The 188,181-nt window shown below is 48.6% G+C and carries 167 protein-coding genes and 1 pseudogene (1 of these 168 only partly in view); 92 read left to right on the forward strand and 76 right to left on the reverse strand.

Annotated elements, in window-relative coordinates; genetic code table 11:
- Positions 1–29 precede the first annotated feature (29 nt).
- A complete protein-coding gene (locus COW20_15350; GenBank protein PIW46295.1) occupies positions 30–707 on the forward strand; it encodes a hypothetical protein in 678 nt (225 codons plus the stop codon).
- Here the strand turns inward: COW20_15350 and COW20_15355 are convergent.
- Genes COW20_15355 through COW20_15375 form a run of 5 tightly spaced genes read right to left on the reverse strand, consistent with a single transcriptional unit; the run spans position 704 to position 4,235 of the window.
- Positions 704–1,783, reverse strand: coding sequence for a hypothetical protein (locus COW20_15355; GenBank protein PIW46296.1), 1,080 nt, complete (start codon positions 1,781–1,783; stop codon positions 704–706). The two genes, COW20_15350 and COW20_15355, sit on opposite strands and share 4 nt — an antisense overlap.
- Positions 1,758–2,798: a hypothetical protein gene (locus COW20_15360; GenBank protein PIW46297.1), complete on the reverse strand. Its 1,041-nt coding sequence runs from the start codon at positions 2,796–2,798 to the stop codon at positions 1,758–1,760. Before COW20_15360 ends, COW20_15355 begins: the two co-directional genes overlap by 26 nt.
- Positions 2,782–3,156, reverse strand: coding sequence for a hypothetical protein (locus COW20_15365; GenBank protein PIW46298.1), 375 nt, complete (start codon positions 3,154–3,156; stop codon positions 2,782–2,784). The genes COW20_15360 and COW20_15365 overlap by 17 nt, the downstream gene beginning before the upstream one ends.
- A gap of 16 nt (positions 3,157–3,172) precedes the next feature.
- Positions 3,173–3,922 carry a 3-oxoacyl-ACP reductase gene (locus COW20_15370; protein PIW46299.1) on the reverse strand — a complete coding sequence of 250 codons (750 nt, stop codon included), beginning with the start codon at positions 3,920–3,922 and terminating at the stop codon, positions 3,173–3,175.
- Between the two features lies 1 nt (position 3,923).
- Positions 3,924–4,235 (reverse strand): hypothetical protein, encoded by a 312-nt coding sequence (locus COW20_15375; protein ID PIW46300.1) that lies wholly within the window; start codon positions 4,233–4,235, stop codon positions 3,924–3,926.
- A 168-nt stretch (positions 4,236–4,403) separates the two neighbouring features.
- Here COW20_15375 and COW20_15380 point away from each other — a divergent pair, with 168 nt between their 5' ends.
- Entirely contained in the window at positions 4,404–5,336 is a 933-nt protein-coding gene (locus COW20_15380) for a hypothetical protein (GenBank protein ID PIW46301.1), read from the forward strand.
- A gap of 313 nt (positions 5,337–5,649) precedes the next feature.
- Here COW20_15380 and COW20_15385 read toward each other — a convergent pair whose 3' ends face one another.
- Entirely contained in the window at positions 5,650–5,952 is a 303-nt protein-coding gene (locus COW20_15385) for a hypothetical protein (GenBank protein PIW46302.1), read from the reverse strand.
- A 309-nt stretch (positions 5,953–6,261) separates the two neighbouring features.
- Here COW20_15385 and COW20_15390 point away from each other — a divergent pair, with 309 nt between their 5' ends.
- From COW20_15390 to COW20_15410, 5 genes are all read left to right on the forward strand, one after another.
- Positions 6,262–7,059, forward strand: coding sequence for a hypothetical protein (locus COW20_15390; protein PIW46303.1), 798 nt, complete (start codon positions 6,262–6,264; stop codon positions 7,057–7,059).
- Positions 7,052–7,609, forward strand: coding sequence for a hypothetical protein (locus tag COW20_15395; GenBank protein ID PIW46304.1), 558 nt, complete (start codon positions 7,052–7,054; stop codon positions 7,607–7,609). Before COW20_15390 ends, COW20_15395 begins: the two co-directional genes overlap by 8 nt.
- 12 nt (positions 7,610–7,621) lie before the next feature.
- Positions 7,622–8,257 (forward strand): hypothetical protein, encoded by a 636-nt coding sequence (locus tag COW20_15400; protein PIW46305.1) that lies wholly within the window; start codon positions 7,622–7,624, stop codon positions 8,255–8,257.
- Between the two features lie 984 nt (positions 8,258–9,241).
- A complete protein-coding gene (locus COW20_15405; GenBank protein PIW46306.1) occupies positions 9,242–9,910 on the forward strand; it encodes a hypothetical protein in 669 nt (222 codons plus the stop codon).
- A gap of 49 nt (positions 9,911–9,959) precedes the next feature.
- Positions 9,960–10,310: a hypothetical protein gene (locus COW20_15410; GenBank protein PIW46307.1), complete on the forward strand. Its 351-nt coding sequence runs from the start codon at positions 9,960–9,962 to the stop codon at positions 10,308–10,310.
- 85 nt (positions 10,311–10,395) lie between these two features.
- On the opposite strand, the gene COW20_15415 is transcribed toward COW20_15410, so the two are convergent.
- From COW20_15415 to COW20_15425, 3 genes are read right to left on the reverse strand one after another with little or no spacing between them, the layout of a single operon-like run.
- Positions 10,396–11,016, reverse strand: a complete 621-nt coding sequence (locus COW20_15415) for a hypothetical protein (GenBank protein ID PIW46308.1) — start codon at positions 11,014–11,016, stop codon at positions 10,396–10,398.
- Entirely contained in the window at positions 11,010–16,163 is a 5,154-nt protein-coding gene (locus COW20_15420; GenBank protein PIW46309.1) for a hypothetical protein, read from the reverse strand. Before COW20_15420 ends, COW20_15415 begins: the two co-directional genes overlap by 7 nt.
- A gap of 32 nt (positions 16,164–16,195) precedes the next feature.
- A complete protein-coding gene (locus COW20_15425; GenBank protein ID PIW46310.1) occupies positions 16,196–16,417 on the reverse strand; it encodes a hypothetical protein in 222 nt (73 codons plus the stop codon).
- Here COW20_15425 and COW20_15430 point away from each other — a divergent pair.
- The 8 genes from COW20_15430 (at position 16,407) to COW20_15465 (ending at position 22,953) form a co-directional block, all read left to right on the forward strand.
- A complete protein-coding gene (locus COW20_15430) occupies positions 16,407–17,114 on the forward strand; it encodes a hypothetical protein (GenBank protein PIW46311.1) in 708 nt (235 codons plus the stop codon). The two genes, COW20_15425 and COW20_15430, sit on opposite strands and share 11 nt — an antisense overlap.
- 3 nt (positions 17,115–17,117) lie before the next feature.
- A complete protein-coding gene (locus COW20_15435; protein ID PIW46312.1) occupies positions 17,118–18,086 on the forward strand; it encodes a hypothetical protein in 969 nt (322 codons plus the stop codon).
- 87 nt (positions 18,087–18,173) lie between these two features.
- Positions 18,174–18,599: a flagellar basal body rod protein FlgB gene (gene flgB / locus COW20_15440; protein ID PIW46313.1), complete on the forward strand. Its 426-nt coding sequence runs from the start codon at positions 18,174–18,176 to the stop codon at positions 18,597–18,599.
- Positions 18,600–18,602: 3 nt separating this feature from the next.
- Positions 18,603–19,067 (forward strand): flagellar basal body rod protein FlgC, encoded by a 465-nt coding sequence (gene flgC, locus COW20_15445; protein ID PIW46314.1) that lies wholly within the window; start codon positions 18,603–18,605, stop codon positions 19,065–19,067.
- Complete coding sequence (locus COW20_15450; GenBank protein PIW46315.1) at positions 19,067–19,360, forward strand: flagellar hook-basal body complex protein FliE; 294 nt, start codon at positions 19,067–19,069, stop codon at positions 19,358–19,360. Before flgC ends, COW20_15450 begins: the two co-directional genes overlap by 1 nt.
- A 143-nt stretch (positions 19,361–19,503) precedes the next feature.
- On the forward strand, positions 19,504–21,150 hold the full coding sequence (gene fliF / locus COW20_15455) for a flagellar M-ring protein FliF (protein ID PIW46316.1): 1,647 nt from the start codon (positions 19,504–19,506) through the stop codon (positions 21,148–21,150).
- Positions 21,151–21,161: 11 nt separating this feature from the next.
- The gene (locus COW20_15460; GenBank protein PIW46317.1) at positions 21,162–22,211 is read left to right on the forward strand and encodes a flagellar motor switch protein FliG; all 1,050 of its coding nucleotides are present in this window, start codon (positions 21,162–21,164) and stop codon (positions 22,209–22,211) included.
- Positions 22,201–22,953, forward strand: a complete 753-nt coding sequence (locus tag COW20_15465) for a hypothetical protein (protein PIW46318.1) — start codon at positions 22,201–22,203, stop codon at positions 22,951–22,953. The genes COW20_15460 and COW20_15465 overlap by 11 nt, the downstream gene beginning before the upstream one ends.
- Here the strand turns inward: COW20_15465 and COW20_15470 are convergent.
- The 4 genes from COW20_15470 to COW20_15485 all read right to left on the reverse strand — a co-directional run bounded on the left by COW20_15470 (position 22,950) and on the right by COW20_15485 (position 26,487).
- A complete protein-coding gene (locus COW20_15470) occupies positions 22,950–23,567 on the reverse strand; it encodes a hypothetical protein (GenBank protein PIW46319.1) in 618 nt (205 codons plus the stop codon). The genes COW20_15465 and COW20_15470 overlap by 4 nt on opposite strands.
- Positions 23,568–23,673: 106 nt before the next feature.
- A complete protein-coding gene (locus COW20_15475) occupies positions 23,674–24,810 on the reverse strand; it encodes a transcriptional regulator (GenBank protein PIW46320.1) in 1,137 nt (378 codons plus the stop codon).
- Positions 24,807–25,472 (reverse strand): N-acetyltransferase, encoded by a 666-nt coding sequence (locus COW20_15480; GenBank protein ID PIW46321.1) that lies wholly within the window; start codon positions 25,470–25,472, stop codon positions 24,807–24,809. Before COW20_15480 ends, COW20_15475 begins: the two co-directional genes overlap by 4 nt.
- Position 25,473: 1 nt before the next feature.
- Positions 25,474–26,487: an oxidoreductase gene (locus COW20_15485; GenBank protein ID PIW46322.1), complete on the reverse strand. Its 1,014-nt coding sequence runs from the start codon at positions 26,485–26,487 to the stop codon at positions 25,474–25,476.
- Positions 26,488–26,549: 62 nt separating this feature from the next.
- Between COW20_15485 and COW20_15490 the strand changes: the two genes are divergently transcribed.
- The 7 genes from COW20_15490 (at position 26,550) to COW20_15520 (ending at position 32,862) form a co-directional block, all read left to right on the forward strand.
- Positions 26,550–27,158: a hypothetical protein gene (locus COW20_15490; protein ID PIW46323.1), complete on the forward strand. Its 609-nt coding sequence runs from the start codon at positions 26,550–26,552 to the stop codon at positions 27,156–27,158.
- Between the two features lie 101 nt (positions 27,159–27,259).
- Positions 27,260–27,886 carry a hypothetical protein gene (locus COW20_15495; GenBank protein PIW46324.1) on the forward strand — a complete coding sequence of 209 codons (627 nt, stop codon included), beginning with the start codon at positions 27,260–27,262 and terminating at the stop codon, positions 27,884–27,886.
- Positions 27,876–28,271 carry a transcriptional regulator gene (locus COW20_15500; GenBank protein PIW46325.1) on the forward strand — a complete coding sequence of 132 codons (396 nt, stop codon included), beginning with the start codon at positions 27,876–27,878 and terminating at the stop codon, positions 28,269–28,271. The genes COW20_15495 and COW20_15500 overlap by 11 nt, the downstream gene beginning before the upstream one ends.
- 20 nt (positions 28,272–28,291) lie before the next feature.
- Positions 28,292–29,035 carry a di-trans,poly-cis-decaprenylcistransferase gene (uppS, locus tag COW20_15505; protein PIW46600.1) on the forward strand — a complete coding sequence of 248 codons (744 nt, stop codon included), beginning with the start codon at positions 28,292–28,294 and terminating at the stop codon, positions 29,033–29,035.
- A gap of 142 nt (positions 29,036–29,177) precedes the next feature.
- Positions 29,178–30,611: a B12-binding domain-containing radical SAM protein gene (locus COW20_15510; GenBank protein PIW46326.1), complete on the forward strand. Its 1,434-nt coding sequence runs from the start codon at positions 29,178–29,180 to the stop codon at positions 30,609–30,611.
- 8 nt (positions 30,612–30,619) lie between these two features.
- Positions 30,620–31,462 (forward strand): 6-O-methylguanine DNA methyltransferase, encoded by an 843-nt coding sequence (locus tag COW20_15515; GenBank protein ID PIW46327.1) that lies wholly within the window; start codon positions 30,620–30,622, stop codon positions 31,460–31,462.
- Positions 31,463–31,470: 8 nt separating this feature from the next.
- Positions 31,471–32,862, forward strand: coding sequence for a glycoside hydrolase family 1 protein (locus COW20_15520; GenBank protein ID PIW46328.1), 1,392 nt, complete (start codon positions 31,471–31,473; stop codon positions 32,860–32,862).
- Positions 32,863–32,866: 4 nt separating this feature from the next.
- Here the strand turns inward: COW20_15520 and COW20_15525 are convergent, their stop codons facing one another.
- Positions 32,867–33,787: a hypothetical protein gene (locus COW20_15525; protein ID PIW46329.1), complete on the reverse strand. Its 921-nt coding sequence runs from the start codon at positions 33,785–33,787 to the stop codon at positions 32,867–32,869.
- A 56-nt stretch (positions 33,788–33,843) separates the two neighbouring features.
- Here COW20_15525 and COW20_15530 point away from each other — a divergent pair, with 56 nt between their 5' ends.
- The gene (locus COW20_15530) at positions 33,844–34,392 is read left to right on the forward strand and encodes a hypothetical protein (GenBank protein PIW46330.1); all 549 of its coding nucleotides are present in this window, start codon (positions 33,844–33,846) and stop codon (positions 34,390–34,392) included.
- A 128-nt stretch (positions 34,393–34,520) separates the two neighbouring features.
- Here the strand turns inward: COW20_15530 and trxA are convergent, their stop codons facing one another.
- The 4 genes from trxA to COW20_15550 all read right to left on the reverse strand — a co-directional run bounded on the left by trxA (position 34,521) and on the right by COW20_15550 (position 39,343).
- Positions 34,521–34,844 carry a thioredoxin gene (gene trxA, locus COW20_15535; protein PIW46331.1) on the reverse strand — a complete coding sequence of 108 codons (324 nt, stop codon included), beginning with the start codon at positions 34,842–34,844 and terminating at the stop codon, positions 34,521–34,523.
- A gap of 155 nt (positions 34,845–34,999) precedes the next feature.
- Positions 35,000–36,427, reverse strand: coding sequence for a ribosome biogenesis GTPase Der (locus COW20_15540; protein PIW46332.1), 1,428 nt, complete (start codon positions 36,425–36,427; stop codon positions 35,000–35,002).
- A complete protein-coding gene (locus tag COW20_15545) occupies positions 36,415–37,725 on the reverse strand; it encodes a thymidine phosphorylase (GenBank protein PIW46333.1) in 1,311 nt (436 codons plus the stop codon). Before COW20_15545 ends, COW20_15540 begins: the two co-directional genes overlap by 13 nt.
- Before the next feature lie 58 nt (positions 37,726–37,783).
- The gene (locus COW20_15550) at positions 37,784–39,343 is read right to left on the reverse strand and encodes a hypothetical protein (GenBank protein PIW46334.1); all 1,560 of its coding nucleotides are present in this window, start codon (positions 39,341–39,343) and stop codon (positions 37,784–37,786) included.
- Between the two features lie 281 nt (positions 39,344–39,624).
- Here COW20_15550 and COW20_15555 point away from each other — a divergent pair, with 281 nt between their 5' ends.
- The 9 genes from COW20_15555 to COW20_15595 all read left to right on the forward strand — a co-directional run bounded on the left by COW20_15555 (position 39,625) and on the right by COW20_15595 (position 49,616).
- Positions 39,625–41,631, forward strand: a complete 2,007-nt coding sequence (locus COW20_15555) for a potassium transporter KefB (GenBank protein ID PIW46335.1) — start codon at positions 39,625–39,627, stop codon at positions 41,629–41,631.
- Between the two features lie 291 nt (positions 41,632–41,922).
- Positions 41,923–42,135 (forward strand): Flp family type IVb pilin, encoded by a 213-nt coding sequence (locus COW20_15560; protein ID PIW46336.1) that lies wholly within the window; start codon positions 41,923–41,925, stop codon positions 42,133–42,135.
- A 96-nt stretch (positions 42,136–42,231) separates the two neighbouring features.
- The gene (locus tag COW20_15565; protein ID PIW46337.1) at positions 42,232–42,762 is read left to right on the forward strand and encodes a prepilin peptidase; all 531 of its coding nucleotides are present in this window, start codon (positions 42,232–42,234) and stop codon (positions 42,760–42,762) included.
- Positions 42,741–43,673, forward strand: coding sequence for a hypothetical protein (locus COW20_15570; GenBank protein ID PIW46338.1), 933 nt, complete (start codon positions 42,741–42,743; stop codon positions 43,671–43,673). Before COW20_15565 ends, COW20_15570 begins: the two co-directional genes overlap by 22 nt.
- Complete coding sequence (locus COW20_15575; protein ID PIW46339.1) at positions 43,670–44,569, forward strand: hypothetical protein; 900 nt, start codon at positions 43,670–43,672, stop codon at positions 44,567–44,569. Before COW20_15570 ends, COW20_15575 begins: the two co-directional genes overlap by 4 nt.
- Complete coding sequence (locus COW20_15580; protein PIW46340.1) at positions 44,569–45,288, forward strand: hypothetical protein; 720 nt, start codon at positions 44,569–44,571, stop codon at positions 45,286–45,288. The genes COW20_15575 and COW20_15580 overlap by 1 nt, the downstream gene beginning before the upstream one ends.
- A gap of 74 nt (positions 45,289–45,362) precedes the next feature.
- Positions 45,363–45,989, forward strand: a complete 627-nt coding sequence (locus tag COW20_15585; GenBank protein ID PIW46341.1) for a hypothetical protein — start codon at positions 45,363–45,365, stop codon at positions 45,987–45,989.
- A 10-nt stretch (positions 45,990–45,999) separates the two neighbouring features.
- Positions 46,000–47,154, forward strand: coding sequence for a hypothetical protein (locus COW20_15590; protein ID PIW46342.1), 1,155 nt, complete (start codon positions 46,000–46,002; stop codon positions 47,152–47,154).
- Positions 47,151–49,616, forward strand: coding sequence for a hypothetical protein (locus tag COW20_15595; GenBank protein PIW46343.1), 2,466 nt, complete (start codon positions 47,151–47,153; stop codon positions 49,614–49,616). Before COW20_15590 ends, COW20_15595 begins: the two co-directional genes overlap by 4 nt.
- On the opposite strand, the gene COW20_15600 is transcribed toward COW20_15595, so the two are convergent.
- Positions 49,578–51,515, reverse strand: coding sequence for a hypothetical protein (locus tag COW20_15600; GenBank protein ID PIW46344.1), 1,938 nt, complete (start codon positions 51,513–51,515; stop codon positions 49,578–49,580). The genes COW20_15595 and COW20_15600 overlap by 39 nt on opposite strands.
- A 120-nt stretch (positions 51,516–51,635) precedes the next feature.
- On the opposite strand from COW20_15600, the gene COW20_15605 reads away from it, so the two are divergent.
- The 6 genes from COW20_15605 to COW20_15630 all read left to right on the forward strand — a co-directional run bounded on the left by COW20_15605 (position 51,636) and on the right by COW20_15630 (position 56,843).
- Entirely contained in the window at positions 51,636–52,247 is a 612-nt protein-coding gene (locus tag COW20_15605; GenBank protein ID PIW46345.1) for a hypothetical protein, read from the forward strand.
- 3 nt (positions 52,248–52,250) lie between these two features.
- Positions 52,251–53,147, forward strand: a complete 897-nt coding sequence (locus COW20_15610; protein PIW46346.1) for a phosphatidylserine decarboxylase — start codon at positions 52,251–52,253, stop codon at positions 53,145–53,147.
- Between the two features lie 3 nt (positions 53,148–53,150).
- Entirely contained in the window at positions 53,151–54,245 is a 1,095-nt protein-coding gene (locus COW20_15615; protein PIW46347.1) for a hypothetical protein, read from the forward strand.
- A gap of 153 nt (positions 54,246–54,398) precedes the next feature.
- Positions 54,399–54,989 (forward strand): hypothetical protein, encoded by a 591-nt coding sequence (locus tag COW20_15620; protein ID PIW46348.1) that lies wholly within the window; start codon positions 54,399–54,401, stop codon positions 54,987–54,989.
- 103 nt (positions 54,990–55,092) lie between these two features.
- Positions 55,093–56,028 carry a protein translocase subunit SecF gene (gene secF / locus COW20_15625; GenBank protein ID PIW46349.1) on the forward strand — a complete coding sequence of 312 codons (936 nt, stop codon included), beginning with the start codon at positions 55,093–55,095 and terminating at the stop codon, positions 56,026–56,028.
- A 161-nt stretch (positions 56,029–56,189) separates the two neighbouring features.
- Positions 56,190–56,843 (forward strand): NADP oxidoreductase, encoded by a 654-nt coding sequence (locus COW20_15630; GenBank protein PIW46350.1) that lies wholly within the window; start codon positions 56,190–56,192, stop codon positions 56,841–56,843.
- A gap of 33 nt (positions 56,844–56,876) precedes the next feature.
- On the opposite strand, the gene COW20_15635 is transcribed toward COW20_15630, so the two are convergent.
- Genes COW20_15635 through COW20_15650 form a run of 4 tightly spaced genes read right to left on the reverse strand, consistent with a single transcriptional unit; the run spans position 56,877 to position 63,834 of the window.
- The gene (locus COW20_15635) at positions 56,877–59,057 is read right to left on the reverse strand and encodes a hypothetical protein (GenBank protein PIW46351.1); all 2,181 of its coding nucleotides are present in this window, start codon (positions 59,055–59,057) and stop codon (positions 56,877–56,879) included.
- Positions 59,044–61,191, reverse strand: coding sequence for a hypothetical protein (locus tag COW20_15640; protein PIW46352.1), 2,148 nt, complete (start codon positions 61,189–61,191; stop codon positions 59,044–59,046). Before COW20_15640 ends, COW20_15635 begins: the two co-directional genes overlap by 14 nt.
- Before the next feature lies 1 nt (position 61,192).
- Positions 61,193–63,139, reverse strand: a complete 1,947-nt coding sequence (locus COW20_15645; GenBank protein PIW46353.1) for a hypothetical protein — start codon at positions 63,137–63,139, stop codon at positions 61,193–61,195.
- Positions 63,136–63,834, reverse strand: a complete 699-nt coding sequence (locus tag COW20_15650) for a glutathione S-transferase (protein ID PIW46354.1) — start codon at positions 63,832–63,834, stop codon at positions 63,136–63,138. Before COW20_15650 ends, COW20_15645 begins: the two co-directional genes overlap by 4 nt.
- 35 nt (positions 63,835–63,869) lie before the next feature.
- On the opposite strand from COW20_15650, the gene COW20_15655 reads away from it, so the two are divergent.
- From COW20_15655 to COW20_15680, 6 genes are all read left to right on the forward strand, one after another.
- Positions 63,870–65,063 (forward strand): acetyl-CoA C-acyltransferase, encoded by a 1,194-nt coding sequence (locus COW20_15655; GenBank protein ID PIW46355.1) that lies wholly within the window; start codon positions 63,870–63,872, stop codon positions 65,061–65,063.
- 8 nt (positions 65,064–65,071) lie between these two features.
- Entirely contained in the window at positions 65,072–65,419 is a 348-nt protein-coding gene (locus COW20_15660) for a hypothetical protein (protein ID PIW46356.1), read from the forward strand.
- Between the two features lie 161 nt (positions 65,420–65,580).
- Entirely contained in the window at positions 65,581–66,429 is an 849-nt protein-coding gene (locus tag COW20_15665) for a hypothetical protein (protein PIW46357.1), read from the forward strand.
- Positions 66,422–67,354, forward strand: coding sequence for a hypothetical protein (locus COW20_15670; GenBank protein PIW46358.1), 933 nt, complete (start codon positions 66,422–66,424; stop codon positions 67,352–67,354). The genes COW20_15665 and COW20_15670 overlap by 8 nt, the downstream gene beginning before the upstream one ends.
- A complete protein-coding gene (locus COW20_15675; GenBank protein PIW46359.1) occupies positions 67,351–67,752 on the forward strand; it encodes a hypothetical protein in 402 nt (133 codons plus the stop codon). Before COW20_15670 ends, COW20_15675 begins: the two co-directional genes overlap by 4 nt.
- Entirely contained in the window at positions 67,719–68,330 is a 612-nt protein-coding gene (locus COW20_15680; protein PIW46360.1) for a hypothetical protein, read from the forward strand. Before COW20_15675 ends, COW20_15680 begins: the two co-directional genes overlap by 34 nt.
- A 56-nt stretch (positions 68,331–68,386) precedes the next feature.
- Here the strand turns inward: COW20_15680 and COW20_15685 are convergent, their stop codons facing one another.
- Together COW20_15685 and COW20_15690 are read right to left on the reverse strand one after the other, a co-directional pair.
- Positions 68,387–71,257: an FAD-binding oxidoreductase gene (locus tag COW20_15685; GenBank protein PIW46361.1), complete on the reverse strand. Its 2,871-nt coding sequence runs from the start codon at positions 71,255–71,257 to the stop codon at positions 68,387–68,389.
- Positions 71,254–72,039: a hypothetical protein gene (locus COW20_15690; GenBank protein ID PIW46362.1), complete on the reverse strand. Its 786-nt coding sequence runs from the start codon at positions 72,037–72,039 to the stop codon at positions 71,254–71,256. Before COW20_15690 ends, COW20_15685 begins: the two co-directional genes overlap by 4 nt.
- On the opposite strand from COW20_15690, the gene COW20_15695 reads away from it, so the two are divergent.
- Both COW20_15695 and COW20_15700 read left to right on the forward strand, forming a co-directional pair.
- Positions 72,031–72,807: a hypothetical protein gene (locus COW20_15695; GenBank protein PIW46363.1), complete on the forward strand. Its 777-nt coding sequence runs from the start codon at positions 72,031–72,033 to the stop codon at positions 72,805–72,807. The genes COW20_15690 and COW20_15695 overlap by 9 nt on opposite strands.
- A complete protein-coding gene (locus COW20_15700; protein PIW46364.1) occupies positions 72,807–73,316 on the forward strand; it encodes a hypothetical protein in 510 nt (169 codons plus the stop codon). Before COW20_15695 ends, COW20_15700 begins: the two co-directional genes overlap by 1 nt.
- Here the strand turns inward: COW20_15700 and COW20_15705 are convergent.
- Both COW20_15705 and COW20_15710 read right to left on the reverse strand, forming a co-directional pair.
- Entirely contained in the window at positions 73,313–74,992 is a 1,680-nt protein-coding gene (locus COW20_15705) for a hypothetical protein (GenBank protein ID PIW46365.1), read from the reverse strand. The two genes, COW20_15700 and COW20_15705, sit on opposite strands and share 4 nt — an antisense overlap.
- A complete protein-coding gene (locus tag COW20_15710; GenBank protein PIW46366.1) occupies positions 74,980–75,777 on the reverse strand; it encodes a multidrug ABC transporter ATP-binding protein in 798 nt (265 codons plus the stop codon). The genes COW20_15705 and COW20_15710 overlap by 13 nt, the downstream gene beginning before the upstream one ends.
- 172 nt (positions 75,778–75,949) lie before the next feature.
- On the opposite strand from COW20_15710, the gene COW20_15715 reads away from it, so the two are divergent.
- The 5 genes from COW20_15715 to COW20_15735 all read left to right on the forward strand — a co-directional run bounded on the left by COW20_15715 (position 75,950) and on the right by COW20_15735 (position 91,081).
- On the forward strand, positions 75,950–77,107 hold the full coding sequence (locus tag COW20_15715; GenBank protein PIW46367.1) for a hypothetical protein: 1,158 nt from the start codon (positions 75,950–75,952) through the stop codon (positions 77,105–77,107).
- Entirely contained in the window at positions 77,092–78,228 is a 1,137-nt protein-coding gene (dprA, locus tag COW20_15720; GenBank protein PIW46368.1) for a DNA-protecting protein DprA, read from the forward strand. The genes COW20_15715 and dprA overlap by 16 nt, the downstream gene beginning before the upstream one ends.
- Positions 78,229–78,251: 23 nt before the next feature.
- The gene (gene topA / locus COW20_15725) at positions 78,252–80,846 is read left to right on the forward strand and encodes a type I DNA topoisomerase (protein ID PIW46369.1); all 2,595 of its coding nucleotides are present in this window, start codon (positions 78,252–78,254) and stop codon (positions 80,844–80,846) included.
- 543 nt (positions 80,847–81,389) lie between these two features.
- Complete coding sequence (locus tag COW20_15730; protein ID PIW46370.1) at positions 81,390–88,838, forward strand: hypothetical protein; 7,449 nt, start codon at positions 81,390–81,392, stop codon at positions 88,836–88,838.
- Between the two features lie 101 nt (positions 88,839–88,939).
- On the forward strand, positions 88,940–91,081 hold the full coding sequence (locus COW20_15735; GenBank protein PIW46371.1) for a hypothetical protein: 2,142 nt from the start codon (positions 88,940–88,942) through the stop codon (positions 91,079–91,081).
- Positions 91,082–91,137: 56 nt separating this feature from the next.
- On the opposite strand, the gene COW20_15740 is transcribed toward COW20_15735, so the two are convergent.
- Complete coding sequence (locus tag COW20_15740) at positions 91,138–92,124, reverse strand: hypothetical protein (GenBank protein ID PIW46372.1); 987 nt, start codon at positions 92,122–92,124, stop codon at positions 91,138–91,140.
- Between the two features lie 66 nt (positions 92,125–92,190).
- A complete protein-coding gene (locus tag COW20_15745; protein PIW46373.1) occupies positions 92,191–92,934 on the reverse strand; it encodes a hypothetical protein in 744 nt (247 codons plus the stop codon).
- Positions 92,935–93,153: 219 nt separating this feature from the next.
- Here COW20_15745 and COW20_15750 point away from each other — a divergent pair, with 219 nt between their 5' ends.
- Positions 93,154–94,512 (forward strand): phosphodiesterase, encoded by a 1,359-nt coding sequence (locus COW20_15750; GenBank protein ID PIW46374.1) that lies wholly within the window; start codon positions 93,154–93,156, stop codon positions 94,510–94,512.
- On the forward strand, positions 94,509–96,065 hold the full coding sequence (locus tag COW20_15755) for a hypothetical protein (protein PIW46375.1): 1,557 nt from the start codon (positions 94,509–94,511) through the stop codon (positions 96,063–96,065). The genes COW20_15750 and COW20_15755 overlap by 4 nt, the downstream gene beginning before the upstream one ends.
- On the opposite strand, the gene COW20_15760 is transcribed toward COW20_15755, so the two are convergent.
- Both COW20_15760 and COW20_15765 read right to left on the reverse strand, forming a co-directional pair.
- Positions 96,062–97,075 carry a cytochrome C oxidase Cbb3 gene (locus COW20_15760; GenBank protein ID PIW46376.1) on the reverse strand — a complete coding sequence of 338 codons (1,014 nt, stop codon included), beginning with the start codon at positions 97,073–97,075 and terminating at the stop codon, positions 96,062–96,064. The two genes, COW20_15755 and COW20_15760, sit on opposite strands and share 4 nt — an antisense overlap.
- 3 nt (positions 97,076–97,078) lie before the next feature.
- Positions 97,079–97,774, reverse strand: a complete 696-nt coding sequence (locus COW20_15765) for a hypothetical protein (GenBank protein PIW46377.1) — start codon at positions 97,772–97,774, stop codon at positions 97,079–97,081.
- Between the two features lie 200 nt (positions 97,775–97,974).
- On the opposite strand from COW20_15765, the gene COW20_15770 reads away from it, so the two are divergent.
- The 3 genes from COW20_15770 to COW20_15780 all read left to right on the forward strand — a co-directional run bounded on the left by COW20_15770 (position 97,975) and on the right by COW20_15780 (position 102,426).
- Entirely contained in the window at positions 97,975–99,378 is a 1,404-nt protein-coding gene (locus COW20_15770) for a hypothetical protein (protein PIW46378.1), read from the forward strand.
- 161 nt (positions 99,379–99,539) lie between these two features.
- On the forward strand, positions 99,540–101,486 hold the full coding sequence (locus tag COW20_15775; GenBank protein PIW46379.1) for a hypothetical protein: 1,947 nt from the start codon (positions 99,540–99,542) through the stop codon (positions 101,484–101,486).
- A 130-nt stretch (positions 101,487–101,616) separates the two neighbouring features.
- Complete coding sequence (locus COW20_15780) at positions 101,617–102,426, forward strand: hypothetical protein (GenBank protein PIW46380.1); 810 nt, start codon at positions 101,617–101,619, stop codon at positions 102,424–102,426.
- A gap of 65 nt (positions 102,427–102,491) precedes the next feature.
- Here COW20_15780 and COW20_15785 read toward each other — a convergent pair whose 3' ends face one another.
- From COW20_15785 to COW20_15805, 5 genes are all read right to left on the reverse strand, one after another.
- Positions 102,492–103,004, reverse strand: coding sequence for a hypothetical protein (locus tag COW20_15785; protein PIW46381.1), 513 nt, complete (start codon positions 103,002–103,004; stop codon positions 102,492–102,494).
- A 20-nt stretch (positions 103,005–103,024) separates the two neighbouring features.
- The gene (locus COW20_15790) at positions 103,025–103,750 is read right to left on the reverse strand and encodes a DNA-binding response regulator (GenBank protein PIW46382.1); all 726 of its coding nucleotides are present in this window, start codon (positions 103,748–103,750) and stop codon (positions 103,025–103,027) included.
- 106 nt (positions 103,751–103,856) lie between these two features.
- The gene (locus COW20_15795) at positions 103,857–105,227 is read right to left on the reverse strand and encodes a hypothetical protein (GenBank protein PIW46383.1); all 1,371 of its coding nucleotides are present in this window, start codon (positions 105,225–105,227) and stop codon (positions 103,857–103,859) included.
- A gap of 161 nt (positions 105,228–105,388) precedes the next feature.
- Positions 105,389–106,192, reverse strand: a complete 804-nt coding sequence (locus tag COW20_15800) for a hypothetical protein (protein PIW46384.1) — start codon at positions 106,190–106,192, stop codon at positions 105,389–105,391.
- 60 nt (positions 106,193–106,252) lie between these two features.
- On the reverse strand, positions 106,253–106,720 hold the full coding sequence (locus tag COW20_15805) for a YbhB/YbcL family Raf kinase inhibitor-like protein (GenBank protein PIW46385.1): 468 nt from the start codon (positions 106,718–106,720) through the stop codon (positions 106,253–106,255).
- Positions 106,721–106,890: 170 nt separating this feature from the next.
- Between COW20_15805 and COW20_15810 the strand changes: the two genes are divergently transcribed.
- The 3 genes from COW20_15810 to COW20_15820 all read left to right on the forward strand — a co-directional run bounded on the left by COW20_15810 (position 106,891) and on the right by COW20_15820 (position 109,694).
- Positions 106,891–107,148, forward strand: coding sequence for a hypothetical protein (locus COW20_15810; GenBank protein ID PIW46386.1), 258 nt, complete (start codon positions 106,891–106,893; stop codon positions 107,146–107,148).
- 103 nt (positions 107,149–107,251) lie between these two features.
- Positions 107,252–109,297 carry a hypothetical protein gene (locus COW20_15815; GenBank protein PIW46387.1) on the forward strand — a complete coding sequence of 682 codons (2,046 nt, stop codon included), beginning with the start codon at positions 107,252–107,254 and terminating at the stop codon, positions 109,295–109,297.
- 13 nt (positions 109,298–109,310) lie between these two features.
- Positions 109,311–109,694 (forward strand): DUF2237 domain-containing protein, encoded by a 384-nt coding sequence (locus tag COW20_15820; GenBank protein ID PIW46388.1) that lies wholly within the window; start codon positions 109,311–109,313, stop codon positions 109,692–109,694.
- Positions 109,695–109,701: 7 nt separating this feature from the next.
- Here the strand turns inward: COW20_15820 and COW20_15825 are convergent, their stop codons facing one another.
- From COW20_15825 to COW20_15850, 6 genes are all read right to left on the reverse strand, one after another.
- Complete coding sequence (locus COW20_15825; GenBank protein PIW46389.1) at positions 109,702–110,349, reverse strand: hypothetical protein; 648 nt, start codon at positions 110,347–110,349, stop codon at positions 109,702–109,704.
- A gap of 94 nt (positions 110,350–110,443) precedes the next feature.
- Entirely contained in the window at positions 110,444–112,198 is a 1,755-nt protein-coding gene (locus COW20_15830; GenBank protein ID PIW46390.1) for a 2-succinyl-5-enolpyruvyl-6-hydroxy-3-cyclohexene-1-carboxylic-acid synthase, read from the reverse strand.
- 10 nt (positions 112,199–112,208) lie between these two features.
- On the reverse strand, positions 112,209–113,336 hold the full coding sequence (locus COW20_15835) for a hypothetical protein (GenBank protein ID PIW46391.1): 1,128 nt from the start codon (positions 113,334–113,336) through the stop codon (positions 112,209–112,211).
- Between the two features lie 68 nt (positions 113,337–113,404).
- Entirely contained in the window at positions 113,405–114,295 is an 891-nt protein-coding gene (locus tag COW20_15840) for a hypothetical protein (protein ID PIW46392.1), read from the reverse strand.
- 99 nt (positions 114,296–114,394) lie between these two features.
- On the reverse strand, positions 114,395–115,177 hold the full coding sequence (locus COW20_15845; protein ID PIW46393.1) for a hypothetical protein: 783 nt from the start codon (positions 115,175–115,177) through the stop codon (positions 114,395–114,397).
- Positions 115,174–116,313 carry a hypothetical protein gene (locus COW20_15850; GenBank protein ID PIW46394.1) on the reverse strand — a complete coding sequence of 380 codons (1,140 nt, stop codon included), beginning with the start codon at positions 116,311–116,313 and terminating at the stop codon, positions 115,174–115,176. The genes COW20_15845 and COW20_15850 overlap by 4 nt, the downstream gene beginning before the upstream one ends.
- 357 nt (positions 116,314–116,670) lie before the next feature.
- On the opposite strand from COW20_15850, the gene COW20_15855 reads away from it, so the two are divergent.
- From COW20_15855 to COW20_15895, 9 genes are all read left to right on the forward strand, one after another.
- On the forward strand, positions 116,671–117,822 hold the full coding sequence (locus tag COW20_15855) for a hypothetical protein (protein ID PIW46395.1): 1,152 nt from the start codon (positions 116,671–116,673) through the stop codon (positions 117,820–117,822).
- A gap of 131 nt (positions 117,823–117,953) precedes the next feature.
- Positions 117,954–118,934 carry a hypothetical protein gene (locus COW20_15860; GenBank protein ID PIW46396.1) on the forward strand — a complete coding sequence of 327 codons (981 nt, stop codon included), beginning with the start codon at positions 117,954–117,956 and terminating at the stop codon, positions 118,932–118,934.
- A gap of 207 nt (positions 118,935–119,141) precedes the next feature.
- Positions 119,142–120,419 carry a hypothetical protein gene (locus COW20_15865; protein PIW46397.1) on the forward strand — a complete coding sequence of 426 codons (1,278 nt, stop codon included), beginning with the start codon at positions 119,142–119,144 and terminating at the stop codon, positions 120,417–120,419.
- Positions 120,419–120,898, forward strand: coding sequence for a hypothetical protein (locus COW20_15870; GenBank protein PIW46398.1), 480 nt, complete (start codon positions 120,419–120,421; stop codon positions 120,896–120,898). The genes COW20_15865 and COW20_15870 overlap by 1 nt, the downstream gene beginning before the upstream one ends.
- Positions 120,882–121,748 carry a hypothetical protein gene (locus tag COW20_15875; protein ID PIW46399.1) on the forward strand — a complete coding sequence of 289 codons (867 nt, stop codon included), beginning with the start codon at positions 120,882–120,884 and terminating at the stop codon, positions 121,746–121,748. The genes COW20_15870 and COW20_15875 overlap by 17 nt, the downstream gene beginning before the upstream one ends.
- A complete protein-coding gene (locus COW20_15880; GenBank protein PIW46400.1) occupies positions 121,748–124,693 on the forward strand; it encodes a hypothetical protein in 2,946 nt (981 codons plus the stop codon). The genes COW20_15875 and COW20_15880 overlap by 1 nt, the downstream gene beginning before the upstream one ends.
- Positions 124,694–124,769: 76 nt before the next feature.
- On the forward strand, positions 124,770–125,816 hold the full coding sequence (locus COW20_15885; GenBank protein ID PIW46401.1) for a hypothetical protein: 1,047 nt from the start codon (positions 124,770–124,772) through the stop codon (positions 125,814–125,816).
- A complete protein-coding gene (locus COW20_15890) occupies positions 125,813–127,441 on the forward strand; it encodes a hypothetical protein (GenBank protein PIW46402.1) in 1,629 nt (542 codons plus the stop codon). The genes COW20_15885 and COW20_15890 overlap by 4 nt, the downstream gene beginning before the upstream one ends.
- Positions 127,442–127,518: 77 nt before the next feature.
- Positions 127,519–128,568, forward strand: a complete 1,050-nt coding sequence (locus tag COW20_15895; GenBank protein PIW46403.1) for a hypothetical protein — start codon at positions 127,519–127,521, stop codon at positions 128,566–128,568.
- A 39-nt stretch (positions 128,569–128,607) separates the two neighbouring features.
- Here the strand turns inward: COW20_15895 and COW20_15900 are convergent, their stop codons facing one another.
- Entirely contained in the window at positions 128,608–129,417 is an 810-nt protein-coding gene (locus COW20_15900; protein ID PIW46404.1) for a class I SAM-dependent methyltransferase, read from the reverse strand.
- A gap of 1 nt (position 129,418) precedes the next feature.
- Entirely contained in the window at positions 129,419–130,369 is a 951-nt protein-coding gene (locus COW20_15905) for a hypothetical protein (protein PIW46405.1), read from the reverse strand.
- Positions 130,370–130,501: 132 nt separating this feature from the next.
- On the opposite strand from COW20_15905, the gene COW20_15910 reads away from it, so the two are divergent.
- A complete protein-coding gene (locus COW20_15910) occupies positions 130,502–131,122 on the forward strand; it encodes a hypothetical protein (protein ID PIW46406.1) in 621 nt (206 codons plus the stop codon).
- Positions 131,123–131,674: an N-acetyltransferase gene (locus tag COW20_15915; protein PIW46407.1), complete on the forward strand. Its 552-nt coding sequence runs from the start codon at positions 131,123–131,125 to the stop codon at positions 131,672–131,674.
- A gap of 2 nt (positions 131,675–131,676) precedes the next feature.
- On the opposite strand, the gene COW20_15920 is transcribed toward COW20_15915, so the two are convergent.
- A complete protein-coding gene (locus tag COW20_15920; protein PIW46408.1) occupies positions 131,677–132,624 on the reverse strand; it encodes a hypothetical protein in 948 nt (315 codons plus the stop codon).
- Positions 132,625–132,880: 256 nt separating this feature from the next.
- Between COW20_15920 and pruA the strand changes: the two genes are divergently transcribed.
- A complete protein-coding gene (pruA, locus tag COW20_15925) occupies positions 132,881–134,440 on the forward strand; it encodes an L-glutamate gamma-semialdehyde dehydrogenase (protein ID PIW46409.1) in 1,560 nt (519 codons plus the stop codon).
- A 7-nt stretch (positions 134,441–134,447) separates the two neighbouring features.
- Positions 134,448–136,541, forward strand: coding sequence for a hypothetical protein (locus tag COW20_15930; protein PIW46410.1), 2,094 nt, complete (start codon positions 134,448–134,450; stop codon positions 136,539–136,541).
- Positions 136,542–136,562: 21 nt separating this feature from the next.
- On the opposite strand, the gene COW20_15935 is transcribed toward COW20_15930, so the two are convergent.
- The 8 genes from COW20_15935 to COW20_15970 all read right to left on the reverse strand — a co-directional run bounded on the left by COW20_15935 (position 136,563) and on the right by COW20_15970 (position 140,937).
- Positions 136,563–137,078 carry a hypothetical protein gene (locus COW20_15935; protein ID PIW46411.1) on the reverse strand — a complete coding sequence of 172 codons (516 nt, stop codon included), beginning with the start codon at positions 137,076–137,078 and terminating at the stop codon, positions 136,563–136,565.
- Positions 137,075–137,587 carry a hypothetical protein gene (locus COW20_15940; GenBank protein PIW46412.1) on the reverse strand — a complete coding sequence of 171 codons (513 nt, stop codon included), beginning with the start codon at positions 137,585–137,587 and terminating at the stop codon, positions 137,075–137,077. The genes COW20_15935 and COW20_15940 overlap by 4 nt, the downstream gene beginning before the upstream one ends.
- A 1-nt stretch (position 137,588) precedes the next feature.
- Positions 137,589–137,888: a hypothetical protein gene (locus tag COW20_15945; GenBank protein ID PIW46413.1), complete on the reverse strand. Its 300-nt coding sequence runs from the start codon at positions 137,886–137,888 to the stop codon at positions 137,589–137,591.
- Between the two features lie 126 nt (positions 137,889–138,014).
- Positions 138,015–138,917 carry a hypothetical protein gene (locus COW20_15950; protein ID PIW46414.1) on the reverse strand — a complete coding sequence of 301 codons (903 nt, stop codon included), beginning with the start codon at positions 138,915–138,917 and terminating at the stop codon, positions 138,015–138,017.
- 96 nt (positions 138,918–139,013) lie between these two features.
- The gene (locus tag COW20_15955) at positions 139,014–139,535 is read right to left on the reverse strand and encodes a hypothetical protein (protein ID PIW46415.1); all 522 of its coding nucleotides are present in this window, start codon (positions 139,533–139,535) and stop codon (positions 139,014–139,016) included.
- On the reverse strand, positions 139,532–140,056 hold the full coding sequence (locus COW20_15960; protein ID PIW46416.1) for a hypothetical protein: 525 nt from the start codon (positions 140,054–140,056) through the stop codon (positions 139,532–139,534). Before COW20_15960 ends, COW20_15955 begins: the two co-directional genes overlap by 4 nt.
- A 6-nt stretch (positions 140,057–140,062) precedes the next feature.
- A complete protein-coding gene (locus COW20_15965; GenBank protein ID PIW46417.1) occupies positions 140,063–140,497 on the reverse strand; it encodes a hypothetical protein in 435 nt (144 codons plus the stop codon).
- A 38-nt stretch (positions 140,498–140,535) separates the two neighbouring features.
- On the reverse strand, positions 140,536–140,937 hold the full coding sequence (locus COW20_15970) for a hypothetical protein (protein ID PIW46418.1): 402 nt from the start codon (positions 140,935–140,937) through the stop codon (positions 140,536–140,538).
- Positions 140,938–141,140: 203 nt separating this feature from the next.
- On the opposite strand from COW20_15970, the gene COW20_15975 reads away from it, so the two are divergent.
- Both COW20_15975 and COW20_15980 read left to right on the forward strand, forming a co-directional pair.
- On the forward strand, positions 141,141–142,652 hold the full coding sequence (locus COW20_15975) for a hypothetical protein (protein ID PIW46419.1): 1,512 nt from the start codon (positions 141,141–141,143) through the stop codon (positions 142,650–142,652).
- A gap of 121 nt (positions 142,653–142,773) precedes the next feature.
- Entirely contained in the window at positions 142,774–144,246 is a 1,473-nt protein-coding gene (locus tag COW20_15980) for a hypothetical protein (GenBank protein ID PIW46420.1), read from the forward strand.
- A 23-nt stretch (positions 144,247–144,269) separates the two neighbouring features.
- Here the strand turns inward: COW20_15980 and COW20_15985 are convergent, their stop codons facing one another.
- Both COW20_15985 and COW20_15990 read right to left on the reverse strand, forming a co-directional pair.
- Positions 144,270–145,184 carry a hypothetical protein gene (locus COW20_15985; protein PIW46421.1) on the reverse strand — a complete coding sequence of 305 codons (915 nt, stop codon included), beginning with the start codon at positions 145,182–145,184 and terminating at the stop codon, positions 144,270–144,272.
- Positions 145,185–145,249: 65 nt separating this feature from the next.
- Positions 145,250–145,960 carry a hemolysin D gene (locus tag COW20_15990; protein ID PIW46422.1) on the reverse strand — a complete coding sequence of 237 codons (711 nt, stop codon included), beginning with the start codon at positions 145,958–145,960 and terminating at the stop codon, positions 145,250–145,252.
- 256 nt (positions 145,961–146,216) lie between these two features.
- On the opposite strand from COW20_15990, the gene COW20_15995 reads away from it, so the two are divergent.
- The 8 genes from COW20_15995 to COW20_16030 all read left to right on the forward strand — a co-directional run bounded on the left by COW20_15995 (position 146,217) and on the right by COW20_16030 (position 152,430).
- The gene (locus COW20_15995; GenBank protein ID PIW46423.1) at positions 146,217–146,657 is read left to right on the forward strand and encodes a hypothetical protein; all 441 of its coding nucleotides are present in this window, start codon (positions 146,217–146,219) and stop codon (positions 146,655–146,657) included.
- A gap of 14 nt (positions 146,658–146,671) precedes the next feature.
- A complete protein-coding gene (locus COW20_16000) occupies positions 146,672–147,028 on the forward strand; it encodes a gas vesicle protein (protein PIW46424.1) in 357 nt (118 codons plus the stop codon).
- The gene (locus tag COW20_16005; protein PIW46425.1) at positions 147,028–147,426 is read left to right on the forward strand and encodes a hypothetical protein; all 399 of its coding nucleotides are present in this window, start codon (positions 147,028–147,030) and stop codon (positions 147,424–147,426) included. The genes COW20_16000 and COW20_16005 overlap by 1 nt, the downstream gene beginning before the upstream one ends.
- Positions 147,427–147,430: 4 nt before the next feature.
- The gene (locus tag COW20_16010) at positions 147,431–148,606 is read left to right on the forward strand and encodes a hypothetical protein (protein ID PIW46426.1); all 1,176 of its coding nucleotides are present in this window, start codon (positions 147,431–147,433) and stop codon (positions 148,604–148,606) included.
- Between the two features lie 121 nt (positions 148,607–148,727).
- The gene (locus tag COW20_16015; protein PIW46427.1) at positions 148,728–149,942 is read left to right on the forward strand and encodes a hypothetical protein; all 1,215 of its coding nucleotides are present in this window, start codon (positions 148,728–148,730) and stop codon (positions 149,940–149,942) included.
- A 5-nt stretch (positions 149,943–149,947) separates the two neighbouring features.
- Positions 149,948–151,033 carry a hypothetical protein gene (locus tag COW20_16020; GenBank protein PIW46428.1) on the forward strand — a complete coding sequence of 362 codons (1,086 nt, stop codon included), beginning with the start codon at positions 149,948–149,950 and terminating at the stop codon, positions 151,031–151,033.
- On the forward strand, positions 151,026–151,379 hold the full coding sequence (locus COW20_16025; protein PIW46429.1) for a hypothetical protein: 354 nt from the start codon (positions 151,026–151,028) through the stop codon (positions 151,377–151,379). The genes COW20_16020 and COW20_16025 overlap by 8 nt, the downstream gene beginning before the upstream one ends.
- Complete coding sequence (locus tag COW20_16030) at positions 151,348–152,430, forward strand: hypothetical protein (GenBank protein ID PIW46430.1); 1,083 nt, start codon at positions 151,348–151,350, stop codon at positions 152,428–152,430. Before COW20_16025 ends, COW20_16030 begins: the two co-directional genes overlap by 32 nt.
- On the opposite strand, the gene COW20_16035 is transcribed toward COW20_16030, so the two are convergent.
- From COW20_16035 to COW20_16085, 11 genes are all read right to left on the reverse strand, one after another.
- A complete protein-coding gene (locus tag COW20_16035; GenBank protein PIW46431.1) occupies positions 152,376–153,542 on the reverse strand; it encodes an RNA methyltransferase in 1,167 nt (388 codons plus the stop codon). The genes COW20_16030 and COW20_16035 overlap by 55 nt on opposite strands.
- Complete coding sequence (locus tag COW20_16040) at positions 153,542–154,528, reverse strand: hypothetical protein (GenBank protein PIW46432.1); 987 nt, start codon at positions 154,526–154,528, stop codon at positions 153,542–153,544. Before COW20_16040 ends, COW20_16035 begins: the two co-directional genes overlap by 1 nt.
- Before the next feature lie 94 nt (positions 154,529–154,622).
- Entirely contained in the window at positions 154,623–156,422 is a 1,800-nt protein-coding gene (locus COW20_16045) for a hypothetical protein (protein PIW46433.1), read from the reverse strand.
- Entirely contained in the window at positions 156,398–157,423 is a 1,026-nt protein-coding gene (locus tag COW20_16050) for a 2-oxoacid:ferredoxin oxidoreductase subunit beta (GenBank protein ID PIW46434.1), read from the reverse strand. Before COW20_16050 ends, COW20_16045 begins: the two co-directional genes overlap by 25 nt.
- Entirely contained in the window at positions 157,423–159,267 is a 1,845-nt protein-coding gene (locus COW20_16055; protein PIW46601.1) for a 2-oxoglutarate ferredoxin oxidoreductase subunit alpha, read from the reverse strand. The genes COW20_16050 and COW20_16055 overlap by 1 nt, the downstream gene beginning before the upstream one ends.
- Before the next feature lie 134 nt (positions 159,268–159,401).
- Entirely contained in the window at positions 159,402–160,169 is a 768-nt protein-coding gene (locus COW20_16060; protein PIW46435.1) for an alpha/beta hydrolase, read from the reverse strand.
- Positions 160,166–161,320, reverse strand: coding sequence for a hypothetical protein (locus tag COW20_16065; GenBank protein PIW46436.1), 1,155 nt, complete (start codon positions 161,318–161,320; stop codon positions 160,166–160,168). The genes COW20_16060 and COW20_16065 overlap by 4 nt, the downstream gene beginning before the upstream one ends.
- A 117-nt stretch (positions 161,321–161,437) precedes the next feature.
- A complete protein-coding gene (locus tag COW20_16070) occupies positions 161,438–162,658 on the reverse strand; it encodes a hypothetical protein (protein ID PIW46437.1) in 1,221 nt (406 codons plus the stop codon).
- 41 nt (positions 162,659–162,699) lie between these two features.
- Entirely contained in the window at positions 162,700–163,506 is an 807-nt protein-coding gene (locus COW20_16075; protein ID PIW46438.1) for a hypothetical protein, read from the reverse strand.
- A complete protein-coding gene (gene mce / locus COW20_16080) occupies positions 163,503–163,922 on the reverse strand; it encodes a methylmalonyl-CoA epimerase (protein ID PIW46602.1) in 420 nt (139 codons plus the stop codon). Before mce ends, COW20_16075 begins: the two co-directional genes overlap by 4 nt.
- Before the next feature lie 35 nt (positions 163,923–163,957).
- Complete coding sequence (locus COW20_16085; protein ID PIW46439.1) at positions 163,958–164,785, reverse strand: SDR family oxidoreductase; 828 nt, start codon at positions 164,783–164,785, stop codon at positions 163,958–163,960.
- A gap of 210 nt (positions 164,786–164,995) precedes the next feature.
- Here COW20_16085 and COW20_16090 point away from each other — a divergent pair, with 210 nt between their 5' ends.
- Positions 164,996–165,661, forward strand: a complete 666-nt coding sequence (locus COW20_16090) for a hypothetical protein (protein ID PIW46440.1) — start codon at positions 164,996–164,998, stop codon at positions 165,659–165,661.
- Between the two features lie 138 nt (positions 165,662–165,799).
- Here the strand turns inward: COW20_16090 and COW20_16095 are convergent, their stop codons facing one another.
- Together COW20_16095 and COW20_16100 are read right to left on the reverse strand one after the other, a co-directional pair.
- Positions 165,800–166,645 (reverse strand): hypothetical protein, encoded by an 846-nt coding sequence (locus tag COW20_16095; GenBank protein PIW46441.1) that lies wholly within the window; start codon positions 166,643–166,645, stop codon positions 165,800–165,802.
- Complete coding sequence (locus tag COW20_16100) at positions 166,645–167,334, reverse strand: hypothetical protein (protein PIW46442.1); 690 nt, start codon at positions 167,332–167,334, stop codon at positions 166,645–166,647. The genes COW20_16095 and COW20_16100 overlap by 1 nt, the downstream gene beginning before the upstream one ends.
- 122 nt (positions 167,335–167,456) lie before the next feature.
- On the opposite strand from COW20_16100, the gene fabD reads away from it, so the two are divergent.
- The 5 genes from fabD (at position 167,457) to COW20_16125 (ending at position 174,879) form a co-directional block, all read left to right on the forward strand.
- A complete protein-coding gene (fabD, locus tag COW20_16105; GenBank protein ID PIW46443.1) occupies positions 167,457–168,404 on the forward strand; it encodes a [acyl-carrier-protein] S-malonyltransferase in 948 nt (315 codons plus the stop codon).
- Positions 168,397–169,788, forward strand: coding sequence for an aldehyde dehydrogenase family protein (locus tag COW20_16110; protein ID PIW46444.1), 1,392 nt, complete (start codon positions 168,397–168,399; stop codon positions 169,786–169,788). Before fabD ends, COW20_16110 begins: the two co-directional genes overlap by 8 nt.
- A 31-nt stretch (positions 169,789–169,819) precedes the next feature.
- Entirely contained in the window at positions 169,820–170,764 is a 945-nt protein-coding gene (locus tag COW20_16115; GenBank protein PIW46445.1) for a hypothetical protein, read from the forward strand.
- Positions 170,765–170,795: 31 nt separating this feature from the next.
- Positions 170,796–174,182 (forward strand): hypothetical protein, encoded by a 3,387-nt coding sequence (locus COW20_16120; protein PIW46446.1) that lies wholly within the window; start codon positions 170,796–170,798, stop codon positions 174,180–174,182.
- A gap of 100 nt (positions 174,183–174,282) precedes the next feature.
- Positions 174,283–174,879 (forward strand): hypothetical protein, encoded by a 597-nt coding sequence (locus COW20_16125; GenBank protein ID PIW46447.1) that lies wholly within the window; start codon positions 174,283–174,285, stop codon positions 174,877–174,879.
- Here COW20_16125 and COW20_16130 read toward each other — a convergent pair.
- The gene (locus tag COW20_16130; protein ID PIW46603.1) at positions 174,871–175,074 is read right to left on the reverse strand and encodes a (2Fe-2S)-binding protein; all 204 of its coding nucleotides are present in this window, start codon (positions 175,072–175,074) and stop codon (positions 174,871–174,873) included. The two genes, COW20_16125 and COW20_16130, sit on opposite strands and share 9 nt — an antisense overlap.
- A gap of 108 nt (positions 175,075–175,182) precedes the next feature.
- Here COW20_16130 and COW20_16135 point away from each other — a divergent pair, with 108 nt between their 5' ends.
- On the forward strand, positions 175,183–177,030 hold the full coding sequence (locus COW20_16135) for a hypothetical protein (GenBank protein PIW46448.1): 1,848 nt from the start codon (positions 175,183–175,185) through the stop codon (positions 177,028–177,030).
- Positions 177,031–177,076: 46 nt separating this feature from the next.
- Here COW20_16135 and COW20_16140 read toward each other — a convergent pair whose 3' ends face one another.
- The 3 genes from COW20_16140 to COW20_16150 all read right to left on the reverse strand — a co-directional run bounded on the left by COW20_16140 (position 177,077) and on the right by COW20_16150 (position 180,102).
- The gene (locus COW20_16140; GenBank protein ID PIW46449.1) at positions 177,077–178,072 is read right to left on the reverse strand and encodes an aldo/keto reductase; all 996 of its coding nucleotides are present in this window, start codon (positions 178,070–178,072) and stop codon (positions 177,077–177,079) included.
- 141 nt (positions 178,073–178,213) lie between these two features.
- Positions 178,214–178,471, reverse strand: coding sequence for a hypothetical protein (locus tag COW20_16145; GenBank protein ID PIW46450.1), 258 nt, complete (start codon positions 178,469–178,471; stop codon positions 178,214–178,216).
- A 608-nt stretch (positions 178,472–179,079) separates the two neighbouring features.
- A complete protein-coding gene (locus COW20_16150; protein PIW46451.1) occupies positions 179,080–180,102 on the reverse strand; it encodes a hypothetical protein in 1,023 nt (340 codons plus the stop codon).
- A gap of 98 nt (positions 180,103–180,200) precedes the next feature.
- On the opposite strand from COW20_16150, the gene COW20_16155 reads away from it, so the two are divergent.
- From COW20_16155 to COW20_16165, 3 genes are read left to right on the forward strand one after another with little or no spacing between them, the layout of a single operon-like run.
- Positions 180,201–181,982 carry a DUF885 domain-containing protein gene (locus tag COW20_16155; protein ID PIW46452.1) on the forward strand — a complete coding sequence of 594 codons (1,782 nt, stop codon included), beginning with the start codon at positions 180,201–180,203 and terminating at the stop codon, positions 181,980–181,982.
- A 2-nt stretch (positions 181,983–181,984) separates the two neighbouring features.
- The gene (locus COW20_16160) at positions 181,985–182,854 is read left to right on the forward strand and encodes a hypothetical protein (GenBank protein ID PIW46453.1); all 870 of its coding nucleotides are present in this window, start codon (positions 181,985–181,987) and stop codon (positions 182,852–182,854) included.
- Positions 182,851–183,312: a dUTP diphosphatase gene (locus COW20_16165; protein ID PIW46454.1), complete on the forward strand. Its 462-nt coding sequence runs from the start codon at positions 182,851–182,853 to the stop codon at positions 183,310–183,312. The genes COW20_16160 and COW20_16165 overlap by 4 nt, the downstream gene beginning before the upstream one ends.
- Here the strand turns inward: COW20_16165 and COW20_16170 are convergent.
- The 4 genes and pseudogenes from COW20_16170 to kynU form a co-directional block, all read right to left on the reverse strand.
- Entirely contained in the window at positions 183,309–184,079 is a 771-nt protein-coding gene (locus COW20_16170) for a methyltransferase type 11 (protein ID PIW46455.1), read from the reverse strand. The genes COW20_16165 and COW20_16170 overlap by 4 nt on opposite strands.
- Positions 184,066–186,327 (reverse strand): hypothetical protein, encoded by a 2,262-nt coding sequence (locus COW20_16175; GenBank protein ID PIW46456.1) that lies wholly within the window; start codon positions 186,325–186,327, stop codon positions 184,066–184,068. The genes COW20_16170 and COW20_16175 overlap by 14 nt, the downstream gene beginning before the upstream one ends.
- Entirely contained in the window at positions 186,317–187,702 is a 1,386-nt protein-coding gene (locus tag COW20_16180) for a kynurenine 3-monooxygenase (GenBank protein PIW46457.1), read from the reverse strand. The genes COW20_16175 and COW20_16180 overlap by 11 nt, the downstream gene beginning before the upstream one ends.
- A 3-nt stretch (positions 187,703–187,705) precedes the next feature.
- A pseudogene (gene kynU / locus COW20_16185) lies at positions 187,706–188,181 on the reverse strand (kynureninase) (it continues 713 nt past the right edge of the window).

Here is a 188,181-nt window from a genome sequence, read left to right on the forward strand (position 1 = left end):
TCATCTGATCTGAGACTGTCCCAGATTAGCTGCAAAACTGTCCCAGATTAGCTGCGCGTTTACACTCTCAGCAATGGGATAAAGCGGTCTTGCAAAGAGTGAAACCTTCTCGTATTCTGATTGTCGATGATACCCCTTCAAACCGGGATGTCTTGGTGGATTTCTTTAAACAGCTTCAATTTGAAACGATTGAGGCGCAAAATGGTGAAGAAGCCCTTGAGTATTGCCAGAATCATCAGCCTGATTTGATTCTTTTGGATATTTGTATGCCAGGGATGACTGGGTATGATGTGATGCAGGCATTAAAGCAATTGAATTTACAGATTCCGATTATTGCAGTAACCGCTTCGGCCTTTGAAGTAGAACAGGATAAAATTCGCGAAGCCGGGGCCGTGGAGTGCATTATTAAACCCTTTGATATGGATGAACTGCTGGAAGTGGTTTTTCGATATCTTGGGCAGGAACCGGTCTCTCAGCCGCAGAAAATGCACCCGGAACCGATTCCTCACAGTCTCCTGCCTGCTTTTCAAGAAACAATTCAGAGCCCATTGAAAGAAAAAATTCAAGAGGCGATTTTTTTAGGCGATGGCGAACGTGTAAAAACGCTCTTATTGCAATTAGAGCCTACAGAACACAGTATGTATCTGTTTGAACTGGCGGATCAATACCAATACGAGATCTTGCTTGCGCTTCTCGATGAAATCTAGGTTTGCGGCCCTTGTACTTTTTCACCGCTTAAAAAGGCATTGAGATCTTTCCAGAGCACGCTGGAGGCCTTGCCGACGACCAGGCCAATATGGCCTCCGTTTAAGAGGTAGGGTGTATAGTCTGAATGGGGCAGAACCTCTCCACAGGTTTTGAGTGAACTGACGGGAATAATCCAATCGTGTTTGGCGACAACCGCCAAGACTGGGCAGGTGATTTTGTGACAGTCCAGTTCAAAATTATCCAAATTCAATGGGCCTTTGCGCAGGGCATCTTCTTTGATGCACAAATGAATCAATTCCTGAAAAGCTTTGCCGGGCAAATCTGGGGTATCATTAGACCATTTTTCAACGGGTAAAAAATGCTCCATAAAGGTTTCTTTATCATAGTTCTGCCAGAAATCCCGTTCTTTTTTAAGCACCTGAACAGGGCGGATCGAATTAAAAAAGAGTTTGAGCTGGCGCCCGGATATGAGTTGCCCTTCCATTAGACTGGGCGAAAGCGACTGGTGTGAGACAATATTCTGGAGCGTTCCGCCTTCATCATTGCCCAAGATCGGGGTGAGCAGAATCAGGCGTTCTACTTTCTCGGGTTCCAAGGCGGCATAGAGCGTGGCAAAGGTCGCGCCCATGCAATAGCCCAAAATCGGAATTTTTTTGACTTGATGGCGGCGTAAAATACGGCGCACACTGCGTTTGAGTGTGCCAGCAACCAGATCTCCGAGACTGGCCATGCCCAGATCCGGGGTGGGATCCCCCCAATCCAGCAGATAGACATCATAGCCTTGGGCGCAGAGATATTCAATCAGACTGCGGCCTGGACGCAGGTCGAAGATATAGGGCCGGTTGATCAGAGAATAAACCAAGAGAATGGGTTGCTTTGTTTCACCTTGGCCAGGGTAACAGAAAAGCCGGTGGGGCCCTTCCTCATAGACACAGGTCCGAGGCGTGAGCCCCACCTCAATCTGTTCAAGATCCCCAATAAACTCAGGGCCATACTGCAGACGAATCCGGAGTTGTTCCGAAAGCGTCTGCAGCAGCAGAGATGGATTTTTAAATGAGAGAGGCTGCGCGTCCATCCAACCACTCTACCACCAAATTTACCAGTTTGCCAAAGAGCTTACTGCTGGCAATAATCCCAACGTGTCCACCGGGCATATGCGCGGCAGTTACGTCCTGGCTGCCGACCTTTTCATTCAAGGCCAGACAGGCTTCAGGGGGGGCGATATGATCGCTGTCTGCGACAATATTCAGCACCGGGCAGGTGATATTTTTCAGCAGGGCATGGTGCTGGCCAATCCACAGTTCGTCCTTGTAGAGACGGTTTTCCTGATACAGCCAGTGAATGTATTCCTGCCAGGTACCACCGGGGAAGGGGATATTGTCATTGACCCAGTTTTCCAGCGTGAAAAAGGAGTCGAGCATTTCAACATCGTCCTGTTTGGCCCAAACGGATTGCCATTTGCGCACAGATTGAGCCGGGCGAAGGGACATGAAACCATTCTGAACCAGATCAGGCGGCACATTGCCAATCGCGTCCACCAGTTGATAAGGGTTCAGATAATCTGGACGGGTCCAGAGGCCCATGATGCCAGCATGCGAAAAATCGACAGGGGCTGTCATGGCAATCAAGCCTGCCACGTCTTCAGGAAAGATACTGCTGTAAATATTGGTGATGATACCCCCCAGGCAATAACCAAAGAGAACCGGTTTTTTGCCTGCCTCACGGGTGACTTTGCGCACAATTCGGCGCATGGGGCCCGTAAAGATTTCAGAAAAAGTCATCCAACGATCTTCTTCTTCAGGGGTTCCCCAATCCACCAGATACACTTCATAACCTGCTTCGCTCAGTGATTTAAACAGGCTGTGCTTTTCGCTCAGGTCGAGAATATAATGGCGGTTGATCAGCGCAGGTACCAGCAGCAAAGGCACCTTATTGGATTTTTCTGGGCTATTGGCTTTCCAGACCGTCAGCTTGTTTTCCTGGTAAACAGGGTGCATGGGGGTCACGGGTTTGCGATCATAGCTCAGGGCCTTCCGAATCAAAGGAGGAAGCGTTTGCAGACGGGGGTCTGATTCACTCAGCTTGGGCATTTCCAGACTTGTGCGCACGTTTGGGTTCCTCCTTACGTTGGGTTGTACTTTGTGTTGTTTTCAATTCAGCCAGTTCTTTTTCCATGGCATCGAGACGATCATTGAGCTCATCGCGCTCAAAACGCCACTCACTCAAGAGCGTGTTGATCTGGTGCAAGGTGCGTTGTTGCATCTGTTGGTTGGGCAACTGCCAGAAGGAGAGCAAAGTCTCCATCTGTTTGTTCCATTGTTGGCGCATGGCCAGATTGTTACGCATGAGCTGACCCATTCCATTGAGATAGAAGGGGTTGCTCCAGAGCTGATCAAAATAGGTGCCAATCAGCTTGTCTACATAATTTTCCCGTGTTTCTTTTTTCATGCTCTTTTTCCTTTCGTTAGAAGCCGGCGGTCAGGCCGCCATCTACATAGAGAACCTGTCCGGTAATATAACTGGCCTCTTCACTTGCCAGAAAAGCGTAGGCTTTGGCAATTTCTTCGGGGCGGGCGAAACGCCGCAGCGGGATTTGAGCGGTCAGTTTCTGTTGAATTTCTTCGGGAATGGTGGTCACCATTTCTGTGGCTGTAAATCCAGGCGCTACTGCATTCACGCGAATGCCATAGCGGGCAAACTCTAAAGCCCAGGTTTTGGTAAGTCCGATCAGACCACTTTTACTGGCGGCATAATTGGCTTGACCCACATTGCCCAAGGCGCTGACTGAAGAGGCGCTCAGAATTACACCCGACTGTTGTTCTTTCATAAACGGAAATACAGCTTGGGTACAAATCATGGGGCCTTTGAGATTGACGGAAATTACCTGATCCCAGGCTTCTTCGCTCATCTTGGCGGTCAGAGAGTCGCGGGTAATGCCTGCATTGTTGACCAAGACATCCACCCGTCCCCAGATTTCATGCATCGATTTTACGGCTTGTGCGACATCTTCCCGGTGGGTAATATCTAAAACCCGAGGAATGGCCACTTCTCCCTGCTGATTGAGTTCAGCAGCCAAGGCTTCAAGGGCAGCCTGATCGCGATCGACCAGAAAAACCCGTGCGCCTTCGTTGACAAACAGACGTGCGCAGGTCGCGCCGATTCCCCGGGCGGCCCCGGTCAGAAAGATGGTCTTTTGACTGAGACGATTGTTCATATTAGTTTTTTGCAACCGCCATCATGCGATCAAACATTTCATAGCTGTTTTCGAGAACCTGCATTTGAGTTTCCCAAATTTTGTTTTCACCAGGCAGCATGGCTCCCCAGACTTTGCCCATATCATGGATATACTGACGTTGAATGCGCTCCATGCTCTGGAAGTATTCCATCGAAGCTTCCTGCATCTGTTTGCCAGACTTCATCATGATATCACTGATTTGATTGGGCACTTCGAACATTTTTTGCAGCATTTCTTCACCTTGCTTCACAGCGGTGTTGACGGTTTCGTTAGCGGTTTGTTTCTTTTCCATTTGAGGATTCCTTTCGTTTGGGAACTTTTGTTCCGTTTGTTGAGTTTAGATTAACAGTCTGAACTTACACTGAACTTACAGGGCAGTTACAGTTTTCAGTATTTTCAATAAATTGTGAGATATTTTTGAATCGGGGCTTGAAAGGTGTGTTTTCGCAAGGGAGGTGTTATGCTGAGTTTTAAAATCTCAGCCCGCTCAAATCGAAAGGATTTCTCCCGCATGAAAGCAATTCAAGTTTCTCTACTGCTTCTGGTTTTAACCGCTTGCCAGGCTCCGAAAACCAATCAACCGAATCCTTCAAGTCCTGGCTCGGCCAGCCCTTTGCCTTTGATTACGCCGACCAGTTCTCCAGCACCCGTGGGCAGCTTTTTAAGTGCCAGCCTGGATGGCAGCCAGGAGTCCCCTGAAGTGATCACGGCAGGGGTGGGGTTTGTAAGTGCCAGTTTAAATGCTGAAAAAACTGAATTGTCGATCAAAGGGGTGGTGAGTGGTCTGAGTGGTGCGCTTACAAAAGCTGAGCTGGGGCAAGGGGCACCCGGCAAAGAAGGAACCGTTCTGAAGTCTTTAAGCATTGATAAAAATAAGATCAGCCTGATCTGGAAACGTGATGATACAGAACAGCCCCTGAGCTCTGAAAAGGTCGATGCGCTTTTAAAAGGTGAGTTTTATCTGAACTTACAAACAGAGAAACAGACCAAGGGCGAAATCAGAGGGCAATTGCAAGTCACGGCTGAGCAGGTGATTCCTTTTGTCTTAGAAGGAGCCCAGGAGGTTCCTTCTGTGGAGTCGGGGGCTCATGGCGTGGCTTGGGTGCGCGTCAGTGAAGATCAGAGCCGTCTGGCACTTCAAGGCCATTTTGTGAATTTAAGTGGCCCAGCAACGGCTGCGCATATTCACTTTGGCATCAAAGGCACCAATGGCGAAGCGCTGAAAGCTGTGAAGATTACTGGCAACCAACTCAGCCTGAGCTGGTCGCGTACCGATACCGAGCAACCCTTTACGGCGGCCCGCTTACAGGACCTTCAACAGGGGAATTACTATCTCAATCTGCATACCCATGCCTACCCTGCAGGGGAGCTTCGGGGTCAAATCAGTCAATAATAACCTTAATTTAAGTAGAGCTTAATTTTATTAAGGCAAGCTTGGGGAGGAAATAGGGGATAATCATTGTGTAAGAGAGTAGCGGACCCCACCACCTACCCACCTTGAACAAGTTTGAATTTATTTCTCTACTCTCTACGCTTTAACCGGGCTTTGACCCGGTTTTTTTGTGTCTGCGCTCCGACACTGAAGAAAATGTCAAACTTTTTCTTCAGTGTCGGAGCGGTGGGGTCTATTACAATTAAAGGCGATCTCTGCTGATATGGTCAAGGCATGGGAGAATCAAGGCCAGCACAGACCATTCACGCGCCACCTATAAACTTCGGGCCCAGCTCTTCGTTGCTGTTCTGAATTGTCTGGCCCACCCCCCCCCAACACCATCGAAAGCTGGTACAGAGAGCACCAGGAGGCAAAGCCTGGGCGCGTTCTTTTGGTGGTTGCCTCCCGCAGGCTTCTGCGCATGATCTGGGGCTGTGCCTGGGCTGATTTTTGCCACCATCGCAGTCTTCGCTTTGCGTAATTGGGCCAAGTGCCAGTTACTCTCTTTTGAGGCGTGAAAGACCCTCGATTCGCCGGGGGTGTTTTTTCGTGAATGCAGGAGTACAATGGATCGCATGAATAATATTCTGAACCTTTCTCTTTTCCTTCCCGAACCCAAAATAAAGCCTCTCAGCTAGGCTGAAGAAGCTGAGCATGGCGCAAAGATAAAGCAAGAACTGGCACCGCTGTGCAAAAATATTTCCCAAGCTTTTCCTGATTGGTTGATGGATGGCGATGCTTCAGAGGTTGCCGTATTTCTGAAGCGGGAACTGGCTGGGCTTGAGCGAAGAGACTCCGCGGTGGCTGGTGAGGAATCAGACGTGGAGCTAGTATAGGTTTTTTTTAATTTACGCTATATTTAATTAATTAACTTGTGTACAATAAAATGCATAATATAAAGCAGACAGAGATGAAAGAAAAGTCTTTTGCAAACGAAAAAGCATATAACAAGTCACCTCTCGTTGAGGTTGCTTGTCAGTTTTTGTTTGGTAAAAATATCAATATTTTACCTTTTGAACAATTGTCAAAACTTAGAAATGCGTTTGAATCAGATTTCCCTATCCTAGATGAAAATCTGATAGCAGAGATTAAGCCAATTCCTTCAGAATACGACTTTCAAGAATCTAGAAGAGTACGTAGAGTATTTAGGAATTATGCAAATGAAGACAAAACTAGATTAGTACAATTTGGTGATTTGCTATTTAGCATAAATTTTTTAAAACATTATTCAAGCTGGGCTGATTTTAAACCAACAGTTTTGGACAGTTTTAAAAAATACTGGTCTATATTGCCTGATGCAACAGTTACCGGATTTAAATTGATCTACATAAATCATTTTAATCTTCCTGAAAGTACCCTTAATCTAGCTGATTATTTTATGCTTTACCCTTTTGCTCCGCCAGAAATTGAAACTATTGGAAAGTTCTCAATGAATATTTCCGTTCCATGTGGCGGCGATGATAAGTTGCTTATAGAAATGGAAGATATTTCCGATAAAAACCCACTTATTAGTGTTGAGCTTAGTTATATAAAAGCATTTTCAAACGAAAGAATGCGTGATGATTTGAGTTTTGAAGAGCTAATTGATTCCTTAGATAGAGCTCATGCTGTTATTGGCAGTACATTTGAACAGATTATTACCAATAAAACACGTGTATTATTAGGGGTGCAGACTGATGAGTAATACAGCATTTAGTCAAGATATTAAAAGTTTAGAAAAAAATAAATATTCGGCTAGAAATGATGAGTATGTTATTTATTCGTCAACCAATGGACAGACTCCTAATTTTACGAATTTAACATTTACAAGTAATGGTGTGATAAAGAAAGAAACTGAAAAACCACTACAGTTTAAACAGACTTATCATAATAAAGTAAAAGATAATAGTAAATATGTAGAATTAAGAAAAAAAATATTGTCCTTTAGAAGGATGAAGCCGGACGATGTGTTTGATGAGCCACCTGATCAAAGCGCATGCGATATAGCAAGTCAGGCACTTGATTACATGCATGATAATAATATCTATCCAAACTTACTGTCAGCGTCACAAGATGGTGGAGTAATGTTTGAATTTTATGTTAACGATAATTACATTCTTATAGAAATACATAATTCTGGTGAAATTATCTATTTCTCAAGAGATGAATTAAGAAATGTAAAAGTTTATGAGTGTAAGATTACAAAGCTTTTGAACTTAATTCAAACTCATCTTACTCCGATATTTAACAGATAACATAATTGTTTTATGCATAAAGAAGAAATAATCCCTGCATTGGCAATTAAAGAAGGTATTCCTGGTTTTTTTCAGGAAATAATGCAAGATGACCAGCTACTAATACCGTCTTATTTACATACAAATGGCTCCGCAGTAGATAGTGATTTTAAACCTTCTGAAGAAATATATAGAAGGTTTTCTTTTGATGAATATGAGGTCGCAAAAGATATTGTAACTGCCAATGTTTTTTCATTAAGAGCAGATTCTTATAACCGCGAAAAATATTCAATTCAACCAGAAGATGTATTGCTTGACGTTAGTAATTTTTCTAAAAGTTTATTAGATTATGGGATTTTAAAACTGGACGTAAGCCAGCTTCAAAGTTTACGGAATGAAGAATTTAATCTTAATGAACTAATTGGTGAAGATAGAAAGATTAAGATAGACGTTGAAATACGTCATAAACCGCATCCTTTTATGTATTCTCATTCTGAAATGATATTCAACTTAGATGATGTTGAAATAGGTGGTAAAAAAAAATTTAAGCCAGCTTTACTAAAAACAGCTTACAAGGGGTATCTCCAAGAATTGGCTAAGATACTAAAAAAACCGGGTCAAGTTTCAGATATGTCATATTTATTGGAATACACGGATAAAACTCGATAATTCACCGCGATAATTCACCGCGATCACTTCCGCTTCTCCCTGTTTCCATCAAAAAAAAAAATTTAGTAGACCTTGCATTTAAATTTCGCCATGTTTTAATTGGATCAGATAGTAATCTTGATAGATAGGAAAGACAAACAATGGCTGAAATTACAAATGCATTTATTAATGGTAAGAATGAAGTTGAGACCGACATTGAGCAGGGGTAAGAGAAAAAATGTTGGAATAAAAATAAAAAGTGCCGATTCATGCAGCTTTCAAAAAACAGTTTTTTAAGCATAAGCTGAACATACATGAGAATACAAAATTAAGGTCGAGGTTAAGAAAAACAACTCAACTCCTCTCAAATCACCAGTTCATAACCATTTTAATCTTAATTATGACCTTAACCAAAAATGGGGTGCTCAATGTCGGTTGAGAAATATTTGAATAATCATTTTGAAAACCCATTCTATGACTCTGCTATCCCTGTAGAGATTTCACATGCCTCAACTAGGTTTGAATTATTTGGTAAACATGCTATGTGCCCAATTTGTACAAGCATGATCAAAGAACAGGTTGATGCTGAGCCAACTGGACGAGGAACCCCAAAGAATGAGGATAATGTCGTTTATGTTATAAACGAATTGAGCGTAAAAGTAACAACAAGAATAAGCTCTGACACAATTTCTCATTTCTTTTCTCAGATATAATTATGTGTTTTTTAAAGCCGCTGCTTACCCCCTGGCCATTTCAGGAACGGGGCTGATGGGTGGAGTAGGTTCATGATGCCCCCAGCAGTAGTTAAATATAAAACAGAGGCATTTGCTCGCCAGACTTCACCAGGCCCTGTTCCCAGTTGATTTCCAGTTCATTTATTAAACTTGGGGTTGCAACGAATGGGGCGCCGTAGTTCCCGGCTGCTCCTCTTTTGGGGTGTGATTGATTATCAATCAGTGATAAGTTAATATTGGTGATACAAAACTGAATGGAAGGGGATCAAGTATGGATAGACGATACCGACCTATTTATTCTCTTCCAGAAGTAGCCTCATATCTGCACATTCAGCCAGCCACCTTACGCTCTTGGGTCTTGGGAAGGCATTATGTAACCAGAAACGGAGAAAAGCGATTTTCTGAGCCTTTGATTACTATTGCTGACCCAGAACATATCAGGTTGTCTTTTATCAATATGATTGAGGCTCATGTGCTTTCTGCGATCAGGAAAACCCATCAAATACCAATGCACAATATACGACCGGCGATTGATCATTTGGCTAAAAAATATGGCGTTGAACACCCTTTAGCAGAATACAATTTGCTGACAGATGGGTTGGATCTTTTTATTGAAGAATTCAATCAATTGGTTAATCTCACCAATAGAGGACAGCTGACTCTAAAGACGTTTCTCGAAAGTTATCTGAAGAGAATCGAGCGAGACAGTACTGGTTTGCCTGCTAGATTTTATCCTGCTCCTACAATTATGGACAGCAAAGACAGTAAAATTTTTGTGGTTGATTTCAATGTCTCGTTTGGCAGAATGACCATAAATGGTACAGGTATACCTGTTGAGTCTGTTCTCGATCGCTATGATGCGGGGGAAGATTTAAAGTCGTTGGCTGACGATTTTAATATTGACGTAAACAAGCTTGAAGCCGTTATTAGTGCAGCCTGATTATACGTTTTTCATTGACCGATCACTTGGCAGAAAGCACTTAGCTCAAATGCTTTCAGAAGAGTCTGAAAAATATGAACTCCACGACGATCACTTTAGCCAGGATACTCCAGATGTAGACTGGCTTAAAGAAGTCGGCAAAAGAGGCTGGGTTGTTTTCACAAAAGATAAACGTATCAGGCACCATCAAGATGAACTTAATGCTCTTTTACAAGCCAACAATGCTGTCTTTGTTTTTACTGGAAGCAAAGTTACTGGGCCCGAAATTGCTGAAGCATATAGAATCGCTCTGCCTCAGATAAAGAAAATTTTGGATAAAACACAACAGCGAAAATTTATTGCAAAGGTTACAAAATCAGGGTCTGTCAGCGTATATAAGCCAAAAAATGAAGTCCATTGACTCTATTCCCCACGCCAATGCTCAATGCCAGGTTCTAGCATTTTGACTCTATGGTAAGGGTGAAGATTCAAAAGCCTGTCTCTTTTTAATAGGCAACGCTCAACAACACGCCCCCCAGCAAAATCTGATCGCCTTCCTGAAGTGGGGTGGCCCTGTTGATTTTTTCATCATTGACATAGGTGCCACTGGGACTTTCAGCATCTTCAACCGTCCAAACCCCCTCTATACACTGAAAATAGGCCTGCCGTCGTCCCAACTGGGGTGATGGAAACGAGAGATCACAGTCTGGCCCTCTCCCGACCAAGACACGTTGACCCGTGGGAATAGACAGCACCGTTTCGCCTGCTTTGTCTTTGAGACGCAGTTGGGGGGATTCAGAAACAAGGAGGGGGGCAGGGCCTTTTCCCAAACGCGTCTGGACTTGTGCCAGCGCGCGAAACATCAGCGGAGCAGAACAGGTTTCGCTCTCATCCAGAAGCTTGATGCGTAACTGGTCTGCGATAAATTCAAAGGCCAGTTCATCCAGAATATAATCCTGGTGCTGGTGCAGGTGTTGAAGCAGAGTCAACAGAGAGTTTTCATCTAAAAGATGGTAATGAACCCCTCGCATTACCAGTTCCCAGGCATAGCCTAAAGCTGAAAATTCTGTGCGCAGGGAATCCATGATTGCTTCCAAATTCATTGTTGTATCCATGGGGGTTACCATTTATCCTCCGGTAAACTTGGCCATTCCTTGTAGTTGCGGGGAGCATGGCTCGAAATTTCATACGAGCCGTCTGTTTTTTGTTTGAACCAGCCCTGAATCCGCAACTCACTGCCATTGGGCAAGGTTACAGAAGCTTCAAAGAAACCATCTGCTGGCGTGCCATCTTTGCGAGTTTTGGTACCAAAGGGTTCCAGCTTTGTATCGGCCTCTCCCGCCAGGGCTTTTTTGAAAGCAGTTTCAGCCAGGACATCGATTTCACTGGGTTTCAGTGTGGATGGATAAACGGTTTTTGAGACCTCGCCTGAAACGGGTTGTTTGGTTTTGGGATCCAGTCCGGTACGTTTAACGGTAACCCGGCGGGCGCCAGTCAAAGGATCTTCTTTGACTGCAGAAATGGTAAAGCCATCTTTGTCTGCTCTGGCTTTGATTCCTTGCCAGGAATGAATTCCAGAACCATCCCATTTGCCTTGATAGGGGGAACTCGGGTCGGTCTCAGTGCCGCCCTCATGCACATGTTGCTGGGTATCTGCGCTTGTGGCTGAAGGTGCTTCTACTAATGGAGCCGGTGGCGGAGTCAGTGGTTCGGGAACAGGCAGGGTTTTCGCCAGTTCAGGACGATCGAAATCGAGTTCAACCGTGGGTTTACTCAGTCCTTCAGCGCTGATGGGTGGGCCTTCGGCTCCTCCTCTGAGGGCATTGCCGTAAGCATGGGCCACCTCGTCAGTCAGCTCAATAAAGCCATCGCGCAGCAATTTGTCGGCGATCATCTGACCTTCGGGCGTACTGCGGAGAATACTGCCCGGTTCGCCCACTTGATTGGGGCCCATATGCTCGCCATTAAAAAACTGACGGAAGGTGGTATCCACCAGATAGGTTTTGCCATCGGGCATGTCAACGGTTAAAAAGGCATGGCGGAAAGAGTCTTTTCCAAAGGCATTTGCAGCCTGATGGGGGTGGATTTTGTCTTTGGGAATGCCCATTTCTTCCAAACGGAAAGCTGTGGCTGCCTGGCCAAAACCACAGGCCCCCTGTTTGCCATCGGGGCTGTTAACCTGCTCGGCAGGTTTATTGGGGTTGGATTTTAAGAGGGCTTCGTGAGCTGCCAGCGCCGTATCTTGTAAAAGAACTTGGGCATCGGCAGCGGAGAGTTTTTCTCCGGGCTTTAACTCTGAAAGACGCAGACGGGCGGCTCTCAGTTTTTCGGCCGGAATCGGGCTCAGATCGGGATCCGGCCCCACCGGACGATCGGCGGTGGAGGTGCCCGTTGGAATTTCGGCCTGGGACAGCTCTTTCAGAGGAGGGCTGGGTGCGTGATGCTCTGCGGGAGCTACTTTCGCGGCTGCGGGCGGCTCCTGAACAGGAACCGCCAACTCTTGTGGCGGTACTTCTTGTACTGGGGGGGCGGTTTCTTGTACGGGCAAGTCTTGAGTTGGAACAGAGGCCGGGGGCTCGGCAAATTTGCCCAATTGTCCTTCCAAGATTTCGATCTGTTTCAGCCCCTGGGTTTTGATCTCCAGCAATTCAGGGGGTGCATCGGCTCCAATTGAATTGTAGAATTCCTTGGCAAGGGTGATGCCTTCGCGCAGACTCTGCTTGGAGGCCATTTGCACCTCTGGCAAGGTCGCCGTGTCCATGGCCTTGCTGGTTTCGGTCAAGCGTTTTTGTAAGAGGGCATGGGTTTCCTGCATTTCTGACTGTTTATAAGGCATGCCCGGAGCCCGCCGACTCAGGGCCAAGGCTCCGGCCACCACCAGGGGAGTGGCCGTAAACAGCACGATCTGGGCGATTGCCGTTTGTTTCTGAGTCGAACTCAGTTTGTTATTGCTGGCAATCTCTGCGATTTGGTATCCGGCCATGGGCAGACCTGCGCCCAGGCCCGTGGCCAGACTGAATTTGGTAAAGCCTTTGGATTCAGCCAGCGGTGCCAATTTGCTCATATATGCCAGCAGAGAAGATTCGGCCTTGAGCGCCATGGCGGCTTTGCCCATTGAGCCCACGCCGCCGGCAGCACTCAAAATGCCCATGCCCACATCAAAAGCTGCCATGCCGGTGTCCTTGTTCCAGCCCAGATTGTCGTTGGCATAGAGATCGGCCATTTTGCTGGCGCCCTTGACCACGAAATAGGTAGACGTTACCGCCACGGCTGCTGAAGCGGTGAAGCAGGCTACCGCTGCGGCTTTTGAGACGGTTGGTTCGGGAATCAGCAAGAGTGCAACCCCAGCCACGAAGCCCACTCCGGCCATGATTCCGTCTGTGGTTGAGGTGTCTTCTGGGGGTTGAATTTCAGTTTTGTGAACTCCCTGGTTGTCTTTGTACTGCAGGGTGGCATCGGCCAGACGGGTGGTTTTTGCCATTTTCGCCAGCGCAGCTTCTGGTGAGGCGTCTTTGCCTGTCACTTCGTAAAAATTTTTGTCCAGAGGATTGAGCGCCATATAGCCATCGCGGGTTTTGTAGACATAGGCATTGAAGCTCAGCATTGCACCCGTACCCTTCATGACCATCACCATCGGCACCGTTTGAACCGGTTGACCAAATTTTTGGGTGGTGGCAGTAATTTTTTCCTTGAATTCCTGCATGTCCGGACGTTCCAGGGAACGCTCGAAATCTTTGGCCAAGGCGGCATTTTGTTCGGGTTCGTCTAAGAGGCGTCGACCGTATTGCTGCTGGGTGTCTTCTACCCAGTGGGTCATATCTTCCAGGCTCGCTTTGACCTGATCGGAGTCACCTCCTGCCTGCATCAGGGCTTCCATCAGGGTTCCTTGGGCTGCCAGCCAGCCGTCCACCAGGCGGTGTTCGACTGCATCCAGTTTGCGCAGTTGTTGTTCCAACGACTTGACTTTTAGTTCTTGCTCATGGGCTGTTTGAGAATCTGTGGCTGCTCCCTGGGCCCCTTTGGCCTGGGTCAATTGTTGTTCTAAATCGGCTCGAAAGCTGCCCACTTCCCGGTGGAAGGTGCGCATTTCTTGGGCCACGGTATCGGCCAATTCAGGATGTTTTTTGAAGAGCTTTTGCAGATCTTCGCGCACATTGGCCACGCTGTTGTCTTGGGCATGAGCGGCCATAAAGGCTTGGGGATCGCGCAGATATTCCTGGGTGGCAGGTTCAAGTTCTGAGCCATACTTGAGCAGCGCCTGGTTTATCCTTCCTTTGATCTCTTCAATTCCCCCAGCGGCCAGTTCCTTGGCTTTGAGATCCAGGTCCTCGAATTTGATATCGTTGCCCAGGCCCGTTAACGCACCCTGCAAGGCTGTTTTGGCTTTTTCCAACGAGGCTGTACGCTCTTTGATCGCTGTTACCTCTTGCTCAATGCCCGCCACGGCCTGGCGCAAGGCTGCATTGTTCTGGTCGACTGCATCGGTTTGAGCTTTCAGATGTTGGGCATAACCCCCGGATTTGACAAGGGAGACATAGCGATCAGAGGTGTCCAAGAACTGAACGGCTGAGGCCTTGTATTTTTCTGCTTCAGCCAGAGCCGTTCCCCCCTGGGCTTTTAGCTCCTCATATTTCTGTAGGTGTTCTTCTCCTTTTTTACGCAGGGCCTCGGCCTTGGCCAGGGTCGATTTGGCGACACTCAAGCCACATTGATTCATCTCAGAATCGTTGAGCAAGAGTTCCTGAATTTCAGGGGGAACCTGATCCCAGGTCTGAGCACCCGAGCTGACTTGGGCCCCCAGAACGGCCACAGAACCAGAGTAGAGATTTTGTTGGGCCCTTACCAATTCTTTGGCTGAATCTTCAACCTTGCCACGGGCTTCTGTCAATTTTTGCTCTGAAGCCACAATGGCTGTGCGTCCTTGCTGAGAATACCATTTGGCACGTGCCAGCGAGGCCACAGATTCTTGAAATTTATCTGAGGTGCCTTTGGTCAAGGCCATGTGGGCATCCACAAAGGCCTGCTCTGAGGAAAAACCTCCCTGAGCCAGTTTTTGATCCAGAGCCCCAAATTCCTGATTTAAATGCATCAGCATTTTGAGATCGCTGGCATAGGTCTGAATGGCACCGCTCACGTCTTTTGAGAACCCTGTACGCTGCCCCGATTCAAGCTGTTGCACGCGTTTATAGACTTGCAGGTAAAAAGAGTTCAATTTGCCTACGGCGTCGGGATGCTGATGTTGCTCTGGAAAAGACAGAGCGATGGCGGTATAGTCTTGTAGCACCTGATCCATGCGCTGATAATTTTGGGCCCCAATTTCTTCTGGCAAACAGGAGGCAAGAATTCGGCGGGCATCAGCCACTTTTTCGATGACGCTGCTGGATTGTTCGTATTTATTGCTGAGTTGGGTGGCATCTGATTTTTTGATCTCGGCATGAACCTCAAGCAAAGCTTGGGTCAAATGTTTCAGCTTTTCCAGTTTCTTTAATTCAGCTTGATTGACGGGCGTGGCTGCCTTGACCTGGGTTATCTGGGCATCAAGGGCAGACATTTGCGTTTGCAACTGGCCCTCGGTCTGCACAAAATATTGGTCGGCGTGAAAGACAAAGCGATTGTAGTCTTTGCCAGACATGGAATGGGCAAGATCCAGGGTCTGCTCCGACTTTGCCGCCGTTTTCAGGCGCGTGAGTTCGTCCATATTGACCTGGAACTGTATCGGGTTATGTTCCAAATAGCTTTGAACCTTGGCAATGGCCTCATCAACCTGACCTTTGCCCTGAGCGGCTTGAATCAGGCTGGCTTTGAGTTCTGGCAAGGCAGACTTTTGCTTGTCAGGAGGCATTTGCGCCAAAAGGTCTAAAAAAGTGGAGAATTTTTTGAGATCTTCAGGGGTTAAATTGCCATCTCCGACAGTGCTTAACACAGCTTTCAGCTCTGCATTAAACGCCGTGTCGTTTGTTTTAAAGTGTTGGGTGATGAGCCCTTGAAGGGTTCCTCTGGCCTCTGTACTGAGTTTTTCACGGGCCTGACCAAAATAGAGGGTGGTTGGGGAAAACCCGGCACTTTCCTGCCCATGGATTGAAACTTTAAAGGGATCTCCCGTCAATTCCTGAAGCAGGTCGGCCTCCGCCTCATCGATTTGTCCATCTTTTTCAATCGCTGTTTTTAAGGTCTGAGCTTCTTTTGCGTCGATGCCATCGGTGGTTTTTATTTGTCTTAAAGCCTGGAAAACATCCTGGTTGAGCCCATTTACACTGCGGTCAATTCCTGTCATGACCCAATAACCTTTCTCTCAATTGCAATTTTCTAGCTTGATGCTTTGGCTATATACCCAGTTTCAAATTTTGCAAAACACTGTTTTGAATTTTTCCCGAAGCAGATCTTGTGATGGGCTGAAGCGGGATATTGTTCAAGCCTTTTTCTGAAACACCGATGTTTCAGCTTGTCTTCTGGTAAAGATTTCTCTTTGGGGGCTATAATGGGGTCATCTGGTTGAAAAAAGACAAGGAGACAGGCCCTGAAACGCAATTTTATTTCTCCGATCCTGGGACTTGTTTTAGGGGCTTTGGTTTTATTGCCGCCTTTTAATCCTGTGCAGGCGCAAACTAATTTGGGGCAGGACTATCTCTGTCAATGGAACGCCGATCTTCATTTTTTTCAGTATTACCACTGGCGTTGGTCTGAATTGCCGCTGAAGGTTTATATTCCAGCTTTGCCGAGTAAATTGAAGCCGAAAAACAAAGAAAATTACCCGGCCCTCGTCAAACAGGCCTTTTTGAATTGGAGTGCGCAATTTCCAGCATTGAAGTTTGAATGGGTCAATCAGGCGCAAAAAGCACAGATTCTGGTGCAATGGCAGGAAAAATATCCAGAAAGTGAAACAGCCTGGGGCAAGGCGGCTTTGCCTCAACCCTTTCTTGCGAAACAATCTCAGCCCCGAATTCAACATCAGTCCACGCTTCAACTGGCGATTAAAGCTTCAGAACGCTCGGTCATGAATCCCGCTTCGGTTTATTTTACCCAAGAAGAGATCTTGGCTGTGAGCACGCATGCGATTGGACATGCTTTGGGCTTGATGCACAGTGGCAATCCTGATGACCTGATGTATCATGCCTTTTATGCCCGTTTTGATGGCAGTTGGAAAATCTCTCCCGCTGATCTTGCCTCCCTTGAACGTTTGTTCAATCTGCCCGAAGACTTAGAAATTTCACCTTGTAATGGATAACCCATGGAAAAAATGCGTCTGCAAAAATTTTTAGCCCAGGCGGGAGCCGGATCCCGCCGCAGTTCTGAGCAATTGATTCTGTCTGGAAGAGTCAAAGTCAACGGTTCTGTTTGTGATGTTTTGGGCACTTCAGTGACCCCCGGACAGGATCGCGTGCAATTGGATGGCCGTGAAGTGCTTTTGCCTGAGCAGAAATTCTATTATATGCTCAATAAACCTGAAGGCTATATGGTCAGCCGCTCTGACCCCCATCAGCCCCAGACGATTTATACCCTTCTGCCGCCGGAATTTGAAATTTTGCACCCAGTGGGCAGGCTCGACCAGAACAGTTGTGGTTTGCTTTTGCTCACCAATGATGGAGATCTGACAGATAAGCTTCTGCACCCACGCTTTAAAATGGAAAAAGTCTACCGTGTTCAGGTCAAAGGGCGAGTGACTGAACTGACCTTAAAATATTTGAGCGAGGGTGTGGAATTATCCGATGGCAAAACGCTGCCTGCCCGTGTGGTGCGGTTGCGTCAGCGCTCGGATCACCCCTGGTTGGAATTTACCCTCAAAGAGGGTCGCAATCGCCAGATTCGTCGCATGTGCAGAGCGGTGGGGCTGGACGTGATTTATCTTGAGCGGGTGGCTTTTGGGCCTTTGCATTTAAGCAAAATGCCTGTAGGGGCCTGGCGTGAACTCACTGAGGAAGAAATTCGCAGTTTATTAAAAAAGACAGAGAAAATCTCGCTCAAGCCCACGGTGGGGTCAGAATCCCCTGCTCGGGTTCGTGAAAATCTTGCTCCCCGTCATCCAGAGGTGCGGATTAAAACCCCCAAGCCCCCCCCTGCGGGCAAACCGGGTGCTTTGCCCAAAGAACCGCCAACTTCCCGCCGGACGGGTTTTTCAAAGCCCTCGTCTTTTTCTCCACGTCATTCGGGCACGGGGCGGGGAAGCCACTCCACGCGTAAACCTGGCCCGCGCAGGTAGTATCTCGCATGCCCTTTTGCTATACTCAGGAAAGAAGATTTAAGTTCTGTTTTCTTTTTGCCGATACCCATCTGTGGAGTACACACGATGTTTAACCAGATTCACCAAGTTTCAGATATTCTGCACCAGGCCCTGAACGGTCTGACCGTTCGTCAGCGCGTGATTTCGAATAATCTTGCCAATGCCGATACCCCTGGTTTTAAAGCTTCTGAAGTCGCTTTTGAATCTCAATTGCAGCGTAAGATCAACGACCTTCAACCCACGGCAAGTGGGGGTTCTCTGGAAGGGCATTTGACCCATGAAAAACATTTGCCCCTGGAAGGGCTTCCTGCCGACCCCCCCCTGGCTGTTTTTCAGCCCCAGACGAGTATGCGCAATGACCGCAACAGCGTGGATTTGGAGCTTGAAATGACCCGCATGGCCCAGGCTTCGATCAGTTATTCGGCGGTTTCGCAAATGCTTTCAGGTCGTTTTTCGGGTTTGAAATACGTGATTCAAGAGGGAGGAAAATAATCCATGAGTTTTCAGAATGATTTGAGGATCAGTGCCTCTGCCCTTTCTGCTCAGCGTTTGCGCATGAACGCGATCTCCAATAATTTAGCCAATGCCAATACCACCCGTACGGCAGAAGGGGGCCCCTACCAGCGTCAGCAGGTGGTTTTTCGCCCTATTTTTGAGCAGAATTTTGCTGCCCATTTGCGCTTAAAAAACAGTCATGGTGAGCATTTAACCCCTCAATTCAGTCAGGGAGAAGGCGTGAAAGCCGTGGCGATTACCCAGGATACCCGTGAGGGCAAAATGGTCTATGAACCCGATCATCCCGATGCCAATGCCCAAGGCTATGTTGAATACCCCAATATTAATGTGGTGGCAGAAATGACCGATATGATTTCTGCTTCCCGTGCCTATGAGGCCAATATTACGGCGACGCAAACGATCAAAAACATGGCCATGAAGGCCCTTGAGATAGGACGGGCCTGATGGAACTTTCTGGTATCAACCCACTTGAAAATCTTTCTGCTGAACTTCCTCAAAGCAGTGCCCCCAAACCCAAGAGTGATTTTGCGGCAGTCTTTAATCAATCGATTGAAGACTTAAATGCCGTTCAGCATCAATCCAAGGAACTTTCCAACCGCTTTGCTGCGGGAGAAAATGTTGAACTTCACGACGTGATGGTCGCCTCTCAAGAAGCAGATATTGCGATGCGTTTGGCCGTTACCATGCGCAACCAGGTGCTTGAAGCCTACCGTGAAATCATCCGCATGCCTGTTTAAAATTAATAATTGTAAAAAACCTGTTATAAATGCATCCATTTGCCAAGCTGTGACTTCTGCGGCTATGCTAGATTGGGCTAGTATTTTGTTATAATGGCTTCGACTCCCCTTTTGCATTGTGAAGCAGGTCTATAAAAAGTTCTATGGCAGCCAGTTATCTTCAGCGACTCCGGGATGATACTTCAAAATTTCTCGGAAACCTTTCTCAAACCCAGAAAATTGGCTTGGGTGCGCTTTCGCTTGTCTCCATTGCTGCGCTGATTGCCTTGTTGATTTGGGCTCAGCAGCCGCAATGGGCGACTCTGTATGCCGAATTGGGCAGCAAAGATGCGGCTTTGATGGTCGAGTATCTCAAAGAAAAACAAATCCTTTACCAATTGCGCAGCCAACCCCAGGGAACTCAGATTCTTGTGCCGCAGCAAAAGGTGCATGATCTGCGTCTTGAAATGGCGGCTCAGGATTTGCCCAAAGAAGGGGGCGTGGTGGGCTTTGAACTCTTTGACAAAGACACCATGGGCATTACCAATAACCTTTTTGATCTCAATTACCAGCGAGCCTTGGCGGGGGAATTGGCCCGCACCATTATGCAGATGGATGCCGTTGAAAGGGCACGGGTGCATCTGGCGATTCCCAAAAAACAATTGTTTACCCAACTTGAAGAGCCTGCTACTGCCTCTGTGACCCTGCGTTTAAAATCGGGTGTGACCTTGAGTACTGAACAGGTCAAGGGAATCAGCAAACTGGTGGCCAACTCCGTACCCGGTTTGCAGCAAAAGCATGTTTCTGTCACCGATACAGAGGGCAATTTGCTCTATGACAGTGAAATGAACGAAGGCGAAAACGGGCAGGAATCAACCCGTGTCAATGGTCAACGCTTGGAGTACCAGCGTACACTTGAAAAACGGATCCGCCAGGATGTTGAAAAGATTCTGGTGCAAGTGGTAGGGCAAGGCAATGTCACGGTTCAGGCCAAGGCAGAACTTGATTTCGACAAAGAAGAAACGGTTAGCAAAGAATATACCCCGACCACGGGCACGAAACCCAATGTGGTACCCGCTGTGCGCAGTGAAAAAGAGAGCACCGAAAATGGTCAGGGTTCTCAAACCTCACCGGGCGGCGTTCCGGGGGTTACCAGCAATATTCCCACTTATCAGGAAGTGAATGGGGGCAGCGACAACTCCTTTAATCGCAAAGAGGTGGTTCGCAATTACGAGGTTCCAGAAGTACAGACCAAACGGATTAAATCGCCCGGTCAAATTCGCCGTTTGACTTTGTCGGTGGCGATCAACAGTCTCTCACCGGCTCTAAATTCCGGTGTCTCTAACTTACGCCCTGATGATCCGATACTTAAAAACTTAAGAGAACTGGCTGTGGGGGCTGCGGGTCTCGATTCCACCCGTGGTGACACGATTGCGATTCATGCCTTGCCTTTTGATGATACGAGTGTCCGCAATGAACAGGAAGCCATGGAGCAAGCTTCGAATCGTGATTTCTGGCGAAACCTGCTGACAACGGGGGCTGTCTCACTGGGTGTATTGGCGCTTTTGTTTGTGATTTACCTCGCCTTTGGACGGCGGCGGGTGCCGACCGAGGGCGAGCTGGTATCAGAAGATTCTCTGTTGGTGCAGCAGAATGAAGGGTTTGCTTTGGATGATTTACCTGAATTACCGGGTCTGTCTGAGGCGGCGGCGCGTAGAACCCGTGCTTTGCGTGGGCTGACGCAAATGGCGCAGGAAGATCCCGCGCGAATGGCCCGTCTCTTGCGGCTCTGGATGACAGAAAACAATTAAGGAAAAGCCGAATGTCTACCTATCGGGAATTGTTAGAGTCTGCTGGAAACAGTGATCCTTCATTGATGGGACGTAAGAAAGTCGCATTGATTCTGATTGCCTTGGGTCCAGAGCTTTCTTCGATGATTCTGCGGCATTTTGATGAAACTGAAGTGGAAGACCTGGCCATGGAGATTTCGACCATGCGTCAAACCGAGCACGAGGTGGTCAACCGTGTGCTTGAAGAGTTTTATGAATTGGCGCGCTCCAGTGAAATGATGGCCATTGGGGGACAAGATTACGCCGAAACGCTCTTGCGAAATGCCTTTGGCGATGCGCGAGCCAATCGGGTTTTGGGTAAAATAGATGTGCTTCAGGAAAAAGACAGTTTGCCCTTTGAGACTTTCCGCAAAGCAGATCCGGCTCAGGTGGCTCATTTAATTCAAAATGAGCATCCCCAGACGATTTCGTTGATTCTGGCTTACCTTAAGCCTGAGCAGGCTGCTGTGGTACTTTCGAATTTAAGTGATGATCTTCAAATTGAAGTCTCGACCCGGATGGCGACCATGGAAAGAGCTGGACTTGAGGTTGTCAAAGATATTGAAGCGATTTTACAGTCTAAATTTTCATCGGTTCTCAAGCATGACAGAGGCACACATGTGGGCGGGGTGAAGAGTCTTGCCGAAGTGCTGAACCGTGTCGATCGCAGTACCGAGCGCAATATCATTGAAAATCTTGAACGCTTTGATCCTGAATTGGCTGAATCTGTAAAAAAACTGATGTTTGTTTTCGATGACTTGATCATTCTCGATGACCGTGGCATTCAGCGTCTTTTGCGTGAATTAGACAGCAAAGATTTGGCTTTGGCGCTGAAAGGTGCCAATGAGGATGTGCAGAGTAAGATTTTCCGCAATATGTCAGAACGTGCTTCCACCATGCTTCAGGATGATATGGAATCGATGGGCCCCGTGCGTTTGAAAGATGTTGAAGAAACCCAGCAAAAAATTGTGAATATTATCCGCAGACTGGAAGAGGCAGGTGAAATTGTCATCAGTCACGGTGGAGAAGATATTGTCATCTGATTCTTTTTTTCATCCGCGGATTCTGAAAAATGTTCAACTGGAGTCCGAACGCTGTATCGTTCCTTCCAGTGAGAATTCAGAGACTTTAATTGCCAATGCGGGTATGGCGGCAGCGCTGAAAGCAGAAGCAATTCTGAAACAGGCAAACGCCCAAGCTGAAAAAACACTTGAAGAAGCCCGCCAGGAAGCCGCCGCGCTTCTTCAACAAGCCCGTCAGGATGCCTCTGCACTTTTGCAGGAAGCAGATACCAAACTACGCCATATCGAAGCCCAAGCCTATCAAGAAGGCCTGGCGCGAGGTGAGGAAACAGGTCAGGCCAAGCTTTTAGAGGCTTTACAAGCCTTTCAATCTGTTCTATTGGCCGCGCAGAATGAGCGCCAACGCTTGTTATTGGGAACTGAGGCTGAAACCGTGCATCTGATTCTGGATATTGTTCGTAAAATTCTTAAAATTGAGCCCATTATTAATGAGCAGGTGATTGTCAGGGTCGTACGTGCAGCCCTGCAAAGACTGGGACAATCGGTCAATACGCATATCCACGTCAATCCTGCAGACTTAGAACTGCTGCATTTCAGTCTTTCACAACTTCAGGATTTGGCCTTGGAAATTGTTTTAGAACCCGATGAAAAAATCGCCCCCGGTGGCTGCCTGATTCGCAGCAAGGCGGGGACGATTGACGCCACCATCGACAGCCAGTTGGAAACGGTGGTGCGTTCCTTTTTGGCTGTTGCTGAAGGCTAAGGCAAGGGCGAGAAGGTGTTGAGGAAATCCATTCCTTTTTTCAGGACTGATTTTTCGGGCGCAGCCTGAACAGGCGTTGTCAATTCAGACAGACCGGAATGCACTTCACGTTGACGATAGGATGCAATGGCGCCTGCGGCGATCAGACCGACCCCAACGGCTGCAGCGATACCCACTGCTTTGGGAGAGGCGGCCAAAGAGCCATTTCCAACAAAGGGAATGCTATTGGCGAGATTGTTTAAAACACGGGGAATTTGGCTGAGAACAGCACCGCCCACGATCACGCCACCTGTAATGCTGACTGGATTGCTGAATGCGAAATCGCTGACTTTGCTTTTTTCATCATCGACATTTTCCAATCTTAACTCGGCTTCGAGCGTTTTACCCTGAATTTCAGCTTGAATTTTAGGCAAAGTACCAGGACGGCTTTTATTGATGCCACTTAAATCCAAACCATCGCCTTCAAGTACGTAGTTTTTTCCATTGGCAGAAAAATAGACTTGATCAAGACCGTCCTTCTGGCCTTTTTTTTGAGCTTCGGCTAAAGAAACGCCTTCTTTTAATTGTGAAAGATTCCCCCAGGTTTGGACGCCATTGATGCTGATGCCGCTCATGTTGATTCTCCTCTTGACTACGCTTGGTTGATAACTATTTATCAGCGAAAGGCAAGAAAATATTCTTATCTTTAAACTAAATATGCTTTAAAGATAAGTTTACTTCCTAGCGGGCTGTCCAGCAAAGCAGTGCTTCTGCCACGTATTCCTGCTCTTCTAAACGCAATTCAGGAAAAATCGGCAGGGCCAGTGTGGTCTGGGCAGCCCATTCTGAGTTGGGCAAATCCCCTGCTTGATAGCCCAAGCTTTTAAAACAGGCTTGCAAATGCAAGGGCACGGGATAGTAAATGGCAGTTCCAATTTGGCGTGAACTCAGATACTTTTGTAGGCTTTCGCGATCTTCTGGCGTTTTGACCCGAATCACGTATTGATTATAAACATGCTTATAATCAGTAGAGAGGGGGGCTGGCAGGTGAATCTGTTCTGCCACACCGCTTTCGTTCAAGAGACGCGTATAATGCTCTGCCTTTTCCTGTCGATGGTGAGCATAGCTCTCACAATGGGGCAATTTGACATTCAGAAGGGCAGCCTGCAAGGCATCTAAACGGAAATTTCCGCCTACGAAATGATGGTAGTATTTGGGCTTCGAACCATGGACTCTTAAAATTCGGGCTCTTTCAGCCAGTTCATCCGATTGGGTCGTGAGCAGGCCCCCATCCCCAAAGCCCCCCAGATTTTTTGAAGGGAAAAATGAAAAACAGCCAAAGTCTCCAACGCTGCCCGCAGGCTGATTTTTCCAGGCCGCACCAATCGCTTGAGCCGCATCTTCGATCAAGGCGATACCCCGGCTGTCGCAGAGTTTTCGCAGCGGTTCAAGTGCTACGGTCTGGCCAAAGAGATGAACGGGGATCACGGCTTTGGTCTGGGGCGTGATCTGGGCTTCGATCTGTTCTAAATCAATATTGTAAGCGGTGAGATCGCAATCGATAAAAACAGGACGGGCCCCCAGCCGCCAGATGGCACCCGCGGTGGCAAAGAAGGTATAACTTGGGCAAATCACCTCATCGCCAGGCCCAATCTCCAAAGCCATCAAGGCTAAAATCAGGGCGTCCGAGCCTGAGGAGACGCCAATGGCGTGTTTGACCCCCAGATAGTCTGCACAGGCACTCTCAAACTGACTGACCTCGGGCCCTAAAATATAACCATTGGCGTGAAGCACCCGTAAAAAGGCGGCTTGAAGTTCTGTTTCCAGAGCCTGGTGCGTTCTTGATAAATCGAGCAGAGGAACCGATGTAATACTCATGCTTTATCCTTGTTTTTAAAATAATCGTAGGAGAATTGTCCTTTTGTCAGGTTTTCAGGCAAAGGCTCTGCTTCATCCAGATCCAGACAACGCATGTGTCCGGGGCTGATTTCCTGGTAGCGAAAACCGCTCTCAGGGCAGACACGAATCCCTTCTGGATTGGCCTCAGGCAAACGCTGACCATGACGACTCATCCAACCCACTTGCTTGGCGGGAACCCCCAGCATCAAGGCGTAATCCGGCACATTTTCGGTGACGACTGCGCCTGCGCCCACAAAGGCATAACATCCAATTTCAATGCCACAGACCAAAGTCGCATTGGCGCCGATACTGCACCCCCTGCGTAAACGCGTGGTTTCATAGAGGGTCTGGCGGTTGACTTGTGAGCGGGGATTGCTCACATTGGTCAAGACACAGGAGGGCCCTAAAAAAACATCCTCTTCGATCACGGTGCCTGTATAAACCGAGACATTGTTTTGAATCTTGACCCGATTGCCAATTTCTACACCTGAGGCGATAAATACATTTTGGCCCAGATTACAATTTCTTCCCAATTTTGCGTCTTTTGAAATATGGCAAAAATGCCAGATTTTGGTGCCTGCGCCAATTTCGCAGGGCTGATCAATATAGCTGGATTCATGGGCGAAATACTCAGGTTTCATTTTATCCTTCCATGGGCAAGAGAATCGTTTGCCCGTGTGTAATCAACGAGCGTTGGGCCGCTTGTAAAACTTTGAGTACCCTGAGCCCACTGTGGGCATCTGTCAGCGGGGGCTGGCGATCTACAAGGGCCTGAAGAAAGGCCAGACATTCCAGCCGCAGGGGTTCATCGTCTGAATATTCGATCGCTTTGCCTTCGCCTTTGATTGGAACCGGTCCTTCTTCTTTTAGATCTACACGCTGGTCATACAGTATCAGGGATTTATTCACATCATCAAATACTGCCATGCGTTGAGAACCTACGACCACAAGTTTTTGCTCCTTAAAGGGATTGAGCCAGGAAATAAAAATATGCGCCGAAAGACCATTGTCAAAAGCCATTTGTGTGACGGTGATATCGGCAATATTGCTTTGGATATAACTTCCTCCCGTGGCAATGATCTGAAAAGGAAGCTCTCCCACCAACCTCAAAATGACAGCAATATCATGCGGAGCAAAGGACCAGAGAATATTTTCTTCTCTGCGCACCTTTCCCAAATTAAGCCGGTTGGAGTAAATATATTGAATTTTTCCCAATTGACCTTCTGCAATCAGGGCTCTTAATTTCAATATGGCAGGATGGTATTCGAGAATATGCCCGACCATTAGAATTTTATTCTGATTTTCTGCCAGTTTAGAAACTTTGAAAGCATCTTCATAGCGTAGAGCCAGGGGCTTTTCGCAGAAAACATCTTTGCCAGCGCTTAAGGCCTGCTCAATCAGTTGGGCGTGGGTGACGGCTGGAGTTGCTATCACCACCCCAGCAATCTCTGGATCTGAAAAGACAGTCTCTGGGTGCTCATAGATGGGGACTTCAGGCGCAAGGTTTGCTGCTGTGGCCATACCCGTTTCAGTCGGGTCAACAACAGCCCCCAGGGCACCGAGTTGGTAAAAATTTCGAACCAGGTTCTTGCCCCAATAGCCACAGCCCAGAACAGCAATTTTTGGGTTTTTCAAACTTTGTTTCTCACGATCCAGTTTTTAGGTATGATAGCTATTTTCCCTGAGGGACAAAAGTATAAACCTTGTATAATAGATCCATGTTAAACCCAATGCCCAACTCCCCGATACAAACATTACAATGGATGGTCGAACAGCGCCTGCTGCTGTTTATGCCTGATTTTCTTGCTTTGGAAGACCGTCAGCTATTTTTAGCTGAAGCCCGTAATTCGCCTGTGCTTCCTGCCCCTGTTGATGAATATGCCCAGACCCAGGAGCGTCCTGTTCAGCGTCAAACACAATTGCTGGAGATCTCTGCGTCGCTTGAGCAGGAGAGCAAGCAAAGATTTGCCCAAGTCGCGCCCTTTGTCAATCAACATTTCGGTTTGGAACTGCAGCGTCAGGAGCGTCCTCAATTTTTGCGCTATGCTGTTGGAGATTTTTTCAAACCCCATACCGACAGCTATGATCATCCCATTTATCGTGAGCGCCGCATCAGTTTTATTCTCTGCTTGAATGATCATGCCGATTATCAGGGCGGGCGACTTGCTTTCTTTCTGCGTCATCCCAGCCAACCTGAACGATTTCTGGGGGTGCCGGTTCCCCCCGCTGCCGGTTTGCTGATCGCTTTTCGCTCTGATTTGCTGCACGAAGTGAGCCCCGTAACGGCTGGAGAACGTTTGACGGTTGTTACCTGGCTGGCTGAATAGCTCTTTTTTTAATTGTAATCTTGGCCACAGATCCTTAAAAAAATCCACTTTATACTTTAAAGTACTTGATGAAAATATTAATATAGGTTTTAATCAAGAGTATGAGTTCCTCTTCTCTGCCTGAACACACTACCTCGGCCTATTCAGAAGAACCAATTCTTCTGCAGGATCGCGCCATGGAGAATCTGCGCTTTATTCGCGCCACCATGGAGCGGGCGACCAGCTATACCATGGTTTCGGGAACAGGTCAGATTTTAGTGGGCTTAACGGCGCTGGTGGCCGCTTGGGCTGCAGCTGCGCAAGCCAGTGTTGAAACCTGGATTTTTGTCTGGTTGGCAGAAGCGGTTGTTTCGCTGGTGATTTCAAGCTTTATGATGATGAAAAAAGCGAAATCGGCAAAATTACCGCTTTTGACTGAAACCGGAAGAAAATTTCTCTTGAGTTTCACTCCTCCCATGATGGCGGGCGCGATGTTGACGGCTGTTTTGTATCAGCACCAGCTCATGCCTTTGATTCCGGGGATCTGGCTTTTGCTGTATGGCACAGGCGTAATTGCCAGTGGCACCTATTCTGCCCGGATTGTACCCGTGATGGGATTTTGTTTTATGTTACTCGGCGTTTTGGCGATGACAGGCCCCCAAGTTTGGGGGAATGCGCTGATGGCAGCTGGTTTTGGCGGCTTGCATATTGCCTTTGGCGTTTTGATTGCACGAAAGTATGGGGGTTAGTCCCGTGTTGAATAAAAAAAAGAAAGCAGAACGGCAAATTTATACTTTGCCTGAAGCTCAAAAAGGACCCAATCGCGCACTAGAATTGGATCGTCTGATTCATGAACGCATTCGCTTGGGAATTGTGAGTGCTTTGGCTGTGAATGAATCACTGGGTTTCAATGAACTCAAACTGATTCTTGAAACCAGCGATGGCAATTTGAGTGTGCATGCCCGGAAATTGGAAGAAGCGGGTTATCTTACCTGCGAGAAATTTTTTGAGGGCCGCATGCCCAAAACAGAATACCGCTTGACTGAAACAGGCCGCAAAGCCTTGGAACGTTATTTGAACCATATGGAGGCCCTGATTCAGACCATGCGCAATCAGGGTGAAACTGAGGAGTAATTTTTTTGGGGATGAACTTTATGCAGCAAAGCTCTTTTAATTCTTTTTCACCACTGCATGCGGCGATCATTTTGGATGGCAATGGACGTTGGGCCCAAAACAAAGGCTGGCCCCGTGTAGCCGGTCACCAGTCTGGGGCCAAAACTGTACGCACGATTGTGGAAGCGGCTCCTGATGCAGGAATTGGCACGCTGACACTCTATGCTTTTTCTTCAGATAATTGGCGCAGACCCGGATATGAGGTCAAAGCCCTGATGAAACTTTTTTCTGAATATTTAAAAACCGAGACTCCCCGTTGTTTGGCCAATGATGTCAGACTCTCGATTATCGGGCGTCGGGATCGCTTCTCAGATGGCTTGCGGGCCGCAATTGTCCGTGCTGAACAGGCGACTTTGGCAGGAAAAAAACTTCATCTGCGGGTCGCCTTGGACTATTCCGCCCGCGATATGATTCTTGAGGCTGCCCGTCAATTGCATGCTTTTGATGGGGATTTTGACCGAGAAACCTTTTCGCGCTTGGTCACACAAAGTGATCCGGTAGGTGAACGCATTCCCGATGTGGATATTTTGATCCGCACGGGTGGCGAACAACGTCTCAGCGATTTTTTGCTCTGGGAATGTGCCTATGCAGAGTTTTTCTTTGTCGAGAAAATGTGGCCTGATTTTTCACCCGCTGATTTGCAGCAGGTGGTCGGCGAGTTTTGCAGTCGGGATCGCCGCTTTGGGGGCTTGAATCAACTCAGTCAACAGGTGGTGGCTGGCTAGTCGTTCGCCTCGGTTTTTTCATTAAAACAATATTCAATCTGCGCCAGGTGCTTTTCTTACGCTTAGCCGATTGGTTTCGCGAGTAGGTACAGGCGGCTCAGTTCAGGGGGTTCAATTAAATCTCAATTAGGAAGGACCCTCTATGCGCGTCAAAATGATTCTGCCCGCCTTAACAGAGGCCAAAAGTCCCTATTGGCGGCCGATCAAATACTCGCTTTTTCCCCCCTTGGGGCTGGCGACGCTGGCCGGTTATCTTGACCCCGATGACCCAGTGGTTTTGCAGGATGAGCATGTTGAAACACTGGATTTAGAGGATGCTCCCGATCTCGTTTTGATTCAGGTCTATATCACCAACGCTTTTCGGGCCTATGCCTTGGCTGATTATTACCGTTCACGGGGAGCCCATGTTGCTTTGGGCGGTTTGCATGTCACTTCTTTGCCCGAAGAAGCAGCAGTCCATGCCGATACTTTGTTTTTGGGGCCGGCTGAAGAGGCTTTTCCCCGCTTTCTTGCAGATTTTCGCAGGGGCCAGACTGAAAAAGTGTATGTTTCCCGTTCCCGCAGCCTGGTGGATTTGCCTTTGCTTCGTCGGGATTTGATTCGCCGTTCCCGCTACTTTGTTCCCAATTCTCTGGTGGTGACACGGGGCTGCCCTCATCGCTGTGATTTTTGTTATAAAGAAGCCTTCTTTGAGGGCGGGCGCTCGTTTTACACCCAGCCTGTGGAGCAGGCCTTAACAGAGATCGAACGCTTACCTGGCAAACACCTCTATTTTCTCGATGACCATCTTTTGGGAAACCGCCGCTTCGCACGCGAGCTTTTTGCCGGTTTAAAGGGCATGAAGCGTGTTTTTCAGGGGGCAGCAACGGTTGATTCAATTTTGCGGGATGATCTGATTGAGCGGGCCGCTGAGGCGGGCTTGCGCAGCCTTTTCGTGGGCTTTGAAACCCTCTCTGAAGACAATCTGCGCAGCAGTTCCAAGTTTCAGAACCTGGGGCAGGATTATGCCCGTGCGATTCAACGCCTTCACGATTTGGGGATTATGATCAACGGCAGTTTTGTCTTTGGCTTGGATCACGACGGCCCGGATGTCTTTCAACGCACGGTGGATTGGGGCATTCGCATGGGGCTGACCACAGCCACCTACCATATTTTAACGCCCTATCCTGGCACCTCACTTTTTCAGCGTTTGGAAGCAGAAGGTCGGATTTTGCATCGGGATTGGCCACGTTACGATACCCGTCAGGTGGTGTATCAGACCCAGGGCCTGAGTGCTGAGGCACTTCAACAAGGTTATGATTGGGCATACCGCGAATTTTATGCTTGGTCCAGGATTTGGCAATCCGCAGCCCAGCATTCAGACTTCAAGCACCGCTTGAAGCATTTGGCCTATACCTCAGGCTGGAAAAAATTTGAACCCGTTTGGAATTTTCTGATCAAGCATGAACTATTGGGACATACCCGCAGTTGGTTGGAGACGGTTTTGGCAGAGGTTAAACCCACCTTTTCAGGTTCGCAAGAATCGGGTGGAAGCACTGGGCCTGTTCAGCGTATAAATGAAGTTACCCGATTCTAAAGGAGCCGATGATGTTGACACTTGCCCCCGAACATTACCCCCTGCTTGAAAAATCTGTGGCCTGGCTGCAGGATCATTACCATGAACAGCCTGAACTGGCTGAAATTGCTGAGGCTGCAGGTTTCAGCCCAATGCACTTTCAACGGATTTTTAAAGCAGGTGTAGGGGTCAGTCCCAAACGCTTTCTGCAGGCTACCACCTTGAAACACGCCCGAAAATTATTGAAGGAAAACAGTGTTTTAGATACCAGTCTGGCCTTGGGGCTTTCCAGCCCCGGACGTTTACATGACCTCTGCGTTGAAGGTGAAGCGGTTGCGCCGGGAGAAATGCGTTCACGCGGTAAAGGGCTCGAAATTTTCTGGGGAGTGCATTCCACACCCTTTGGGCCGGCTTTGTTTGCTCTTTCACAAAGAGGCCTGTGTGAACTGGATTTTCTGCCCGATCAGCGTTGCCCGGAGCTGACACCTGAAGAGGCCTTGCGGCAGAAATGGCCAGGGGCGCGTCTGATTGAAAGCCCTGAACGCACTGCTTTTTTGCCTGAGCAGATTTTTTCTACCCGACCGGGCCCGCTTACGCTTTATTTGCAAGGCACAAACTTTCAGCTTCAGGTTTGGCAAGCGCTTTTGCGTATTCCCGAAGGACAGATGACCACCTATGGGGCGATTGCCCGCTGGCTGGGCAAAGAGCAAGCTTCGCGTGCGGTCGGCAGTGCGGTGGGGCAAAACCCCCTCAGTTACTTGATTCCCTGCCACAGGGTTCTGCGGGGAGATGGGGGCATTGGCGGCTATGCGGGAGGCTTAACACGCAAGCGTATCCTCTTGGCCAGTGAAACCTGTGCCTGTTTGGATTAAATTCTTAGATTGGTCTGTTTGAAAAGCTGGGGTACAATAAGCCTATCTCGGCAGGAGCAGGATCTGTGAATTATTTCAAAATTCTTTTTTATAGTGTATGGCTGGCAGGCAGTGTGGCTTTTTTTCTGCCTGCCCAAGCTGAAACCTTTCTCAAATTTCCTGAAGGATTTCTTTGGGGCACCGCCACAGCGGCTTATCAGGTTGAAGGTGGGATTGAAAATGATTGGAGCGCAGCCGGTCTTGATGCTGGCAAAGCGGCTGAACACTATGAACACTACGAAGAAGATTTTGATGATCTTGAGCAAATGGGAACCCAGATTTACCGCTTGTCTTTGGAATGGGCCCGTCTCGAACCTGAGCCTGGAAAATACGATTTAAAAGCGCTGACCCATTACCGTGAAATGCTTCAGTCGCTGAACCGGCGGGGCATTCAGCCGATGGTTACCGTCTTTCACTTTACGCTGCCGCCTTGGTTTGTCGCCAAAGGTGGCTGGACAAAGGAAGAAAATATCGCAGATTTTGTGCGTTTTACGCATTGGATCAGTGCCGAATTGAAAGATGAAGTCAATTGGTGGTTTACCCTCAATGAGCCTTTGGTGTATGCCTTTAAAGGCTACGATGCGGGTCAATGGCCCCCTTTTGTTAAGAATCGCAATCTGGCCCTGCGCGTGATCAAACATTTGATTCTGGCCCATGGCCAGGCGTATCGGGCGATCCATGCCGAAGACCCGATTGCCTGGGTTTCTTTTGCCAAGAATATTTCCCTGTTGGAGCCGAATTGGCCAGCCAACCCTTTGGACCAAGCCATGACGGGTTTTCAAAGTTATTTATTTAATGAAACTTTTTGGGAGGCGATTTCCAAAGGGGAATTGAGTTTTAGCGTGCCGGGCATTGAGCCGATTGTGATTCCCCCCAATGCGGATTTAAAGGGCAGCTTGGATTTTATTGCCTTTAACTACTATACCCGTTATCTGATTGCCGCCGATGGCAGTCAGAAAACACGTCAAGGCGTGCCTGTGACAGAATTGAACTGGGAAATTTATCCCGAAGGCATGCTCAAGGTGCTGCGCATGGCCAATCAGCATGCTCAAAAAATGAAGATTCCGATTTTTATCAGTGAAAATGGTTTGGCAGATGGTGATGACAGCCAGCGGCCTGCCTATTTAGTGCGCCATATGGCCCAGATATGGCAAGGGATTCAGGAAGGAATTCCAGTGCGAGGCTATCTGCACTGGACCCTCATGGACAATTACGAATGGGCTGATGGCTATGCTGCCAAATTTGGTCTGATGGATATTGAACGCAATTGGCGGCCTTCGGCCTGGCTTTTTCAGGATATGATCCAGCAAAATGGGTTTCCCGCGCAATGGCTTGAGAAGTACAAGTTGCCTGAACGTTGAGTTATCAATATTTATATTTGTAAGAGAGGCCAATCGCTTCTTGCTGAGCGTATGCCGGGAATTGTCCCAGCACGAGCGGGTCGTTTGCCTGAGGTGGGTTTTGCAATTGGTACCAATTGATCAAAATGGTGGCTAATCCAATGCTGATATTGGCCAAGGATAGACGCGTTTTTAATGAACTATAGCCTTGATTGTCACCAAAATTCAGCAGGCCCCAACCCACTGTTGCTCCACCGATTACCATTCCACTGATTTTTATGCCACTGTAAAGATCAGGCTCCTGAATCGGGAGAGAGGATGTTAATAGCCACGTAACACTCAAAGCATCGAGCCCCAATGAGGGAATTACGATATTGAGATCTGGAGGGCTCTCTGGCAAGGGGGTGGATGGATAGCTCGGTTGAATCATCGCCAATTCTTCCAGACTGAAGCCAGAGTTCTTAACCCAGGTGCTTAGAGCGGGCAGTTTCATATCCTTCAGATAGGCATTATGATAATGAAGATCGAGGATTTGAGCCAACTTTCTTCCTGCTGTCTTTTCAATCAAATAACCTACGGCACAAATATTACCCTCTCTATCGATAAAAACAGGGCGTGATTGATTCTGATATTCGTAATTTCGTGGAAATTTCTGGGCTAAGCGATAGGTTTTGAGATGATCTAATAGCGTTTCTCGTTGTAGACGTAAGTGGGGAGAAATGTGTGTGTTGGGTACTTTTCTCAACCGCTCTTCGACATAGGCCAAATGTGTTTGAATGCGCAGATTTGTATTCGTCTTTAGGGTGGGCAATTGCCCATAGCGCTCAAGAAAACTGATATCACCAATGATCTTATTGATCGTATAGCTTTGATCTGGAGCTGGTTTTGCTCCGATCAAAAAGAGGGCTATCGTGAAAATACTTATACAGCGATAAATGTACGACATGTTATATTTATATAGCATTTTTAGCTTGAGTTCAAAATTTTTTGATTGGAAAATCTATGTGGAAGATTTGTAAGCTTGTATTTTGCTTATGGTTCTTTTTTTATGAGTTAACACTTCCTGTTTCAGCGTTTGAAACACTTTCACCTCAAAACCAAGGCTTGCATGTGCAGATATTGAAGCTTGAGTGGGGACCCTCTGAAGTAAACGTGATTCCCCCTTCAGATTTGATTTTTCCATCAATGGGGTTGTTTCTAGGCGGATGGAGTCTAGGAGCTCTCACCTATCTGATTTATCGTTATCTTTTTGATAACTCCGAAATTTCTCTGATTAGTTCCTCAAGTGATTTTCTTGCGATGAGCCTATCCGTTTTGGCTAACAGTTTTTTTATTTGGTGGGTAGGCAATTGGGGGTGGGAAAATTCAGGGTTTGAAGGAGACTTTGGCGTGACACTGGCGGGGGTACTTTTAGGACAGAGCCTTTACATTGTTCAACCAGAATTGGATAAACTGGATCAAAATTTTGTATTCATAAACTATCTCAACTGGAGTTTTTCCAGCTTGGGGGGAGTCAGTGCCTATAATGCTTCATTACATGCCAAAAATTAGAATATTACAGGAGAGAACTGAGGATCCCCGAAGGGGGGCTATGGTGCGAATTTCACTTTCTGAAGCTTTTTCAAGATCGAGGGTTGCCAACAATAGATGATCAGGGCCAACACACTCTTTTTCTGAACTCAAAGCCGTTCCAGGCGCAGATCGATTTGGTGCTGGAGTTGTTCGTAGGGCATGGCACCTTTGAGATCCATGATTGGTTTGCCTTTCCAGAATAACATCAGGGTGGGAATGCTCTGAATGCCATAAAAATTGGCTGCAGCAGGGTTTTGATCGACATTGATCTTGATGATTTTAAGTTTGCCCTCGTATTGTTTTGCCACCTGTTTGAGCACAGGGTTCATCATTTTACAGGGGCCACACCATTCCGCCCAGAAATCGACCAGGATGGGCACGGGAGATTCACTGATCAGGCTTTCGAAACTGGGTTTGGTTTGCGCGGACATGCTTTAATCCTCTTCTTTTTCAGACTTCTAAATATACTATACGGGGTATATGTTGTTTGAGTCAAGTCGGTTTTTAAAATGGCTTTTTTCAAGTTCATAAAAAACAGAGCGCCCCAATTGGGGCGCTCTGAGAGAAACAGTTTTGTGGATTTTGACTAATCCTGAGCTTCGTCTCCGCCACGCGCTTCCAGTTTTTGGCCGTAGGGCCGGGCTGCAGGTTTGCTTTTGCGCTGTTGGCCCCGTTCTTTACGTTTGGTGTCTTCACGCATCATAAAGCGGATTGGCGTTCCTACAAAGCCAAAGCTTTCGCGCATTTTGCGCTCAACGTGACGCAGATACGGTGCTTCGACGATATCGGGATGGTTGCTGAAGAGCACGAAAGTGGGGGGGCTGACGCTGACCTGGGTGCCGTAGCTGATTTTGGCCCGGCGGTTTTTACGGGCTGGAGGCGGGGTCATGGAAACAATTTCATTCAATACTTCATTGAAGAGGCCTGTGGTAATTCTGCGTTGGTTTTCTTCACTGGCGGCTTTGGCCACATCCAGCAGGTTAAACAGACGTTTTTTCGTGACCGTTGAGGTAAAAACCACGGGGGCGTATTCGAGAAAATAGAGCTTTTCCCGCAGGGAATCGGCATGTTCAGGCATGCTGCGGTGGTCTTTATCGGGGATCAGATCCCATTTATTGACCACAATCACACAGGCTTTGCCCAATTCCTGGGCCATGCCTGCAATGCGCTGATCCTGTTCTGAAACGGGTTCTGAGGCATCAACGACCAGAACGACCACGTCGGCACGGTGAATGGCTTTGATCGCACGTACCACTGAGAAACGCTCCACGCCATAACGGACCTTGGCTTTTTTACGAATCCCGGCGGTATCAATCAACACGTATTTTTCGCCTTCGCGCTTGAGAACGGTATCGATTGCGTCGCGCGTGGTGCCTGGTATATTGCTGACCGTCATACGTTTTTCACCCAAGAGGGTATTGACGATCGATGACTTGCCGACGTTGGGGCGACCCACAATCGCCAGTTTTAAACCCTCTTCTTCGTCGGCATCAAAGACCTGTTCGATTTCGAGTTTTTCGACAATATCATCAAGTAGATCGCCGATCCGGTTGCTGTGAATGGCTGAAATGGCGTGAGGGTCACCCAGGCCCAATTCATAAAACTCGGCGGCAGGGGCACTGTTGTGCATATCATCGAGCTTATTGACGGCCAGAATGACCTCTTTGCGGCGTTGACGCAATTCATCGGCAATCACCCGGTCCAAGGGGTGCAGGCCGGTTTGCCCGTCAACTACAAAGACAATCACCTGGGCTTCATCTACGGCCAACCAGGCCTGTTGTTGCACGGATTCATGCATATCATCGCTGTCTTCAAACAGCAAACCCCCGGTATCAATCACGATAAAGGGGTGATTGGTCCATTCACAACTCAAATAGAGCCGATCCCGGGTGACTCCCGGCATATCATCGACAATGGCCATGCGCTGGCCGACAAAACGGTTGGCAAGGGTGGATTTGCCTACATTGGGGCGGCCGACTATTGCGACCAGTTGCCCTTTATTTACTGCGCCCATATGATTTCTCCAATCAGCGGCGCGGCTGGGGGGGCCTCATCCGCAATATGATAAGCCCGGCTCAGGGCCGCCCGGGCTTCTGTTTCTGTTTCGGGTGAGTTGATATGCAGGGTGGCGAGCGTGTCTCCGGCCTGAACCTGATCTCCCCGTTTTTTCTGAAGGGTGATGCCCACACCCAAATCCAGAATATCGTCTTTGGTATCGCGTCCGCCGCCCAGGGCTTTGAGTGCGTTGCCAATTTCACGGGCGTAAACATCGTGAATATAGCCAGATTTTTCAGCCTTAAAGGGCAAAACGGTCTGGGCTTGGGGCATAAGCGAAAAATCTTCGCAAACATTGGCATTGCCACCTTGGGCATGGATCAGTTCACGGAATTTAACCAGGGCCTTGCCACTGACGATCTGGTGTTGGAGCAAGGCTTTGCCCTCTTCCAGCGTTTTGACCCGTTCGGCATTGACCAATTGCATGGCTCCCAGTGTGAGAACCACTTCTCTTAAATCTTCAGGGCCTTGGCCCTTGAGGGTTTCAATCGACTCTTCGACTTCCAGGGTGTGGCCTATGGCCTTGCCCAGGGGTTGCTCCATATCACTGAGCATGACCGAAACTGAGCGCTTGAGGTTTTTGCCTACTTTGACCAGCATTTCGGCAAGCTCTTTGGCAGAGGCATAGTCGGGCATGAAAGCACCTGAGCCATATTTGACATCGAGCACGATTACATCGGCTCCGGCTGCGATTTTTTTCGACAAAACCGAGGCCACAATCAAAGGGATACTGTCGACAGTGGCGGTTACATCACGCAGGGCGTAGAGGCTTTTGTCGGCAGGGGCCAGATTTTGGGTCTGGCCGACCACGGCTACGCCGACCCTGTCGATTTGATCGAGAAACTGAACGGTGCTCAGACTGGTCTGAAAGCCGGGTATGGCTTCGAGTTTGTCGATGGTGCCGCCCGTATGTCCCAGACCTCTTCCTGAAAGTTTGGCAACAACCAAACCGGTACTGGCGACCAAGGGGGCCAGCACCAGGGTTACTTTATCACCCACGCCACCTGTGCTGTGCTTGTCTACTTTAATTCCGGCAATCGCGCTGAGGTCGAGCAATTCGCCCGAATGCGCCATGGCATCGGTCAGATGCGTGGTTTCTTCTTCTGTCATGCCTTTAAAATACACGGCCATCAGCCAGGCACTGAGCTGATAATCCGGTACCGAACCTTCGCTGATCCCTTTGACCAGGAGGTCGATTTCTTGACGACTTAGGGTGCCGCCATCCCGTTTTTTACGAATAATTTCTACTGTGTTCATAAAACGGCATTTTAGCACCCTCTGAGCCGCATTGACAGTGGAATCCGGCCTGATGTGCTTAGATTTGCGTATATTTCTCCACGATTTTCAGCAAGAGGGCATTCAGTTTTTCGACCGTATAGGCCCCTGTCGTGGGTGCCAAATGCCCTTGCAGATTGCCAATACCGCTCTCTGAAGTTAGAAAGAGATATTCACCGTTGCTGAGCAGGGCGAGCATGCGCATCAGAAACTCGGTTTCTTCGTCGGCACCGCTGCCTGCAATCGGAATGATCCGGATGCCTTTTTTGATGGCGATGCTGAGCAGCTTGTGCAGGTGCTTGAGATTGGCTGTGCTGCGGTGAGGTGGGGCATCGAGTACGAGAAAGAGCAGACGGGCCCGCGCTTTTTCACTCCAGGCATGTTGCTCAATTGCGTTTTCAAGCGCCTGGTTGAAGGCTTCTGCTTTGTCGCCTCCCCCTGCGGCCTGCTGCAGACTGAGTTGGTGGCTGACCGTGGCGATATCGCTGCTGAAGGGAAAGGAACGCACAAGATATTCATTGTTAAAATCGCGGTAGAAATTGGCGCTGACTCTCAGTTGAAGATCGGTATTGCGTTTTTGCACCAAATGAAGCAGATCCTGAAACTCATCTTTGAGGTATTCCAATTCATCGCGCATCGAATCGGTGGTATCGACCATGAACATTAGATCGAGGTTTTGGGAAATGCTTTCTGCGTATCTGAGGCTTTCAGTTCGAGAGGTGCTATCTGCCACATTTATGTTTTCTGGCGTCTTTAGCAACACTATTTTTTCCTTGTTGCCCCAAGAACTAAATTGATTGCTTAAGGCTTTACGTTCATCTAAACCTGTGGGATAGTCACTTCTTCTCACAGGAAACCAGAGATCAAACTCAATGTTTTTTTCGAGGGGATCATGAATTGATTGAATGCTTCGACCAGGAATTTCAATCTGAAACATATTTTCAGGCGTGTCGTTCAGGGGATTGGAGGGGCGTTGTTCTGAATGGGTAAAGAGTGAGATTTTTCCCTGCTGATCAGTTCTTCCTTCAGCCAAAATTTCACCTTTGAGGTTTCTGAGCCGGACTGCCTGATCCATGATGGGAAAGCGTCCAAAACCGCTAAAATTTTCTTCGATTTTTATATTCACTCTTTGCAAGGGATAGAGCCCCCAATAGGGCATCATGCGTTTCCAGTCTGTAGTGTTCATCAAATGGAGCCAGAAGTCCCAGTTCTCTAAGTCATTCCAGGCACCCGCCGTGAGTCGGCTACCTTTTAGTGGCTCTTCGGCAGATAAATATTGAGGTGTGGGGGTGGAGATAATCTGTGGCTGCGGGCTGGGTTCTGTCCACGGCGAAGGGGAGGCTGATACTGGGCTGAGGGGCTCGGGAACCGCTGTGGGTTCTGCACTGGGAGGGCTTGTGGGCGCTGCTGTGGCTTGGGCTTTGTTGAAATCACTCTCGCTGCTATTGAAGAGGGCGATTGTTTCGCTGGAGGGGGTGATTTCTCCTGGCGTGTTGAGAGGCGTGCAGGCACAGAGAATGAGCAGGCCGACTGCCAGGTTCAGTTTTTGTTTCAGGGGGGTCTTCATGGTCTGCCTCCAGCTATTTTCTGGATTGAGCATAGCATTATTTTATGTTTTTGTAAATTTATTTTTTACATTTTAATTTGTGTTATTGGTTGTGCAGGTAGGAAAAGGAATAAGACGTGTCTTCATGCGTCTTTTTTTGCGTATATTTCTCCACGATTTTCAGCAAGAGGGCATTCAGTTTTTCGACACGATATTCTCCTGTGGTGGCTTCCACAGGCTTTTGAAAACTGTGTGTTTGCTAAAATAAATTTATAGTTAAGTAAAAAAAGATTTTATCCACACTTTTATGCTGCTGAGGGGCTGGTATTCACTCTTTGGAAATTGAATTTTTAAAAGAACTGATTGTTATTCTCGGGCTTTCTACTGGGGTGGTTTTGTTTTGTCAAAAACTTAAGATGCCCTCGATCATGGGGTTTTTAATTACGGGTGTATTGGCGGGTCCCCATGGCCTGGGTTTGGTCTATTCTCTGCATGAAGTCGAGATGATTGCAGAAATTGGAATTATTTTTTTGCTGTTTACCATCGGGATAGAATTTTCGTTTGAACATCTCTTGCAAATGAAACGTACTGTTTTGCAGGGGGGTTTTTTGCAGGTGGCGCTTACCATTTTTACCGTGGCGTGCGCCTTTGGTCTCTTGGGGCAAAACCTGAATGTGGGAATTTTTGCTGGGTTTCTTTTGGCGTTGAGCAGTACAGCGATTGTTTTGAAATTGATGCAAAGTCGGCTTGAAATGGACAGCCCCCATGGAAAAATTGTTTTGGGGGTCTTGATTTTTCAAGATTTGGTGATTGTTCCGATGATGTTATTAACACCGATCTTGGCTGGTAAAGCTGAAAATCCTGGGTTGAGTTTGCTGCTTTTGGGGCTGAAATCGTTGGCTGTCGGGTTGGGCGTTTGGGTTGTCAGCAAATGGCTGATGCCCCGCTTGTTGTTTCAAATTGTCAAAAGTCGCAACAGTGAGTTATTTCTGCTGAGTATGATTTCAATTTGTATGGTGATTGCATTTTTGACTTCCAGTTTGGGTTTGTCTCTTTCTTTGGGGGCTTTCTTGGCAGGTTTGATTATCTCTGAATCTGAATACAGTCACCAGGCCATGAGCAATATATTGCCTTTTCGTGATATCTTTATCAGCTTTTTCTTTGTTTCTATTGGCATGTTATTGGATTTGTCATTTTTTATCACGCATCTGGGGCAGATCCTGGTCTGGGTTGTGGCGGTCTTGCTGCTTAAAATTCTAACGGGATTGATTGCCTCGGCCTCATTGGGGTATCCTTTGCGCACCAATTTACTGAGTGCCCTGGCTCTTTGTCAGGTGGGTGAATTTTCCTTTGTGCTTTCAAAAAGTGGGGTTGAATTTGGACTGCTGTCTGAGCAAAATTACCAATTATTTCTGGCGGTCTCTATTTGTACCATGGCAGTCACCCCGTCTTTGATTGCCCTGGGCCCCAAAACGTCTGAAATGGTGACCCGCTTGCCGATTCCAAGGCGCTTTACAGGGCACTTAACCCTTCCAGATCAACTCGAATCCCATTCTGATTCTGAAACATTGCATAATCATCTTGTGATTATTGGGTATGGTATCAACGGTCAAAACCTTGCACGGGCAGCCAAAGCCGGTGGCATTCCCTATGCAATTTTAGAAACCAATGCGCTGACTGTACAAACCTTTAAAGCACAGGGTGAGCCCATTCATTATGGGGATGCCTCTCAAGCTCTGATTCTTGAGCAGGTGAAATTAACGCAGGCCCGTGTGGCTGTGATCGCCATTTCAGATCCTGATGCCACCCGTCGCATTATTGCTGCTATTCGTGCAATGAATGACCGCCTGTATCTCATTGTGCGTACCCGTTTTGTATCTGAAATAGCTGAACTGCTCAAATTGGGGGCTGACCGGGTAATCCCTGAAGAGTTTGAGACTTCTGTCGAAATTTTTAGCTTGGTTTTGCGAAAGTATTTTGTTCCTGAAGAAGAAATACTTAATTTTGTCGAAGAAGTCAGAGCCGATGGCTATGGCATGTTGCGTGGGCTGCAACGCGATAAACTTTCAATCCAAGAATTGCAGGAAGAAATTGAAATCTTTTCGCGCCGTTTGGCAGAGGGCTCAGTCTTGGTGGGACAATCTTTGCTTGAGAGTAATTTGCGCCAAAGATATGGGATTACCGTTTTGGCCATTCGCCGAGAGTCGCAATTGATCAGTCAATTGGATATCCATTCTCGTTTTCGTGCCGGGGATGTTTTGGTGATGATGGGGCATGCCCAACTGTTCAGTGATACGGCTGAATTGTTTAAAGACCTTTCTGAGAATTCTCAAGCGCTTTAGTTTTTGTGCTGATGAGGTGTGGGAAGTTTTATCGCTTATTCAACATGAGGCCTTGGTTTTTCTTTCTGCAGCAGAGCCCCTGCGTTTGTTCTTGATGCGGTTTTTTAGGGCTGAAACGTTCTCTCAGACAGTCGTTTCTTGCTTGAAATTTAGGTGACTCTGTTCCTTGAGTGTTAATTTGCCAGGATTTAAATACATGTTAACCTCAATTTAAGTTTAGGTACGTCAGATCCTTTTTTCAGACGTCTATAAACTAATCAAGAAAGTTGTTAAAGGTAGGGAGTTTCAATCATGATGAATAAAGTAATCGCTCTGTTAAAAGAAGAAGAAGGCCAAAGCATGGTCGAATACGGCATTATCCTCGCATTGATCGCTGTAGTCGCCATCGGAACCGTTCAAGCCATCGGCCAAAAGCTGCACAGCGGCGACGGCACCGGTGCATTCGACAAAGTCAACGCTGAACTCGGACGTGTTTCCGGTGGTTCCAGCGGCGGCACCAACTAAATCTTCTCTGCTCTTTTTCTTCAGTTACAGCCCGGCACCCCTGCCGGGCTGCTGCTTTTTGGAGAGCCTGTTACAATAAAGTCAGGAAAAAAAAAGATGCTGCAAAATATCCCCCCCACCTATTATGGCGTGATTCTGGTTGGTCTGATCGCGACCGTGACAGACTTCTGGAAACGTAAAATTTATAACTGGCTGACACTGCCGGCTATTCTGGCGGGCTTGGCTTTGAATCTGTGGCTGACAGGTCTGCCGGGTTTGGGCAATAGCTTTCTCGGGCTTTTATTGGGCGGCGGGGTCTTTTTGATTCTGGGACTGATGGGCATGATGGCGGGCGGGGATATCAAACTGGCGGCTGCAATTGGCGCTCTCATTGGCTGGAAACTGACGATCTCTTCCCTCTACTATGCCGCGATTCTGGGCGGAATTTTTGCCATTCTTTGGTCAGCTGCCCATGGAACACTCTGGGCCACCCTGAAACGGGTCGGGCGGGCTTTGTATGCCGCTGCGGCTCCTGGCATGAAACCCGAAGTGGAGCTGGCGCAAAGTGAAACCCGCCCCATGCCCTATGGGGTGGCCATCTCTTGGGGGGCCATCACTGCCCTGTTTTGGCTGCCCCCGGTCTTTTAAACATGCAAAAACAACGCAAACATGAACGTGGGCAAGCAATGGTTGAGTTTGCAATTGTGCTGCCCATTCTGATTGTCATGACCTTGGGGGGCATTTACCTGACCCTTTCCTATATGCAAAAGCTGCGCATGAATGGGCTGGCCTTTATGTCGGCACGGGTGGCAGTGGTGCGTGCCGATGGCTTTGATGCCTCGGGCTTTGTCAAAGAGCAGTACAAACGTGCGAGCCAACAGAATTGGGTCGACAAGTTGCGTGAAACACCCAGTATTCCCCAAGCGAAAACGGCACAGGTAACCCTGGTAAAACCTGCTGAACGCTTGGATATTTTGGCCAATGCTCTGGATATTTTGGCTGGAGGAGGAAGTTCTGACCCGGCTGAATTGACTGCACGGGCGACTCAGCCACGCGAGTATTGGACCTATGGTACTGAAGCGCGGCCCCGTACGCGTACCATTGTCGATTACCGCTATGGCAGCGTGGGCAATTTGCCCTGGCTGGATTTGCTGGATGTGATTCCCAAGGCGATTTTTGATACGACCCAGATGGCCGATACCCCTCCAGGGGGGAGTGGCAATGATGAATTGCTGGGCTTAACGCCCCCCAATCAAAACCTGCTTCAGTTCTATGCCGATCGGGGCTGGAGCAAGTCAGATTATCTTGCCAACAGTGAAAAAGAAAATGGGCAGTTTAACCGCATGCGCCTGATCGGTGAGAATTTTAAGGCAATCCAGAATGGAGCCAGTTTGGTGGGCTATTTGGCTGAGTTCTCGGGTTTTGGCGCAGCTCTCAAAGCTGTTTTGGGCGAGGTCACTGAAACCATGAGCGTTACGGTTGAAACCACCATGAGCAAAGTTTCTGATACCCTTGACAAACAGACCCGTGCCAGCGTAAAAGATGGAATTCTGCCGTGAAGCAGCGTTTGCCTCTGCGCTCACAAAAAGGACAGGCCATTCCCTATGTGGCTTTCTTGATCTTGATTTTAAGCGCGGCCGCCTTGCTGATCTTTGATATCGGGCGCATGATCAATGCCCGGATTCAGGCTCAGAATGCCGCAGATGCGGCTGCTTTGGCGGCTGTTTCGGTCAAAGTTTCAAAACACCATGTGGATACCCTTTTACGCGCAGCCATGTCACAGGAAGCCATGATTGCTCAAGCCGAGGTCAGGGCTGCGCAGGCAGTGGCTTTGCGGGCTTTTCTCAAGGGCAGTTCGGTGGTGGTGCCTGTCGATCCGGTGAATCCGCCACCGAATAATCCTTTGCAAGGTGCGTTTAAGGATTTGGGCGATCGTTACCGGGCGCATACCAATTTGGCCTATAAACACGCTGTCAAACTGCATCGCGAACGTTTGGGGCTGCAAGCCTGGTACCAATGGCTGGATCAAAACGCGGCGACAGCTGTGCTCGAGGCTGCCCGCACAGCCTATGCTGCCAATCTGCAGGGCTATGACAATCTCAGTGATCAGGCCCTGCGGGATAATCTGGAGCAGGAACTGAATGCGCTTGAAGATTTGCCAGAAAACCGTTCTTTGCCTGCCATTGATGGTTTTATTTACAGTGAAGATGCGGCCAGTCGCAATGGCACCTTTGGCAAAACTTTTCTAGAACTCACCACCCGTACCGTCTCAAGCCAGGCAGGAACTGCACTATTAAACTATTTGAAACAGTATGAACTGCGCTCTTCGGCTGCTGCACAACTGATGCGGCAATCAGGCAATACGCCTTTAAGCCCGATTTCGTTTCTGGCGATGAACTGGTATTCTCCCCGATTGATGGCGATTGAAGACAATCCGCGGGAAGTGGGGCACTGATGAAACGTTCTCAAGTTGGACAGGCCTTGGTTGAATTGGCGATTGTTTTTCCGCTTTTGCTGGTTTTGCTTTTGGCAGTGGGTTATTTTGGACATGCGGTGGGTTCTCAGCAGAATCTCAATATGGCAGCCCGCTCAGCAGCGCGACAAATGGCCATGGACAGTACCGCCACTGCGACGCGCAGAACCTTGGGGAATTACAGCCCCGATGCAGAAATCTTTTTAAATCTGGCAAGTGCCAACCTCAGAGATCAGATTCGGGCCAATCAGTTGCTGGTGCGCCCTCAGACCTGGCTGAACCATGATTATAACGATTTGTTTTCACTGCAAGGGCGTTTTGAACGTCTCAACGAACACCGTTTTGTGTATAAGCTGCAGGCCACGGTTGATGCGACAGGGCCAGATTACAATACGCCCACTCCCAAGGACCGAAATGACAAGGTTCCGGCCAATCTGCAAAGTTTGGAAATGGGGCTGGGGGCGCTTTATTATGGCGGAACCCTGCAATACCGTTTGGATGAACTGAACCCGATTGCCCGTTTGATTTTTCAACTGGATTCGGATCCCACGATTCGGGTGGGGGCGACGGCGCTGATGCCCGCAGAACTTCCCTTGAGGGGCAGTGGTTATGGCTTGCTTGAACTCAATCCCTGGATTGGTCAATTGGTCGGCGAAGATGTCGCCAGTAGCAGTGATTATCCTGATTTAATTGTGCCTTAAGCAGTTTTATTTTTACAGGCAATAACCCCACAAAGACCCCGCCAAACCCAGCTGGCCTATGCTAAGATACCCAAATGATTTGGCTCGACTGGCTTATTCTGGCAATCCTTGCCTATAATTTAATCGGTGGCCTGATGAACGGCCTTTTGCGTTCCCTGGTCAATCTTGCGGCGTTATTGGGGGCTTATCTCTTAACCCCTTTTCTCAAGCCCCTCATGATTGTCATGATTGGGAATATCTTTGGTTTGGAAGAAATGCTGGCCGTCCCCTTGGGGGTGGGTTTTACCTGGACGGTGATCTATTTGGCGATCAGTTTAACCGGTGCATTTATTGGGCGCATGATTTCAAAAACACCCTTAAAACTTGTCGATCGCGTGGGGGGAGCCGCTTTCGGCCTCTTGATTTCTTCGATTCTGATTCTTTTGCCCCTGGCAGCGGTTCAGTCGATCCCTCTCTTGCGTGAAATGAAGCCTGTGCAGGAAACCCTCGCGAAATCGCTGTGCATGCCCCTGCTCAACCCCTTGGTGAAAACGGTTCAAATCTCAGTGGGCCCGATGGTCGTCAATTATTGGCTGGCCAAAGAAAAAAAACAATCCCCTCCGGCTCAAAAGCCCGTTCAAAAGCCTGGGCAAGTCAAGGGCAAAGCACCTGTATCGCCAGCGGCGAAAGCTCCTTCCCCATCCACCCGAACGGGTCATTGAGTTTTTTTTGATGAAAAAGCGTTTGCTCTATACCGCTTTTGACGTGGTACCGGCCCCCAAAGGCGCCAGCGTGAGAATTCAGAAAATGTTGGAAGCCTTGGGGCAGGAGTTTGACGTTTTGGCTTTGGTTTTAGGCGAACCGGGTATGCCAGACGAAGAAAGCTGGGGAACGGTTAGGGTGCGCCGCCTGATTGCACCTGAGAGTCATTTTCTTGAAAAAACCGTTCAGTTCGCGGAATGGGTTTTGCAGACGGCTTTGGAATGGCAGCCTGAATGGATTCAGTTTCGTTCTTTGTGGGATGGCTTTGTGCTCTCAGAATTTCGTCGCCAAAACCCCGTCAAGTGGCAATTGATCTATGAAGTTCACGGTTTGCCTGAAATTGAGTTGGAGCATCATTTCCCTGAATTGCCCGAGAGCCTGGGCTTTAAAATTCAAGCGCAGCAACAGCAAGTGCTTGAATCTGCAGATTGGTTTATCTGCCCCAGTCAGGTGCATCGCAAATGGCTTTTGTCCAAAGGAATCTGCTATCAAAAAATGGGAGTAATTGGCAATGGGGCTGATCCTGAGCTTTTCCTTCCGCATTGGCAGGAATGGCCTGAAGTGCCCTATCTGATTTATTTGGGTACATTGGCCCCCTGGCAGGGTTTAGAAGAATTATTAGCAGCGCTTCAAAAAGTCAAGCCCCCATTTCGTCTGCGTTTGGTGGGCAAGGGCAACCCACGTTGGCAGCAGAATCTTTTGGCAAGGGTTTATCAACTGGGCTTGACCCATGCCGTGGAATTATTAGACCCTTTAGCGCATGCTTATATGCCAGCCCTTTTAGAAAGTGCCCAAATTGCGCTGGCGCCCCTGATTGAAACAGAACGCAATTGCGTACAGGGTTGTAATCCGATTAAAATTTATGAGTATATGGCGGCGGGTAAAGCAATCATTGCTCCTGATTTACCTGCTGTTCAGGAAATACTTGAGCACCAGAAGACCGCCTGGCTTTATCCCGCCGGAGATCAAGCCGCCTTGACCGCGGCGATCGAAACCCTTTTGAAGGATCCTCTGCTCAGTCGGCGATTGGGCCAGGCCGCGCGGGATGACGTGGTAAAATCTTTCAATTGGGCGCAACGTCAAAATCAACTTCTCTCCTATTTCAGAAAGGTCATTTCTGTATGAGCGCAGCACCGAAAATACTTTTTGTGGACGACGATCTGGATTTCGCCCGATTGATTCAATTTGGATTAAAACGGGCAGGCTATGATGTTTCACATGTACCCTCGGGGCAAGCAGCCTTGAAATTTCTGAATTACACGAAAAGTCTGCCCGATGTTATTTTGCTCGATATTGACCTGAAGGATATGACAGGCTATGAGGTATGCGAAGATATTCAAACCAACCAGAAATGGTCTTTGATACCTGTTTTGTTTTTATCGGGAAAACAAAGCACTGACAGTCGTCTGAAAGCTTTTCAGGCCGGTGCGGTGGGGTATATGAGCAAGCCCGTGCAACAGGAAGAGTTGGAAGCACAGATCCGCAAGGCGCTTGAAGTGAGGGAACAATGGACAGAGAGTTTTGTGCCTGAGGAGCCCGAGCCTGAGGAGCCCGAGCCTGAGGTTTCTACAGAAACACTTGAAAGCTTGCCAGTTGCTTCGGAGTCAAAAGGCTTTCAAATGCAGAGCCCTTCTTCTGGATCCCCTGTGAACTCAGTTCCTGTAGAGCAAATTTCCGCTGGAAATATGCCTGGCCTGGTGCCTGTGGGATCACCGATGGGCTACCATGAAACCCATCTGGCAAATAGGCTCAAAGAGGAAAAATCCTCCCCGGCTGATTTTAATGGCTTTGTACAGCATCTCTGTGATCGTTTGGAGCAGCCCTTTGATCATTCTTTAACCCCCGACTCGCTTTATTTGAAAGGCATGCAGAAAGGGTTCAGTGATACGGACCTTGCGCAGATTATTGCCAGCTATACGGGGTTGGGGTATTTGCCTGAAATTCACCCGGAGCAGTTAAAATTGGGGGTTTTGCCCCTGCCCTTCTGCCGCCGTTACCATTTGGTACCTTTTCAAACTGAGCAGAATCAACTTGCGTTTTTAATGCCACATCCCTTTGAAATTGAAGTTTCTGATGCCTTGCGTCGTTTTCGCAATGCGCCCAAGTTTATTTCTTCTCCGCGGATCTTAACTCAGCTTTTAGAAGGCGATTTGAAAAAGGCGCAAAAAAAAGGCGAAATGCAACAACCCCCCGTTGAGATGAGTGAATTGATGCAGGAGGTGAAAAGCCGTTACAACAAACAGCAGGGCTCTCCCTTGGATGTGGAGGATGATACCGATGAAATCTACCTGCCCAATGTTGAAAACGATGCTCCCTTGGTGCGTTTGGTCAATCGTTTGATTGCCGAAGCCTACGAAGCACGGGCTTCAGATATTCATATTGAGGCCTGGGAAGATTGTGTGATGGTGCGCTACCGCGTGGATGGTGAACTCAGGGATGTGCACCGGCTGAAGCCAGCGTCTTTGATTATGCCCATGTCTGCCCGTATCAAGGTTATGTCAGGTTTGAACCTTGCCGAGCGGCGTTTGCCCCAGGATGGCAGGATCGTGTTCAAAGAATATATGCGGCAGGGCCCTGATTTTGATTTGCGTGTCGCTGTTGCACCCATGAATTTTGGCGAGAAAATCGTCATGCGTATTATTGATAAACATAAAACCACTTTGCCCTTGGATTCCTTGGGCTTTTCACAGCGCAACCTCGATCTCTACCGTACCCTGATCAAAAGTCCCTATGGCATGATTTTGCATGTGGGGCCCACGGGTTCGGGTAAATCGATGACACTTTATTCTGCCCTGAACGAAATCAATAAACCCGAAATTAATATTCAAACGGCGGAAGATCCAATTGAATATACCCTGCCGCGCATCAACCAATTGCAGGTGCATTCAGAGATTGGTCTGACTTTTGCACGGGCCCTGCGTTCCTATTTGCGGCAGGACCCCGATGTGATTTTGATCGGGGAAATTCGCGACCAGGAAACGGCGCATATTGCGATTGAGGCGGCTTTAACAGGGCATTTGCTCTTGTCTACTTTGCATACCAATGATGCAGCCTCGACCCTTACCCGTTTTATTGAGATGGGGGTTGAACCCTTTATGATCAGCTCATCGATTTTGATGATCTGTGCCCAACGTTTGGTGCGTACCCTGTGCATGACCTGTCGGGAGCCTTACAAAGCGTCTGCTTTGGAGCTTAAACAACTGGGACTGCCCGCCGATGCCCATCAAATTCTGCATCGGCCAGGTGGCTGTGAACAATGTCAGGGACGGGGCTATCGGGGCCGGACTGGCATTCATGAACTTTTGATTCCAACCGATTCGATTCGTACAGCCCTCAATACCCCCGGCATGAATGCCGATGATTTGAAGAAATTGGGCGTTGAGCAGGGCATGACCACCCTCTATTGGGATGCCATGGAAAAAGTTATGCAGGGCAAAACCACCCTTGAAGAAGCCTTGTCAAAGGTTCGCCCCGATGAGTTTGACAGTCGACCCCAATGGTGGTTGGAGCCTCAGCCCGAAACCCCGGTGACCGTTCAAAATGCTAAGTTATTTGCTGGTGCAGAGGGTGTAAATTTGTTTGATTGAACGTGCACTCTTGCTGTCACTGTCGTGAATGAGGCTGACGCGGCGCACTTCTTCCAGACTGGTCAGCCCTGCAGAGGCTTTAAAGACCCCATCTTCAATCATGGAGATCATGTTTGAATCACGCCGCGCCATTTCCCGAATAGAGGTTGAGGATTTTTTTTGCAGAACGGCATTGTGAATTTCGTCGGTGATTTCAAGCAGTTCGTGAATGGCAGTCTGACCCGTGTATCCCTGGTTCTGACAGTCTTTACAGCCTTTTGCCGTATAAAATTGGTAAGCCCCTCGATCACCTGCCATGACTTTCATGCCTGTAAGTTCCGCTTCACTGGGTGAATAGGGCACTTTACATTTTTCACAGAGACGACGCAAAAGCCGCTGTGAAATTAAAAGAATCGGCACAGGGGAATGCAATAAAGCCTCACAGCCAGAATTGACCAAAGCATAGATCAGCGCGGTTGTGTCGGCAGCATGGTGAGAGGTAATGACTTTTTTGCCCATTAAAGCGGCACGATTCAGCGAGTCTGCTGATTGAGGGCTTGGAATATCGTCCACCATCAGCACATCGGAGTCATATTCAGCCATGGCTTCTACCAATGCTTCATGGGCTTCAGGATCATCGCCTTTATAGTGATGCTGAATGACGCCCGGCATGGTGTAATGTACATGATTTTCAAGCGAAAGCACCGAACGGTGGAGTTGATTCAGGGTAAGTAAACAGGCATACATCAGGGTGGATTTTCCTGAGCGAATCGGACTTGAGGTAATGATCATTCCCCCTGAACGCTCAAGATAACTGTTGATTTTACTCAAATTAACAGGGGAAAAACCGAGATTGTCGAAAATCAGCATGCGTGAGGGAGCATAGAGAATATGTACGACTAAATTTTCACCCCACAGCCCCTGAAAAAAGGAGATCGAAAGATCGACCTTGCGATTGGCGACATGGGTGGTAATCGTTTCCTGCCAATACTTCCCGCCTTTTAAACGGAAAGCAGTCTTGAGCATTTCAATCAGCGCGGGGCCAACCCGGACGGGCAGATCGGTTTTGTGAACCATGACGCCGTCTTTGCGCAAGCGAACGCGCACATAATTTTCCTGACACTCAACATGCAGAGCAGAGGCGCCTTCTTCAACGGCACTGCGAACCAGAAAACGGGCCATAGAAGAGACTTCTTCTTTGGTTTTATCCTGTTCTGTTTCTTTGAGCATCAGATCTTGATCCAGGCTGACTTCTTCGGGCCCTTTGCGGCGGGGGCCAAAAAATTCTGCGATGGTTGAAAGAATTTCGCTGGGGGTGGCAATCGCCGGAATGATTTTGCATTTAAACCGATCCACCAATTGCTGCATCAGATTGGAATTGAGTGGATCTGACATAATCACGGTCATTTGGTTGCCACTGCGATCGACAGGAATAAACTCATTGAAACGCAAGGTTTCCTCATCAATGCCTTCGAGCAAGCGTTGATCCATCAATTCAAGCGAAGGAATCATGCGCGGGATATCCAATTGAATGCTGAGTGCATTGGTAAGTTGAGATTCAGAAATAAAGCCCGATTGAACCAAAAGAGCGCCAAAGCGTTTGGAGGAAGCTTTTTGCATTTCAAGGATTTTTTGGACTTGGGTCTGAGTGATGAGCCCCATATTGACCAAAAGCTCACCAATTTGAATATGTTTTTGGTATTTGCTTAAAAAACGCTGTAACTCTTGCTTGCTGATTAATTTTAAATCAACGCAGACACGACCCAAGGGCAGATATTCGTCAGATTGTTTTTGAATGGCCAGGGCCTTGTGCAGGCCATCCATGGTCAAGAGGCCTTCGCGAACCATTAGGTCACCGAGTTTGAGGGCTGTTGTGGCTGCACTTTTGGAGGCTTGAGGGGAAGAATGTGCGGTACTCATGGGGGTCTCCTGACTCGCTCTGAAATCTTACGATCATTATACTCTGAGTCAGCCGCTTGGCCGCCATGATCTGTGTCAACTCAATTGCAGAAGCCCCTGATCTCAAGTACACTGAGGGCCATGTTGGGTTATCTAAATTTACCAAATCTGATCACGGCACTGGGTGTGCTCTTGGCTTTGAATGGCTGTTTTGCAGCCTGGAAAGGCTTGTTTCCCGCTGCCATGATTTGCCTAATGCTGGCAGGGCTTTGCGATCTTTTTGATGGTCTGGTGGCCCGTAAAATGGAGCTGAGCCCAGAAGAACAGGCCTATGGCGCACAAATTGATTCTCTGGCAGATGTTTGCTTGTTTGGCATGGCCCCCGTTTTAATGCTTTTGCCCTTGGGTTCTTCCTGGCTGGAGTGGATCGTCTATGGATTTTATCTTTTGGCAGTGCTCAACCGCTTGGCCTGGTTTAATCTGAAGGGGCTGGCGGGAGAGGGTGAAATTCAATATTATACGGGTTTGCCCGTCACCTATATGGCCCTGATTTTGCCCTTGGGAATGATTGTTTATTTCCTCTTGCCAGAAATGCTGCGCATGATCTGGAATCTCTTGCTTTTCGGGGGCACAGGCAGTCTGTTCATCAGCAAATTGCAGATTCCCAAGCCCCGCGGCAAGGCCTATGCCTTTTTTCCTGCTTTGGCAGGGGTGATGATTGTGCTTTGGAGCTGGCACCCCTGGATGCCCTGATACATGGCAAACCGAGCAGAGATTCCGCTTTATAACCGTCAGACACAGACGCTGGAGTTTGAACAGGTTTTTGAGCGGGGATTTATGGATTTCGCCTATGGCCACCCCTTGGGAAGACTCTTTGAATCAGCACTTTTCAGTCGCAAATGGTTTTCCAAGCTCTATGGCCATTTGAAAGAACAGCCAGGGAGCCAGGCCCAGATCCAAACGTTTATTCAGAGGTATGGCCTGGATATTTCTGAGCTTGAAAAACCGCCCGAAGCCTATGCCGATTATCAGGCTTTTTTTACCCGTCAGCTCAAGCCAGGTGCCCGCCCCATCGATCCAGTGCCAGAACACCTGGTTTCGCCTGCCGATGCCCGTGTTTTGATGCTTCCCCTGGAAGAAGGTGTGGTCGTTCCCGTGAAAGGGAAACGCTTTGCCCTGCGGGACCTCTTGCAAAATGGCTCCCTGGCGCAAACTTATGCCAAGGGCCTCTGTCTGATTTACCGATTGGCCCCTGTGGACTATCACCATTACTGCTATATTGACCGTGGCTGGCACCGGGCGCATCAGCGCATTGCCGGGGCGCTTCACTCCGTCAGTCCACTGGCGCAAGCCTGTCGGACGGTTTTTCCTGAAAATGAACGCCAATGGACGCTGCTGCATACCGAACAGTTTGGGCCGGTGCTGCAAATCGAAGTGGGAGCGCTTGTCGTGGGCCGAATTCAGCAATTGCAAAGCCAAGGAGGGAAATTTGAACGCGGTCAGGAAAAGGGCTGGTTTGCTCTGGGGGGCTCAACCATCATTCAGCTCTTTCTGCCTGGCAAAGTGGCCATAGATCCGGATATTTGTTATTATTCCGCCCAAGCGATAGAAACCCGTGTACACCAGGGCAGCAAAGTTGGAAAGAAGAACTGAACCATGCAAATCGTTCCACTGGATTTGAATGACCCCCGTATGGAGGCATTTTTTGAGCTGCCCTGGCAGATTTATCCTGAGAAACATGCCTGGATTCCCCCCTCACGGGAACAGGTACGTGCTGAATTGAGTACTGAAAATCTCTTTTTCCGCCATGGTCAGGCCCAAGCGTTTCTGGCGCTTGATGGCGAGCGTGTGGTGGGAAGAATTCTGGCTTCGCTGGATCACCAATTAAAAGACAAACGGGTCGGTCATTTTGGCTATTTTGAAGCCTATAATCGTCCCGATGTGGCCCAGGCCCTGCTCAATGCAGCAATGGACTGGGTTTCTGTTCAGGGGGGGAAAGATACGCTGCATGGACCTGTGGATTTGCATATTTTTAACCGCTATCGGGTGCAGACCGCGGGCTTTGAAACTTCGCCGTTTTTAGGCGAGCCCCGCTCACCTGAATATTATCCGGCTTTGCTTGAAAGTGCCGGTTTGATGCCTGTGGCCCGTTGGAACAGTTGGGATATTGGGGAGATGCAATTAAGGGGCATGTACCAGTATTTGCAGGGCCAGATTGAAAAAATACGGGCTCAGCGACCTGCCTCTTACCGGCTTCAGACTTTCCGGCCGGATGCCCTGGAAGAGGAATTGCGTTTGTCTCATCAGATTGCGATGGAAGTTTTTTCTGAAAATTATGGCTATACCGTACTTGATTTTGAAGAGTTTCAGCAGGCTTTTTCAGGTATTGCGGGCTTGATGCAGATTCATCCCGATCTGTTTGGCCTTTTTTATCATGAACAGGATGTGATTGGCTTGGGTTATGCCTATCTTGATTATGCTGCTTATTTTCAAGCGCTGAAGGGCGCCCCTGTGAATCCGCTTGAAATGCTGGAGCAACAACCAGAGCGTTTGGTTCTGCATACCTTTGGCATTCAGCCAACACACCGCCACTCTGAATTGGCCTACGATATGTTTTATTATGGTTTGAAACATGGGTTTGCCCGAGGTGTAAAATCGGGTATTGGAGCTTTGGCCAAAGAGGGGCGTACCATTTACGATCAGTTTGGGCCGCCTACGCGCAGTTATGCCGTTTATGCCCGCCAGGTCTGAACGCTCAAGTCTGGTCTGATAAATTGAGGCGCTCAAGATTTCAGCTTCAGCATAATGAAGGCCGCTTCGAGAGTTTGCTAAGGCTTGAATTTGAGTATCCCCTGCTATAATGGGAGAAACTCAGTTCTTTCAGGAGCTACTCAGAAACCTAAGATGGATGCCTTAAAACTAGCCCAGCTGAATGAGCGCCGCGCAGATCAAGAAGAACAGATGTTGGAACTGGTCAGCCAGATCCTTGATGAGTTAGAATTGCGTCTGATTGACTTCAGCGAACAGGCAGCTGAAAAAATTTTTAAAGCCTATCCAGATATTTCCGGGCAGTTTGATCGTCACCGGGTGAAACAGTTTAAACGTGAAATGCAGGAAACCTCACGGGATGCAATCGGGCGTTTGATTGGTTTTTTGGCCGATGAAGATCTGTGGTTGAAAGAAACCCCCAGCCGCAGACCCAAAGAAAGCCTGCGCCAGAACCTCAAAGTTTGGGAGGCGATTCAAAGTTTTCCCAGAGCCATGATTCCCATTTTGAAGCGTTATGGTTATCCCGCGCGTTCCAGTGTTTTGGAGTTTCCTTACCGCGAATTAGAATTGAAAGAAGTGGATCAATTGCCCAAACCCGAGGCGCTCAAATTGCTGACGCTGAAGTATTGGATTGCTTTGGGCAAATTTCAACAGACCGTGATGGACAGTCAACGCCTGCAACAGACGGTTGCGCATCAAAGCCTTGAAGAAATTTGGCAGGATTAAGCCCGCTTTAGCATTCTTTTAAGAATCATCAAGCTTCACCTCTGCCCCGCAGAAAAAAGTGCTATAATGCCCCCTTGTAATCGAATAAAGGAGACTGCCTCCCTTGGCTGGAATACCTACATCAACCAATTTTCAAGTCATATCCAAACGCAAACTCTGGTACCTGATTGCGCTTGGCTATATTATTCCCTGTCTGATACTTATTTTTATGGGCGGCATTAAACTCGGGATTGATTTTACCGGGGGGTCTATGTTTGAATTGGCCTTTGCCAAGGCTCCCAAGATCAGCGAGTTACGCAAAGAGCTTCAGACCATCAACAAAGAAACCTTCAGTGATGCCCAGCTCAGTGAAATGAAAGACAGTGCAGGAAAAACCATCACTTCGATTCGTTCGAAGCCGATCGACAACAAAGAACAGGTCAAGATTTTTAACGACCTCAAAAGTAAATTCGGTGAATTTGAACAGATCCGTGTTGAAGTCGTGGGCCCGACCATTGGGGGAGAATTAAAGTCCAAAGCTGTTTGGGCCACCCTGATCGTGATGGGCATGATCGTGCTCTATCTGACCTTTCGCTTCAGTTTTGACTATGCCATGTGTGCGATTTTCTGCCTGTGTCATGACGTGACAACGGTTTTAGGGATCTTTGCTGCCATGGGCATGTTTATGGGGGTTGAAATTGACAGCTTGTTTGTCACCGCAATTCTCACGGTTGCAGGCTTTTCAGTGCACGATACGATTGTTACCTTTGACCGTATCCGCGAAAATGCAGGCGATATGGGGCGGGGCAAAACCTTTGCGCAGGTGGCCAATGAGTCGATCAATCAAACGATTGCGCGCAGTATGAATACCTCTTTGACCACCATGTTTCCGCTGTTTTGCCTTACCTTTTTCGGTGGGGCGACGATTAAGTATTTCTCCTTGGCCATGTTGCTGGGCATTATCTTTGGAACCTATTCCAGTATTTTTATTGCCAGTCCGCTCTTGGTCAGTTGGCGTGAAATTGCAAATCCGACCCATCATCGCAAGGCCACAGCTTAAACGGTCTTTTTAAAGCTTTCAAAGAGCAGCCCGAAAAAGGGTTGCTCTTTTTTTTATCTCAAAGCATTTTTTGAGCGCTTGGTAGATGAGACAAAGCGTGTTTAAATTGAATTTGAAAAAGCGATGGTTTGGCAGAATAAAATAAAAAAGTGAGATAAAGTATGAAAATTGCGGTTTTGGGAACGGGTATGGTCGGACAGGCGATTGCGACCCGTTTGCTTGATTTGGGCCATGAGGTCAAAATGGGAAGTCGCACAGACAATCATCCCAAGGCAACTGAATGGGTTGCAAAATTTCCTCAAAATGCATCGCAGGGCACCTTTGCCGATGCTGCCCGTTTTGCAGAAATCCTGTTTAATTGCACCTCAGGCGGGGCCTCGTTGATTGCGCTTGAGGCCGCTGGCGAAGAGAATATGCAAGGCAAAATTTTAATTGATTTGGCAAATCCTTTGGATTTTTCTCAGGGCATGCCCCCCCAATTATCAGTTTGCAATACAGATTCACTGGGAGAACAGATCCAAAGGGCTTTTCCCCAGACTTTGGTGGTCAAGACACTCAATACCATGAACTGCAATATCATGGTCAATCCAGGCCTGGTAGGGGAGGGGGAGCACCATGTTTTCCTCAGTGGAAATGATCCTGAAGCCAAGCAAAAGGTCAGAGAACTTTTGCTTTCCTTTGGCTGGAAAGATGCTTTTATTCTCGATTTGGGAGATATCACGACGGCTCGCGGAACTGAAGCCTGGCTGCCGCTGTGGTTGCGTATTTGGGGGGCTACTGGCAGCGGGCAATTTAATCTGCGCTTGGTCAAATAGAACGAAGTGCTGGAATTTCTGACCCGCTTGCGCTCAGGAGCGGTGCCAGGGATTCCACCAGTTCCAGCGTCCCAAAAGCAGCATAAAACTGGGGACCAGGAAGAGTCTGAGCAGGGTGGCATCCAGAATCAGGGCGGCAGAAATACCGATTGAAAGTTCCTGAACCAAGGGGGAAGCCGAAAATACGCCCGGTAAAAAGACCCCCAAGAGAATAATCGCCGCCCCAGTAATCACTGCGCCTGAACGCGCTAACCCTTCAATCACAGCCTCTTTGACGTCCCCATGGTTGTGATAGCCTTCTGAAATACGGCTCAGAATCAGCACCTCATAATCCATGCTCAAACCAAAGGTAATGCAGAAAAGAATAATCGGCACCAGGGCTGTAACGGCCCCCGGTTGCGGGGTATGCAGCCAGGTTTTAAACCAACCGTATTGAAATACCCCCACCAAGAGGCCAAAGGCCCCCAGGATGGGCATAAAATTCATCAGTCCCGCTTTCAGGGGCAGAATGGGGGTTTTCATATAAATACCCAGAATCAGTAAAATGCCCAGCACTACCAGAGCCGTCATTCCGGGTGCGTAACGGTAAAGCTCGTGGGTAAAATCGCGGGCCCGATCGACAATGCCGCCGACTTGAACTTTGAGACCCTTGCTTTTTTTTGCCTCCAGGCGAATCCCATCAATAATGGTGTAAATGGTTTGAATATCCAGATTTTTATCGGGATAGACCTGCAAAATGGTGCGGTTGCGTGTTTTGTTTAAGAGTCTGAAGACCGGATGATCGGCTGGCACCATGCCCAAATTGCTGAGCGTGTCCAGAGATCTGAAAAAAGAGAGGTATTGTTCGGGTTGAAAATCGGGGTTCCAGCGGGTAATGCCAGTAACCGAATCAACATGGGGCAGGGCTTCAATCGCCTGAATCAGGGGTTCGGATTGCTTTAAAAAAGCTTCATCCAGGATCGATTGACCTTCCGGAGCAGAAAGCACCACATCGATGGGCAAAAGTTCTCCTCCCCAGCCATCTTTTTTCAGGGTTTCATAGCCTTGTACCGATTCACTGCGGTTCGGAACCACTGCCTGGAGGGGCTCCCAGAGCTTGAGATTCAGGGCCGGCAGGGCCAAGGCTCCCATTGCCAGCAAAGAGAGCAGAAAATAACGTACGGGATATTCCACCACATGGGCAGAAAAACGTCGCCAATAGGGATAACTGTCGATTCGTCCGACGGCACGGGAAAGAAAGCGGGGAAATTCAAGCACTGGGCGGGCTGTGAGCAATAAAACAGGAAGAAAAATCAGAGCATTCAACAGCGAGAGAGAAACGACAAGGGTCAGGCCCTGAACCACCATCCGGCTGGCTGAAACCTCGGGAATCAGCAATACGGCGATACTGGCAATCATAATCAAGGCTGAAAAAAGAATCGTTTCACCGGAATGACGCAGGGTTTGATTCAAAGCTTCCTGATCGGTTTTTCCCTGGCGGGTTTCTTCACGAAAACGGCTGACCATAAACAGAGAATAATCAATCGCCAATGCCAACCCGACCATGCTGTTCATGACAAATGAAACCGGGGTCAGTTGCAATCCCATCAGCAGGGTCAACGCGTTGAGCAGTATCAGGGTTGAGGCTCCCATCAAGATCGGCAAAAGAGCGGCAAAGAGTCCGCCAAAATTCAGCACCAGAATAATAAACGCCAGTACCAGGGCGATTTTTTCATTTTGTGACGATTCCTCATAGACCGCATTGTTCATATCAAAAACAAAGCCCACATGTCCTGTTAGCCAGGCGCGTGTTTTGTTTTGTTTTTCCCATTGGCGCAGCCAGGTGCGCATGGGGGGAGTTGCCTGTTGGGCCTGAACCAGATTCAGTTTGGGATCATACTGTAGAAAAAAAAGGCTTTGCTGGTGGGGGCGGTGCCCAGGAATTTCAAACAGGCGGCCAATTTCTTTGGGAAAGGCTTTTTTCATGGCTTCAGCCAATCCAGGGGCAGGGCCTTCGACGACAATGCCAGCAGAGAGATCGGGATTGAATTGAAAGTCCTTTTCCAGAATTTGGGTCACTTGCCAGGCTTCTGTGCCTGTAGCTCCTGAAATTGGGGATTGCACCATGGGATGCCCTTGTTTGAAGAGGTAAACCAGGCTGGCTGCAATCAAGAGCAGCCAGAGACTGAGCAGGAGAACTTTTCGCTTTAAGAGAAATTGACTAAGTGCTTGCATGGCGAGCCTCCTGAAAAGAATGCCAGAGCTGTGTTGCTTGAGGCGCAAGGCCCTTTAAAACTTGGTTTTCGGGAACAAAGAAGAAGGGTTTCACCGTTTGGATTTGTGTGGAATCAGGATGCAAAGTCAGTTCAACGCTCCAGAGTGCGCCTTGCTGGTAAGCTGCGCCCGGAAGGTTCGAGCTGAGATTCCCACAACTGTATAGACAAATACTGTTCTGGTGCTTTTCAAAAGGTTGAACCAAATGGCTGTGGTGGCCCCAAAGAAGATCTACACCGGCCTCTGCGAGCAGATGAAAACAGGCCTGTTGGGTTTGGCTGGGAAAAATTTCGGCTTCATAGCCCCAATGCCAGGAAAGAATCAGCAGATCGACTTCAGCCTTCAGTTCACGAATTTTCTCCAGCCAGGTGGCCTGGCGCTTTTTATCCTGCAAAAACTTGTCTGGGCTGAGCAAGATCAGATGGGGGTCGCGCTTGAGCAGAAAGTTCATACCAAAACTGAAAGCAAGAAAGCCCAGTGTGAAATTTTTAAGTTTGACCTTCTGAAAACGGGAATCGATCGGGGTCAGGCCAGGCCATTGCCTTAAAGTATCTGCGCTGAGATTGAAACCTGAAACGCCCTGGTCGAGGGCATGGTTATTGACGAGATTGATGATCTGAAAAAGCGGTTTTTGAGAATGATACAAAAGTTTTTCCAATTGTTGAGGGGTAAAGGCATGCAGATGTTGATCGCCGATTTGATCCGCCAGCACACCTTCTAAATTGAGACAGGCCAGATCATGAGCGGCTATTTCCTGTATCAGCTCTGAAGACCAAGCTTGTGGCAAATCCCGGTGAGGGCAAAGATCTCCTGCAAAAAGCAGCTTGAGGGAATGGACTTCGCTCTCAGAGGCTTGTGATTCAAGCTTTAAATCCGTTAAGGAAATGGCATCTGAAGCGGGGCTGAAAAGGGGATCTTTCTGTTTGCGAAAAACATTGACCACAGTCAGCGGGCCAATCCAAGGAAAAACAGCTTCAGCACGGGTTCTCTGTGGGCTGAGGCCCAGCGCCCGCAGGGCGGGTAAAAGCAAAAGCAAGAGAATGCCCCAAACGCCCGCCAGACCAAAACTTGCAAGGCCCGCGCCAATGATCATAGCAGGATCACTGAGACAGCTAAACAGGGCGAACTCCCTTGCTGTGGCTGCTTTGAGGCCAAAATTGAGGGTGCCAATATAGACCAGGCCGGAATGAAAAAGGGCAAGTACAAAGATAAAACCGATTTGGTGGGTCACCAGAAAGGCGAGTAAAAGGGCTGCGATCAGAAGGGGCAAATAGACCTCAAGGTGTTTTTTGGGGAAAACCCTTAATCCCCGTTCGGTGAGAATTTGCCCCATCACAAAGAGTACAGAAAAGGCCAGCATGACTTTGGCAATCGAGAAACCGGGCAGAAACTTGTTTAAATAGCCTGCGGTAAAGGCAATCAGATAGCCATAGAGCCCCTTGGCCAGAAACAGAGTCGAGAATTTTTCGAACCAGTCATTTTCACGCAGGAGTTTTTTCAGGGAAAGATCCCGATCGGGCAGCGGCGGATGGGGCGTAGGCAGCAGGAGCAAGAGAATGGGAATCAAAATAAACAGCAGTCCACTGAAATTTAGGGCACGGGTATAGGGCATGAGCAACTGAAGACCTGAAACCATGACAGGGCCTAAAACATAGCCCAAGGCAAAGACTGAATTAAACAGCGCAACGCGCTTGCCGACATTCTCAAAGGCATTCAGAGTGACCAGATAATTAAACAAAGGGGGAGTTGCCAAGCCCCCCATCAGGCCTTCCAGCAGGCGACCAGAGATAAAACCAGGGGTATTGTTGCAGAGCGCCATAAAAATAAGTGAGAGCCCGAAACCCATTTCATAGAGCGGATAATTCCAGCGTTTGGCATTTAAGCGTTCAAAGAGATAAATCGACAATTGGCCCAGCAAAAGCCCTAAAAAATAGAGCGAAAAAGCCCAGGGTGCCTGGGGGCCCAGGGCCTGGTTCAGAATCGGGACGAAGCCACTGGCAAAAGCGCCGTGCAAAAATGCCAAAAAAAGCAGAATCAGAGCGATGAACAGATGCATGCGCTGACTTTTTTCAGACTGGCTCTGGGGATTTTTCACCTCAGTGTTCGCCTGACGGATCGAGCAGCGGATTCGGTAAGCGGCTGGTACAGAGTGCAAAGACCTCTTCAGAACTGCGACTGGTTTGGCGATCACTCTCTTTTAAAGGGCTAACGCGTAAGACTTCGCTCAGGTTGGTAATGCCCTGGGTGGCTTTATAAAACCCGTCTTCGGCAAAAGAAACCAGTTGTTGATCTTTGCGGGCAAGGTGTCGGATCGCAGACAGGGTTTGACCAGAGATCAGGGCATCGCGGATCGGATCACTCATCACCAGAATTTCATGCAGGGCAGTACGTCCCTGGTAGCCTTGAAAGAGACATTCATTGCAGCCCATCGGGGTATAAAAACTATAGAGGTGGGGGTCTACAGATTCTAAAGGAAAGCGGGAAAGTTCTGCTGCTGAAGGCTCATGAACCACTTTGCAGGCATCACACAGGCGTCTGACCAATCGCTGGGCAATTACACAGGAAACCGTTGAGGCCAATTCAAAGGGGGCCATGCCGAGGTGCATGAGATGAAAGAGTGCGCTGGCCAGATCGCGGGTATGCAAGGATGTAAGCACTTTATAGCCCATGACCGCCGCTCTGACCAGCGCTTGGGCTGTGGCGGTGTCGGGAATATCCTGAACCATGACGATATCCGGGTCTTGTTCTACGAGTGAATCGATCAAATAGGCAGGGCTTTGCTGGCCACTTAATTCAGTCTGAACCACGCCGGGCAAGGGGTAGACGATCGGTTTCTCAAGTGAAACCAAGGCTTTGTCCAGATCGTTGAGATAATTCATGGCGGCGTAGAGCGTGGTCGATTTTCCCGAGCGCGTGGGGCCTGTGACCACGACGATTCCACCTGAAAGGTCCAACATGCGTTGCGTGGTTTTGAGATTGACTGGCGAAAAACCAATCCGCTCAAGATTCAACAGGGTGCTGTGTTTTTCCAGTAAGGAGATCACGATTTTTTCACCCCATTGCCCTGGAAAAGTGGCAATCCTTAAATCCATTTCTTTGCCGCGAATTTCTGCCTGGAGATGGTTACTCTGGGGATTTAAGCTCTCCTCGGGCTTGAGCTTTGCCAGTTTTTTAAAGTGTTGAATTAAGGCGGGGGTTACATGGGCGGGTAAATCGGTCTTGTGATGCATCAGGCCATCAATTCGGAAACGAATGCGCAAATAACGTTGCTGCGGTTCGATATGAATATCTGAAGCCCGGTCGTGGACGGCACTTGAAATAATAAAATTGACAGCCGTGGCTGTGGGGTCTGTGCTCTCACTGGATTCTTCCAATTGAAAGGGATTGCTTTCCTTTTCAATCACGAAATCTTTTTCTTTGTGAAGTTCTTTGAACAGGCTTTTGAGGCTTTCACGCAATTCTGAAGCAGGTGCGATTGCAGGTAAAATCTGGCATTGAAAACGACTTCCCAGGCTTTCCAATAAGTCTTGGTTGAGGGGGTCTGCCATCACAACTGTCAGTTGGTTTTCATGGCGGTGCATGGGCAAATAGAGCTGGTTGAGGAGCTCTTCGGGATCCAAGCCTTGAAGCAGGCGGGGATTGATCAGCTCCAGCGAGGGCAACATGCGGGGAATATCCAATTGCAGACTGAGTGCGTCGGTTAATTGGGATTCATTGATGATCTGATGCTCTATCAAAAGAGAGCCCAAACGTTTATGCTCTATTTTTTGCAGTTGAAGCAGGTGTTCCAATTCGGCCTGGGTAATCAGACCTAAGTTTTGCAAAAGCTCACCCAGATACATGCGCTTATGGTATTTGCGCAAAAGGGATTGAAGCTCACGGGCTGAGATCAATCCCTTTTCAACACAAATCCGCCCCAAGGGAAGGTAGGTTTCCTGTTCGGCCTGAAACTTGAGAATTTTCTCCATTTGAGCAGGCTGAAGAAAACCTTCCTTGACCAGAAGATCCCCAATGCGCAGATTGGGTTGAGTGTGCTCACTCACTTTGCTTTCTTCCAGCTTTCTCGGGCTTCCATGCGTTCGATCCAAGCTGCTACTGCCGGAAAGGCTGAAATATCAAGTCCCAGTTGTTGACGGGGAACCAGGGTAGAGGCCAAGGCGAAATCTGCAACAGAAATACGCCCGAGAAGAAACTCACGACCTGTTAATCCTTGGTTTAAGACCTGGGTCAGACGTAAAAAGTCTTGGGTGAGAGAGGCCACAAGAACCGCATCAGGCTCTTTGCCCGCCATGGGTTTAAACATTTTTTCGACCGCCAGATTGATAATCGGCGTATAATAGTGGCCACTTTGCCAGAAAAGCCATTGATCCAGGCGTGCCAAAGGGCGTGCGTCTTCTGGCAAAAGTCCCGCCTCAGGTTTGAGCCGGGCCAGGTATTTGATAATTGCATTGGATTCCCAGAGCACGAACTCCCCGTCTTCAAGTACAGGGACTTTGCCATTGGGGTTCTTCGCCAGGTATTCAGGGGTTTGCCCCCCTCCTTGCATAATATCGACGGGAATTGTTTCAAAGGGCAGTTCCAATTCATGCAAAACAGCACGTACTTTAAAGGCGTTGGGGGAGAGATTCAAATCATAAAGTTTAAGCATGGCAGTAAGCCTCCTGAGGGGATACCTCATTTTACCCCAGACCTGATGATCTCTGAAGCCCTGACGGCCTTGACTCAAAATCGAGTACACTAATCACAAGAGATTTATTGAATTGAGGTAACTCCATGAGTAAAGAAGTGGTGATTGTCAAAGCCAAACGCAGTCCGTTTGGTAAATTTGGAGGTTCTTTGGCCTCTTTCAGTGCTGTCGAACTCGGCGGCCATGTCATCAAGTCGATATTAAACGAAACCCCTGAAATTACTTCAGAGAATTTAGAACAGGTGATTATGGGGATTGTCGTGAATGCTGGCGTGGGTCAGATTCCTTCCCGCCAAGCAGCTGCCAAGGCGGGTTTGGGAGTACAGGTAAAATCCCTGACCATTAATAAAGTTTGTGCTTCAGGCATGAAGGCTGTGGGCTTGGCGGCTCAATCCATTCGCGCCGGGGATGGCGATATTTTTATTGCCGGTGGCATGGAAAGTATGAGCAATACGCCTTATCTCATGCCCAAAGCCCGTTGGGGAGCCCGCATGGGAGATGCTCAACTGGTAGATGCCATGATTCACGACGGTCTGTGGTGCGCTTTTCATGATGTGCATATGGGCATTCATGGCTCTGCGGTAGCGGCTGAATATAAGGTTTCACGCGAGGCTCAGGATGAATGGGCACTTCGCAGCCATGAGCGGGCCCACAAAGCAACCGAGTCTGGCCGCTTGGCCCAAGAAATTGCCCCGCTTGTGATTCCTCAGAAAAAAGGCGATCCCCTGACCGTGGCTCTGGATGAATCCATTCGCCCGGATACGACGCTTGAAAAATTGGCAAAACTCAAACCCGTATTTGATGCCAGTGGCACCGTGACAGCAGGAAATGCGCCTGGGATCAACGATGGTGCAGCTGCTTTGCTGGTGATGTCACGGGAGAAGGCCGATGCCTTGGGGCTGAAACCGCTGGCCCGGATTGTCGCCTATGGCGAAGTGGCCGAAGACTATCCTTACCTGGCAACAGCCCCCGCCCATGCCATTCAGGTTGCTTTGAAAAAAGCTGATTTGACCCTGGCTCAGTTGGATCGGATTGAAATCAACGAAGCCTTCGCTTCGGTAGCTTTGATCAGCTCACAGATCCTGGGCGCCGATGCTGAAAAAGTCAATGTCCATGGCGGTGCGATTGCGATGGGGCATCCGATCGGAGCCAGTGGTGCCCGTTTGATTGGCACCTTGGTCTATGAGTTGATGAGCCAGGGGCTGAAATATGGCGCGGCAGCTATTTGCAGTGGCTCTGCCCAAGGGGATGCCATTATTATCGAAAATCTCTGTCTCTAGCGCAAAGCATGCCGTCGGCAGATCCTGAATCCAGCTCTCTTTCCCTGAACGTAATTGTTCTGGCTCCCGAATGGGAGAAGGTTTTAGGATCTGCTTTGCAGCCAACGCCTTTGGGTATGGAACTTCAGCTCAATGCCGCTTTGCATCAGCAATTGAATATCGCTTTAGAGCGTGCGCTGGATTATTGTTGGCAAGAAGGCTTTTACCGCACAGCCCTCTTGGTCGACCCCAGAATCAGGCGGCATTTACACCGCCTGATTGAAAAAAAATTTCCACGTTTGCCCGTGATCTCTTATCTTGAGGTGGCACCCGGTTATCAGCTGAATATTTTACAGACGCTAAATCTCGAAGTTTAATCTCATTTTGCGCTTGATCTCAACGTGTAATCTGATTCGTATGAGCGCTTTCCTTTTTTCTGGCCGGGCCGGAAGAGGGCTAACTTGTTCTGGATCAAGGCAGATTTATGTTTGCGGGTTATACTGAACATAGAAAAGAAATGCAATAAGGGAGTCTGCCCATGAATGCTCAAGCCCGTCCCTGGTATCAACTTAATCTTTCCCCCGATAAACTCACCAATGCCCGTTTAGAATTACATTGGGCCTCTCAGATTGTTGCGGCAGTGGGGGCCACTTATCTCCCCTTTCATCCTGATATGTCCCATACGGGCTTGGGGATTGATCCGCAAGGGCATATTTTAGGGCAGGAAGTGAAACCCAGCAAAACTTTTCGCTTGGCATTGGATATCCGCAATTTGAAATTGGAATTGCAGGGGCATGGCTTAAAGGGTTTTGAAACGGTAAATAGCTTTAATCTTGCCAATCATAAATTAGACGCTGGTTTTGATTGGGTGGATCAGGCCCTGCAGGATTATGTTGGCAGTAGCTTGAGCAGAAAAGTGATGCGCAAAGCAGAAATGCCCTGGCAATTGCCTGCTCATCCCTTGGGGGGCGGGGCGATTTTTGCGGCTCCCAATCCCAGTTTTGAAGAGTTATACCATTGGTTTGCCAATGCCGAAGGTATTTTGCAGGAAATATTCAGTTTGCACCCCATGAATGCCACCCGTCTCACACTTTGGCCCAAACATTTTGATATGTTTTTCAGTTTTATTCGCCCTGTCTATTCGGTTGCGATTGGTTTTTCTGCAGGCGATGCGGTGATGAAAGAACCTTATTTTTATATCAAGCCTTCTCCTTTGCTGCCAGAGCCTCTGCCTACTCTGACCTATGGCGAATGGAAAAAAGGCAATTGGAATGGCGCAGTTCTGACTGCCGGCGAAATTCTTGCTGCTGGCAATGGCCAAGCGCAACGTGATTTGACCTGGAAGTTTCTCTATTCAACGCTGGGTGTTTTGAACTGGCTTGTCTAAGCTCAAGCCTTTCTCGCTACTTTCCTTCAGCCGTCAGGATTTGGCTCGTTTTTGCCTGCAGATAGAGTCTGAGGGTCTGTTTGAAATAGACAGTGGAAAGCCGGGCCCTGTGGTGGGTATTCTGGCGCATACCCATGGCAATGAACCCGTTGGCTTGGCTGCGATTATGGGGCTGCTGGCTGAAAATGCCCTGGCTGATCGCCTAAAAGTGGGAAAAGTGTTATTGATTGTCAATAATCTAGAAGCCGCTCGCCGTTTTTATCGCGAAGCAGAAGGGCAAACCACAACCGCTGCCTGGCGATTTGTCGACCAGGATATGAATCGGGTGCCAGAGGTTCTGGCTGGGGAAAGCTATGAGCTTCAACGGTTGCGCCAGGTTTTGCCTTATTATCAAAGCTTGACCCATGTGCTGGATCTTCACAGCACCAGTGCCCCATCTGAACCCATGCTGATTCAGAGCGAAAACGCTCCCGATTTAAGTTTTCCAGGAGTATCTATCCAACTTCAAGGCATCATAGCCTGTTTGCGTGGGAAACCTTTAATTTCACTTTGCAAACAGGCTGCTGGCTATGTGGTGGAATGCGGCTCCCATGAAAACCCAGAAAGTTGGCGATTGGCGCAAGCGGTAAGCTGGCATTTCCTTGCAGAATTGGGACTTTTGGATGGCCCTGTTGTTCTATCCGAACAGGATTTAGAGACCTATGAGATTTATCAGGCAGTGGTTTTTCCCAATGCATCCTACCAGCTCACGAAAATACTCGAAAGTTACGAATTTTTGCCGCAAGGCATGGTTTTGGCCCGTGGAGAGGGCGAACCTCTTGTGATTAAGCAGGACAGCTATGCGATCATGCCCTCACCGCGTTTACGGCCTGTGCATTCCGGCAGTGAGTTTTTGTTTCTAGCCACTCGGAAAGAGCGTCTATGAAAACCCTGCGTGTGAGTTGTGCCGTATTGCGGGCCTCAGGTAAAATCTTGGCAGCACAACGTTCTGCGCAGATGTCGCATGCCGGTCAGTGGGAGTTTCCGGGGGGTAAAATTGAAGCCGGTGAAAGCCCTGAAGCTGCCCTGATACGTGAAATTCGCGAGGAATTGGGGATAGAAATTGAGATTGAATCTGCTTTGCCTGTGGTTGAGCATATGTATCCCGAACGGCAGGTTCAACTTTTTCCCTTTGTCAGCCGTCTTCTTTCAGGCCGACTTCAACCCCATGAACACAGTGAACTGCGTTGGTGCCAACCTGATGAGTTAAAATCTTTGGATTGGCTGGAAGCGGATATTCCTGTTGTGGAATGGGTTTTGAAATCTCTGTCTCAGGGGGAATAAAGATGCAAATTGAACGGGTTTTAGCGGAGCTTGAAAAAGCCTGGAAAGAGGTTTTGCCTGACCTGGCTACGGGTTTATTGCTCGGTTTATCGGAAACGGAGTTTGAGGCCCTGCGCCCAGAATTGCCTGTGAATTTTCCAGAAATGCTCAAAACCCTGTATCTTTGGCACAATGGTCAAAATCCTGAACAGATCAGCTTTTTATATCACCATTTTTACAGTTTGGAAGAAGCCTTGTTTGAATACCAACAAAACAGGCAGGTTTCTGAACAGATCAAACAGACCGCAGGTATTGATACCTGGCCTGAAAACTATTGGCCGATTTGGGGGTTTGAAGGGGAGTATTTTTTGATCGATCTGGATTCAGGGCAGATCTATTTCTTCTTTGTACAAGACAGCCCACGGCTTTGGTATGACAATTTAGGGCAGATGATAACCTGTTTGACTCAGGCGGTTCAAAATGACATTTTCAGGCAGAATGCTCAGTCTGAATTAGAAACCGATCAACTGGCCTGGGAAAAATTGCGTTTGGCCTTGGTCTGTTCAGAAGCTGATTCTGGCCCGCTATACGCTGATTAAATCTGTTTCAGAATTTACTGTTCAATCCAGGACACAATTGAACCCGAGATTGAAGATTATGGCTGGGGATTGAGCGCTTCTGCCAAAACTTCAGCCAGATGCTTTGGAGAACGCTCGCTGAGACCTGCAATTTGCTGCCAGCAGGAGGTGCCACTGATGACGATTTCGGACGTTTCGGGTAAATTTCTTAAGGCCGGTAAAAGCCGTTCTTCTGCAATTTGACAGGAAAGCTCATAGTTTTCTTTTTCATAGCCAAAGGTACCCGCCATGCCACAGCAACCCGTGTTGAGCAAATCAACCTGAATACCAGGAATCAGGTTGAGGGCTTGTATCGAGGTCTCTGCACCCACCAGTGCTTTTTGATGGCAGTGCTCATGATAGGCCAAAGAGCGGCTCTGTGCTTGAAAAGGCAAGACTTTGCGCTCCGAACATACCTGAAGTAACCATTCCTGCAGGCTAAAGCTTTGTTGGGCCAAAACTTTGGCTTCAGGCCAAAGATCAGGGTATTCATCGCGAAAACTCAAGATACAGCTGGGTTCACAGCCAATCAAGGGGATTCCCGCCTCCATCATCACACGGTGGAAATCTAAAAATCTGCGGGCCTGGGCCTTGGCTTGATCGAGCAAGCCCAAGGAAAGAGAGGGCCTGCCGCAGCAGACGGGCGCAGGAATACTAATTTGATATCCCAGCGCTTCGATCACCGAAGCTGCTGCCAGCCCTACGTGGGGGTGGTAATAATTGGTGAAACAATCTGCAAACAAGGCCACCAGCCCATGGGTGTCTGTTTGCTTGTTTCTTTTGGGCTGCCATTGTGTGTGAAGTGGCTGGGCCGAAAAAATCGGAAATGTGCGGCGGGAATCTAGACCTAAGCTTTTTTCAAGCAGATTTTTGACAGTTGGGGATTTGAATAGATAATTTGAAAGCGGTGCGCTGGCTGAACCCAGGCGATTGAGCCAATCGAGGCGACTGAGCAGGCGACTGCGCCAGGGAACGCCCTTTGCTTTTTGCCAATGATCTAAAAACTCCAGTTTAAGTTTGGCCATATCCACTTTTGAGGGGCATTCTGCCTTGCAGGCTTTACAACCCAGGCAGAGCGCAAAGGTCTTTCTGAGTTCTGCCCGATCTTCCTGACTTAGCTGGGGGTTGAGCATGAGCAAGCGCAGCGCATTGGCACGGGCACGTGTGCTGTCTCGTTCATCCCGTGTCACCATATAGGGGGGGCACATGGTTCCCGTACTGACTTTTCGGCAGCCGCCGCAGCCATTGCAGAGCTCAATTTGGGCACGAAAGCTTTCCTGCTGGGAAAAACGCTGCACGGTTTGCCAGGGGGTGGGGGTGTAGTTTGCGCCGTAACGCAGATTCTGATCCATCGGCGGGGCGTTTACAATTTTTCCTGGGTTGAGTAAGTTTTGGGGGTCCCATGTGGCTTTTAAAGACTTGAAAAGTGAATAGACCGTGCTGCCAAAGAGTTTTTGATTGAATTCACTACGCGCCAGGCCATCTCCGTGCTCTCCACTCATGGCTCCGCCATAGTGCATGACCAGATCGAGAATCTGCTCCGAGAGTGAGCGCATTTTGGCGACATCTTCTCCTGATTGCAAATTCAGCAAGGGACGGATATGAATGCAGCCGACGCTGGCATGGGCATAGTAGGCGGCTTCTGTTTGATGGGCTTTGACAATCTTGTCGAATTCACGGATAAAGGCTTGGAGCCGCTCGGGGGCGACGGCTGTATCCTCGATAAAGGTCACGGGTTTGCGTTTGCCCGGCATGCTCAAGAGCAGTGGTAAACCTGCCTTGCGAATGGCCCAGACATCGGCCTGAACACGTGGGTCACAAAAACGGCTGATTTCGATGCCTTTGATTTCACTGCGCGCCTGACGTTCTCCGCGCTCCAAAAGTGCAAGCAGCTCACGTTCTGAACCGGCTTGGTATTCTACCAATAGAATCACTTCTGCAGGATATTCCATAAAACTGAGTTTTTGGGCGAAGGCTGGGTTTTCGCGGGTCAGGCGCAGCAACAATTCATCCAAGACCTCACTGGCACAGGGCTGGGTGGTGAGCAGGGCATGGCTGCTTTCAAGGGCCTGGTCAAGGCTCTTGCAATAGAGAACCAAGAGACCCCGATAGGCCGGTTTGGGGCTGATTTTGAGTTTTGCGCTGCGCACCAGGGCCAGGGTGCCCTCTGAACCTGTGACCAGATCTGCCAGATTCCAATCTTGATCTGGATTCAGAAAGGCATCGAGATTATAACCGCTGACTCTGCGCATGATTTTGGGGAAACGCGCTTCAATTTCTGTCTGCTGGGTTGCAAGGCTGTGGCTCAGGTTTTGCCAGATTTGGGCTTCAAGCGATTTCCCCTGCATTTTTTGCCTGCGCATTTCCGGGGAAGTCGGGCAAAATGTAGTTTCAGTTCCGTCTGCCAAGGCCACTTCCAGCTCCAAGACATGATCCAGGGTTTTGCCATAGACAATCGAGCGGGCGCCACTTGAATTATTGCCAATCATGCCGCCCAGGGTGGCCCGGTTACTGGGGGCGACATCGGGGCCGAACCAATATCCATGGGGGGCCAGGGCTGCGTTGAGATGATCGAGCACGACCCCAGGTTCTACCTTCACCCAGGCTTCTTCGGTATTGATCTCAATAATTTTCTGAAAATTTTTGCCCAAATCGAGCTGAAGGCCATGCCCAATCGCCTGTCCTCCCAGGCTGGTGCCCCCACCACGGGCGGTGAGGGGAATTTGGTTCTGCTGCATAAAAGTCAGGGTGGCGAGTACATCCTCCCAAACAGCAGGTATAATCACGGCTTCGGGCATGAGTTGGTAAATCGAAGCATCGCTGCTGTAATTCCAACGTGAGATCTGGTCTGTGCGAACTTCTCCCTGAATCTGTTTTTGTAAATCGAAAAAGGGCAGTTCAGTGCTCATAAAATGCGGGGGGCCAGGGTTTTGATTTCGCGATCGAGTTCCTTGTAATCGGGAATATACTGATACACCAATTCCCAAAAGCGGGCACCATGATTTTTATGGGGTATATGTGCGAGTTCATGTACCAGAATGCTGTCGATGCAACGTGGCGGCAGTTGAATGGCCCGGTAATTCAAATTGATTTCATTGCGAGCAGTGCAACTTCCCCAGCGGCGTTTGTGCCTTTTCAAATAGACCTGGCGGGGATAAAGTCGCATCGTTTCAGACCAGTATTCCAGGCGGGGAATCATCCAATTCAAGGCTTCCCGACGCAGAAAGTTTTGAATGGCCTCTTCGCGAATACTGAGGTGTTCCTGACAGCGAGGCGGCAGTTGCAGAACCAATTCCTGTTCTTCCTGCCAAACTCTGATCAAAGGTTGAAAATTATCCTGTTCGAGCTTCAGCTGCAGGGCGTTCCCTAAAAGCAGAACCGGGCTGCCATGGGCCAAACGTGGACTGTTCTCCTCGGGCTGAATCTGATCGAGTTTTTTAAAAATCCAGTTGGCCTTGCGCACCAAGAGCGCTTCAGCATCTTGTTGGGCCATGGCAGGAGAGCGCAGGGTGACCCCCTCCTGGTTCACGACAATATAACTGTGGCGCAGGTTCTTTTTGACCTCATGGCGCCAGCGCAGGGTTCTGTTTTGTATCAGCAGTTCGGGCATGGTTTTTCTTGACCTGTGTTTCAGGGTACCATAGGAAAAATCAGCCGCGTTAAGCTCTAAAGGAAACCAGCAATGATTCATGCGATTGTTCGAGATCGTTCGACGGTACTCTTTCTTCTGCTCTCCTGTTTTTTCGTGACCAATGCCCTGATTGCTGAATTCATTGGCGTTAAAATTTTCTCATTGGAGCAAACCCTGGGTTTGCAACCTGTCAATTTTACGCTCTTGGGGCAGTCGGGCTTGGCCTTTAACCTGACGGCAGGGGTTTTACTCTGGCCTTTTGTTTTTGTTTTTACAGATTTGATCAATGAATACTATGGCAAAAAAGCTGTAAGCTTTCTTTCCTGGATGACGGCGGGTTTGGTTTTCTATGCCTTTGCTATGTTTTATTTGGGCATGCACCTTCCGCCTGCTGGCTTCTGGCCAGGCAGCAGTAAACTGGTGCCCGATATGAACAAAGCCTTTCAAGCTGTTTTTGGACAGGGGCTGTGGATTATTATGGGGTCTATGGTGGCTTTTCTATTGGGGCAACTATTAGATATCACCGTCTTTCAGCTTTTGAAACACCGTACCGGTGAAAAGGCGCTTTGGCTAAGAGCGACAGGATCGACACTGGTTTCTCAATGGGTTGATAGCTTTGTGGTTTTGTTTATCGCCTTTTATTTGGGGGCAGGCTGGAGTTTTCAGTTGGTATTGGCGATTGGGCTTGTGAATTATGTCTATAAGGTTCTTTGTGCCCTGGTGATGATTCCTGTGATCTATGGGGTGCATTTTGCCATGGATCACTATTTGGGGCACGAGGTTGCGCTTAAAATGCGGGCCTCGGCTTTGCACCCGGTGGACGAGTAGTGGGGGCCCCCTGTTTGGTTTGGACAGAACTTTTCAGCTTTAAGGCTGAGCCCATCAGGGGCTGGGATTGGTTTTTTTCACCCCTCTCGCTGCGAGATTGGTTGAAAGATTGGCTTTTGCCTGCAGCAATCGAAAGTCTTTTGCAATCGGGGCATTCTACACGTGATCTTCACAAGCTTTTTGCGCTTGCCGAAAACTCAGACTGGGCAGCAACCGTTCAGCAAGTGGCGCTGGCTTTGAATGAATTGATGGCCGTGCCCCCCTTGTATCTAAAAGAGGGGTTGAGTGGTTTTGCACACGACTACGAGCGTATTTTTGCAACGACGCCTCTGCCCCAGCGTTTGCGCTTGCATTTTCACTTGCGCAATGCCGGAGAAATGATACTTCAGGAAGGGCTTTTGCCTGCTTCCCAGTCAATTGAGCCTGCGTTTCTTTTGGCTTTGTGTGATCGGGCCGAATCTGATCAAGAGGCTTTGCTCAGCCTGCGTCTTTTGCTTGCGCAGGATTAACTCATCACGGGTTGGGTGATTTTTTCAAGAATTTCAAGTTTGTGCTCTGTAAAGAGTTCTTCACTTAAACGCAAAAGCTGAAAATAGCAAAAAATCATAATGCCGAGAATAGCAAACATGACCAGATTGCGGGGTTGATGTGTCCATTTTCCCAATCCCTGTGCCAAGGCAGGCAGAGCGAGTAGGATGGAAAGCATCTGAAAAGCCAGTAAAACAGGGGTTGCATTTTGACGGTAGCGGGTTTGATTCAGATCCAGGGGCATGGGAAAACGGATCGAAATAATCGTTCCCAAAGGCAGAGCCCCCAATATCACGCAGCTAAAAGCGAGTGCTAAAAAAAGCAGGGTTTCGAGGGGAATGGGTTCGTAAAAAACAGTATAGAGATAGAGCACACCTAAAAAACCACTCCCGGTAAAGCAAGCCATGGCCAGATGTTTTCCCTTTAATAAGCGCCTGACAGGCATGGGGCCTGAAAGATAGAGTTTAAATCCTTCTCCGTCTAAGCCAAAGAGATTGCAGAAAAGAAAGAGTGAGGTCATGAAGATATAAGCCATTGCACTGAGGCAAACCGTAGTTGCGGGCAGCGGGGCTTGCGAGGTGCTGATCAGCAATAGGCGCATTAAAATAAGCAGAAAAGGGGTTAAAAAGAAGCAGAGTTTACCAATCACACTGCGCGAGAGTGAACGCAGCTCTTTTCTGACAATGAGTGCCAAAGGGTATCCGAGAAACCCAAGTAGATGACTTTTTTTCCATGCAAAAGAAACTTGGGCCTGATCGCGAGAGCCAGACTCTGAGGTGACCATTTGTTTTAAGAGGGAAGTTCCCAGTTGGTTGCCCAAAAGCAACCAGAGAAAGAGTCCACTTAAAGCCGTTCCTGTTTTTAGTAGGTTATGCTCAAGGCCTCCGGTCAGGGCGAGGGTGGCCATGCCCGGAGGACTCAGGGCCAGCCAATAATTCAGCGGCCCCATGAAACCCAGAAAATAACCAGGTTCTCTCAAATTGTTTTGCCAATCGGGATGGTTTTCAAAGGCACTGCTGATAACCGCTGGAAAAAAGGCCAGCAGAATGATGCCTGCCAAAAGAACCAACGTGGCGGTTTCTCGCAGTCGCCGATTGGCAAGTACGCTGCTAAGTAAATTGACCAGCAATCGGCTCCAAACCACATGAACCGACCCAAAGAGTAAGCCCAGTATCAGCAGAGGAGCTAAAACTGAGAAGCCTTCGAGTAAAAAACCGCCTACGATCAGCCCCAGGACCATGGGGTAAAAAAACAGACTCCAGGGTTCAAGAAACCCCGTCAGGGTATGCAAAACATAGAGGTTTTTAAATGAGAGCGGATAGACCAGCAACTTGTGCAGGTCGAGATGTAAATTTTCATTCTGCAGTGCAAAAAGCAAGGGAGAGAGTAGCCAGATCAGACTGAAGAGACTGAGCATGAACAAAAGTAAAGTCTGCACCATTAAAGCCTGAAGGCTGCCTACTTGGCTGAATTGACTTAGGATAACCACCAGATAGCCCATCACCCACCCCAAGGAGCCTGCCATCAGCGTACTGATGATCAAGGTGATGATGACACCTGCTTTTTGCAGGGTAGACGGATTTTTCCAGGCGCGTTGCAATAATTTAAACTGGAGTTGAAATAGCGCTTTGAATTGGGGGCGTGTTATTGCATCCATGAGAGGCTCGTCGCTTCGGTCTTTTGCCCCACCAATTGAATAAAGGTTTCTTCAAGCGATGCGGTGCCCAGCGGTTTGTCCTGGTTCATGCGATCGAGAACCTCCTGCAGCGGGCCAGAGGTCAGGAGTTCTCCCTGGTGAATGATGCCCAAGAAATTACAGAGTTTTTCGACAATTTCCAGAATATGGGAAGTTAGAAAAACGGTGACCTGTCGCGAGGTTAAACTCAGCAGTAAATCGCGCAAGATCTTTGCCGAAACGGGGTCTACACCTTCGAAAGGTTCATCCAGAAAAAGGATCCGTGGGCTGTGAATCAATGCGGCGGCCAAGGCTGTTTTTTTCTTCATGCCATGTGAAAAGTCAGCCAGCAGGGTTTCCTGTTTCTGTTCAAGTTGCATCAGCTCAAGCAATTCCTGGCTGCGGGCTTGGGCTGTTTTTTGATCCAGGCCATACATGCCCCCAACAAATTCAAGATATTCAGACGCTGTCAAACGTTCAAACAGGCTAAGTTTTTCAGGCACGACGCCAATCCATTGTTTTACCCTGCCGGGTTTTGCCCAAATATCCTCCCCCAGGAGTTTAATTTGCCCCTGGTGGGGTTGTAAAAGCCCCGTCAACATTTTCAGGGTTGTGGATTTGCCTGCGCCATTGGGCCCTAAAAAACCAAAAAACGCGCCTTGTGGAACGGTCAGATTGAGATCTTTTACAGCCTGAAAATCTCCAAAATGACGGCCCAAATTGCGAATTTCAATCGCAGGAAGCTCTGAGGGGGGGAGGGAAAGCATATTCGACATGACACCAGTATATCTTAAGCAAATCTAAGTCGCGCAAAATAGTTAAGAAAAGAGTAACCAAACTTTAATTTTGGTTTAATTTTAGTGCTTTTTTCGAAAGCTGTGATGACGATCCGATGACAAAGTAACTATAGATGCAGGAGTAGTAGAGAGGTTTTTAATTATGTCACGGAGAAAATGGTTTTCAGGCTTGATGACTTTATCAGCCCTTTTGCTGATAACCGCATGTGGCGGGGATCGCAGTGATACGCTGGTTCCCGGTATGCCCTATTATAATCCCAATCAAGACAATCAATACAATCCAAAACCTGATACCCATGGCTATAATCCTGCTCAGCCCGGTAGTTCTTCTTTCTCCGTTTTGAAAAATGTTTTTCTGCGTGTGGATCCTGAAATCGGTGTCAATATCTCTCATCTGGAAGGCCGCTTGGAGCCCAAACGGGCAGGTGACCCTGTCATTTTTGATGATGTACGCTCTTTTGTATTTAATATTTATGCGGGCCAATTGGCAATCGATGCCGCCAATATTACACGCTTAAAAAATAAATATACGTTTAATTATCCCGACAGTCCCCTGAAAGATATTGAAATCAGTTTTACCCCTGGCCGTATCAGCATGAAGGGCAAAATGAAACAGGTGATCTGGGTTCCTTTTGAAATGGAAGGCACCGTCCAGCCCGCACATGATGGCACCTTGATCATGATCCCGGATTCGATTCGTGTGGCCGGTATTCCCGCCAAAGGCCTGATGGATGCTGTGGGGCTTCAAACCTCCAAACTATTGAAACTGGCTGGCGATCGGGGCGTTCAGCTTCAGGGCAACAATATTCTCTTGGATTGTACCAAGCTCTTTCCTCCCCCCCAGATCAACGGCAAAATTGTCGCGGTTGATGTTCAGAGCAATCAATTGGTGCTTCATTTTGACAATGGCCAACGGGCTCCCAAACGTTTGCCTCCCGATATCAGTGCGCGCAGCTATATGCATGTTTATGGCGGCAATTTTCTGATTATGAATGAATTGCAACGTGGCGCTGAATTGCAGATGGTGGATATGAACCCTGCTGACCCCTTTGATTTTTATCTGGGTGAATATAAACGCCACTTGAAGGCTGGTTATGTCAAAGTCATGAATGATATGGGCTCTTTGATTACCCTGATGCCCGATTATTCTAAAATTTCAAGCACCAATGTCTGGGACCAGTATCCTGGGGGTCAACCCACGACGGTTCCTGGCAGTGCCATGCGTTCAATGAGTGCTTCAACTCGTGGGCGGGCCACTCAGAATTTCATGCCAGCGCTTTCCTATTGGACACAGAATTAACGCTTCAGGAGCAGATTTATCGGGTAGGTTTAAGTGCTTGCCTTGAAATTGGCTCCCGTCGGATGCGATCCCTGCTTCAGCATTTAGGTTCTGCTGAAGCGGTTTGGTCGGCTTCTTTGCAAACGCTGCAAACACACGCTGGCCTGAGCCCTCGAACGGCTGAAAAAGTACACTCCCATTGCCGTCAGACCGATCCCCATACACTCTATGAAAAAACGCTGGAAGCTGGCTATCAGCTTTGTTTTTTTGAAAGCTCAGACTATCCCACCTGGTTGAAAACCATTCATGATCCTCCTTTTTTACTCTATTGGCAAGGCAATCCAGAGACCTGGAAATCTTTGAACCCTGCGCTGGCGATTGTGGGCACCCGGCAGGCGACTTCTGCTGGGCTGGAACTGACCCGGAATTTTGCCCGCGAACTTGCCATGGCGGGGGTTACGATTGTCAGTGGCCTGGCAACAGGCATTGATACGGCTGCACATTTGGGGGCCCTCGATGCTGACGGAAAAACGGTGGCCGTTTTGGGGATGGGCTTGGCACAGATTACACCGGCTGAAAAGCGCCGTCTGGCGCATACGATTCAGCAAAATGGCTTGGTGATCAGCGAGTTCTCACCTGCGTTTAAAGCCACACGCTGGAGTTTTCCATTGCGCAACCGGATTGTCAGTGGCTTATCTCAAGGACTTTTGGTGGTAGAAGCGGCCCCCAAAAGTGGCGCGCTGATCACGGCTGATCTGGCGATCGAGCAGGGACGTGAAGTCATGGCTGTTCCTGGGCCTGTCATGGCTCCCCAAAGTGCAGGGCCGCATGCGTTGATTCAGCAGGGCGCGGCCCTGGTCACCTCGGTGCCTGAGATCTGTCAGGTAATGGGATGGGAAGTGTCCTTGCCAGTACTTTCTGAAGCTCAACCTGAAGATAAAGGCTTGACAAACTCCGAAAATGAGGTTTATCTGGTATTGAGTGAGATGCCGCAGACGATTGAATCCTTGACCCAAAAAATTGAATGGCCCGTGAGTAAACTTTTGACTGTTTTAACCCAACTGGAGATCAAAGGATGGGTTCAAGAATGGCCTGGTTCCCGTTTTAGTCGGTCAGGTCAAGTTGCGCATCAGAACCCTTAGCAGTAAATAAGAAAGCAACAGAAATGCCAACCAAGAGCCCCCGGGCAAGCAAGACCCCGGCCAAGACGCGCAAGACAAATTCTGATTCCGCAGCCAATTTGGTAATTGTCGAATCTCCCGCCAAGGCCAAGACCATTGAAAAATATTTAGGAGAAGGCTACCGAGTCGTTTCCTGTTATGGTCATGTGCGCGATCTTCCCAAAAATAACAAAGCCATTGATATTCAAAATGGTTTTGCACCTACCTATGTCGTTTCAGACGATAAAAAAGATGTCATAAAAGAATTAAAAAGTCTGGCGAAAAAAGCTTCGTTGGTTTACCTGGCCTCAGACGACGACCGCGAAGGAGAAGCTATTTCTTGGCATTTAAAAGAATCCCTCAATTTAAAAGATGAAGCTGTGCGCCGGATTGTTTTTCATGAAATTACGAAAAACGCCATTCTCAAAGCGATTGATAACCCGCGTACGATCAATACCCATCTGGTCAATGCCCAGCAGGCCCGACGCATTCTCGACCGTTTGGTCGGCTTTGAACTCTCTCCCATTCTGTGGCGAAAGATCAAAACAGGTCTTTCTGCAGGCCGGGTTCAGTCTGTGGCTGTACGCATGGTGGTGGAGCGTGAGCGTGAAATTGAGCAGTTTCAGTCTCAGTCTGCCTTTCGGGTTGTGGCTTTGCTGGAGGTAGAGCCCGGCAAAACGCTCAAGGCTGAATTGAACAAACGCTTTGCCGATCTGGCCAGTGCCCGCGCCTTTCTTGAAAAGTGCCGCGAGGCAGCTTTTACCATTTCAGACCTTCAGGTGAAAGAGGGCAAACGTTCGCCTGCGCCTCCGTTTACCACTTCGACTCTGCAACAGGAAGCCAGCCGGCGTTTGAATTTTTCAGTGGCGCAAACCATGCAATTGGCGCAACGCCTGTATGAGGCCGGTAAAATCACCTATATGCGTACGGATTCTTTGAATCTTTCTGAAGAAGCCATTCAGCGTGCTGCCAGCCGGATAAAATCTGAATATGGCCCAGAATACGCTCAGACCCGCCAGTATAAAACCAAGAATCAATCTGCTCAAGAGGCGCACGAAGCGATTCGTCCCACAGATTTTGCGGTCGAATCAACGGGCACGGATCGAGCGGAAAAGGCTTTGTATGAAATGATCTGGAAGCGTTCGATTGCTTCACAGATGTCAGATGCCCGGATTGAAAAAACCACAGCCTCGATTGCCATTTCTGGCGTGCCCGACGAAAAACTGGTGGCCACAGGCGAAGTGATCAAGTTTGAAGGCTTTCTTAAGGTCTATCTTGAGAGCAGCGACGATGAAGATTCTGAAGAGAGTAAAATGCTTCCCCCCTTGAAAAAAGGGCAATTACTGGCGCTTGAAAGCATGCAGGCCCGCCAGACATTTTCCAAGCCGCCAGCGCGCTATACCGAAGCCTCTTTGGTTAAACAGCTTGAAGAACAAGGCATCGGCCGCCCTTCTACCTATGCCCCTACGATTTCGACGATTCAGAAACGGGATTATGTTATCAAAGAAACCCGTGAAGGCAAAGAACGCATCTATTCTGAGCTTCTTTTGAAAGCGGGCAAGATTACAGAGAGTCAAAAGACTGAAATTTACGGCAGCGAAAAAAGCAAGCTTTTCCCCACTTCGATTGGCAAAGTGGTTACTGATTTTTTAGTGGAATACTTTGACAATGTGATTGATTATTCCTTTACCGCTTCCGTTGAAAAAGAATTTGATGATATTTCACGCGGCAATAAAAATTGGAATGATATGATTGCCCGTTTCTATTTTGATGATTTTCATCCCAAAGTAGAGAAAACTCAGGATGTCGATCGTTCTCAGGTGGGAACGGTGCGCGAGTTGGGCGTAGATCCCAAATCCGGTCAGAAGGTGATTGCCCGCTTGGGGCGTTTTGGCCCGCTGGTTCAAATTGGGGAAACCACTGAAGAGGGAACCAAGCCTCGCTTTGCCTCCTTGGAACGCGATCAGTTCCTGGATACAATCACCCTTGAGCAAGCGCTTGATCTGTTTAAACTGCCGCAAACCGTGGGTTCCTTTGAAGATCAGGAGTTGATTGTGGGCAAAGGGCGTTTTGGCCCCTATATTAAACATGGGGATAAGTTTGTTTCAATCCCCAAGGGTGAAGACCCCCTCTCAATTACCCAGGAAAGAGCCACTGAATTGGTTTTGGCTAAGCGCAAAGCCGATGCTGAGAAGTTTATCAAGGGCTTTGATCAGGACCCGGATATTCAGGTTCTGAATGGCCGCTGGGGCCCTTATCTCAAGGCGCATGGTGAAAATTACAAGATTCCCAAAGATTTGGTGGCTGCCGATTTAAGCTATGAACAGTGTCTGAAACTGGTGGCTGAAGCTCCGCCTAAAAAGCCCCGTAAGGGAGCCCCTGTTGCCAAGGCCAGTGCTAAAACAGCTGCCAAAACGACTGCGAAAAAAGCGCCAGCGAAAAAGGTGGCCACTGGCAAAGCCAAGACCGCCACGAAGACGCCAGCGAAAAAAACGGCCTCCAAAACAGCCTCTAAATTGGATTTGAAAACTACAAAAGAAGCTGTTAAAAAATCAGTTTCAAAGAAAAGTTCAGCAAAGACCACTCCAAAAACAAAATAAAAATGCAGCTGATACCTAATCGGGGCTCTATTATTAGCTGTCGGTATTCTCTTAAATTTGATGATTAACCAGTGATCCCCTGGATTGCAAGGCACACACAAATACAGTGCCTTGCAATCCAGATTTCCTGGCATTTGAATAGCTGCTATAGGAACCTTTAAACTCAGTATGCTTCGTTAGAAGTCTCTCCAAATTCTGTATTATGGTTTGTAATTTTTGCATAGATACAGACTTGATTCATGAAAAAAACTAAATTGTAAATTAATTGTAAATATTATTAGACTATTAATGACAATATGAACTTGTTTTTGTAAAAATAATGTAAAAATCACCTAAAGACTTATTCTTCTTATTAAAAAGTTCTTGTCAATTGTATCTTCGGAGAATAAAATGCCTCCATCGGTGTAATTCAGGCGAGTAAGCTTTAAATTTTTAATCCAAATTAGCGCCTGAAAAATCTAAATAATTAAAATTACTCCTTCATCGGAGTCTGTTTTGCTGCTTATTTTTATATGATGACAAAGGGTTAAAAATATTAACATGATGTATTCCAACGCTCCACTCCAACGTGGTCTTAAAATTTCAATTCAATTGGGCTTGGCGACTTCTCTCTTAATGACGACGGCTTGTGGTGTGGGGGGCTTTGGGGTTGGCCGAAATCCTTTGGGCAGTGATGCTCGTAGTTTTATTACCCAAGCAGCAAAAGATATTGCTACTCGAAATTTTACAGGTAATCCTGATCAGCTCAGAGCGCTGTTTCTCCGGCCGATGGTGAAAGGCCAATTGACCTTGGATGATAGTTTTCCCTTGGAAGTGATTGCCTTAGACAATCAAGGTCGTTTGATCGACCCGCTTTTGCTGAAGTTAAAATTCAGCAGTGCCAAGCCTGGCACAATTACGGTTGACCAGAATGGCGTTTTAAAAGGGGTTGAACCCTTTGAGCCTGTTTTAATTAAAGTGATTGATGAAAAAAGCAATACCAGTGCAGAAGTTGAATTCACTGCGACTTTGACTAAATTTACAGGCAACCCCCGGGCGCTTGCTTCTTTGCAATTGGTTCAGCGCTCTCAGGTTACCCCTGGCCTGGGTGAAATGGCCCAGTTTTATATCGTAGCCCGTGATACCTTGGGCAATCCCATCGACCCCACCCGCCTGCAATTGGATTGGAGTGTATCAGATCCCAATGCCTTTGCAATTGATAAGAATGGTTTGGTCAAAGCTCTTTCTTCAAATGGAGATGCGCAGGTGATCGTGCGTGACCCTGTCTCTGGCCGGATTGCAACAGGTACGGTTCAAAACATCTTTTCCAGCAAAAATCCACAAACCAGTTTACCCACTCAGACCTCTGGAAATGCGGTGACTTCTCGGCCAGAGCCGATTCCTGCAGGGCAACCCGGTGTACCGGTGAGTCCTGTTACTCTCAGCCAGGGTGAAACCAATCCGCTTCAACCCCCTGCTCAAAATACTGGAACACCGGGCAATCCTCGCTCCCTGATCCTGACCCCGTCTTTGTCTTATCTTTCACCCGGTGACCGCGTTCAACTGGCTGTGGCCCTGACCGATGATCAGGGGCGTCCGATCAATCCTGCGACCGTGCCTTTGCAATGGACCAGTTCCGATGCTGGTTTGCCTGTAGACCAAAAGGGTTTGGTCTCAGGCAATTATGCTAATTCTGAGACCAAAGTGACAGTATCCGTGCCCGGCACTCAACTCTCTGCTACAGCCTTGGTGAGAACCTATGCCAGTTCTTCTGGTGGAGGCGGCGGTGGCGGTGGCGGTGGCGGTGGAACTGCAGTGGCCCCCACACCTCAAATTTTGGTTCCTGCAACCCCCAAAACTTCTGCCACACCTTTGAGTACGAGCAGCTTCACCGTTAAGGTTTTTCCGCCGACCTTTACCCAAACTCCGATTGTTGAGTATCAAGTTACAATTGGGAATGCTCCCGGCTCAAAGACCTTTACGATTCCTGCCGGAGCCGGTGGGACGGTCACTGCAGATGTGCCTGCCGGAGCAAATTTGCTTGCGGATACTACCTATCCCTATTCTGTTGTGGCGCTAGGCCAAAATGGCCAAATTTCACCCGTTGTTAACTCTTTTGGTACGACCCTTTTGGCCAATAATGCACCTACCAATATGATCGGGGGGTCAAAGAGTTTTACCGGAGTTGTTTCTGTACCCGCCAATACTGCGGTGAGTTTAAATGACCAAAATGGCAATGCCCTCTCTGCAGGCGATGGCTCAAATGCTGAAACGCTAACGATTAAATTTGAGCCTACGGCAGGTAATTTTGGCACGATCAGTTTTTCAAACAATCCGGCTCTACCTGGAACCGTTACGGTAACAGGGGGCGGGATCAATGGCAATCCTATTCAGATTTCAGGCCCCAAAGATGCGGTCAATACAGCCTTAAACAATTTTGTGTATACACCCCAAAATGGTTTTATTGGCAACGCCACAGTCACCATGACGGCGATCGATACGGTTGAAGGGGCTGGCACACCTGATGATATCGATACGATTGTCTTCAGTGTCAACAGCGCAACCCCCTCAGCACCACGCAATCTAATGAATAACAATCCAAGCTTCAGTACGCTCTTGACCGCTGTGAACAGTCCCATCACGCTTAAGCCCTTGAATAATTCAGGTTTGACTGTTGAAGACACCAATGGGGATACCCTGACCACGGTGCTGACCCCCACGAATGGTACGCTGGCATTGGTCAGCATTCCGGCAGGAGTCACCGTTACAGGAACAGGTACCAATGCGGATCCCTTTAAATTGGTTGGGCCCCCTCATTTTATCAATGCCGCTTTAAATGGGGGGCTGACACTTACCCCCACTGCCAATTTTAATGGTGCTGCCACCATTCAGATGGTGACTACCGCAACGGATGGAACAGATACAGATCTTCTGACTGTGAATGTGGTCGCACCTTCAAATCTTTTCAATGGTTCCAATGTCTTCCCAACGTCAGCTCAGCGGATGGCGAAAGCTGCAACCACGACGCTGAACGGAGCCAGTAACAAAGCTTTGACGGTACTCTACCCACCCACGTCTACGGTGAAAGTCAATCTTGATTTGCAAGACAGTGCTGGAAACAATACCGGTGCGGCAGCCAATGGTTCGTTGACACTTGCTGGCATTGTGCCGGGTACGGTCACGGTTACGGGCGGTGGGACTGCTGCCTTACAACTTCAAGGGCCGATTGCGGATGTCAATACACTGCTGACGGCAGGGGTGATTTACTCACCCCAGGGCAATAATACCGGTACCTATAAACTGCGCATGAACAGTGTCGATGTGAACAATAATGTGCTGACGGATACCAATGATGTGGTGACGCTCGAAGTTTCAGAGCCCCCGGTCAATAAATACAATAACAGCGCCACTTCCTTTCCGCCTGTTGGCGCGCCTGTGGAATTGGGCTTTAATACCCCTTTGACCTTTGCCTCCTTTTTCGGAACCGCTCTTTCGGTCACCGATGCTGACAGTGCGACAGTGACGACAACTTTGACACCCAGCAACAATGGCACTTTGAGTCGAGCCAATTTAAATGCGATTCCTGCTGGGGTTACTGTTACGGTGGGAACTACCGTGGCCAGTTCAACCAATAATGTCTCCGTGACAGCGACCAATGCTCAACCAATGGTGATTGCGGGGTCTCCCACCAATATCAACCTCTTTTTGAACAATGGGATTGTGTTTTCACCTACCACCAATTTTTCAGGTGCAGCTACAGTGACCATGGCCACGAACGATGGCGGAGCAACGGACACAGATATTGTCCATATCAATGTTCTGCCCACTCCTGAAAACCGCCGCAATGACAACGCAACCTTTACCACGACGGCCATTCCTGCTGCGCCAGGGGTTCAGGAAAACCTCGGAACGCCCGCAACCAGGCTCTTGACCATCAAAAACTATCCCTCTGCAGCCAATGTAGATGTGACCCTGAGTGTGCCCACAGGCAAAGGTACTCTCCTTCTGAACGGCTTTCCAGCTCCCAATGGCACGCAAGGGGGGGTCACCTTTACGGGCAATGGCACCACCAGCTTGAGTATGACCGGAACCCAGGCCAATATCAATACGGCCTTGACCAATCTGCGTTATACGCCTGCCGCAGGCGTTGTGGCTGCACCTGAAACGGTGACTATGACCATGAGCAGTACAGGGGGAACCTTGGGCGATTCGGGTGATACCGTGCCTTTCTCGATCTCCAACCCGCCGCGCAATATTTACAATACCCAAGATGGCAATCCCGTGGCCGATGATACGGCTGAAAATGCCAGTTTCCCCTCTGCGGGTGCCCGTTTGGATATCTTTGGCAATCAGGCTTTGATTCTAAACAATACAGCCACGGCCACCCAACCGGCCGTCAAACTAGATGTTATTGATGACAGCTCCCTTGTCACAGTAACGCTCACTCCAGCCAATACTGGAGGCAATACCAATGCCATAATTGACTTGACCGGAGCTGCTCCAGGAACCGTCAGCAATACCGGAGCCGGAACCAATGCCTCTCCACGGGTCATCAGTGGGCCTTTGGCCGATGTCAAAACGGCCCTGACTTTGCTGCGCTATACCCCGCAAACAGGATTTACAGGGGCTACCAGTTTTGACATCAAAGTTGACGATGGTGGGCCTTCACCCGATACCAATACTGTTAATCTGAATGTTAAAGTCCGGCCGCAGAATGCCTTTAATAATAATGCAACCTTCCCTAACACCAATGTGTTGATCTTTGATTTTGCTGGGATAGCCAATCCGCTCAAGAACGACACGGCCAATTCAGATGTCAATACCGCGCCGCAGCTCCATATCAACGAAACAGTACACCCACTCTCGGTTCTCAACCTGAGTGCGTATACACAGCCGACAGATACGGCCACGGTGCGTCTGCAGATTCCCAGCGGTGTTCTCAATGTAACCCTCTCGGGTAGCGTGACCATCAGTGCTGGCGCAAATGGTTCTGGAGATCTAACCCTCTCGGCAACGGGCGCTAATATCCCCAATATCAATACCGTCCTGGGTACTTTGACTTGGACACCGCCTCACCTGAATGACGGTGCTCCCTTAGCTGCTCCTGCCGTATTAACCATGACCAGTGGTCCGATCCCCGATACCGACACCCTTAACCTGTTGTCTACCCGTACACCGCGTAATCTCTATGGTGGCAATTTGGTCTTTACGACGACTGCTTTACAGGTGAACGAAGGGCAGCAAATGCTCTTCGACGGAGGCGGTGGTCACGGCCTGGTTTTGAGCGTAGGTTCCCAGAGTTCTGAAACAGTTGAGGACAGTCCGCAGATTCGTGTCAAGCTGATTCCTTCTCTGGTCGGTGGTACCAACAGTGGAACAGTTAACGTAACCCTTTCTGGAGCCGCCACCAAGACGGGGTCGGGTACCAATGCCTCGCCCTTGATCATCACCGGTACACCGGTTGATGTCAACGCTACCTTGGCAACGATGACTTTCAATTCCACTGCTGGGGTTAACGGCAGCGCTTCGATTGCTGTAAAGACCACAGACTTCGCTGCCGAAGACGCTACTGGGCCTACGGCTGACAGTATTGTGCTGGATATTCGTGCCAAACCCGCCAATCGCTGGAATGTAGGCACTGGCAGCGAAACCAATACCTTTCCAGGTACAGGTTCGCCAATTAATGTCGGTTTGAATGCGACATTTGCGATGAATACCGCAAATAATCGTCAATTAGGTGCTAAATTTTACCAGAATGGCGACACCATTGATGTCACCCTCAAGTTGAGCAATGCCACCCATGGCAATCTTACCGCCAGCAGCAGTGGGGGGGCTATTGTCAGCAACAGCGGCACAGACACAATCACAATACACAGCACCGGAGCCAACAGTCTGACGGATCTCAACGCGGCCTTGGCGACCCTGGTCTTCAACTCAGTGAATAGTGGTGGCGTTGTAGATCTGGAAATGACCAGTACCAATGGCACAGCCAGTGACAGCACAGTGGGTCAGGATGTGATTCGTTTCAATGTCCAAAACAGTACACCCGTCAACAGTCTGACCGGTACCACCAGTGGTTTTACTACAGGCGCCACAGCTTTGCCCTTGAATCTGGTCAGTGATACCACCACGGTCGATGATCGGCTGGACTTTGGCCAGAGCGATCCAACTTCAGCGGCTGCCGGAACCTTTACTGTGACTGGGAATACTTGGCCGACCCTAAGCGTCAGCGATGATGATTCCTCTGTGACAAGTACTCTGACCCCCCCCATTTTTGGAACCCTGAGTGACCGATTGGGTACCAATTTTGCAGGTTCAGGTGCAGGTATTGCTGGTTCGGGAACCAATGCGGATCCCTTTGTCTTTACAGGAACTCCGGCTCAGATCAATGCAGCCTTGCTGCGCCTGCGCTTTACCCCCAATGCCAATGTCACAGATGGGACGGTTGGAAATCTGGTGATTTCAACCAAAGATGGTGCAAATCAGACGGATACTGATAATATCGCCCTGAAGGTCGAACGACCCACTCTGCCCTCTACTTTTGGCGGCAATCCCAACCCCGCAGGAACCATCTTCAGAGCTGTTTACCAATTTGGCCGTGACAAACTGCCCCAGATAGTGGTCAATGATATCACCGTCAGCGGACCCGAAATTCAAGCCGGTGCCCAGATCGAGATCATCCGTTATAACGACAATGATCCAACCACCGCAGCTGATGACAATACGACGGTACTGCGTACGGTTACCTTGAATAACCCCAATACAGCACTTGGTGAAAGCGTCAGCTTTAACAATCTCACCAACCGGGCCACCGTAACGGTCAACTTCTCTGCGGCGGGATCTCCTGTACTGGCCGTACCTCCAGCCGCTCCGAATCTGAAAGACGGTACAGGTAAAATTGGCGGTCGCCTGGTGAATGGGAACGTGGATACGCCGTCCACTTCTTCAGTAACTGCCGCGAATCATCCCTGGTTCTTCTTTGTCTATCCTGAGCGAGCACAATATGCAGTAGAAGATTATTTATCGGGAGCCAATAACCGGGGCCGCTGGTATTTGATCAATACAAGTACCTCAATCGGGGCTGGTTTGGGCAGACTCTCAATGGTCTTCGACTCTAACGGTGCCCTGAATATTCAGAATGGTTTGAACAATACCTCTGATGTAACGGCTGGTTTAGCCAAGAACCCGATCAATGGCGATGTCTATTATGTCGACCAACAGGGTACTTCGCCGAACTTCAGCGGCCGCCTGATTCGCTGGATTCCTTCTCTTGGGATTCAAGACGGGGCAAGCACGGGAGATCCCTTCCTGGTCAGAGGCAACCTCTCGGTCAATAATGGTCTGGGTCTGAGCTATAATTTTGGTGATAAACCCGCCCGACTGGTCTTTAATTCAACCATCAATGGAGCAACCAAAACAGCGACCCTCTATGCCGGGGCGGCTTACGATACAGTAGATGGTCAAGGCTCTCTCTCTGGCTTTTACCGGGTTCGCAACTTTGAAAGTGGCACCCCAGCGATAGACCATATTAAATTGATGCTGAATGCTGAAGAATTTGGTCTGAATGTCTCCTACCTGAACAATGGCGACTTTGTCTTTGAGCCGGATACAGATAATACTGCTGCGGCCAATAACCGCATGTTCCTGACCAATAACAACAAGCTCTATGTCACCACCGCACCTGTACCCGATACAGGCACGGCAGATGTAGCTATTCAGGAGTTGAGTCTCGCAGGGGTTGCCAATACACTGAAATCAGCGGGTGGCACAACAGCCAATCAGTTGGTGGGCTTGTCTATTGATGGGGAATGGGCTGCAGGAAGCCGTTCTCTGTTGGTGATTGCACGCTATCCTGCCCCGGATGCAAATATTGCCCGCCTCTATCGTCTGACTTACAGTTCAGCGGATTACTCCATCACCGGAGCAACTCTGCTGGCCAATGGGAATTTTGCTACAGCCAACTATGGCAGTGATATCCCACTGGTAGACATCACTGCAGCACACCTGCCCTAAGATTTACTTCAGGCCCCCCCCAACCGGGGGGGCCTGAACTTGCTGAGCTATGATGCTGAGCTATGAATTAGAAGATTATTGATGAAATTAAAGGACAACCCATGAAAGCAAATCATATTCTCTTTCTCGCTTCCACGCTGACTCTGGGGCTTGCGTTACCCGTTTTGGCTCAGGAAGCCACTGAGCCTGTTTCAGAGACTGCTGCGCCTTCTGAAACCCGTTTGAAGGCCAAGCATGAAGCAGATAAGGAAAATACCTACCAAGAACTGCTGAAAGAAAACGGGGGGGATCATGCGTCAGAACATTGGGCTTCTGAAGCGATTGAAAACCTGATTCAAAAATACTGCGGCATCATGGTGGGCTACCCCAACAATACTTTTCGGGGCCCGCAAGAGATGACCCGTTATGAAATGGCTGCTGCCCTGTATAAGCTGATGCAGTGCATGGAAGAACCCCTGAAAAATGTGGCGCAACAGGAACCCATAGATACCCGTCATTTGGCGACCAAAGATGAGCTTGCAAAATTGCAGGCTCTGCAAACCCTTTTAAACAAAGAACTGAAAGAAATCCAATTGGCTAAATTGCAGTCGCGGGTGGACGAACTTGAAAAAATTCAGGTCACAGGCAGTTTTGATATCCGTTACCGTGAACGTTTGGTTACGACCGATGGAACAGATCCCCAATCTCCTTTGTTTGCTGGTAAGAATACCAGTCCTGAAAATCGGGTTGAGTTGGATGGGACTGTGACCAAGCGTGATTCAGCTACAGAAAATACAAAAACATTTAATAATAATGTGAACCAGTTTGGGCGGGATGAATTTGGCATTCCCAATCTTTATCACAGCCCATCTGAAGCCAATATCACCCCCGATGATTTGGTTCCCTTTCGTTTTCGAACCCATTTACAGGTAGATGCCCATTGGAGCAAATGGATTCGCTCGCAAATGGTTTTGGATATCTTTGATTTGGCCCAGGCCAGTTCTGCATTGACCAAAACACCCTTGATAGTAAGTAATGGCGGCCATGATGTCAATGAAGGGCTTTATGATGGCAACCCCTTTGTTTTTCGAACAGCTCTGACCGAAGTGATGATCCCCGATTCTACCCATCGTCTGCGGGTGGGTTTAATGAATTTTCAGGACAATCTGAAAACAGGAACGAAATTTACCAGTTTGTTCAATCAAGGCAATTGGAATGGTCGCGGCTATGGTTTGGTTGGTTGGGGGGGCTCAGAAGTGGCGCTTTCAAACAATGGCGTATCAAATTATCTCAACAGCATTTACCGTTACTGGACCGGTGGCATTGATGTCAGTATGGTCGACCCCGACAGCATGGTTTATAATCAGGCCTCCTCGCCTGCTCTTTCCTATGATTCAGATTGGGGCTGGGGCAGCTTTATGGTGGGTATGAATGCTGGCTCAACCCAGACCAATCGCTTGTTGGCGGCTAATATAGGCGGAAATCTTTCTTCTGGCTCTCCTGTCAAAGGTTCAAATGCTAATTTTGAGGGTTCAGGAATTTATCCTGGCGCACAGTTGCAAGGCTTGGATACCAAAGAAGGTTCTGGGCGTAAGCTGGTGAGTAATCAACTGGCTTTGCCCTCTCAATATGGCGATGGTTATGGTGTGATGGGCCTTGAAACCCGCTTTTTTCAGGAAAGCTTTCCCGTGCGCCTGCAATTGGCTGCGATGCACTATTTCAATGACAGCTTGACAGATTTCTCTGGCGCAACCCGCAAAGAGGTTTCGGCTACCCTTGATTTGGGCTGGAATAAAAATTTTGGAATCACTTTACAGGCCAATAAATCTTTTATTGGCTATGATCGTCAAAGCATTGGCGTTTTCTTCAACAATATCAATGATTCTGACATTGATTTTCAATTGGGGGCAAATTTTGCGACCCGGGGTCTGTTTCAAATGGCAGATCTTTCAGCGGGTTCCTTTGGCGCGGCGTTTGCTTTCCCGCTTTGGCGGCCTGAAAAAGACAAACCCCAGCATATTCGTTTGATGCTGGCTGCTCGTCAGTCGATGGGCGATCGCTGGGGGATCTTGCCTGTGGGTTCTACAACTCCCAATCAACTCTGGAAAGAGTCAGGGGTGACTGTGGGAATTCCTTGGAAACATGTCTACAATACAAATCTAGATATGACGCTTCAATACAGCATGATGCTGGCTGATGCGATCTGGAGTTTACGTCAGCCTTTGGCCCACGATATCTCGATCATTACCCGCTATAATTTTTAAATATATACAGAAAAAAGCCCCTTGCTGCAGGGGGCTTTTTTTTGAGCGCTCAGAACTCAGTGCTTGTGAACATAGCTCAGTGGCTCGTTTTGAATGGTTTCCCAGTGTTTTTCAATCCAGTCACGGGTTTCGTCAATACCGGCCTGAAGTGAAATTTCTGGCTGCCAATTGAGTAAACTGCGCGAATCACTGTCATCAAGCCAGTAATGGGCATCCTGGCCCAGGCGTTCACCCACTGTTTCAACATGATCTTCCCAGCGCAAGCCTGCACTTTCCAAACTCATGCGCACAATATCTGCGACTGTTTCAGGGCCATTTTGGGTGAAATGCCAGGTGCGATGCTCGGGATAATTCAGGGTCTTCAGCAGACCTGCAATCACATCTTTGACATGGATGAAGGATTTCTTGGCGGTTCCCCCCCCATGCAGCTCAATTTTTTTACCCATTCGGGCGTAAATCAGGGTGCGGGGAATAATCTTAAAGAGTTGTTGGTGTTTGCCAAAAACATTGGTAGAGCGAATCAGGCTGACAGGGTAATTGAAGTTTTGGCGCAGGGTTTCAAGATACAAATCGGCTGCAAGTTTAGAGACTGCATAGGGAGTGCTGGGACGAAACTCATGGCTGTCAGCGCTTTGAGCCCCTTGACAAGAACCGAAAATCTCAGCTGAAGAGATGTGAATATGCCGTTTCAGCCAGGATTTGTCTTTAAGCCAATGGGCCAGCCGGGCCATGCTTTGGGTATTGGTGGCAAAATATTCAAGCGGTATTTGATGGCTGAGGGCCACTTCACTGAAGGCTGCCACCGTAAAAATCAAGGGGGGTTGCCACTTGTCCAAGAGCGTAAACAGACTGGCAGGATTGTGTAAATCATTCTGATGAAAAAAGAAATTATCTTTTTCAGGCAGATCTGCATAGGGTAAATAGAGGGGAGCGTATTCTCTTGAACGGCTGAGGCCATGCACCTCATATCCTGCTTGAAGCAGAGCGGCTACCAAATGGCTGCCTGTAAAACAATTGGATCCCAGTACGAGCGCGCGTTGCATAATGTCTTCCTCCAGGTTTGGGCTGAATTCAGCTTAACCGGCCATGACGGCGATCGTCCAGGAGGATCAGAATTTGTGAGGGGCGACCAGGCCTCGATCTTCGAGGTAGGTTTGAACGGTCCAATAGATTTCATCCCGCTCCGTGATTCCCAGTTTTTGGTTCACGGCATTTTGATGGAGATAGGCACGATCTTCAACGGGATCTCCCCATTCAATCCCTTTGACTTTGTTGTAAATCGTGCCAAAGAGCTTTTCAAAATTGGAAATGACAGGGGTGTCTTTGGAGTGAACCATTTCATGGATGATCACCGAGGCCTTTTCGGCATCGCGCATTTTCCAGAAACGATCATCGAGTACCATATCGCGAAAATGGAGATGGGCAGTGCCTTTTTCGCGGGCAACGGCGACCCAGGCTGCATAGATATCATGTTTGGCAAACAGGTCGTGAATGCCGTCATCAGCCAGGACAAAATCTGAATCATCCATTTTACGGAGTGCCTTGCCGATCTCAGGATCCACAGCCTCTACGATTTTAAAGGTAGGCTCAAGCGCAGCTTTGATCGAGGCTGGGCGGTTGGCCTTTGAAACTTGTGGAGTGGTATTGGCTTTGCCTGCCTCTTTGGGGTCAAAGGCGGAGAATAAATTCAAGGGCGCTTGGGGGACACGTGGATCGTGCTTGAGCTGGCGTTGGAGGGTGTCTTGAACCGTGGGGGCTTGTGCAGGAAGTGTTTTTGCCCGTTGAAGCGCAGGCGCTTGAGGTTTCGTGACTGTTTGAAGGGGTTGAACTGAAAAATTAATTGCGCCGACCATCCTAAAACTCCTTGATGAACCAAATGTATAAAGGTTATATCGTGGTTAATTCCTTAACTCTTTCTTTAATAGTTAAAGAAAGAGTTAAATTTTGGTTAATTAATGATTAATGTTGTCGCTGAGCACTGGACTGACCTGTGCTTTGGATTCGCCATGTGGCATAAAATGTTTTACACTGAGACTCAACTGAAGATTGTCTTTTGATTTGGAGGAGCTTATATGGCACTGAATTTTTTGAAATCCTCCCTCTGGAAAACAGCCCTGATCTCTTTGCTTTTTACCTCGCCGGTCTGGGCCGAAGCCGACTTGATTGCCGGTCCAATGGTGGGGCATACGGATACCCGGAGCAGCCAAATCTGGGTTCAAACCGATGAACCTGGAAAAGTTCAGATCGAGTATTGGCTAAAAGGCTCTTCTAAATTGATGCGAAGCCCAGAAATGCTGACTTCTGAACAGAGCTGGTATACAGCCCTTTTGCCGCTTTCGGGTCTGGAACCCAACCAAAACTACGAATACCGTCTGCTTTTAGATGGGGTGCCGATCAAGAAAGACTATTCCTTGCGTTTTCATACCCCAATCGAGTGGGCACCGGGTCAAACAGCACCTGATTTTGAAGTCATTACAGGTTCCTGCTATTACGTTAACGATGAATGGATGAAAATGCTGGGCATCGAATATGGTGGGCCTTTGCAGATTTTTACCACGATGGAAAAACATCCGGCAGACTTTATGCTCTGGTTGGGTGACAATATCTACCTGGCTCCTTTGGATGTCTCCAACCGCTGGCGCATGAATTCCCGCTATCGCAAACAGCGCTCCCAGACCTTGATTCAGCCTCTTTTAGGCAGAATGCCACAATATGCAATTTGGGATGACCATGATTTTGGCCCCAATAATTCGACGAAAAATTTTCCGCTGAAAGATGTTTCGCTTGAATTGTTCAAAGCCTATTGGGCCAATCCCCGCTATGGGCTATTAACTGAAAACGGCACCTGGTCGCGGTTTCGCTGGAATGATATAGACTTTTTTCTGACCGATGGTCGTTATTATCGCGATGCCTTAAAGGTGCCTGAAGATCAACGAAGGATGCTGGGCTCCGTTCAAATGGCCTGGCTCAAAAATGAATTGAAGGCCAGCCGCTCTCCCTTTAAGATGGTTGTGGTGGGTAGCCCTGTTTTTAACCCCTATTATGATGAAAGTTTTGCGATGTACCCGCTGGAGTATCAAGAATTGCTGGAGTTTATCCGCCAGGAAAAAATTGAAGGTGTTGTCTTTCTTTCAGGTGATCGGCATCACTCAGATTTGCATGTTTTGAAACTGCCCGGTGTGTATACCCTTTATAATTACACCAATTCTCCCCTGACCAGCTCTCCGACCAAAATCATGAACAGCCAGGAATTGAATGATCCTGAGCGCGTGCCTGGAACGCTTGTAAAAGAACGCAACTATGGGGTTTTAAAATTTTCGGGGCCCGCAGGCCAACGTGTTTTGACGCTCGAAACCCGAGATGGTTCAGGCAAACTCTTTTGGGCCCACGAGATTAAAGAAGAAGATCTGCGGTTTCAGCCAACTCCATGAGAGAGGCTTCGGATTTTGAGCGTTTCTTCAGTTTGGTAACTGGGGCCCGCAAAAATGAACGGCTGAAAACCATTGCCAGTTTTTTGGCGATGTTTCTTCTGCTTTTGTCCTATTATATGGTCAAGCCCCTTCGTAATTCTCAGTTTCTAAAAGAATTCAATACAGATTATTTGCCTTTTTTCTTTTTGTTTACTGCTTTCGTCTCTGTGATTGTCACCAAGATTTTCAATTCTTTTTACAATAAAATTGAAGTTTTTCGCCTGGTGGCCTATTCGTTTTTTGTCATGATGGCGTGTAAGCTTTGTTTTCATTTCTATTTGCCGGTGGGCGGTAAGACGGCCATTGTCCTGTTCTATATTTTTGCCTCGGTTTATTTTCTTTTGGCGACTGCGGTTCTCTGGGGCTGCATCAACTATATCTTTACCTCAGAAGAAGGTGAACGCTGCTACAGTTTTATTGCCATTGGCAGTATGATCGGGGGCCTGGTGGGTTCTGAGATTTCAGCTGTTTTTTCACGCGGAACGCTCAGAAGTTATGCTTTGGTCTTTTCTGCTTTGGTGATGGGCAGTGTTTTGCTGTTTTTACTCTTGGCAGTTAAATCCAACCGCTCCCCGCTGCGAAAAAAAACTGAGCGAAAAAACAAATCGGAGCCGCAAGCCGGATTCTTTTCAGACTTTCAGGAAATTTGGGCCAATCGCTATGTGCGTTCTTTGGCAGTGATGATGTACGCGATTGCAGCCTTTAATACCGTACTTGAGTTTCAAAGCCAGAAACTGATTGATCAGCATATGGCAACCCAGGCCTATCAACAGAATTTTCAATTCCTGGAAAAGGCTTTGATGCAGTCTGGCAAACAGGTTTCAAAGGAGACGGGGTTTGAATTCGTCTTTGGGCTGAAGGATCAGCCTGAAGCACAGCGACCTGCGCTCATTTCAGCTTTTGTACAAAGCCACGATCTGAATTTGAAACCGGATCTGCTGTTTAAAACCTATCTAAGTTACCAGGATAAATTGGAAGCTCAAACCCGCGAAGTTTTCTCAAAAATATATTTGTTTCAAAATATTTTAGGCATTGCTCTGCTCTTTTTCGTTTCCCGTTGGCTCTTTCAACGGATGGGCGTACGTTTCACGGTTATGATTCTGCCCAGTTTTTATACGGTGGTGATTTTGGCTTTGTTTTTTCCGATCAATCTCTTGATGATTGAATCGTTTTTGGTAATTGGATATGGCTTGAATTATTCTTTAAATCGCGCGACCCGCGAACTCTTATTTACAAAAACCAGCGATTCCACCATTTTCCGACTTAAACCCATGATAGATGGGCCTGTTCGTCGCCTGGGAGATGTGACCATGGCACTTCTTAAACTGGCACTTACGGTTTTCTTTGTTCAATTCTTACATTTACCCAGTGTGCGGGCTGATCAGATTTTTTTCGTGACCAGCCTCGCGATTTTGGGTTTTTGGATCTACTCTGTCTGGTATGTCGGTGGACGCTATGACCAACTCAAACGTGAAAGCGCCGCCGGTTTGAACACAGAAAGCGAAGCCGATTAAGACCCCTGTTGACCGCTCATCATGGGCTTGAAGGGGCCATATTTGTGCTGCTCAGCAGGGAAATTACCAGGCCAGGGTGCAAATGCTGCATCGACCGGTTTTTTGCTGCGATCGGGGAAATCATTTTCCAGGCCCGATTTCTGAGGACGTTCCAGGCTGTTGATATAGGCAGCCAGGTCAAAGGCCTCTTCGTTGGTTAAATTGGGGGTGCCAAAGGGCATATTGGCTTTGATATATTTGGCTGCTGTGATCACGCGTCCCATGCCCGCCCCATTGTTAAAGCTGTCCTTGCCCCACAATGCCGGATAAAGATAGCCTTCTTCAGGTTTGCTGGCATTGGTTGGCAATCCAGCGCCTGTGGGTTGATGGCACATGGCACACTTCGCAGTGTATAGCGCCTTGCCCTTTTCTGGGCTGGCAGCACGCTCGAGAAGTTCAATATCTGGTAAACCTTGGCCTTCGATTTTGGCCCCTTTGGGAATATCCTGGCTTAACCATTGCATATAGGCCAGGATGGCTTTCATTTCTTTGCTGTCTTCGGCCAGGGCTTTGCCATTCAGACTGCGTTCAAAACAACCATTGATACGTTCCGAGAGTTTGATCTCACGGTTTTCACGGCCCCGGTAACGGGGGTAACGCGCTGTGATTCCCACAAAGCCAAGTGCATTGGCCTGTTTGCCGGCATTTAGGTGGCAACTTTTACAGGATAAATGGTTCCCTGCAATGCGTTTGCTGGGATCCGCCATTTCTGGGCCCAGGTATTTTGCGGTATGGGTGATAATTTCTTCTCCCCACTTGATTTCTTCTCCAGCTGAACCTTCAGGCAAGGCTGCGGGCAGTTTCCAGGGAAGCGCTTGGCTGGTTGTGGGGGCTTGTTTTTCTTTTTGTGTGGTTGAATTTTTGGTCTCTGCCTGTTTTGTTTCTTCTTTGGGGGCGCAGGCCACCAGACTTAAAAACAGGGTGAGACTGATGATCGGTAGGGACTTCGGGATCATTGCCATTTGAAACATAACTTACTCTCCTCCATGTACATCTTTCGCATAATCAGGGGGCGCAAAGAACAAAAAGAGCATCAAAATATGATCGGCGGTCCAGGTGTTGTCATTGCCCTTACGCCAGCGCTGCATATAGCCCATGTCCATTTGCAAGGAACGATCGAACACATGACGAACCCCCAGAATGCTACGATTTTGGTTAAACCCTTGCGGGTACTCGATAAACACCTCGTTGGCAAGGTAGGGAATCCACGCTTCAGAGAACCCTGTCCAATTTAAACGCAACAGATTGCGTACGCGCCAGTTGGAGCGGGTGGGGAAATAGCGGTATTCAATCCGGGTGCGATCAATCCATTTCAATTCAGGCATGAATTTGCCCCGAAAAACCGGCTCAATATTGAATCGGTATTCCTGGGTGCTCTTTCCGCCAGGTATGCCTACATAAATAATATCTCCCAAAAGCCCCAGCGAAAAGCCAGGGGTAAAATCCCATTGCGGACCCAGACTGAATCTGAGAATTCCCAGCCCGCCATCAAAGCGTGGGGCCAACTGAGAGACAGTAAAGGTATCAAAGCGAGAGGGCAACCAAATATTTTCTTTTTGTAAAGGAATACGTACATCGACTGCATTCCAAAGCTCTGTATCAGCATTTGCTGGCAAGTTCAGGGTTGTAAGCATGAAGATTGAAATTATGAGCGTTTTGAGAAAATCCATGGTTTAAATCCTAATTTACTATACCCTGTATAGTATATTAATTCGGGGGATTTTGCAAGTCTTCCTGTTGAAATTGTAGATAACCTAAAATTTACCGCTACTTAATTAAATGTTGCAATAAAGATAAGAATATTTCACCATTTCTTCACGATATAGAAGATATAAATCAAAATTAATTCGTAGAGAGTGAGACTTTAAAAATGGGAAATATTTCTTCCACAAATAATCAACCCTTGGTGAATACCCAGAATCTGCAAAAACCAGCAGCAGCGAAGCCTGAACTGGGCAAAACCACCTTAGAAAAATTCGGAGAAACCAAACTTGGTACTTTTTACAAAGACAGCCCCGTACTTTCTGGGGTCGCAACCGGCATCACCGCCTTGGGTGTGGTGGGCTTGGGTCTGAAAAATCATGGACTGGGTGAATTGCTTTTCAGCCGGGGAACTGGCGGTATTCTGGCCGGAGGTACTGGCGCGGTTCTACTCGAAGACGGCATTAAAGACATCCGTGAAGGAAGTGAGCTGAAAGGCAGTATTAAAGCCGGCGTGGGTGGTATTGGGGTGCTCGGCGGAGCTGAACTTTTGACCAAAGTTCCTGTCTTGAGCAAACCTGTTGAAGTGGTATTTAAAAATGGCTATGCCACAGGTGGTACGGCTTTGGCTGCTGGAGCTGCTTATATGATTAAAGACGGCGTAGAAGATCTCGCCAATGGCGACAAATTAGCGGGTGGTCTGAAGACGGCTGCTGGTGTCGCTGGTGGACTGGGTGCAACTGAACTGGTGGGCCGTCAATTTGGAAAAAGCCTTATCATTGAGCCCTTGGTCAAACTTTCCTCAACCAAGGCTGCTCAAGGTTCTGGAGCGGTTCTCGGTGGAGCAGCCGCAGCAGGCCTGGTCACTGATGGTGCCCAGCGTCTGGCTGAAAATGGTTCTTTCTTAAACGATGCTGCGGGTCTGGCTGAAGTCGCTGGTGGCGCACTCTTGGCCACAGGCAGTACCAGTCTGGCTGGACACGCTTTGGGTTCTGAAGCCCTGAAAACTGTGATGCCCAAAACTGCCAAACAACTCGGTGGCGCAGCCTTGGTTGGCACCTCTTATGTACTGGGCAAAGAAGCCGTTAAAAACCTAAGTAAAAATGGTGTGACCTATTTGGGCACTGCCGCTGCCACGGGCGCTGCCCTCTCTGCACTGGGTGCAGCTGAAACCTTTGGCGTCAACCGGGCGTTTAGCAAAGGCGGCCAATTTGCTGCCGCCGCAGGCGTTGGCGTCGCTTCAGGCTTGCTCGCCAAAAGCGCAATTGAAGACTTGAGTGATGGCAAACTGCACGAAGGCGCGCTGAAAGGTTTTGGCGCAGTCGTGGGCGGTGGCGCAGCTTTGGCTCTGGCCGATGTTCCAGGTGTTCGCCAAGTGGGTGAAAAAGTGCTCAAGGGCGCATGGGAAGGCGTCATTGCTCCAGTAGGTGAGTTTGCAGTAAAGAATCCCTTGGTGGCAATTCCCTTGGCTGTAGGGGGTGCATATGCCGTCTACAAGCTGACCGACAAAGGTGGCAAAGCAGAGCAGGCTGAAGCTCCTCAAGCCGAAGCCAAGCCCGCCACTGAAAAATAAAGCTTGAAATCGCAGGCCCCGTTTGTAGAAATACGAACGGGGCCTTTTGCTGAAAGGGGTTTTTCTGCCTGGATTTCAGGCTGAAGCCTGTGCTATTCTGGACTTGTGACAGTCGCATCATCTCAAGCAACGATTGCAAGCCAAGCCTGGGGGCAAAAGAAGTGAAACTGGTCTTTTATTACCCTTGTGAATTTGCCCATGCCCACGCCACGATCCATGGGCCGATGGGACTGACCTATATCGCAGCGCATCTTCAAAAAGAACTGGGTGTTGAAGACATCAAGATAGAAGTGGATATTGACAGGGTCATTGCACACAAGCCTGATCTGGTCGGTGTTTCATCTTATACCCAAACCTATCCCAAAGCCTTGGCCGGAGCTTGGCGGGTCAAAAAAGAATTGGGGGTTCCTGTGATCTTGGGGGGGCCCCATATGAACGCCATGCCTGAACTTTTTCCTGAAAAGGGCCCCTTTGATCTGGGAGCCTATGGCGAAGGTGAGCATACCTCGGTTGAATTGGTGCGGCGTTTTCTGCAGGATCGTTGGGAACCCACGCAATTTAAAGATATTCCTGGCCTGGTGTTTTATGATGAGACCCATCAATTGGTGAAAACACCCCGCGCAGCAGATATTGAAGATCTCGACAGCCTCTGCCTGCCGCGACGGGAATTGCTTGAGGCCTGGTTTCCCAATCATGGCAAAATAGGGCAATGGCGTCAGGGGCTTTATACCTCTCGGGATTGCCCGTTTCGTTGCCGCTTCTGTATTCACAGCGTGATTCAGGGCATGCCCCGTTACCACAGTGTAGAACGGGTGATCAGTGAATTGGAGCAGATTATTCGCGAGTACCCACAGCAAAAAATCGTCACCATTTATGACGATATTTTCGTGGTTTCAAAAAAACGACTGATCGAATTGGTTGAAGGGATTCGGGCGGCGGGTATTCACAAGCGCTTGGGTTTTGTTGCCATGATCAAAACCAGTACCTTTAATGCAGAAATTGCCTTCTTGCTGAAGGATATGAATGTCAAACTGATTTCTTTTGGCTTTGAAACGGGCAGTGCCGAAGTACTTAAGTATCTGAAGGGCCGGGGGGCCCGTCTCAGCCAGCACCAGGAAGCGCTTGATATCTGCCGCAATCTGAATTTAAGAACCACTGGCTATTTTATTATGGGCAGCCCGATTGAAAGCTCCCAGGACTTGGCTAAAACCTATTGGTTTATTCGCCACAATATTCTGCAATTGCATACCGCAGGTATGTTTTGCCTGATCCCTTTTCCGGGCACCCGTTTTTGGGAAGATTACCGTGAAGTGACGGGCCATACCCCGGATACCTTGGGGTGGGAAGTCTTTGACCATAAATTTATGGATTGGGATGAGGGCTACCCCTTCTTTATTAACCAGCACTATACCCCCGAGTTTTTGAATTCAGCTTACCGTCAGTTTGCCAAACTGAGGCCTCGTTTGGCCTCAGCTCCGCATTGGGAACGAGAAGAAGAACGCGTGATGGGGTATAAACGCGCGTTGTATCAATATCTTCAGCCGGTTTTGGCAGCGAATCAAAGTTTGCTTGAAGTTGCCCCTTTTGCCAATTCATATTTTGAATGGAGTATGTTTGATACGGATCAGGTCAAACTCTTTGCTTTGAATGATCCTGAATCTCTGCTTCCAGAAGTGCCTGGAGCCGCGCTTTATTTTAATCATTGTCTCGAGCTGAAGCCTGATCCCCTCTCATTTTTGCGTGAGGTTTTGAGCCAGCATCCCTCACAAGCCCCAGTCTATCTCAGTTTTTACAATGCTCTGTTTTTGCCCTTGCTGCAGCGTTTGCTTTCGGGTGAAACCCCTGAAGGTTTTTTTGAGCCCCCTTATTGGCTCAATCCAGCCAAGCTTTTTAGTTTAGCCCAAATGCAAAACCTGCTTCGCGCTGCGGGGCTGGAAATTCTTGAGGTTTATCGCAATCCCCAACCTGTTGAAAATCAATCTGAGTTTTCACGTTTGGTTCCTCCGCTATTGGAACAAATGGCGCACCCTGATTTGGCCCGCGAGTTCAAGATCTACAGCTATTTTCTGATTTTAAAGCGGGTGGGCATGAGCTTATCTTTAGCCTAAGCAAATTATCCCCAGTCTAAACTGATTAAAGAAAATTCAAACTCTGTTCAAGAAATGACTAAACCCTGCAAGCTTTGGTCATGCTGGCGCTATAACCTTCTTATCAAAAGCGTAATTGAGGTAGAGAAAAATGACTGAGATTAAAATCGGAAATGCAAGTTTAAGCGTTGAAGGCATTCGCCCCCTGAAAAAAGATGTTCAAGTCGATGAAAAACTGAAAAATCAATTGGCCAAAGATGGCTTTGATTCCATTATCTTCAAAAAAGGCGACGAACTTTTCATTGCCTATCAAAAAAATATGAAGCTCGATGATTTGAAATTGAATCTGGATGTCAACACCTTTGATGTCAATTCTGCCTATGATGCAGGCCAACTGTCTGTAGACGGCGATGCCGTTCAGGTTTTGCATGTCGATGATGAAAACAGAGATTCTTTCTGGGTTGCACCCTATAAAACCGCAGCCAGCGGTGTGAAGAGCCTGATCAACCATCCCTTTGGTAAATCTGCCATTCTGGGTTTTGTCGGGGGTGTGGTGACTTCAGTGGCGGGTCAGCATCTCAATATTGAAAAAAGTTACAAAACAAATTACAATGGTGCTCCAGTGAATCCCTCTCAGTACCGTATCTTTATGGGTACCTTGCTGGGGACTGCCGGTGGTGCAGTAGCGGGTGGTCTGAAAGCCGGTGCAGAACACAATGAACCTAAATTCTGGGATACGGGTGCTGGGATTGGCACTGCTGCCGTCGGTTATGGCGCTGGTGCCTTGGCGGGTTGGGGTGGAAATGCCCTGGTCAATGTGGCCAAAGAAAATCCCAAAGTAACGGCAATGGCCGTAGGGGTTGCTGCTGTTGTGATTGGCACAGGTATTGCCTTGGATGCCATGTCAGACAACAACAAACCTGCTACCTACCGCGTGATCAATCAAATCTCTCAAAAATAGTTTTTAGTTTCCACTCTCTCATTACGCTGCCCGTGGTTTTTACCACGGGCTTTTTGTTTTGAGCTTTAATGAATCCAATGGTGGATCTGGCCGAGAAAAGAACGGCCATCGCCATTTTTGATCCCTTTCTGAGCTGAACGCAAAACCTGACGCAGGGCCTGGCGAACATCGCCCCGCCCAAAATCACGCAGACTGAGTTCCAGCCGCAAGACGGCTTGAAGGGTGCCTGCCAAACCCGATTGCGGGGGTTCGGGTTTAAGCGAAAGCACTTCGAGGGCTGTGACCGCATCTTGATCCCGCAGGCCATGGTTGCTCATATGATCCTGCAATGCGAGTATAAATTCGATGCTGGTGACCAAGCCCTGCAGGGCTTCTTGCGAAGCGGGTTTTTGTTCTAAATAGAGGTTCTCAAGCGGCAATAAACCATAACGTAAATTATCAGGGCAAACCACTTGATCCGCGAGTAAGCCTGTGCCCTCTTGGCTGAGCAGACCCATGGCATAGGATTGACTGGCTTTTGCAGGGGGGGAGAAGAGACCTTTTTCAGTCAGGGTATTGAGTAAAGCTGAATCTGACATGCTTGATTCGAATTTCCTTTTTAAGTTTCTAGCGGTTTAAATTGGTAGCCAATGCTGCGCAGGGTCAAAAATTGACGGCTGAATTCAGGGGCGTGTTTCTGGATTTTTGTACGAATATGACTCATGTGTGAATCCACAACACGGTCATTTACATCCAAACTCTCACTCCAGACTCTGTCGAGAATCTGTTGCCGCGAAAATACCTGTTTGGGGTGTCTGAGTAGAAGTTCAAGTAAATCGAATTCTTTTTGGGTCAGATCAATTTCGTGCTCATGAACTTTTACCTCGCGGCTGATGGCGTTCAAACTGATTGGGCCAGAGATCAGAAGATCCTGTTCGCTGACTTTGGGAGTGGAAGGGGTGGGGGGATCTATTTGTCGGTTCAGCACTTTTTTAACTCTTGCAATCAACTCTCTGGCACGAAAAGGTTTTGCGATATAGTCTTCTGCCCCCAATTCCAAACCCAAGACCACATCCATTTCTTCATTCCTGGCGGAGAGAAAAATAATCGGAAGCTGAGGGTGTTCTTTTCGGATCAATTGCGAGAGATCCAAACCATTGATATCGGGCAGGTTGATATCTGAGAGAATCAAATCAAAAGGGCCTGAACTGGAGAGAAGAGCGAGGGCTTCCTGGCCTGTTTGTGCAATTTTAATTTTGTGGGCAATAAATCCCAAGGTGTCTGAAATGACGGGGCCAAGGCTGGTATCATCTTCAATAACGAGAATGGAGTACTGAGGAATCATGTTCTTTGCTGAGATTTTCTACACCTTGAATTGATTCCTCTATTGTAACAGATTCATCCTGAGGTATTTTTTGAATTGAAGTCACAGGGCCAAGCAGGAAACCTTTTCAGTGGGGATCCTGTCTCAAGATCAAGCTGAGCGTTTGTGCTTGCGTTTTGGCGCTCTGAATGTTGACCGTTAACGTGTTCTTTAATTCAAGCAATTGCATGATTTCTTGGCTTGAAAAACTGAGTTTCTGTTGATTCAAGCCTGTTTGAGACTTTATGTTTAAGGTGTTTAGGCTTTGGGGCGTTTGAACTGCAAAGCGAATGGATTCTTGGGGGGCTTGTTGATAAATCAATTCAAGCGTTCTGGTCTTGGGGGTGACAGAGCCTTGTGTTTCAGCATCAAGAATTCTGATTCTCTGCTGAATGGCTTTCAAACCTGATTTTTCATGTCCTTGAAGATCGAGCAGCCCCAGATGGTGATTGTTGGATTCTTGTTGGAGCACAGAGGTACCTTTGAGATTCAGGGGATAGTCGTACAAACACCAAACCATGGAGCCTGCCAATTGGGCCCGTTCAGCCTGCGCTAAAATTGAATTGTAATAATTGAACTGATGCGCTTCAGGATGTGGATCCCGGGGGTTGTTTGCCCAAGTATGGTAGCCGAATTCGCCCAAAACCAGTTTTTGATTTGGAAAACGCCATTGAAGTGCTTTGACGGTTTGGCTGAAAGCTTCTTCACGGCCATAATAGTGGAAAGTAAGATAGTCGAGTTCACGCGCTTCTTCGCCGATCTGATTGGAGTCTGCATAGGAGGCAGTAATGGGTTGCGGAACCAGATTTTGCAGGGTTTGGTGCATGGTTTGAATCCATTGTTTTACGGTTTCTCTGCCCGCGTGTGGATAATCCAAATCACTTTCATTTTTCAAATCCCAGGCCAAAATGGCGGGGTGTTGGCCCAGATTTTGGCTCAAAGCGATTAAATGCGCTTGGGCTTGGGCATAGTGTTCTGGGGCATAATCGCTGTATTGATCAAAAAGGGTGATCACCACTTTCAGATTGAGTGATTCTGCCTGATTGAGAAAGTTAGACAATTTGTTGAGCATGGCTGCTTGTGGTTTATCTTTGCCGAAAATATCATAAAAAACAAAAATCCGAACAGTATTGAAACCAAGATTTGAAATTTTTGCTAAATCGCGATGCACTGTGGATTCAGAATATTCAAGCCAGAATTTTTCCCAAGGTGCTGCTTGGGGATAGTAATTGATGCCTTTGATTTGATTCAGGCTCAGTTGCCGGTTTTCATGGAGCGGCATGGCAATGGCAGAGGCTGGCAGCATTTGGGTTGAAAACAGAAGCGGAGGCTTTGTCTGGCAGGCACTCAGGGCCAACATACCCAGCAAGCTAGAGAGAAATATACTGTCACTGTGACCCATAAATTTACAAACCCAATGGATGATTAGATTGTGAGAGTGGCATTTGAGTCTGTACATGGTCTTTGCCTTGCCTTTCTCTTTCTGAAAAAAGCATACAAAACGAAGGTGTGATTATTTCGCGCTCAATGTGAAAACTATGTCAGAAATGTGTTTTTGTAAAAAATAAAAAACCAAGAAAGAAATTAAGGAGGGGCCCACAGGCGTTAGGCCTTTTGTGCTCAGGCCTGTTCCAGGTACTGATCCAGCATGGCGAGACTTTCGCGCATTTTATCGCGTGTGCGGGCCAGGGTTTCGAGTTCGAATTGGTCAATATTTTCTTCGAGCATGCGCAATTGGTGCAAAAGTGAGCCCGGAACCCCTTTGATCAGGTTCTCGCGGTAGCTCGGATTTTTGTGTTTTTGAACCACGCGTCCCAATTCCCGTGTGGTCATGTCGATGACATTTTTGTATTCATTTTCATGCACCGGATACCGCTTGGCCAGAATATCTTTGCGTTCTTCCTGATCGAGTTGGGCGATCATCATCATTTTGGTGGTGCCCAAGGGTTCAAGGGTTTTAATTTCATCGGGCGACATATACGCGATGCGTTTGAGCCGGGTTAAATACGAATACTCAAGTTCATTGAAATAATTCAGGGCATAATCTTTAAAACTGCGGTAACCCAAGGCCAGGTAGAGCTTTTTTTCTTCAAGATAACGCAAATAAAAAGCGACCAGGGTGTTTTTCTTGACAAGATCCTGGGCCATGGAGCGAATTTCAAACGAAAGCCCCAAGGCATCACGCTGCTTCTTTTCGAGAAAATGCCCAAACAGGGTACGGGCCTGTTCTGGAATATCCACTCTTTGAAGCGTGGGCAAAGCCTGGGCGATCAGGCTTCTGTGGCGATCGAGAATTTCAGGAATGCGTTTTTTGACCTCGCGATAGGAATACAGCGAGATCGGGCGATCAGGCATGGCCAAACTGCCGGCTTCAATAAAGCTCAATTGTGTGGGTTCTTCAAGCGGAAGGGGTTCTGCACTCATGCAAATATTGTAACAAATGCCAGGATCTGCGCATAGTGTCTGTTTTGTCTGTATTAAAAATCAAGTGGAACGCTGATAGGTTCCGATCAGTTCTGTGTTGCCGAGTAAAACAGGTTGCATAGCCTGTTCCACTTGGGCGGCAGGGATTCCCGCTGCCAATTTAAGCGGGCGTGAAAGGGCGTATAGCTTGAAGAAATAACGGTGATTCTGGCCTTTGGGGGGAAAAGGGCCGTCGTAGCCCAGGGTGCGGTAGCTGTTGACGCCCTGGTTTGTGCCACTCATGGAGCGCAGGCGAGGAAAGCGTTCGGGCAATTCAGCCCATTGCACGGGGATATTGTAAAGTACCCAATGAATCCAAGTGCCACCTGGGGCATCGGGATCTGAGCAGATCAAGGCCAGGTGGGTGGTTCCTGCCGGTGGGTTTTTCCAGCGCAAAGGGGGTGAGAGATTTGCGCCCTCGCGTGTATAGTCAATGGGGAGTGGGGCTCCTGAGACAAAGGCTGGAGATTCAAGTAAAAAGGCTTGCATAGGGGTATTTTAGCATAGCTGTTCTGGGGGCGATTGCCTGCTGGATTGCGTTTATAAAAAAATTTCCATCCATTCAATTTTTTCCAGTGGTTTGAATTTTTCGTTGCGTATGATGAGTAAGACAGGCCGGAAAGGCTGTTTCGATCAATTCAGAAAAGAGCGTTTTGAACATGGCTAAATTGAATCCTGCGACTGAAACCCTGAGCACATCTTCACAGGCAGCCCATCTGCAAGTGGAACAACTCTTTGTTTTGGGGCATCAACTGCTTGAAATGGGAGCCTATTCGCTGGCCCGTGAGTATTTACAAGCCCTGAAAATTCAGCAACCGCAGCAGGGCCGTGTCGAATCACTCTTGGAAGAAGCGATTCGGCGTGAATCCATGGTGCATGCGCAAGCTGAAAGAACCTGCCCGAGTTTTGAGTGTTAAACGGCTGAATTTCTTTTGCTGATTTTGCAAGTCTTTGGCTTGGTCTGCTTGAAAAGGCCTTGTATACTATAAACAATCAGCAATTTATTCAGGTTATCTGCCCATGAATTCCAGAATCCGTCTTCTGACCTGCTTGGCCTTTGTTTTAGCAGGTTGCAGTACTGCTTCACCGCCTCTGACCCCGCCGCTTTCACAGGCTCCCGCAGCCCTCACGGCTCAGCGTGAAGCGATTTCAGCGATTGTGGGCGATGCTCCCAATTTTGCCGCCAGTTCCAATGGCGACTTCTTAACCGTTGTTTCAGGGCCCGATGGCCGTGGCGCAAAAGCAGGCGCTTTGGTGGAACTGTATTGGCCCAATCTGGGCGAGGATCATCTCTGGGATGCCTATAGCGGCGTGCGCTATAACGGAAAATTTTATTGGCTGCATCAGTTCAAGCTCGAAAAGCAATGGGTAGAGCCCGATAGCGATATTGTGGTCAGTCGTTTTCTCAGCCCCGATGGTAAATTGCAGGCCGAAAGCCGGGATTTGGTGCTGCGTGACCAGCCTGTGCATACCCGCAATTTGACCCTGAGGAATCTTTCAGGTCAAGCACTTGAAGACCTCTCCGTTTATTTTTATGAGTTTTTAACGGCCAATCTTTTGCCCCAGGGCGATCATCTTGCGTTTTTACCTGCTTCGGGCAGTCTGCATCATTATGACCAAAACAGCCATTTCGCGATCGGCCTGGAAAAAGCCCCTGCTCAGTTTCAGTGTGGGGGTGTGCAGAATCTTCTGACCCGCGCGAAAGATGCCCGTCAAGATGCACAAGATGGCAAACTGACAGGGAACTCCCAAGTCTCGGCCTATGTGGGCTTGGGCGTGAATGGAACTCTGGCGACGGCTCCTGTGCGTCTCGAGGCTGGACAAAGCTTAAGCGAACGCAGTTTTATCACGGCTGGAAACTCGGTAGAAGCAGCGCAAGAGGCCCTGCAAAGAGCGCGGCAAACGCCTTGGCCGGCCATGGTTCAGCAAAATCAGGTTTTCTGGCGGGATTATCTAGCCAAAACCCGCATGCCCGCCCATCTCAGTGTTGAAGAGCAAGCGGTTTATCGCCGTGCCCTGATTGTGCTGCAACAAAATTCAGCCCGGACAGGCGCTCATATCGCCGCTCCCACCAGCACCAGTCCTCCCTACCGTTTTTCCTGGCCACGGGATGGCAGTTTTATTGCCTTGACACAGTTGCAAACCGGGCACCCGGAAGAAACCCGCCGGTTTCTTGAATTCATGGCCAAGGCGCAAAAAAGCAATGGGGGCTGGGCGATCAATTACCGAACCGATGGTCGTCCCTGGTATGATTTTGGCGATCGCCAAAATGAGCACGATGAAGTGGGAACCATCCCCTGGATGATGGTGGAATATGCCCGCCAGACAGGTGAGTGGGCCTGGCTTCAGACCCAATGGCCTGTGATTCAGAAAGCCTGTGAGTTTTTGCTGCGTTTTCAAGACAGCCGCACGGGTTTGATTGGCCCCACACGCGATTTGTGGGAATTGTCGACCTCTGATTCCTGGACCTATAGCAATGCCGCTGTTTTTGCCGGTTTCAAAGCCGGAGCAGAGGCTGCCCGTCGCAGGGGCGAAAATGCAGCAGCACAGCGCTATGAGGCTGCTGCTGAGCGGGTCAAACAGGGAATTTATCAGTATCTTTGGGTGGAGCAGGGCGGTTATTATGGCCGGGGGTATCACCTCGACAGCCGCCGTCAGGATCTCAAAGTAGAAGCTGCCAATCTGGCCTTGGTCTGGCCTTTTGGGGTTTTTGAGGCCCAGGACGTGCGCATGCAGAAAATGGCTGAAAAAATTATGACCGATTTATCCTCTGCGCAGGGGGGGATCCGGCGCTATACCGGCGATCGCTATTACGATGGTCAGCCCTGGCCCGTGACCACTTCCTGGATGGCAATTTATTATGCGCGTTTGGGCAAACCCGAACTGGCGCGTAAGCTTCAAGCTGTCAATACCCGGTATGCACAAATGACAGGTTCCCTGCAATTGGGGGAACAATACGATGAGAAATTACAGCGCTGGGTTTCTGCCACGCCTTTAACCTGGAGTGAAGCCAAGTATATTCTCTCGGCCCTGGCGCTTGAAAATCCAGCCGGACTGAAACCCTGACAGGAGCAAATCGATGATTATTCGCAATGTATTAGGCACCAATCTTGAACCCTGTTGCATGAATCCCATGACGGGTTTTTACCGAGATGGTTTTTGCCAGACCGGCTCAGAAGATATGGGCAGTCACGTGATTTGTGTAGAAATGAGTGAAGAATTTCTTGCCTTTTCTCAATCACGGGGCAATGATTTGAGTACCCCCGCTCCGGCTTTTCAATTTCCGGGGCTTAAGGCGGGGGATCGTTGGTGCCTCTGTGCCCTGCGTTGGCGTGAAGCGCTGGAAGCTGGTTTTGCGCCCAAGGTTGTCTTGGAATCGACCCATGAATCGGCACTGGAATATGTCAGCCTGGATGAGTTAAAAGCCTATGCCGTGCCGCGGCATGAAAAGTCTCAGCCCTAAGCCGGGCTTACCACTGAACGTGATCACCTTTTGAGGTGAAACGTTTGACGCTTGAATCCTGACCGGTATAACCGACATTAAAATGCTCACCTGCTTCATCTGGGAAAAACTGGATTTGAAAGGGGCCTTCTTTTAAGACCTGTCCATTTTCACGATCAAAGATTGCAAAATCGCCATTGGGAAGATCCACGCGCACGTGATGTTCTGGCGTAAAGCTGATTTGACTGGGTTTTTCACCTTGGATATGAAAAAATACGTTTGGAAATTTTCCGGGCGAGGGGATATTAAAGTTCATATCCGTAAAATTCAAAGTATCGCGTTTGCCCTCGTGCTGACGCAGCATGATCGCCAAACCCTGGTCTGAGAGCAAATAGTAATAATTGCCTTCTTCCATTTTGACATGGGTAATTTGCACGCCAAAGGCATTGCGTGAATAGGTATAGTTCTCACGTTGTACCACTTCAATCGGGGGCAATTCAGGTTCAGCCTTTGAGAAAACCGCCGCCAAAGCCGGAATTGAACCTGTCTTTGCTGATTGCTTGAGCTGATCCTGGGGGGCCGCCTGAGAGGGGGCAAGGGGCTGAGGGGCAAGGGGACGGACGGTTTGGGTCTGCAGCGCAGAAATGGGAGCGCTTCTCAAGGCTTGAATCTGCATAAAATAACCTCAGCTTTGCGATATCTTAATCCTATTTTAACTTATCGTTCAAGAGAGGTTTTTCTTGCTTGTTTATGCAAAATCTATTCAGGTTTTAGGTTTCACCGCGTAAGCGTTCACCAATTTGGCGATGAATTTCCTGGTGAAGGCGGAAATTGGCCTCGCGCTTGGTCTGGATTTCGATCAGGGTATGTTGTCGCGTTTCAACAGCGGTTAAATAAGCGGTCTTGAAATCTTCAAGGGTCTGAGGCTGTACATAGTTCAAGCCAAACATTTCAGCGGCCCCTTTGAACTGAAAGCCGTGGGGGGTTCCAAAATGGCTTTCAAAAACATCCTCTGCCTGGGCAATCGGTAAAAAGGAGAAAATGCCACCGCCATCGTTGTTGATCACGATCAGAATCAAGGGCTCTTGGGCTGTCTTGACCAGGCTGAGGGCATTGAGATCATGCAAAAGTGCGAGATCTCCCAGCAAAAGCGTGGTGAGGGCTTGGTTGCCTTCTCCCAGACCGAGGGCTGTCGCCAGATTGCCATCAATACCACTGGCGCCCCGGTTGCCAAAGATGCAGGCTTGGGCAGGCATGGCAGAAGCGAACATATCGAAGTCCCGAATGGGCATGCTGTTTCCAATCATTAAAGCCGAATGGGAGGGCAAAATCTGTGAAAGCTGGCGTACCAAGGCGGGTTCGCTGAGCATATTGTTTTGATCCAAATGCTCGCTTAAAACCATTTCAGCTGCTGCTGAACGGTTTTGTAAGGTTTTGACCCAAATCCGGTTGATACTGGGTTCCAGTTGTTTTGCAAGTGCCTCACAAAAACTTGGCAAATCCGCAATTAGGCGTTGGCTGATTTGGTGCAAACTGTCGTTTCGTTCAGAATGGTTGCAGACACGGAGATATTCTTCCTGGCGGTAAGATGAAATATATTCATTCAGTCGGGCTGAAGTCATTTCACCGCCCAGGTGCAGAATGACCTCTGGGCGGCATAGGTTTTGAAATTCTGGGTGCACCAGCAGGGGGTCAAAATGATTGACTTTTTCAGTTACGCGTGGGTTGTGTGCCAAGCCTGAAAGTATGTCCGCAAAGACAGGCCAGCCCAAGGTTTGAGAGAATTGAAGGATGGCTTCTTTTTCCTGATTGTTTTTGAGGCGACCCACCAATAAGAGCCCTGTCCGGGCGGGGTTTAATTTCTCAGCTAATTTTTCTAATTCGGCCGGATTTAAATGTAAATGCCCCCCCTGGTACTGGGTATAGGGGAAAGTACCTTGGGTCCACGGCAGAATAGAATCCAGGTAATGTACTGGAATCGGGCTGGGCAGGGGAGCCAAGGGCTCTCGAAAATGACAGTTGATTTGAACAGGCCCGGTTTGGGCCTGAAACAGTGCTTGATCGAGGGTGGTTAAAACCATTTCAGGTGGGATTTCTAAATTGGGGCAGGGAAGGTCAAAGGACCAGCGCAGATAATCTGAAAAAATGCCGATTTGTTGGATGGCTTGATTGGCCCCTGTATGGAGCAGTTCTGGTGGGCGATCTGCGCTTAAAATCAAGAGCGGCACCCTGTCCTGAGAGGCCTCAATCACAGCTGGTAAATAATGGGCAAGCGCACTGCCAGAGGTGCAAATCAGAACTGCGGGCCGACCGGTGGCGCGAGCATACCCCAGAGCATAAAAAGCAGCAGCGCGTTCATCCAAACAGATTTTGCTTGTGAATTTTTCATGCCGTGCTGTGGCGACTGTTAAGGGGGTGGAACGAGAACCGGGTGAAATACAGGCGTACTCACACCCCCAACGCGCAAGTTCCTCAATCAGGAGGTTGGCCCAGGTCAGATTTAAATTTTCAGTTTGCAGGTTCATGTTTTATTCTCTAGCATTCATTTTTCCCCAACGGGATCTCTTCCCTCAGTGTACCCGAAACGGGGAGTTCGGTCACCCTACCGGGCTTAAACAGCAGGCTCAATTCAGGAGATTGGCTGAATTTCCAAATCTTGCCATCAATATAATAATGGAAGAGGGTCAGCATGCTGAAGGGGGTGAACAGCAAATAAAAGAGAGATTGAGTATAGCCTAAAATTTCGATACAGCCTGCAATCAGGCCATAGAGCAGGGCGGCTCCAAGCCAACGCCAGGCAATCCAGCGTATTTCAGGAAAGCGTCTTTGCTGGTAAATGGCGATAAAACCATGGTACTGCACATTGTGATAGGCCGTCTCGAGTGCTTCAGCCACTAAAAAAGGCACACTGGCGATCACGAAAATACAAAAATGGGTCAAGAGTGCCATGCCCATCACCAGCAATTTGGGCAGGTTGAGGGCCTCTCCCTGGCTGGCGAGATGCAATTGTCTCAAAATAAAAATCCCAAAGGCCATCCACCCCAAGGCGATTGCCAGATTGCCGATTTCTTCAGGAACAACCGGAAAATAACCAAAATGGGAACCATACACCGTCAGACGGGTGAGGGGCTCATCGCTCAACTCCACATAGTCATAGACCACACAGGCCAAAAGGGCAATTTGCAGGCAAAGACTGTCAAGTCGGTGATCCAGGCTGCGTTCAGGTTCATTCAGACTGTGGTATAAGCGTACAAACCCATGGTGTTGGCGTACAATATGCCAGGAACCATAGAGTGAAACCAAGCCAATTGCCCAGGGCTCAAAGCCACTGGATTCAAAGAAAAATCCTGATAATAGTATCAGGGCCAGACCCCAGGTATACAAATGGGGATGGCGTTTAAATTCAATCGGGTCGGCATGGGTGCGAGAGAAGGTTTGAAAAATATGGGGTAAATCGAGCAGGGCCGTAAAAATAAAATAGGTCATCAAGACGGCTTGCCCCGTGGGATGGTAGCCCCAGCGCTTGAAGAGCTCATACAGTCCCCAGAAAGCAAAACTGAGTAAACCAGAAAAAACAAACAAACTCAAGTCATAGCGGGCATTGACCAGCCATTGTGCTTGAAAACGCAGTTTAGATTTTGCTTGCGGCAGCTGTTCAGGCATGCGACCTCAATCTATTCACAAAAAAGGCTGCACCTGGGGAAGATGCAGCCTGTAGAGCTAAAACAAATTTAGTTGTCTTGGGGTTTGTGGCTGGCGATCAGATTGAATCCTGAGAGGAATTCCTGGCCAACAAAACTTTCTTTGACCTGTTTGCCTGTCCAGGCGGCTCCACGGTAAACACCGTAGCCAACTGCGGCGACACCACCAGCAGCGACACCGGCTGCTTTGGCAGTGAGTTCGAGACCTGCCAGCGGCGCATAGACCACCATACCGGCTGCGCCTTCAATCGACTGAGCTGCGCCATCAATCACGGTGCCCATGCCTTGCCCAGCTTGAGCAAAGCCTTCGCCCATATTCTGCATGGGGGTTTTGCTGTCATAAACCACGCGGCCGCCGGTTAAGGCGATTGCGGCACGACCTGTGCCTTCCAGAGCACCGGCAGGTGCATAAACTGCAGCTTTGCCAACACCGTAAAGGGTTTCGCCCATGCCTTGCGCTTGGGTGGCAGAACCTTGCCAGAAGCGGTTAAAAGAACCTGCAAATCTTTCAGTAAAACGAACCCGGCCATTATTGGCGGGAGGGTTGTTGACCGGGCCATTGACAGGGGGTTGAAAAGGTTGGTCAAAGACGGGAGCTGTGCCATTGGGAGCGCCATGAGCGGGTTGACCGGGGCAAGGCATTCCGGGCTTGGTGGGGATCGGGAAAAAGGGCTGAGGAGCGGCTGAAGGGCCTCCCATGAAATATTCGTCTTGGCCCACTTTGACAAAATGAATTTCTTCTTTGGGAACACGGGGAGAAACATTCAAACGGCCCGTGTCGAACTGCATATGAGAGACATCGCGTTGAATCTGGGTATAAACGGGATTGTTGCCACGTGCCAAAGTCTGAACAGTCTGAGGTGTATATCTGAACTGAAAATTCCCTGTTTCGGAGGGTCTGTAAGCGGCTACGGCTGTCATGGTTATTTTCCTTCCCCAATTTAAACGCTTCTAAATCTTGAGTTAGTCTCTACATATACTCTATAGACAAATATTGATTTAACTTACGTCAACATTGGTTTAAGAATCAGTTAACTCACGCCAGAGGATTTGGGCCAGTGTTGCCAGCCAAAGATCAGATGTCGCCTCGTTTTTGAGCTGATCTGTGAACAAAGCCATGACGATTTCATGCTGAGCATTGTGAAGGTAGCCCACATCGCTGCGGGTACCCGGTAGCTCACCGGGCTTATTGGCCACCAGGATCGGGGCAGAAAAAAAATGGGGAATTTTTTCGAGATCCTGCTGTTGGTGCAGGGTTTGAAGAATGGCCTGAAGGCCCTGGGAGCCAGGTTCTGTGACCTCGCCTTTGACCAGTTTTTTCATTAAGCGACACATTTCTGAAGGGCTTGTCCAATTGTCGATGCCTTGGGCCCGTGCTTCAAGATCCATCATGTAGCGTTCGATTCGGGTTGTTTTGAAGCCGTTGGCATTCAGCCAGGCTTGAATCCGTTTCAGACCCAAGCGCTGAATCAAGAGATTGGTGGCTGTATTGTCGCTGATAATGATCATTTGCCGTGCAATTTCATCCCAGGGAATGGCACTGCCAGGGGCGATGTTTTCAAAATAAGGAGAATCTTCAACCCAGTCTTGGCTTTGATAAAGATACTCAGTTTCAGCAAAGTGACCCTTTTCACGATCGGCCCAGTAGAGTGCCAGTACAGGGATTTTGATCGTGCTGGCTGATAAGAAGCGGCGATCTCCATGGCATATTTTTTGGCCCGTATGCAGGTTTTCAGCGCAAAATCCGGCTTGACCCTCAAGTTTTTCAAGATGTGCACGCAGGCAGGCAGACAAAGGGCTCATGATTCGTTGGGGGGGCTCTCTGTTTCAGGGCTGTTCAGTCTCACGATTAAACGTATGCCATCATGGTAGCCCAACCCAATCTGAAGCAGTTCCAAGAGGGTCAGAGTCAGCACTATCAGCAGCGGAGCCAGCACGATGCCTAAAAAGCCAAAAACTTTCAAGCCGCCCAGCACGGAGAGAAAGAGCACCAGGGTATTCAAGCGGTTGTCTTCACTGCTGACTGAACTGATCAAGATCGGGCGCAGGATATTGTCGATCGTGCCCACGACCAGAACGCCCCAAACCACCAGTATAATTGCTTTGACAGGGTGTCCATTGAAAAAGAGCCAGAGGGCGGCGGGCCCCCAAACCACCGGTGGGCCGATCAGGGGCAGGAAAGACAGCACAGACATGACCACACCCCAAAGAATAGCAGAAGGCACCCCTAGAACCAGAAAGGCCAGCCCGCCCAAAAAACCTTGTGCACAAGCCGTACCCACCGAGCCAAAGATCGAAGCCTGAATCACTTCACGCATGCGGCTCAATACCAGATTTTTATACTCTGCTTCAATCGGGATCAGCGATTTGATAAATTCAAGAAAACGTTTGCCATCACGAAACAGAAAAAACAGATTAATCTCGATGAGGGCCAAAAGTACGAAAATGCCAGAAAAAGCTTTGAAAAAACCTTTCGAACTCTCCAGCATGATTTGACTCAGACTTTTCAAAGCGTTCATGGCAGTGGCTTTAAAATCGAGATTTTCAATCCTGACATATTGGTTAAATAAAGCTTGGGCTTTGAGCCAGAGGGGGGTTTGCAAAAGGGGATGTTGCAGCAGGGTTTCTATATCTGTGGTTTGCACTGTTTTAGAAAGATTGATTGCGCCTTCGCTCAAATCCTGAAAGAGCAAAATCAGCAATAATGTCGATGGCAAGACCAAACCCAGCGTTATGCCCAAACACATACTGAGAGAGACCAGTTCAGGTTTTTGGGGGAATTTTCCCAGCAGTTTGGCATAGAGAGGATAGCTAAGAATGACGAGAATGCCAGCCCATAGCAGAGATTGAACAAAGGGTTCAAAAATCAGATAAAGCTGCCAGAGCAAAAAGCCGAGCAACAGGCTGACAAAGAGGGTAAAAAAGAGTTTGCGATCCATGATTGAGATTATAGCCAGTTTAAAATAAATCGTCTGTTGAAACAATCACAAGCCCGATTTTGCTTGTCGAATCTGTCTGATATGCGATAATCAGGGCATTTTGCCTACTTCTGCTTGCGGCTGGCTTTGTTGGATGACCAGCATTTGGTTCGGTACCGGATGCGATTCAGAGCTTCGAGCACCATCAAACGACGCTTGATTTTTTCCCCAAGTGTAAGAGTTAACTTGAGTTTGGCTGTTATACTTGTAGCTGAGTGGTTTTCAGACTGCTTAGACATACTCTATTTAGTACAACAAGCATCTCAATCATCACCTCTAAAACCAAGGTCAACTACCCCGCTATTAAGGTGCCACGCAATGAAAATCTATACTCGCTTTACTCTCGCTCAGGTGCCTTGGCCAGCAACGGCTGACGGGGATTATGCCCGGCGCTTTTTGACGCCCTTGATGTGCGATGGCACGATCAAATATTTCGACAATATTGATGCCGAGATTCAACTGCTTGAGGCCGATGGGCAGATTTTTCCGCTGGTGTTGGGTAATCTCAGGCCCGCGAGCCGGAATTCCTATGTTGCTTCGCCGATGTCGCATTATGTTGACTATGGCCGCGAAGAGATGGAAATCGAACTCAAAAATTACCCTTTGCTCAAGGCATTGCTCAAGCCCCTTGTCAATGTGCTGGAGCAGGCCTTTCGGGCCTTAAAGCTCGAACAGGTTGTGCTGGTCAATAACTGGCTGCTCTCGACCAATCTTTACCCGGCCTTTGAGCCAAGTAAACTCAAGGCCATGACGCAAATGCTGATCGCGGCTTTTCCTGATCGGCCAATCATCTTTCGTTCAGTCAATATCGCCCTCAATCAGACGATTTTTCAGCAATTGAGGGCCCTCGATTACGAACCTGTCTTCAGCCGCCAGGTCTATATTCTCGATCCGGCTAAAAAAACCTATCTCAACAAAGATTCCTACAAGCGCGATCTGCGCATTCAGCGTCGCAGCGACTATGTCTGGGAACATCGTAAAGATCTGTCGGGCCGCGAAATCGCCCATCTGCGCCTGCTCTATGACGATCTGTATCTGCACAAATATTCCAGTCTCAATCCCCAGTTTAATACGCGATTTATTACCGCAGCGCTGGAGCATGACTGGCTGCAGATGGCCTGGCTGCGCAAACCCGACCAGGAATTGCCGGATGCGATGATCGGCTGGTTTGAACGCGATGGGGTGATGACTGCTCCGCTGGTTGGTTATGATCGCGACTTGCCCGAAAAAGTAGGCCTCTTCAGGCTCTGTACGCTCAAATTGTTGCAGGAAGCCGTGCAACATGGCTGGATTCTGCATCAAAGCTCAGGGGTTTCAAAGTATAAAATGCATCGTGGGGCCGAACCTTCGATGGAGTATAATATGGTCTATTTCAAACATTGCCTCCGGTTGCGCCAGATCCCCTGGCAAACCCTGCGGCTGCTGACCGACAAGTTGTTGATTCCGATGATGGAGAAGTTGGAATTGTAAAGGGGGTAGGAAGCATGGGTTAGGGAAGAAGGAGGGCGACTCAAGTGCCCCTTTTGAGGAACAGGATTCATTTGGTGGTTTAGTGAATAAATGGATGGGAGACTGGGAATATTCAGCCTAATTTGTTAGATATGCTCTGTTGTCCGGCTTGTCCGGGTGAGGCGGATTTGCTGTTGCAGGTTCAGGAGCGAGATGATCGGGAGGTTAGAATGGGGGCGTTGCTTTGTTCGCGTTGTGGGCAGAGCTTTCCGATTGTGGATGGGATTCCCCGATTGTTGATTGGCAAGGAGTCGCAGGAAGTCAAACAGGCTTTTAGTGAACAGTGGAAGTTGCGCTATGGCGGGTGTTTTGAAAAGGAATCACGGGTATTTTGGCTAGAGAACAGCGAATCAGTCAAATATCTGAGTGAGAGCCTGATTCAGGCTGTTCAGCCGGGCGACTGGCTGCTCGATGGGGGCTGTGGCAGCGGCGAAAAATCCCGTGAACTGGCCCGTTTACATCCCCAGGCGCAAGTTCTGGCAATGGATATTTCTGAGACTTTGCCGGTTTTGGCCGGGAAGTCACGCGATCTAGCCAATTTGCATATTATCCAGGCCGATGTCAGCCACCCACCGCTTAAAAGTGGCCGCTTTGCCCATATCGTATCGATCGGCGTATTGCACCATACGCCAGACACGGCCAAAGCCTTCCGAGCCCTGGCACCATGCGTTAGGCCGGGCGGCAATTTGGTGATCTGGCTTTACCCGCATCCGACCGAAAGCCCTCTGTATCAGAGGTTTTATTATTTTGTGCGCGATCGCCTGTTTCGAAAGCAGGGCCATGCAATGCCTGCGCTCAAACGCCTGACCCTGCTGCGGCTTCTCTGCCTGCCGGTGTTTTTGCTCTTGCCCTTGTTTTTATTGTCCACAACGATTCAGAAGGGTTTTTACCAAAAATTGAGTCTGCGAGATCTGTACCATGGCCTGGTATTTTTGCTCTATGACGATCTGGCACCGCTCTATCAGCATCGCCATTCGCGTCTGGAAGTTCGCAACTGGTATTACGAGAGCCAGTTTGAAAAAGTCAGCGAGCTGCAGCTTGGGTTGTATGTGGGGCGAAGAGTAGCTGCTTGATTTATTTTTAGGCATTTTCCGGTTCTAGAACAGTTGCCTTGCTTGGGCTTGAAAGCTTTGTTCAAGGCGTTAATTGCCCCCTTGGTTCAAAAAATGGAGCTTGAGTTAAGTAAAGCTTGAGCCATCCTTATTCTTTCCTTAAATTTTGTCACGGCATGGCCTTTTCACGATCCCCTATAATAAAGAACATGGAGAGGTGTGTCGACCATGCGTTTAGAGCAAAGTTATTTTGTTGAGGAAGATTATTACGATGTCTTGCTCATTCGGCCTGAAGCAACGCAGCTTGAGGTCAAAGAAGCTTTTGAGCATTTATCTAAGGGCTTGAATCTCACCGAGCCAAATCTTGCTTTGCGCGTCATGGCTGCTGAAAAAATGTTGGTTTTGACCCAGGCCTATGAAGTACTCAGTGATCCCATTCAACGCAGCCATTATGATTTGCGCCACCTGGGCCGAAAAAATCTTCCGGTCAGCGATCAGGTCGATGGTTTGTTTCGTGAAGCTGTCAAAGCTTATAAACAACATCAACTTGAGATGGCTCTGCGCTTTTTTAAAGAAATTTCTTTGCTTTATCCACATCGCCCTTTGTACCGTGTGCATTTGGCCATCTCCTATGCCGAAAAAAATTGGATGACTTTTGCCGAAGCAGAGTTAGAAACCGCTTTGCGTCTTGACCCCGATTTTACTTTTGCCAAAGAAACTGTCGCGCATCTTTTGTTTCAACTGCCTGATAAAACCGTCAAATCGCATAACAATCAGCTTAACCGCGAAGTGGCGCTGCTGGCTGCGGGTTTTGTGGGGCTGGGCTTTTTATTGCTCTCAGGGGTTCCGCAAAAGTTTTTGGGCGGCGTAGTTGGGAAAGTCCAACAGGCCACCGAGGAGATCATGGATCCCATGAAAAAGGCCGCGCGGAAAGCGGGTAAAAATGGGGCGAATAACGATGTCTCCAGCCAATTACCCCAGGATATGGTACAGGAGCTTGAAGCAAAAAATGCTCAAAAATCCAGTCAGGTCAATATTCCTGAGTTGGGGCCTGATTTTAAACCCGAGGGTCAGACCTATGACTATCGCAAACAAAAGGCCAAGGCCAAGACCTTTTACCCTGAACAGGGCATTGTGGTGGTCACCTACGAAGATGGCAGTATTTTGACTTATCGCCCGGCTGAATTGCAGGGTTGGCAAAATGATCCCGAGACCAAACAGGCTGTGATGGTGACCCGCCAGAATGAATTGATTCCCGCACCCGCCAGTCTGCCTCTGAAACTGCCCGATGGGTCGGATGCCAATCTCAAAGCTCCTGATTTTCCAAGTCAGCTTTTTCCTGAATATGAAACAGAAAAATCTTCCTCGATTGGCAAGCCCATTGCTCCCAATTCAGTCATAACACCTCCGCCTGCTCAAGCAACGGGACAAGCAAATCCAACGGGTACATCAACCGCTTCTCAAGGGGGGAATCCTTATACCCCCTATGCAGGCGCAGGGAGATAATGCCCATGCGCAAGAAGCAGGAGCAAGGGTTTGGCCTTGTAGAGGTCATGGTCTCTGCTGTCCTGCTGGCCTTGGGGATTCTATTGATCAGTCCCATGTTGGGGCTGGGTTTTCGTTCCACCCACCAAACCAAAGAAAAAGCGGGAGCGATTCAGGCGGGGCAGCGGATTGTTGAACAAATTCGTGACCGGGGCTTTGCGGCTGCTTCCAGTATCGTGACACCCAGCAGCACCACAGCTTATGTGGCCGATGACGTCAATGGCCAGAAATTATATGTGCGAGCCGATGGGAAGGTCTTAACCCAGCCTGAGCCACGCGCCAAGCTCTTACAGGTACAGCGGATCTATTCCTTTGATGATGGCGGAACGATCAATTTGACAGATGATAAAATTCAGGTCACCGTAAAAATTACCTGGCCAGGTGGCGGAAGCCAAAATGTAACCATGGGGGTCACACTGGTTCGTGAAGGCGTACAATAAGACTCCTTTCTATCAGCATGTTCAGCAGGGTTTTACCCTGATCGAGGCTTTGGTTGCTTTGACGATCGGTTTAACCTTGCTTTCGATTCTGATTGGCTTTTTACTGAATACCTCTAAGAATATTCAATTGGGCCAAGAACAGGCACGCAGTACTTCTGTTGCACAATTGGCGTTATCACGGATCACCAAAGAAATCAAAGGTTCTTCGATTGAAGCTCCCTCTTTGTTTGCCTTAACCCCTAATTGGCCCCAATTGCCAGCTTTGCCCTATACGGCTGTGGAGGTCTACCCTTACCCGACCACTGCCGGTACCCTCACCGATCCAACGGTTCCTGCGGCCCGAAAGTTTTTTTCTCAAGCTACCCCCAGTGATATTTACCATAAGTGGTATCCCAACAGTGCAGATGAAAGCAATTCGCTTGTTTATTATGCTGTACCTGCACCAGGTGTGGGCAATACGGCCACTGTAGAAAGAATTTCCTATCGTTTGGATACGGCAAATCCAGCCAATTATAAACTGGTGCGTGAAGTTCAAAGACCGATCATCGCTTCCAGTTTTAATTTTCAAAGTTCGCCTGCGCCGATCCGTTCGGTTTTGGCGGAAAGAGTTCAGTTACTGCAATTTACTTACCCTGAGTTTGAACGCGCGATGCAGGCCCAGGGGGCAGCATTGGATACGCTGCTCACGAATATTCAGACCAATCAAGGCAATGCCGCCTTGATCAGTTATATTAACAGCCGTTACCGGCAGGTAATTGGGATTCGGTTGATCATTGGGGGGTCTCCTTTGAACGCTACCAGTTTTCGCAAAGGCATAGAGTTGACGACAGAAGTGAGGTTACGCAGCTGATGAAGAAGTATCGCAGCGAGCGCGGGGTCTCGATTCCCCCCGTTCTCATGGTCATAGGTATTTTGGTCGTTCTGTCCGTTACTTTTTTAGCCGTGGTCAGATTTCAGGTGCAACGCACGGGCTATGAACAGGCTACGATTACGGCAGGCTATGTTGCTGAGATTGGTTTTCAGCAATTGCGGGCCGAACTGGCCGCTGCCAATGGAGATTGGACCCAAATCAATGGCGTGGTCAGTGCCTGTCAAACCACAGATCCCTTCTATACACGCTGCCAGCGTTTGCCCAGTACCAACAGCTACGCTGCTTTTCGCCCCGTTCGTGAAAATCCTTTGGATGTAAATTCTCGCATTATTGGGGTTTACGAAGCTGCGATTGAAACCGGTGAAAAACGGGCAATATTCAGCAATAAAACCCTGACAGGAGCCACTGTAGGTTTTGTGCCGAACAGTGTCAGCAGCTCTGAAAAAAAGGGCTATGATATTTATGGCAATCAACTCTGTGATGCCGATGCCGGAGGCTGCCCTGGGCGCTTTATGGGCGTGAAGGTCACGGCCTGGCTGACCGATTCTCAGGGCAAATTATTGCCCAAAGGTCGCAGTCAGAGCGTTTATGGTGTTTTGCAGCTCAATTCTGGGAATTTGGATCCAGGCCCTTCGGGGTATTTATTGGAGTCTGACCAGCCGATTATTATTGACCAAAATACAGCCTGGAATTTTATCAGCAAGCAATTTGACGAGGTCGGTGCTTTTTATGGCCCGCTTCACACCAATCAAAGGTTTAAATTCCGCTGGGAAAGCATCGATACTGAGACTCCCACACGCGGTGGGGTGCCCAATGCTTCTGATATGTTGACCTATGCCCGTCCTTATCCCGGGGTTTTACAGGTTGATACGGGTTTACAAGGGCTGTTTGTGAATGTCTATAATCCGGGTACTGATTTTGTCTATTTTCCCTGGAGCATGTTTTACCAGATTCAATGGAGCCCTGCTGGGCCAGAACCTGCCGCTGGCAGCACCTATACCGTTGAATACAATAATAACCCTGGCCCTGGTACTTCGACCTATACCGTCACCAAAGGGGCCCTGAATGGGAGTGATCCCGTGCCTGGCCCCACTGAGAATGGCATTGTTCAGATTCGTCAGGGAGCTACGGTCTATAATGTGGGCACCAGTTACCAGCTGAGAACAGACGGTTTTATCGTCTGGTCAGTTCCCGATGGCATGGGCGGCTGGTTGGTAGGTGGCAGTGAGCCCAGCTCAGGTAATTCCTACCGGGTCAGATATATAGCCCATACCCCGATTCGGGTCTTTGACAAGATGAACTATGCGGGTGCAATACCGCAGTTTCAATACGAGCATGAGCACGCAATGGGATCGAGTTGGCCGCTGTATCAATCGGGGCATGCCCATACCAATATTGCTGGGGTTAACCTTTCTGCCAATTCAACCACTGTGGGGGCTGACCCTGGCTATGTTGGTGCGTCTTGGCTTCATCGGCACTATATAACCGATGATCTGATCAATCTTATTAATCCTGATTTTCTTTGGTTTGCAAATTCAGCCTATTCGCCACAAAGTGCAACTAGTCACTATACTCCACTTTTGCGTCCCAGTTCCGATCTCACGAATTATAAAAATCAACTGGAGCAGTTGAATAAATACCTGCAACTCAGTTTGGGCTTTTCTATGCCGAGAAACCCTGATGAATCTTTAAACCCCACCACCTTGCCCGCGTCTTCGGATTATCTTTATGGCTATTTGGTGGGAACCAATGTGGATAACCATTTGGTCTATAATTTGCCCGCCATCGACAGCGATGACAAAATTGTCGATTTTCGTTCTGTTTATTTTGGCAGGGACTTAAAATATTCTGCCGGCAGTCAAATTGGAGCCGATGTGGTCTTAACTCAACCCTCGGCTCAGCCTGCCGACAAACGTTACTATGCCTGGATTTGGGTCAATGACAATGCCCATTCTTCTGACTATATGAAAGTGGCTGATTCCCAGGTTTCATCGGATTACCGCATGTACCGCTATGTTCTGATTCCTGAAAGCAAGGTGGTGGTGGTTCGCGACGCGGTGGTTTTGATTGGCAACCGCGAACCCAATGGCGGTTCCGGTGCCTGTCCAACCTTAAAAGCAGACTGTCTGCCGCTTTTGAATGGGAATGCTCCGGGCCGTGCCACTATTATCGATGGTCAATTGACCCTACTTTCCTTTACCACTTCACCTCCAGGGCCAGGTTTGGATTATAAATATTCCAAAGGCGATATTGTCGTGGTGGGCGATGTCCGCTACCGCAATGCTTTTTATACGCAGTACAATTCGGGTTCTGCCAAAATGGAAGTCCGTCAGTTGGATCCTCAACCCGGTGTGGGGCATAACCATTTAACAACGACCAGTATTACAGATGGTCAGACAAAGTGGATTACCAATATTGATGGCACACGTGCACGGGATACGAATGGAGCCTTTGTTGGAAATTTATGTGGTTTGGGTTTATTCGCAACCCATGATGTAAAAATTTCGGTCACAGGACTGATGCCGGATCCCTCCCCAGATAGTTCACCAGACAGCACAGATGATCGCTTGATTCTTCATGGCCAACTTGTGGCCGGTAATCGCGTAGCGGTTCATGCGAAAGACACATCAGGAAATGAATTGCTGAATGACCCTGATGCTCAGTATTATGATGATATTTGGAAAAACAGAAATTCGTTTACCGATAGGCTCGAATTCTTTGGCACCATCTACAGTTTTGAAAAAACTGCATTTACCTCCTATTTTAAATTGCTCAGAAATTATTTTTACGATCGCTCCTTGTATATGAACCCCTTGATCGGAGCTCCTGCTTATCCCAAAACTGCAGGGGATTATCGCGATCAAGCCGTTTTTAATAATTACCCCAGTTTGGTACAAGGATCCTGGAAAATGGGCGCTCGATGAATTCAGTTCAAATATTCGGTGTTTTTTTGAAATTGCGTGTGTTCTAATAAGGTAAACCCTGTCTCTCGGAGGACCTATGAAGCGTTTGCATCCTGGCTTTTTGGCGACGATACTGTCATTGAGCGCAATGGGCTGTAGCCCCACTGTGCCCGGCAGTTTTACACTGAAACCCGAAATGAGTGTTTCTCAGATCCACAATTTTGGTTTTCGTATCCAGTCAGGATTTCAAATAGCGGCGAGTTCAGGGGAACAGGCGCAGCTAGAAACTACACGTCAAACCTTTGAGGCGGATCTGCGTTCCGGTAACCTTGAAAGTTATCGTCAGGCAAAGCATTTTTCGATTCAGCTTTTGGCGGGGTCTGAGGGCAATTATTTCGTAAGCCCCGATATCTTGCAGGCGCTTACACAGAAAGTTTTGGCAACCTTGGTGGTTGTTTTACCGAACGATCAATTTTCTGTGTTTAAAGGAGAATTTGAAAATCAACGTTTCTATTTTGCTGATCCTGCTCAGCAACTCAGTCTGGATACTTCTACCAAGGCTTATCTGCTGACAGCCAATGCTGATTTTACAATTCAGACCACTTTGGGTGAAATTTTGCCACAAGCAGCAGACAATTCGACGCCTGTGGTTGAAGCCTCCCCCAGTGCGATGCCTGTTCAAACCGAACCCCTTGCTCAGCCTGCGAGTGAGCAAAGCGCTGCCGAATTTTCAGAGTCAGATGAACATCATGAAGATGAATCTGAGTCAGATGAACATCATGAAGATGATTTTGACTTTGACAGTGAAAGCTTCGAATATTCAAGATTCAATCCAGAATATAGGATGAATCCGGCTTTTGGGCCTGCTCCTGTGCGAATGGAATTTAAGCCTGGATTTAATTCCAGAGTGGGAGTCCCTCTTCCCCCCTATCTTTCGCGTGCCCAGCAGCGTCCCGTGAATCTTCAATACGCTCAAGCCCCGATGTTTATGTTTGATCGAAACGGTGAGAAGATCGCTGTGCGTGTTGGAGATCGGGAAAATTTTCAAAAACCTTTCCCTGCTCAGGCGCCGCGTATTCGTGTGGAACGCGCGCCAGCGACCCGTTGGAATGAAACTCATCTTTTGCCTGGTTCGCGGCCATGAAACCCTCGCTTAGCACCTGGGAACAAGCCAATATTCAGCGTGCCAAAGGGATTTTAAGAAGACTTTGGGAAGCCAGTGGTATTCAACAGAAAGCTTTGTTGAAAGCTCTGGAAGAACGTGGGATTCCCCTGAAAAAAACCACACTTTCGATGTGGTTGACGGTTAATGGGAATTTTATCAGACCCAAACAAGAAGCGCTTCAGCCTCTGGTTGAAATGTTTACCCCTGATTTACAGGCCGAACAGAGACAAGAAATTCTCGACGAACTGGAAGCGCTTCTGGGGTATGGCAGCACGGTTCTTGAAACCTCAGAAATGTTGAGAAACCGTCTTTCGATTCAGTTGGATGAATCCATGCGTAAAACGCTGGATACCCAAGAAGCGCATCTGCGTGACCATGTGGATCACCTTGAAGCGATCCTGACTGAAATCGAACCCCGTCTTTTTGAATACCATAAAGGGGCGCCAGTGGTGCGAGTTCAGGCTGAGGAGAAACATTTAATCAAAGATTTACTCGGCATAGATTCTTTGCAGCAGGCACGACAATATAAAATCAAGGGCGGCGATTATGAAATTCCCTTGACCCGTGTGCAATCCCTAGATACCGTCACCCGCTTGGTCAATTCCATGAATGAGGGTATCCGCGTTCTGCGGGCCTATATTGAGCGAAAACTGCTTCAGGAGGGGGCTCTGGAACTGGATACCTATCCGCGTGTCGAAGATTTCGTCAGTTATGCCTGGGAAATTGCCGATCGATTGCTCTACCATAACCGTCTTTGTCGGAGTGTGCCTGCTTTGCGCAGAACGCTTCTGCGCATGATGGCGACGTGTTGGGGGGTTAGGTATTTGATGCAGGGTCAGGAAGGCCCCGTCAGTTCTGTTGAGTTTCAAAATATACTCCAGCTGAAGGGGTTGTCAAATCCCGCTGAGGTTGCTTGCCCTGTGGCGGTCTTTATGGGCTTGCTGGCTCGGCAGATGTTAAAACTTTACCGGGGTCAAACGGTTCATAAGGGCTTGAATTTAGCCTTGCAGGCCCGTGAAATGCTGCAGACCCATTTGCCTGCGCTTCCGACTGAGCAGGAAGTTTTCTATTACAAGAAAGAATTGGCAAATCTTTGTTATGATACGGCCTCACTGCTCTTGTGGCATCGTGAACGCATTCCTTCACTGGATGCCTCGTTTCAGTCTTTAATGCAAGACGCTTTTCGGGCCTATACTGAAGTCTTGAGTACCGTGAATCTCTTTCATGCCGGTTTAAGTGAACAGCGCGCCAATCACTTGCGTTGTTTTAATTTGATCAGCTTGTGTTGGACCCAACCTGATCTGATGTTCTGTATGTGTGAGATCAATAAGCTCAGTCCAGGCATGCAACTCAATGAAAGTTATTGGACGCTGCAATTGGCTCGTGCCGTTGCCTGTTCTGTTTTGGCCTACAGGGCAGATCAGAAAACCCAGTCAGAAACTTTTAAAGAAGCAGCCTCCAGATTTGTACTTCAAGCGGCTTTGGTGCCTGGTTTAGAGCAGGCTTTGCGTACTGAGTTGCGTGAGGATTTTATTTTACATAAAACCCTGGGCCCCAACTTTTTGGGAGGCAGTCCAACTTTATCAGAGGTAATTGGTTTTTGAGGTGTTTTAATCAGAGTATCCGGAGCACAGGTTCCGGCCAGACTGTTCCTGATTTGAAAACTAAGGAGATATATTAAATGAAAATGAACCGCCAATCTTTGTCTGCTCTGGGTTTGACCACCAGTCTGCTTTTGTCTGGCTGTACTGTAGATGCACAGTTGGCTTCTCAATTGCTGAGTTCTTTGCAGACTGCTGCCAAGTCCAGTAAAACTGTTACGGGAAGTGCTTCCGTATCTGCCTCTCTTTCAAGTGGCATTGCGACAGCCGATGACAATGTGATTGAAGTATCCCCCGACCAACAGGTCATGACACGTGCCTTGCAGGTGGCCTGTGGGGGGCTTGGTATGAAAATTGCTTCAGTGGATGAAAGTGAAACTGAAGATACTGAATCCAGTGATGAATCCAGCTCTGAAACCTCCAGCAACTCTGAGTCGTCCGCGACAGAAAGTTCAACTGAAGGCACAGCATCAGACTCCAACAGCACTGAATCCACAGAGACCACAAGTTCTGAAACCACAAGTTCAGAGACTACCGAAACGACCACAAGCTCTGAAACCACCGAAACGACCACAACAGAACAGGCTTTGTCTGACGCTGATACCGTTCAGCCGGTTGTGATTGCCCCTCCTGATCCCACTGCTGCACCAGGCCAACCCGCTTCGCGCGCTCGTCAGATTAAGCTGAATGCCAATTTGCAGTTTGAATTGCGCCAGATGGGCAGAATGAAAGGTTCTGAGCGGAACCGTCGTTTTTCTGAAATTCAGCAACATTATCCAGAAATGCGCAATACAGCGCCTGTTCCTGTCAGAGTAAGAGGTCAGGCTACACGCCAGGCTCCTTCTGTTCAAATTATATTTGTGCAAATGCCCGGAATGTCCTATGGTGGTCAAATGGAACCCCATCATGGGGAAATGAACTTTAGACCCATGCCTGCACAAAGCCGGGTGCAAATGCCAGCCGGTCGCCAGGGAATTGGCTTTCAGCCAGCCAAAGGGCCTGCCTTTGGACAAGCTGGAAATATCGGTGTATCAGGCCGCGCTCTGCTGGAAGGCTTGGGCAATTTGCCCTGTCAGGCTCCTCAGAATGACGACGATACTGATACCACCAGCGATACCAGCAGCAACTAAAATCTGCTGAGATAAAATAGGCCTGGGTTTACCCCAGGCCTATAATTTTGTTAGCACACTGCCTCCCATTTTGTCGCTGAGCCATTTCCAGCGAAGCAGGGAGCGGGTCAGGGGTGAAAGCGAGCTGTGCAGGCGGGGAATGAGACTTAAATGTGTACCTAAACTGAGATCTCCTGCTATTTCAAGCTCCATTTCCTTGCAGAACTGTGAAATGCTGGCTGTTCCCCAATAAATAGGGCTTTCAGTCTGTTCTGCTGCGTTTTGCGCTGATTTTAAATGCATGCTTCCAATCACGTCAAAGGCGAAATACGCACCTGGAAATTTCTGTTTGAGAGAAAAGATCAAGGTTTTTACCCTTTCCAGGGGAAAATACATCAAAAGCCCCTCTGCGATAATCAGCAGCTCCTGGGGATTTTGATTCTGAAGATAGTCAAACCAATCATTTTCAAAGGCCGAGGCCACAATATGCCAATGATTGGCTTGGGAGGGGAATCCCAGTGAGGCGCGTAGCTCAATAATCTCTGGTAAATCCAGGTCATACCAATTTCCTTGACTGGGCGAGATGCGGGCAAAGCGCGTTGAAAAACCACAGCCCAACTCTAAGAGTCCTGGGTTTTTATGCTTTTGAAAATGTGTTTTCACCAGACGATCCAGAATCAGCGTGCGCAGGACAATTGCTTTTTGAAGAATTTGAGAATATTGAGCTTCCAAGGCTTCATCAAAAAGCCAGGCAATTTTAGGATACCATTCAGCGGCCAAAGCATCCTGTAAGAGCGCTTTGTCTTTTTGGTTCTCCTCGGCCTTGGCTCTCAGGGCCCACAGGCTTGTTGCTGGAACCCCAGAAAGCATTTCAATGGATACTCAAATCAGCGCCAGCCAAGACCCTGACGGCATCTTGGGCAGAAAAAATACCTTTGACCAGATCCCCTTTGGTGACCACCACTCTGCGGATATGGTTTTGCATCATGATCTGACAGGCCTCTTTGACTGTGGTGGAGGGGGCCACCGTAATGACATCGCGATGCATGTATTTGCGCACGGGCTCCTCTAAAATCGCCAAAGCCTGTTGTTCAAGAATTTCTCCGCTGGTATTGGCGTAGGTGGAGAGGGCTTTTTGCTTGAACATTTGATTCACAATATCCGTTAAAGTGACGATACCAATCAGGCCTCGGTGGGTATTGATCACCGGAACCCCTGTAATTCCTTTGCGGTTGCAAAGACTGGCGACCTGTTCGATCGATGTAGACTCCAAAACACAGACCACTCGGCGTGTCATCACATCAGAAACCCGCAATTGCCCATCGGGGTTGCTCAGTTCTTCGTCGTCTTCGGTGACATAAGCTTTTTTCTCTTCATCGGGAATCGGATGATTGACAATCGAAAGATACCGTTGAAGATTCATATAGAGAGGATCATGTCCACCAGGGGTCGATATATTTACCATATCCGATTCATATGCTTTCTGAAATTGCTGATCTGGGCGAGTGGGCTTGGGAGCCGGGGCGGAGGGCTGTTGATTCGCTGACTGATGGGCCTGTTCCTGAGCCAAACGCCGATCGCGCAGGCGTTCACTGAAGGTTCTCCATTGTGTCAAAGGATCAAGGGTCGAGACGACTCCAGAAATCGGGGCCATTCCGCTGACAGAAGGTGCTCTGCCAACTGGAGAAATCGGGGGTTCTGCTGTATCATCATCGGCACGAAAAACAGGAAATTGATCCTTGATATTATAGGTGCCAACTATATTCTTTTCATACATTGCAAACCCACGTGCCTCCTGTACCACCGAACCTGACTTGATCATAACATGAAAATCCAGACATGAGAGGCGCACTGGAAAGGGGGAAAAACCAAGAAAAAATCATTTGCAATTTTTTCAATTCCTGGTTTTAATTGAGAAGGATAGGTACTTTGCTGGGGACAGGGGCTGATAGTTTTGATCGTTCTTACGCGTTTTGTTGAGATTTTATTGCGGTTTTACCGTACTGTATTGGCTTGGTTGGCCAACTTTATTCGTTTGGCCATGGCCTTGGCCTCGGTTTTGATTGGCATTGGGCTGGTGATGCTTTTTATGCAATTGCAACAAAATCCTGATTTTTTAGTGCCCAGCAGACCTTTATTGGCCCGCTTACAGCTCTTGCCCTTTTTAGAAAAATTTGAAAAATTAAGTGCCAAGGTAACGCATTCTGCGCGCGTCACGGTTTTGGCTGATAATATGCACCGCATGCAGAAAATGCTGGAAACCTATCCCGTGACTGGGGGAAATTACCCTGATACTGTGAGTATGTTGTATCAGGATGCTGCAAAAGACAATTACTGGTGGGGTTTCAGAAATCCTTTTGATGAGCATCTGATCAAGGATTACCGGGAGTGGATGGCCGATTATCAGGATTACCAGTTTCAGCAGGCCAAGGAGTCCTTTCGCGGCAAGGTACTCTACGAGCCCATTGGCGTACCGGCCTATGGCTATCGCATTTATGCCTGCGATGATCTCGGTCAATTGATCACCCACCAGGATGGCAGTCCGTATATTTTAACCAACCGTCCGGAGCTTTAAATGATAAAAAAGCCTTTGCCTGTGCATTTGCTGGGAAACCGCATTGAATTGCGCCGACACAAGCTCAATTTGGCATCCAAAATGTTTCAGGCTGTCGATCAGGACCGAGAGCGCCTGCGCCAGTTTTTGCCTTGGGTCGATGCGATTCAGTCTGAAGCCGATGAACGCGCCTATATCCGCTCGACCCAGGCTGCTTGGAAAGCCTGTACGCTATTTGATTATGGGATTTTCCTAAAAGATTCTGGAGTTTATCTGGGAAATCTCGGGGTTCACCATCTGGCATGGGCGCATGAACGCTGTGAATTGGGCTATTGGATGATCGGGGCTTTTGAAGGGCAGGGCTATATGACGGAAGCCGTTCAAGTTCTCGAAAAGCAATTGTTTGAATCGGGATTCAACCGGATTGAAATTCGCTGTTCTACACTCAACCATCGTTCTGCAGGGGTGCCTGAACGTCTGGGTTATTCTCTTGAAGGAAAACTCAGACGTGAAGCGATGGAAATGGGAGCCTGGCGGGATACCTTTATTTATGCCAAATTAAAGGATGATTGAGCTTACGGGATTTTAAACAAGACCCCCTGTTTAAATTGCCAAAGATGCAAAGGAGAGGCTTCTTTGGCAAATTTCATTAAAATCTCCTTGCGGGTCAGGTCAAGCGGTTCACCAATATGAATACTTTCGCTCTCATGCGGGTTTGAAACTGAGCAGGCAGAGCCCAAATGGTTTTGCAAGACTTCTGCCTGATCGAGACAGGAAAGGTATTGATTGAGATAATCCGTATCGATGGTACTGGCTTCTTGCATTTGCGGAGGGGTGGGTTGGTGCATGTAGAGGGGATGCATATGTAAACAATGGGCCATCACCCCTTGGGGGCTTTGAACATAAAAATGTGAGGGCCAATTGGTAAATTCTTCAGCGTCTAAAAAACAGGCTTGTTCATGCGGGTGAAGGGTTTTGAGGATGAGCTGTGCAAGCCGTTGGGAATCCATTTCCAGGGACAGACTCTTTCGAAAGGGTTTTGAAGCCTGATTGAAACTTTCAAAGCGAACCCGGGGGCTGGGATAAACCAATAAACGCAAACCGGCCTGAATCCGGTGCGCCAAATAGGCCAATAAACCATTCGAGAGCACCATGTCTGCCATCAAGGGCAAGACACTGCAATTTTCCTTGTGTGCGTCTTGAAAAGCCAGGGTTTGAAGAATATGGGCGTAAATGTATTTGTCTTGAAACCAAAAATTTTTGGAAGCCCAATCTTTGAGATCCTCAAGCTCAAAGATCACCATATCCACAGCACAAAGGCTTCGGATCGCATCCAATACTTTTGAGTTTTCAATCTGCAGGGCGTCTTCTTCACTGGTGAACAGGCGTAGACGGGTTGACTCAGAAAAAGGCCAGGACGGCAGGTTTCCCCCTGCCAAAAGGGAGGGCAATAGGAAATCCAATAAGGTCTGGCGATAAAATTCTCCCCAGACAGGCACTACGATATGAAAATGGGAGGGCATGAAATTGAAGTCGCTGATTGGGTTTAGATTTTGAATCTTCTTTGTTGTACATTATAGTAGGCGCTGGCTATTATGCCAATCTTGGTATCCTCTTGAGAAAAAGGCGTGTTCAGTCTTGCTGAATTGAGTGGGCGTAAATCCAGGGCATGCTTTGCCTGTGTTACAATGACAGTGCCTCTGAGCGCACTATATCAGAGTATTACTGAGTTTTATAGAATTTCGAATGGTTTTTACCGCAACGGAAGGAATGTCATTCATGCATCTCAATCTCCCTGAATTTACAAACGAAGCTTTTACTGATTTTTCTCAAGCCGAGCATGCCCAGGCGATGGAAGCTGCTCTTCAAAAGGTGACTGCTCACTTTGAACGTGAGTATCCGATCGTGATTGGGGCAGAAAAAATCAAAACTGAGACGAAGTTTAGTTCTTACAATCCTGCTTGTCCCAGTCAAACCATGGGAACCTTTCAAAAAGGCGATGCTGCTTTGGCTGAGAAGGCCATTGAAACCGCTTGGGCCGCTTTTCCGGCATGGTCAAAGACGCCCGCTGAAGAGCGGGTGGCTTATCTCTTAAAGGCTTCAGAAATCGTGAAGGCCCGTAAATTTGAGATTGCTGCTGCGATGGTCTATGAGGTGGGGAAATCCTGGGCCGAAGCAGATGGTGACGTTGCTGAAGCGATTGACTTTTTAGAGTTTTATGCCCGCGAAATGTTGCGCTATGCGGCCCCTCAGCCGATTACTCCTTATCCAGGAGAGGCCAATGAAGCCTTTTACTTGCCCTTGGGGGTGGGGGCGATCATTCCCCCTTGGAACTTCCCCTTTGCGATTTTGGTGGGCATGAGCGCTTCTGCGCTGGTTACCGGCAATACTGTGGTTTTAAAGCCTGCAGAGGAATCTATGCTGATGGGGGCGATCTTTGCTGAAATTATGGAAGAAGTTGGGCTGCCAGCAGGTGTGCTGAACTTTATTACAGGGGATGGCGCCGAAGTGGGCGGTGTGATGGTCAATCACCCTCTGACCCGTTTTATCTCTTTTACGGGCTCAAAGGACGTGGGGCTGCTGATTACTGAACAGGCGGCAAAACGCATTCCGGGGCAACGCTGGATCAAGCGGGTGATTGCGGAACTGGGCGGAAAAGATGCCACGGTTGTGGATGAAACCGCTGATCTTGAAGCTGCGGCCAGCGGAATTGTGGCGGCTGCTTTTGGTTTTCAAGGCCAAAAATGTTCAGCCTGTTCTCGTGCCATTATTGTTGAGAGCGTCTATGAGCAGGTGCTTGAAAAAGTCGTTGAAAAAACCCAAGCACTGACCCAGGGAGACCCTGTTCAATTTGAGAATTTTATGGGGCCTGTGATTAATCAGGAATCTGAAGACAAATGTCTGCGCTATATAGGCTATGGCCATGAAGAAGGTCGTTTGCTGGTGGGTGGGCATAAACTGGAGCGTGAAGGACATTTTATTGCGCCGACGGTCTTTGCCGATCTTGATCCCTCTTCCCGTTTGGCACAGGAAGAAGTCTTTGGGCCTGTCTTGGCCCTGATCAAAGCCCGTGATTACAAGCATGCTCTCGAAATTGCAAATGGCACGCCCTATGGTCTGACGGGTGCCTTTTACAGCCAGGTAGAAGCGCGTTTACAGGAAGCCCGTGATGATTTCTTTGTGGGGAATTTATACCTCAATCGTAAATGCACAGGGGCCTTGGTCGGCGTGCATCCCTTTGGTGGCTTTAACCTTTCGGGCACCGACTCAAAAGCCGGTGGCCGGGATTATCTTCTGAATTTTATGCAGGCCAAATCGGTCACGCGTAAGCTTGGATAGTGGGGGCGTGAAACGCTGGCAGTCTTGGGTTCTTTTACTGGTTTGTCTGCTTTCTTTTGCAGGGCCTGCCTTTAGCCTCGGGCCTTCGCTTCCGGGGCTTACTGGGCCTGCTGCCCAGATGCCTGAGATCAAGGTCTTTCCCAATCAATTGGTTCAGGCCGAAGCTGTCGACCCGCAGTTAAAATCCCTGTTCTATCGCAAACCCTGGACTTTTGATCAGGAGACCTTTATTGGGGTCTGGCAGGATGTTCTGCATATCCTGCCAGACCTGCAAGCTGAGTTTCAACGGCTGGAAAACCGAAATTTCAGTTCCTCTGATTATTTGAAGCTCAGTGTGTTATTGCTCGTTTTTCTGCTGCTTTTGAGTGCCCGTATTTTAGACCGCTATTTTCAGAAACGTCTTATTTCCCTGATTGATTTCATGCCCCACCATTGGCCCGAAGTATTGCGTCATTCTGCGCGATTGCTGATTGCCGTGCTCAGCCGTTCACTGATCTTTTTAACCACCCTGTTTTTAACCTATTTGGTCTGGGGCTCTTTTTCACCAGAAAGTACCTTTTTCCCAGCTTTTATTCATTTACTCTGGATTGCTGTGGTTTACCGGGTTTTACACCTGCTGTTTTATGAGCTTTTGGCCAATACCAACACCCGTTATTTTGAGGGAGAGCAAGCCGCACTCGCCCTTCGACTTTATCGGAGCATTCATTTGTTTTTGCTCTATGTGGCCCTGTTTTTATCGGGGATTGCCATTCTGGAACATATTGCCTACCGCGCCGATTTGATCAATTTTCTCTATTTTGTATTGTCGGGCTGTGTTTTGCTTTTCTCGGCCTATCTATTAACCAATAAGAAACAGATCTTTACCCTCCTGCCCAGTTTGAATGAGCCCTTTTATCAGCGCTTTCTGCGCTTTTTAGGCCGGTTCTATAATTGGGTGATTGGCTTTACCTTGGCCTTGGGGGTTTTGTGGGTGGTGGGCTATCACAACCTGACCCATATGTTGTTTTTACGTTCCTGGGTTCTGTTCTCGCTCTTTTTGGGAACGGTTTTACTGCACCGTTGGTTGCAGTCGTTGATTCAAGAAACCTTGCAGATGGGCTCTGAACCCTCCCAATTGGCCAAGCAATTGTCGAGGGCGCTCTGGTTGCTTGAAGCCTTGGTCTTCAGCCAGATATTCTTGATTTTGCTCGATGTACGGGAGCCTTTGCTGAATTGGTTGGGATACCCGATCATCACGATTGGCAACAGCTCTATGAGCATGCTTTCGATCTTCAGTGGCTTTCTGACTGTTTTTGTCTTCTGGCTTACTTCAGGCCTGATCAATGCCTATCTTGAGGAGCGTCTTTTTCCTAAATTAGACTATGATGCGGGCGTGCACCAGATGATTACCCTCAGCATTTTTTACGTTGCGATGGGTTTGGGCATTCTCATGGGCTTGAATGTGATGGGCTTTGACTTGTCTATGTTCGCCATTTTTGCGGGGGCATTGGCGTTTGGGATCGGTTTTGGTCTGCAGGGCATTGCCAAAAATTTTGCCAGTGGAATTATTCTAATTTTTACAGGGTTGGTGAAAAAAGGCGATTATATCACCGTGGGTGAGTATACCGGCTATATTCAACAGGTAAGCTGGAAAAAGGTTCATCTGCGTACCCCTGACCATGTCGATTTGATTGTGCCGACGGTCAGTTTGGTCGAATCCAGTATTGTGAATTGGACCTACTCAGGCAAGCAGGTGCGCGTGCATATTCCGGTGGGCGTTTCCTATGACTCAGATGTAGAAGAGGTGCGGCGCGTTCTTTTGGAGGTTGCCCTTGAGCACCCCGAGGTTTTGCCTGACCCGGCCCCCACGGTTTGGTTAAAAGCGTTTGGCGACAGTTCTTTAGATTTTGAGCTTCTGGTTTGGATCGACTATGAATGCATTATTGTTGAAAGGCTGAGGGGTGAAATCAATTTCTTAATCTGGAAGGCCTTGAAACGTCATCAAATTGAAATTCCCTTTCCGCAACGTGATTTGCATATCCGTTCGGGTTTGCCGCCTGCTCAGCCAGGGAATCTTACCCAAACTGAAGAGGATTCAATGGGCGAGACGGTTGAGCAATAACAGATCATCTGCATTATGGCCTCAATCGTAAGACAGCCCAATCACCCGCTCTCCATCCCACTTGGGTATGCAGTAAATGCCTGTAAAATGGTGCTGTTTGATACGCTCTACAAAAAGTTCTGTGACATAGACATTGCCTGGAACAGAGCGGTTCTTGAGAAAAATATGCACATCTTTGGGGCGAGTGGCTTCAACCTCGGCATAATTGGGAAACTCACTGCAATTGGGTAAAATGGCGGGTTTGACATGATAGCCCACCAATTCTCCTGTTTCCTGGTGATACAAACAGCTTGGCTGATTATGTTCAAGCGAAACCAAATCCTGAAAAGCATACATAAAAGGAATATTGAAAAAATACTCTCCTTTTATTTTTGTCTCTTTGCTTACTTGAATATCAAAGGCAGGCCCGCAAAAATGAATATACTGACTCTTTTGCTCGGCCTGTTCCTGAGTGGGTGGAACAAAGGGGCCGGGGTTAAATACAGCATAATAGATACCCCGTGCATTGTTTTTATAATCAATACTGTAGATTTTCATGCCTGAGCCTCGCTGTCGTATTTCAAAACAAAATCCATGCCTTTGAGTTTGTTTTTAAGGCAAAGCTCACGAAAAGTATTGGTGACTGCGGCTCTATAAACACCTGGATCTTCTCTAAAGAAATGAATGCCTTTTGGTAATTCTCTGTAAATACAGGCCCAATCTAAATCATCGCTAAAAGGCAAAATATTAGGAACAACCACATAAAAAAGTCGGTCTTCAAAATGCAATTCAATTACTTGTTCAGCTTGAGGCAAAATGAGTTCTTTCAAACACTCAAATGCCTTTTGGCTGAAGGTTGGTGTTGATCCTGCAATACTGGATGAAAATTCTTTATGCTCTTTTTCCAAATTACTAGAATGAAGTAAATAAGCATAATCTCCTATTTTAAGCGGCCTGGTACGGGTTGTAGAAATATCTAAAAATTCCAAATAATATGGAGCCGAAGAATTTAATATTTTTGCATAGTAATATTTATCTGAATCACCATGTAAAGTAAAAAGCTGCATTTTACCAGTTCATTTCCTTGTTAATATCTTTGCATAGTTCTTTTAATTTAAGCTCTTTTTCATCTACATACCTTGGCCTTAGGGTTTTAAACTTTTGCCCCAATTGTTTTGAAATATGCTGAGTTGTCGCTTGGGGGTGAATCCCCGGCACAGAGGCAGAAGGCACCTTAATATTGGGGTGGTTGCTCACGTTATAAAGTATTTTTGTAACATTGACTTTGCCCCCAGAGATAAAACTTCCTAACACAATATCCTGTAAGCTCAGGCCAGGGCCAATGGGAGAGCCTGGGTTCTTGAGCACGAAGTCAATGGTTTAACCCGTAAACCGCTCAGCAAGAGTGCGGGTTCCGTTGCTCAATGTCAATAGTCATTGAAAAATGATCAATTTATGGCACCAAATGAAAAAATACTGCATGACACAGCCAGTTTAGAGATTTTTGATCTCATTTTCGGAAAGCCCTGTGTATTTGGAAATAACTTCTGAGGTTATGCCATCGGCTTTCATTTGTTTTGCAATATTTATTTTTTCTTCTTTTTGGCCTTCGGCTTTGCCTTTGGCCTCACCTTCTTGAATGAGGCGCTTGTCTTTTTCACTAATCGCAGTTGTAAACATTTGTCTGACCTCCAATTGATTGGTATAGATTTTCTCAAATGCCTGATAATCCGTGGAATCAATTCGCCCATCCACAGCAAGCATCTTGAACCAGTTTAAAAACAGTGAGATAGCCATTCTGTCTTCTTTTTCAAACAGTTCAAGTAATTCATGCTCTAACTGCTCTAGATTGTAATGGTTTTCAGCTAAAAACAAGGTGGAGACAATATTTTGAATTTGCAATAGAGTTTCTGCGCTGTATTCATTTTCGGCAATTTTCAGGTATTGGAACCCGATGCCATACTGACCGAGCACGTCATGATGTTCAATCGTTTCAGCTACAGCTTCGGGGGCTGTCCATTTCGCATCGCCATTGTAGAGCATAATCGGGAAAACTGGGGGCAATTTTTCTTTAATTTGCCCTGATTTAATCAGTGAGACATATAAGCTGGTAATGTAATTGAGGATTCTCACTGAAATAAAGCGATCTACGCTGGATTGAAACTCCAAAAGTACATAGATAAACACGTCTTGCCCATTGAGCTTGAGCTTGTAAATCAGATCACTCTCAGTTTCCCGATAGGCCTCAGAAATAAAACTGTGTTCAATGGTTTCTGCGCTGTTGAAATCCAGTTCTTTGACCCAGGGTTCATGAACGAAGGTCTCCAATAACTGACGAAAAATCGTCACATTGGAGAAAAGACGCTTGTATCCAAAATCATGGATATGGTGAACCATCTAACTGGGGGCTCCATTGGGGTGTATGCTCTTGAATCCATTATACCATTGGGGTCAAGTCGGGGTCTTCAGCTTACGGAGCCTGAGTGTTTAAGCTCAATCGTAAGAGAGACCAATCACCCGCTGGCCATCCCATTTGAGAATAAATCGAACGCCCTCTAAATTTTTCTCATGAACCCGTTTTACAAAAGTTTCTGTCACCAATGGAAAAGAAACATCAGGAAATTTGTGAAAGAAATGTACTTCTGCAGGTAATTCTGAAATTATTTCAGAATAAGTTGGATATTCTTTAGAATAGTTGATTCGAGCAGCACCCACATGATACCCCATAAAAGTATCCGTTTTGGGGTCAAACAGTGTAAAAATCTCGTGGTAATTTAAAGGCAGCAAGTCTTGTAAAACATGAAATGCCCGAGCAGAGAAAAAGTTTTCACTGCGTACTTTTTCTTGTGGGTTTTCGTGATAATATTGGTAAAAATCTTCAGAAAAATTAAAGTCAAAAGACAGTTTTGGAGCTGAATTCAGGTAGTATTCAGGTTCTACGAAGGGTTTTGCCTGAAGAATGCGCATATATACGCCTGCCCCATGCCGAAATGCCAGTGGAATATACAGTTTCATGTCTGTGCCTCACTGTCGTATCTCAATCTAAATGCTATACTTTTTAGTTTGTTTTTTTCACAAGTTTTTTTAAACTCTTCGGTTACAACTGCTCCATAAGCGTAAATTGAATAATTGAAAAAATAAGCATCTTCTGGTAACTCCTGAACCATTGAGTTCCAGTCATCGTTTTTATTTGAAAATGAGAGCAACGTAGGCTTCACAGCATAAAAAATGTGGTTTTCAAAATATATTTTTGTTATTTTTTCAGGTTCAGGAAGAAAAAAGCCTTGCAAACAATCAAAGGCTTTTTGGCTGAAAATAGGTGTAAAAGCGTTTAAATCGTCTATTCCAGGAATAATTTCAAATTGACCGTTTACAATTTTTACAGGAGTCTTCACAATTGAAATAAAATCTCCGATAGGTTTTAACCTTGAGGTATGTGAAGATTCATAAGTAAACTCGATCTGAAAGGGCTCTCGTTTATTGAGCAGAATTGCATAAGCATATTTATTTTTTCCAAGTAAATCATACAATTTCAATTCTAACTACCAACCCATTGTATTATTGATTTCTTTACAGAGTTCTTTTAAATTTAACCTCTCATGTGTAACATATTTAGGCCGAAGAGCTTGAATTTGAGAACTCATTCCTGGTTTTATTACATTTGCATAAGCTTCTGGATGAATCCCCGGAATAGAAGCTGTTGGAACAGCTTTATAGTGACGACCCACATTGTAAAACATTTTGGATAAACTCACTTTACCTTGCCAATTTGAAACAACTTTTCCCCCTAAATCTTTAAACAATACAGGCCCACTGCCAGACCAGCCAAAAATATCCATGCGAATTATGTCTTGTAAACCCAGGCCAGGGCCAATGGGAGAGCCTGGGTTCTTGAGCACAAACTCAATAGTTTCACCCGTAAACCGCCCTGTAATGCTTCTGCAAAAGAACACATTGAGCAGGGTGTTGAAATTCAAAAAAAATCCCGCTTTTGGCGGGATTTTTATGTCTATACTTAGCGTCCAGGCGGACGGGGAGGGGGGCCACCAGGCGGCGGGCCAGGCGGACGGCCAGGAGGAGGACCTCCAGGACCACCAGGCGGGGGGCCGGGGGGGCGACCAGGAGGCGGGCCTCCGGGAGGGCCAGAACGACCCAGTGAAGCTTCAACTGACTCAATGGTCTTGAGCAGCGCTTCAGCAACTTCTTTACCCAAAGAATAGGGAATCGCAATACGGGTATGTACTGGAACACATTCCTTCTGCAGGGTTTCGACTTCTTCCTGCATGATAGGGGGTAAATAGCCAAAATCAATCACGACGTTTTCCCGATCGACACGAAAGCGGAACAAGTTGGCCGGTTGACTCAGTGTATCGAGGTCACGGGCCAGGAGATCGTCGGGGGACAAGGGTTGTACCATGCTGGATGTCTCCTACGTTTCTTTCTAGCTTTGAAACATGCTACCACAGAATTCGGTCATTTTCAAAGGATGCTTGTCACCAATCCTGAATTGCTTTGCTCCAGCAGAAAAAATCAACTCAAGAATTCAGGGGCGGAGAGGTGCAAAACTCGACGCCAGCGGATATTATAGAGTTAAATGAATCGCCCTTGAAAGAGCCATCGATGCGTATTATTCAAACCACAGATTACCAGGAAATGAGCCGTACAGCGGCTTTGTTGATCCTCAATTTATTGCTTGAGAACCCACAGGCTGTGATTGGTCTGGCAACCGGGCATACCCCAAGCGGGCTTTATCGGGAATGGGTTTTGGCAAGGTACAGCCTGGGCATTGCTATGAATGGCCTGCATTTCTGTCATTTGGATGAATACCTGGGCATGGACAGTCAAAATCCTGAATCGATGGCTGCCATTTTGCGGCAACAGTTGTTTCAGCCTTTGGGGATCAATGCCGATCGGGTTCACTATATGCCTGCTGCTGACCCCGATCCTGAGCAGGCCTGCCAGGTCTATGAAAAATTGATTCAGGAATTGGGTGGATTGGATTTGCAGATTCTGGGGATTGGCCAGAATGGCCATATCGCATTTAATGAACCTGGAACATCTTTTAATCAACACACCCATATCACGCCCCTAAGTGTTTCAACGCGTAAGGCCAATGCCCGTTATTTTGCATCGGGAGAAACCCCTGAACAGGCCATGACCATGGGCCCTTCTTCAATTATGGGGGCCAAACGGATTTTGCTCTTGGCTTCTGGTTCAAACAAGGCCAATGCGGTTCAGAATATGTTGGAGGGGCCTCTGGATGAAAACTGCCCTGCCAGCTTGTTGCGTTTTCACCCCCACGCCACGCTGGTGCTGGATCGCGAAGCGGCAGCCAAGCTTTCGCCGGTGACCTTGCATCCAGCGGATTATAACCAACCTGCACCTCTCAGTGTTTATAAGCATTCTGAGAAGTTTTTTAACTCGCCCCAACGTATTTTGGTCTGCGCTCCCCATCCCGATGACGCCTCAATCAGCTGCGGTGGTACACTGGCCCGTTTAAAAGAAGAAGGCCATGAACTGCTCTTTGTATCGATGACCACCGGGCACCGCGCGGATATTCCCGATACCAGCCGTGAAGAGCGGATTGTTCTGCGCCAAAGAGAGGCTGAAAAGGAAGCTGCCTGCTTCGATAGCCAGGCCTTGGGCTTGGAGCTTGATTTTTACGAGCGATCCTACTGCCCTTCTTCTGCCGATGTCACCCGTATCCGTTCAGTTCTTTCAAGCTTTAAACCGGCGCTGGTTTTTTCTGCCTCAGCGGAAGACCGCCATCCCGCCCACCGCATGTCTGCACTTTTGCTCAAAGAGGCCTTGCAACAACATGTGCAGGCCTTGGGTACAACCATTCAACTCTGGGCCTATGAGGGGCCGTGGTTCCTCTTTGCCCGTGATGATTTTAATACTGTGGTTGAGCTTGACGACCGCCATCTGCAGCTTAAACTGGCCGGCATTCAGGCCCATCGTTCTCAAATTGAGCGCAAACGCTATGATCAGGCGGCAGAAGCGCTTTCCCGTTTCCGTGCGATTACCACACCGGAGTCAAGGCTTTCAAGCTTTGGCTCTGAAGTTCAGAATTTGGGTGAGACGATTGAAGTTTTTCAAAGGTTTGAATTGAGGCCCAGGCTTGCCACCTGATTCAAGTGTGAATTGATGTAAACTTTAAGCAAAGAACAGTTCTATTTTACGATAAGTTTATCAGGGACTGCTCTCAGTCTCTTGAGCTTCATGGTTTTTGCCAAGGAGGAAGTTTCACGCCGTGCCCCGTCTGATTTCAGGTCAAAACAGTATCTCTATTGATCAGATTCGCCAATTGAATCCGGGTCTTTCTCAGGCTGATTTAGAGACGAAATTGGCAAAGAATGGTCTGGATGAACTTTACTTCAGCTACCAGGGCCAAACCTATCTGGCTGTGGGCGAGAAAATAGATTTTCAGGCGCTGAAGGGGTCTGCGAGTGCTCAATTGGATTTGAATGGCCAAACCCTGAATGTGAAGCTTTTGGGCCAGCAGAATGAATTTAATTCCTGGGGAGAAGGCTGGGCCCAAGGTGTATCTCTGGGCGACTCTCTCAAAAAAGCCTGGACGGCCTCTTTCACTTCACCCCAATGGGGCGAAGTGATGCGCCAGAGCACTTTTGTGGGCCATATGGGGCCTGCAGACGCTCTGCCAGCCACTCAAACACCTGCTGAACCAAGACCGATCCAGACCCCATCAGTACCCGCAGATTCTGTTTCAGTTGAGCCACCGCCCACGCCTCCCGCTGCCATTCCTGAGATTCAGGCGTTTTTTACCCAGGTACATAGCGGCAAAATCGAAGACGCACAGGCCAGCAGTGAAAATCCGGATAAAAAACTGGTTCAGTTGATTGATTCAGCCACTCAGACTTTAGACATTGCGGCCTTTGAGCTGGATTCAGATCAAATTGCCGAGGCTGTTTTGCGTGCCAAAGCGAAAAATGTAAAGGTTCGGATTGTAACCGATAGCAATTATCTCCAGGAAGCTCCCCTGCAAAAACTGATCGCCGCTGGCGTGCCCGTGGTCGATGACCAGCGCAATGGGCTGATGCACAATAAATTTGTGGTGGTCGATGCGGGCACTGAGGCCGCCCAGGTCTGGACGGGTTCAACCAATTTGACGGACAATGGCTTCTGGAAAAACAACAACAATGCCGTTTTGATACATTCCAAAGAATTGGCTGAAAATTTCAAAACCGAATTTGAAGAAATGTTTGTGGAGCATAAGTTTGGTGTCACTTCACCCAACTATGTGCCCCATCCCACGGTCACGGTGGGGCATACCCGGATAGAAACCTATTTTGCGGCAGAAGGAAAAGTGGCGGGCAAGGTCGCTGAGGCCTTGAACAAAGCTGAGCACAGCATTCATTTTATGGCTTTTTCCTTTACCCACGATGCGGTTGGAAATGTGGTGGCCCAAAAATTCAACAAGAAAGTGGAAGTTCGCGGCGTTTTTGAAAATACAGGGGCAGGCACCCAATACAGTGAATATGGCAAACTCAAAGCCCTGGGTGCTGATGTAAAAAAAGACGGTAACCCAGCTGTCATGCACCACAAGGTCTTTATTATTGATGGCAAAACTGTGGTCACAGGTTCGTTTAATTTTTCAGATTCAGCAGATAAAAACAACGATGAAAACCTGCTGATTATCGAATCCCCCGAGTTGGCGCAACAATACGAAGAAGAGTTCAAGAGAGTCTATCAACGGGGGCATTGAGCCTTGAGTTGCCTCCGCTTGTTTCACTCAATTTGAGGCGGATCTTCCCGCCGGGGGGCGAGAATATGCAGGGCCTTGGGCACGATTTCAATTGAGACAGGGGTATACCCCACCAAATCTCCATCGACCTGAATTGGAACGGGTTTGCGCGCTAAGATTCGCAATTTGCGAATCGAATAGTGTTCAAAATCTACCCATTCCTTGTGGCGGCGCAGCAGCAGCGAGATCAGCGAATAGAAAGTATCTCTGAAGCGTTTGCTTTTAAAAATATGCAATTCCAGCAGGCCATCGTCCATGACGGCCTGTTCTGCAATTTTATAATCCGTGGCATAGGTCGAGGCATTGCTGACAAAAATTTGCATCACCGTGCGTTTCAGGCGGTGGCGCTTGCCTTGGGCATCTTCAAAGCGCAGTTTGAGGGTGAAGGGTTTGTGGTAAAAGAGATTTTCTACCCCTGAGGTAAAGACTGCCAGTTTGCCAGCAACAGTTTTGAGCTGTTTATTGACCCGCATCAGAATTTCAGCGTCGTAGCCGACCCCGGCCATCAAGAGAAAATAGCGCTGATTGATCTTGCCCAGGTCAATCAATTGGCTTTGCGCCTGGGGCAGGTATTCAAGGGCTTCTTCATAGTTTTGCGGTACGTTGAATTCTCGGGCCAGGACATTGGTGGTTCCTACAGGCAAAAAACCCAGTTTGACGGGGGTATTGACCAAACCTTGGGCGACTTCATTGATGGTGCCATCTCCGCCCGCTGCGATCACGATATCGTATTGCTGGCGGGCGGCTTTGCGTGCTAAATCTGCTCCCCCGCCTATTTTTTGCGTGGGTTCAATATCCACTTGCCAGCCCCGTGCTTCAAGATAGGTCTTGGCAGTTTCGGGTTGAAACTGTTGCCAGATTTGGCCCGCAACCGGGTTATAGATCAGCATGGCTTTCATTTTTGCCTCAGGTCTTGCCAGGATACAAGCAGTCTAGCTCACTTTGCTGACGTGAGAAAGGTGGCTTAGCCGATTAAACGGGCACCGGGCATGACCACGAAAAGCAGAATCGCGAGGTAGTGGCTGAGACTACCTGCCAGCACGAATCCATGCCAAAGGGCATGTGCCATGCGGAATTTATGATCATAGAGATAAAAGACAGAGCCCAGGGTATAAAAGATCCCGCCTGCGACAATCAACTGGATGCCCCCCGACTGTAAACCGGCCTGCAAGGGCGCGAATACCAGCGTGATTGACCATCCCATACCGACATAGGCCAGGGTTGAAAGCAGATTATTGCCCATGGGCATGAAAATCTTGTGCAGGCAGCCCAGACCTGCGATCAGCCAGAGCAGACCCAACATGGGCAACCCGCTGGGGTGATCCTTGAGCACAACCAGACCCATGGGGGTAAACGAACCCGCAATCAAAAGGTAAATTGCGCAATGGTCAATGATTTGAAAGGCTTTTTTATGCACCATATCTGTGGCCAAAGAGCCATGGTAAAGAATCGAGGCGGCAAAAAGCAGAATCAAGGTGGTTCCATAGACTGAGCTGGCGACAATCGGTTGCCAGTGGCGGGTCATGGTGCTGAAGGCCATGAGCACGGCAAACCCTATTAGGCTGAGAAAAAGCCCTAGAAAAGCAACCGTGATATTTGCGATTTCTTCAAATTGATTGGCATTGATACCCTGTTTAAGCCAGGGGGCTTGGGGGGAAGAGAGTGAAATATTCATACTTTTATTATATTTCCTTGAGATGTGTCCCGATCCCAGTGACTATCTCAGGCAGGTCTTTTTCCTGTCACAATTTGGTCAAAGTGGTTTTGCCTTCTCCTTGGGGAATGGTTTCACTGCTCAAGAGTTCTGGCCCGTCTTAGGGGTCTGTGGTATTCTGACTGAGTCAGGCGCATGCCACTGACTGTTTTCCTCTGAATAATTCTGCCGGAAAAAGGCCCCAAAGATGTCCTCGTTACAAGCATCCTTTAATTTAATGATGAACGCGCCCTTGACGCTTTCTCACCCGATCGCTTTGCTCAGCCTCAGCCTGAGTATTTTAGGTTTGCTTTCTGCCCTGGGTGTCTTTTGGCTGCGAAAATCCGTCATTTTACCTGAACTGAAAAATCTACAGCAAGAACAGAGAGAGGTTCAGCAGGAACTCAAGGAAGCCCGTCAGGAACTGGCCATTGTCAAAGACCAGATGAACGAAGCCTTGGGAATTCTTTCTGAACTGCATCTTCAGGCCCGTCTTTTAACGGTCTTTCGCGTCATTCTCTCAGTTGCGCTCCTTTTGGGTCGTACTGGGGCTTTGGCGTTGGTTTTCAGGTTTTTGAACCGGCATATCTGGTGGCAGACCCTGGCCAAAGAAGGTATTGATGAACTGGTGGAACGTCTCCGGGATTACCTCAATAGCCCCCGTACCCACCGGTCTTAAGGAGAAATGAAAGCATGAGTCGAGCGAAAACCGGAAAGTCCCGACGCAAGGGGCGTTTTTTTCCTTTCTTGATTGGATTTTTATTGGGCGCTGCAGCGGGTGGTGCCGTGGGGCTTTTACTGGCTCCACGTTCAGGCGCAGAAAGCCGTCATTTACTTTCAGAAAATTTGAACCAACGCCGTGAAGGTGCGAGCAAGGTCGTGAATGAAACACGGCACCAGGCGCAAAAGAACAGTGGCGACCTGCTCTCTCAGGTGCAGGAACGCTGGAGTCTGCTTCTGGGCGCGCTTCAGGCCGGCAAACAGGCTGCGCGTGAAAAACACCAGGAATTGCGTCAAAAGCAATCGGCTCCCAAAGGAGGAAAAGCATAATGGCTTCCTGGATTTTATTGGGGATTTTAATTGGCCTGACTCTGGCCTCGGTCTCGATTTTATGTTGGCAATTGGTGCAAGTGCTTTTGGACCTGCGTCAGATTTTGGGGCTTGTCAAAGAGCTGACCCAGGAGGTGAAACCAGCTTTGCAGGATGTCAATGAAATTCTGCATAAATCGAATCTTGCCATGGATGAAGCAGGTAATACGTATCAGGCTTTGGGTGAAAATGCCCGTGAAGCGATGGGCTATCTGGGTAAACTCAAATCAGGCCTTCGCCACTGTTTTCTTGTGGCCAAAGCAGGTGTCTCTAAAGGCATAGAAACCTTTCGCTCTGGCGATGCAGGAGCGGTGAGCGATTCAGAACCGGTGTCTGCAGAGCCTGCCGAGGTGCTTTAAATCGATGGAGAATCAGCAGGCCCGACTCAAACTGAAACCTGGGCGCGAGAAATCTGTCCAGGGGCGACACCCTTGGGTTTTTTCGGGGGCGATTGCGACCCTTGAGGGAGAAGCCGAGCCGGGTGATCTGCTCACTCTGGTTTCTCACAGGGGAGAATTTTTAGCGCAGGGTTTTTACAATCCCCATTCCCAGATCGTGATGCGCCTGATCAGTTTTCGCAAAGCGGAGCTGAACCCTGATTTTTTCCGGGAGCGTTTGCGGGCTGCGATTCAGTTTCGCCAGAATTTAAAACTTACAAGCAATGCCCTGCGTTTGGTTCACGGCGAGGCTGACGGTTTACCCGGCTTGGTGGTGGATGCCTATGGGCCTTTTCTTGTTTTGCAGATTTCATGTTTGGGCATGGCCCGTATCAAACCGCTTTTGCTTGAACTGCTTCATGAGCTTTTGCAACCCGAAGGCATGATCGAACGCAGTGAATCGGCGGGTTTGAAAGAAGAGGGGTTGGAACCTGTGCGGGCGGTATTAAGTGGGCCGGAGGCCCCCCGAACCGAGGTGTTTGAAGATGCTGCCCGCTTTTCAGTGGATCTATTGGCCGGACAGAAAACCGGATTCTTTATTGACCAGCGCGACAACCGGGCTTTGATCGGACGTTTGGCGGCAGGCAAGCGTCTTTTAAACTGTTTTTCTTATACAGGGGGCTTCAGCCTGCACGCTGCCCTGAAGGGCGCACAGACCTGTTCTGTTGAAATTTCTGAACCAGCCCAGGAATTGGCACGTGAAAATTTTCGCTTGAATGGTCTCAACCCTGAAGAACACCAGTTTGTCACCGCCAATGTTTTTGACTATCTGCGTCAGATGGAGCCTGAGTTTGACGTGATTGTGCTGGATCCTCCCGCTTTTGTGAAGCATAAATCCCATCTCAAACAGGCCACGCGGGCCTACCAGGATATCAACCGGATTGCCATGCGTCAAAGTGTTGCGGATGGCTTGCTTTTAACCTGTTCCTGTTCGCATTATCTGGATTGGGAACTCTTTCAAAAAATTCTTTTTTCTGCAGCCACCGAATCGGGGCGACAGGTTCAGATTTTACAAAGATTGGGTCATCCACCGGATCATCCGGTGTCTCTTTTTCATCCTGAAGGTGAATATTTAAAGGCCTTTTTACTGCGGGTGCTCTAAGGTTATTTTGCGTTTAACATTTATTCAATAATCGGTAAAATCCGTTCAGTTTCTTGCTCTCCAGCCAGATAAGTTAAGTATCGGCAGCGTATATTTAATTTTGGCGTAGAGAGAGGCCCCTATGAAACTGAAACAAAGTTCCCGCTTGCAAAAATTCCTGACCGGAACCCTGGCTTTGGTGGGTTTGGTGGGTTGTGGTGGTTCTCAAATCCCTCTTTCTGCTATGCAATATGCGCCCCAAGCTTATGCTGCCCCCCAAATGCTTCAGGCCATGCGTGCCCCTTCTCTTCAAGCCCAATCTGCTGCCGGGATTCAAGTCAGTTTTGTAAAAGCTTATGGCCGTACGATAGCTGAAAACGAGGCAGTTTCACGCCAAGATGCCAACGGCCCCAGCGCCATGTTGATTCGCTTGATCGATTCTGCTCGCAAAACCCTGGATGGTTCTTTTTACGATATTGACAATCAAGACGTTGTTGCTGCTCTGTTACGGGCCCGCAAACGCGGCGTGCGTGTTCGTCTGGTGACGGATACCGATAATCTGACGGCAAAAAATTCAGGCCCTGCTGGCCCGCCCCGTGTCGCGATTACCCAATTGAAAAAAGCAGGGATCCCGATCGTTGACGATAAACGCTCTGGCATTATGCACAATAAATTTTTGGTTGTGGACAGCCAATCGGTTTGGACGGGTTCTACCAATCTGACCGATAGCAGCCTTTTTCATCACAATAACAATGCCCTGAGCCTGCGGTCTGCACAGTTGGCTGCCAGTTATACCGCTGAATTTGAGCGCCTGTTTACACAACGTATCTTTGGCCCCAATCCTCCCCGTCAGGTGCCCTATCCCCGTGTCAAAATTGGCTCTGCGACAGTGGATGTCTATTTTTCACCTCGCGGCGGCGGCCAGGAAGCGGTTTTAAGAGAATTGGGCAATGCCAGAAAACGGATCATGTTTATGACCTTTTCCCTGACCGATCAAAGTGCCGGTGCTCTGATTGAGGCCAAGCAAAAACAAGGGGTTCAAATTTCTGGGGTATTTGACAGCTGGTTGGGAGCCAGTCGCTATACCTTGTTTAACCCTTTAAAAGCCGATGGGATGGATATGCGCAAAGATGGCAATGAAGCTTTGCTTCACCACAAGGTGATTATCGTCGATGATACGGTGATTACAGGTTCCTATAACTATTCCAACAATGCTGAAAATTCGAACAATGAGAATTTTCTGATTATTCGCAATGCGCCTGCCATTACCCAGGCCTATGTGGAAGAGTTCCAACGGATTCGCTCAATTTCAAGATCAGGCTCAGTTCGCCCTGATTACCGTGGTCTTGAGGATTAGTCAGCATGGGCCGCGCCAGACCCTTATTAAAACTCCTGATCAGTGCGGCACTGCTCTCCTCTTGTGGGCGGGTACCCAGCCTGCCAGCTGTTCCTCAGCCCCAGCCTTCTGCACCCACAGAGACGCCTGCCCCGCTGCCTGATCTCGATTTGCCACTGCCTGATCTTCCTTTTTATCCCCCTGGAAGCCAAGCCATGGAAAAAATCTATGCGCCGATCGTGATTCTCGATTCGCGTGAGCCTTCACCTTTGACTTCTGTTGAAGCCCATATGCGTGTGGGTGTCAGTTTACAGGGCGATTTTTCTAAAAAAAGCATCACCGTTGAACCCTTGGTTCAGGGGCCTGAACTAAGTAAATACGCCCAACCTGTTTTGAACCGTTTTGGTCAGGATTATTTACTCTTTCTCAATGCCCGCCGCCAGCGCGCAGCATTTCAAAACACTGTCTATGTCAATAAAACTGAAAATGGGGCCTTTACCTATCTTCAGTACTGGTTTTTCTATTCCTATAACGATACCAAAATGCTGGGCGGGCCACCCGGTGGCATTGTGCAAAAATGTGGAAATCACGAAGCAGACTGGGAACATATGAGCCTGCGGATCAATACCCAGATCTTTCAAAAAGCGCGTACAGAGCAGGACTATTTGAACGCCATCGACGATATCTATCTTTCGCAGCATACCCGTTTTCAACATCTTGATCGCAAGTGGTTCCGCCAGGGGCAACTTGCTTTTCAAGGAACGCATGTGCAGGTCTATCCTGCCAATGGCTCGCATGCCACCTATCCCCGTCCGGGCCGTTATTTTATGCAGAACCTGGCGGGCTTTAAAACCTATGATATCAACGATGGTTTAGGGCAAAAGATCGATACCTCTCAGGGCAATCTGGCCAATATTCGCGAACAGCCTTGGTTCAGCTATGGGGGCAGATGGGGAGCTATCAACCACGATGTCTGCAATCTGGTGGAAGCCGTTTCTCCAGCCTCCAACGATGGCCCCTATGGTCCCGGTCATGGCGATCAACCCTATTGGTTTTACCAGAGCGATTGGTATGGGGTGAATCGCCCAGTCGTTACCCCTGTCAATGGCTAAACCCACCCTCTGTGCCTGGCGCGGTGAGCAGAAGGTTTTAGAAAACGTCATATTGGCCAATCATTTTTTCTCGCGTTTAAAAGGGCTGCTGGGGCGCAAAAGTATCGCCCCAGATCAAGGACTCTTAATTCGACCCTGTCATTCTGTACATACGATGGGAATGAAGTTTAGTATTGGCGTTGTTTTTCTCGACAAGGATGGGAAAATTCTGCATTTGATTCTAGACATGGCTCCCGGTCGCTTCAGCCCTGTGATCAAAGGGGCCCGTCAGGTCTTGGAGTTACAGCCTGAACGTCTGCAGAGCCTGAATTTAAATATTGGCGAGTACTTGCGTTTTGCTCTTTGAACTCTTTCTGACCCTGGGTCTTTTAAGTGCAGGCATTTTTCTTCTGTGTCTGCCAGACAGCCTCGCCCATCCTACAGATAAAGCCCAAGAAGGTCTGATCGGCGTGGGAGTGGTGGCACTGGTTTGTTTCTTGCTCGCTGTTTTCGTACCCAAGCCCCACGCTTTGCCTCCGCCCTGGCGCCCTCAAGACCCCTTTGGGCAGTCGGCTGGGCTTGAATTGGGGCTGCAAACCAAGGCCGTATTGCCCCTGGTTTACCAGCCCAAGTTGGCTTGGCTGGGTAAAACCCTTCAGGGACGTCGGCTCACTCACAAACCGATCGGTTTGTTTCAGAACCCCCAATTTGCCTTTCGGCGTGCAGGGGCCGAGGTTTATTTTGACTGGCGCTATGGTCTCAAACAGGCCAGCAAAGCGCCTTTTTCACCCCGTCTGATTGTCTTGCATTCCACCGAGGGAGAAGATGAGGCCCATGCCTTCGCGATTTTTAATCGCAATACTTCGCAGCAATACCTGGGGGGAGCCTGGACCCATTTTAGCATTGATCCCCAGGGCCAGATTTATCAATACAGCCCTTTGAATCGCATCAGCAAAGGGCAGGCTGGGATTGATGATCAGGCCGTCGGGATCGAATTGGTGGGAACAGCCAGTCTCTGGTCTGAGCAGGGCTTGCAGACACGTAAGGGCTCGATTATTCAGCGTTGGCAGGCGGGTGAAAAGGCTCAATTGGAAAGTGCAGTGGATTTGGTTCAGACCCTTCAAGATTTGTTTGAGATTCCCAATACCCGAATATATTCCCACGAAGATATTGGGAAATTGGCATTGCGTATAGGCTTTGGGCCCAGCCAACCTGATTATTTTGGTTTGCGTGAAAGCATTCGGGATACGGTCTATCTGGCACTCAAACCTGATTTGGGGCAGGGTCGCAAACCTGATCAGTTCTACGGCTTTTTAGAACCCTATGACCGTCAGGATCCTGGCAAAGACGTGATGCGGGTAATTTATGCTTCGTCGCGCGCGAAATCGTGGCGGGAGGGGAAAGGCCCAAAGAACTGAAAATATTGGCAGGGAATTTTGCCATTGAAGAGTTTGCGGCGTTTACTGGCTTGCCGGTTGATCGCCGTTTCTAAACCATGATCTGCACTGAGCACAAACCATGACCAGGTTTCCTGGCTGTCCATCAGGGCTTTCAGATCTTTATACAGCGCCAATACTTCAGCTTTTTCACCGATTCGTTCGCCATAGGGTGGATTGGTGATCAAGACCCCATATTTTTTCCGGGAGCGAAATTCAGATAAATTCAAGGTTTGAATGGCGACCTGATCACTGACCCCTGCATTTTGGGCATTTTGACGGGCTTTGCGCAGAACTTTGCTGTCACTGTCTGAGGCCAGGATGCGAAAATCGCCAGGAAGCTCCTGTTCTTGGGCCTGGGTGCGCAGGGTTTTCCAGAGTTTGAGATCGGCTTCAGGCCAGGTTTCTGCTGTGAATTTACGCTTTAAGCCCGGTGCACGGTTCAGTCCAATCAAGGCTGCTTCGATGGCGATCGTACCTGAACCACAGCAGGGATCACAGAGAATCCGAGAGGGCTCCCAGCGACTGAGTAGAACCAAAGCTGCTGCCAGGGTTTCTTTCAGGGGGGCTTCACCGGCATCACTGCGGTAGCCGCGTTTGTGCAAGCTCGGGCCGGTGGTATCGAGCATCAGGGTGGCCTGATCATTCAGCATGGAGATTTCGATTTTATACAGCGCCCCGTCTTCAGGAAAGGTTTGCAGTTTGTATTTGCGCTGCATGGCTTTGATCAGGGCTTTTTTCACCAGGGCCTGGCAGTCGCGTACACTGAAAAGCTTGGATTTATGCGAGCGTCCGGTAATATGCATCACTGCGTCGGGGGGCAACCAGTCTTCCCAGGGCAAAGCACAGGTTTGATCAAAAAGTTCATCAAAGTTTTCTGCGGGAAAACTTGCCAATTCAATCCCAATCCGATCGGCTGTGCGTAGCCAAAGCAAGGCTTTGGCGAGTTCGGCCTGGCCTCCGCGAAAACGAACCTTGCCGTTTTCAGTTTGAAGAATTTCAATGCCCAAATTACGCAGTTCTTCGCTGACCAAAGCTTCAAGACCAAATGAGCAGGCGGCAACCAGGGTTTGAGGGGTATTAAAAATCGGCATCAGGCGTGTGGCATATGTACGCGACGGCGTGTGGCATCTAGCAATTGCTGGAAATTGGTGCGCTGTTGATCCAGGTGTTCAAAGTTGATCTGGTCTTCAAAACGCTCACGGGTGTGCTCATCCAATTCCTGAATCGCCAGTACGATTTTTTGGTAGCGTGCATCCAGTTCTGCGTCAAATTGCTCAGCCCGCGCCACTGACTCTGCACTGGAGTGCATGCGCAATTGAATAATATGGCGGGTGAGCAGTTTAAAGTCCTGTTTAACCCATTCACTCATCTCGGCCAATTGACGCGAAATTTTTAAGCTTTTGGCGTAATACTGGGCCAGCGCTTCAATTTTTTCGAGTGCGGCGACTAGTTTCTGAACATCGTATTCTTTAACGAGGATATCAAGCCTTTGGCGAATTCCCGTAGAAAAGGCCTGCAGTTCATGGGAGCGGTGTTCCAACTCAGCCAGTTCTTCACTGCGAACGATGATTTCAGGGGCGGGCTCATAATCTAAAAGCTGCTGTTGGGTATAGAGCAGGGTTTCTGTTTTGGTATACAGATCTTTCAGATTTAAATTGGCTGTTTCAGGGGAGATTTCCTCCATGCGAACGCCTGCAATCATACAGAGTTCACTGAGATCTGCAAAGGCATTTGAAACCACAGAGCAGGTATCAATCAGGCGGTTTAAATCCAAGGCTTCAGGGAAATCAGGCGCCAGGCGCAGGGCGATACGCACGTATTTGCCTGCGGAGTGATAATCTTCAAGAATGGTCAGGAGATAGGCCATGCCCAGGAAGGGCTCAGGGCGTGAGCGGCCATATTGAATGGCCATAATAAATTTATCGCAGGATTGAACGAGTTTTTCCTGGCGTTCGTTGCCTTCAAGTTCTTGGGCTTCAGAAAGCGCACGCATGCCCTCAGACCAAGCCAAACCAAAATCACTGTCGCGATCGGTCTTTGAAAGCTGACTGTCCAAGGACTGTAAAAACTGATCCACCCGATCTCCTTTTCTGCACTCTGCGATTTATGCACACCCTATCTTAGCATAATCCAGTCAGGGGGGGGAAAGCTCGCCTTCCCCCCCTGACTGATTAACGTCCGATAAACTGGGCTGCTACCCAGCCAATTTCACCATTGGGCAAACGGATTTTGGCCCATGAAAAACCCTGGCTTTTGACCAATTTATCGGAAAGCAGAGTTACAGGCGTGCCTTCAGAGGCCACCAAAATGATTTTGGATTGGGTATTTGAATCTTTGCGGATATTGACCTTGTCGCCGCGAATGAAGCGACGGCGGCTGCTGGTTTGCGCAGGGGCCTTGGCCGGTGCTGCGGTGGCTCCACTTGTTTTCAGGAATTGAGAAACAATCCAGCCTTGGGTGCCATTGCTCAGCTTGATCGCATGCCAGGTATATCCGCCCTGCTTCACGGGTTTATTGGGCAGAAGGGTGACTTGGGCAGGGGCTGAAACCCGGCCTACAATTTTGCCTTGGGTAGAGGGCAAACTGCGGATATTGATATCGCTGCCGACAATGCTGCTTGTTTTGCTGCTGGAGCTGGGAGCTACCGGCGGTGCCACGGGTGTTTTACCGGGGCCGACCGCAGGCGGGGCGACCTGTTTGGGGCTGCCCAGGAAATTGGCGGCAACCCAGCCTTCCTGACCATCCCGCAGGCGAATATGCATCCAGGAATACCCATCGGCTTTGATGGGGTTATTGTCAAGCAGTTCAACGGTGGTTCCGCTCATGCCTCTTGAAACCAAGGTGCCGCTGAGGGAGGGCGAACGACGGATATTGATATTGTCGCCATTTATCGTTCTTTCGCCGACAGGGCGGGTGGCGGGTTGGCTGTTTGTTTCAGGGTGGGAAGGCAAGGGCGTGGCCTGAGGAGCAGCCGTCAATGAAGTCACCAAAAGATTGGCGGCAACCCAACCGACGGTCCCTTCGCTGTTTTTGACCTTGCTCCACTGATAGCCATCTGATTCATAGGCCTTGTCCATCAGAATTTCGACCTGTGCGCCGCGTTTTAGCGTGGCCAGCGATTCTGCATAGAGATAAGGTGATTGGCGGATATTGACGCTGTCAGCATTGACAAAGCGCATATTGGCAGTGGGAGAGGAGGTATTGGGGCTTGTGGAAGCACCTGGGCCAATCGGTTGAACCGTTTGGCTGGCATCGTTCATGGCCTTATTCCATTGTTCCAGGCGTGCGAGGATGGTGGGGTTGGTATCGGCATTGGGGGCGGTTTTTAAAAGCTCGATTGCGTCCTTGTATTTGCCCTTATATGCCAGTAAAGAAGCTTGTTGCATGATTTCATCCGCTTTTTTATCGTCGGATTTATTGTTCAGCATGGCTTTCCATTTTTGCGTGGATTCGTCAATTTCCTTATCCAAAGGCGTATTGCGAGGGGCTTGGCTGACCAACTGCAGGGCTTTGTCGTATTCTTCGTTTTGGGCAATATTCAGGGCGCTGTAATATTTCAGGCGGGCCTCTTTGTATTGGGCCACAAAAGGATGTTCGCGATCGAGACGTAAGATGCTCTCATAGGCCACTTTCGCTTCATCCATGCGGTTAAATTTGACATAGAGTTGAGCCAGGGCGATTTGAGATTTGAGATGATCGGGATTGACTTGGGTGGCCTGTACATAAAATCCCATTGCTTTTTCTTCTTCGCCTTTGCGTTCAAGCGCTTCAGCATAGGCATAGAGTTCGTCGGCATTCTGGGGATTGGGTGTTTTCAGATCAGGCGCTTCTGCGACCGGGGGTGCTTTGCTTTCCTGGGGGTCAGGGGCTTGTGCCGAAGCGCAGCCCTGCATGATTTGTAAACTCAGACTCAGGCAGAGGGCGATATATATTTTCTTACGTAATTTCATTGTTTTTCCTTTACTTCCCATGTATCACCGGAATAGAGCAGTTTACGAAGGTCGCCTGCTCCTTTTTTCTCCCGGACATCTTCAATTTGACGGTGCACTTGCTCCGAATAGCTGGGGGCTTCAATCGAGCGGAAGACCCCCAAAGGAGCAGGAAATTCAGGCGGACGCATCCGACTGAGAAAATAGGCCAAGGTCGGCTCCTGCGCACGTTCGTCGTGCACAAGTAAATCGGCTTCGGTGATGCCATTTTCACCCAGGGTGACTACTTCAGGCGTAATGCCATTTAAGCGGATCCCCTTGTCGCGTTTGGCACCAAAAACCATCGGTTTGCCATGTTCAAGGCGCAGTTGGTTTTCTTCTTTGCTGGCACGGTCTGTAATATGTTTATGCGCACCATCGTTGAAGATCACGCAGTTTTGTAAAACTTCGACCACGGAAGTGCCTTTGTGGGCTGCTGCACGGGTCAGAATTTCCTGCATATATTTGGGCTCAGCATCGATGGTGCGGGCGAAGAAGGTGGCTTCTGCGCCAATCGAAAGACTGGCTGCTGAAAATTTCCGCTCCAAAGAACCATAGGGGGAGGATTTTGTCACCAGCCCTGTGGGACTGGTGGGCGAATACTGACCTTTGGTCAGACCGTAAATTTCGTTATTGAAGAGAATAATATTCACATCGAGATTGCGGCGAATCGCATGAATAAAGTGATTGCCACCGATTGAGAGCGAATCCCCATCCCCTGTAATCACCCAAACCGAAAGATCGGGGTTGATGGTTTTCAGGCCCGTGGCAATGGCTGCGGCCCGGCCATGAATGGTGTGAAAACCATAGGTAGACATATAATAGGGGAAACGAGAACTGCAGCCAATTCCCGATACAAAGACAATTTTTTCCTTCGGAATTCCGAGCGTGGGCATTAAGGATTGGATCGAGTTCAGAATGGCATAATCGCCACAGCCCGGACACCAACGAACCTCTTGATCAGAGGCGAAGTCTTTTTTTGTAAGGGTTGTGTTTTCTGACATCATTCCTTCTCCTGTTCGAGCAGTTGCTCAATTTTTTGCTTCACTTCCCGAATTTTAAAGGGCTGTCCTTGAATTTTACAGAGAGATTCAATCGGCTGTTCGTAGGTATATTTCAAGACCTTGGCCAATTGACCCAGATTGAGTTCGGGAACCAAAATCTTTTTAAAGCCTTTCATCAGGCTCTCAAGATTGCGTGGAAAAGGGCTCAGATAACGCAGGTGGGCATGTGAAACAGATTTTCCTTCGCGCTGAAGCTGCTGTACGGCTGAGAAAACTGCACCGTAGGTGCCTCCCCAGCTAATCACCAGCACGTCTCCACTATCTTCGCCCGTGACTTCCTGTTCGGGAATGAAATCTGCAATGCGTTGAATTTTTTCTTCACGTAGCAGACTCATTTTTTCATGGTTCAGTGGATCATAGCTGACATTGCCCGTGTTTTCCTGACCTTCCAGGCCTCCGATTCGGTGTTCAAAACCAGGCATGCCGGGAATGGCCCAGGATCTGGCAAGATGGGTTTCGTTGCGTTGAAAAGGTTTGAATTCAGTGGGATCACTGGGGCGACGGACCTGAATTTCAGGCAGTTGATCAAGATCCGGGAGCTTCCAGGGGCCGGTTCCGTTTGCAATATAGCCATCGGAAAGCAGAATCACAGGGGTCATGAAGGTCACTGCAATTCGGGCTGCTTCCAGGGCCACCTCGAAACAGTCTGTGGGTTTGCTACAGGCCAGTACGCAGAGAGGAGACTCTCCGTGGCGGGAATAGAGCGAGAGCATGAGATCGGATTGCTCGGTTTTGGTCGGCATGCCGGTTGAGGGGCCTGCTCGCTGGACATCAATAATCACCAGGGGCAGTTCTGTTTTGACCGCCAGACCCATGGCTTCAGCCTTGAGGCAGATGCCAGGCCCAGAGGTCGAGGTGACGGCCAGTCCGCCCCCATAGCTGGCACCGATTGAGGCGCAAACCGCTGCAATTTCATCCTCGGCCTGAAAAGTGATCACACCATACTCTTTGTGCTTGGAAAGCTCATGCAGGATATCGCTGGCGGGGGTAATTGGGTAGGTGCCTAAAAACAGGGGAATCCCGGCCTGTCGGGAAGCTGCGATCAGACCCAGGGCCAAAGACTGGTTGCCTGAAATGCTGCGGTAGGTGCCTGGTTCAATTGATGCAGGTTTGATTTCAAACGAACTGGGCATCAATTCTGCCGTATTGGCATAGTTATAACCGGCCTGCATGGCAAGTTTATTGGCTTCAGCCAAAAGGGGTTTTTTCGAAAATTTGCGATCAATCCAATCTTTGCTCGGGCCCAGGGGGCGATTGTACATCCAATACATCATGCCCAGGGCAAAGAAGTTCTTGCAGCGCCCCTTTGAGCGGTTGTCAATTTCCAAGGACTCGAGGGCATTTAAGGTCAGCTTGGTGACATCAACTTTGATCAGCCGGTAGCCTTCCAAACTGCTGTCTTCCAGGGGGTTGCTGGCATATCCCGCTTTTTCAAGATTTCGGCTCGTAAACTGAGATTCATCAATCACAACGGTCGCCCCTTTGGGGAGAATCGGCAAATTCACCTTGAGGGCGGCAGGATTCATTGCTACCAAAACATCGGGTTCATCGCCAGGGGTATAGATTTCTACTTCACCAATCTGAACCTGAAAGCTGGAGACCCCTGGGAGGGTTCCGGCTGGGGCGCGAATTTCAGCGGGGAAATCGGGAAAGGTGGCAAGATCATTGCCGACAATGGCTGAGGTATTCGTAAATTGAGTTCCGGTGAGTTGCATACCATCTCCGGAATCTCCGGCAAAACGAATCGTAACTTGATCCAGTTCGAGGCGGGATTTGGTAGTCATGGAAAAGTGACCTTCATGCAGAATTTTGGCGGGTTTGCGGCAAAACCCTATGCCGTTACTCAGACATTTTAGCACGTTCACGGCATGCTGGGGCAGAGAGATTTTGGGGTGAGAAGGGTCATTATCCAAGCGTTTCAGCTGGCTCTCAGCGATTTTTGCCAATCGAGAATTTTTTCAATCACCCATTCTGGAGCATCCAGGGGCAGGTCATGCCCGGCATGGGGATGGCTCTGGTAAGGGAGTTCAAGAAATTTTGCCAAAGCGCGTGTACATTCAGGGTTGACGAAACGATCCCCTTCGGAATTGAGCAGTAAAATCGGCGTTTGCTTGGGTTTGCTTCCGAGTTGGTACTGTGAGGCTGCGTAGAGTTGGCGCAGGGCATTTTCGCGTGAAATGGGCCGGATATGCTGAATCTTTGCAAATTTAGAGGCAGCAATCAAATGGTGGTGAGGTTCATTGCTGACCAGTCTGAGCAGATGACGCTCTCTGGCCTCCAGGTCGCGGGTGACCAGTAGCAGGCGCAGAATCCAGGGGTAATTATGCGGTTGCAGGCGATGATGCACGGGGCTGAGCCCGCGCAGGCTGGTATTGATCAGTACAGCCCCTGCAAATTGGTCTGGATAGCGCACCAACCATTCCAGCGTGATCATGGCCCCCAAAGAGATCGAGAGAATCCAGGGTTTGGCTGAAGTTTCGGAATTCTGCCTTAAAAAATCTGCTTGAAGGGCTTCTACCATGCCCGCAATCGAAGTGGGGCTTTTTTCTTGAAAACGATGACCTGTGCCGGGAATTTCAAGAAAATGCAGATCGGACTCTGGCTGGGCTTGTTTGAATTGGCGGGGAAACTGAAGCCAATGGCCTGACTCTCGAATCAAGCCCCTTAAAAAGAACCAATGGGTCATGGACTTTCTTGATCTAAGATGCTGAGATCGGTGCCCAATCCCAAAATCCGAATAAAACGGCCGGGGTGGTCTCCTCCAGGCAATTGCTTGCCGCTCAGACGCAAAATAATCGAAACTTGGTGACCTTCGCGGTGATTCAGCTTGAGCAGAACCGGAGACTCCGGTAAAACGCCTGCTTGGATGCTGTCTTTGAGTTCGGATAACCAGGTGGTTTGGGCGTCGGGTAAAAATAATTTCCAGCTCTTCCAATCATTGTCCATGTGCACATAACCCAACATCTGTTTCCAGCGCGAAGAAAAATAGATCGTATCGTTGGTGGGATTCCACTCAAAGAAGCCATCCTGACTGGCGTCTACAAAGAGCTGCAGAAGTTCCTGCTGGTGTTGAAGATCTTCTTTGAGCTGGGCTTCAAGGGTTTCATCCCGAAAAACATAAACCACCCGCAAAGCCTCTCCTTCCGCATTTCTGAGAATGCGTCCACTGCACCAGAGCGTAATCAGGGAGCCATCCTGGTGCATAAAGCGGGTGCGGTGTTCAACCGTGCTCTCGTCCCCATTAATGGCGTTCCAAATCAGGTTTTGAACAGGCTCTGCTTCTGCGGGTGAAAGGGCATTGAAAAAGATTTGAATAATTTGAGGAATAGCGATGCGACCAAAGCCCAACATGACTTTCAGACGCTGAGAATAGCGGGCAACGCCAGATTTTAAATCCCAATCCAACATGCCTTCTGCGGCTTCTTCAGCCAGAATTTTTTGCAGCTGTTGCTCCAGCGTTTGTCCTGGGGTGGGGTGTTCTTCGGGCCGAAAACTCAGCAAGAGACCCTGCTGTAAGCGTACCAGTTTGACTTCATACGCCGCTAAATCAGGGTTGTCTGAGAGATTGTAAGTCCATTCCTTGTGTTCTCCCGAATCCATGACGTGTTGATAGATCATCCAAATCGAATCGGGAATATGTTCAGGAAAATCTCTGCGCAAGCGCAAAGGCCCTGTGACTTCATTGGAAATACCCAGCCACTCTGCAGCTTGGGAATTGAGGTTTTCAATCTCAAAATCATGTATCTTGCCTTCTGTATCGTGTACTGGAACACAATAGAGACAAGGGTTAAACGCACTTGCCATGACAGCGCTGATGACGGCTTCATCCAAGGACACGATCCAGAACCTCTTTTCGCAAATTTACCAGAGCAGCGAGAAGACTGGCTTTCACAGCATAACCAAAGCGCTGAAAAAACTCAAGCCTCCATGAATCGGTTTTGAGCGGGACAGGGTTTATTCCTGGTGCCACATTCGGGCAGGATGCGCCAGGCGGGTGTGAATCTGTTCGGCAACCCGCAAACCCGCATCGACACGTTTGTTCTTGCGAATATTTTCACGCATGGCCTGATAAGCGGCTGGATTTTCAATCAAATTCCGGATAGCCGGGATCAATTCTGAGGACTCGTCGATGACTGTACCGATGCCATTGTCACGAATGAAATCCACATTGCCTTTTTCCTGGTACATGGTGTAATTGCTGTCATCGAGAATGATCGGCAAATCACAGGCCATGGCCTCCATAATCGTACCTGGGCCAGGTTTGGTAATTACAGCATCTGAGATACTCATTAAACTGGGAACTTCAGTGGTGAAACCAAAGGGGTGAATCGGAATTGGAGCCTGACTTGCAAATTCCTGCATCTGTTGAAAGAGTTTTTGATCTTTGCCGCAGATCGCCAGCACCTGAACAGGCAGTTGACTGGCGGCGATCATCTCTGAAAAACGCAGAATGTTTTTGCCACCTGAGCCCCCCATCATAATCAAGAGGGTAAAACGATCGGCTGCCAAACCATATTGTTTGCGCAAGACCTCTCGCGGGGGCAGGGGCTGTGAAAAGCGAATATCCATTGGATGCCCGAGAATTTCGATTTTCTGCGCTTCGACGCCATGCTGAATACAGGCTTCACGGGCTTCGGGGGTGGAGACGATGATTTGATCACAATAGGGGTGAACCCAGGAATCTCGAATGGTGACGGCATCTGTGACGACGGTCAGATTGGGAATATAGCCGTCGCGCTGGAGGGTTGCGTTCATGACCTCATGCGCACCGTGAATTAACATCACCACCATATCGGGTTTGAGCTTTGCGAGTGCTTTGCGAAAATGGGGAACCCCAAAGGGCAGCAGCGAAGTGCGGGAACCACTTAAACTTCCAAAAATCCAGGGTTCGAGCCAATAGTGGCCGTGTTGCAGGGCCAGATTATAGGAGCCTACATAAACGGTGCCCAAAAAGCGACCAAAGGGGCCAATCATATCTTCAACATTGACCGTTACCGTATCAAATTGGTGGGGATAGGCGTGGTGCAGGGCCTGCGTAATCGCGCGGGCGGCACTGTGATGCCCCCCTCCTGCTTCACAGACAATAAAGACGACACGGGGTTTTGAGGCTCCCGGTGTAATCTTTGACATGGCTTCTGAAGTCAACGAACCCGTTGAGGAATGATTAATCTGCATGAAAATTATTTTAACGTATCCCCCAGCGAACGGGTAGTTGGTCAGTGAGCTTTGAGGGTAGAGGCTCCTGAAACTTGGGAGCTGATCTGAGGAGAACCTGCATATTCCATAGCGGAAGCATCGCTCAAATTCACATCCAGGCGTCGGTTCACTGTCAGACTGGCTTTGCTGGCTTTTTCAAGTTTGAGGGTCGCTTCGCCCACGATCAGGTTTAAGGCTGAAATACGACTGGCTCCAACACCACTCAAATTCAGGCTTTCGAGGGTACCATAGGCGGTTAAACTGGTTGCGTCTGAGAGCTTTGCCTCAAAACTCCCGATATTCATGGAGCGAATTTCAATCACCGCAGCATTGCCTGCTGTGAGTTTAAAGCTTGAGCAGTTGGGGTTCGAAAGCAAAACCTCTGCCGGTGCCGTAATCTCCATGCTCAGGGGCTCTTTGCCTGACAGGCCGAGCATCGAGAATTTGGCGGGGGCCGAAATCTGCACGTCACTCAAAGCAGGCCCTTTAAGTATCATTTTACTTTGCGTGGCCGTATTGTAGCTTTGGGCCAGTTTGATCAGCAGGCGGTTATTGCTCACGCTGGTTTGAATCAGGGGCAAAATATTCGCATCGGCATGGATGCTTAAACCTTTATCGGAATCTGATTGCGTATACTCGATTTCAATCGGAGCTTGAATATCCAGATTCTCAAATTTTCCATCGAGGGGACGTTCTTCGACTTGAATATTGCCGTCTCCTTTCAAAGGGTTGACCAGGCTGTTGACCAGTGGGCTGATATCGAGTTTTTCGCAACCACTGAGCAGCAGTCCTGCACTGGCGCAAACTATCAGGGCTTGTTTTTTCATGACTTTGTCTCCGGCATGTCTTCGCTGAGTTCCAGTAAAATTCCCCCGGTGGCTTTGGGGTGAACAAAAGCGATGCGTTTGTGGTTGGCGCCAGGTTTGGGCACTTTATCAATCAACTGTACTCCGGCTGCCTCCAATTTTTCGAGCAATTCTGGCAGCCCCTGTACTTTCAAGCAAACATGATGAATTCCAGGGCCACGCTTTTCGAGGGCTTTGGCAATCGGGCTCTCGTCTGAAGTGGGTTCAAGCAGTTCCAAATGGCATTCACCCGTGTTCAGAAAGGCGACCTTTACTTTTTCAGTGGGCACTTCTTCGCTTTTGAGGACTTCCAGACCCATCAGGCTTTGCCAGAAAGGCAGGGCCTGCTCCAGGCTTTTGACTGCGACGCCAATATGGTCAAGACGAAACCCCTGCAGTGCTTCCGGCAGATCCAGGGGCAAAGGTGATGAACTCATGATTTTGCGTGCTCCCACATCTCATTCAGATCAGGCATTTCGCTGCCGGGAACACAGGCATACTGCTCAAAATCGGTGACCCCCGCCCCGCGCAGGAGCGGTTCATCGAGCAAGGCCTGGCCTGAATAGGTCAGGGGATCTTGGCTGACAATTTCGAGCACGGCGTCGGCCATAATGCTGGCCTTGCGCCAGAGTTTGCGATCTCCCAGCCCCCAGTTGATGGTGGCCTGACTTTCAATCAAGGTAACAGGCCAGAGCGAGCAGGCGCCAATGCCATGTTCCCGCATCTCTTCTGCCAGACCCAGGGCCAACATGGTCATGCCGTATTTGCTGATCATATAGGCAATGCGGTTGGGCACATGATCCAGATCAATCGGGGGTGACATATTGATAATCATGCCGCTTTTCTGGGCGATCATGCTGGGAAGCACGGCCTGGGCCGCAAAGAAAGAGGCACGGGCATTGATATCCATGACCAGATCAAAGCGTTTGGGAGGGGTTTCCATTAGGGGACGCCACCAGAGGGCACCCGCATTGTTGATTAAAATATCAATCCGACCAAAGGTGGCTTGAGTCTTCTCTACCATGGCCTGAATGTCTTCGAGTTCACGCACATTGCATTGAACAGGCAGGGCTTTGACGCCCAGGGCTTCGATTTCTTCAGCCACAGTGTAAATCGTGCCAGGCAATTTGGGGTCAGGCTCAGCTGTTTTGCCGGTTACCACGATATTGCAGCCTTCTTTGGCCAGGGTCAGTGCGATTTCACGGCCGATGCCACGGGTGCTGCCGGTAATGATCGCGACTTTGTCTTGCAGTTTTTTCATTTACGCCTCATCTTGAGCTTTGAGCATGATTTTAGAGTGAGTGCATTATACCGCAGACCGTTCCGTTCAGCGTTATTCTTCGGTACCCTAAAATTGGCTGGCTGTGATAAAGTATTTACTACTCACAAAGCATTCCCTTCACGATTTTTGCTGAAAACGAAGTCTTTTATCAAAAATAATCACTTAATTGATTGCTAAGGAGACTCCACCATGAACAAAACTTTTGCTGGCCTCTTGCTTTATCTCTGGCTGTCTAACAGTGCCTGTGCCCAAATCCAGCCTGAACCGCAGACCCTTCCCATGAAATCCTCACCGCAGGCAGTGGCTATACCAACGAACTCCCAAGCGCAGGTTGTTCTCGCCGAATCTCCCTATCAGCTGGCAGAAAAAATCAATTCCTTTGAATTCACACGTTTAAAAGCCAGCTGGTCAGATCAATGGAATGCCTGGGACATCAATGGCAGCAAAGGCTCACTGAAGGCCGATTGGTCAGATAAAATCTCTGGCTGGTCTTATCGTTTGCCGACAGGGAAAGGCGAGATAGATGCCGACTGGTCAGATCAATGGAATGCCTGGACCTTAAAAGCAGGCTCCAAACGTATCCGTATCAAAGCCAATTGGTCGGACAAATGGAATGATTGGGAGATTTCTGGGCCCAATGGCAAATTAAGGGTCAAAGCCAATTGGTCGGATAAATGGAACGATTGGAATATCTCGGGCTCAACTGGAAGCATGCGTGTGAAAGCCAATTGGTCAGATCAATGGAATGATTGGAATATCAGCGACAGCATGAAAGGCGAAGATCCTGATCTGAAAATGGCTGCTGTTTTTGCCTGTATGATCGGGGCTTATGTGGCCAACCATGCCAGCAAATAAAGCATAAACGAAGCTTGTTGAACGTATATTCAAAATTTGACCCTTGGTTCAGCCCTCAAATGATTCAGGGCCTTTGGCTTTGCTTGAGCTTGATGGCGTGACTCACTGTCCCCAAAAGGGGGGGGCAGTGACGGAGCTTCACTCGATAAGTTCAAAGATACCGTGGCTGAATTCGGAGATGGGTTTTAGAAGCAAAATCTGTTTCGATTGCCAGGACAAATATTCATAAAACAGAGCTGGATCACGGGGATCTTTCCACCTCAAATCTTTCAGGGCAAGTTTGCCTTGATCTGTTTTTGCGATCAGTTTTCCCGCTTTTAAACATTCAGATAAATTGGCGAGTTCAAGCCAACTCAGGCCCTTTTGTGATGTTTTATAGCGGGGCTCATAGTTGACTGATACAGGAAATTTTAAGCTCTGTCTAAAAAGTGAGTGCCAGGTTTTCAGACTTTTTTCTTCTACTTTTGCATCTGCATCCCATTCAGGGCGAATACCCTCCAACCAGGGTTGGTATTTTCGGCCAATGACCTCCATCAAAACAGCTTGTTCTGTTTTCCTGAACAGAGCATAGGATGTAAATAGATCTCTTTCAGCCTGGCTTTGAGAACCCTGGGATTTGCAAAAGCAGGCGAAGGCGATAATCCCCCTATAGTTTGGATCCCAAGCACTGACATAATCCAACTCAAAAAATGCTTGTTCAGGATCCCATTGGCTGCGATTCACCTTATCGGGTTGATCCAGTTCAGAACTTTGAAAATAGGCATTCAGATCCGGTGTTTCCAATTCTGAATAAAGTAACCGCGCTTGTACTGCATCATTTGCTTCATCATTCCAGAATTGCCCCAAGAGCATGAGCACCGAGTTTAGCTTTGGATCTTGTTTGAAGTTATACTCAATCTCAGGAAATACATCTTCTTTTAATATTTGCATACGCAAAGCTGAAGCGACTTTCAGATAGGGTTGTTCGACAGTTCCAAATGGCATCAATTTTCCCCCCGAATCAAATGAAGTTGTGCCTCTCGCTCTGCAGTGCTCAAGCTGTGAAAATAGGCCTCTAAAACCAGCGGAATTTCTTGCCCCCGTTCCAGAGCCCAATCCAGGCCAAAGCTCTGCCGCTGCAAAGGGCGGTGACTGTCGTGCCTGCCATTGTTTTCTGAAAGATGTATTTCGCTGATCGCTTCATAGGCCTGAAGCCGTTTCAGGGTTTGATCTTTCAATACGCCCTGGCAGAGCTGAAGATGAAGGTGAGAGATATCTACCGCCAGTTTCAGCCCCAAATCCATGGCCAATTCCAATTCCTGGCCTGTTCCAAGCAAGTAACCTGGGTACATGCTTTCGAGAATCGGTTGAACATCAGGATTTGCTTCAACGCTTTGCCACCAAATCGTTGCACAGGGGTCGTGAGTTTGGGGGGGATGTACTGAATCTGATGAAACACGGCAGCGGCCTTGACCGTTCCAGACAGGCTGACGCAAGGCCTGCCAGCAGAAACCATGATGTTTCAATATTGGCAAACCCTGAATATCAAGCCAGTCTGCGAAGTTTGTGGTGGGCGCATTGCCAGGGGTTAGTTGCAGACCCGCTGGAGAAAGCTGTAGCAATTCTTCGGCGGCAGCCTGCATTGGGCGACCCTGCAAACAACTCAAGGCAAGAAACAGATGGGGCGGTGACATGAAGTGCTCCAGCTTTGGCGTTGCTAATGATTATATAGATTGAAAACCCATATTTCAAGCGGTTGAAAGTCCCGCTATCTGCTAAACTGAAAGACAGTCCAGAATATTTTTGCGGAGCGTTCATGAATTCAATTCCCCCTTTTTGTTTGGTTTTTCCGGGTCAGGGCTCTCAGGCCCTGGGCATGGGGCAATCCTATTCCAAATTTCCGGTGTATCAGCAAATCATGGCCCAAAGCGAAGCGATATTGGGGTTTCCTTTCAAGCAAATCCTCGCTGAAGGCCCGCTTGAAACCCTGACCCGTACTGAATTTGCACAGCCGGCACTCTTTGCCGTGGGATATGGCATTTTCAAAGTGCTTGAAACGGAATTTGACGTTTTGCCTCAAGCCGTTGCGGGTCACAGTCTGGGCGAATATACCGCTTTGGCTGCTGCTGAAGTACTCGGGTTTGAAGCTGCTTTGCAACTGGTGGCGCTGCGGGGCCAACTCATGCAGGCGGCCTGTGAACAAAACCCTGGCGCAATGGTGGCCGTGGTCAAGGCTGAACTGCCTCAAATTGAGACGCTCCTGGCCGATCCCAGATGGCAAAACCAAGTGGGAATTGGCAATTATAACAGCCCCGGCCAATGTGTCCTTTCGGGTGAAAAAGCCGCGCTCGAAGCCCTGGCTGCAGAAATTCGCATGCAAAAATGGGGGCGGGCTGTGCCGCTGAAGGTCAGTGGAGCTTTTCATTCCCCCTTGATGTCAGAAGCTCAAAAGCGCTTGAGTCAGGCGATTGAAGCGCTTTCATTTCAGCCTGCCCGTTTTCCGGTGGTCACCAATCTGGATGGTGAGATGACCACCGAACCTGAGGCTTTCCGGCAAAAACTGCTCACGCACCTACTCTCTCCTGTTCGCTGGGAAGCCAGTGTGCGCAGTCTTGCGCAATTTTCTTCCCTGATGCTGGAAGCCGGGCCGGGCTCTGTCCTTTCAGGCCTGATACGCCAAACCCTGCCAGATGTTCAGACCCATTCCCTGGCAGAGGCTAATTTGCTGACTGAACTCAATTTTTCGGAGGCTTCACATGTCTGAAACATTTACCCCGGTACAGATTGCTGAAAAAGTTCAAGCACAAAGAGCTTTTTTCCATTCGGGTCAAACCCGTTCCCTGGATTTCAGACTGCAAGCGCTGCTGCGGCTGCAAAGCGAGATTCGCGCCCGCCAGAAAGATATATTGCATGCTTTGCGCAAGGATTTTGGCAAACCTTCCTTTGAAGGCTATGCCACTGAAGTCGGCTTTATTTTGGATGAAATCAGCCATTTTATCAAACACCTGCCCCAATGGGTGGAGCCTGAAACGGTGCCAACGCCGCTGGTGCATCAGCCTGCCCAAAGCATGATTTACCCCGAACCCTATGGGGTGGCCCTGATCATTGCGCCTTGGAACTACCCCTTTCAGTTATTGCTGGGGCCCATGTTGGGGGCCTTGATTGCAGGCAATTGTGCAGTTTTAAAACCCTCAGAGTTTACACCTGCCACCGGCAAAGTGGTCAAGGCTTTGGTTGAAGCCTGTTTTGACCCCGCGCATATCTGTGTGATTGAGGGCGCTTTGCCTGAAACCCAGGCCTTGCTTGAGGAGCGTTTCGACACGATCTTTTTTACCGGCAGTACGGCTGTGGGGCGGATCGTCATGGAAAAAGCAGCCCGCCATCTGACACCGGTAACGCTGGAATTGGGGGGCAAAAGCCCCTGTATTGTGGACCACGACGTAGACCTCAGCCTGGTTGCGCGCCGCATTGCCTGGGGTAAATTTGTCAATGCTGGCCAAACCTGTGTCGCACCTGATTATCTCTATGTGCCCGAAGAGAAAAAAGCTGAAATGATTGCTGAGATTTCCTCGCAAATTTTAGCTTTTTATGGGCCTGACCCTTCTCAAAGTCCAGATTTTGCCAGAATTATCAACGAACGGCATTTTCAGCGTTTAACGGGTTATTTAAACGCTGGGCGTGTGGTGGTAGGCGGACGTTTTGATCGTTCTGAGCGCTATCTCTCTCCCACGGTGCTGGATGATGTGAGTTGGGAAGACCCAATCATGCAGGAAGAAATTTTTGGCCCGATTTTGCCTGTGCTGGCCTATACCGATCTGGAGGAAGTGATTGAGGCGATTGCGGCGCGCCCCCATCCCCTGGCGCTCTATTTCTTTTCAGAAAATCAGGCCCGCCAGGAACGGATTCTGAAGAGTTTGTCCTTTGGTGGGGGCTGTATCAACGATACGCTCGTACACCTTTCTTCACCCCATCTGCCCTTCGGTGGGGTGGGGGCCAGTGGCATGGGGGCCTACCATGGCAAAGCCAGTTTTGATACCTTTTCTCATCGCAAGAGCGTGATGCAGCGCCAATTGAAAATGGATCTGCCGGTTCGCTATCCTCCCTATGGCGCGATCAAACAGCAGGTGATCCGGCAGATCTTCCGTTAAACTCAGACCCGAGCACAGGCCTGAGCCACAGATGGTATCATACAGAAGCATCGAAGATCTGAGGTTTTTCCCTATGAAAACGCTTCTTGCCGGTTTGCTGGCTCCCCTGCTGCTTTTTTCAAGTGTGGCCTGTTTGCAGGCAGCTCCTGCAAAACCCCTCGTGATAGCGACCTACAATGTCGAAAATCTTTTTGATGGAATTCCTGACAATCCCCGCAATAAAAAAGAGCGGGCCAAGCCCAAAAAAGAACTCCGCGCCCTGGCCGATACCCTGCACCAGATCAACCCTGATGTTGTGGTCATGCAGGAGGTCGAATCTTTAAAAACCCTGAAAGCGTTTCAGGATAAATACCTCAAAGATATGGGCTATGCTGAACCCGTTTTGATCGAAGGCAATGATCCCCGTGGGATTGATGTAGCGCTTTTAACCCGTTTAAAAGTGGAATCCCAGGTCACCCACAAGGATTATAAATTCCAGGTTGAAAACCGCAAACGCGGATTCAGCCGCGATTTGCTTCAGGTCACGCTCAAAGCCGATACGGGCTACCGTTTTACTGTTTTTGCCACCCATCTCAAATCCAAATTGGGGGGCAAAGAATCGGATACGGTGCGTCAGGCCGAAGCGCAGGCCATTCAGACGCTATTGGCTGATTTTCAGAAAAAAGACCCCAAAGCAAATTTTGTCTTGATGGGTGATTTCAATGATGAACCCCATTCTCTGCCCTTAAAACCCCTTTTGAGCCCCAAGAATCCGGTGGGTTTAAAGGATATTGCCGCAGCGGATCTGGGCATCAAACCCACGGTCTTCAGTTATCACCCCAAGAAATACCGCTCCCGGATTGACTATATTCTCGTCTCTCCAGCCATGTTGCCAGAGTATCGGGCAAAATCGGTGCATATACTCTCAACTCCTGAGGCCTACTGGGCTTCAGATCATCTGCCGATTGTGGCTGAGTTTACGCCCCAGGATCAATAAATTTCGCTTTCATTAAGGAAAGGCTCTCTCCATGCTTGATTTAACTGTTTGTTTGCCGGTTTGCAATGATGAAGTGCTGCTGAAACGCAGCCTTGATCTTTTGAATGGTCAGGTCGCTCAGATTTTGATCCTCGATTTTGGCAGTACAGATGGATCTTTGCTGCTTGCCAAAGCTTTTGGCTGTGAGACGCTTTCTCTCAGTTGGGAAAACCATTGGGGCCAGGTCTGGCAACAGGCAGCCGAACATTTTCAGCACAGCCATGTGCTCTGGCTGCACCCCGGCGAAGAGCCCCAGGCTGCATTAGGGGACAAACTTCCTGGTTTGCTGGCCTCTGGAGCTTTGGATACTCAGGATTGGATTTGTGAAACACCACGTGAAATTAGCTCTGAAGCGCGGATTTTCCTCGCTCAGGATGCAAGTTTAGCGGCGCAACGTTTTTTTCCACTGTTTCGAGATCATGCTGATCGTTCCAATTTGAGCACATGGGGCAAACTGCTAGCCAAAGAAATCTCCTGGTCACGCAGCCCAGAGGTGGTGGGCCCGCTGCTGGATGCTGCTCTGACTGAGCCTGCACCCGATGCCAGAATCCGACTTTTGGCTGCGATTCGGGCCTTTGAACGTCAAAACGACAGTCTGGCGGTTTCGCTCTTCCAAGCCTTGGTTGATCAGGCCGACACAGTCTCTGAACAGGGCTTCAGCCAGCTGGCTGCGCGGCTTTACCAATTGAAAGTGCTCTGGGAAAAAGGCCTGAAACAGGAAACCTTTGAACAATTGGATCGTTTTCGTCAAAAATATCCCCAGCTTGAGCAGCAACCAGGCTTGTGGGTTTTAAGGGGCGTGATGGCCCGTCAGGTTCAGGAAAAAGAGTTGGCCCGAGAGTGTTTTCAAAAGGCGCTGGAATTGGCCGACGATGAAAATCTGAGTTTGAACAATCCCTTGGTACAAAAGCCGGATATCAGCTGGAAACCCTGGTTGGGTTTGGGTGAGATTTATTTGGAAGAGGGCCAGTTCAGTCAGGCCTACCATGCCTTTGTGGCAGCCAGAAAAACCCTGCCGGATCACCCGCATTTGGCGGCTCAGTTTTTACGCTCAGCCTTTTTAACCGGACACTATGCTGAACTTCAGGAAGTTTTGTTTCGTTTTGATGCCTTGCCTGGTTTTACCCCGGGGATGCGCGTCGCTTTGGCTGCTATTTCAGGCCAGGCAATAGAGATTGAACCGCTTGCCCTTGCTGAAATGCTGCTGCAGGAAATCAAATCGGATGCGCAGGTTTCTTTTAGCCAGTCTTCAAATCCCATGCTGCTTTCCGTGGTATTGGAATATACCCTGCTGCTCTTGCGGGCCGCCAAATATCCCGAAGCACGCATGCTTTTGCAACATCTGACGCTGCGGTTGCCGGGGCAAGCCATGCTCTGGCATAATTTGGCCTTCAGTTATTTTGCCCAACAGAATTATCTTGAAGCAGAAAAATATTACCGCCAGGCCTTGCAGGTTCAACCCGATTTTATTGAGAGCAGAATGGATTTGGGCAAGGTTTTGGTCATGCAGGGCAAAATTGAAGCTGCCTGTGAGGAGTTTGAAGAGATCTTGGTGCAAAACCCCCGTTTTGCCCCGGCACGAAAAGCGCTCGCCCAACTTCAGGAAATTCCTGCCGGTTTGCCGGGTATGCCCTCTATACCTGGGCCTGTGCAGGAAGACGCTGCGCCCGAAGCGCCCTTTGTCTTCCTTTTTCCGCTTTCACCCACATGGGAAAACGGCATAGATATTGCACTTCGTGCTTTTTATGAGGAATTTGTAGCGGGTGACAATGTCATTTTGGTGGTTCCCGACGGTGAGGCCGCTCCTGCGATTGAACGCGCGCGCAATTGGGCGGAGCAGAAATTTACGCCGGATCTTTTGCCCGCTGTGGTTCAGCTCAAACAAGCACTTCCGCTTTTGGCGCATCGAACCTGTCTTTTGCTTCCCGCCCGTTTGCAACCCGCTTCTGAACTTTTGAAAGAAATTCTCGACAGTGACTTTTCACATCTGGTCACAGGATTGCCGCTCAGCACCTTGCCCATGGGCTATTTGCCCAGCCACTGTCATTCCAGTGGCGATCCCGAGGGGGCTTCCGTCAAGGTCTGGTGGGAAGTTGAAACTGAATTGCTCAAAAATCAGATGCGGCTGCTGCTTGAACAAGAAACTTCAGAGCCTTCCTCACTGGTGGCAGGTTGGGATACCCATAAACTGATCAAAAAAGCAAAGAGTCTGCCATCGGCGCAAATGCAGGAAATGCTTTTGAATGCTGACGCCCAGCCTGAAATTCAAATCAGTGTTTGTATGATTGTCAAGGATGAAGCACGTTTCCTGCCTTCCTGCCTTGAAAGTTTTGCGGATCAGGTCGATGAAATTATTGTCGTGGATACGGGCTCACGCGATCAGACCCGAGAGATTGCCCGTTCTTTTGAAAAGGTGCGCCTGTTTGAAAAAGCCTGGCATGATGATTTTGCCGAGGCCCGAAATGCTGCGCTTGAACAGGCGACCTGCCCTTGGATTCTGGTTTTGGATGCTGATGAGTATTTGCCTGTGGGCTTTATCCCCAGTTTGCGCCAATATCTTGCACACCACCGTCCAGAAGTGGATGCCTATGTCTTTTCCGTGGTGGCCTTGGATGAAGAGGGGCAGGAGACTGCCCAGGATACCCTGCCTGTTCCCCGCCTCTTTGCCAATTCGCCAGATTTGAGATTTAAAGGCCGAATTCACGAACTATTAACCCATGCCCAGCATTCAGAGATGGTCTATGTGCATCTTCAGGGTTTGCCGATTTATCACCGGGGATACCAGGAAGAAATCAGGCAGGAAAAGCAAAAATTGCAGCGGGATACGGCTTTGATGGAGCGCATGCTGGCTGAAGCCCCTGAGGCCCAGGAGTCTGAACGCATGTATCTGATTTTAGGTTTGGCCCAGGAACAGGCTGAAAACTGGGACAAGGCCCTTGATTATTATCGTTTGGGTTTAGAGCATGTGGCCGAAGACTCATCCGCCCATGCCACCCTTCAGAAAGGGGTTTGGCGGATTGAATTGAAGCGGGGAGATCCCCGTTCCATTTATAAAGCAGTCAAACCGGAGTTCTGTGAGGATCCTGAAGTTTTATTACTTTGGGCTGAAGCCGCGCAAAGTATGGGTTTGCTGGATGAGGCCTTGAAAGGCTATGAGTTGGCTCTCGCCTTGTCTGACCGGCTCGCTTTGAAACCTGATTTATTGGGCAGTCGCCCCAAACGGGCTTGGATTTTTGAAAAATTGGTTCAGGCCTATCATCAACTGGGGCAACCTGCGACTGCTTTGTATTTCAGTGAACGTCTGGTCAAAGACAATCCTGCTGTGCCTGAACACTGGCATTTATACAGAGAACTTCTGCAACGTGCCGCACAGGCCTAAGCACTTTTTTCAGCGAAGCAGGGGTATTCCCCTGTTTCGCTGACTAGAAATGATCCCCAAGCCTTTGATAGAATAATAAAAACACCTGAAAGGGCTGAAAATGATCCGTTCTTCCTTTAATTCGCCTGCTCCGATTCAAATGCCCCAACAGGTGCAAAGGGCTGCACCTGCTCAGCAGCAGCAAAAAGCAGAGGCTCCGGCTGCCGCCCAGTCCAAGGAAGCGCCTCCCAAAGACGAAAACAAAGCCAAAGCGTTCAATCAAACGCCGATGCGCGATGTAAGCGAAACCTCCTTCAGTAAAAGCCATACCGCCTCCTTGGATGCGGTTAAAGAAATTGGCAAACTCATGGAGGCAGAAGAAACAGAGGAAACGGAAGAGACCGAGGCTCCTCAGGAATCATCTGAAGTTGCTGAAACCTCGGCAACCGAAGAAACCTCTGAAGCTGAAGGGCCTGAGGCCGAAGGCGAAGTAGAAGAGGCCGAATCTGAGCTTGAGCTTGATGAGTTGGAAGAAGCTGAAGAGGAAGATTCCTCCGGGGAATCTGGCGAATACGAATTGGATGAGCGCGAATCCGATTCACCTGAGTACGAAGTGGCTGAAATTGAAATTGAAGATTTGTTGCGGATTTGTTCTGAACTCAAGAAAGCCCAGAGTTTTGCTTTGGCTGAAAGTTGGAATCTGTTTACCTCAGCTTGAATCTGTCAGCAAGCTGTAAAATTCAGTTTGACCTGTTTTGAGCATCTCACGAATATACGGATGGCAAAGTTTACATTTTTTGCCAAAGAGAATGCTTTCCTGCAGTGCTTCAATTTCCCGAATGCCTTGCTCCAGCGCCAAAGCTTTTAATTCATTAAATGTTTTCTGGAAACAGACACAGCGATCAATTTGAATAGACATATACTTTATTATCGCTTATACTCGGCTTGAAGTGACAAGATTTAACTGTTTTTTCCGATAATGAATTTGATCGGATGAAATTGAAAGCTGCGCTACCTGCGCATGATTTTGTGTGAAAGAAGGCAATTTCAGATGGGCCGAATAGATGGCCGTTCAGTGACCCCAACGACCCCTGCGTTTGGCGGACTTTCGCCTGTTTTTCAAACTAATAAAGTCACCCCTTCTCCAGCACAACCTCTTTTTCAACAGTTCGATCAACTGAATGCGGGCACCGCTCAGGGATCTGCCTTAACGGATGTTTCACTGGAAACACCCGCGCATCCTGAAACCCATCAGGTAAAACGTGGCGAATCGCTCAGCACGATTGCTAAAAAATATTTTGGCAATTCAAATCTGTATATGGAATTGTTTAAAGCCAATCAGGATATCTTGACTCACCCCAATCAATTGACGGTTGGCATGACGATCAAATTGCCTTCTGCTTTGTTTCCTGCCTCAGAGTCGGAGGCGAAGTCTCAGGTCTTGCCCGGTGCTTCGCTGAATGCCTATCGCAATCAAAATCCGCTTTCGTATATTACCCTGGCCCCTGGCAAACCATCGCCTGAAGTTTCCAACCCGCTGGAAGCTACCTCTTCTCCCTTGCTCCAGGAACTTATGGGCCATCAAGGCGATTTTGAACATTTTCTTAAAACCCCCGATAAACAGCGCACAGGGCAAAACATTATTGACCACGATGATGCCGTGAAGGTCAATAAGCGCTTTGATATTCATCCTGGCCTCACCCTTCAAACCCTTAAAACGCAGTTACCGGCCTGGGCTGAAAAGGTTTCGGCTGTGCTGGCCGAAAACCATGCAAAAATTACTTTGCCAACCGCCTCAGGTGAAGGAAAAACAGTCGACAGTGCTTTTTTTCAGAACCTGGCAGCGCGTGTCAAAGCCGGTGAATACAACCAGGTCAAACAGGACTTTCAAAATCAATTTGGGATTGGATTTGTCAATACCCTTTTCGCAGTGGACGATGTCGCTGCGAATATTCAGAATGATCCCTATTATCAGGCAGTAAAAGAAGCCCCTAAAACGATTGATTTAGATGCTGTTTCAGAAGAATTTAATCTGGCCAGTGATAAACTCAATTATCTGGCCCATACCCCAGCCCATGGCCACAAACAGATCCCTGTTCAATTGGAAATGAATGCTGCCGATTTGCAGCGGGCCACCACCCCGCGCTCAGCCCAAGACATGATCCAGGATTTGAGTGGCTTTTTCAATGCCAAGGGGGTTCTGACCCAGCCCACTGAATTTGAAAACAAAGTCTATGAGATTTTAAATGACAGTACTTCCCGTCGCACGCTGATTGAGCATTTTAAATTGAACAGTGAAGCCAATTTATCTGCCCTGGTTCCTGCTGTGACGGGCGAAAGTGGTATGGCTGCCAGCCAGATTGACTATAACAGTTATTTTGCAGTGGCCTCTGTCATGATGAACCGCGCGCTGGGAAGAAATTTAAAAAAAGCGGCGCTTCAAAAGGCTCAAGGTGTTCCTGAAGCAAAATTTAAGCCCGTATCCCTGTCTGAAATTATCAAAGAGAAGGGTCAGTTTGAAATTGTCTGGCGCAAAATGCCGAATGGCAAAACCTTTTATGAATACAATCAGGCTCAGAATCAAGCTTTTTTAAATGGCAAATTAAAAGCTGATGGCAATTCCTACCGCGCCACAAAATTGGCCTATGAAGTGTCTCAGGATTTGTTCTCAGGCATGAACCGGCTGAGTGCTGAAGTCGATGGCATCGACCGCAAGGGCATGGGACGCAGCACCGCTCAACTTTTCTATTTTAATCAGAGCCGCAGCCAGGATTACTCTCGTAACAAAGATGCTGCGGTTGCGCTGATCGACAATAACAATACCCATGTCTTTTTTAAGGCCTGGGACGATATTGCATACTTCAGATAAAGCCACAGAGAAACAGGCCGCTGAATGGCAGCGGCCTGCGCTCTATTTAGCCTCTAAAATCCTGATCGGGTTGAGGCGCATTTTGCAGAATCTCTTCAATTTTGCGCATGACATCAGGGGTCAAGAGTGCAACGGCATCGAGGGCTTTCATATTCTCGCTGACTTGCTCGGGCTTGGAGGCTCCTGTAATCACGGTGCTGACAAAAGGATTTTTTAAGCACCAGGCCAAAGCCAGTCGGGCCATGCTGATTCCCAGTTCCTCTGCCAAAGGCGCCAATTGGCGTACTTTTTCAAGTCTTTGCCGGCCTTCTTCAGATTCAAACTTCGAGCGCAGCCAACTGAAATTCTCAAGCGACATTCTGCTGCCTTCAGGTATTCCTTGGTTGTATTTTCCGGTCAGCAAACCACTTGCCAGGGGGCTCCAGATCGTGGTTCCGAGTCCCAGATCCCGGTAAAGACCCATGTATTCCTTTTCAACTTTGTCGCGGTGGAACATATTGTATTCAGGTTGTTCCATGGTGGGGGCGATCAGGTGTTCCTGTTTTGCAATCGCGGCGGCTTCTCGAATCTGTTCTGCGCTCCACTCGCTTGTTCCCCAATAAAGCGCTTTGCCTTGATTGATCAAATGGGTCATGGCTCTTACCGTCTCTTCGATCGGGGTATGTGGGTCTGGTCGGTGGCAAAAGAGCAAATCCACATACTCCAATTGCATTCTTTTCAAGGCTGCATCGGTGCCTTCCAGCAGGTGTTTACGTGACAGACCGCGATCATTGGGGCCAGGGCCACCCCAGAATATTTTGGTTGAAATGACCAAATCAGAACGTTTCCAACCTGTTCTTTTCAAGACTTGGCCCATGATTTCTTCTGATTGGCCATTGGCGTAGACTTCAGCATTGTCAAAAAAATTGACACCCGCTTCATAGGCTGCTTCCATGCTGCTTTGAGCGAAGGCGATATCCATTTGATTGCCAAAGGTCACCCAAGAGCCAAAAGAAAGAGCAGAAACCTTCAGGCCAGATTTTCCAAGATAACGATATTCCATAGTAATCCTCCAGATCGAACTGCCATCATTTTAGTACAGTTTTAGTTAAGAGATTTGTTTTCCAGGGCTGGGTGGCCCAAAGGGAATGCTCTTCATGAAAAAAACCAGCAAGTGGGATTGCTGGCGAGTGTATGAATGCCCTTATTTTAATTGCAAGATAAGGGCTGAGGGCAAGGTATGCCACTGATCACTCTGGATCTTGACCCATCTTAAAAAGGGGAAAAAAGATGCACTGAACATGAAAATAAGCAGCAGTTTCATTAGGAATTGAGAATCAAATCGAGCGGGGTGATGGAGGGGCTGACCGGCAGGGTTCGGAAGTGCATAACTTGTTTCGTAGGCGTTGGGGTTAAATACCTCTGAATTGTCATGTGAAACAGGATGATGTGTGGGCGTCATGTTTCACCTCTCAGAATTTATTTGTAACTTTATTGTAACATAAAAAACTCTATTTCAATACAAATCAGCGAATATTATTTTTCAAAATTGAATATTTTTCTTCCCCTCTTGCAAATCAAAAGTGTATGCATTAGAATACACATGTATACTGTTTAAGCGATGTATGCAGAAGAATAATTTTGAATCTAAAATATTTTTTCTTCTGTCTTGAATTTATTGAGTTTGAATAAGTCTTTGTGTTTGCTGTCGTTTTGGGGCTCGCTGTATAGGCCTTGAACTGAAGCTCTCTGACTTTTTTAGAATGACAAAGTATACAGAATGAAACTTTTTTGAGAGATTCTCGTCCTATGACTCAGCGCACATTATTCATGTTGCTGGGGTCATCGCAGCAAATCGTATCTGGCACTAGAATTTAAGTAAGGTTCATTGCTAACAGAAAGGCAAAGCTTCATGGATATTTTTTATCACCTCTCTGAGGTTACCTTTTTTCTCCTGACAGGGGGAATGGTGGTCTGGATTATTGCCCACAACCACCCAGAGCAGCCTGAAGTTGCCCCCGCCCCTGTCTATGTACGTGAGTCAGAAGAACTCTTTTTTCGCACTCAGCGTTAATCTGAAATGACGTTGACCTGCAAACCCAAGGGGGCAATTTGCTGTTTCATGATCGTCGCTCCATTTTCCTGAAGGGCTTTTTCTACAGCAGGTTTTAATTCTGCCGGACAGAGGGTCAGCATACAGCCCCCTCCTCCAGCTCCACAAATCTTACTGGCCCAGGCCCCTTGTTCTTTCGCCGCCAGAATCATGGCATCGATTTGCGGCGTGCTGACCCCTTCAGCAAGTGCTTTGCGATTTTTCCATTCCTCGTCTAAAAGCTGAACCAGATGTTCCATATCTGCGGATTCTAAGGCATCCAGCATTCGCTCTGAAGTTTGACGAATGGCATGCAAATGTTCACGTGTTTTGCCTTGATCCTCAATAAACGCTTTGAGCATATTCCAATTATTGGTGCCTGAAAAATGGCTTTGACCCGTAAAAGAAATCACAAGGGATTGATTCAGTTTTTCAATAAAGGAGGGTGTCAGTTCCAGATTCTCGTGGGTAATGCCATTCAAACCAAAATGTATGGCATTGATGCCCCCATACAGGGCTGCATAATAGTCTTGTTTTCCGGTGGGAATGCCCAGCGAGCGCGCTTCAAGGTCTGCGCCATAGTGAATCAGGGTCTCGCCATCCATATAACTGCGGTTGTATTGGTTTAAGGCCCCGCTGAGGGCAATCAGCAAAGCAGAAGAGGCGCCTAAGCCTGAGCCTTTGGGGGCCTGATTATGGGTAGAAATCTTCAGGCCGGTGGCAGGTTCATAAAAACGAACGATTTCAACCAATAACTGAAAAAAATCACCTTGAGGCAAACCGGCTTGCAGTTCTTCGCGGCTGAGATCGCGTTTGAGATCCAGATCCTCTGAATAGAAATAAAAATGATCTTCAGGAATCGGTGTCAGTGTGACTTCGGAATACAGATCGATGGCCGCATTGAGCGTGTATCCGCCATCCAGGAAGACATAAAGAGGATAGATATCCAGGGTTCCACCACTCAGATCGATACGGTTGGGAGCTTTTGCATGAATTTTCATTGTTTTTTCCTTTGTGGGAGATCTCCTCTATCTTAACGCAGAAGCCCTCGTCTTGCCGTTATAAACCGCAGCTTTCGCCACCAAAACGCTTTCCAGACATGCTGCTTTGCGGTATGGTGAGGTCATTAAGTGCTGAAGGGATGCCTATGAAATCATCTAATCCTCTCCAGGAAAAAATCCGCGTTCAAAATGAATTGAATGCGCTGTTTAAGCAGCAACACGAATTTAAACGCCGAAATTACCCTGAATGGGCAACCTATGACGGCGATCATCGCTTTGATGATCAGCTCACGGACCTCTCGGAAGAAGCGGCGGCAAGCCGCAACCAGAAAAATCTACAGTTTTTGCAAACCCTGAAAAAACTGCCGCGTGAGGCATTAGACCCCCTCGATCAAATCAACTATGATCTGTTTGAAATGATGCTTCAGCAAGATATTCAAGCCTATGAATTTGGAACGCATTATTTGCAGATCGATCAACAGGAAGGGATTCATTTGACTTTTCCACAATTGGTGGAAATTCAGCCTCTGAGCACCTTTGACCAATATGAACGTTATTTTGCCAGACTGCGGGATTTTGCCAAGCAGGCGGATGATACGATCGGCAATCTGCGCATCGGCATGCGCCATGGCATTGTTTTGCCCAAGGCGATTATTGGCCACACGCTTGAGCAACTCGCCCATTTTAAAGATCTTCCGCTTGAGGAAATGCCTCTTTACCAGCCCTTTCGGGTTAATGCCAGCCAGCTTTCTGAACCCGTTCAGGCCAAGATACGAGAGGTAATTCGTTCGATCATTGAAACCGTAATTCGGCCGCATTACCAAAAACTTCATGATTTTGTACGTGATGAATATGCGCCGGCCTGCCATGAAGGGCCGGGGATTTGGGCCCTGCCCGATGGAGAAGCCCGTTACCAGTATCTGATCGATAAATATACCTATCCGGGTCTCAAGGCCCAGGAAATTCATGAAATTGGTTTGGCTGAAGTTGAACGGATTTCAGCTGAAATGGCTAAGGTGCGGGTACAGTGTGGCTTTGATGCCGAAGATTCAGCCGGTTTTCATGCCTTTTTGCGTTCGGATCCGCAATTTTACTATACCGACAAAGAGCTAATGATTCGGGATTACCAGGCGTTTTTAGAAAATGCTGAAGCCCAATTGCCCTCTCTCTTTGGTAAATTGCCGCAATCGCCCTGTGTTTTGAAAGAAATTGAAGCCTATCGTGCAGCAGCTGCTCCCCAGGCCTATTATTATCCCCCGCCCATGGATCGCTCACGCCCGGGCATTTACTATGCCAATACCCATGATTTGCCTTCGCGCCCGAAATATACCATGGCCGCTTTGTCATTGCACGAGGCGGTGCCTGGGCACCATCTTCAATTGGCCTTGGCGCAGGAAATTGAAAATTTGCCAGATTTTCGCTACCACCTTGACTGCACAGCTTTTATTGAGGGCTGGGCATTGTATACCGAGAGTCTGGGGCATGAAATGGGTTTTTATGAAGACCCCTATGCCCATTACGGCGCTTTGAGTTTTGAAATTTGGCGGGCTTGCCGTTTGGTGGTGGATACGGGCTTGCATGCCCTGCGTTGGACCCGTGAACAGGCCTTTGAGTATATGAGCCGTTATACTGCCAACAGTGATTTAGATACCTGGTCAGAAATTGATCGCTATCTCGTGCTGCCCGGTCAGGCCCTTTCTTATAAAATGGGGGATATCCGAATCTGGAAACTGCGTCGTGAAGCCGAAAAGCGCTTGGGAGTGAATTTCTCACTGAAGGATTTCCACGACCAATTGCTTTCTCGGGGCTCGATTCCTCTGGCCCTGATGGAAGATATGATGCAAGCCTGGATTGAAAAACACGTGCAGGTTTCTGTCTAAACATGGGGCGATTTCCGGATTTCTCTGCTGAGCACGCTTTTTTAAAGCATTTGCCAGGTGTTGAAATCCGGATTCCTGAGTATTACAGTGAATTGCCGATGCTCAAGTCTCTCTTTGAGGTCTTGTCTCAGGATCGCCTTTTTTCCGCTTTTCGCTGGGTGATTGCGCGTGTATTCGAAGATCGCCCCGAGCATTTTTCTACGCCCTTGGATCAGCAGACGGTGATGTTTTATCTCAGCAATGAAGATTTTCGCTTGCCTACCTATATCCACAGTCTGGCCATGCTGTTTACCCCCTATTGGTGGCCAGGCTACCCCTTTGAAAATCTGCGTGCAATTCCTTTGGGCTGCAATGGAGAAGTGCCTGAAATTGAGCCTTGCTCTTGGCAGGAAAGAGATTTGCATCTGTTTTTCAGTGGACATGCGCATCAATACCGCCCTGAGTTTCAAAAGTATTTACAGGGTGTTTTACAAAGTTTTCGGCCTGCCGGGGAGGAGCTTTCTGCTCTGGCGGTCTGGAGCAGTCGCTTTCGCGGGGGATTGGAGCCTGAATTATATGCCCGTTACTTGGCAAGAAGCCAGGTGGCTTTGGTTCCCCGTGGCAACAGTGCCATGACCTATCGTCTGTTTGAAGCCATGCGGGCGGGGTGTGTGCTGCTGTGCGAAGACTTGCCGCCTGTCTGGTATCTGGAAAATTGTCAACGGGTGGTAATGCCCGCTGATTGGCACAGTTTACAGACTGTTTTAGAACAGCTCTGGCGGGATCCCGTTTTAATGCAGGAAATGCATCTCAGCACTTTGCAAAATTATCGTCAGGTTTGTCGCCCGGAAGCCGTGGCGGAATATGTTTTAAAGGAGTTAAAAACGAAATGAAAACAGCTTTTCATGTGAGTGTTTTGCGAATCAATCAGGGCAAGGAGCCCGATCGGGTGGCTTTGCCCACTTACCAAACCCCAGATTCGGCGGGCATGGATTTGCACGCCGCAGTGCGTGATTCCGTGACGATTGAACCGGGCGCAACCGCTTTGATTCCAACGGGCCTGGCGATTGCCTTGCCCCCCGGCTATGAAGCCCAGGTGCGCCCGCGCAGTGGCTTGGCGCTCAAACACAGCGTCACGGTTTTAAATACGCCTGGAACCATTGATGCCGATTACCGCGGAGAAATTGCCGTGATTCTGATCAACCATGGCAAGCAAGCCTTTGTGGTAGAGCGGCATATGCGCATTGCCCAAATGGTGATTGCGCCCTATACCCGAATTGCCTGGCAGAAAGTAGAGCATTTACCCGAAACTTCCCGTGGGGCAGGGGGATACGGTTCTACAGGGGTTTAAGCAGAGCATTGCTCTTTTTTGCCAATCGTCAAAATCAGCGTTTGCCGTGAATCATGTTCCGGGCTTTGCAAGTGGTCTAGAAATTCATTGCAAAAATCAGGGTAGGCGTTTCCCAATTCTGCTTTGAGCCGGGGCAAGCGTTGAAGACGCGCTTGCCAGCAGGCGAGAACATCTGCCCTTGCCGGCCCCACAAAATTGAGTTCGAGATCCTGGCGCTCTGTGTCAGTCAGCAGGATTTGAAAGCCTGCCTGGCGGAGCAGGCTTTCCATCTTGGTGCCAAAGTTGAAGTCATAGAAACCCGCTGAAGCTGAATTGAGCTCAAAGGCTTTGACCTGCGCATAGTAACGGCTCTTTTCTGACATATTGCCAGAAATAAAGCAGGCGATATCCAGCAGGGCGATCCATCCTTGGGGAGCCAGATGACGATAAAGTGCAGATAAAAATTGAAGCGGATCGGGGCTATAGGAAATTGAAAAACTGGCCCAAACGCCATTGAAATCCTTAAAATCTTGTAATTTGAGAGCAGCAAAGTCACTGCAGAGAAATGCTTGATTGGTTTGCTGCTTGGCTTGGCAATAGGCGATGAATTCGGGGTTGAGGTCTATCCCCCAGACCTGAGCGGCCCTTTCAGCGAAAAGATCGGAGACAGCCCCCACAGAACAACCCAGATCGAGCACGCGATCCTGCGCTTGCAAGGGGAGCTTATCGAGGTATTGTTCCCAGTTTCGCCAGGATTGCTGTTGAAGATATTCTTCAATCAACTGCATGCGTGATTTCTTTGAGCCATTGCTTGAAGGTTTGTGGGCCTTGGGGGTTATTAAACAGCAGGGGCTGTCCTGCCAGAATCCGCTCGGAAAGATCTTTGCGAAAACTGGGTTCACAGGCAATTTTAACGGCTTGTTCTGCGAAACTATCAGCCGTTTGCGTGACCAGTTCAGGGAGATCAAGCAGGTGGTAGAGGCCTGCTCCACTGCGCCCTCTTAACCAGGGACTGGCCCAGGTAACCATCGGCGTACCCGTTGCCAGACTGAGAAAATGCGTGCTGCCGCCTCCAAAAGGGTGGGCATCGAGGATGACTTCAGCGGTTGTGAGCAAACTGAAAAATTCACGTTTGGGTGCCCAGGGCAAAAATCGGATGCGCTCAGCCAAGGGCCCCAAGCTTGCTTGAAAGCGTTTGCGCAAAGCTTCGTGCAAGTGGGTGGCCTGGAATTTGAAAAAGCAAATCTCTGCCAGTGGGTCATTTTCAAGCATGAGCTGAAAAGCCTTGTCCATCAAAGGATGAATCTTAAACAGGGTCATTGGGCAAAGGTAAATATGTTTGTCTTCAGGCAGACCCAGTTCTGTTCGGCTGAGCAGATCGACAGGAAGATCGGGTTGAGCATAGCAGACCGGCAAACCTGGAAGTGTCACCAGTGTTTCGCTGTAATGGGCCTGGGCTTCTTCCAATTCCATGGGTTGATTCGAAATAAAATAATCCAGGGTGGGAATGCCTGTGGTCACCGGATGTCCGGGCAAGACCGCCTGAACGGGAGCCAGGCGGGTAAAGGCCATGAAATAGCTAAAGGGTTCCATACCAATTTCAGGATAAATCAAGGCATCCAAATGCAAATCGGCGATCTGTTGGCGGGCCTGCGCGAGATCACGCGGCAGTCGCAGGGTTTGTTTGGCGTGGTGGCTCAAGGCGTCTGTAGAGGCATCGCTGGGATTACCCGGCGCCAAAAGCAGAAAGACTTCAAAGTTTTCAGGCTCCAGACCCAGAATATGTTGGCTGTAATAATGGCAGATACTGTGATTGTAAAAGAAACCCGAAAGGAAACCGATGCGTTTGCATTTGCTTTGGGGCGGTGGAGTCTGGGGGGCAAGGCTTTCAGGTAGCAGGGGGCGATAAAGCGCGGCGATCTGAATTTGCAGTTCGCGATCATTGAAGCCCTGATAGGCCAGGTAAAAATTGCCTTGTCCAATTTCGCGCAGGGGGTCTTCGATTTTGAGTTCTGTCCCAGCCAATTCGGCGAGCTGTGTGACGACTCGTTCTCGCCAGGTTTGAGCCTCGGCAAGACTGAAATAAACAGGCGGGGCCAAGGTGGCCAGGCGGATACGTTGGGCATCGCTGGGAGCGGCTGCCTGAACGGCCTCAAAGCAGGCCAGGGCTTCTTCGATTCGCCCCTGTTCTTTGTAAAGATTGCCTAAATTATTGCGGGCCTCGTGGTAATCGCTTTGCAGATTCAGGGCTTGTTCAAAGGCCTGAATCGCTTCTTCCCATTTGCCCAGCGCTTGCAGGGTGGCTCCCAAACTGCGCCACAGGGTGGCATCCTGGGGGATTCTTTCCAGGGCTTGGCGCAACCAATAGGCTGAGGCTTCAAGTTCACCCAATTGTTGGCAAATACGGCCCAAACGGGCTTGGGCGGGGCTGGGGTCGGGTAAAGTCTGGGTGGCCTGCTGAAAGGCATATTCTGCAGCTGTGAGCTGGCCCAAGGCCTGACGCACATCGCCTAAATTCAGCCAGGCCAGGGCGTATCCGGGTTCCATGCCGACAGCCGCTTGAAAATGATCCGCTGCAGCTTCGTATTGCCCCAGGGCCTGCAAGGTGGCTCCATAATTATTGCGGGCGCGCAGGTGTTGGGGATGTTCGGCGACCAAAGGGGCAAAGAGCGCAGCCGCTTCGTTAAACATTTGCGCGTCTTTGAGGGCTGAGGCCAGATTGTAGCGGTGTGAAGGGTTATTGGGGGCTGATTCCAGAATTTTGCGATACCAGGGCAGAGCCTCAAGGGGTCTTCCCGCCATTTGCAGCGCAGCTCCCAAGAGCGGCATCAGTTCGTCTTGGGCTTGGGGGCCGTTTAATACTTTTTCAAGCAAGGGAATGGCTTCGCGATAGCGCTCCTGCTGGTAATAGAGCTGTCCCAATAGGGCTTGGGCCTCTGAAACGGCTTGAATTTTCAAGAGGGTTTCTTCGGCTGCTTTTGAATTGCCACTTTCGAGTTCTTGCCAGGCGCGCTGGAGCAAGCGCTCAGTGCGCATTTTCGCGTATCAGCCAGGGCAGAAGATCCGGCGCTTTCTGGTGATAGGCTTCAAGCAGGATTTCTGCTTTTTGCCAGTCGAGGGCTTCGGGGCTATTCAAGCCTTCACAGAGTTCGTGCAGAAGCTCCTGTTGGTATTTACCATGCAGTCGGGCCAAAGCATAGGGCACGCGGTGGAAACTGACCTGGGAATATTTGGGAATAAAGCGTTCGCCAAAGCGTTGTTCCAGCAGCAAACTGACTTTTTTATGCAGCACAAAAACCGGATCATTGACGGAATCGCGCATTTCGATAAAATTCTCGAGTGCCAAGGCGGCAATGGCATCGGCATCGGGTTTGCGTCTTTGGTGGTAGGCTTTGAAAATGGCTCCCCAATCATTTGCCTCAGCCTGCATCACTTCTTTGAGGACCGTACAGTCTTCAAAGGCGCAGTTCATGCCCTGGCCAAAAAAGGGCACGATCGCATGGGCGGCATCTCCCAAGAGCAGAAGTTCACTGCCACTGTACCAGGGAGAAAGATGAATCGTGGCCAAGGCCCCGGTGGGGTTCTCAAAAAATTCACTTTCAAGATTTTCCAAAAGCGGAACGGCATCGCTGAATTCGCTTTCAAAAAAGCTTCTGACCTGAGCGGGAGTTTGCAATTGCTCGAAACTTTGTGGGCCCTCAAAGGGGTAAAACAGGGTGCAAGTAAAACTGCCATCGGGATTGGGCAGGGCAATCAGCATAAACGTGCTGCGCGGCCAGATATGCAAGGCATGGGCCTCCATGCGAAACCCACCTGCTTCGGTGGGGGGGATGGTGAGCTCTTTATAGCCATACTCCAAATAGTTTTGAGCATAGTTGACGCCGACACGATCCACCAGGGATTTGCGCAAAGCCGAACCCGCCCCATCGGCGCCCAAGACTGGGCCTTCGGCGTGAAAGGCATAATGGCTTTGATCGATTTGATCTTCAAAATGCACACTGTGGTTGGCAAAATCATAGCCTGTACAGCGTTGATCGAAATGAATCTGAATTTTACCTGTTTCTTCAGCTGCACTGATCAGGGTTTCATTCAAGGCTGCGCGTGAAATGGAGTGGATCACTTCGCCGGTCTGGCCATAGGCTTGAAAATTCAAGTTTCCCTGACGATCATGAACCATGCGTCCGCGCATGGGAATCGCATCTTTCATCACCGCTGCTTTTAGCCCCACTTCTTCCAGGGCGTGAATTCCGCGTGCAGACAGGGCCAAATTGATCGACCGGCCTGCTCCCTGGGGCACTTTGCGCATATCTGAGCGACGTTCAAACAGCCTGACCTTATGACCGGCCTGGGCCATAAATAAACTGAGCAGGGTTCCGCTTAATCCAGAGCCCACGAGGGTAAGTTCTTGCATGGTTTACAATGCCTTTCTGAGCGCTTCAACAGTCTGAAAAACATCACTGAAACTGTTATAAAAGGGAACCGGGGCCAAGCGTAGGATATCGGGTTCACGCCAATCGGTGAGAATATCCTGGGCTTCAAGTTTTGCCTGGATGTTTTTTCCTGATGGAATTTTGAGTGAGATTTGACAGCCTCTTTGTGAGGGATCGGTAGGGGTGATTTGTTGAAACTGATTGCTTTTTAGTTCTTGCAGAAGAAATTCCAGAAAACCCGTTAATAAGCGGCTTTTGGCGCGCAGGCGTTCCATTCCCGCTTCGTCATAGAGCGCCAGAGAAGCCCGCAGCGACGCCAATTGGAATATCGGGGGGTTGCTCAATTGCCAGCCTTCTGCGCCTAAAATCGGCTCAAATTCACTGGGCATTTGAAAACGGGTCTGTTGATTATGCCCCCACCAACCGGCAAAGCGCGGAAGATTGTCATCGGAGTGGCGGG

It is taken from the genome of bacterium (Candidatus Blackallbacteria) CG13_big_fil_rev_8_21_14_2_50_49_14, assembly GCA_002783405.1.
Taxonomy (GTDB): domain Bacteria; phylum Cyanobacteriota; class Sericytochromatia; order UBA7694; family UBA7694.

What these genes read in the sequence shown, in the direction of transcription:
- COW20_16125 (PIW46447.1), top strand. Translation starts at nt 174,283, where the DNA reads ATGATCCGTTCTTCCTTTAATTCGCCTGCTCCGATTCAAATGCCCCAA.
- COW20_16015 (PIW46427.1), top strand. Translation starts at nt 148,728, where the DNA reads ATGAAACTGAAACAAAGTTCCCGCTTGCAAAAATTCCTGACCGGAACC.
- flgC (PIW46314.1), top strand. Translation starts at nt 18,603, where the DNA reads ATGAGTTTTCAGAATGATTTGAGGATCAGTGCCTCTGCCCTTTCTGCT.
- COW20_16120 (PIW46446.1), top strand. Translation starts at nt 170,796, where the DNA reads ATGCTTGATTTAACTGTTTGTTTGCCGGTTTGCAATGATGAAGTGCTG.
- COW20_15995 (PIW46423.1), top strand. Translation starts at nt 146,217, where the DNA reads ATGATGAACGCGCCCTTGACGCTTTCTCACCCGATCGCTTTGCTCAGC.
- COW20_16165 (PIW46454.1), top strand. Translation starts at nt 182,851, where the DNA reads ATGAAAACAGCTTTTCATGTGAGTGTTTTGCGAATCAATCAGGGCAAG.
- COW20_15375 (PIW46300.1), bottom strand. Translation starts at nt 4,235, where the DNA reads ATGGAAAAGAAACAAACCGCTAACGAAACCGTCAACACCGCTGTGAAG.
- COW20_16155 (PIW46452.1), top strand. Translation starts at nt 180,201, where the DNA reads ATGCTGCTTTGCGGTATGGTGAGGTCATTAAGTGCTGAAGGGATGCCT.
- COW20_15355 (PIW46296.1), bottom strand. Translation starts at nt 1,783, where the DNA reads ATGGACGCGCAGCCTCTCTCATTTAAAAATCCATCTCTGCTGCTGCAG.
- COW20_15970 (PIW46418.1), bottom strand. Translation starts at nt 140,937, where the DNA reads ATGGTACAACCCTTGTCCCCCGACGATCTCCTGGCCCGTGACCTCGAT.
- COW20_15560 (PIW46336.1), top strand. Translation starts at nt 41,923, where the DNA reads ATGATGAATAAAGTAATCGCTCTGTTAAAAGAAGAAGAAGGCCAAAGC.
- COW20_15360 (PIW46297.1), bottom strand. Translation starts at nt 2,798, where the DNA reads ATGCCCAAGCTGAGTGAATCAGACCCCCGTCTGCAAACGCTTCCTCCT.
- COW20_15405 (PIW46306.1), top strand. Translation starts at nt 9,242, where the DNA reads ATGGATAGACGATACCGACCTATTTATTCTCTTCCAGAAGTAGCCTCA.
- COW20_15420 (PIW46309.1), bottom strand. Translation starts at nt 16,163, where the DNA reads ATGACAGGAATTGACCGCAGTGTAAATGGGCTCAACCAGGATGTTTTC.
- COW20_16055 (PIW46601.1), bottom strand. Translation starts at nt 159,267, where the DNA reads ATGACTACCAAATCCCGCCTCGAACTGGATCAAGTTACGATTCGTTTT.
- COW20_15685 (PIW46361.1), bottom strand. Translation starts at nt 71,257, where the DNA reads ATGAGCACTGAACTGCCCTTTTTCGATTTACAAAAACAGATTCAGGGA.
- COW20_15385 (PIW46302.1), bottom strand. Translation starts at nt 5,952, where the DNA reads ATGCGATCCATTGTACTCCTGCATTCACGAAAAAACACCCCCGGCGAA.
- COW20_15680 (PIW46360.1), top strand. Translation starts at nt 67,719, where the DNA reads ATGGGTTTTGAAATCTCTGTCTCAGGGGGAATAAAGATGCAAATTGAA.
- COW20_16115 (PIW46445.1), top strand. Translation starts at nt 169,820, where the DNA reads ATGGTATCATACAGAAGCATCGAAGATCTGAGGTTTTTCCCTATGAAA.
- COW20_15805 (PIW46385.1), bottom strand. Translation starts at nt 106,720, where the DNA reads ATGCAAGCCTTTTTACTTGAATCTCCAGCCTTTGTCTCAGGAGCCCCA.
- COW20_15820 (PIW46388.1), top strand. Translation starts at nt 109,311, where the DNA reads ATGATTATTCGCAATGTATTAGGCACCAATCTTGAACCCTGTTGCATG.
- fabD (PIW46443.1), top strand. Translation starts at nt 167,457, where the DNA reads ATGAATTCAATTCCCCCTTTTTGTTTGGTTTTTCCGGGTCAGGGCTCT.
- COW20_15695 (PIW46363.1), top strand. Translation starts at nt 72,031, where the DNA reads ATGATTCATGCGATTGTTCGAGATCGTTCGACGGTACTCTTTCTTCTG.
- flgB (PIW46313.1), top strand. Translation starts at nt 18,174, where the DNA reads ATGTTTAACCAGATTCACCAAGTTTCAGATATTCTGCACCAGGCCCTG.
- COW20_15415 (PIW46308.1), bottom strand. Translation starts at nt 11,016, where the DNA reads ATGGTAACCCCCATGGATACAACAATGAATTTGGAAGCAATCATGGAT.
- COW20_15495 (PIW46324.1), top strand. Translation starts at nt 27,260, where the DNA reads ATGAGTTCCTCTTCTCTGCCTGAACACACTACCTCGGCCTATTCAGAA.
- COW20_15590 (PIW46342.1), top strand. Translation starts at nt 46,000, where the DNA reads ATGAAAAAGCGTTTGCTCTATACCGCTTTTGACGTGGTACCGGCCCCC.
- COW20_15705 (PIW46365.1), bottom strand. Translation starts at nt 74,992, where the DNA reads ATGGATGCAATAACACGCCCCCAATTCAAAGCGCTATTTCAACTCCAG.
- COW20_15530 (PIW46330.1), top strand. Translation starts at nt 33,844, where the DNA reads ATGTGGAAGATTTGTAAGCTTGTATTTTGCTTATGGTTCTTTTTTTAT.
- COW20_15500 (PIW46325.1), top strand. Translation starts at nt 27,876, where the DNA reads ATGGGGGTTAGTCCCGTGTTGAATAAAAAAAAGAAAGCAGAACGGCAA.
- COW20_15540 (PIW46332.1), bottom strand. Translation starts at nt 36,427, where the DNA reads ATGGGCGCAGTAAATAAAGGGCAACTGGTCGCAATAGTCGGCCGCCCC.
- COW20_15990 (PIW46422.1), bottom strand. Translation starts at nt 145,960, where the DNA reads ATGAATATTTCACTCTCTTCCCCCCAAGCCCCCTGGCTTAAACAGGGT.
- COW20_15770 (PIW46378.1), top strand. Translation starts at nt 97,975, where the DNA reads ATGGGAAATATTTCTTCCACAAATAATCAACCCTTGGTGAATACCCAG.
- COW20_16145 (PIW46450.1), bottom strand. Translation starts at nt 178,471, where the DNA reads ATGACGCCCACACATCATCCTGTTTCACATGACAATTCAGAGGTATTT.
- COW20_16060 (PIW46435.1), bottom strand. Translation starts at nt 160,169, where the DNA reads ATGACCCATTGGTTCTTTTTAAGGGGCTTGATTCGAGAGTCAGGCCAT.
- COW20_15395 (PIW46304.1), top strand. Translation starts at nt 7,052, where the DNA reads ATGAGTAATACAGCATTTAGTCAAGATATTAAAAGTTTAGAAAAAAAT.
- COW20_15690 (PIW46362.1), bottom strand. Translation starts at nt 72,039, where the DNA reads ATGAATCATTGCTGGTTTCCTTTAGAGCTTAACGCGGCTGATTTTTCC.
- COW20_15950 (PIW46414.1), bottom strand. Translation starts at nt 138,917, where the DNA reads ATGGTTCACCATATCCATGATTTTGGATACAAGCGTCTTTTCTCCAAT.
- COW20_15795 (PIW46383.1), bottom strand. Translation starts at nt 105,227, where the DNA reads ATGTACAGACTCAAATGCCACTCTCACAATCTAATCATCCATTGGGTT.
- COW20_15635 (PIW46351.1), bottom strand. Translation starts at nt 59,057, where the DNA reads ATGCAAGCACTTAGTCAATTTCTCTTAAAGCGAAAAGTTCTCCTGCTC.
- COW20_15860 (PIW46396.1), top strand. Translation starts at nt 117,954, where the DNA reads ATGCTCTGTTGTCCGGCTTGTCCGGGTGAGGCGGATTTGCTGTTGCAG.
- COW20_15710 (PIW46366.1), bottom strand. Translation starts at nt 75,777, where the DNA reads ATGCTTTCCCTCCCCCCCTCAGAGCTTCCTGCGATTGAAATTCGCAAT.
- COW20_15655 (PIW46355.1), top strand. Translation starts at nt 63,870, where the DNA reads ATGAGTAAAGAAGTGGTGATTGTCAAAGCCAAACGCAGTCCGTTTGGT.
- COW20_16100 (PIW46442.1), bottom strand. Translation starts at nt 167,334, where the DNA reads ATGTCACCGCCCCATCTGTTTCTTGCCTTGAGTTGTTTGCAGGGTCGC.
- COW20_16045 (PIW46433.1), bottom strand. Translation starts at nt 156,422, where the DNA reads ATGGGAAGTAAAGGAAAAACAATGAAATTACGTAAGAAAATATATATC.
- COW20_15585 (PIW46341.1), top strand. Translation starts at nt 45,363, where the DNA reads ATGATTTGGCTCGACTGGCTTATTCTGGCAATCCTTGCCTATAATTTA.
- COW20_15895 (PIW46403.1), top strand. Translation starts at nt 127,519, where the DNA reads ATGAAAATGAACCGCCAATCTTTGTCTGCTCTGGGTTTGACCACCAGT.
- COW20_15870 (PIW46398.1), top strand. Translation starts at nt 120,419, where the DNA reads ATGCCCATGCGCAAGAAGCAGGAGCAAGGGTTTGGCCTTGTAGAGGTC.
- COW20_16095 (PIW46441.1), bottom strand. Translation starts at nt 166,645, where the DNA reads ATGCCATTTGGAACTGTCGAACAACCCTATCTGAAAGTCGCTTCAGCT.
- COW20_15580 (PIW46340.1), top strand. Translation starts at nt 44,569, where the DNA reads ATGAAACGTTCTCAAGTTGGACAGGCCTTGGTTGAATTGGCGATTGTT.
- COW20_15450 (PIW46315.1), top strand. Translation starts at nt 19,067, where the DNA reads ATGGAACTTTCTGGTATCAACCCACTTGAAAATCTTTCTGCTGAACTT.
- COW20_15410 (PIW46307.1), top strand. Translation starts at nt 9,960, where the DNA reads ATGCTTTCAGAAGAGTCTGAAAAATATGAACTCCACGACGATCACTTT.
- COW20_15565 (PIW46337.1), top strand. Translation starts at nt 42,232, where the DNA reads ATGCTGCAAAATATCCCCCCCACCTATTATGGCGTGATTCTGGTTGGT.
- COW20_16110 (PIW46444.1), top strand. Translation starts at nt 168,397, where the DNA reads ATGTCTGAAACATTTACCCCGGTACAGATTGCTGAAAAAGTTCAAGCA.
- COW20_15715 (PIW46367.1), top strand. Translation starts at nt 75,950, where the DNA reads ATGTCACGGAGAAAATGGTTTTCAGGCTTGATGACTTTATCAGCCCTT.
- uppS (PIW46600.1), top strand. Translation starts at nt 28,292, where the DNA reads ATGCAGCAAAGCTCTTTTAATTCTTTTTCACCACTGCATGCGGCGATC.
- COW20_15755 (PIW46375.1), top strand. Translation starts at nt 94,509, where the DNA reads ATGAGAGAGGCTTCGGATTTTGAGCGTTTCTTCAGTTTGGTAACTGGG.
- pruA (PIW46409.1), top strand. Translation starts at nt 132,881, where the DNA reads ATGCATCTCAATCTCCCTGAATTTACAAACGAAGCTTTTACTGATTTT.
- COW20_15480 (PIW46321.1), bottom strand. Translation starts at nt 25,472, where the DNA reads ATGAAACCTGAGTATTTCGCCCATGAATCCAGCTATATTGATCAGCCC.
- COW20_15370 (PIW46299.1), bottom strand. Translation starts at nt 3,922, where the DNA reads ATGAACAATCGTCTCAGTCAAAAGACCATCTTTCTGACCGGGGCCGCC.
- COW20_15605 (PIW46345.1), top strand. Translation starts at nt 51,636, where the DNA reads ATGTTGGGTTATCTAAATTTACCAAATCTGATCACGGCACTGGGTGTG.
- COW20_15845 (PIW46393.1), bottom strand. Translation starts at nt 115,177, where the DNA reads ATGAGCCCTTTGTCTGCCTGCCTGCGTGCACATCTTGAAAAACTTGAG.
- COW20_15940 (PIW46412.1), bottom strand. Translation starts at nt 137,587, where the DNA reads ATGCAGCTTTTTACTTTACATGGTGATTCAGATAAATATTACTATGCA.
- COW20_16085 (PIW46439.1), bottom strand. Translation starts at nt 164,785, where the DNA reads ATGAAAAAACTGCAAGACAAAGTCGCGATCATTACCGGCAGCACCCGT.
- COW20_15610 (PIW46346.1), top strand. Translation starts at nt 52,251, where the DNA reads ATGGCAAACCGAGCAGAGATTCCGCTTTATAACCGTCAGACACAGACG.
- COW20_15525 (PIW46329.1), bottom strand. Translation starts at nt 33,787, where the DNA reads ATGTCGTACATTTATCGCTGTATAAGTATTTTCACGATAGCCCTCTTT.
- COW20_15985 (PIW46421.1), bottom strand. Translation starts at nt 145,184, where the DNA reads ATGAAAGCCATGCTGATCTATAACCCGGTTGCGGGCCAAATCTGGCAA.
- COW20_15675 (PIW46359.1), top strand. Translation starts at nt 67,351, where the DNA reads ATGAAAACCCTGCGTGTGAGTTGTGCCGTATTGCGGGCCTCAGGTAAA.
- COW20_16005 (PIW46425.1), top strand. Translation starts at nt 147,028, where the DNA reads ATGGCTTCCTGGATTTTATTGGGGATTTTAATTGGCCTGACTCTGGCC.
- COW20_15595 (PIW46343.1), top strand. Translation starts at nt 47,151, where the DNA reads ATGAGCGCAGCACCGAAAATACTTTTTGTGGACGACGATCTGGATTTC.
- COW20_15850 (PIW46394.1), bottom strand. Translation starts at nt 116,313, where the DNA reads ATGGATCGCAAACTCTTTTTTACCCTCTTTGTCAGCCTGTTGCTCGGC.
- COW20_15955 (PIW46415.1), bottom strand. Translation starts at nt 139,535, where the DNA reads ATGAAACTGTATATTCCACTGGCATTTCGGCATGGGGCAGGCGTATAT.
- COW20_15915 (PIW46407.1), top strand. Translation starts at nt 131,123, where the DNA reads ATGATAAAAAAGCCTTTGCCTGTGCATTTGCTGGGAAACCGCATTGAA.
- COW20_15740 (PIW46372.1), bottom strand. Translation starts at nt 92,124, where the DNA reads ATGCAACGCGCGCTCGTACTGGGATCCAATTGTTTTACAGGCAGCCAT.
- COW20_16160 (PIW46453.1), top strand. Translation starts at nt 181,985, where the DNA reads ATGGGGCGATTTCCGGATTTCTCTGCTGAGCACGCTTTTTTAAAGCAT.
- COW20_15475 (PIW46320.1), bottom strand. Translation starts at nt 24,810, where the DNA reads ATGAGTATTACATCGGTTCCTCTGCTCGATTTATCAAGAACGCACCAG.
- COW20_16150 (PIW46451.1), bottom strand. Translation starts at nt 180,102, where the DNA reads ATGAAAATTCATGCAAAAGCTCCCAACCGTATCGATCTGAGTGGTGGA.
- COW20_15815 (PIW46387.1), top strand. Translation starts at nt 107,252, where the DNA reads ATGAATTCCAGAATCCGTCTTCTGACCTGCTTGGCCTTTGTTTTAGCA.
- COW20_15435 (PIW46312.1), top strand. Translation starts at nt 17,118, where the DNA reads ATGGAAAAAATGCGTCTGCAAAAATTTTTAGCCCAGGCGGGAGCCGGA.
- COW20_15550 (PIW46334.1), bottom strand. Translation starts at nt 39,343, where the DNA reads ATGCTCAATCCAGAAAATAGCTGGAGGCAGACCATGAAGACCCCCCTG.
- COW20_15920 (PIW46408.1), bottom strand. Translation starts at nt 132,624, where the DNA reads ATGCCCTCCCATTTTCATATCGTAGTGCCTGTCTGGGGAGAATTTTAT.
- COW20_15785 (PIW46381.1), bottom strand. Translation starts at nt 103,004, where the DNA reads ATGTCAGATTCAGCTTTACTCAATACCCTGACTGAAAAAGGTCTCTTC.
- COW20_15865 (PIW46397.1), top strand. Translation starts at nt 119,142, where the DNA reads ATGCGTTTAGAGCAAAGTTATTTTGTTGAGGAAGATTATTACGATGTC.
- COW20_15600 (PIW46344.1), bottom strand. Translation starts at nt 51,515, where the DNA reads ATGAGTACCGCACATTCTTCCCCTCAAGCCTCCAAAAGTGCAGCCACA.
- COW20_15400 (PIW46305.1), top strand. Translation starts at nt 7,622, where the DNA reads ATGCATAAAGAAGAAATAATCCCTGCATTGGCAATTAAAGAAGGTATT.
- COW20_16170 (PIW46455.1), bottom strand. Translation starts at nt 184,079, where the DNA reads ATGCAGTTGATTGAAGAATATCTTCAACAGCAATCCTGGCGAAACTGG.
- COW20_15975 (PIW46419.1), top strand. Translation starts at nt 141,141, where the DNA reads ATGCGTATTATTCAAACCACAGATTACCAGGAAATGAGCCGTACAGCG.
- COW20_16020 (PIW46428.1), top strand. Translation starts at nt 149,948, where the DNA reads ATGGGCCGCGCCAGACCCTTATTAAAACTCCTGATCAGTGCGGCACTG.
- COW20_16025 (PIW46429.1), top strand. Translation starts at nt 151,026, where the DNA reads ATGGCTAAACCCACCCTCTGTGCCTGGCGCGGTGAGCAGAAGGTTTTA.
- COW20_15730 (PIW46370.1), top strand. Translation starts at nt 81,390, where the DNA reads ATGTATTCCAACGCTCCACTCCAACGTGGTCTTAAAATTTCAATTCAA.
- COW20_16135 (PIW46448.1), top strand. Translation starts at nt 175,183, where the DNA reads ATGATTTTGTGTGAAAGAAGGCAATTTCAGATGGGCCGAATAGATGGC.
- COW20_15630 (PIW46350.1), top strand. Translation starts at nt 56,190, where the DNA reads ATGAAAATTGCGGTTTTGGGAACGGGTATGGTCGGACAGGCGATTGCG.
- COW20_15515 (PIW46327.1), top strand. Translation starts at nt 30,620, where the DNA reads ATGATGTTGACACTTGCCCCCGAACATTACCCCCTGCTTGAAAAATCT.
- COW20_16075 (PIW46438.1), bottom strand. Translation starts at nt 163,506, where the DNA reads ATGAAAAAACAAGCCCTGATAGTTTGCGCCAGTGCAGGACTGCTGCTC.
- COW20_15545 (PIW46333.1), bottom strand. Translation starts at nt 37,725, where the DNA reads ATGAACACAGTAGAAATTATTCGTAAAAAACGGGATGGCGGCACCCTA.
- COW20_15900 (PIW46404.1), bottom strand. Translation starts at nt 129,417, where the DNA reads ATGCTTTCTGGGGTTCCAGCAACAAGCCTGTGGGCCCTGAGAGCCAAG.
- COW20_15935 (PIW46411.1), bottom strand. Translation starts at nt 137,078, where the DNA reads ATGAAAATCTACAGTATTGATTATAAAAACAATGCACGGGGTATCTAT.
- COW20_15390 (PIW46303.1), top strand. Translation starts at nt 6,262, where the DNA reads ATGCATAATATAAAGCAGACAGAGATGAAAGAAAAGTCTTTTGCAAAC.
- COW20_16070 (PIW46437.1), bottom strand. Translation starts at nt 162,658, where the DNA reads ATGCAGATTAATCATTCCTCAACGGGTTCGTTGACTTCAGAAGCCATG.
- fliF (PIW46316.1), top strand. Translation starts at nt 19,504, where the DNA reads ATGGCAGCCAGTTATCTTCAGCGACTCCGGGATGATACTTCAAAATTT.
- COW20_16090 (PIW46440.1), top strand. Translation starts at nt 164,996, where the DNA reads ATGAACAAAACTTTTGCTGGCCTCTTGCTTTATCTCTGGCTGTCTAAC.
- COW20_15840 (PIW46392.1), bottom strand. Translation starts at nt 114,295, where the DNA reads ATGACAGCCGTAGCCGCTTACAGACCCTCCGAAACAGGGAATTTTCAG.
- COW20_15620 (PIW46348.1), top strand. Translation starts at nt 54,399, where the DNA reads ATGGATGCCTTAAAACTAGCCCAGCTGAATGAGCGCCGCGCAGATCAA.
- trxA (PIW46331.1), bottom strand. Translation starts at nt 34,844, where the DNA reads ATGTCCGCGCAAACCAAACCCAGTTTCGAAAGCCTGATCAGTGAATCT.
- COW20_16140 (PIW46449.1), bottom strand. Translation starts at nt 178,072, where the DNA reads ATGGAATATCGTTATCTTGGAAAATCTGGCCTGAAGGTTTCTGCTCTT.
- COW20_16010 (PIW46426.1), top strand. Translation starts at nt 147,431, where the DNA reads ATGGAGAATCAGCAGGCCCGACTCAAACTGAAACCTGGGCGCGAGAAA.
- COW20_15790 (PIW46382.1), bottom strand. Translation starts at nt 103,750, where the DNA reads ATGATTCCTCAGTACTCCATTCTCGTTATTGAAGATGATACCAGCCTT.
- COW20_15665 (PIW46357.1), top strand. Translation starts at nt 65,581, where the DNA reads ATGAATGCTCAAGCCCGTCCCTGGTATCAACTTAATCTTTCCCCCGAT.
- COW20_15835 (PIW46391.1), bottom strand. Translation starts at nt 113,336, where the DNA reads ATGCCTGAACAGCTGCCGCAAGCAAAATCTAAACTGCGTTTTCAAGCA.
- topA (PIW46369.1), top strand. Translation starts at nt 78,252, where the DNA reads ATGCCAACCAAGAGCCCCCGGGCAAGCAAGACCCCGGCCAAGACGCGC.
- COW20_15830 (PIW46390.1), bottom strand. Translation starts at nt 112,198, where the DNA reads ATGAACCTGCAAACTGAAAATTTAAATCTGACCTGGGCCAACCTCCTG.
- COW20_16050 (PIW46434.1), bottom strand. Translation starts at nt 157,423, where the DNA reads ATGTCAGAAAACACAACCCTTACAAAAAAAGACTTCGCCTCTGATCAA.
- COW20_15890 (PIW46402.1), top strand. Translation starts at nt 125,813, where the DNA reads ATGAAACCCTCGCTTAGCACCTGGGAACAAGCCAATATTCAGCGTGCC.
- COW20_15885 (PIW46401.1), top strand. Translation starts at nt 124,770, where the DNA reads ATGAAGCGTTTGCATCCTGGCTTTTTGGCGACGATACTGTCATTGAGC.
- COW20_15470 (PIW46319.1), bottom strand. Translation starts at nt 23,567, where the DNA reads ATGAGCGGCATCAGCATCAATGGCGTCCAAACCTGGGGGAATCTTTCA.
- COW20_16035 (PIW46431.1), bottom strand. Translation starts at nt 153,542, where the DNA reads ATGCCGATTTTTAATACCCCTCAAACCCTGGTTGCCGCCTGCTCATTT.
- COW20_15745 (PIW46373.1), bottom strand. Translation starts at nt 92,934, where the DNA reads ATGGTCGGCGCAATTAATTTTTCAGTTCAACCCCTTCAAACAGTCACG.
- COW20_15825 (PIW46389.1), bottom strand. Translation starts at nt 110,349, where the DNA reads ATGCAGATTCAAGCCTTGAGAAGCGCTCCCATTTCTGCGCTGCAGACC.
- COW20_15615 (PIW46347.1), top strand. Translation starts at nt 53,151, where the DNA reads ATGCAAATCGTTCCACTGGATTTGAATGACCCCCGTATGGAGGCATTT.
- COW20_15380 (PIW46301.1), top strand. Translation starts at nt 4,404, where the DNA reads ATGCTGAGTTTTAAAATCTCAGCCCGCTCAAATCGAAAGGATTTCTCC.
- COW20_15660 (PIW46356.1), top strand. Translation starts at nt 65,072, where the DNA reads ATGCCGTCGGCAGATCCTGAATCCAGCTCTCTTTCCCTGAACGTAATT.
- COW20_15510 (PIW46326.1), top strand. Translation starts at nt 29,178, where the DNA reads ATGCGCGTCAAAATGATTCTGCCCGCCTTAACAGAGGCCAAAAGTCCC.
- COW20_15750 (PIW46374.1), top strand. Translation starts at nt 93,154, where the DNA reads ATGGCACTGAATTTTTTGAAATCCTCCCTCTGGAAAACAGCCCTGATC.
- COW20_15365 (PIW46298.1), bottom strand. Translation starts at nt 3,156, where the DNA reads ATGAAAAAAGAAACACGGGAAAATTATGTAGACAAGCTGATTGGCACC.
- COW20_15800 (PIW46384.1), bottom strand. Translation starts at nt 106,192, where the DNA reads ATGAGTGCAGAACCCCTTCCGCTTGAAGAACCCACACAATTGAGCTTT.
- COW20_15765 (PIW46377.1), bottom strand. Translation starts at nt 97,774, where the DNA reads ATGGATTTTCTCAAAACGCTCATAATTTCAATCTTCATGCTTACAACC.
- COW20_15735 (PIW46371.1), top strand. Translation starts at nt 88,940, where the DNA reads ATGAAAGCAAATCATATTCTCTTTCTCGCTTCCACGCTGACTCTGGGG.
- COW20_15490 (PIW46323.1), top strand. Translation starts at nt 26,550, where the DNA reads ATGTTAAACCCAATGCCCAACTCCCCGATACAAACATTACAATGGATG.
- COW20_15780 (PIW46380.1), top strand. Translation starts at nt 101,617, where the DNA reads ATGACTGAGATTAAAATCGGAAATGCAAGTTTAAGCGTTGAAGGCATT.
- COW20_15905 (PIW46405.1), bottom strand. Translation starts at nt 130,369, where the DNA reads ATGATCAAGTCAGGTTCGGTGGTACAGGAGGCACGTGGGTTTGCAATG.
- COW20_16180 (PIW46457.1), bottom strand. Translation starts at nt 187,702, where the DNA reads ATGCAAGAACTTACCCTCGTGGGCTCTGGATTAAGCGGAACCCTGCTC.
- COW20_16175 (PIW46456.1), bottom strand. Translation starts at nt 186,327, where the DNA reads ATGCGCACTGAGCGCTTGCTCCAGCGCGCCTGGCAAGAACTCGAAAGT.
- COW20_15460 (PIW46317.1), top strand. Translation starts at nt 21,162, where the DNA reads ATGTCTACCTATCGGGAATTGTTAGAGTCTGCTGGAAACAGTGATCCT.
- COW20_15855 (PIW46395.1), top strand. Translation starts at nt 116,671, where the DNA reads ATGAAAATCTATACTCGCTTTACTCTCGCTCAGGTGCCTTGGCCAGCA.
- COW20_15810 (PIW46386.1), top strand. Translation starts at nt 106,891, where the DNA reads ATGGCTAAATTGAATCCTGCGACTGAAACCCTGAGCACATCTTCACAG.
- COW20_15760 (PIW46376.1), bottom strand. Translation starts at nt 97,075, where the DNA reads ATGTTTCAAATGGCAATGATCCCGAAGTCCCTACCGATCATCAGTCTC.
- COW20_15880 (PIW46400.1), top strand. Translation starts at nt 121,748, where the DNA reads ATGAAGAAGTATCGCAGCGAGCGCGGGGTCTCGATTCCCCCCGTTCTC.
- COW20_16000 (PIW46424.1), top strand. Translation starts at nt 146,672, where the DNA reads ATGAGTCGAGCGAAAACCGGAAAGTCCCGACGCAAGGGGCGTTTTTTT.